Genomic DNA, 162,385 nt, shown 5'->3' on the forward strand with positions numbered 1-162,385 from the left:
GCTTAAGACGCGGTGCGCGACATCTGTAGCGGACCGGCCACCGCGCTCTCAACAGGCAAAACGACAGTAGGGTGGCACTGAGCACCGACAGAATACTTCGTCAGTTCTTTGCCCTGCCGTGACCACAGGGTCGCCCGGTGATTGTCCCGGATGACCAGGGCCCTATAGCCGTCCCATTTGGGTTCGTACAGCAGGTTCCCGGGCCGTGCGCGGGGCATCTTGGTGACCGCCCGGGCGAGGGCGACTTTCACCGGCGGGGCAAGCCCCGCCGGAAGCCCGGCACCGGGGGAGTGTTCAGCAGTCCCCATCGAGGCCCTCGAGAGTGTCGACCTCGACGGCGTCCAGCAGTTCGGCGGTGCTGTTGCCGGTCGTCCTGGCGAGTTCGTCAAGGGCGATGAACCCGGTCCGGGCCAGGGCGATGGCCAGCTCGGCCAGGTACGAGGCCCCGTTGCGCTGGACGAGGTCGTCCAGGACGGCGTGCATGTGGCCGGTCATTTCATTGGGGCCTTCGGATTCCTCAGCGGCGATGCGCAGCAGGGTCAGTGCGGCCAGGCGCGGATCGTCGTACATCAGTCCCATGGCCCCACACTACGCACCGGCATCCTCACTGTCAGTGATGGCCTCGAGTAGGCACTCCCCGGTCAGCGGTCCGAACCGCAGTTCAAAGGCTCACAGGTTCACGTTCGGGCCCCCGTGGGCGTGCCAGAGCCAGGCGTCAACTAGGTCCCGGAGCCGATGGCGGCCACGGTGCCAGTGTCGGCACCAGAAGCCGGGAGAAAGTGAACCCTTACCGCCGCCCCACAGATGCGAGCCCAGCGGCAGCCCGCAGGATCCTGAGGAGCCGGCCGGTGTCGTTCAGCCGGTCCACCGGCCGGGCCCCGGCGAGCTCCCGGGCAGGGGTCATCATCCACAAGGCGAAGTAGTTGTGCGGCACTTTCGCCTCCATTGCCGTTTTGAACAGGGCCGTCACACGGGGATCCAGTTGCCCGTCGGCCAGGAACTGGAAGCCAGGGCAGAACGTCCCGTCCCCGATGAACACCCGAACCAGGGCCCGCAGCACCGGTTCCGGATCCGGCAAATCATTCAGCCGGGCACGCACCTCGTCCAGGGAGGGCAGACCGAACTCCTGGCGCAGTGCCGTCCACATCCCGTCCGGGACCGGGCCGGAAAATCCTTGCACGCCTGGCCTAGTCGTCGGTGATGGTGGCCAAGAGCCACTGTTCGGACAGGGGATCGCGGCGCAGCTCGAAGGTCCGCAGCGGGGCCGTGGAGTCGAGGCGGACCTGGATGCGCCAGTGTTCGACGTCGACGACGTTTCCGATGCCGCGGGGGGCAGTGCGGCGGGTGTCCCACCAGGAGTCGCGGCTGAACCAGTGCACGGGTTCGGCGGCGACTGCCCAGATCCGTCCGTCGTAGCGGACGGCGAGGGGAGTGCCGGCCGGGGTGAAGCGGACGTCCACGGGGAGGTCCAGGGCGTGCGTGTCCAGGGTGGGCGCGTCGGGGGTGATTGTCATGTGGTGGTTCTTTCGTGTGGTGCTGGGTGGCGACGTTGGTGGTTTTAGGCGGCTTTGACGAGGGGGAGTTCGTCCCAGTGGGTGGTGTACCGGGGGGAGAGCATGCCGCGTTTCATGGTCCAGTCGAGGCCGGTTTTGATCCCGGCGTGGCCCAGTCCGATGGAGCCGCGGCCGTACCGTCGGGTGACGTCTTCGAGGAGGGTTCCGATGTGGCGTTCCTCGTGCGGGTTTTCGAACAGGGACAGTGGTGCCTGGTTGCCGGTGGGGCGCAGGTCGGTGACCATGATCCCGGCCCGAGCGTACCGGATCCCTTCGACGATCCGGGGCAGGAGCGCGTACGCGGCCCTGGTCAGGATCACCGGGTCCGCGGTGGGCATCGGCAACGGCACGCACACGGAGGGGTAGGAGGTGTCGTTCTGGTTGTAGTGGGACGTGCCGGCGAACGCGGTCAGGACCTTGGCCTGCAGCCCGTGCCTGCCCAGCCGTGCCGACGCCTGCTGGCCGTAAACGCTCAGGACCTGCCGCATCGCGGCGCCTGTGGTGATGGGTTTGGCGAATGAGCGGGAGAAGATCAGCTGGTCCCGTCCGATCCGTTCTTCCTCCATGGGGATGCAGGGCGTGCCCTGCAGTTCCAGGACGGTGCGCATCATGACGACCGAGAACCTGTCCCGGATGAGTACCGGGTCCGCCCGGCACAGGTCCAGGACCGAGAAGATGCCCATCACGTTCAGCCGCTTGGTCAGCCGGGCCGCGACGCCCCAGATCTCCATGACGGACAGGCGCCCCAGCAGGCCCTCCCGCACGGGTGCGGGGATGGAGTCCCAGTGGCACACCCCGCCGAACGCTGGGTTGTTTTTCGCCCATTTGTTGGCCAGTTTCGCCAGCGTCTTCGTCGGGGCGATCCCGACGCACACGGGCACGCCGACGTTCCGCCGGACCGCGGCCTTCATGGCCCGGCCCAGTGCGAGCAGCTCAGCCGGGGTGCCTTTGACGCCGAGGAACGCTTCATCGATGCTGTAGACCTCCAGCCAGGCCGAGTACCGGCCCAGCAGTTCCATCACCCGGGCGCTGATGTCCCCGTAGAGTTCGTAGTTGCTCGAGAGCGCCACGAGGCCCCATTCCTTCGCCCGCGGGGCGAGCTTGAACCAGGGCTCGCCCATGGCGATGCCGAGGGCTTTGGCTTCGGGGGAGCGGGTGACGGCGCATCCGTCGTTGTTGGACAGTACGATGACAGGCCTGCCCTCCAGAGACGGGTTGAACGCCCGCTCGGCGGAGGCATAGAAGCAGTTCACGTCCACGTGCGCGATCTGCGGCATCCGCCGCATCACCGCCGGCCTAGACATGGCCGCTTTCCCGTCTGATGAAATGGCTGGCGTTAGACATGGTGCAGGCACCTGGTCGCCACACCCCAGATCACCAGGTCCGACAGGGCCGGAACCCGGATGTCCGGGAACTTGGGGTTTTCTGCCTGCAGCACCACACCGTCCGGTGTGATGCGCAGCCGCTTGATCGTCAGTTCCCCGTCCAGGACTGCGACGACCACGCACCCGTCGCGCGGCTCCAGCGCCCGGTTCACGATCAGCTCGTCGCCGTCGCTGATCCCGGCACCCTCCATTGATTCTCCGGTCACCCGCACCACGTAGGTGCTGGTGATGTCCTTGATCAGGTGTTCGTTCAGGTCGATCCGGCCATCAAAGTAGTCCTGGGCCGGCGACGGGTACCCCGCCGCGACCGGTATCGGGGCCACCAGCACCGACAACAACGACACGCCCGCGTCTACCACGCGGGGACCAATGATAACGCCCACGACACACCTTTATTCGAACATATATTCGATTCTTTAGTGTAGACCCCGGCACTGACACTTTGCGCCCCCTCCCGGGCTGAGGGCGCTTCCGGGTGCGTCCTGCCCACAACCGGGGACAATTCGAATCGGGTTATCCACCACTGCGGCGGCCGGCGGGAGCTCTCTCCATGGCTCCCGGGAATCCAGCCGTGGATAACCCGAATTGCCCCCAACCGTGGACAGGAGAGACGTCGCCTGGGCGCAGCGCATCCCGTGTGCGGCTGGTCACCGAGGCAACCCAGTGGCTCAACGGCGGTGTGGGCGGAGTCCGGGGGAGTAGCTCATGGCAGCGCGGGCATGGACAGTCCTCATAGACAGGAAGTGCCGGACGTCCGGCTGTTCAGGCCAGACGCGAGTCATCGCGGACTGGACGTTAACCCGGAGCGTTACGCGATGTCCGGCCAGATGGGTCAGCCACCGGCGCCGTTGCCGTTCCCGGGTTTGCGGCCGCGCTGCCGGCCGGCGCGCCAGCCCGGCAGCGCCTCGTCGAGCGCCTGTGCCTTGGCCGGGGCGAGGTCACCGCGACGTGCCTTTTGGCGCTGGGCGTGCAGCCACACCCCGAGCTCGTGCTCTTCCCCCACCGCAACCGCCTTGTGGCGGGGCCAGTCGTTCCCGGCCGCCCGGTATCGGACCAGGGCGCCGAGCCGGTCCCGCCATCTGGCCTCGTCGGCCACAGGCCTTGGTGGCCGTTGCCAGCCCGGGAGGATGGCCAGCCCGTCGCGGTACGCCGGTGCGAGGGTCCCGGCCGCGGCGTCGTGGCGGCGCCGCTCAAGCCACGTGGCCAAGGTCCGCTCCTCGGCCGCGCTGGCGGTGCGGGAAGGATAGTGGCCGGTTTCCTGGACCAGGGCCACGAGCTGGCGCACCCGCGCGAGCCCCTGCATGCTCACCTGCGCGGGCGATTGACTTGCGGCCTGCTCGTGGGCTGCCTGGAGCCCGGGGTCGGCGGCCAGAGCGATGGCCAGGTGGTAGCCGATGGTCTTGGCGGGGGCTCTGGTGAGCGCGGCGATCCGGGGACGGGTCAGCCCACCCCGGTACATCAGCACCCACTCCGCGTTCGGAGCCGCAGTATGCCGCCTGGTCGTCACGGCACCATCCTGCCACCCGGCCGGGCCCGTGGTTGCGGAAGGGCCGCGGTCTCAATCAACTCGTGGCGGCGTCCTGGAAGGCCCTTCCAGCCGGGGCCGGCTGCATGGGGAAACAGTCCGGCCCCGGTTTCCGGGCTGCAGGCTTTGTCCAATGCTGCGTCCCAGCGGGGGATGAGACCACTCTGTCTCGCCAACCTTGGAGAAAGGCCAGAACACCTTGGGAGTCGGTTAGCCGTTTGCTGGGAATACGGCATGCTCGCGGGGCTCGCACCCCTAAGGGCGTCCACTCCGCAAGCTCCGTGGCCGGCTGTGGGGTCCAGTGCCGGCTCCGCAGGGCTCCGCCGTCCCCGGCCCTGTCTTGTCTACGACGTTTTTTGGCTGCTGTCCCAAGGGATTGTACGTGTCCGCTCCGGCCTGTCGAGCCCCGGTTCCGCAGGCTCCACCGGGGCCTGCGGCCCGTGGAATCGGCTCCGGCGCTCCTGCGTCGCTTATTTCCTCCGCAGATTCCACGGTCCTTGCCCAAGGGTCGACAGGCCTCCGTCGGCCACAGCTCCGCAAGCTCCGCCAGCAGCCAAAAAACAACGGGGAGAAGGGAAGCTGGCCGGTCACCAGTACCGCCCCACACCCCCACGTCTCTGCAAGGACAAAAACCATGAACGCAGTAAGCAAGAAGACCGTGACCCTCGCCGACACCGGGGAAACCATCGACGGCGTGACCGTGCTGGGCGATTACCACATAAACGGCGGCTACGACTGGATGGAACTGATTGAAGAGCACGGCTGGGCAGTGATTCCCAGCTGGGGCTGTGACGGCTGGGACCTGGGCCAATGGCCCTACATCATGGTCGCCGCGACCCGCACCGCTGACAGCATCGGCAACCTGTTCGGCATCGCCACCTACTGCGAAGGCGACGTGACCTGCACCTACTACCGGACAAAAGCCCGCCTTTACGACGCCATCACCGAACAGGCGTTCTTCCACTGGAGGAACGGGCAGGCCCAAGGCCCGGCCGACCTGCCGGAGGCCGCCGCCGAGCTACCCAGCCGGTACCGGATTCCCTACGTCGTGCGGGATGCCGCCTAACCAGCACCACCAACCGCTGTACTGCCCGGCCACGGGCCGGGCAGTACAGCACCCACACGACTTCAAAGGAGCCAGCACATGAGCAACGACACCACCGCACCCAAAGGCATCACCGCCCTGATCTACCGCGATACCCTGGGCACGGACTTCTCAAACCGGGGCATCTCCGACCGTGTCATGGAAGTCACCGTCATCGGTGAGAGCATCGACCCGATATTCGAGGCCACCGAGGAACGGCCCGCCGTCCGGCTCGTCAAAAACGAGCACTTCCACCGGGAGACCGTGGTCCACGCCGAGCCGGTCGCCCCGGCTGGTGAACCAGCCCCGTGGTACATGTTCGGCGGCACGTTCATCTTCAGCAGTGACGCCCGCTTCCGCCGCGCGGCCGGACACTACGGAGCCGTCCCGCTCCACGACCGCCGCGAATAGGGCCGCCGGTGGCCGGGCTTTCGGGGCCGGTCACCGCGGGCGGTCCGCCGCCGTGGCCGGCTTGCGCTGGTGGTCGCCGGCGGCGGACCGCCATCCGCAACAACCAGGGCGGTGGGCAGCTGGCGCCGGCGGCAGGCCTCTGCAGCTGGCTTGCCCTGGGCGGCGGTGGCGGCCGGGAGGAAAAGCATGCTCGCAGGGCTCACACCCGAATGGGCGTCCACTCCGCTTCGCTCCGTGGCCGGCTGTGGGGTCCAGTGCCGGCTCCGCAGAGCTCCGCCGTCCCCGGCCCTGTCTTGTCTACGACGTTTTTTGGCTGCTGTCCTTCGGATTGTAAGTACCCGTGCAGGCCGATCCAGCCCCTGTCGTTCCTCCGGGGCCCGCGGGCGGAAGACTTTGCTCCGGCGCTCCTGCGTCGCTTATTTCCTTTCGCAAACTCTCCCGCCCTTGCCCAAGGGTAGATCGGCCTCCACGGGCACAGCTCCGCAAGCTCCGCCAGCGGCCAAAAAACAACGGGGGAAGAAGGGGAGCTGGCCGGTCACCTTAGGCCGCCCCACACCCCCACGTCTCTGCAAGGACAAGAACCATGACTGAAAAACTGACCATCACCGGATCCGCTGACCTTCTCGCCACCGTCCCGCACCTGCTGGGCAACCAGCCCAAGGAGTCCTTTGTCGTGCTGACGGCACGTTTGGGCTCCCTGGGGGCAACCCTGCGCATGGACGCACCGGCGGAGGCCGCACCACTGCATTACGCCCAAATGATGGCGACCTACGCGGCCAACGACGAGAAGGCAACGGGCAGCTACGTGATCGTTTACACCGACGAGAAACCCACCTACGGCTTCCCCTACGCCGCTCACGTCCTCGCACTCAGCAACGAGCTGGCCACCGCGCGGATGCCCGTCCGCAAGGTCCTGCTGGTGACGGGCACGTACTGGGCGACCTACGGGACCACGGAGAAGAACTCACTCGATGTAATCCGCGACAGCAACGCCAACGTCACCTTGACCTATTTCGGATCCGGCCCCGATATCGACCTCTACAACCCGGAACTGCTGGGCACGTGGGCGCTTCCGGTGCAGGCGCCGGAAGGCACAGACGAGGACCTGGACGCCGCATGCCGGACATGGGCGGCCGCACTGGACGGCGAAGATACACCGGAGAAGGAAACCGCCCGCCAGCTGGCTGCAGCATTCCAGCACCGCCACATCCGCGACTACCTGTTCCGCGAGACCATCACCACGCACAACGGCAGCTTTGGTGACACCCTCACCGGAAAGTTCACCGGCCGCCCCGACTGGGACCGCATCGACCGCGCCGAAGCTGTCGCCTTTGACCTGATGAAGGTCGTACCCACTGGGCAGCGCGCCCCCATGCTGGCCCTGATGGGCTGGCTGGAATGGCTCAAAGGCCGCGGAACCCAGGCGGACCGCTACTTGAAACTGGCCACCGAGGACGTCTCTGGCTTCCGGCTCGCCGTGCTGCTGCGGGAACTCATCAACCGCGGAGCCGTCGCAGACGTCGCCCGCGATCGGGGCACGTCCTACCAGCGCCGCCTGATCTAGGACAGTCGAGGCCGGGACGGATCACCTTCGAAGGGATCCGTCCCGGCCTTGCTGGTGGCGGGGCGGCCTCCCCCGCTGGCGCTCCTCCGGCCGCCGATGACGCTGGCGCGGGCGCAGCCACACACCCAGTCAACGCGCAGAGTCCCGGACTACAGTGGGCACAGACGCCACAAACGGGAGGGACGCCGTGGGAACCGAATACATCTTGACCGACGACGACAGACCGGGCGCTGACGCCAGCCTGGCCGAGGACATCATTGAGTTGCAGCTGCTCACGGCCGGCGAAAAGACCGGCCCCGTGGACACGGCACACGCCCAGGAACACCACAACTTCTAAGGCCGACGCAGCGAAGGCGCTGCGCCCATAGATTCCCTTGCAGAGGAAACACGAAGAGCCGGCACAATGCGCCGGCTCTTCGTGTGTCCCCGCCAGGGTTCACCAAACCACTGCTTCGGTGTACTGTGCCGGTGAGAAGGGGCCGCCGTGGACGCACGGTCGATGGAGAGGATTCAGTTCCGACCGCATCGTATGGGCCCCTTCGCCCATGTAAAGACGGCCCCTGACCTTCGCTGCGCTTCGGCCAGCTGACGGGCGTCCGCTGGCGCGGCCGGCTGTGGGGTCCAGTGCCGGCTCCGCAGAGCTCCGCCGTCCCCGGCCCTGTCTTGTCTTGTCTACGACGTTTTTTGGCTGCTGTCCTTCGGATTGTACGTACCCGTGCAGGCCGATCCAGCCCCTCCGTTCCTCCGGGGCCCGCGGGCGGGAAACTTTGCTCCGGCGCTCCTGCGTCGCTTATTTCCTTCGCAAACTTCCCCGCCCTTGCCCAAGGGTAGATAGGCCTCCCCGGGCACAGCTCCGCAAGCTCCGCCAGCAGCCAAAAAACAACGGGGGAGACGGGGAGCTGGCCGGTCACCTTAGGCCGCCCCACACCCCCACGTCTCTGCAAGGACAAAACCATGAACGATCGCATTGCACGCGCAGCCCTGACCCGCCTGTTCGAACCCCACGACACCGTCGGGCGGACTCTTGTGGGCAGGCTCGGCGCGTACGCCGCTCTGCGGCTGGCCACCGGCGCCCAACCCGCCCACACCCTTCCGGACGTGACGGGCGAGGAACTGGCCGAGGCGTTGAAGCGCTGGGCGCCACGGGTACCTGATCTGGACCCGGAAAAGGATCTGGCCACCATCGAACGCCTGGGCGGCGGGTTCCTGATCCCCGGCGATGAGCACTGGCCAACCGGCCTGGACGACCTCCCGGACGCGCCCCTGGGCCTCTGGTACCGGGGCAACATCGGGAATGGGATCCCGGACCCGTCCAGCTGCGTCGCACTGGCCGGCTCCCGGGACTGCACGAGCTACGGCGCGGCCGTGACCGCCGACATCGCCCACACCCTGGCCCAGCGCGGCATCTGCATCATCGCAGGACTCGCCTACGGCATCGACGCCCACGCCCACCGCGCCGCACTGGCCGGAGCCACCGGCGACGGCCCGGCCACCATCGCCGTCCTCGCCGGAGGCCTGGACCGCGACTACCCGTCAGGCAACGCCGACCTCGCCGCCGCCATTCGCGCCACCGGTCTGACGCTTTCCGAGCTGCCCCCGGGATCCGCCCCCACCCGGCACCGTTTCCTGCAGAGGAACCGCATCATCGCAGCCCTCGCCGGGGTCACCTGCATAGTCGAAGCACGCTGGCGCTCCGGTGCGCTGAACACCGCCCACCACGCTGAAACCATCGCCCGGCATGTCGCGGCCGTACCCGGCAGTGTCCACAGCGCCAACTCCGCAGGATGCCACAGGCTCCTCAGGGACGGCGGGGCGGTGCTGGTGTCCGACGCGGCCGAACTGACAGAACTGCTCGCCAGCTAGACCCACCGGGGGTGGCCGGTCCTTCGGGGCCGGTCACCGCGGGCGGTCCGCCGCCGCCTGGCCTGGCCGGGTGCGTGGTTGCCGGCGGCGGACCGCCAATAACGCCTGACTGCCGCTGTTGGAAGGCTGCCGCCGGCGGCCGCACCCGTCAGCGTGTCGGTGGGGCCGGATACGATGCACAAGACGACAAAGGAAGAGAACCGGCAAATGAAACCGATGAACACACCAGCTGCGGAAAGAGCTGATCGTTTGACCGAAGCAAAGAAGTGGCGGAACGCGCGGAACCTCGCCTGGACCGGAGTCCTGCTCGTGGTCGCGGGCGGCTTGTTCGTACCGGACCACTGGGGCCCGGCCATGATGATCGGTGGTGTCGGCATTTTCGCCCTCGGAAAAGCCCTGCATGACACCCAACAAAGAGGCGGCCGAACCCTCGAGGTTGTAGGCGCAGCCATCGTGATCGCCGGGATAGTCTCCACCATCCTCGAACTCATCAGCTTCCTCCAACACTAGAAGCAAAAAAGTGGCCCTCGGGGGCCGTCATGAAGATTGACTGCAGGAGGACCGGCAACCCTGGGGCGCCGGTCCTCCTGCGCGTCCAAAACGCATGCCTGCGGCGGCTCGTCCTGGTGTGCGCTGCGCTTCAACCAGGGATCGGGCGTCCACTCCGCAAGCTCCGTGGCCGGCTGTGGGTCCAGTGCCGGCTCCGCAGAGCTCCGCCGTCCCTGGCCCTTTCTTGTCTACGACGTTTTTTGGCTGCTGTCCTACGGAGTGTACGTGTCCGCTCCGGCCTGTCGAGCCCCGGTTCCGCAGGCTCCACCGGGGCCTGCGGACCGTGGAACCGGCTCCGGCGCTCCTGCGTCGCTTATTTCCTCCGCAGATTCCACGGTCCTTGCCCAAGGGTGGACAGGCCTCCGTCGGCCACAGCTCCGCGAAGCTCCGCCAGCAGCCAAAAAACAACGGGGGGAAAAGGGGAGCTGGCCGGTCACCCGGGCCGCCCCACACCCCACGTCTCTGCAAGGACAAAACCATGAACGCAACACCCACGCTCGAAATGCTCGACCCGGCAACCCTAACCATCGACATCAACGTCCGGAAGGACGCAGCCCTGACCCCCGATTTCATCGCCAGCATCAAAGAGCACGGCGTGATGGAACCGGTCATCGCCCACCGCAAGGACGAGGGGGCCGTGCACGTCCTGATGGGCCAGCGCCGCACCCGCGCCGCCGTCGAAGCCGCACGGCCCCTGATCCCGGTGATGATCATCGAGTCCCCCGAGGAAGCCGAACGCATCGTCACCCAGGTGGTGGAGAACATCCAGCGCGCCGAACTGACCGAAGCGGACGAGGCCGACGCCTACCACCAGCTGTCCCTGATCGGCGTCCCGGCCGCCGCGATCGCCAAGAAGACCGGACGGACCAAGACCACCGTCGAGTCCGCTCTCAAAGCCAAGTCCACCGACACCGGAGCCGCCGCCCTGGGCAAGGGATACACCATCGAAGAAGCCCTGATCCTCGCTGAATTCGAGTCAGACGAGGAAGCCACGGCTGAGCTCGAGTCGGTCATCATGGACGAACCCGACATGCTCCTGCACGTTACCCAGCAGCTGCGCGACAAGCGCGACCGCGCCGCCGCTCTGGCCGCCCTCACCGCCGAGCTGGAAGCCGCCGGAACGATTGTCGTGCCCGAATGCGGCTACGGGGAGGACAGCGAAACCCTCCGCGTCACCTCCCTGAAAAGGGCAGACGGGGAACCAGCCACAGACGAGGACGGAAACGCCGTCTACATCGAGACGGACTACCGGGGCGGGCACTCCGCCGTCCCCGTGGTCACCGGCTGGAAAGACCTGGGCTTCACGCTGCGCTACTACAGCGGCTACGGCACCTCATCGGCTCCGAAAGGGCCGATGACGGAGGAGCAGAAGGCCGAACGGAAGACCCTGATCGAGAACAACAAGCTGATGCAGTCCGCAACCGTGGTCCGGCGTGAATGGGTCAAGAACCTGCTGGCCAAGAAGCAGGCCCCCAAGGGCTGGCAGTACTTCACCGTCCACGCGATCACCCACCACCCCGAAACCGCCAGTGGCTACGAGGGCGAGGTTGCGGCTGAAATGGTGGGGGCGAAGTTCGAAGAATCCAACCGGTGGGCGTGGAACCCACTCAGGGACCATGTCGCCAAGACCACCACACGGCCCGAGTTCGCACTGATCGCGCTGATCTGCGCAGGGTACGAAAAGACCATCCACAAAGACTCGTGGCGCTCACCCAGCCAAACCCACCGGGACTACCTGAACCAACTGATCGCATGGGGATACACAGCATCTGAGACCGAACGCATCATCATAGACAGCGGCGAAAAGACAGAGACGGCCGGATAGACCATGACCTGTGCCGGGTGGCGGACCTCGAACCCCGCCCGGCACAGGCCCCAGCCACGCCAGAAAGGGCGGTCCTGGTACCTTTCAGAATTCGGGCGGTCCGCCGCCCAGGGCGAACCACAGCAACCACTCACCAGCGGCGGACCGCCGTCCTGCGCGGCACCCAGAAACCAGACCAGGAGCCGCGCCGCACCAACATGCCGGAGAAACAACGCGCCATCCCTTCCGCTAGACTGAACCCTAGATTTCTTGCAGAGAAACCCGAAGGGAGCCGGCACATGCCGGCTCCCTTCCGGGTTAAAACCGGGGCCAGGTTTCCCATGGTCCAAGACCACCGCTCCCGGCCCACCACCTACCCGGCTTGGGATTCTTCCAGCAGGGACGACACCTAGTCATTTGCGGGCGCGCATTTCCGCAGCGCATCTCACCGAGACCCCGGAGCGGGTTTTCAGGCGCAGGGGGACTGCAGCCCCGGCGAACCTGCGGGGATGACCACGGTCGCCGGCGGCGTCACCAGCCTTCTTCCCATCTTTGGCAGGGCATGGATGGCCCGCCTATTTGTGAGGATAAGGGACACTAAAAACCCGGAAATAAGCCGCAAAAAAGCTATTCATTCAGTTGAATGATTGCTAGAATGGAGGTAGAAAGTCAGCCAGACGAACCTAACTAAGAGTGATACGAAAGCAAGGACTGAAAATGACTCTCACCATCTACACCAAGCCCTCCGGATGCTTCGGCTGCACCAAGACCAAGCAGAAATTCGTTGAGGCCGGACTGGCCTTCCGTGAAGTGGACGTCACCACCAACCAAGCCGCCTTCGGCTACATCACCGAAGAACTCGGCTACTCCCAGGTCCCCGTCGTCGTCTACGACCGGGACGGCACCGAAAACCACTGGTCCGGCCTGAACCCGGGAAAAATCCAGCACACCATCGACATCCAAACCCGCCAGGAAGGGGCAGCATCATGACCATCACCAAAGACACCATCGACCGCATCCTCACCGAACAGGACGTCCCGGCCGACCTGCAGGCCGACGAGGAACTCCACGCCATCGCCTGGAGCATCGCCCGCCTCGACGCCCCCTTCACAGGGCCCGAGGAGCGCTTCTACGCCGCCAGATCCGAAATGGCGGCCGACCTCCCGGAGGAGGGGTACTACATGCTCCCCAACCGGGCGGCCCTTGAGGAGATCTGCGGCTACCAGCTCCCCGCCCGGGCGACGGACCTCCTGTCCGGGGATGAGGAAGAGGCCGACCCCGACGACGACGCCGCCTAGAGCCCGGGGCGTCGGCCACCCGGCCGGCACCCCCACCACCGCCGATACGCAACCAGTCAAGAGAAGGAACGAAACAATGAACGGCGAAACCAGCACCACCATCATCGGCAACCTCACCGCAGACCCCCAGCTGCGCACCGTCAGCGGCGCAGCAGTCGCGAACTTCACCATCGCCTCCACGCCCCGGATCTTCGATGCCCAGGCAGGTGAATGGAAGGACGGGGAGACACTGTTCCTGCGGGCCTCGGTATGGCGGGGCACGGCCGAGAACGCCGCCGCCTCCCTGGCCAAGGGCTCCCGCGTCGTCGTCACCGGCCGCCTGAAGCCGCGCACGTACGAGACGAAAGCGGGGGAGAAGCGCAGCGTGATCGAGCTCGAGGTCGACGAGATCGGACTGTCCCTGCGCCACACCGCCAGCCCCCGTGAGCCCGCGCCCAACGAAGACAAGCCGGCAGCGCCGTCCCAGGAGAATACCGCGCCCGAAGGCGAGGACCGCCGGACCCGCCAGTTCACCATCAGCCCCCGCCTCTACGCCAACGACGACGTCTGGTTCGGCAAACAGGCCAACCCCAGCGGCCGCGTCGACCTCCCCGCCGCACCCGAAGAACCGGCCTACTAAACAGGAACCAGGGCGGAGACAATCCCGCATAGTAGGAGTAGTATCAATACTACTCCTACTACTATTCCTATTTCGGAGGACCCAGCGATGACCCAAAGCGTGAAAGACCGCGTGTATGCTGCCGCCGAGCGGATCAGCGCCGAACGGCGCCCGACCGTCTCCACCGTCCGTGCGGCCGCCGGGGTCAGCAACGCCGACGCGACCCGGTACCTGAAGGAATGGTCGGAGGAGCGGCAGGCCGCCGGCAGCCGGCTCGCCGCCACGCCGGCCGTCCTGCTCGAGGCTTCGGCGCGGCTGGCCGGCACGGCCTGGGCCGAAGCCTCGGCGCTGGCCGACGAACGCCACACCGCCGTCGAAGCAGCCTGGGCCCAGGAACGCAAAGACAAGGACGCCGAGATCGCCGAGCTCGTCGCCGACCTGGACCGCCTCACCGAACAACACGACACCACCGTGTCCGGGCTCAGGACGCAGGTAGATGAACTGCAGGCGCAGTTATCGGCCCTGTCCGGGGAACTGGACCAGGCCCGCGCCGCCGAACAGGAGGCCACAGCCGCGGCAACGGACGCCGCGACGCAACTCGCCGCCGCAACCGCCCGGGACAGCGCCCTGCAGGCAGCCTACGAATCGCTGCTGGCCCGCATCACCCCACCCGGAACCGGCGCCAACCAGCACACCGACAACGACGCAGCGGACCAAGGGGACGGGGACGACCCAGGTGCCGGGAACCCGGGCACCCTGGGCGACGGTGGCCAATGAGTGTGAAGAAGATCGCTGCGTTCACCCCGTACTTCACCGAGGAGCAGGCCGGTCAGGTCCGCGCAGCGTTCAAGGCCGCCGGCCAACTCGAGGGCGACGCGAGTGTGTCAGACTTCATCGTCCGCGCCACGATGCGTGAAGTGAAGCGCCTGCAGCGAAAACACAACCAGGGCCGGGCCTGGGAGCCGGTCCCGGCCGGGTCTCTGCGGCGGGGACAACGCACCATGGATGAGATCCGACACCGCGACACCAAGGACAACTGAACCAATGCCCAAGAAAACCAACGAACCAACCCCGGGACCGGCGACGACACCGGCGGCGCCGAACACTGGAGGGCTGCCGCGGATGCTGTCCCTGGAGCAGGTCCAGCAGGTTCTGAACATGAAGTCCCCGCAGGTGTACGCGCTGGTAAAGAGCGGCGAGTTGAGGGCCGCCCAGTTCGGAGGCCGGCACGTATGGCGGGTCCGGGAGGACGACCTCATGGCGTACATCGACGCCGCCTACGCCAAGACGGCAGAGCGGATCGCAGCCGGCCAGATGCCGGCCGGGGACGCGGAAGACCAGGGACAGTAAAACGATCCGGTCCCGGTTGCGTCTGGCACTGTGGAGATCGGAACACCGAACACCGGGCAAGCCCACGCAAGGCCGAAAAGAAAGGAGCTCCATCGTGAGCGAGCATGCCAACGCGAGCGGACTCTCAGAGACTGACATCGAGGAAGCCGTCGGCTTTGCCGATGCCGCGCAGTACCTCGCCGGAGGACATGCCGATGAGCGGTCCCGTGAACTGGGCCGGGAAGTCCTGCGGGGAAACCTGACCCACCGCCAGGCCGTGGACGACTACCTGGCGCAGTACAAGGACAACGGTCAGCGGTAGGCGATGCCTGACCGGTACACGTACCCGGGCACGGAAGTCCTGGTCAACAAGCTGGGCATCCGGGATCCGGAGGAGCTGTCCCGCGTGGAGCAAGGTGTCGCGGAAATCGGCCTCATCGAACTCCGGCACCGCCCCCTTCAGGGGAACTTTGACCTTGCCCACCTGGGGAGGATCCACCGTTACCTGATGGGGGACCTGTATGACTGGGCGGGGCAGCTGCGTACCGTCGATACCCAGGCGCTGGGGACCGGTGTTCCGCACTGCGGGCCGGACTTCATTCCGCAGTTCGCCCGCGACATCTTCGGTGCCATCGCGGCCGATAACCGGCTGCGCGGAATGGACCAAGAGACGTTCATCCGACGGCTCGCCCACCACTGGGGAGAACTCACAGCGCTGCACTCATTCCGCGACGGCAACACCCGCAGCCAGTCCGCGTTCATCGACCAGCTGGCCAGGCAGGCCGGCTACGGCATCACCTGGCAGGCGCTCGATCTGGACCGGCTCAAGACGGCACGGGTACGGGCAGTGGCCAGCAGCTCCGAGGACCTCCGGGTGGTCCTGGCCCCGGCCATTGAACCGCTGGCCGCAACCGATACGGAGACAGCCGAACTCCGGAACCTTCACGCCGCAGATTTCCCCCACTCTCCCCGCTCCGGTCCGCTGCTGCCGGATAGGCAGCCGCGGCCCGCCGGGCAGCAGGAACGCACCCGCACACCGGCCTCCGCCGGTCAGCCGGGAGCAACCCCGGCACGGAACGATGATGCTCCGCAGAAGGATCCCTTACCCCTGAACCCACGGGGTGCCTGCGCGAACGCTCAGGAACGCAGCCAAGGACAAAACCCCTTCCCGGCCACGGGCCGATGGGGGTCCTGAAGTGCGGTCTTTGGACCTTGCAACGCGCCCAGGTATCGCCCCCGGTGACTGACGCGATCACGGTTGCCGGGGGAGGCGGATAACCGGCAGTTGCTTTTGCCGGCTGCGCTGCCCCACGGCACCGTTGCCATGTCCACCCTGACCCCGGCCGCCGGCATCGGACCGGCCCAAACACCAGTCCTTGGGTTCGCTTCACGTTCCCGCCTGTCGCGCCAGGTGCCAAGTCCTGATGCCGCCTGCTTTCGTTCTGTGCGGCCGCCGGATCCCGGGGCGAACTCACCGCCCCGCAAAGAGCGGCCGGCCGTCACCGCAATGGTGACGGCCGGCCGCTGTTGCTATTCCATGGCTGTTCGCCACGGGATCGTGCAGGGTTCAATCCTTCAGGGCTTAACTGTGCAGGGTCAGTTGGCGGTGGCGTGTCCGGCGATGGCGTCTGCGTGCGGTGGTGTGGTGGTGTTTGCGGCGTCCATTGAAGCGCTGCGGACGGCTGCTTTCCGGCGGCGGCCGGCAGCTGCCGGTTCCAGACCGAGCTTTTTCAGCTCCTCGCTGCTCCAGCCGTCCCTGGTGGCGCGGACGTAGGCGCGTTTGTCGTCGCGTTCTGCTTCTGCGAGTTGTTCTTTGAGGTCGGTGATGCGCTGCCGGGTCTTGACCAGGGAGGTGACTGATTCAATGCGCGAGTCCAGCAGTGCGCGGGCCTGGTTACGTGTCTGTTCAATATCGAGGTTCGCCATTCCCCAACATTAACGTTCCCGGCGCACGGTGTGCGTGGTGACGCGCCCGGGACCGCGTCACTTCAGCAGGCTACTGGCACGGCGGTTATCGGGAGTATCTCCAGGTACAGGAGGACGTCCGGCGGGTGGCATCACTGGACGGGCGTCCGTCACCGTGACGGCGTGGAGGTGTGCGTTGCCTGGGTCGTTGAGCCAGTCCCTGAGATAGTCCTCGGCGTAGCAGACGGTCCGGGGCGTGAACTGGAAATATTCGGGCCCGATACCGCGCTCCCGCCAGCGCCGCAGCTGGGCCACCGGGATCCCGTAGTGCTGTTCCACGACGGACGGTGAGATGAGAGTCATGACTGTACCTTTCGCTTGCCCCATGCCGCGTTCCTTTCGGCACGCTTGCCGAAACTTGGCCGGTGAGGGAATTGGCCAGTCGGAGGCGCCGGACCGTGGAATACCGGAGCGCAGCGAGGATATGCCGCGAAAGCCGGCGGCGCAGACTTGCCAAGGAAGGACCGGGCAGTAGCCTCAACAGCCGAAACGGAACGACGTAGTCGTTTTCAAAGGAGAAGACGCGGAGCGTCCTGCAGGGCAGTACCGTCACCCGGTGCTCCGGCCGCGAATCGGAGTATCACCTTCCCGGCCGGAGCAAGCTAGGCGGTTATGTACCATAACCCGCGTGTTGATCCACGGCCGGCGGTCGTGGATGCGGCACACTCGTGGGTGTGGCCCGGAGATTCCGGGGCGCTGCGCTGGGCATCGGGGGAGGGGTGGGGATGACTGAAGAAGAGCGGACGTCGCCGCGCCGACTCTCCCGCCGCCGCCGGGCGAACATTGACGGTGACACCCAGTACGTGCGGGTTTCGATGTCCGAATTCGAACGTGCACAGCTGAAGGTTCTGGAGGAGCGGACCGGGCGCAGCCCGTCAGAGATTCTGGTCAGTGCTGCCCTGTACGCGGAGAACTCCGAGTCGCTGGCGGAGCGGCGCGCGGTGGCAGTGGAATTCATCGCAGCCCGCCGCTACCTTGCCGCCCTGTCGAACAACGTCAACCAGCTCGCCCGTCAGGCGAACGCCACGGATGAATTCCCGGAAGCAGCCCGCACCGCGTTGACGCGGGTGCGGGCGGTAGCGGACCGGATCAATACGATGCTGGATTCGATGGTGCGCTGATGATTCCCAACATCACCAAGGGCACCCGCATGCACGGGCTCATCGCCTACCTTGCCGGCCCCGGACGGACGAACGAACACACCGACCCGCACCTGGTCGCAGGCTCACCGTCGATCATGGCCTGGCACAACGACGACGAATTGAACGCTGACGCAGCACAGGCGATTGCCAAGGAACTGGACCGGGCCCGAAGCGTCCTGGGCACCGAGATTCCGGGTGGCCACGTCTGGCACTGCTCGCTGTCACTGCGCGCCGAGGAAGGCGACCTGACCGACGCGAAGTGGGCTGACATCGCCCAGGACTTCATGGACGAGATGGGGTTCACCGAAGCCAGTGGACGCGCGCCGGCGCAGTGGGTGGCGATCCGACACGGCCACAGCAAAGCCGGGAACGACCACATCCACATCGCCGCGTCCATGGTCCGCGAAGACGGCACGAAGTGGAGCAGCTGGCGGGACTTTCCCCGCGCACAACAAGCCGCCCGGGAGCTTGAGAAAAAGTACGGCCTGGAAGAACTTTCGCCTACGCATTCCACCCGTGGCCTGCGGCCCGGTGAACGCGAAGCTTCCGAACGGCGGGGAGCGCCGGAACCGGAACGCCGGTCCCTGGAACGCAAGGTCCGCGCCTGCGCCACCTCGGCACAGGATGAGGCCGAATTCATTCGACGCCTGCGCCGGACCGGTGCCCTGGTCAGGCCGCGGTACGCGTCCGGACGCGACGATGTTGTGGTTGGCTACAGCGTGGCCGAACGTCCCCGGAAAGGCGGCCGGCCGGTCTGGTTCGGCGGCGGTCATCTCGCCAAAGACCTCGTCCTGCCCAAGCTTCGTGCGGAATGGCACGACACCCCGCAGGGTGCCGCCAATGCGGTCGCCGAATGGCAGGCAGCTGCACGCGGACGGCGCCCTGTCACGATCGGCCGCGAAGCCCACGAACCGGACCCGCAACTGTGGCAGCAGTACAGCGACGAAGTTGCCCGGCTCCGCGAAACGCTGCGCTCGGTACCGCTGGACGACCACGCCACCTGGGCGCACGTTGCACGCGAGACATCCGGCGCCTTCGCAGCCTGGTCCACGGCTACCGAGGCAACACCCGGACCGCTCGCTGCAGCAGCAGACGAGCTGTCCAAGACAGCACAACTGCGGCGCTACCCGGTCCGCCCCATCCGCAGCGCAGGACCGTCCGCACGGGGAGCCTCCCTCGTGCTCATGGCAGCCGCGATGGGCGGTACCGGAACCGCCGCCCAGGCAATCATGCTGCGCCAGCTCCTCAACGTCGCCAAGGCCGTCCACGACATGCACAAGGCATCCAATGACCTGCGCAGAGCACGACAGATCAGCCACATCGTGAAACATCAACTGAGTCAGGTCGCTGCTGCACTGCCCAGCGTCCCGGACTCAACGTCTACAGCGGATAGCGAAGCGGCCGCAGCCGTCCGCGCGAGTACAGCCGGCCAGGTCGCCGGTCGGTCCGCCGGCTCCGTACTGCCACCGAAATACGTGCAGGCACGCACCCACGCGAGTACCCAAAACGGGACGACCCGACCGGACATTGAGAGATAACACCAACGAGGGGGAACCATGAACGAATCTGACGGCATTGAAGAAGCAATCGAGGGAATCTCGCGCGTCGGGCTGACCGTCGCAGGCAGGCTCGGCGAGCAGCTGGCCAGGGCACACGAGCAGGAGCTGCGCCGCGCCCAAGCAGCCGAGGAACAACAGGCCCGTGAACTGCAGGCCCGGTTCGACGCCGAGCGGGCAGCCGCCCGCGCCCAGATCGCACCGGTCATGGACAACCGGTGGTGGGACACCGCCAGCGGCCGCGACATCGAAAGAGTCCATGAGGCGGCCACCGCATGGAAAGACCATGACCCTGCAGCGCGCGACGCCGCCGAGGTCATCCGCGACCAGGTGCAGCGCCGCTACGGCTTGGACGTGGACAACCTCGGCGCAGACGAAGCGTCCGTGGCCGCCGCCTTGGCGAAGGCCGTACGGGACCGTGAACAGGCGGAACAGGAACGCGGCGCCGGGCGGGACGAGAACGCTCAGGCTGTGCAGCTACTGGCCGAGGCAGACCGGGAAGACCGGGACCGCCAGCAGGACGCCCACGAGGAGAACCAGCGCCCCGAGGCACTGGCAGAAGAGGTCGGCCTCAAGCACGACTCAGCCGAGCGCCGGCAGGCACTTGCTGCCAGACTGGAAAGCGTTGCCGACAGCGAGGCCGTACAGGCACGACTCAGCGCCGACCAGGACCAGGCGACCCCGCCCTCCGCCGCGGTCACCAAGGCGCCAGGACGGAACCCGAAGGCACGCAGTACGCGCGGAGCCAACGGCCAGACCAAGCTTCTACAAAAAGGCATCAGCCGGTAAACGTGGCGCTGAACTCTGAGGTTAGCCTCATCCAGGTCTCATCACAGCGGGGGAGCTTCGCACGGCTCAGGTGGGCGGTTGGCGCCCGGGGGCTGTGGCGCTTCGGTATCCAAGAGCCCGCGATGCTTCGATGGACTCTCTAAGGCTGCGCGGGCCTCACGTTGTCCACGCACTTGCCCAGACACAGTCTCCGAGCGTTAGAGGGGTCAGCTGCCATGCCGCTGTCTTTGCCAGGGTAGGTGGATGGGATGGTTGCTCCGGAGTGGTGTGCTGGACAGTGCACTGCTGGCCCCCGCCTTTTTGTCTCTTTCCTCGAGAGTCGAAACTCGCGCTCTCGTTCCCGCGGCGGCGGTCAGGCCATGCCGTCCGTCCCCTCCGCGCGGGCGTATGGTTTGAGAGGGATGTTTCCAGCTCCCGGGAAGCCTGTCAGCCAAATTCTGGCAGGCTTCCCACGGTCACCTCATGGTTCAAGGCCCAGGTCACCGGCACACTCCCGCTCGAGACGGAACAAGCGTGGGACAAATACTGGTAGGTAGGATCAAACGCATGCCCGTGACCTCGCCCTCCCGGCCAGCTACGCCGAACTCCTCAGTGAACTCAAGAACCAGGTTAGAGCAGCCCGCACCAAGGCGCTGCGGACCGTCAACACCCAACTCATTGCATTGAACTGGTCCATTGGGAAGACCATCCTGGAACGCCAAGCATCTGAAGGGTGTGGGAGTGGGGTCATCGGGAGACTGGCTGATGACCTCCGTGCAGAGTTCCAGGACATGAAGGGCCTCTCACGGTCGAACCTGCAGTACATGCGCAGCTTCGCCGAGGCTTGGCCGGCTTTCGAGCCGGCGAAGGGTCCACCACAGCGCCTCGTCGGTCGGCGCCATGGGCGTTTCGTTCAGGTACAGCCGCAGCCAGGTTAACGAGTCCGGCGACGTCGGCACCCATTGATAGGCGCGGGTCCCTTTTGATACCACTCCGATTGACTGGTTGCCCCAGTCAACGTCCAGTCCCCTCATCCCGAGCAGCTCGCTGGCCCGGGCCCCGGTTGCGAGGTACATGGCGACGAGCGCCCGGTCCCGGGTCGAGGTCAGTGCCATGAAGACCCGGTTCACCAGGTCCTCTGACAGGGCCTTGGGTGGTCCCTCGACCAGGCGCTGTCGGTAGGGCGCCCGGTGCTGCGGCCTGTGGGAGTCCAGCGGATTGTGATGCGCATGTCTCCGTACACCCGAAGCGGAGGCCGGCACCGGATTGGCTACGGGCCCCTGGCCCTGCCGGGCCTGATGCTCATAGAACACGGACAGCACCGACAGCATGTGGTTAATGGAAGCCGGCCTGTATGCCCGGCGCCCGCCCGGGTCCTGTGGTTGCCTCATCCACAGGACCAGATCCCGCACGTCCTCCCTTCTCGCGGTGTCCCAGCGGTTCCCGATGGCGGCCAGGAACCGCCACCAGCGCATCAGATCGTATGCGTAGGATCGGAGGGTTTGGGGGCTGCAGTCATTGGTCGACAGTGTGACAAGGAAGTCGTCGATGACTATGCCGTCGTGGGCAGCGGGCAATCCGGCAACGCGCCAGGGCAGAGCATGATCCGTCGTCCGCGTGACGCGGCCGAACTTCGGCAAGTCCACATCCGGCAGACCGCGGGGCGAGTCGGAAGCGTGACGGGAATCGATCCAGTCCATAGCTGAGCCTTTCAGAACGGCAGGTCCTGGCCCGGGCGACACTCCGTCAGCAGCCCAGCGAAGACGTGGTCGGTGGTCCCGTGGTACGTCGTTATTCGCAGGGTCTCTTGGCTTGGAGCCAATTGTCCAAAGTTCTTTGGACTGTTTGATCGGGAGGGTTCGGGACCCGGCCCGAGCCGGATCTTTGAAATAGTCCAAAGTTCTTTGGACTATTCTGGCGCCGGTCTTTAGGCGCGGGGTCTGTCGGGTGCAGCGGCTAAGGTGGGTGCGTGCCCGAGATCGAACCTGAACTTCCCAGCGGCTATGCCGGCATGCTCGTTTCCCTCAAGGAGCTTGTCGCCTCGTCGCAGTTGCGCGCACAGCAGGCCGCGAGCAATGCCATGGTCGAGATGTACTGGGAGATCGGCTCAACGATCCTGGAACGGCAGGCAGCCCGGGCTTGGGGAACTAAGACTCTGCAGCGGCTGGCAGCTGACTTGAAGTCAGCCTTCCCGCACATGCGTGGTTTCTCCCGTTCGAATCTGTTCTACATGCGGTCCTTCGCAGCTGCCTGGGACTTGTCCGATCCAGCGGACCGGAAACGGGTGGGTGGGTTGCCTTGGGGCCACATCATCGAGCTGCTCAAGCTGAAAGATCCGGAAATTCGTAATTGGTACGCGGAAAAGGCAGCGGAGCACAACTGGAGGCTTGAGGTCCTCGAGCATCAGATCACCACCGGACTGCACCGTAGACTCGGGGCAGCGCCGAACAATCTCGTGGAACGGCTCTCCGAAGACGGCGCCGCACTGGCACGGAGTGTGGCCAAGGATCCTCTCGTCTTTGATTTCCTCGGCCTGACCAGGGAAGTCGAAGAACTGGCCATGGAGGAGGCCATGACCCAGCGGATGTCCCAGACGCTAGCCGAGTTCGGCCGGGGCTTCGCCTTCTATGGCCGCCAATTCCACCTCGATATCCAGGGCGAAGACTTCTACATCGACCTTCTCCTCGTACATGTGCCTACCAACCGCTTTGTGGTCGTGGAGCTGAAGTCCGGCAAGTTCAGGCCCGAACATCTTGGGCAGCTGAATTTCTACGTGGCTGCGGTCAACGACTTGGTGAAGTTTCCGGGGATGGCTCCCACAGTCGGAATTCTGGTTTGCGGCTCCAAGCATGATCCGACAGTGAGGTACGCACTGGACGGGTCATCCCAGCCAGTCGCCGTGAGTTCATATACGTACGATTCCCTTCCGCCGGAAGAGAGGGCAGCTCTGCCATCTCCAGAAGCAATTACTGCCGCGCTTGAGCAGGGAACGGTGACCGACTCTGGTGACCACGACTAAGGAGGGTATGGCACCGAACGCCTGGTAGAACGGTAACAACCCTCTAGCAGAACGCTTCCTTGAAGGACTCCCACGCAGTCGTCCGGATGTTGTCGGCCGCATGCTCTAGGCTCGCATCGGAAGTGTTGACTCGAAATACGCGGTGCTCGGGGGAGATCATGAAGTTTAAGAGGCTGGATGTCCGGTTCTTTCGCTCGTTCAACTACGACTACGAGCTGAAGTCACGGATCAAAAATCTGCCAGCACCTTGGGAGGACGTTGATCCGGCGTGGTATCCCTTTGTCCGCATACCTTTGGATCCAGAAATCACTGCGATTGTTGGGGCCAACGAGTCTGGCAAGAGTCAGTTACTGACTGCAATCAAAGCTGCTCTGACGGGTGACCCCATCGATCGCTCAGACTTTTGTCGATACAGCGAGTTGTATTCAGTGAAGACCAACGAGCTCAGGTTGCCTGAGTTTGGCTGCACCTTCGATCTCGATCCGGCAGAAGATCGAGCAGGCATCAGCGCCCTCGAGGGAGCTACAGAGTTCAGCTTCTACCGTCCGGGGGCAGCGGAGCCATTCCTGCTAGTCAATGGTGAGAAGACTCCGCTAAGTGCGGACGAACTTGCTCGCTTGGAAGCGGCCCTCCCGTCGTATCACGAGCTGAGGACTGACCTGGCCATTCCGAACAGTGTCTCCATTGCCGAGCTCGCCGGACAGCCTCACAGTCAGCTACACCTCAGGAAAACCCGTTCCGACATACTGGAACGGCTAGGGAGCCTCGTTCCTCTGACGGCGGAGGCAGCCGGAGAAGTGGTTCTTCCCGCGCTTGCTGAAGGTACCGATCCCGCCAGTGTTGAAGCCGAAGTGAAACGCAAAGCGGAATTCGAGCTGGCACGCCAGCTACTCATCGACGCCGCCGGTATAGATCGACAAGCCTTCACGGAGTTGCAGGAGGCGATTAAGTCAGGACGCGAGGGCCAGGTTGAGGCAATCATTGGGGCAATGAACTCTGCTATCAAGGAGAACCTAAACGTCCAGCGCTGGTGGTCACAGGACCGCGACTTCGAGCTCCTGGTTGAGGCACGCGAACACGAGCTGGCGTTCACGATTTTGGATAGGACCGGGTCGAAGTACTCCTTCGGAGAGAGAAGCCAAGGACTTCGTTTCTTCTTGAGCTATTTTGTACAACTAACTGCCCACCGACTAAGGAACGGCAAACCGGACATACTCCTGTTAGACGAGCCGGATGCTTTCCTATCAAGCGTCGGCCAGCAAGACCTCCTACGAGTGCTGCACGACTACGCTCTGCCCGAGGACGATGGACAGCAAAGTCAGGTTGTATACGTGACGCATTCACCGTTCTTGATCGACAAGAATGCGCCCCACAGGATCAGAGTGTTAGACAAGGGCTCCGAAGACGAGGGAACCCGTGTGGTTCGCGACGCAGCCAACAACCGATACGAACCTTTGCGTTCTTCAATCGGCACCAATCTTGCGGAGACCACCTTCATAGGCGGCAAGAATCTCTTCGTTGAAGGACCTGGGGATCAAATCCTATTGGCCGGCATTTCAGCTCACATCGCGAAGAGAGCACAGAGTACATCCGGCGTTCTAGACCTGAATGAGGTCACGGTCGTAGCCTGTGGGGGCGCAGACAGTATCCCTTACATGGCCTATTTGGCGAGGGGACGGGATGTCATCAAGCCCCCTTGTGTTGCGCTCCTGGACGGTGACAAATCGGGCCTGCTAGCCGAAAACGTACTTCGACGCGGCGAAGCACGACGAAAGCGCGTGCTTCGCGATGAATACATAATTCGCCTTGATACGTGGGCAGCGCAGTCGGGCTTGGAGGTCGACGACCGGGTTGGCGTTCTGGAGATCGAAGACCTTCTTCCGATTGACATCGCACACCGGGCTGCACTGAATTACCTGGCTCGTTTCGAGGATCTTCAAGAGCAGGACACGGAGTCCTTCACGCCTGAAGACATCCGGAAGAATCTCTTGGAGACCGGCGGCCGCCTCTGGGACGCCTTGGAAAAGGCCTACGCAGGTGCCTTCCCAGAAGAACACATAGAGAAGGCTGGGCTCGCGCGAGAAGTGATCTTGCTCCTGGCCGTCTCCCCAAATGTTCAAGGCGCAGAGGAACTCCGAGGGCGATTTGCGGCCCTTCTGAGCTTCCTTGCTGAGCGCTTAGATGATGCGTCGGCGGAAGAAGACAGAAACCGCAGCGATGATCGTATGAAGCGTGCAGTGAACAACTTCCTACGCAACCATCCGCAAGGCATGAGAAAGCACGAAGCCAAGAAGTTGATGAGAGAACTCGACTCCGCTCTCGACGCCTCACCAGTCGGGGATGCGATCCGCCCGCAGCTATCAAGTATCGCCCGCGAATTCGAACTCGGGGACCTCAGCACTAACAACGTCCCTCGCTTTGATAGCTTCCGGGAAGCGATTAAGGCGCTAAGTTCCAGCGAGCGAATTTTGTACCAAGATGACGCAACCACGGATCCGGCATCCTCGGTCATACAGGCGGCTCCTATTGAGGCTCCGGCGCCCGGCGGCAAGAAAAAGTAGATGAAGGAAGGATAGGAGCATATTGCCCAGGCCGGTTTTGTCCACAGTTAGTTCGGTCAACGGGCTACGTCGTGATCGAGCTAACGCAATACTTAGGCATTCATAACTAATGTGTATATGCAGAATGGTTAGCTTATGAGAACATTTATGTATGAAGCTTGTCACTACTAGGGAGGCTGCTGAGCGGCTGGGAGTCAGTGACGTGGCCGTCCGTAAGATGCTGACGACTGGCCGTCTGACCGGGGCCGGCAGGGCGGGGCGGACGCTGCTTATTGATCCCGCGTCGCTGCAGCGGGCAGTCGACGCGGGCAGGCACGCCGGCCGGCTCTGGAGCCCTAAGACAGCATGGGCCGCCCTGTACCTGTTGTCTGGGGAGGCGGCGCCCTGGATTGGTTCAGCCGAACGGTACCGTTTGCGGAGGCGGTTGCGCGAGCTTGGCCCCGGTGACGTACACCAGTTGGCCAGGAACCGTGCCGCGGTCAAGAGGTACCGGGCAACGCCGACTGCCGTGGACAGGCTCCATCAGGGGCTGATCCTGACCGGTGGTTCAGCGATGCGCGATGAGGCAATGGCTGCCCGTTTCGGGCTGAGCGGCGGCGGGGGCTTCATCGAGGGCTACGCAACAGCAGGGGACGGGGCGAGATTCGCCGCAGCCCTGGGCATGATGGAAGACCCCGCAGGCAACACCATCATCCGCGAAGCCGCCCTGACCGAACCCTTTGCATCGCGGCGGACGCCCGTAGCCGCGGTCGCCGTGGACCTGATGGACTCGCTGGCCACGCGCGAGCGATCCGCCGGCACCCGCGTGATCGAGGAGCTGCTCAATGACTGAACCCATGAACCCGGAGCACGGTCACAGCAGGCCGGTCTGGGAAGCGGCCATGCCTCCGGGCGGCTGGGGTTCACCGTGGCCGCAGTGCATCGAAATGGCCAGGTCTCTGCCGGCAAACAAATGGACCCTGGTGGGTGGTCTGATGGTGCAGCTGCACGCTGCCGTCGCCGGGATGGCCTGATACGACCAACCGCCGACGTAGACATCGTCCTGCACATCGAGACCGGAGTGGTCACTGCCTCCGAGGTCCTCGAAACTCTCGCCGGGCTTGGCTACGGGCTGCAGACCTCCATCGGTCCGGACGCTCCGGCACACCGTTTCTCCCGTGGCAGCGAGCAGATCGACGTCATGATCGCGGACCACGCCGTCGCCAAACCGCCCCAGCGCCTTGGACAGCGAGACATGTTCCGAATCGCCGCAGGTACGCAGGCCCTGCAGCGTACCGTCTCCTGCCGCATCGACACCGGCTCGGGAATCGTGACGGTCAGCATCCCCAACACCCTGGGTGCCCTGGTGCTGAAAGGGGCAGCCTACCGGGAAGACTCCCGAGAAGGACGCCGCCACCTCGACGACGCTGCCGTTCTGGCCGCGACGCTCAAGGACCCCCTTGCCGCTGTGCCGGGCATGAAGGGTACTGACCGCAGCCGGATCATTACCCTCCACACAGCACTGGCCGACCCGCTGCACCCGTCCTGGCTGGTGCTGGAGGAAGCCGACCGCGCCACAGGCCGCGACACCCTGCGCATCCTCGCCTCAAACCCTCAGGACTTCACACTTCCACTTGGCCTGACTGGCCCAACGTAACCGTGTCCTACTCCCCATCCGAGGCGTGTCTGGAAACCACAAGGATTCGAGACGGGAAGGTTTCGAGACACCGAATGGGAGTAGGAGAGGGGTTGGTGCGGCTCACCGCCTTCGGTTCGACGGAACCTAAAGCACGGCTCCGTTTCCGTGCAGCATTCGTTTCCGCAGATACTGGTTGGATTGCGGGAGCCACATCGTTATCGCACCGATCATGACTAATACATACGCCCACGCCGATTCCAGCGCTGGATTCGTGACGACGGCCGCTGTGAAGCAGATGGCCGCCGCAGTGAGGGCGCCCCTGGCTATCCGGAGCCCGTAAAGCATCAGGATTGGGACGCCCATTACGAGCGCCGTGTAGATGGCAACGACGGCCAGCGTGCCGGACCCGAACCAGCCTGAGTCTCGAATCTGCGCCGGAACGAACAGGGACGGGACGAGCGTGCCAAGCCCGGACCAGGCGCCGGGAATAAGCCAGCACACCGCACTGATGGCTAGCGAGACAGGCACGCAGCGAGTGCCCACCCGTATCTGCTTTATTGCACCGGCGTTCCAGCGCTTCCCCATGCCTTCATTCAACCACTCAGTCTCCCGAGGAGTCCGATCTGGTTTGAGAATCTCTTCGCGCGAACCCTTCACGGCGGTGACCGCCGGCAAGGGTGGGCGGCCGTCTCGGGCCTTATCGGCCGTGTCCGGGCGTAAGGTTGGTGTTAGCCGTCGGCAGGGTCCGGCTGGTCTCCTCGAAGTTAGCTGGTTTCCGGGCCCCGTCGCCGGTTCTCATGGTTTCGGTTTGGTGGGACTACCCGTGCACCGCCAGGCCGCGGGCATTTCCTCCTGGCCTGGCCAAACGGCGACGTGAAGCGGTTCTCACGCGCGGGTGCAGTTGGCGGGGAGGCATTTTTTGTGGTTGAGGGTTCTCGCGTTAGGTCTCGGAGACGCGGGGTCTCGATGGGAGGTGCCCGCGCCGGGAGGCTTCCCGGATGAGGGCGCGGATCAGGGTGGGAAGCTCTGCTCTTACCGTAGCCAGGTCGGACTCTTGACCGGTCTTGAGCCGTGTTTCGAGGACGCGGCAGTAGGATGCGAGCCGGATGGCGCCTGCAATCTCGGAACTCGTGCGCAGGCTGAGGAGGGCGTCCAGGCTCTCCTCGGTATCGTTGGCGGCAAGGGCGTGAAGGATCCTCGATGTCCTGGCGAACAGCAGCAGCAGGTAGTCTTCCATGAACGCCTGGGCGGCAGCCTCGCCGGCATCGTCTGCGAGATCCTGCAGGGCAGCAACGTTCAGCACGGAGATATCCTGGTCCCTGAGGGGGTCCATTGGCCGTGTACCTCCTTCCTGCTCATTGACGAAAGCTGCGCCTGGCAGCCATCCCGGAACCGGGCAGAGACCCTTACACGTGTCCTGCCCTGTGCCCCACTTCACCGGCCCGGCATGAGCCGCTGCCCGTGGAGTAAACCCGCGACCCCGTCCAAGGCCAGCCGCTTTTGCGGTGCCCGGGCACGGCCACGTTCTAGGGGAATGCTGCCTTGCCCCGGCCCGGTCCCTGGCTGGGCAGTGCAGGTTCCCGTTCCTGGGACACACCAACAGTGAGAGTCGACCCTTGGAAAAAGGTTGGGCTTCCGGGAGCCAAAAGTTGCTGTGGGGCGCTGATTTGGGGTGGTGCGTGGCAAGCAGGACCCCCTGTTCCGGACCGAAGCCGGCACCGGTACCGCGGTACGGGGTGCGGAAGCGATACTGAGGCCGTCGTGTAGCACAGGGCGGTGATCAAAGGCGATGCCTGAGGGTCCCGCCGCTGCAGCCGCACGCGGCGGCCGGGTTTCATCTCTCCCGGTTCCTAGTACCTGACCTCGACGTCGAAGTCCTGCCCGGGCCGTCCGGTCAGCCTCGCGGCGGCGTCCCTCACAGCGTCAGGGATGTCATCGAATTTCCGGGCGTGCGCAACAAGTTCGGGCAACTCGACGACGCGAAGGTCCAGCCGGCCGTCCGCTGCATTCTTAATCTGTGCAGTGAGTTTCATCTTTTCCCCTCCGGACGATAGGTTACGGGCCCCGGCCCTGAAAGGCATCTGAGCCGAAGGGACGCCAACGCCGTCAGGCGGTGTCAAGGAAGTGTTGTGCTTCAGTCGGGGCGTACGGCGGTGAGGCAGAAGGGGTGACCGGCAGGGTCGAGCAGCACGCGCCACTGTTCCGGTGCCGGCTGGTGCTTGGCGGCCGTGGCACCCAGAGCCACGGCAGCATTGGTTGCCGAGTCGAGCTCGTCCACCGCGATGTCGAGATGAAGCTGCTGGTGCTGGGGCCCTTCCGGCCACGAGGGGGCGACGTACTCCTCGACCCACATCAGGGTGAGCATCGGGCCGGCCCCCGCCAGGGCGACCACGCCCCGGTCGGGGGTCGCGAACGCCTCTTCGAGGCCCAACAGCCGGGTATAGAACCCGGCCAGCAGATCCGTATCAGGGCAATCGAGGGAGATGGACGCAAGCTGTCCCACAGGTTCAGTCATCGTCCTAATCTACAACTCCGCCCGGACCAGCCGAGAAAACCGGGAGGTACCACTTGAGCTCCTGACGTGCACCGATGCACGAATCACTTGCCCGCAGCTTGTACCTGAGGTGGCCCTGCCAACACCTAAATTAGTAAGCACGCTTGCTTTCCGGTGCCAAGGACGGATCAGACGTTCAGCTACTGAGCCGCACTGAAGTCGAACTGGCCAGAAAGCGCCTCAAAACCAGCCGCAGGCTGGACCGCGACGTACAACAATGACGCAGGCTACGGGAAGGGCGTAGCGGGCTGGCGGCGGCTGGGGTTAGGCAGTCAGGCCCCGGAGGGAAGGGCCAAAGCCACCGCCACCGGCCCAATCCCAGTGTGCTCTTTATCCTTGGAATAACCATGGAGTATGCAGTGTGCAGTATGGAAGAGCCTTCCTCATGTACCTCGCGCGAGCCCAAGGTAGCCCAGCACTTTCCCGAGGTGGCCACCCAATAGTGAAGGTGTTCTGACGGTGACGGACTTAAGCGCCCCTGCCCCTGCAGATTTGCCGGGTCCGGACGCATTCCCTCCTTGCTGACCGGACCCGGCCTCACTTTCTCTCACCAGAAGCGATGAGGGACCCCCAAAGCACTGACCCGATTCCTCTGCACAGGAAGCGGGAGGGACTTCACCCCGCCCGTTATGACGCTTCTTCTGCCGGCCACCTGGGTGCTTTGCAGGATCTCATAGCTCATCTTCACCGGCGCCGTATGGCACACGAAGGCCCATTGGCGATCCGTGAGTTCGAGGCCGGGGGAGAGGCTATGACAGAGGACGGATATTCTCGGCCTGGGGGCCCTTGTTGCCGTGGACTACTTCAAACTCGACCTTTTGGCGGTCTTCCAGCGACCTGTACCCGTTGCCGACAATGCCGGTGTAGTGGGCAAAAACGTCCCCGGACCCGTCATCGGGCGCGATGAAGCCAAAGCCCTTTTCCGCGTTAAACCATTTCACAATGCCTGTTGCCATGTCTGGTCCCCAAAATAACTCAGTTAACCGCCGGCACTGAGAGCACCCGCGGCCGGACGCCCTCGTCCGCTGGTCCCTAACCGTAGAGCCCCTACTCCTGCAACACAAGGAACATCAGGGGAACGCGTGCGTTCGGGACCGACGACGAAGCTGGGTGCCAGCCGGATCTGGGGGGAGACGCCCCGGCCAGCTTTCCGCCGCCGGCCGCATACAATTTGGCGCTCCGCTTGAGGCGCTCCTCAGGAACTGGATGGCTGCATCCTGTCGACACCGGGCCCCCGGCTTGGACGCGAGTGCCAGGAACCAGCACCGTCAGTAAGAGTCTGTGGCGTTGCGGATGTTGCCTTCGGCATTCGCGACGAAGCCCCTCCTGGACATGAGGCGGGGCCAGGACCAGGTATCGACGTCAGTTCCTTGGCGTTGGACCGTTTTTGTATGGAGGCAGCTCCGCAGGGTCCTGGACGTCGCGGATGTGGGCAAGCAGCGCCAAGTCCGGGCGTCCCGGGTTCACGGCCAAATGATCCAGCAGGGAGTCACGGGCATCAGGGTCGAGGTCGGGCAGGGCCAGCAGTTCATCGATGACGCACTCGAGCTGGAACTGCAGGAGACTGCGGGGTGGCAGGGGCACAGTTGGGGCGGACTGCGGAACTGCCAGAACGGGAGATGGCTGGGATGGGTTCGTCCACTGCCCGCAATTGGGGGACGAATGGAGGTGCATGAGCGTCATCGGTTCTGCCCTTTCGCCGCACCGGCATTGCGCGGCTTGTTTGGCCGTTCGCGCCGACGTGTCGCCGGTGATCCCCGCTCTGCTAAAGGATCTACCCTGATCTGTCCGGGCTATTCTTGCGGTGGTCGATGGTGATTTCCTGATGGACCTTGGAGATCGGAGGGGGCCTACCGCTTGGCATTGACTGAGTGCCGGCGGCATTCCACCGCTATTCCCGTCGACCGGGTTCCTGCCCCGTCCGGGGCGTCATAACTTGTGAAGCCAAGCATGCTGTCCATATGTTTGGGTCAGCATGTCCACCTGATTATGGCGGAGATGCCGAACCACCAGAGGAGAGCCCCGCTTTGTGACCAAATTGGCGGGGCTCTTCCCCTGCCCACGATCCGCCCCATTGGAAGGGCTTCCGCCTCCCGAAGCGGCGCGGCCGGAACCGGCGGATCACGGCGCGAAACCGTCGACCCCTGACCTGACGCCCGCCTCCTCGTTGCGTCTTGCAAACCCCTGGGATACGAGACGTCTCGACTGGCGAGCAATTCCCTTGAGCCGCTGGTCATATACTGACGCCTGTCAGTGCTCACCAGGCACATCAGCACCACCAGGGGGTTCATCGTATGAAAAAACTTGCCGCAACGCTTTTGATGACCGGCATACTCGCCGTGGCAGGGTTCGCTGCCCCTGCTAACGCGGCGCCGAAGGGCCAGGACAACACGACGTCCTCCACCTCGAAGACGTCAACCAACCACGCAACCGTCGGCTGGTGGCCGAACTAAAAGTTCGACACCCGCCGACATCAACCAAGGAGCCGTCTCCACCCTCGCCTGGTCGGGGACGGCTTTTGGGTTGATCTCGGTCAGTGTCGTCGCCGGGCCCGTCTGCTAGGGGGAGTGCGTTAGGGCCCGGCGGCCTGAAGCTGTGGTTCGCGGCTACCAGCGCTTCAGCGACGACTTCATTGTGCGGTGCACACACTGGGAAAAGCGGGGCCCACCAGCGGACGGCGGCCTGCTTTTACCCGCTGTTGGCAGGGGAGCCTGTGACGGCGTCAAGGATTCTCCAAGCTTCACGCCGGCAGCATCGTTTTCGCCCGCCTGGGGAGCACCCGGATGCCGAGTGGGCGGCTTGCCCCCTAGCGGCGCCTGCCATCTGGGCGTGCTGACTGCCGTCATGACGCTGGTGTGCAGCTCTTTGGCCCGGGAGCGAAGTGGAACCAGTCCGGGAGTTCGGCGGTGTAGGCCTTGGTGATGGCGGGGGTTCCGGCGGAGCGCCAGTCGACGACGGCCTTGACCTCGACCTCATTCTTGTTCCATTCGAACCAGTTGATCATTTTCAGCTGCGGGTAGTCTCTGGGGATCCGCAGGTCGAACAGTTGCCTCCACCAGGCCTGCTTGATGGCCAACTCTTTCGCCCCGCTGCGGCTGGGGACGCTCAGCGCGGCGGTCTCCGGGATCGCCACCGGCTTGCCGTGGCGTTCGCCGTATTCGCGGTAGAAGTCGGGGACGGCGAGGTCGTTGCCGCCGGCGCCATTGTAGGCGCCGGTAAGTTGCTGCAGGAATTTGCCGGATTCGGGGATCACGTTGGCGCCCCATGGGTAGGTGTTGCCCCAGTGGTAGAGCGACATCCCCACCCAGTCCACCGCGTCATCACCCGGATAATACGGGGCGTAAGGGTCATCGGTGCCGGTCACGGTTCCGTCCTTGTTGGTGTCCAGCGCAGTGAACGCGGCAGTGCCCGTCTTCGCTTGGTATTTGCCGCCGGTGAAGGGGTAGCCGCCGCCGTAGTTCGGCGCCCACATGGTGGCGCTCCCGGGGGCGAGGCGGTGGACGGCGTCGGCGACCCGCCTGAAGGCGGCCCTGTACTCGGCGGGCTGCTGGCCCCATTCGTACCAGGAGCCGTTCATCTCGTGGGCGAACCTGACGATCACCGGAACCCCGGCCCTGTTAAACCGGTCCAGGGTCCCGGCCAGCTTGTCTGCCACTGGCTGGGTCACGGCGGCCAGGCCCATCCTTGGTTCCAGCGTCAGCAGCAGGATCCCGCCGTCGGCGCGCACCTGGTCGAACGCCGCTTCGACGTTCGACCCGTCGGAGGCCGCGAATGGGAACTGCGTGAAGCTGACCACCACCGCGGGCCGCCGGCCCAGGCCTGCGCTGTACTGGGCCAGGGTCTCGTGCTCCCAGTCCAGGTTCACCCCGGACAGGATGCCCGCCGCCGGGGCCAGATGCTTCCCTGCGGCAACCTCGCATGTGGCCACTGTGGGCGTTTGCGGTGCGTTCGTTTCCTGGGCTCCTGGTGGCGGGGGTGTACACCCCGCTACCAGGGCCGATACCGCCGCAACCACAATCGTCATCCATCCCCAGCTGGTATTCACGGACACCAATCTATGCGACCGTTGCCACCGGGGTGCCGCCGGCCGGTCCGGGTGCGGGGCCGACAGCAGGTCGGGCAGCGACCGCAAAGGTTCGGGACCCGGCACCGCCTTGTCGGGTCCCCGCCGGGGACGATGCGGCCGATGCAGGTGCGCGGCCGCACGGGGAAGGGGTCCCTGGATCCGGATTCTTGAGTGAATGTTGATCATTTCCGGCATGGAGTCCTGAGCCGGGCCCGGAATTGTGGTGTGCAGAAGGAACCACCATCGCACCAAGTCTGAGGGGACTCGTCATGAAGAACAGCGCACTGATCAAGGGAACCGCCGCTATCGCCGTTGGCGCTGCACTGCTGCTGGGCGGCGGCGGCACCCTGGCCTCGTGGAACGCCTCCGCCAGCGCCACCCCTGGCACCATCAGCGCCGGTGACCTGAACATCGCCAAGAGCGCAGCCGGTGTGTGGACGGACCGGGCCGGGGCGACGATCAACATCAACACCTACAAGGTGGTCCCGGGCGACAAGCTGACCTACACCCAGGTGCTGGACGTGACCCTGACCGGTGACAAAATGGCGGCCACCATCGCCGCCACCGGCACCGGTGCGGCCAGCGGCTTCACCGCCACCAACGTCATCGTCACCGACCCAGTCCTGACCGTCGGCGGTACCGTCGTCGCCAACCCGCTGAAGACCTCCCAGACCGTGACCGCCACGATCACGTTCGAATTCAAATCGACCACAACCGGCCGGGCAGACGTGAACCAGACCTACAACTTCGGCAACGTCGGCTTCACCCTGAACCAGATCACCCAGTCCGGACTGGCCTAGTCTGATACCGTGGCTGCCGCCCGAGAGGGCGCGCAGCCAGGTCCGGACCCACAGCAGTCCGGGACCACGGCAGCCCGGGGGCCAGAAGGCGCCGGGCCAGAGGGCATCGGACCGGGCAGGGAAAATAGGGAATGGGGGGACTATGGGCATCCCGCGCGGTGTGCGGGCAGCGGCGCTGATCGCGGCCGCGGTGCTCCTGGGCCTGTTGGCGGTGCAGGGCAGTTACGCCTTGTGGAACGCCGCGGTCTCATCTTCCCCGGGATCGGTCTCAGCCGCCTCATTCACGGTCAACCTCACCGGAACATCCACCGGCCAGTCCACGTCGATGACCCTGGCCGGAGGACAGTCCGCAGTCCTGGCACTGACCGGCGGGGCCACTGTTCTTACCCCGGGGACTTCTGCGTATGCCGGGGTGCTGGTGGGCAACGCCTCGGACGCGGGCGGGCCGTTCAGTATCAGCCTCACGGCCGCAGGAGCGAGCATTGCCAACGTGGGGACCGGCTCCCTCGCCGCCTACCTGAGCGTGAACGCCAAGACGGCCGCGACCACGACTGACTGCGCGGTCCCCACCGGTTACAGCACCTCGGTGCTCACCTCGTCCCTGACCACGGCAGCAGTTCCCAAGGGCGGCAGCACCGTGATCTGCTTCCAGGTCAGCCTCTCCCCGTCCGCCCCGGCCGCCGTGAAGGGACAGTCCGTGAACATCACCGTCCCTGTGACCGCCCAACAGCTCTGAGGCAGATCCATGAAGGTCCTTGATACCCTTCCGCACATGGGGGAAACAGACCACACCCGCGCGCCCGCCAACACCGCACCCAACAACAGCATCCCGCCCGACCAGAGCGCTGCGGCCGGCGGCAAGAACCAGCCGGCCGGGGCCGCGCCTGTTCCGGCGAAAGCAGTCTCCCGTGCCCGGCGATTTGCTGCTGGCGCCGGGCGCCTCGTTACCCTGGTGCTGCTGACGGTGCTGGTGTTCGCGGCCCTGGTCCTGATCATCGTGCCCAAGGCCGCCGGGTCCCAGACCTACACGGTGCTCACCAAATCCATGGTCCCGAAGTACCCGCCGGGCACGTTCCTGGTGGTCAGGCCGACACCGTTCAGCCAGCTGCAATACGGGGACGTGATCACGTTCCAGCTCGAATCCGGCAAACCCGCCGTCGAGTCGCACCGGATCGTCGGTTTCGGCTCCTCCCAAACCGGGGAGAAGACGCTGATCACCAAGGGCGATAACAACAGTGTTAACGACGCCAACCCGGTCAGGAAACTCCAGGTCAGGGGCAAACTCTTCTACGCCGTCCCGTATGTGGGGTTCGTGGCGAACGCGCTGGGCAACCAGGACCGGGGCCTGTGGGTGAGCATCGGCGCGGCAATCCTGATCGGTTACGGGGTCCTGCTCATCATCCGCAACCTCCGGAGCATGCCCCGCCGCCCCACGGAAGGCGAGGCTGCCGGCACACCAGCGCCTGGAGAAGAAACCGCGGGAGAGGAAACGGCATGAAACCGCTGAGGAGCGTTCCGGGCGCGAAGGCTGCCCTGATCGCTTTTGTCCTGACGGTCCTGCTGGGTGTTGGCGTGACCTCTGCCGCCGGGCTCTGGCAGCAATCCGCGACCGCGACCATGGCGGTCTCGGCCGCCACGGCCTGGCCGGGTGACACTACCGTCCTGGCCTGCACCGTCACCGCCGCGAACGGTAAAGCGGCGACCTTGACCGCCTCCCCGGCCACCACCATGACGGTCACCGCGGCCCTGGTGACCGGAAGCACCGTCGGCGCCGAGCGGGCGGTCGGCACCTTCACGTCCGGGACCGTGACGATCGACCCGGACACCACCACAGGGGTCAAGGAACTGTTGAACGGAGGCGCCGGCAACGTCCGCTTCACCGCCACCTTCGACGGGCCGCCGCCCTTCACCCGCCAACTCGTGGTCAACTTTTCAGGCAACGGAAAAACCACCTGCCCCACGGCCTAGGAAATGGTGCAGGAAGACGGCCATGGCAAGGACGGGCACGTTCGGGTCGGGAGGGGACACATGGGGTCACAGCACTGGAGGCATGGCAATCACGCCCTCACTGAGGAGCGGGGCGCTGTCGCGGTCGTCGTGGCGCTGATGATGGTGGTGCTGCTGGGCTTCGCCGCGATCGCGATCGACATAGCCCGGCTCACGACCGAGAAAGCCGAACTGCAAAACGGCGCCGACGCCGCCGCACTCGCGATCGCACAGAACTGCGCCAAGGGGGCCTGCGGGAACACCGCCGCGACCGCGACGACCTACGCCAAGGCCAACGCAAGCGACGGGTACGCCACCGCCACGGCAACCGTGGCCGGCGGCACGGTGACCGTGCAGACGGGGACGCTGAACAAGGACGGCTCCACGACGATCGATTACTTTTTCGCCCCGGCCCTGGGTATCGAGAACGGCACCGCCACGGCCGCGGCGTCTGCGGTGTGGGGCAGCCCGGCCAGCGGTCCGGCAGTGTTTCCGCTGACGTTCTCGATGTGCCAGTTCGACGCCGCACTCTCGGGCACCACTCAGCTCATCCAGTACAACACCGGCCCGTCCTGCGTCGGACCGACCGGTCATGCCATCCCCGGCGGGTTCGGCTGGCTGAAAACACCCTCCGGGCAGTGCTCCCTCGACGTCAGCATCGCCACCGCCAGGATCACCAGCGACAACGGCAACTCGTTCCCCCTCACCAGCCAGTGCACCACGGCAATGCAGAGCCTGAAAAACCAGACCATCCTCATCCCGGTCTTCGCAGAGGCCGACAGCAGCGGAGCGAACGGGTGGTACAAAATCTACGGTTTCGCGGCGTTCAAGATCACCGGCTGGAAATTTGGCGGCAACGGATCCTCCGACCTGAACTGGAACAACACCGGCACACCCTCCTGCACCGGCAACTGCCGCGGCATCATCGGATCCTTCCAACGCTTCATCGACATCAGCTCCACCTACACCATGGGAGGTCCCGACCTCGGCGCCAAAAACATCAGACTCACCCAATAACCGCCACCATCCACCTCTGCCAGACGATGCGGTGTTAACGAGCCGGTGGACTAACTGGACTGGCTGCCAGGGGCCGGTGTGACGGTTTTCAGAAGTCCCGGTCCACCGGGCAAACAAGATCCTGCCTGACCCCGCCGGCAGGGGTCCAGGTACGATTTCTCGAAAATGGGAATCCTGCAGCCGATGGGGTCAGTCTTCAAAGTGGGTGGCTGAGGTTGTTTCGCGGGCGCCTTCCCGGTTGTTGACAATGCCTTCTGCGATGTCGTGGAGTTTTTCGTTGCGGTTTTGGGAGGCATTGCGCAGCACCGCGAATGCCTCGTCCTGGCTGCAGCGGTTTTGTTCCATGATGATGCCGGTGGCCAGATCGATCGCGGTCCTGCTTTCCAAAGCGGTTTTTAGGTCTTCGGCGAGGAGGTCGGCGGTCGCGATGCGAACTGCCAGCCGCAGTGCCTGGCCGGCCATGTCGGCAAAGACCGTTGCCTCGTTGATGGCTTCGGCGGTAAACAGCCCCGACTGCATGGCAAAGAAGTTCAACGCGGCGGAGGCGTCCTTTCCAAGGTTGAGGGGGACGCCGAGCACGCTGCGGGCACCGGCTGCGGCGAGGTTTGCGGTGAGTTCCGGCCAACGCGTGTCTGTGCTTGTGTCGGGCAGCAGTACCGGTGCGTGGGTTTCGAGTGCTGCCAGGCAGGGGCCATCGCCCAGGGTTTGTTCGACGCCATCGAGCAGGATGGCGGTGTCGCTGCTGCCGGCGATGGTGACACTGCGCTTTCGGCGGTGCAGCGTCACCGCGCACTCGATCCGTGCGCCAGCCACCCGGCTCAGCGATGTCGCCGCGTAGCGGGTCATGCCCTCGAGGAAGCCCTTCACGTCATCCGTCCCGGCGATGAGCTGATGCAACCGCTGGAAGTCCTCGTTCTGCTCGTCCGTCTCCACAGCATCATCCTATGAAGCAGGCATCATCAGCGTCATCATGCGCCCGGGGCCGGTGCCGTGGAGAACCGCAAGCAACCAGGCAGGCGAGCTGTGCTTGAGTGATGTCTTGTTTGGGTGACAGCAGCTGCCAAACACTACCGTTGCCGCCAGGCAATCGAAGTGGAATGTCTATCTCAGCTCTCGCTGACTATGGTGTCGCCCCTCTTGCATGGCGGTCAATGGACGCTCTGTCCTCCCTGCTTCATTTGCCGGCCTGCTGGCCCTGAAGACCCATGCGAGCAGTTGGCCTTCCCTGCCAGAGCGAGCAACACGCAAAACGCAGTGATGTAGAGCAAGAACATCAGTGCCGCTGCCCTAAACGTCCCGAGAAGACTTATCGACGGGGATCATCCATCGCACTTCGAACTCAACTGCCAGGGCCCTACCCGCCGGGCGGAGGCTGCTGCCTGGCCGACAGGACGGCAAGGTCATGGATGAGTCGTTGCACTTCGCGTTCACGGCCCTGGGAAGAAAAGAGAACCGCCGCCGGTGGCCCGGCGGCAGGACCAGATATGCGGCCCGGCTTTGGGACAGGCGCCACCGAAGCCGGTCCCTCAACCTCAAACGGGTCAATAAATTTAACGGGATCCATCAAAACGTCCCCCAGTGTTCGTGGTCATCTCTGTCTACCACGAACTGATCCACCTACCGCCGGACCACACCGCAAAACATCACGAGACGCCCCTAGGGCGCGGCGGAGCCGTTGTTTGCACGATTACCTACGAAGCGTAGGCACCGGCGGGGTCTTGACCAAAGTCGGCGTCAATAGCTGCTGCCGTCCATGCCGTCACACTTCCGGAGCAGGGGAAATCGGGCGGTACTGTCGCGAATGCGGGGGCCACGCTGCGGGGTGGGCAGCCTGGAGCCTGCCAGCCTCCACGGCTTTTTCCTAGGCATTGGCTGTAAGAATCCTGAATATCAGGTTCTGCCGCTGGGGCTGAACCCCGTCACCCATCGCCGAGCCCGGCGGACGCTGATACCTCAAGCCGGCCACGGCACCCGCATTCTTTCTTGGGTTCCAGGGCACCGGCTGAGGCTCGATGCCGATCTTAGGGAGCAGATGATCAGGACGGCTCGAATGACCATCACCGGCAACGTTGCCTGAACCCGAGGAAACCGATGACAACGATGGCTTCAGACAACAAGCCAAGCCGGCAGGATCCTTGTCATCAGCGGTGACAATCTGAACATCGCGGAGACAGGCATGGACCCTCCAACTCGCAGCCCGGCACGCTACGCTCGCCACCGCCATCGTCCCCGTTGGCGCCGGTGACTCATAACTCTAGTGATTCGAGACGGTTAGGTTTCGAAACGCCTAATAGGCGGGGAACGTCTATGGTGACGGCGAAGGGTTGGCTGGCACTCTGCCGCCGAAGCCTGATGCCTGGAAGGTGCCGACTTTGGTTTGTCCGTCGCTGAGGTAGACGGGGATCTCCCGCGGCGGGCGTGGGCTACTGAAGTTCTTGGCCGCGTCTACTAGGTTGGTCGGCGCGGGGCCGGCGAGCTCTTTGGCGTAGACGTAGCCGGAGACGCCGTTCGAGGCGATGACGGCGATCAGGTCCGGTGTCCCTTTTTCGGAGCTCTCGACACCGTATGTCTCACCTTTGGCGTTGATGCCCCACTCTGTTCGTTCTTGCTTGACGTATCTCGCGAATGGCCATCGCACAGGGGGAACGCAATGCTTGGTGCCGGTCCGAAACGACTGAGAAATATGCCTCCGGTGCAGATAAGCATCGACAACCATGCTCAACCGCTGAAGATGCTGCTGTTTATCCGGTACGCCTGGTCATTATCGGAGGAGCTGAATCTACCCGAGCTCCGGCCAGTGCCTGAGATAGGGACATCAGCCTTACCTGATACCGAAAATAAGCAGGTATGGAATCAACGCTGGACGCTGGATTGGCACCGGACGTGGGAATGGTACGACTCCAGGGAAAGCCAGCAGGCGCCGGTCTCCCAAGAGGAGATGCTCCGGGTTTCCCGTCCCCGGCAGCCGCCTCACCCCGTCGTTTCCACCGTTCTGGATGACGGAGTATGGCGTCTGGATGACGGAGTATGGCGCTGCCGGGATTGATCGCGCCGCCTTTTTTGAATGGGACCGCCTTACGATGGCCCTGAAGCCAAATCCCTATCCGAAACTACCACTTGTCGATGCCTGGCAGAGGGGGATCAGGAACATCACTGTCCTCCCATACTCCGGCTACTTCGCAGAGCGTCGAAATGCCGCCCATCTAGTCGTGTCCGAAAATACGATGAACGATCATGCACAGTTCTTGGAGGCCTTGGGCTAGAGGCTTCTAGGGAAGTCGCCTTCAGAGGTTCGGGTCAATCTGCTGGCCACAGTCACAACCGTTGGTCGCTCGGTCTTGGTGCCTCCGAGGAACTTCTATTGAACCTTTCCACGGTGGGCCTGCCCGCGCTTTCCACGTCCACCGTTCACGTGCAGTACGCGGGCCATCAACGCAATCACAAGCGCCACAACGCCAGACAGGATCAATGGCCATGCGAGCCAATCGTGGTAGACGAATGAATCCTCGACGGCCACTACATGGGCAACAGCGTTGCTGACAACCGCCGAGGGGTAGAGCGACAGGACTGCGGGCACCCCGTATGCGACGAGGGCCCGGATCCATGTCGCCCCGGACCAACGCCGGGTAAGCCATAGAGCTAAGAGAGCTGTGCAGGACCAGAGGACCAAAGCCACCACATTGCCGAAGTTGGACCCAATTTGGAAAGACGCATAAGCGTCCCCAACACCCATCCCCGTGTTTGTCGGAGCAATCAGGAAGTTGGAAACGAACCCGATAAGCCAGGCCACTGCAGCCGCTGACCATACCATCCGCGAACCTGCGCGGCCGGAGGAAGTAGGCTCTCCCAGAACGCTATCGGTGGTCACATTCCTCAATATAGTCAGGCGCGAGCGTCTATCGCAGGAACCCTCCACGGCACAGGCAGCTGATATTGAGCGGCTCAACAACGGACACCTGCCGCGGGTACCGTTGGACGTGCTTCGGTCCACAATTAACCAGGCCGTTTTCCGCGGCGCTGTCCCGAAAGGTCCACATACCGCGACCGACGCTAGCTTGGCACGGTTCCTGGAAGATCGCCTCGCCACAGACGACGTCCACTTGGATCTGGGCGTCACCATCGAGCGGTAGCAGTTGACCGGGCCCCGGACCGATCGGTCCGGGGCTTTCTTGCTTCCACATCCCTGATAGTCAGGTCGAAATGTCGGGAGTCAAGAACCAGTCAGCCGGAGGCGGCACAGGATGCTGTACGCTCATCCGAGATCCATGTGAACAGGGGGAGTTGGGCTTGGGGTCATCGCAAGACGACGTTATTCGTGCGAAGAGGTTGAAATACCATGCGGTGTCCGCCATCTCCGCAGTCGGTGTCTTGGCTGTGATCTACGGTTTGTACATCATCTCGACAGTGGAACCGACTATAAGCTTCACGTGCATTGGCGAGGAACCATCTGATTGCCAAATAACCGAGATATCTGCGTTCGGCGTGGCGTGTTTCATATTTGCCTTGCTCCTCGCGGCTGCGACGTTGGTGTTTCTTTGGACTCGTTGGAAAAGAGCGCCCAGGTAGTCGGCGAGAAGACCAAACAGCCCTCCAGAACCATGAAATGGCCCACCGTGAAGGTCCCGGCATGGGCGGCTGGCTGATGAACTCCTTCAGCAGCAGTGGTCCAGCCTAGATGCGGGCGGACCTGAACCAAACCGTCTTGGCTTACCCCTAACTACGTAGACCCATTCAGTCAGTCGTCTCCAAGAGTTCCTCCCCGCATCCCGAAGCGTCAGATTGGAATCTAAGACCCTGCGTACGGGGCGTCTCGAAATGTCATTTTGGACCCTATTCTGACAGTCTTTCGTCGCCTTTCCTGACGTCAGATTGGGGTGTACTTCAATCACTCGCATCCTTGTCTGAATTGTCCGACCTGTTGCGGCCACAATCATCCGCATGTTGGCACCGCTGCGGGGCGTAGTCGCCGTCAATGGAGGAGATGTACACCTCGACCCCAAGGTCCTTTATTGCGGCGCGCGCCGGCTTGGCAAATTCGGAGTCCGTGACGACGGCATCCAGCTTCGCAAGGGGCGCGACGTTGAAGCGCCCAAAGGTGCCGAAGGTCGTGCTTTCGGCCAGTAAGACGCGGGTCGAAGCCGCGGAGAACGCCGCGCGCTTCAGGACGGCCTTTTCGGTCGAAAGCGTGGTCACACCATGCTGAACGTCCCATGTTCCGGTGCTGATGAAACACAGGTCGACGTTGACCGAGGAAAGGGCTGCCGCGGCGAGAGGGCCGCCGCTCGAGCGGCTTTCGACGTCGACGATCCCGCCTGTGTGGATCGTCTCGATCCCAGGGTAATCGAAGAGGGCGCTCATGACGTCGTAGTTGTTCGTCACAACGGTGATTCCCTCGCTGCGAGCGAGGAACGGAACGACAGCTTCGCATATGGCTCCCGCGTCGAGAAAGACGACCGTACCGTTATCGACGAGTGTCGCCGCGAGTTCACCAATGGCGCGTTGAGCCGTCAACTCGAGCTTTGGACGTGGCCAGCTCTCGGCTCGGGACTGGCCACCCGCATCGTCGTGGAGGCGGACTCCGCCTTGGACCGCAACCACCTGACCGCTGTCCTCGAGGTTAGAGATGTCGCGTCGTACGGTCATGTGAGAAACCTTCATGAGCTCGGTGATTTCCCGGATGCTCAGTACACGAGCCGTTTGAAGCAGGCGCAGAAGCTCCTTCTGCCGCTGCTCCGGAATCATCTAGTCCCCACAGTCTCTCCTGGTGCTGTATTCCCTGGGCCCACAAGATCATGGTGCCGATGTAGACCTGACTCCGGAGGGTGCGAGGACCCGGTCGAGCAGCCGCTGGGTATGAGCGGCCGCTCGACCTGAGGTGAGGGGCTGCGCCCTGTCGGCGACGCGGTCCAGGAATTGGTGGACGGCGGCGGAGAATCCGAGTGTGCGGGTGTCAGTCCTCAATTGCTTCGGTCATCCTTTCATTGCCCCGGTAGCAATTCCGCGCACGAACCAGCGCTGCATCCACAGGAAGAAGATCACGATCGGCAACATCGACAGCGTGACGTAGGCCGTCACCGTGGCCCATGAGATGCCAGTGGCGTTGAACAATTCGTTGACCAGGCGCACCTGTACGGACTGCATCTCGGGACTGCGCGTCAGCGTCGCAACCACGATGTAGTCATTCCAGACGAACATGACACCGAGGACGAAGAGGGCCGCCAAACCCGGTGTGATGAGTCGAAAGGTGACCAGACGAAATGCCTGGAAGCGATTGCAACCGTCGATCAGCGCCGCCTGCTCGAGCTCGTCGGGGATAGCTTCTATGTAAGTTCGCGTGAACCAAATCGCCTGAGGCAGGAACTGCGCAGCGTAAACGATGATGACCACCAGATAGGTGTCGACCAGGCCCGTGCGGTCTGCCATGAACAGCAGCGGCAGGAGCAGGGCGACGCCGGGGATCATGTTGGCAACCGCCAGACCCACGACAAGACTGGTCTTGCCTCGGAAGGGTAGCCGAGCCACTGCGTAGGCGGTCGGTAGTGCAATGCCGATGCTCACAAGTGCGGCGCCCACCGAGAAGATAGCCGAGTTGGCGAAGCTTTGTACGAACGCCGAGTTTCCCAATGCATCCTTGTACGCGTCGAGAGTGATCGTCGTGGGCACAAACTGCGGGGGGAAGGTAGCCGTCTGCTCACCGGGCTTGAGGGACGTCATGACCAGCCAAAGCACTGGTACCAACGCGACCAATACGATGAACGACAAAGCAATCGTCGGTAGTGGCCGGGCCCGGGTGGGGTCCGAATGCGGGCCGATCATGTCTTGTCCCTTCCATAGCGCAGCATCATTGCGCCGAAAATCATGTTGGCCAGCATGACCACGATCGCCACTGCAGCACCCCGGCCAACACTCTGACCGCCGATGATGGATTCGGTGAACAGGTTCAAGCTGAGCGTCTCTGTCTTGTTCAACGGGCCACCCCCGGTAAGGACAAGCGGCAGCGTGACGATCGCGAACAGCAAGAGGGCGAGGAACGTCGAAGCTGCTGCGATGGTCGACTTCATGAGTGGCAAGGTGAGGTGAACAAAGGCGTGGCGGGCTCGGGCACCATCCACAGCGGCGGACTCGTACAGTTCGACTGGCAGTGATTGCAGCGCCGCGTCGAAGAGGACCATCCCGTATGGCGTTGCCCACCACGCCGATACGGCAATGAGGAGCGGCAGGGCAAGCGTGGGGCTCCCAAGAAGCAGCGATTCCGGCAACCCTAACTTCTGCGCCAGGAATGACACCGGGCCGTATGCGGGATTGAGCATCCAGACCCAAGCGATCGCCACGGTGGCTTGGGACAACGCCCACGGCAGAAGCAGGGCCGCCCTGAAGAAGGTCCGGAAACGGCCTGCCCCCTGCAGAAGTATGGCGATCGTGAAGCCGGCAACCACTGACACTGCCAAGGTACCGAAGACGTAGATCAGGGTGACGCTCAGCTGCTGCCAGAACGCCGGACTCTGGAGCAGGTCAGCATACTGACCGAGGCCTACGAATTCGCCGACTTCGAAATAGTCCATCCGGTGGAGACTGACCCAGACCACGATCAGGACCGGGATCAGGAACACAACAGCTATGAGGAGAACACTTGGCGAGAGCAGTGGCGCCACGGGAGTCCGCCTCAGTCTCTTTCCAATAGTTGGTGGCATGGTTCGTGCACCGCCTTCTGGGCGGGCGGGCAGCTTAACCTCGGATTTTGTCAGCATAGTTCTTCATGATCTCGTCGGCCGCGGCTTGTGGAGAGCCGTTCTGCAGGACCATCGCTGTCATCGCGTTACTCACAACCTCTCCAAAGGCCGGATAGTTGATGGAGTAGGAGACTGCTTCACCGCGCTTCTGCACGAGGTCCCTCCAGGCGACCACGTTCTTGGCTTCCGGCTGCTTGAAATAGGAGTTGGTGTATGCGGATTTTCGAGACACCACCTCGCCACCGCGCGCAAGAGTGGCCTGCGTATCGGCGTTCGTCATGAACTTTATGAATTCCCAGGCGGCGTCCTTCTTCCTCGAGTTGTTGTTAATCGAGATGGTCTGCCCGTAGACTGCCTGCTTGCTTGCGGCATCGAACGTCGGCGCGGGGGCCCAAGCAAGGTCTGCCGCGCCCGAGGTCTTCAGCGTTGTGAAGCGGTAGAGACCGAACGTCGCACTGTTCGCGCTGCCGGTCTGTAGCGCTTGATGAGTCTCCGTGTAACCCCAGTTGAGGGCGGTCTTGGTCGACGCACTGTGGGCGTAGAGATCGTTGACCAAAGTCGCGAGGTCCTGAACCGCTGCCTTGTCGAACGCCGGTTCCCTGCCGTCGGGCGCGAAGAGCTTGCCTCCGGACCTTTCGGCAAGGATGGGCGCCCCGAGGAACTCGAGAAACGCCTGTCCGGGGAAGAATCCACCACCAGCACCCAGGCCCACGGGGAAGCCCATTTTCCCATTGCCCGAAATGTCACCGGCAACGCGAATGACATCCTCGAAGGTCGCAGGAGGCGTGCTGATGCCTGCCGCCTTGTAGGCGTCCGCACGGTAGAGGAACACTGGAATGCGGTAGTCCTGCTGCAGAGAGAAAGTCTCGCCATCAAACTGGTTGAGCGATAAGGGCAACAGCCAGTCCTCGCGGTCCAGGCCATCGCGTTCGATGTACTTGTCGAGCGATGCGATGCCGCGCTGCTTTACGAACTGTGGGAGGGCGAAGTTCGTGGCCCGCCACACGTCAGGCTGATCAGCTCGAGCAGCGATCGCCTTCCCGACGTTCGCGCCAGCGGGGTCGACATTCACCCGAACCTTGATCTTGGGGTTCGCCTTCTCGAAGGCCGCGATGGCTGCCGTCTGCGCGACCGCTCGAGGGTCTTTGGTGTTGGACGGGTCCAGGGACGTGTTGTACATGATTTCGCCGCTGGCACCACCGCCGCCACTACTGCCGCTGCCGCCGCAGGCGCTGAGCAAGGCGCTCCCACCCAGGGCAGCCGTAGCCCCGAGAAAGCCGCGACGAGAAACTCCTTCAAACATAGCTGTTCCGTTCGGTTAACGAACACCCGGTCCGCATACGGAATGCAGACGTGGTGCCGGGTTGGACAAAGTTCATTTCAGGTTTGTTCACGGGCCCGTTCGGGCCGACTCCTCAAGCGCGCAGGTAACGCTCGAAGCGGCCGATAGTCATTTCGCAGGTTCCAGCGAATTAGTTAGTTGAGGAACGGGGCGGCGCCGGGCCTCGGGTGCCAGCCATGGCGGCTGCCACGCGCGATCAAGGGGATTTAGCGTCTCCCCAGGCCGTACGCACAGATCTATGGCGTCCAGCGTTTCCGCATCCAAACGGAGGTCAATGCTCTCCAGCAAGCTGGTCATCTGTTCCTCGGTCCTCGGCCCAATCAGGACAGAGGAAACAGCCGGATGCTCGGCGGCGAAGGCGATGGCCATGTTGGCCAGTGACAGGCCCGCCTCACCGGCGACGAGATTGAGTTTGTCGATGACGTCGAATTTGCGCCGGTTCTCGGCAACGGACGGATCGAAACGCGCTGCCGTTGCTGGGAAAGTGTTTGCCCTCGTATCGGCAGGCGCAGCAACACCGCGTTTGTATTTCCCGGTCAGCCAGCCGCCTGCAAGAGGGCTGTAGGTGATGGCCCCCATGCCTTTTTGGGCAAGAACCTTGAAAACATCTCGCTCGTTGTGCCGGACCAGAATGGAGTACGGCAGCTGCTCCGACACGAAGCGCTCGAGCCCGCGTTGCTCAGACAACCACGCGCATTCGTTTACGTGGAACCCTGGAAAAGTTGAGCTGGCGATGTAGCGCACCTTACCCTGCCGAACGATGTCGGTGAGAGCGCGCAACGTTTCGGAAATGTCAGTCTGAAAGTCCGGGCGGTGAATGTGCAGGAGGTCGATGTGGTCAACGTTCAAGCGTCGCAGGCTTGCCTCTACTGCCTTGAATATCCAGTAGCGGGAGTTGCCCGACCTATTGATCGGGTTATTGATCGCAACTTCACCGACGGGGAAGTGGACTTTTGACGAGAGAATGACGTCGTTGCGACGTGAACCCAGAGAGCGGCCGATAATCTCCTCGGACCGACCGTCAGCATAGTGGTCTGCGGTGTCAATGAGATTGATCCCGGCATCGAGGGCTTGGTCCAGGATCCTCTTGCATGACTTCTCATCAGTGTTGCCGCCGCCGAACATCATTGTCCCAAGCGAACGCGCACTCACCTTGACGCCGGTGTTGCCCAGCTGTCTGTATTCCAATGGGGATTCTCCTTTTAGATTGATCCGCGGCACATCTTTCGATGCTGATCTCGACGGCTTACCAACTTGATCGCCCCCCAAGTGCCCGCAGCCTTAACCAGGAGCGGATACGGTGCGGATCGATCATGCCGGCGCCCATCATTCCTAGATCGGTCAGCAGGTTTCGCGGGGGCGCAAGCCACTGAGCTGGAACCGCAGGTTGGTCGTTGTGGGTTGCTTACAGCTTGTGGAGCATCGGTGCCGCCTACCGCCCGTACCACGGACGTTGTGGCAGGTGGGATATTAGCAACCGATCTCAGCAATCGATCTCATCGACCGCTGCAACCGATCTTAGCAATCGGTCTCATTGATAGCAACGGATTTTTGTAACCCATCTCACTTTTGCGGCCAAGAGAAGATGCATCCGGGGTGAGGGCGAACGTCCCGTTTCGGCGTGAGGCCTGTAGAGCGCGGCGGGTCGGGTTGTGGGTGGCTGGCGGCAACGGACAGAGCCGGCCATTCCGGAAGGCCACCGAGTCGCTGGCAGGGGCTGGCAATCAGGCAGAGCGCGCGGGAGGACTCGTGAAGCAGCCGTAGTTGGCTGGCCTCGTGCAGCAGTGTGCCCGCATGTTCACCAGGTTGAGGATGCCGCAGTCGTTGCGCTGAATCGTCGGAGCTGTTGGTAGTCCGGTGTTGCCTGCCGCAACACATCCAACTGAGAAGCGACTGTTTAAAGAAAAACGCCGCCGGAACGGCGGCGTTTCCTTAACGGGATCGTTTCCGACGAACGTGAAGAGTCAGGCTGATCGCGAGTGCTCTGCAGGGACATTTCGCGCGATGACAAGGAGTCGGCCAGGTTGCAGATGCAGGGGCAGCGTCAGGGGCAGCCCCGTAGGCTCAGTCAAGGCTGGTGCTGGCTGGAAAGAGATGCTTAGGCACCCATCTGCCCAGGGCCGCGGGCCGTGCGGCCATCTACAAAAGGGACGGGTTCCCCATGAACCACGAAGAGCCGGCATCGGTGGTCTCCCCGCCGCGAGGGGCCAGGTACATGCCCGGCCCCCCGTGAGCGCTGTGGTGGCGGGGTTGCCGCTGTTCCCCGGGAGGGTTACATTCCGTGGTACCGATACAGATCGGGCTTCAAGATTTGGAGCTGGGTCGGCCAGGGATATGGCTAAGAATAGACTTCGAGAAGCCACCGTCGACACAAACGTCTTGCCCTGTGACATAACCCGATAGCGGACTCACGAGAAATTCGATGACGTTGGCTATGTCCTTGGGCTCTCCAATCCGTGCCAGCGGGATGATATCTTCCCTGGCCTTCTTGATTTGGGGATCGGCATACATTTTTTCGGTCATCCGCGTGTGAGTCATGCCGGGGGAGACCACGTTTACACGGATCCCGTCAGCTGCCCACTCCAACGCGAGTGTTTGGGCCAGCATCGTCAAGGCTGCCTTGCTGGGGCTGTAGGCGCCGGACCCGGCATGAGGTAGCTGACCAGACATGGAAGAGGTGAAACAGGCTGCGCCGTGGGCCTGCTTCAAGTGCGGGTAGCTTGCTTTGGCTAGAAGCCACGGGCCGCGGAGGTTGACGGAGAACATGTTGTCCCAGTCCTCAAGGGACACGTCACAGATGGTACCGGGGTTAGCGATTCCGGCGTTTGCTACCAAGGCGTCCAGACCACCGAATTCAGCTACCGCCGTCTCTACCAGTTGACCTGGCACGTCGGGGTCACCGAGATCGCCCGCCAGTGCGATAGCGGTACCGCCCATTGACTCGATTGATCGAACGACTTCCTTTTGACTGCTGTTCGCTTCGTGTCCTGCCACGGCAATCATCGGGTGCACGCCCCGGGCCAGGGCCGCCTCTGCGATTCTCAGGCAGGTAGACGCGCCTATGCCGCTGCTTCCGCCACTGACCAGTGCCCTCATTGCACACACTCCTTTTAACAGGGATTCTCTTGCGAATTATTGTCGACTACCAAGTCTTGACAAGGAAGCAATGAATTGCAAGACCTGGGTCGCTTGGCAGTTCAATTCACAATGAAACCGATTCTATTATTCTTAACAAACCACGGGCAGATGCGCCGCGATCTTCCACGCTGGGAGTTAACCTTCTAGTTCCCAGCCATGATTTTTGAGATCCTGCATCGCCTTCTTGAATTCCTGCACCGGGTTGTCTTCGCGGATGATCTCGAGAACTACGTTATTGACGCCGCACGTTTCTCTGACGGATTTGCCCAATCCAGTCCAGTCGATCACTCCCGTGCCGATCGGATCATGGCCCCAGGTCTCCGTGCCCGTATCAGAAATATGCACAAGCCCGATGGATTCGTGGTAGGACAGCAAACTGTTTACGGGATCTTCTCCGATGTAGGCGGCGTTGGCGACGTCGTACACGATTTTGACTGCTTCGTCGTTGATAGTGCTTACGACGCCTGCCAGGTCCTCGATGGTCGGAGTAAAGCAGTAGGGAGTGTTTTCGAAGAGTAGGCGCGTGCCGGCCTCTTTGGCCAGTGGGATGAGATTCTCCAGGCTCTCGTACATCCACCCGTAGGTCTTTTCGAGTGAAGGCGAGATCATTGGACGCCTCGTGCCGGGCGAGATCACAACCTCGGCGACATCCCAGGCTGCAGCCAAGTCGATCACCGACTTAATGTGCTCGATGCTTTTGCGACGCATATTCGCGCCGGGGCTGGCCAGGTTGATGTCATATCCACCGGCGTTCAGCGACCTGATCTTAGCGCCGTATTCATTCAGTCTTGCATGAGTTGCTGAGCGCTCCTGGCTGGATATTTCATCCGGCCAGCAATGGGGTGAGCTGACCGGAACTTCAAAAATTTTATAGCCGTTGTCGACCAATTCAGCTATCGCATCAATGGCCGTAGATGACCAGAGATAGGAAAATGTGTTAATGATCATTTGGTTCACTTGAAGGCATCCTTCTGTTCTTCGCCTGTGTTTTTAGCGCAATGAGAATTCGCAGGGAATTGCAAGCGCGAGCCGGGCGGCTCGAAGGAACCCGGGAAGTCATGCTGCCTTCTTGTCCCGTCGAGCCGCCACCGCATACTTGGTACCGGCGTGCCTACCGCGAATGCTTAGCCCCGTCAGTGGCGGGCGAAGTACTCGAGACCAGGTGTTCGCCTTCGAGTACCTCGGGGTCGGCAAGCGCCACCGTGGCACGGTCTCCGCGGTTGCCGGTCTCGGGGAGGGTGAAGTAGACGACGAGGCAGAGGGCGACAATGGCGATCATGTAGACAGCTACGAGCATCGGCTGTCCGGCGCCGACGAATGCGGCGGCGATCAGCGGCGCGGTGCCGCCGAAGACGGCAATCACGATCTGGTGCGCGAACCCGATGCCCGATACCCGTACCGCAGCGGGGAACAGTTCGGCCTGGATGGTCGGGTAGATGGACTGCCAGATACCGAGGACCACCCAACCAGAGGCCGATACCAGAACGTATACGCCGAAGCCTGGCTGGTTTAGCAGCAGGAGCAAGGGGTAGAAGAGGACGATCATGCCGATGGCGCCGATGATGGGGAAGATTTTGCGTCGGCCGAGGCGGTCAGAGAGCGCGCCGCAGACCGGAACGATGACCACGAGCAGGGCCAGTCCGATGACGCTGCCGGCCAGGGTGGAGGCGAGGTCCCGGCCGGTGGTCAGCTTGGCGTAGGTGGGAAGGAAGGTGGCCCAGGTGTAGTAGGCCACGGCCGGGGCGGAGAGCGCCGCTGCCTGGAGCAGGGCCTTCGGGTGTTCGCGAAGCAGGTCCATCAGGCGTGCCGGCGCGGACTTTTGGTCGACGAGGGCAGTTGCCTCAAACTCAGGGGTCTCTTCTGCCCGGGCCCTCAGGATAAGGCCGACGACGCCGAGGATGCCCCCCGCGACGAACGGGATACGCCAACCCCAGGCGGCGAGGTCCGCTGGAGCAAAGGATGATGTCACCAGTGCCGCGGCGCCGGTGGCGGCGAGGGTCGCGAAGCCGCTTGCCATGTTGGAGAACGAACCGAACAGGCCCCTGCGGTTCGCGGGAGCGTGTTCAACCATGAATGCGATGGCGCTCTGTGCCTCACTGCCTGCCGAGATCCCCTGGAGGATGCGTGCAACCAGGAAGAGAACCGGTGCCGCGTAGCCGATCGTCGCAAATGATGGTGTGAGGCCGATGATCAGCGCACCGAGGGCCATGCCCGAGATGGAAAGGGTCAGGATGAGGCGCCGGCCGAAGCGGTCGGCCAGTGGAGAGATGATGATTCCGCTGAGCGGGCGAACAACAAAGCCGACGGCGTAGGTGAGCAGTGCTGCGATAAGGGAGGCGAACGGGGAATCACTGGGAAATATCTGCGATGAGAACACCGCGGCCAGCAGCCCGTAAATGTACCAGTCGTACCACTCCACGAAGTGGCCGATCGTGCCCGCGACCATATTGATGTTGCGGCGGTGCTCAGACTTTGCGGGAACCGCCGAAGGGTCCGCGCTGCCGAGCGCTTGCTTTGAGGTCTTCATTGAACTCTCCATAGTTTCACGTTTTCTGACGAGGGGTAATGGGATAAGCCAGGGCACTTGATGCTCGCCTGATACTTGCTTTCCCGCCTGGTCCTAGTTCACCAGCCCCGACGAGATCGGTTGCTGAGATCGATTGCTGAGATCGGTTGCAAACAACTTTACGGGTGATAAAAGACACTTGTCAACGTCTTGTTGAGACGGTGTGGTGGATGCCCGGCAGCATTGCGCGCCGGTGGAGATTGCGATGCTGTTTTGCAGGCAAGCGTCTTGCCGCAGTCGGTCGAAATCCCCGAGAAGGGTCGCTCGTGGGGCCGGAGGGGGAGCGGAGGGCCTGGTCAGGCCTGTGGGTCATGCATCGGCCGGGAGAGGTGTTTCGTTGTTGAAGTCAAGGTACCGCACTCCGGACCACGCGCATTCCAGGTTTCCGTATACGGACCAGTACTCGTCCCAGTGTGAAAGTTTCCATTGGTCTCGTTCCAGGCCGCGGCGGGTAAGCCGTTCCCGCAGCAGGTCCTGTGGAACCCTTACCCGCACGACCGTGGCTTCGGAAAGTGGCCAGTGAAACTTCTCTGCCGCGGCGGTCAGGAAATCGGGCACCTGGAAGTAGGCGCCGAAAGGGGCATCGATCACCACGGATCGGCCGAGGCGCAGGTTGGCCCCGGCAACGTCCATGAGGGTGTCGTATTCGAGTGGCAGCAGGTTCTCGCGATAGTAGTCGTTGGATTCCCGGTCGGTGGGGTCGTGTCCGGTCACCTTCAGGGCGTACTCGACAAACCGTCCGCACACCCGGTCCTTATCCAGGTAAGCGGCATCGTTTTCTCTTGCTGTTTTTTGTGCAACTGTCGTTTTCCCTGAGCCGGCCGGGCCGATAACAATGAATACATGGGGGAGCGTCATCGGCGGGCCTCTGCCACTGCGGACAGGAACTCCTTGGCGGCTTTGGTGACGCGGTTGAAGTCGCCGTCCGGCTGCCACGCTTTGGTCACGTAGCTGCCGACGCCGACGCCTGCGACGCCAGCGGCAAACCATTCGCCTACGTTCTCAAGGGTCACGCCGCCTGCCGGCATGATCGGCAAATGTGCGAGCGGGGCGAGCACGGATTTGGCGTAGGGAATGCCGCCGGCCTCGGCGGGAAAAAGCTTGAGGATGTCGGCACCGGCCTCGGCGGAGTTGACGAGCTCAGTGGGCGTGTAAGCGCCGCTGACCGTAGGTACCTGGTAGCGGTTGGCTGTGCGAATCATTGCCGGGTTCAGTTGGGGGCTGACCAGGAAGTCAGCGCCGGCGCGGATGCACTCGTAGGCCGAGTGCTCGTCCAGTACGGTTCCGGCGCCGACCGCTATTCCGTCAGGCCCGTGCTTCTCTGCGAGCTTTCGGATGACGTCGACGGCCCCCGGGATCGAGAGGGTGATTTCAAGGGCGCGGAAGCCTCCCGCGATAGCGGCTTCGGCAACGCGTTCCGCCAGGTCCGCGTTGTCGAGACGGACGATCAGGACGGCACCTGATTCCTCGATGGTCTGCAGGGTGCGAAGTTTCTTGTACATGCTTGCCTTTCTTGGGCCCCGGCGCGTGCTCACTATGGCCGGGCCCTGTCGAAGTGTTCGTTGACAAACTTTCCCACTATCCATACTGTTATTGCAACCGATCTCAGCAACCGATCTCATACAAGGGGGTATTAAGGTTGACTCACGTACGCACAATCGTTCTGGGTGCTTCGCACTGGCATGTTCCGCTATGCGCGCCGGCCATTGCCGAAGAGCACGAGGTGATAGGGGTCGGTGACGACGACGTATCCCGCGTGCAGGTGCAGGACTTGGCGAAAGGCTGGGGGGCGCCGGTTGAAGCCGACTGGCGGAAGCTGGTTGATCTCCCTGACGTCGGACTCGCATATGTCTTTGGTCCCCATGACGGTATGGCTGAGAAGTGTCTTGCCCTGATCGAGCGCGGTATTCCGTTCGTCGTGGAAAAGCCCTTGGGCACTTCCCTTGACGAGCTTTCCGCCGTGCGTCAAGCCGCTGAGGCAGCGGGCGTGCCTGCCACTGTCCCGCTGGTCCAGCGCGGAGGACCCACAGAGCAATGGCTTGCCAAGGCAGGCAGGCCCGCTTACCAGCGAATGTCATTTATTGCCGGTCCGCCATCCCGGTATCTCGACAACGCCAATCCCTGGATGCTCGATCCGGTCAAGGCTGGCGGGGGTTGCCTCGCCAATCTGGGTCCGCATTTTGTCGACCTGTTCCTCAGGGGCAGTGGCGAAACCGCGGCACATGTGGACTCCCGGCTCTCATCGGCTCTTCACCACCAGGCTGTTGAGGATCATGGCAGCCTCATCATCACGACACCGGAAGGACGCGAAGCCATTGTCGAGGTTGGCTACGCATTCCCCGGCTCGCCGCTTAAGCGCTACTGCAGCTTCACCTCGGTCGGTGAGGCAGGATTCGCCTCCGTTGATTCGGACGGCACAGCTACGTTCACCGCGCTGGACGGCACCACGGAGGTCGACAAGATCAATGTGGACAGCGACCCTCTTTACGATCCGTTCGTGCGGAGCGTCGCACGGACACTGGAAGATGGATTCCGTGGCCTGACTACGCTGGCCCAGCTCGAAAACGTCATGCGCCCCATTTGGCGGGCCTACGACGACCAGCACGGAGGAAGAGAACATGCCTGACTTAAGTATCGACGTCGTCGCAAAAGCTGCCGGTGTCCACCGGTCAACGGTCTCCCGGGCATTCTCACGCCCGGAAGCGGTGAAGAGTGAAACACGCGAGCACATCCTCCGGGTCGCCGAGGGACTCGGCTACACAATGAGTCCACTCGCCCAAGCGCTTCGCCGAAAGACCAGCACCTTCGTCCCGCTGATCGTCCCTGACATCACCAACCCGTTCTTCGCGGAGCTTGCCAAGACGATGACGCAGGCGGCGGACGAGCGCGGCTACCAGCTGCTGCTCTGCGTCACCAACGGGGACTCTGCCAAAACCGACGGCTACTTCACAGCCATGCAGGCCATGTATGCCCCCTTCGGAATCGTCGCACCCTCCACAAAGGTCGATACCGAGGCCATGAAGCGCTTCGATTTCGGCCACAAGGTAGTCGTGATCGACAGAGTGGAAGGGGACGACTCCGTTCCGACCGTCACCGTCGACAGCCGCCGCGGAATCATGCTCGCACTGGACCATCTCCATTCCCTGGGACATACGTCGATCGGGTACGTCTCCGGCATCGCCGGAACTCACACCGCCCAGGACCGGATGGACGCGTATCTGGAGCTGTCCGCTGAAAGCGGCAGCACACCCGTTGTGCTGGACAGCGGGTCGGATCTGGATGCGGGCACGCGTGGGGCGGAGCATTTCCTCGAAATGGAGAATCCGCCAACAGCCATCATTGCCGCCAACGACATGGTGGCCTTTGCGGTCATCTCGGCCCTCGGGAGAAGCGGCGTGCGCGTTCCGGAGGACGTGTCGGTCATCGGCTTCGACGGTCTTGCCCTGGGGGCCCGGTTCAACCCGGCCCTAACGACCATCCGGCAGCCGATCGCCGATATGGGACACATCGCCATCGAACTGGCCGAGAAGCAGAACGCGAACGGCTCCGTGGACCACATCGTCCTCGAACCCGAGCTCCTGGTCCGTGCCTCCACCTCAGGACCTCGCAAATGACCGCGCAAAACACCGCCCGGACAGGAACACTGCGGCGGTTGCCGGGACTCCAGCACACAGACCACGTCGGACTGACGGTTCCAAACCTCGAGGACGGCGTCAGGTTCTTCGTCGAGGTGCTCGGGGCAGAAGAACTTTACCGGTCCGAACGCGGACCTGACACACAGTTCATGCCCACAAACTTCGACGTTCCGGCAGATGCCAAGCTCACGCTCGCCATGCTGCGCCTGCCCCCAAACCTCAACATCGAGCTTTTCGAGTGGAACAGCAGTGAGCGGCGCGAGACGCCACCGCGGCACTGCGACGCCGGTGGGCACCACCTGTGCTTCGTCGTTGACGACGTCGACGAAGCCATCGCCGTGCTACAGGAAACACCTGGGGTAAGGGTGCTCGGCGAACGCAAGGAAGTCGCCGGCGACAGCCCCCGCGTAGCCGGCAACCGCTGGACCTACTTCATCACCCCCTGGGGACTGCTGATGGAAATCGTTGATCGATCCCGCGTCGCAGCCCCGCCCCGGCTGGTCGGTCCTGCGGACTGGACAGCAGCTCCAAACACTTCAGAAAGGACAACGAACAATGCGGCTAGCCGGTCACACACTAGGCACCCCGAACCACACGGTTCCCCAGGCACTTAATCTCTTCCGGAGCTCCGAACTCGATGCGGCCGAAGTTATCTATCAGGATGACTACAAGTGCGGCCTGCCCCTGGGAGACCGTCGTGCCGCAATGGAGGCACTACGAGCGTCCGAAAGCGAAGGCATACCCATCGTGGGCCTGACGCCTTACACCACCGCTATCAACTCACTGAACAACACAGAATGGCACAAAGCAGTCGACGAATTCCGTGGAGCCATAGAGACCGCACATCTGCTCGGCGCCGACCGGGTCCGTGTCTACGCCGGTTCCTGGCACCCCGGAGACTCCGACCACGCGGCACGATGGGTACAACTGCGTAAAGCATTGGAGACCCTCGCACCTGAAGCTGACCAGGCAGGGGTTCGCCTTTGCGTGGAAAACCACTTCGGAACCATGACCCAGACCGCAGCGGACACCGCCGCCCTGGTCCGGGAAATTGCCCAGCCGTCCGTCCGCGTGCTTTATGACCAGGCGAACCTGACATTCACGCACGACGAAAACTACGAAGAGGCCTTCGCTGTTCAAGGAGACCTGATCGGCCACGTCCACGTCAAGGACCTTGTCTTCACGGATCCCAACGCTGCCTTCCGCGCCACTGATACCGCCCGGGTCAACGCTTCCGAGCGCGCCGTCCGTTCCCGTGTCGTGGGAAGCGGCGTCGTTCCATGGTCCCAAATCCTCGCCTCGTTGCTCCGGCACGATTACGACGACGTCTTGAGCATCGAGCTTGAATACCGGTGGCATCCACAAGACCTCCCCGCACCCGAGTACGGATTCCGTGAATCTGCCGCCGTCCTGCGCACGATGCTCACTGAACTGGCCGAAGTAAGGAACGCTCGATGAACACCAACCGTCTCCGCGTCGGAGTTATCGGCGCCGGTAACATCGCCACCATTGCCCAGTTGCCCACCCTCGTACAACGTGACGACGTTGAGTTGGCCGCTCTGGTTTCGCGGCGCGAGGATCCCGGCAGCCTGGTCCGCCGCTGGGGCTTCAACGCCGCCTACAAAACGGTGGAGGACATGCTTGCCTCGCAGGAACTGGATGCAGTCTTCGTGCTGACACCACGCTCGGAGCACGCCCATGCCGTTCAGCTTTGCCTGAGCCGTGACGTCGACGTGTTCTGTGAGAAGCCGTTGGCTCCGGCAACTGATGAGGCAGAACGTCTGGCAGATCTCGCCGACGAGCGGGGACGAATACTGATGGTCGATTTCAACCGCCGGTACGCGCCCGTCTACACGGCCGGTCGGGAAGCTTTTGGCGACAAAGGTGCCACCTTCTGCGTCGCGCAGAAAAACCGTCCTGGATCGGAATACCGTGCGACGTTCGAGAACGCCATCCATATGGTCGATCTCCTTCGTTGGTACTGCGGAGGCGAACCGGAACACGTCACCGCCCACGCCGCCGGTAGCGACCCGTGGGAAGAGGACGGCGTTGCAGCAACCATCCGCTTCAGCACCGGGAACACGGGCGTCCTGATGGCAGCGCGCACAGCAGGAGCCTGGAACGAAAAGCTCGACGCCTACGGTGACGGAAAGAGCGTCGAAGTCAGGGCACCTGAAACGGTCTCCACCACAATCAAGGGCGTCACCACGTCACGTGAACTCAGTGCCGAGGCGTACGGCTGGGCTACTGCAACAGACACTCTCGGATTCTCGGCCGCCGTTCACCATTTCCTGGACCGGGTCGCCGACAGGACGCAGCCGCTTACCTCAGGCCGCGAGGCTGTTTACACCCAACGCCTGCTTGACCAGATCCTCGCTGCTGCCGGCTTGCCCACCGAGGAACAAGCCGGGCGGGAGTGGGCCAGCCACGCAGTAAACGCAAGCTGAACAACCACGCCCCGCCCGCCCGATCTGCACTTCAAGTGCTGTGGAAACGGCGGCCCGGGACGAAACCCACTGAAAACAGGGAGGTGTACAGATAGCTCCACTTCGCCTCCGCCAAACTGGACCGCGAAACGGGGGAGCGGGGCGCATTCCGTTACGCGGCCGGCTCACCGCGCTACTCGGCATCGTTTCGGTTGCTTTCAGCGCCAGGGAAGCCGTTTCGGCGGTATCGCCACTCCTTGATCCAATTAGGGAGGACCTTCCCCTCGACGCGGTGACTACAGGGATCCTTGGGATGCTGCCGACCGCCGGCTTCGCAGCGATGGGCTTCATGGCTCTCCCGCTCGTCCGGCGCATCCAGCTCGAACACCTGCTCCTGGTTGCTATCGTGCTGACAACACTTGGCCAGGTAGGCCGCGCACTGGGATGGACCGTCCTGGCCTTTTTGGCTTTCACCTTGATCGCCATGTTGGGGATCGGGTTGGTCAATGTGGTGATGCCACCCCTGCTGATGAAGTACTTTCCCGACAAAACCGGGGGTCTCTCAGCCCTCCACGTCACTCTTCTCGGCGCCAGCACGGCCGTGGCGGCGCAAGCTGCCATACCTCTGGCCAATCTTTATGGCTGGCGGTTCTCGATCGGCATTTGGGCGGCCTTCAGTGCGATTGCAGCCTTACCGTGGCTGATTGGCCCTGCGGGCAAGGGAACAGGAACTGCCTCCCCAAACACAGCGCCACCGAATGCGCCGTGTTCCCGCAGGAATGCCATCAAGCCCTGGAGATCATCAATCGGCTGGGGCGCGGCACTGATCTTCGCAGGTTGCTCAAGCAATACTTTTGCGGCGCTTACGTGGCTTCCCTCGGTTCTTGTCGACAAAGGAATGAGCCAGGACACCGCTGGATCCATGTTGGCGCTGTACTCCATCCTGGCCCTCCCAGTTGCCCTTATTGTGCCTCTGCTAGTCATACAAATACCTCGGCCGCTACCCATCGCACTCCTTTTCGTTGTCATGTTCGCCGTGGGCTACGTAGGCATCATCTTTGCTCCACCCACCTCTGCCATGGTCTGGGTTGTCGTTGCCGGGCTTGGCCAAGGCGCCTACTCCTTCGTGTTCACGATGATCAACAAACGAGCACGAACCCAAGCCGGCTCGGGGGTCCTGTCTGGATTCGCCCAAGGAGCCGGCTACGCCCTCGCAAGCGTTGGCCCCTTCCTCTTCGGCCTCCTACGTCATTCAGGCGACGGTTGGCTACCCTCCTTCGGCATGCTCGGAGTCTGGCTCCTGGTGCTTACGGTGGGAGCCATAATGCTCAACAGGCCACGAGTGATCGAGGATGAGTTCCCGGCCGACGCTGCACCGGACGGAGCAAGAATGCCTCGAGCGCTGCCCGACTCCCGCAGGTCATAAAGCCAGACCTTCCTTTCGCTGGGGTACGGGAGCGCCCCACACGGAAGCCAAGCACTGCGTGGCACGCCGCCGCTCCAAACCCACTCTTACTGCAACCGATCTTAGGAATCGATCTCGCCCAACACGACCGGCCAACCACCCAACTACCTCGACTAAGGAACTCGAAGATGAAGCTAGTAACTCATGCTCACACTGCAGCAAACCCCCGCTGCACCCACGTCCATCACGGCGAGAACAAATGAGCCTCAAAGATCAGGTTGTTCTGGTAACCGGGTCCAGCGGGGGAATCGGCGATGCGGCTGTCAGCGCGCTCATAGCTGAAGGCGCCATCGTCGTAGGAGCTGACCGTTCTCCTAAAGAGGACCAGAACTTGGAGGCGTTTTACCCCCTCGACATCACCTCGGAACAGCAATGCGCAGCTACCATCCAGGACATCGCATCCAAACACGGCCGCATCGATGTTCTCATCCACGCAGCCGGAGTACTCGGTCCCACCCCCGGCATCATGGAGACAACCACTGAGGAGTTCGACTCCATTCTGAGGATCAACACCTCCGCGACCTTCACGATGGTGCGCGAGACAGCAAAGTCAATGCTTGAAACCGGGACGGCCGGCGCCATCGTTGTCCTATCCTCCGTTGCAGCGAAGGAATCTCGGCTCAACTACCTGCCCTACAACGCGAGCAAGCTCGCAGTCCTGCACATCATGTGGTCATTCGCCGAACTGCTCGGACCCAATGGCATCTCCGTAAACGCCATCGCCCCAGGCCCAGTGAACACTCCCATGTGGGCACAATTCGCCAAAGATTCCGGACCGGACGCAGCCGCCAACCGTGCAAAGCGTGCCGCGCAACTGCCGATGCGCCGATTCGCCGAACCCGACGAAGTCGCCCGCGCCATCCTTTTCCTCGCCGATCCCGACAACCGCTACATCACAGGGGTTTCTCTGGATGTGGCAGGCGGAGCACATCTGGGAATCGGAACATAAACCGCCGGCACGGGGCTTCACACATGCTGCCGCCCCGCGCCGCTACCCCATGGCCCACCCATCCAACATCAACGCTTCAGGGCTGCTCTCATTTCCTGAAAGGCAATTCAGCAATCGGAGACGAGTAGGAAGACCTTGATCCATCAAGGAGACACTTAATGCGACATCACCACACTGCCCTGCACGTAACGGACATGGAACGCAGCGCGCGGTTCTACGTCGATGGACTTGGACTCACCCGTCTGGATGCGTGGACGTCGGGACCATACATCGGCGAACTTTACCGCCGTCCCAACGTCAAGGTCAGAGCCATGCTTCTTACTACTAGCGATGGGGCCTTCCGGCTGGAACTTGCCCATGCCGAGCCTCTGCTGCCCGCCGTCAACCCCTCAGAAGCGCAGCCAGGCACGGCACACCTTGCCTTCACCGATATTGACGTAAAGCAGGTTTACGCCAAGATGACGGCGCTTGGCTACGAAGCGGTGTCCGAACCGGTGGCCCCGACCTCCGGCCCAATTGCAGGCGGATGGCTGGTCTACCTACTCGACCCGGACGGAAACCGGGTAGAGCTCATTCAGGCGCCCGACTGGCAACATGATGAAACGAGCGAAGACGGAATGCCGGTAACAGGTACTCCAACAAGTTAGTGTCAGGTTGGGGTTGTACTCAACCCGGTTTCGAACAACCGGTGATGCGAGCCCCTCCCCAGCAAGTTCTACTGCTGGCTGGCTGGGGAACCAGGGGTCTGTTCAAGCCCGTGCCCGCTTGACCTTTGGGGGCAGATACCGCGGCAGAACCCTGAAAGGCAGGTCTTGACGTGGCGTTGCCCTTGGCCTTTGCCCTTGCGGGCCGGCGCAGGTCAGCGTCCAGCGGCGCAGGGCGGACAACTATTCCGGGGTTTAGCCGGAGATTTGGCGTCCGAAACGGCCAAAATCAGTGCGGAGTACAGCCATGTTCTCGGAGACGAAGTTCCGGAGTCCGGGCACAGCGTCAAGCGCCTCTGGCCCTGCTCCGGCCGTGATGATCTCACCTGTGCCGGTGAGCCAGGTCATGGATCTGACGTTGTCGGCTGTGCGGCCGTAGGAGAGCCCGTGGGGGCCGCAGGCGTTGTTGCCGATCATGCCTCCGATGGTGCAGCGCGTTGCCGTCGAAGGGTCCGGGCCGAACCGCATCCCGTAGGGAGCAGCTGCTTTTTGCAGGTCCGAGAGAATGACACCGGGTTCGACGACGGCACTCCGGCTGGCAGGGTCGATGGAGATGATCCGGCTCATGAAGCGGGAAAAGTCGATGATCATGCCGGGGCCAATGGCGTTTCGGGCGCACGAGGTGCCTCCGCCGCGTGCGGTGATGGGAATTCCGTGGTTCTGCGCAACGGTGACCGCGGTGATGGCGTCGTCCCGGTGCCGGGGCATGATGACGATTTCCGGTGTTACCCGGTAGTTTGAAGCGTCGCTGGAGTGCAGGGCACGGGCCAGGCTGGAGCTGTCAACGATGCCTTCCAGAGAGCAACGCAGCTCCTTCAGGGCGGCGTCCAGCCCCGGGAAGGGTTCTGCGTGCGCGGCCGGCCTCATGTGGTACTCCTTGATGATCCTGCCTGGTCCAGGTGGCATTTGTGGGTGCCGCTGGTCTGGACGCAGCAGGTTCTGCCTGTACGGATCTGCTCAGTCTGTCCGGCGCCGGGAGTCTGCCATGGTTTTGCTTCCAGCAGACCCCCGAGTGGGCAGGTGCAGAGGTTCTAGCTGGCGTAGGGATCGGCGATGCCGATGTACTGGGTGGTGGTGTACTCTGCGATGCCTTCGGACCCGCCTTCGCGGCCGAGGCCGGACTGCTTGATGCCGCCGAAGGGTGCGGCGGCGTTGGAGATGACGCCAGCGTTGAAGCCGACCATGCCGAATTCAATCTGTTCGGCCACCCGCAGCAGCCGGTTGAAGTCCCGGCTGTAAAGGTAGGAGGCGAGGCCGTATTCGCTGGCGTTCGCCAGCCGGATCGCGTCTTCCTCCGTGGCGAACGTGGTCACCGGGGCGACGGGGCCGAAGATTTCCTGGCCCAGGATCGCTGCGTCGTTGGGAACGCCCCCGAGAACGGTGGGCTGGTAGAAGTACCCGGGCCCGTCCACGGGGGCACCGCCGGTGATGGCGGTGGCTCCTGCGTCGAGGGCGGCACTGACCAGCGCGTGCACGTCGTCGCGGGCGCCGGCGTCGATGAGCGGACCGACTTGGGTGGCGGGGTCGGTACCGCGTCCGGTGGCCAGGGCGCCCATCGCGGCGGCAAACTTCCGGGTAAATTCCTGTGCGACGGATTCCTGGACCAGGAACCGGTTCGCGGCGGTGCAGGCCTCGCCCATGTTCCGCATCTTGGCGGCCATGGCCCCTTCGACGGCCGCATCGAGGTCGGCGTCTTCGAACACGACGAACGGTGCGTTCCCGCCAAGTTCCATGGAGGTGCGCAGCACGTTCTGCGCGGCGTCGGCCATCAGCCGCTTGCCCACCGGGGTGGAACCGGTGAAGGAGACCTTGCGGAGTCGGGAGTCCTTCAGCAGCGGGCCGGAGATCTCCGAGGCCGAGGATGAGGACACCACGTTCAGGACACCGGCGGGAAGGCCGGCGTCGAGCATGGTCTGCGCGAACAGCTGCGCCGTGAGCGGGGTGAGCTTGGCCGGTTTGAGAACCATGGTGCAGCCGGCGGCAACGGCCGGTGCGACCTTGCGGGTGGCCATGGCCAGCGGGAAGTTCCACGGCGTGATCAGCAGACAGGGCCCGACGGGCTTGTGCTGGACCAGAATTTTGTTCTTGCCCTCCGGGCTGGTGAGGTAACGGCCATAGTCGCGCACCGTTTCTTCGGAGAACCAGCGCAGGAACTCGGCGCCGTAGGTGACTTCGCCGCGGGCTTCGGCCAGCGGCTTGCCCATTTCCAGGGTCATCAGCAGGGCGAAGTCCTCGGCCCGTTCGGTGACCAGGTCAAAAGCTCGGCGCAGGATTTCGGCCCGTTCCCGCGGCGCGGTCCGCGCCCAGGACGCCTGGACTGCATCGGCGGCGTCCAAAGCGGCGACGGCGTCGTCGCTCGTGGCCGAGGCGAGGGTGGCGAGCACCTGCCCGGTGGCGGGATCATGCACGTCGAACGTGCCGCCGTCGGACGCATCCCGCCACTGACCGCCAATCAACAGGCCTGTGGGAACCAAGTCCAGCAATTCCATTTCCTTCAATGCGGGGACAGTCATCTTCTACTACTTCCGTTCATAAGACTGGGGCTGGCGGTGCTCATGTCTGTGCCTAGTACGCCCTGACACGTTGTTCGACTACGAGGTGGATGAGCGCGAAGATCTGGTCTTCATTGATGGCTTTGAGCGCTGCTTCGACGGCGGCGGGGACATCGGCGTCCTGCTCTACTTTGATGCCGAAGCCGCCGAAGGCCTGGACCATGAGCGCGAATTCCGGGTTTTTTAGCTGGGTGCCGGAGACCCGTTCGGGGTAGTGGCGTTCCTGGTGGGTGCGGATGGTGCCGTATTCCTGGTTGTCCATGACGATGACCAGGGGAGTGGCGCCGTACTGGGCGGCGGTGGCGAGTTCCTGGCCGTTCATGAGGAATTCGCCGTCCCCTGCGATGGTGACGATGCGCCGGCCGGGGTATTCCAGAGACGCGGCGATGGCGGAGGGAACAGAGTAGCCCATGGAGCCGTTGCGGGCGCTGATCATGGATGCGTAGCGCTGGGTGGGGAAGTAGCGGTGCGCCCAGTTGGTGTGTTCGCCGGCCCCGAGGGTGATCATGGCGTCGGCAGGCAGGGTGGGCACGAGGTTGGCCATCAGGGTGTCCATGCGTGCCGGACCGGAGGTTGGTGCGGCTGGGGGGAGGGCTGCGAAGGTTTCCTGTTCGCCGCGCATCCGTGCCGTCCAAGCTTTCCATTCGTCCTTGACCGGGAGTTCAATCTTGGCAAGGTCGCGGATGAACACGTCGGGTTTGGCGACGATCTGGTAGGAAACCGGTCCCGAGCGGCCGCGGAGGGAGGGGTCGATGGTGACGAGGAAGTTTTTCTTGGACCAGTCCTGGCGGCAGAGAAATCCGTCGGTGATCACGTCGCCCGGGACAGTGCCGACAAAGATCAGCAGGTCCGTTTCTTCGAGCAGGTCATAGGTCGGACGGGGGCGGCCGTAGCCGATGGGCCCGACGTAGGACGGGGAGTCGAAGGGGACGGTGCCCTGGGTCCGCCATTCGGCCGCGGCGGGGATGTGGTGCTTTTCCAGCCACGCGGTGAATTGGTCGGCGCCTTCCTGTGTCCAGTCGTTGCCGCCGGTGACGAAGAGCGGTTTGCTGGAGCTGGCGAGGGCGGTGGCGAGGGCATCGGAGTCCACCGTGGTCATCCCTCCGGCGGCTACCGGGATGGGCGGGTGGAGTTCGGCGGGGATCTGCTGGCGTATGACGTCTTCGGGCAACCCGATGACAACGGGGCCGGGCCGTCCGTTCATAGCCGCGAAGAGGGCTTCTGCGACGATTTCGGAGGCCCGTTCGGCGTGGTCGAGGACCATGACGCGCTTGGCGCCGGTGTCGAACCAGGCCTTGATGTCGAATTCCTGGAAGGCTTCGCGGTCCCGGTGCGCGAAGGGGATCAGGCCTACGAACAGCACCAAGGGGGTCGAATCCTGCCATGCGGTGTGCAGGCCGACGTGGGCGTTTGCTGCACCCGGGCCGCGGGTGACCATCGCGATGCCCGGCATCTGGTTCATTTTGCCGTCGGCTTCAGCCATGTACGTGGCGCCGCCCTCATGGCGGCACACAATGGTCTCGATATTCGAGCCATGAAGCCCGTCCAAAACGTCGAGGAAACTCTCACCCGGAACCACGTGGGCGCGTTTGATCCCGTGGGCGACGAGCGTGTCGACGATGACATGCCCGGCGGACTTTGTCGCGGCCGCCCGGACGTCCGCTGAGCTTCCGGACTGGTCGGCAATGGTCTGTGTCATTTGCTGTGAACCTTTGATTCTCGGTCGTGATGATAGGTCGGTGTGGTGTCCGCGGCTTCCATGCCGGTGAGACCGTAGGCTTCCCGGGCCTGCTTGCCTGTGATGAATTCGATGAAGGCCTGCGGCTCACGGCGGGCTGCTGCCGCTTCGCCAAGGACGGCGGAGAACTCGGTAATTTGCTGGACCTCATCCGGAAGGGGGCCGATGATTTTTGCTCCGGGGACGCAGCGGTGCTCACTCATCAGCTGAACGGCGATGTCGGCCCTTCCATCGATGACCGCGGCGGCGGCGAATCCGGACTCGATGACGGTGGCCCGGGTATTCACCTGCCCGGCTATGCCCAGCCGTTCGAGCAGCCCGGCGAAGTAAAGGCCGCTTGCGCCGGCCCGAGAGTAGGCAACTGACCGGGCTGCGGTCAGTGTCGTGATGAGGCTTTCGACCGTGGTGATGTCCACATGGACGTCCCCGGCCGTAGCGATTCCGACCCGGACCCTGGCGACGGGGGTGCAGGTGGACAGGTCAACGATCCCGGCCTGCCCCAGAGCCGGCAGCTGGTGCGTTACGCCGATGACGACGTCGGGTCGGGCGCCTGCGGCGATACGTTCCAGGAGCGCATTTGTGGGTTCGTACACTGCTTCAACGGCGATGCCGGTTCTCTGGGTGAAAGCGTCGCAGAGGCCTTCGGCTAGAGCCTTCTTAACCGCAATGGTGCTGAAAAGAGAGACGGGCTGAGTGGCTGGTGTCACCATGTGAAGTCCATTCCGTTTTTTGAGGCCCTGAAAAATGAGAGCGTCGGCGCGCCCACATCAGCTGCTGCGGTGATGTGAGCTCCAGACTCCCTGGTCGTCGCTGCGGAAATAAATTCTTCCCAGTCGGCCATCCGCGGATCCACCTGAGGCGGCCGGTTTATAGCAGTCATGAGTGTTGCTCCAAGCTTCGTCGATTGGGGGGTAGCGATTACCCTGCGTCCTGAACCGGTGGGACGCGCCGTCCGTCACCATATAATCCGATTGGTTCGTACATCTAAAATACTATCTGAGTCAAAAGCGGTCAAAGATCAGCCCATTTCTCGGCCGCCCTTGCCAAGATTGTATTTTGATTGTACTTTTGGTAGCGGAAGGGAGCGAGTAATGAAGCTTGCAATCATTGGATGCGGGGAAGTGGGACGGCTTTATGCCGCAGCCGCTGCCCCGCACTTCGAACTGGTCCTGTGTGACGCCTACCCATCGGCGGCCGCGCAGGAGCTGGCAGAACACCTGGGGGTGGAACTGAAAAGCTCCATCGGACCCTGGCTCGCTGACATGGATCGTGTATGGGCCTGTGTCACCGGGGATGTTGCAGTCTCCGTTGCTGAACAGGCTTCTGCCCACGCCGGTCCAGGGGCGCTCTACGCTGATCTGAGCACCGCCAACTCCGCCGACAAGCGAAAAGCAGCCGAGCTGTTGGAGGCAAAGTCAGCCGGATATGTGGACGTTGCCATCATGGGCGCCGTCGGACTGACCGGGGTGAGAACGAATCTGCTCGCCGCAGGCCCGGACGCCGCTTCCGCAGTCAAGGACTTCGGGAAACTGGGGGCGCCGACAAGGGCCCTGGATAACGCCGCTGCCGGCGACGCCATCGCGCTCAAGCTGCTGAGGACAGTCCTGACCAAGGGGCTCGAGGCACTGGGCGTCGAGGCGCTGATCGCGGCCGAGAGCCAAGGGGTGCGTGCAGAGCTCTACCGGGTGCTGGAGGACATCGACACCGAGGGGTTCACGAACTTCCTGAATGCCGTTGTACGCACCCATGTCCTCCACGCCGAGCGCCGGTTCCATGAAGTTGACCGGGCCATCGCGCAGCTGGACGAAGCGGGACTGCCCTCATCCGTGCTCGCCGGAACGCGTGAGCGCTATGAACAGACAGTCGAGGCGCTGCAGGACTCAACTCCTGCGCCGGGCACAGCAGAAAACATCGACTCGGCAGTCTCCTGGCTGCTCGAATCCTCACAAGCTACCAAGGCCACCGCCTAAGGCAGCACCAAGTTCGCGCCCTGCCGGGTGCGAGAGAAGTAAGGAAGAACAATGGATCTAGGTATCAAAGACAAGGTCGCCCTCGTACTGGGTGCCGGCGGGGGCCTGGGCGGCGCTATTGCCCGTTCCCTGGCCGCTGAAGGTGTCAAGGTAGCTGTCGCTGACATCGAATCAAAATATGCGGACGTCACTACGGCGGCTATTAACGCCGCCGGCGGCACCGCCAAGTCCTTCGCGTGGGATCTTGCTGACGTCAGCGCGATCGATAAGAAGGTCGCGGAGATCGAGGCGGAGCTGGGCCCGATCGACATTCTGGTCAACAACACCGGCGGCCCGCCCCCCACGCTGGTCCACGGTCAGCCCACCGAGACCTGGAACTCCTATTTCCAGTCCATGGTCCTTCCGGTCATCGCCCTGACCGACCGTGTGCTCCCGGGCATGAAGGAACGCGGCTGGGGCCGCGTCATCACCAGCACCAGCTCCGGAGTCATCGCCCCGATCGCGAACCTGGGACTGTCCAACTCCCTCCGTTCAACCCTCGTTGGCTGGTCCAAGACCCTGGCCCGGGAAGTTGGCCCGTTCGGTATCACCTCCAACATCGTCCTCCCGGGCCGTATCGCAACCGGACGCATCACCTCCCTTGACGAGGCAAAGGCCAAGCGCGAAAACCGCCCAGTCGCCGATGTCACGGCCGAAAGCACCGCCTCCATCCCCGTCCAGCGCTACGGCAACCCGGACGAATACGGCCAGACCGTCACGTTCCTCTCCGGAACCGGCGCCTCCTACATCACCGGTTCGGTCGTCCGGATCGATGGCGGCCTGATCCCCAGCGTCTAACCGGGACCGTCCCGGTCCTTTCACCTGGTGGCCGGCACCCGCCGGCCACCACCCGAGAAGGAAAGCCACACCATGAAACTCAACCGCACGGAAAAGGGCGTCTACGCGATCGCCCCGACGCCTTTCCTGGACAACGGAGAGATCGATTTCCCCTCCATTGACCGGCTCGTCGATTTTTACAAAGACGCCGGCGTTAACGGAATCACCGTCCTCGGAGCCCTGGGTGAAGCACCCAAACTCACCACCGAGGAAGCAGAAGCCGTCGCCGAACGCTTCATCAGCCGCTCGGACCTTCCTGTCATCGTTGGTGTTTCCGCACCCGGTTACGCCGCCATGGGAACACTGTCCGCGAAGGTGATGTCCCTCGGCGCCGCCGGCGTCATGATCGCCCCGCCGCCTTCGCTGCGCACCGACGATCAGATTGTGAACTATTACCGCGGGGCCGCTGAAGCCATCGGCAAGGACACCCCGTTTGTCATCCAGGACTTCCCCCTGACCTTCTCGGTCATCATGGCAACGGACGTCATCCGCAGGATCGCCGTGGAGAACGAAAACGCCGTCATGCTCAAGCACGAGGACTGGCCCGGACTGGAAAAGATCAGCCAGCTCCGTGCGCTGGAAGGGGGCGGCAATATTCCACACTTGTCCATCCTTTGCGGTTTCGGCGGGGCCTTCCTGGACTTCGAAGTCGAACGCGGTGCAAACGGTGCCATGACCGGATACTGCTTCCCCGAAATGCTTGTTGACGTGGTCCGCATGTCAGCAGAAGGCGACCGCGACCAGGCCCACGACCTCTTCGACGCCCATCTCCCGCTGATCCGCTACGAACAGCAGCCCGGCGCCGCCGGCCTGGCAGTGCGCAAATACATCCTGATGAGGCGCGGCGTTCTGACCTCCGACGCCCAGCGCAGCCCCGGCGCGAAACTGACCGAAACGGCCAAATCCGAAGTCGAATACCTCCTTACCCGGGTAGCAAGGCACGACCCCCGCGCCAAACTCGACGCCTGAACCCGAATAATGAAGCCCTGAAGCGCCGGTGTGAAACACGACCACCGGCGCTTCAGGCTGTCCAGGCTTATCCCTCGGCATAGCCTTGACGGATATTAGAGTGGAAGTAGCTTTCCGTGGATGCTATTTCTATCCAGGCACGGCGCGCTGGGCGCTGATGACACTTCCTAATAAAAGGGGCGAAGTATGGCTCAGCCGAGCACGAAGGTCTATGACGTGATCCGGAGCCGGATCATGTCCGGCACCTATGCGCCGGGACAGCATCTGGTCGAGACCGAGATCAGCCAGGAACTCAATGTCAGCCGGTCTCCGGTGCGGATGGCGCTCAAGCGCCTGACCCAGGAGAGCCTGGTAACCACCGAGTCCAACCGGGGCTCATTCGTAGCACAATGGACCCGCAGTGACATCAACGAAGTTTTTGATCTCCGGCAAATGCTGGAATCCCGGGCAGCGTCTCTTGCTGCCCAATCAGCCACACCAGAGGAAATCGCCCGGCTGCAGACCCTCGTGGATGAAATGAGGGAACTGGCGCAACGCCGGGCCGAGGGCTACCGTGACGACCTCCATCACAACAACCAAGCCTTTCACCTGCTCATTGTCTCCGCCGCCAGGTCACCGCGGCTGTTTCAGTTCGTCAGAACCCTCACCGATACATCCCTAACCCTGGGCACCTACTTCTACTACTCGGACGCAGACATCGACCGCAGCGTCCACTTCCATCAGGACCTTGCAAACGCCATCGCCAGCCGAAATTCGGCTGCCGCCGAAGCCCTGATGGCCGCCCACCTCTGCCTGGCCCATACAGCCTTCGAAACACGCCGCTTCGGCACTGATCAACAGAGTGCCTAACCCTGCCTGAACCGGCAGTAGATCGCCTCCGGTGATCCTCGCTGCACCTCCCACCAGCGGTGTCCTGGCCGACCGAACCCACGCAAGCCTTCAAGCTAACGCAGCACCCCGGCGGGCCCGGCGGGACCCATGAGGACAGCCCTGCTTCGTCCAGTTGCGATCAACGCCTCGATGGGGCCAGTGCGTCGAGCCAGAGCCCCTTGGCCAGGGCTGTCCTCAGCATTTTGAGCCCGACCGCATCACCGCACCAGCCGGAAAGAGGCGGGGGACAACGGGGCCCCTGACATCCATTCCACGGGCCGCCGCAGCGGTCCGTGAGCGACTCTGAAGTAGCAGAATTCATCGGTGGAAAAGCGCTGCGTACCGTCATCACTTCGTGCCCGTGGGACGGGCTCAGTGCCGAGGCCGACACGTTGGTTGCGACCAGTCCCAACCGAAGCTCGGTCCTGAAACCACGCGCCCCCACTCCGCCACGTAGCTCCTGCGCTGTTGCCCGGACCTGGGGGCCCTACAGGCTTCAAACCATTGCCGCCGGCCGTAGCGGTCGGCGGTCCTCCAGAGGGCGGAGGAGTTGGGCATCGCGTCTTCAACCACCCGGTTTTGAGCACCCGCCCGTGGAGGCGGACCTCCACCCAGGTGTTGATTAGCAGGCTCCACTCGGTGTGTTTGCGGGTGCTGCTCCATCCGGTGTCATGGCCGGGTTTTCCTGGTCCTGGGCAGGAAAGTGTCGGCGGCACACTCGCGCCGCTGTCGTTCCTGACGGTCGTTTTAGACTCGCATCGTCCAGCCTGTTGCGCTTAGCGTCCGCGGGTGAGGGCGGCGTATGAGGTGCGGATGTGGCCTTCCATCAGGGCACGGGCGCGGTGTTCGTCGCGCTGGGTGACGCCGTCCACGATGAGGCGGTGGTCCTGAAGGCTTCGGCGGAGTTCATCGGGTGTGTAGTACTGGAAGGAACCCGACATCAGGGGGCGAGGGCGAGGTCCTTGGCGATATTGAACAGCCGGGGTGATGCTGCTGATTCGAGGATAAGCAGGTGGACTTCGTGGTTAAGTTCCGCGATTTCGGGCCGGTATCCGTCCACCTGCTTCTCGGCGAGTGTGTCCATGCGGTCACACAGCCGGTTCAGTTCCTCAAGCTGGGAATCTGACCGGCTGTGTGCCGCACGGCCGGCGGCGTGGGATTCAAGGAGAGCCCGGAGGGAAATCACCTCCGCCGCGTCGACAGTGGTCCACTCCGCGACGAAGACGCCCCAGCGGGGGGAGACCACGACGACTCCTTCATCTGCGAGTTCCCACAGGACAGTCCGGATCGGGGTGCGGCTCAGAGCGTACTCGGCCCACAGCCCGCGCCCGGTGAGGTGGCTGCCGGGAGGGATCTCCTGTGGTGATTTTGGCACGCAGATCCTCCAAGACGTCCTGACGCTGCGTGTCCATCACCCTCCCCGGATTTGTCATGATCTCAGCGGACCACAATGCTTCCTGTCCGACAGCCTAGTCTCACGGCCGGGTCAGTCCGAGCAGGTCCAGGGTGGTGGCGCCTTCCCGGATGCGTGCCCGCATGTCTTCCTCCTTGAGCTCGCGGTGCTCGGCCGAGGCGAGGGCGGTGTCGATATCTGTAGCGGCTACCCGGACGAGCCCGTCGGCATCGCCGACGAGGATGTCACCGGGCTGGATCAGTACGCCGCCGACGGAGACGGGGACGTTGATCCGGCCTTTCTGGACTTTAGTGGTCTTGCGGATGCATACCCCGCGGGTGAAGACGGGGAAGCCGGAGGCGATGATTTCCTGGCTGTCGCGCACGGCGCCGTCGATGACCAGCCCTGCCAGTCCGCGTTCCTGGGCGGCGAGGGTCAGGACGTCTCCCCAGGGGCCGGCCTGGGTGTAGCCCTTGGCGTCGACGACGAGGATGTCGCCTTCACCGGCTTCCAGAAGCGCGAGGTGGATGAACCAGTTATCGGCCGGTTCCAGGTCCACGGTCACGACACGGCCGGCAATGCGCGACGTCGGGTCCAGGGGCTTGATGGCGGGGTCGAGCGCGTCGCGCTGGCCGTTGGCCTCGTAGACGGTGGCTGCTCCGAGCACGGCCAGACGGCTGAAGCGCTGGTCGGTTGTTTCTGCGATGGTCATTTTGAGTTATCTCCTGCGGTGATGAGCTCTGCCTCGGCGTCAGCCTTTTCTTCAGCGAAGCGGGCGGTGGCTTCTGCCTGGCGGACAAATTTCAGTCCGACGACCATTGCGGCCGCGATGAGGCAGGTGCCGCTTACGAGGGCCAGTCCCCAGTTGTTGTTGCCGGTGGAGTCCTTCAAGGCACCGAAGGCGAACGGGCCGACGAAGCCGCCGAGGTTGGCCACTGAGTTGATGGCCGCCAGCCCGACGGCTGCCGACTGTCCGGTGAGGAACAGCGAAGGCAGGGACCAGAACGGCCCGTAGGTGGCGTAAACGGCGACGGTGATGACCGTCAGCAGGACGATGGAGAGCATGAGGTTGTTCACGGCGAAGGGCATCAGCGCAAGCCCGACGCCGGCTGCGATCAGTGGGATGCCCACATGCCAGCGCCGTTCGCGCTTCTTGTCCGAGTGGCGGGCCCAGTAGACCATGACAATCGCGGCGATCCCGTAGGGGACGGCATTGATGTATCCCACGGCGGTGTTGCTGAGCTGGCTCGATGCCGCAGCGATGATCTGCGGCGTGAAAAACGCCAGGACGTAGACAGCCACGGACTTGCTGTAGTAAATCAGCGACAGGGCCAGGACACGGCCGCCGGCGAGGCTGCGCCAGAAGGAGACCTTGCCGTGGCGTTCGATCTTAGCCGCCTGTTCGGCCTGCAAAGTGGTTTCCAACCAGGTCTTTTCCTCGGCGGTCAGCCACTTGGCCTTGGCAGGGGAATCAACGAGGACGAAGAGAGTCACCACGGCCAGGATCAGGGCCGGCCCGCCTTCAAGAATGAAGACCCAGCGCCAGCTGTCCATTCCCAGCCATTGGACGTTGTCCAGGATGAGGCCGGACAAGGGTGCGGCGATGACGGTCGCCAGCGGCAGGGCGACCATGAAGAGCGCAACGACGCGGGCACGTTCACGTTCCGGGAACCAGAACGACAGGTACAGGATCACGCAGGGGAAGAAGCCCGCTTCGGCGATGCCGAGAAGAGTCCGTGCAATGGCCAGCTGGGTGAAGTCCTGGACGAAGCCGCTGGCGATTGCGACGATGCCCCACGAAACCAGGATGCGGGCGATCCAGCGGCGGGCGCCGACTTTGCGCATGAGGATGTTGCTGGGTACTTCAAACAGGAAGTATCCGATGGAGAAGAGCCCTGCTGCGAGTCCGAACTGGGCGGTGGTGATGCCGAGGTCAGCGTTCATTTCCTTGGCGACAAAACCGACGTTGGCCCGGTCGATGAAAGCGATGATGTACAGGATGACGAGCAGGGGCAAGATGCGGAATTTGATCTTGCGGACGGTTGCGTCTCCGACGCGTGGGCGGGTTGCGGCGGCGCTCATGCCGACACCTCCTGGGGGGTAGTGGCAGAAGTGGCTTGGAGTGCCAGCGTGTCCAGCCAGTCGAGGGAAGCCTCAAAGGTAGGGCCGTCCGGTCCGCCGGTGCTGGCACGGTTCTGGGCGGTTGCGGCGTACTTTCCCGCGACATGTCCGGTCAGTTCCGAGGGGTAGCCGGCACGGTCCAGCTGCGCTGCGGCCTCGAGGACTTCGGCGTGGCGGCGGACCGCGTGCACCGGATGGGTTGCGACCATGCTCTTGAGCAGATCCGTAAACGGGGCCTGGTCCACATCGCCGAGCACGGCGTAGAGCTGGTCCAGAACACCGTATGCCCGTGCGGCCGGGAGCGCCTCAATGGCTAGGGCCTCAAGGCCCTTCATGATCACCGAGCGGAGCAGCTTCACCGTCACAGCATCCCCAGGCGCGCTGTCCGGAAGGAAACGGACTGGAGCACCGGCAGCACGGAGCAGTCCTTCGACGACGTTGTTGGGTGTGCCCGCGTAAAGAAGGGGCGTGCGAGCCCCGCTGAGGGCGACAGCTCCGGTGATCGCGATGTCGATGTAGCCGATGCCTGCAGCATCGGCCCGGGCAGCGGATTCCCGCTTGGCCTGGGCTGCGGCCGTCGTCATATCCACGATTGTCGCACCCGGGTTCAGGTGCCGCACCAGTGAATCGGTCACGAGGGGCAGGACAGAGCCCGGAACGCAGACCAGGACAAGATCCTGATCAGCAATCCATTCCGAGATCTCAGGCCGGATAGCCGTCCCGGAGCTTTGGGACCAGCTCACAGCCGCAGCAGGGGGCTGCGGGTCCGAGAGCGAAACAGTGTGGGCGCTGTTGGCGGTGAGCGCCTCAGCCCAGCACAGGCCAACCTGGCCAGAACCAATAATTGTGGTTTTCAAAGACAGACTCCTTTGTCGCAGTGTCTGTGATCCAGAATACAACTTAAGTACAATTTGGCAAGAGCCGGGCATAAATTGGCGTATATGGCAGTGAACTGTACGCTGGTTGTACCCGGCGGATGCTGCAGGCCACCTCTGAAGTGACGCGAACTAAGTCCTCAGCGATGCCGCAAGAAGGAGATTTCAGCCATGACGTACAAGCAACATTGCCTAGCCATATTCCCGGAGGCGGCCATCCTGGGCACCGCGAAAGTAAGGGGCAACTGAGTATGGGAGGCCGCTTCCTCGTAACGACAGCCATCCCAGAACCCGGCCTTCAACTCCTCAGCAACGCAGGCCAAGTAACCGTCTTGCCCGAACGCCCGGATCACAGGAAACTTTCCTCACTATGCGCCTCAGGTAAGTTCGACGTCGTTCTCACACAGTTGAGCGACGTACTCGATGCACCACTTTTGGCTGGAGCCAGGGTCCAAGGTGTATCCAATTTTGCTGTTGGGTACAACAACGTTGACATCGAGGCCGCCACGCGCCATGGAATCATCGTTGCCAATACACCCGGTGTGCTAACGGACGCAACGGCAGACGTCGCGATGCTGCTGATTCTCGGCACCGCCCGCCGTGTCACGGAGGCAGACCGATTCGTCCGCGAGGGCCGCTTCCACGGCTGGGAGCCCGAGCTCTTACTGGGTCGCGACGTCTCCGGAAGCGTCCTGGGACTGGCCGGTTTCGGCAGGATTGCCCGCGCTACCGCCAAGCGGGCCCTCGGTTTCGGTATGCAGGTGACGTTCTCTCCCCGACCTCCGGGCGAACGTCTCGTCAGCGATGAGGAACTCGGCGAATTCGCGGGCAAAGTGCGCCAGGTGCCATGGAGTGAGCTCGTGCAGCGCAGCGACTTCCTGTCTCTGCATGTACCGCTGTCAGAACAGACAATGCATCTGGTCGATGCCGGTGTACTGCGCCAGATGAAACAGGACGCAATCCTGATCAACACCGCCCGAGGGCCGGTCGTAGATGAGGCCGCGCTCGTGCATGCGCTGCGGGAGGGCGTCATCGCGGGGGCAGGCTTGGATGTATTCGAGAACGAACCGCGGCTGGCCTCAGGCCTAGCGGAATTGACCAACACTGTCTTGCTGCCTCACCTCGGCAGCGCTACCGTACCGGTCCGTGCAGAGATGGCACGGCTGAGCGCTCTTAACGCGATCGCCATTGCCGAAGGCCGCATGCCACCGCACCCCGTCAATCCCGAGGCTTTGTCATGACCACCCTTGTGGCCCCCGACAGCTTCAAAAAAACCTACTCTGCGCTGCAGATCGCAGAGGCTATCAGCTGAGGCTTTAGGGCGGCGTCTCCAGTCGCGGTCGAGCTATTTCGAGGCAGATTTGGTGTCGGGCGCGACGCCGTTCTGCATGCTGTCGGCTTCGAAGGAAACTGGAGAGCGCAGATGCCGTCACAGTAGTGAAGGGAGACCGACCCGCAGGCAGCGGAACAACCCGCTCTACCAGGTGGGGGCACGGGACTACAGCGCTGCTGACGGAAGATTCCTCTCGCCCGACCCAGCCGGCATCCCAGGCCTCGGATACACCTACACTGCAGGCAACCCCATGGCTGGCATCGATCCCACGGGTCTGAGCGAACAGGACTGGCGCGAAATCGTCAACCAAATATCGAACGGCGTAGCAATGGTCGCCGGTGGAGTTGCCCTGGTCTGCACCGTCGCCGTGGTCTGCGCCCCCCCTTGCCCCCGCCGCGGGCGTTGTCTCCCTTGCAGCATCAGGAGTAGCTATCCTCACGCGACGTGGACATCGGATGGTGCCCCCGGGGGAAGCATTTCCTCGAAAGCGACGCCGATGCTGCGGACTTCTGTGATGGTCATTGATGCAGCGGCGGCGATGGTACGCGGGGGAACGCCGTCCCAGATCGCTTCGGCTATTTGTTCATTTCTTCGGACGGTGGTGGCCCTGATGGCGGCAAGGGCCTGGGAGAGTACCTGGCGGTTCGATTGCAGGGCCTTTTCGATGTTGTCTTTGGTTCCTTCTTCGGGCGCTGCAGTTCTGGCTGATTTTCCCCGGTATTGGTAGCCGCCGCGGGGACTTGTGGGAGGAACGGGGAGGCTTGGTGTCCCTTCCCGGGCAGCTGGCGGGTGCAGTCTCATGCTGGCCGCGCAGGAATGGGTGCTTGTCGTTCGGGCTGGAGCGCGGAGGTTGTCATGCGGTAGCTGAGGTGACCCTCGAGTTCCCGGGGTTCGACCCATACCTCGTATCCTTCTGCCGCTTCAAACAAGGTCCGGTTGTGGAATTCGTCTGCGGCAAGCCATAGGCAGGATGAGTCGGGCATGGCATCATCGACGAACCCTGATCGGTGGACCTCGTGGTTTTTCCGGATCTCTACGAATGCCCCTATGAGTTGGCTCCAGTTGTCATGGCGGTAGGCAGTCATACTTCTCTCTTTGTTGTCGGCTGGCGTGCCCAAGGGGCGTTGTCACCGCGTGCACGCCAGCGGAGTATTTCAGGCGTCCCGGAGCGGTTCGTGGGCCCGGTCGGTGACGGTGCTGACGGCCAGGAGGGTACCGAGTGCGGTAGCGACCGCGTAGAACGCCGGCATGTAGACGTTCCCGGTGGTGTTGATCAGCCAGGTCAGCAGCAGGGGAGCGGTGCCGCCGAAGATGGCGGTGGAGATGTTGTAGCCGAGCCCGTAGGCGGAGTAGCGGACCCTGGTGGGGAAGAGTTCGATGATCATCACGTGCATGACCCCGGTGTGTCCGGCGAAGATGATAGCCATGATCGTCGCGCCCAGGATGGCGAGGGGAAGGGAACCTGTGGCGATGAGGGCATAGCAGGGGATACCCGCAATGGCCATGCCGACGGAGGCTCCGATGAGGACCTTCTTACGTCCGATCCGGTCCGAGAGGCGTCCTGCGAACGGGATTGCGATGCAGATGGCGACCAGGCTTGTTCCCGTGACGAGGAGGCCCTGGGCTACGGGGAACTTCAGCGAGCTGGCCATGAAAGCGGGCATGTAGCTGAAGAGTACATAGTAGCCTGCGCCGTTCATCAGGGGGATGAAGAGGGCTAGCAGCATGGCGCGGCGGTGCTCGGCGGAGGAGAAGGCTTCCTTGAGGGGGTTGTTGGAGAGCCCGCCTTCTTCCTTCAGCTTGACGAAGTTGGGGGTGTCTTTGATGGCCTTGCGGATGTACCAGCCGATGACGCCCATGGGGATGGCGAGCAGGAATGGGATACGCCAGCCCCAGTCGTTCACTGCTGCGACCGGGAGGACCTGGTACATGATGTAGGCGACGGCAGTGCCGGTGAAGAGGGCGAGGAAGGATGCGAGCTGGGCGTAGCTGGTGATTTGGCCGCGTTTGCCTTCGGGGGCGTATTCGGCAAGGAAGGTCAGAGCACCGGATGTTTCGCCGCCAACCGAGAAGCCCTGGGCGAGGCGCAGTGCGATGAGCAGCACTGGGGCTGCGACTCCGATGGCTGCGTAGGTGGGAAGCAGACCGATGCCGGCAGTGGCGACACTGATCAGCATGATGCTGAAGACGAGCATTTTCTGGCGCCCGATTTTGTCTCCGAGGTACCCGCAGACGATGGCGCCGAGGGGCCGTACGAGGAACGAGACGGCGTAGCCGGCGAAGACGAGCAGGAGGGCGTCGGACGGTTTCTGGGCCTGCATGAAGACCAGCGCGAGGGTGGTGGCCATAAAGCCGAAGATGCCGTTGTCGTAGAGTTCGACGAACACACCGACGCAGCCTGCGGTGACGACCTTGCGTACTTGTCGGGGATCCAGATGGGTATGGTCCGTGGTGGGCGTTATTTGGGTCATGTCTGTTTTCCGTTCTGGGGATCTGATGAGTCAGGCGGCGTCTCGGCCATACCTGTCCAGGCTGTGGAAGATGGCTGTGATGGTTTCTTCGAGGGCGTCAAGGCGTCGCCGTTCAGCGCGATACGTGGCTACAGCCGTTTCCACGGGGACTTCGCGGAAGCGGACTTTGTTGCCGGGTCGGACCTGGGCGAGGGCGGAGAGCCCGGTCAGAGTCGTGACGGCCAAGACCGGGTAGCCGGCTGTCACGCCCCGCCCGCGATGAAGAATGAGCAGTTCGCTGCCGGTGGGGACTTCGATCGCCCCGACAGGGACTCCGCGAGAAAGCATTTCTCCTGACGTTTGTTTCTGCGGAAGGTTGCCGGTGAGGCGGAGCCCGATGGTGTTGCTCCTTTCGGTCATCGTGAACTCGCTGGTGTAGAGGTTGGAGGCTGTGTGCCCGAAGTCGGCAACGTCGGGTCCTTCAGTGACGTCGATGAGCGTGGTTTCCGTGTAGACAGGGGTCTCGAAGCCGGGACGGAACAGCGGGTGGACATAGATCGGGTGTTCGACGGGCGGATGGTGGGCTGGGAGGGTGATTTCGTCACCCGCCGAAAGGATCGTCCCGAACCCGAGGACGGGGTCGGGGGCGGCGCTTCCCATATAGGTATCCACGTCGAAGGAGCCGTGGATGGCGAGGTAGACCCGGAGCCCATTGCGGATGTTGCGGATCTCGATACGCTCTCCGGCGCGGACGGACACCGGAAGCCACTGCGGGCAGGCGAGTCCGTTGACGGTAAGGTCGGCTGGTGAGCCGGTGACGGTGATGAGCGTATCGACACCGGGGGTGGCAGCGAAGTCCATCGCCGTGATTTCGATCAGCGCGGCGCTCTGCTCGTTCCTTGCCAGGATGTTCGCCGCACGGAAAGAGAGATGATCCATGGCCCCGTTGGCGGGCAGCCCGTACCGGGCGCCCTGGGGTCGCCCCAGGTCCTGGACGCAGGCCAGGGCAGCCTTATGGATCTTCAAGGTCTTAGGCATGGTCAGCCTTCAGCCTGGTGCCGGCGAACTCGTTCCATCTGCTTCCGTCAATAGGTTCAAAGATGAACCGGTCACCGGGTTTGTAGGGGGTCAGCGTGGCTCCGGTGGGGTCCACAATTTCCACCGGGGTTTGGCCTATCAGGGGCCAGCCGGAGGGCGCCTGCAGGGCGATGATGATCGCCTGCTTGCCGGCGATGGCCACAGACCGGGAAGGAACCTTGGTGCGTGGTTCCCCAAGGCGCGCCACCGGGGCCGGCAGGTCAGGGCCGTCCATCATGGGCGATCCGGCGGGGGAACCGAAGCACCGCACGACGTAGGGGGACTCCGAGTGCCGCCGGATCAGCTCGGACGATGTGATGCCAAGCTGTGCGGCGACGAGATCCAGGTCGGGGCCGTAGCTTCCGCCGTAGACGACGGGTACCCGGAAGGTGCTGGGCCGGGATCCGAAGTCGCTTCCGGACAACGAGGACTCAATCATCCGCACAGTGTGTTTAAGTGAGGAATGCGTGGTGGTGACCGGATCGAATTCAACCAGGACGGAGTCGTAGGTCGGGGCGAGACCTGTCAGGCCCGGAATGTGGCAGGAATCCAGCGCTTCGGTGAGGGCGTGGACCCGCTTCCAGACGGCGATCTTGTCGGCGCCGCTGACAATTGCCCTCAGGGCGGAGTCGCCGGCATCGACCACGGTGAATGTTGGAGAGAAGAGCATGTCAGGCCACCTTGGTGTGGAGGATTTCAGCGACCGGTGCGAGTCGGACACCCGCCTGCAGAAGGGCCTCACGGGTCTTGCGGGCTACCTCGATGGAGTCGGGGTTGTCGCCGTGCAGGAGGATGCTGTCACACTGAATCGGGATGGGCCTGCCGTGAATGGAGTCGATGATCCCCTCGGTCACCATTCTTACGGTCCGTGCCGCGATGAGGTCGGGATCGTGCAGAACCGCATTCTCCTTAGAGCGGGAGACCAAGGTGCCATCATCCTCATAGTTGCGGTCCGCAATGCCAAAGATGGCCAATGGCAGGCCCCGCTGTCTCGCCAAATCGGCGAGTTCGCCTTCCTGGGCCAGGAAGATGATGTCAGGGTGAACTGTGGTGGCTGCGTCGATAACCGCCCTGGCGTAGTCTGCCCGCGTCACAACAAGGTTTCCCAGAGCGCCGTGCGGGGTGACGTGCTGGATCCTCATTCCGTGCGCGGCAGTGAAAGCCGAGAGGGCGCCGATCTGGTACATGACGTCCAGTCGGACCTCCTCTTCGGTGAGTGCCATCGCCCGCCGTCCGAAACCGTGCCGGTCCGGAAAGCTGGGATGGGCTCCGACCGCCACGCCGCGGCGCCTACATGCTGCGACGGTCCTGTCCATTACCTGGGGATCGCCGGCGTGGAACCCGCAGGCAACGTTGGCTGACGTGAGGACGCCAAGGAGCGCCTCATCGTCGCCGAGCGTATAGGCGCCGAAACTTTCTCCGACGTCTGCGACAAGATCCAAAGTCTGTGTCACTGTGCTTCTCCTCATCAGTTGTAAGGTTGCCTGCTCGGTTCCTGTCAGCTTAAAGCTGGGGGACGGCTACTTCATCGCGCTTCACGATGGCAGTCTTGCGGCCCTTTCGGAGCCGGTTTTCGACAGTGACTGCGAGCTGGGACAGAGCGAAATTGATGGCAATCATCACCGCCGCGACGACGAGGAGGGCCGGGATGTAGTTGGAGTACGCGGACCCTGCCTGGACGCCCTGGCGGACGGCTTCGACGTACGTGATCTGGTAGCCAAGTGCGGTGTCCTTCAGTGCAACGACGAGTTGGGACACAATCGGGGGGAGCATAGCGGTGATGGCCTGGGGGAGCAGGATTATCCGCATCATTTGTCCGCCGCTGAGACCCAGCGCCATTGAGGCTTCGCTTTGACCCCGGGGGAGGGAGTGGACGCCGGCACGGACGATTTCGGCGATCACTGCGCCGTTGCAGAGGGTGAGGCCGGTGACGACGGCTGCCATCGCCATCTGCGTTGAGGGGAACAGTGCATAGTTGGCGAACACTTGGAAGCAGAAGATCATGAGGATCAGCAGGGGCATGGCCCGGAAGAACTCCACGACGGCGGCGCAGCTGTAGCTGACGGCTTTGACCTGGGACATGCGTCCGACACCGAGCAGGATTCCCAAGACCGTGGCGAGGACGACGGCGAGACCGGCGGCCTGCAAAGTACCGACCACACCGGGCAGCAGGTAGGTGCGCCACATATCAGCGGTCAGGAAGGGCTGCCATTTTTCCGGGGCGAGCTGCCCCTTTGCCTGCAATGCGGACACGATCCAGAGGATTCCGGCGATGACTCCCGCGAGGCAGATGCCGCTGATGATGACATTCAGCGCCTTGCCCCGGGGGCCCGGCTCGTCGTACAGGGTTTTGAGTGCGGGCTGGGTGCTCATGATCGTACCGCCAGTTTCTTGCTGAGGAATCCGAAGACGGCTCCGGCGGGAATCGTCAGGCACATGAACCCGAGGGCGAAGATGAGGCCGACGACGATCAGGGCCGAGGTGTTTTCGATGACTTCCTTCATCAGCAGCGATGCTTCCGCGACGCCGATGACCGAGGCCACGGTGGTGTTTTTGATCAGTGCGATCATGATGCTGCCAAGTGGTGCGATGACGGCGCGGAAGGCCTGGGGGAGCACGATGTAGCAGAGCCCCTGGGTGAAGCCAAGGCCCAGTGACCGGGCGGCTTCGGACTGCCCGACCGCGACGGTGTTCACACCGGCCCGGATGGCTTCGCACACAAACGTTGCTGTGTAGGTGCTGAAAGCCAGGACCGCGAGGCGGAAGGAACTATCCGTGATGGAAGTAGGGGAGTTGGGGTCCACGAGGGTGATGCCCAGCTGCTGCGCGAGTCCGAAGGAAGCGAACAGTACGACCAGAGTCAACGGGGTGTTCCTGACAATGTTGACGTAGCCGGTGGCAACGGTGCGCAGTGCCCATACGGGGGACACGCGCATCGCTGCGAGGATGGTGCCAAGCACGAGTGCCCCCACGGCCGAGAGACCGGCGAGCTGGATCGTGCGTATGAACGCGGTGATCAGCTGGTCACCATATTCTGTGAGTATTTCCATGGGTTATCTTCCGGAATCCGTAGGGGCGGCTCGGCTGCTGCTTAGTACCTGTTGACGGTCGGAGGTGTCGGCATCGCGTAGCCGGAGGGGCCGAGGTTCTTTTCGAATGCCTTGGCCCAGGAGCCGTCCTTGATCATTTCCTCGACGGCGTCGTTGATCTTGTTCCGCCCTTCGGTGTCGTCCTTCTTCACGCCGATGCCGTAGGAGTCCTTGGTGAAAGGCTGGCCGACGATCTTGAGGTTGCCCTTGTTGACGGCGGCATAGCCGGCCAGGACACTGTCATCGGTCGTCATGGCATCAATGGCTCCTGCCTTGAGTGCCTCGACGCATGCGGAGTTGGTGTCGTATTCCTGGAGCTGGACGTCCTTGGCGTAGTTCTTCTTGATGTTCTGGGCCGGTGTGGAACCTGCCACGGAGCAGAGCTTCTTGCCACCGCTGAGGGATTCAGGGCCTGTGATCGCGGTTTCGTCTGCACGGACCAGCAAGGACTGGCCGACTGTCATGTACGGTCCGGCGAAACCGACTTTTTCCTTGCGGGCGTCGTTGATGGTGTAGGCGGCGACCACGTAGTCGACCTGGCCGTTCTGGATCAGGTTCTCGCGCTGCGGCGTCGGCGCTTCAAGCCAGGTGATGTTGGATTCCTGGACGCCGAGCTCGCCGGCAACGTACTTCGCGACATCGACGTCGAAGCCGCTGAAGGAGCCGTCCGGGTTCTTCTGGCTGATGCCGGGACGGTCAAAGGCGATGCCGACGGTGAGTTTGCCGGCTTTGGCATCCGCTATCAGGCCCTTGGTCTCGCTGCCTGCGGCTGAACCGCAGCCGGTAGCGGCGGCGGCGAGGATGAGGGCGAGGGCCGGGGCTGCAATAAGTGCTTTGAGCTTCATTTGGGAAATCACTTTTCTCTTGCGGGGAAGTTCCCGGGTTAGTGGCTGAGGATCTTGCTCAGGAAGTCCTGGGCGCGGGAGGTCGCGGGGTTGGAGAAGAACTCGTCGGGTGTGGTGTCTTCGAGGATCTGGCCGTCGGCCATGAAAACGACACGATCGGCAGCCCGGCGGGCGAAGCCCATTTCGTGCGTAACGACGAGCATGGTCATGCCGCCTTTTGCCAGTGAGGTCATGACTTCCAGGACTTCAGTCACCATCTCGGGGTCCAGCGCCGAGGTGGGTTCGTCGAAGAGCATCACCTTGGGTTCCATGGCCAAGGCGCGGGCTATGGCGACGCGTTGCTGCTGTCCGCCGGAGAGCTGGGCCGGCAACTTGTCCGCTTGGTTGGCGATGCCCACCCGTTCAAGCAGGACCATGGCGCGGTCACGGGCTTTTGTCTTGGAGAGCCTGCGCACCTTTTGTGGTGCGAGCATCACGTTCTCGAGGATTGTTTTGTGCGCGAAGAGGTTGAAGGATTGGAAGACCATGCCGACGTCGGCCCGATACCTGGTTAGGGCCTTGCCTTCGGCAGGCAGGGGCTGTCCATCGACGGCGATGGTCCCTTTGTCGGTGGTTTCAAGCCGGTTGATGGTCCGGCAGAGGGTGGACTTTCCCGACCCGGAGGGGCCGAGGACAACGACGACCTGGCCGCGCGTGACTTCGAGGTTGATGTCCCGCAAAACATGCAGGGGACCGAAGTGTTTGTTCACTCCCTGCATGGAGATCATGGTCGGCACGGTAGAAGTCTCATCTTCCGGAATCAGGGCCGTTGCCGGGTTCTGGGAGGAAGCCATGGTTACCATCCGTAGCGCTGAAGAATCGGGAGCAGACCAAGAAGTTCCGCGGTGGAGGCCCCCTCGTCCAGAATCCGCCGCCGGAACTCCTCCTCCTTGGCCTCGCGCTCTTCCGCTTTGCGTAGCGAGTCAAGAACGTCAGCGGCCTTGACGACGACAAGTCCGTCGCGGTCTCCAATGATGATGTCGCCTCGGTCTACCAGAGTCCCTGCGAGATTGATGGTCCCGCCGATCTGGCCGGGGTCCACCTTGGTGGTTCCGCGGATGGAGATGCCACGGGAGAAGACCGGGAAGCCGGCGTCGATGATGGCCTCGGAGTCACGGACGGAACCGTCAATAACGAGTCCGGCAATTCCGGCCTGCTGCGCGGCGAGGGTCAGTACATCACCCCAGGGGCCGGCGTCAGTGAACCCTTTGGCGTCCACGATCAGGACGTCGCCCGGGCAGGCCATCAACACGGCCTGGTGGAACATGAGGTTGTCCCCGGGTGTCGTGCTCACGGTGAGGGCGGTCCCCACCAGCTTCATCGCCGGGTCCAGAGGCCGGATTTCCGAGGCAACGGATCCACGCTGTCCCTGCGCTTCGTAGACGGTCGCGGTGCCGAGCTTCAGCAGCCGCTGCAGATCTGCGTCAGTAAAGTCCGAGGGCGTGGTCGCTGCCTGGCTTGTGTGTTCTTGAGTCTGGGTCATTGGGATCGGCGGGACGCCTGGTCTCCTTCGGGATGGTGGTGTTGGCCGGGGGCTTGTGAGAGACGGGATGCGGTTACGGGTGTCCCGGCCCGGGAGGGGAGGCTGGCCGGCGCCGGATGCTGGACCGCCTCGTGGCGAATTGTTCTCCTGAGCTCGACGAGCGATCTGCGCTTCATCCTGGGGCCTGTCTCCTAATAGTTGAGGTTCCCGCGAACCCCGCACTTCCTTGTGCCTTGCATCACACTAAAACACATTGAGAGCGGAGTCGCAAGTACGAGTCTGCTCGCAAAATTCGGCCGGGTCAACGCCGGATCTCAGGATTTACGCGGTCGTAACAGGATGGTCGCAGTCGTGTAATGCGCGGGATACAGCGGTTTTGATCGGCGCTCTTGTGAACTTGCGACCGATGTCTTACTTTGGATTGGACACCTACTATTTTCGGAGCCATCGTGAACCTATACAGGCCGTCAGCAGCCATCTCTCGCGTCACAGCCGCTTCCCTGCGCCCTACCGGGGCCGCTGCTCCGGAGGGCGCGGTCTCCCTTTCAATGGGCGAACCGGACTTTGCAACGCCCCGGGAGATCATCGACGCCGCCGTCGAAGCCCTCCATGACGGCTGGACGCACTACGGAAACCTCAACGGAGACCCTGAACTTCGCCAATGCATCGCAGACCTGGTCTCTGCCGAATCTGGGCGACATGTCGGACCGGAGGCAGTTCTGGTCTCCCATGGCGGAGCCGCCGCCATCACTGCAACAATTTTGGCCACAGTGAACCCCGGGGAAAAGGTAGTCATCCCCGAACCCACGTACTCCCTCTACCCGGACGCGGTGAGGCTTGCCGGCGGGGAACCGGTGTTTGTGCCTACCCGCGCGGACAACCAGTTGGATGTGCCGGCTCTGTTGGCCGAGGCCCAAGGCGCGCGCCTGATTACGCTCTGCAACCCGGTGAACCCCACCGGCGCAGTCTTCAGCCAGGCATCGTTGGAGGAGCTTGCCGAGGGGCTTCGGGGGACCGATACCTTGGTCCTGGTTGATGAGGCGTACGCCCACATGGTCTACGACGAAGGCTTCGTTTCCGCACTGGCGATCCCCGCCCTGCAGGAACGTCTGGTGTACTGCCAGACCCTGTCTAAGACCTATGCCATGACCGGCTGGCGGATGGGCTATGTCGTAGCCCCGGACGGGATCGTTGAATCGATCAGAGCGGTGCACCGCACCATGAACAGCTCCGTTAACGCCGCCGCCCAGCGGGCTTCCCTCAAGGCCCTCCAGCTTGGACCCGGCATCTCCTCGGAAATGCTCGCGGCCTACCGGGAACGCAGGAACTATGTGGTGGAACGCCTCAAGAACATCTCCGGAGTGGAATTCACCGAACCCACCGGAGCGTTCTACGCGTTCTTCCGCTACCCTCAGGCGCTCCCCGCCACCGTGATGCTCAACAGGCTCAAGGACCACGGCGTCGTCCTGCGCGCCGGAAGTGAGTACGGCCCATCCGGTGAAGGGCACCTGAGGCTGTCGTTCGCCGCGGACCTCGATACCCTAAAGATTGCCCTTGATCGCATCGAACAAGGCATTTTGAAGATACAGGGGTGACTATCCTGGCTACCGGACAGCTCAACGGGACGGCAGTGCGCGGCCGCCGGGACACGGTACGCAACAAACGCCGGCTGCTCAACGCTGCCGGAGAACTGCTGCGGGAAGACGCCAAGAATGCTTCCATGCCCGCAATCGCGGAAAAAGCCCAGCTTTCGGTTGCCACCGCCTACCGGTACTTTCCCACCCTGGAAGAACTGCACAGCGCCTACCTGCACAGCGTTCTGGTCAACCTGCGGGATTACACCCTGGCCTCGCCCCTGCACGGAACCGCACTGTTCGAAGATGTCGTTGCCCGCTGGGTAAAACTCCTCGAAACCTACGGCCCTGCCATGATCCAGGTCCGCTCCAAGGAAGGCTTCCTCACACGCCTCCACGCTGAGGATGAAGTCATCCGCACCGTCCATGACGCCTGGGAGCGGCCCATCCGCGAGGTCCTCCGGGAACTTGGCGTACCCGAGGAACGCTTCGACTTCGCACTCATGTTCTACAACGCCCTGTTCGACCCCCGGGAGATCAACGATCTGCTGCACAACCGTGGCGGGCTTTCCAACGACGAGGCAATCCACACCCTTGTCCAGGCATACTACGGATCTCTTAGGGGCATGGCTGCGGGCTGATCCTGCTGCTCCGTAGCTCTGCCCAGACCACGGAAGTCAGGCCTGGAGACTGCGATATGTCCACCCATTGGGCTGCCGACCTGTGGCCAGCCATCACCGTAACGCCGGGAAGCAAGTTGCGGTGCTCGCCTTTGCGGGACCGGCGTACATGCCGTGGACGGAGCGACTTCCATGACAACCGACCTCAGGCGTTCAGACGCCTACATTCCATCAGCAATGAGGAGAAAAAATGACAGGAATCATTGTCGTCGGCGTAGACGACAGCGAAACCGCACAAGCCGCTGCCGAGTCGGCACGCGACATAGCTTTGGCCCTCGGAAGTGCCCTGCATGTGCTCACTGCCTTCGACAATGACCGAACCGAGGTTTTTGGCAACGGAAGTGATCGGAGGATTGTCATCGGAGCAGACGACGCCGAGGAAGTTGCCCGCAACGTAGCGGATCGCCTGCGCAAAGGAAGCCTCCGGATTGAGCACTTCGCCGTGAAGGGAACCCCCGCCCACGCACTGATCAAGCAAGCCGAAACCTACCGTGCCCGGATGATCGTGGTGGGCAACAAGCGCATGCAAGGCCTGGGCCGTGTCCTTGGGAGCGTCGCCAGCCACGTCGCCCACCATGCGCCGTGTGACGTACTCATCGCCAAAACCGACGACGTTCACTCGCCTCAAAGCTGACGTCATGGACAACACGGTCATCTTTTACGACCCGCTTTCCGGGCAGGAGGGTACGCGGCCTGCCGCGCTGCGGAACCCCGCGGCACTCCCAGGTCAACCAGGCGGCACAGCGGGACCGCCCAGCTGTCAGGACGAGCAAAGGCTCTGAGCCAGGTCAGCAAAGACTTGGCAGACCCTTCCTACCAAACGGGCTACCAAACGAGACCCTTCTGGAACAGCATGAAATTGAGAGTGCCGGGTTGGGTAGCACGTGGAGTGAATTCCGTGCCGCTGCGGGCGAAATCAAGAAAGCTGGCTACGCCGTTACCAAGGGAGAGTTTCGATCCAGGCGTATACAGCGTCGCCGCACCTATCCTCACCGGCCAGAGGACATCTCTCGGAAGCGTGGGCGTCGCATGGGCCCTCACAGCCATCGCAGCCTTCGTCGTCCTCGGACCGGTTCCTGCAAACGAAAATCGGGGGCGCAGCCCGCTGCCAGCAGATTCCTAGGACTCTTCCACTAAGAAACGTCCAGCAGCCTTTGGTGCGAGCTCCGGAGGTTTGCTGAATACCAATGATCGCTCGCTGCAACCGTTCAGCGCCGAGAAATACCCGTTTGAGACATCTCCCCGCTGACTATGACTGGCAGCGGGACCTGTTGATGTGGGACAGCTGCGCTTGACACAACTTCCGGCGTGCCGACCACGCGTTGCTTCTTACGCGGGAATCCCGGCCATCAGCACGCCGGGTAGGGCATCGGGAGCCAGCTCTGCGAGGACGCCTCGGATGTACTGTTCGGCCGGTTCATCGGTGGCGCCGTAGACGTCAATGAATGTTGAGCGAGCCCGGGCAAGTGGCCATGAGGGGGACAGGAGTTCGTAGGGCATTCCAGGGTCATCCCAGGGAAAGGCCCGCCATTCATCCATGGTCTCGATGCGAATCCGGAATGCCTCGCGGACATCATTGGCCGGCTGGCGGAGTCTTTCCAGACGGCTCTCGTTTCTCTTCGTGAAGTCGACGTACCGAGCCGGCAGCTCCTCGGTACTTAGGAGTGTTGGTCGCCGTCCTTCCAGCGCGGCGTCCTCCACACGGAAAGCCATGAAGTCATCCACCCCATATCCCTGGGCAGTTTCCGTCACCTGGGCGACCCGATCCCTCGGAGAGAACCACAGCGCTCCGTATGCGGGCGCGAAACCGAGCCATTTCAACCTCGCACGGAAGGCCTCCCTGATTTCCCGGTCGGTCTCGGGCACGGAGAAGGCCACTGCAGTCCAGTGGTGATCCCACGAAAGGCCCGGATCGCCAAAGCCTGTGACCTGCTGGTGGCCCACGACCAGGCGTTCCCGTGCTGCCGCCGTAAACCGGTAGCGGGAGGCGCGGCCGCCGCCGTCGTTCTCAAGGACACCGCGAGCGGCGAGCCTGCTGAGTGCTGTGGTCACCGCCGACCGGCTCAGGCCCACATCCTCGGCGAGTTTCACCACCACTCGGGCGGGAAGCCACAGGTCTGTCTTTCGCCAAAATTCAGCGAGCATCGTCACCAGGACGTGCTGGCTGGCATTTCCGCGCTGCGGTCGCGGGAAGTCCACTGCCGCAGGTCCGGGGCCTTGTTCTCCTCTGTTCCGCACAGTCCTAGTTTCACCCATCTCAAACAACTTTGCACTTTTATTGACGTGCGCACGTTTTAACGCAACCATAGTTTCCGGAGTGACCCCCGCCACTACGCTGGTTCTGACATCGACGTTCGGACCGGTCAGGCACCCTCCGCCCATTCCTCAGTAACTATCAGGAGATCCGCAATGACCGCAGGTCCCACGAGCACCGTCCCCGCTGTAGCGGCGCCCACCGGCCAACATGCCCGGAAGGCCGCCGTTGCCAGCTTTGTCGGCAGCACGCTTGAGTACTACGACTTCTTCATCTATGGCGCCGCCTCCGCGCTTGTCTTCAACAAGATCTTTTTTCCCGGGATCGACCCAGCACTCGGTCAGATCCTGTCCATGGCCACCATCGGCATCGGCTACGTGGTGCGCCCCCTCGCCGCGGGCTTCATCGGCCACTTCGGCGACCGCATCGGCCGCAAGCAGATGCTCGTCTTCACGCTGGTCGCCATGGGTCTGGCCACGTTCCTAATCGGATGCCTTCCACCCACTGCTGCCATTGGTGCAGCGGCCCCGGTGCTGCTGGTGCTGTTGCGCGTGGTGCAGGGAATCTCCGCCGCTGGTGAATCAGTGGGCGCGGTGACGATCTCCCTTGAACACGCACCTGCCAACCGGCGCGCGTTCTTCGCGAGCTGGGTCAATACAGGAGCAGCAGCGGGCATCACGCTGGCCTCGATCGCTTTCCTGCTCGTGTCACTGATGCCCCAGGACCAGCTGCTTTCCTGGGGATGGCGCATCCCGTTCCTGGCGAGCATCCTCGTGGCCGTTACCGGCTTCATCATCCGCCGCCGGCTTCCCGAGGCAGAGGTCTTCGAGCACGAGATCGAGACCAAGGAAGCGCTTGAACTTCCCGTCAAAGTCGTGGTCCGTGACCACTGGCGCACAGTCCTCAAGGTAATTGCCTTCGGCGTCTGGGCGGTGGTGTCGTCGATCTTCTCCGCGTTCAGCCTCTCCTACGCCGCAAAAGAGCAACTGGTTCCAGCCAGCGTCATGCTTGCCGTCACCATCCTCACCGCTGCGCTGAGTGTTGGAATCCAGCCGCTCTTTGGAATCCTTGCTGACCGCATTGGCCGCAAGCCTGTCTTCATTACCGGGAACCTGACATGCGCCGCAGCTATTTTTGCCTATTTTTGGGCCGTTTCAAGCTCAAACATCCCGCTCGTGTTTGTCAGCGGCATTCTGCTCATGTCTGTCGGCTATGCCATGGTCAATCCGCTCGGACCAGCTATGGTCGCCGAGATGTTCGAGACCCGGATCCGCTACTCGGGCGCGGCCATTTCCTCCCAGCTGGGCCTCATCCTGACCGGTTTTGCACCCACAATTGCGGCAGCAATCGTCCGTCCCGGCCCCGGTGGTTGGATGCCGGTTGCCATCTTCACGGCATCCTGCTGCCTCGTGTCGGCCTTCATCGCCCTCGTGTTCGTCCGGGAGACGTACCGCACGGCCACCGAAGACCTGGGCAAGAAAGCCGGTGCCGTGTGAAGCACCAGGTTCTCATTGAGTCCGATGTCGAAACGCGGCTAAGTGACGGCACAGTCCTCCGCTCAACCGTGTACCGCCCGGCCAGCAAAGGGCAGTTCCCCGTCCTTCTCACCCGTACTCCCTACGGGCGTGACCTCGCCGTCAACTCCGCATACTTCAACCCACCCACAGTCGCCGCCAGCGGTTTCGTCGTCATACTTCAGGATGTTCGTGGCCGCCACGGCTCGGACGGCACCTTCAGGCCTGCCGAGCATGAAGCCAACGATGGCGCGGAAACCGTTGAATGGGCGGCGAGTCTGCCGTACTCCTCCGGTCGGGTCGGGATGTGGGGCCGCTCCTACTTCGCCGAGACGCAATGGCGGGCCGCCCGCCGGCGACCCCAGGGCCTCGCGGCCTTGGCCTCAGGCATCTGCGCCGCGGGAAACGCTGACAACGGCGCACTCTTCCGAGGAGGAGCCTTCGAACTGGGAACACGCCTCTCCTGGGGGCACAGCTCCATCGCCATCGAAGAGATTCACCGGGAATGCGCGGGCGATCCGGGCCGGCTTGCCCGTGAACTTGACGTCTGGAACGAACTGGACGCTGGGTTCGCCGACGGCGCAGCCTATGCCACCCTTCCGGTCAACGAACTCAAGTCCAGGGCCAACGGATTCCTGCAGTCCGTGATCCTCCCATCAGCCAGTGAAGATCCCGGCGGGGAACTCTCCCAGGCATGGGACTGGCCCACCTCCGAACCAGTCCCGTATCCCACGCTTCACATCGGCGGATGGTTCGATATCTTCCTCCCCAACACCCTGGCCCAGTACCGCAGCCAACTCCAGGCATCCCGCACGAATTCGGCGCCCCGTCCACACCTCATCCTGGGCCCGTGGAGCCACACAAACTTCAGCGCAATCTTCCCGGACACAGCTTTCGGTGCCCTGGCCTCATCAGCGGCCGTCAACGGGCACGGGGATCTATCCTCCATCCATGCCAGCTGGTTCCACCACGTACTCAATGAAGGCCCAGAACCAGAGGTTCCGCCCGCACTGGTTTACTTCATGGGTGAGAACCAATGGCGGGCCTTCGACGAGCTACCTGCTCCGGACACCCGCATGGACCTTTTCCTTGGCGAACAGGGCTCCCTGCAGAAGGCGCCAGGGACACAGAGGGTGGAGGAGTACTCCTATGACCCCCTCAATCCTGTTCCCACAACAGGCGGGGCCACCATGCACATGGGGGCAGACCCCGCCGGCCCAGCAGAACAAAGCGCAGTGGAAAACCGCGACGACGTTCTCATCTTCACCACGTCCCCTCTGGAAGAACCGCTCACGGTCGTCGGTGATATCACCGCCACATTGTTCGCGGCCTCAAGCGCAGTGGACACGGACTTCGTTGTCCGGCTGTGCCGGGTCACCCCGGACGGACAATCCATAGGGCTTGCCGACGGCGTCGTCCGGGCTTCGTGGCGGGATGCCTGTGCAGATGACGGCGTCTTCCATGCAGGACCGCCGAAACGTCCACTCACCCCAGGCCAGGCAGAGGAGTTCCACATCAACCTTTGGTCCACCGCCTGCACATTCCAGCCCGGCGACAGCATCAGGATCCAGATAACCTCCAGTTGCCATCCCCGCTGGGACAGAAACCTCAACACCGGCGCCCGCGCCGCGGACTCCTCCGAGACAGTTGTTGCCCACCAGCACATCTTCCTCGGCGGCGGCACACCCAGCCGTATCAACCTTGGAATCCTCACGGACAACGCTAGCCAGGCCTAAACCGCCAGCACCAAGGGCCAGCGCCACCCACAACAGACAATGCAGACCGACAGTGGCCCAACAAAACCAACCGGGGATGGGGCTAAGACCCCGTCCCCGGTTCGTTCCGTTCACACACCCCTGGACCCTTTGAACCATCAGACCCCATTGGTCCTCGCCCGCGCTCACGGGCCAAGCGGCCGCGCCGTGTGGCTGCTGGAAAGAAAAACGCCACGAATAGTGGGCAAGATCAGCCCCTTTGCAGGCGCTCCCCCGCCTATTTCTAAAACGCCGATAATAATGATTCTGTAAAGCTGTCGGGTAGGGGATGTTTTGCACACCTGCTTACGAAGACGTCGCGCTCTGAAACCGCGCGTTTCAGTTGCGTGCCTGCACGATAGGGTGGATGGCGAAACGCGGCTAGATAGCGCTTGGCCCCAGTTTCGTCCCAAATCCTGCAGTTCAACCTTGAAGTTGACCGGGAACACCGCGACTTGGCCGCTTGCCGGTCGGCAGGACCTAGCCTCGCGGGGTGGTCCCGAACCTGTGGCGGGATTCCGGAAGGAGCGTCAAGAATCGATGTAAGACAGCGCCATGAGCGATCTGTGGCGCGCTCGGCAGTCTCCAAGCCGGGGATCGACTATGGCAGTGGCCGACGTCAGCTAGTCCTCAACGACTTCCCACTCGCCAACAGTAAACACGCCCATCCTAACTCCGGCCATGGAAGAAGGCTTCGGAAACACGACCTCGTTTTCAGCACGAGCAATCTGCCGCTGGAACCCAATGCGGCCTTCTCCGCTGGTCTTGGCGTCCCGCATGTAGACCGCAGCCTTTTCGCATTCTTCTCCCTTGCCGTAGACGACCAACTCGCCGGCCACACTGACATTGTAAAAATCGAAAGACTTCTTTCGACTTCCTGGCGGCACTGTGGCAGCCAGCCTGCCTCCGTGGTCAACGGTCGCTGAACCAAAGGAGAACGACGGGCCTCCGCCGGACTCCTGACCAACGTGCAAGGTGCCCCCGTCATGTACATGCACGCCCCAAGCGCTTACTCTTCCACCGCTACTCTCAAGGCTCAGATTTAGGGAACCGTGAATTTGAGCATTGGTTAGATCGATTCTGCCCCCCAGCTGAGCCATGAAGCTGTTATCGCCGAAGAAGCGAGCCTCAGAAAGTATTAAAATCTCGAATCTGTTCTCCCATGTACGTATGCCCTCCAACCGAGCTCCTGAAAGATCAATGCTGAGGTCACTCCAGGAACGAGTTTGGTCGCCGTCAACCCGCGTATGCTTCAAAATCTCCGCGATGATGGCACGTTTTACGACTTCTTCATCTGGCCTAACAATTTCCTGACCTGTTTCCGAAACGGCAGACTGCGAAAGTCTCAGGTAAGCGCAGAGGACGTCAACACATTGCTGTCGTTGATCGATCCAGTCATCCGCCAGCCGGGACATTGCGTAGACTCCCGCCAGCACCACCGCCTGCTTCTCATGACCGAGTTGTTCGGCTGCGTCTTGATACCGCTGTGCCAGATGTTGACTGTCCTCTCGGCGACCGGAGGCTTCTTGGACCTTTTGCTTCCTATATGCGTAGACAATTGCAAAAACCCCGGCCAGAACTCCTGCTGCAGTAGCTCCCGCTCGAGTAATGTCGAACAGCCGCTCAGGCTCTACCGAACCCAATTGGGGCGCCCAGGGTGTTACCTCGTATCCCGATAACCTAGCGAGTCCTACGAACAGCAACCAGAAGGCGCCCATCGCCGCAACGAGAGAGGTTAAAAGCATCGGCAAGAACTTGGGCATTCTTGGGGCGTGTCGCCCGTTGGGTGCCACGTCCACTTCTTCAGAAAGGCGATGGATCTGACGCCTCACCCAGCCCTGTTTATTGGGAGAAATCATCAGCTGAATCTATCACCGTGATGGGTCGTGGTATCAGTATCGGCCGGCCGTCAAGTGACAGTGCTAGCCTGACGAGAAAATGTTCGAGCTTCAGATAATCTGTCTACGACATAGGGGGACCATGAAACTCATCAACGCTTCCGTACGGCGTTACCGCAGCATCGAGGACGGCAGCTCTTTCAGTGTGGAGCGGGACGTCACCGCTCTCGTGGGAAAGAACGAGTCTGGAAAATCTGCCGTCCTTCAAGCCCTCTACAAGAGCAACCCGATCGAGAAGAAAGCGGCCTTTGATATGGGGTTGGATTATCCAACCACGAAGGCACGCGAACGAAAGAACGCCGGCAAGATTGAGGTTACTGTCCTTACATATGAGCTAGAGGCCCCAGACGTGGCGGCGGTGGAATCCAGCCTCGGCCATGACGCCCTGGCGAGCAACGAAGTGTCAGTCACAACTGGCTATAACTACGATGGTGGAACAACTTGGGATGTGAGCATCAACGAGTCAGCTGTCATCGCTTTTCTGACTCGTGACATCGAGCTGCCTCCGTCTGAGCAGACGCGCCTTGACGGTGTTACGGACTTGGAATCGCTGCTCTCAGTTCTCACGTCCGTGGAGATCCCAACTCCTTCAGTGCTCGAGGCCAGGAGTAAGATTGAAGGCTGGCGAAAATCAAAAGCCTCTTTGGCCGCGATAGACATTTTGTCTAAGCGAAGGCCGAAGTTCGTTTACTTTGACGATTATGACTCTATGCCTGGCATGGTCTCGATTCCGGACTTGGTAAACAAGCGAGATGCTGAGACTCTAACTCGGAGTGAACAGGCTGTCGTTTCTCTACTGGACGCTGCCGATGTCGAGCTGGAAGATTTTCTGTCTCCCGAAAGCCACGAACACCTGATTCGTGATTCCGAAAACGCTTCCAACAGTATTTCGGAGGAAGTTTTCCAGTACTGGTCCCAGAACAAAAACCTGGCCGTAAAGATCAATCTCATTGAAAAGGCCGAGACGGGCGCGGTCCCGCCCCTCAATTCTGTACCACTCTTACAGATACGAGTTGAGAATCAACGGCACAGAGTAACCGTCCCATTTGATGAGCGATCTCGAGGCTTCGTCTGGTTCTTTTCTTTCCTCGCCTACTTCTCTCACCTAGAGTCAGAGTCGGAGCAGCCCCTTATCCTGCTGTTGGACGAACCAGGAATCAACCTTCACGCTTCTGCTCAAGCGGATCTCCTGCGATTCATCGATGAGCGGCTCGCTCCTAAACATCAAGTGCTGTTTACCACTCACTCACCATTCATGATCAATCCTCACGCGTTCGGAAGAGTCCGTACAGTGATCGACAAGGACGGCTCGGGAACAAAGATTTCTTCGGAAGTTATGTACGCCGATTCGGAAACATCTTTCCCTCTACACGCTGCAATGGGGATTGATCTAGCCCAGACACTTTTTGTGGCGCCTGACACGCTTATTGTTGAAGGCCCGTCAGACATCATTTATCTAGAGGTTTTATCGAGTGCGCTGGAAGCAGCGGGACGCGAGGGCCTGGACCCGCGGTGGGCCCTTGCTCCCATCGGCGGGATTGCCAAATTGCCAGCATTCGTCACTCTCCTAGGGGCGAACAAGCTGAATATCGCTGTCCTCGCGGATGCTTCCCTAAATGACCAAGAGTCCGTCCAAAAACTTCGAGCAGCAGGAAAATTGGCGCAAGCCGGAGTGATCCTGATCAGCGACGTCGTGGGCAGAGATGAGGCGGACGTTGAGGACCTCCTGGATGCGGCTTTCTACCTACGGCTCGTAAACGGTGCATACTCGGGCCAGTTGGGCGGTCAGTCGCTCAAGGTTTCCGACCTTCCCAAGGGTGACCGGATTACGCATAGGGTTGCCGCAGTGCTGAAGGAGCGGAAAATTAACAACGGTCGACTGAACCACTACACGCCGGCCAAGTATCTACTTCAAAAACAGGGCAGCTTTAAGGTTTCGACCACCAGCCTTGATCGTGCTGAGCTTCTGTTCAAGCGAATCAATTCCTTTCTCTAGCTCCGGGAAGACGACTAACTTCACGTAACGTCCACTATCAGTTCCGACTCGCCCGGTCTTTTAGGAATTCCCAACCGCAGGTCTACATAATGGATCGAAGCTCCGGCCGACCGCTATTGATTGGGAGCCTCACCAAATTGCCGGTGCCAGGATAGACGCTGCGCCACGAGATTATGAGTGGCTGTGATCATCCCAGTCCCGGAAGGCACCACCGGATGCTCGCCACAAGGCTTTTGGGGAGCCCTCTCCGCTCTAGCTTTACATAACTTGGACTATCAGCAACCAGGGGTGGGCGGGGGAGATGCTCCGTCGCAGACCCGAGTGGCCTGGAAGTCCGGTGGTGCAAGAGCGAGCTCCCGATTCTGCCTTTTACTTGGCCTTGTCGGGATCCCAGTCGCCGTTGTCCCGGCTTCTCCATTTTTCGATTAGTCGAGCGGACCGCAGTTCGGGATGCTCGGCAGTAGCGGCCTCGTATTGGTCCGCGACGTTCCGCCACACGCCAGCCATCCAAGCCGTCGGATCCGTGCCGTTTTCCTGGAGGAATGCATCGAGCGCCGATCGGCGGTATGTCAGGGTTTGGCCTTGTTGCTCTGCGACAGGGCCGCGGCCAAGCGCCCTCAGGCTGTCCAGGACCTCAGCGCTGACGCTGTAGCCAACCAAACCGCTCAGGTAGCCAGCGGCTTCCGTCGGCGACATCTCCATGTCGGCTGTGGGGTCGTCCATGTCGTTCGTGTCCATCAAGCTCAATCCGATATGTGGAATCCTCTTGGCCAAGCGTAGCAGCGGCAATGCCGCGTGAGAGGGGCTGGCTGATTCATCTGATGGGATACGCAGAGTACTGCTTTACATAAGGCTCGTTATCGGCGTTCCCGGACCTGTGATTCAGGGTGTGATTTAGCCATTGAAACAACGTGTTCTTCATGGCAGCATGGGGGCATGACAGCTGTTGCAGGAGCCCGCGGAGGGCTGAAGGCGCATCAGGACTCCATCCGGCTTCCCGAGCCGGAGTTGGTCCGTGACCTGCGGGACATCCTCGGCGCGAAGCTCGTTGCTTACATCGGTTCGGTGAAGGAAACCCGGGCCGTGCGCCAGTGGGCCGACGGTGAACGGAAACCCTCGGCTGAGGTGATGACCCGGCTCCGCCATGCCTACCACGTGGCCGCGCTGCTGGCGGAGCGCGATTCCCGGGCCGTGGTCCAGGCGTGGTTCCAGGGCATGAACCCCCAGCTGGGCGACGTGCCGCCGGCGCGTCTCCTGCGCGAAGGCCAGGTCGAGGACGCGGCGCAGGCGGTCCTGGCCGCCGCCAGAGCCTTCGCGGCGGCAGGTTAGATGCGGAATCGCGCATCTGTTTCGCCCCGGACAGCTCCGCGGCCGCTGCTCTTTTCCAATCGGGCTGACTCGCACCGGTCACTGCGCGAGACGTATTCCCGCCCGACCGTTCAACACATCCGGCGCATCGCACGCCGGCGGCCGGGGTTCATTGGCTTGCCGGTGCGCCGGGGTCGTGAGACGGCGAGCTTGAGACGTAAGCATGCTGTCTATTAGGTTGGTGTCAGCTTCTCTGGCCCGTATGGCGGAGCAGCTGTCAGGAGGGCTTCGCCGCACGACTCGTGCCGGGGAGCCTTTCGCGGTGTGCAATTGCGCAGCAGTTGTCAGTAGTCCGGAACGGCGGAGGGAGTGTGCAATGGCTCTGGGTGACATCGAGACGTATTACGAAGACGGCGAGTGGAAGAACAGGCGCGAAGGCGCCGGGCGGGCATTCGGGGCCGGCTACAGCACCAAGGATGAAGCAGTAGCCGCCGGCCGGGACGCCGCAAAAGCTGACAAGGTCGAGCACGTTATTAAGAACCAGGACGGCCGGATTGCCGAGAAGAACAGTCACGGCGGCGACCCCAGGAACGTCCCGGGCTGATCACGGGCACGAGAGCCGTCCATGCGGATAAACCCGGCGGCATGCCGGCCGGCCTATGTTGGCGCGGGTATCGGCACGCCGGGGCATGCGATTCGGTGTCTGATTCAGGGCCCGCGCGGAGGAAGCTTCGCTGCCGGAATGCCCGGCAGTGGCATAGGTGCTCCTGCGCAACTGCTCGCCTGAAGGGTGCGGGCGCGGACAACACTACTCCCGCTCTGGGCGCGAAAAAACCCCGCACCAATCTGGGGAGGAGCTCCGGGGTCTTCCGTGGGCGGCGACCACAACTTGGGGGGATTGGGGCCTGCCCACGGCTAAGTTACCCGAGCGTAAATTATATTTCAAATGCGAGCTTTTCTTCGAGCGGCGGCGGGACGTTTGGTGCCGTAACGGCCCGTACGCCGCCGCCGGCAGTCTCCTGCAGCAATGTCCGCCGGGCGTCAGACCGTCCGCCGCTGACCGTGTTCTGATCTGATGACCGGACTTACCCTCTGGGGAAACCTGTTCACTGCACCGTCGCGCGCCGCCAGCTCGCCGAGAAGCAAATCGGGACCCCTGAGGTCCACCGGGAGCCGCCGATCAGTCGCGCCGGGCGCCGTTCACTTCCCGGACAAAAGCGGACACCAGTTCCCGAAGGTCCGCCGCCACCTCCTCTGTGTACGTATTTCCCAGCTCCACCTGGTCCTGCAAATGCCTGCAGTAGCTGCTTAGCCGGGCTGCCCCAGCCATGGTGGAAGTGATTCTCAGGCTGATGATGGCATCCGTTGCTGCCTCCGCATCCCCGTTAGCCAGCTCCTGGAGGATCCGGGCCTGACGGTGCGGCAGCAGTTGCGAGTATTCATTGAGGAACCTCTTCGCGGCCGCTTCGCCGGCTTCGTCAGCGAGCTCCATCAGCTGCAGTGCGTCGTAAACAGGCACGGAACGGTCAAACGCAAGCCCCGTCACCCCTGGTCCGTGCCCGGATGGACCTGCTGTGGGCAAGGTTGCATGTGTCATTGAAGTTGTATTCCTTATTCCTGAGGCCGGGAAGCTGCCGCGCGGCCTCCGTCCAGCCTTCCCCACTCCGCTCAAGACCCCGCCCGCCTTTGCTCAAGAGTTGATCAAGAACTGCAGTGAACAGGTACGCACCATGGGATTGGGCGACACGTTTGAGCAACATGCCCCGCTTCACGGAGCGCCGGAGGCCAGGCAGCGCCTTGGCCGCCGGCGCATCGACCGCTTCGGCGATGCCCCGCTGCGGCTGCGGCAGGCTGGCGCCATATGCTAAGGCCGGTTTGTCGCCGACCGCCGCTTTCGGGGGGCTGGCCCTGCCGGTCATAGCTTCCGGCAACCCGGTGGCGGCGTCGACATGTGCCGCTGTGCGCGCGTTCCTGGCTTCTCGCCTTCGCTGCTAGCGGGAGCCGAAGCTCCGGCTCCCCCATCGGGGGCTGTGGGCGACGGGAGGCCCAGCGTGGCCGCCGCCAGTGAGCAGTTCACCGCGGCGACGTCCAGAAAGGCCGCGTCAAAGGCCTCCTCGGTTCCTGTCATGTCGGCCACCCACTCCACGCATTCGGTGTGCTGCGGATGCGTCGGGTCAGCCAGGGCGTCCAGAAGTTCTTCGTATCCGGGAAAACCACCACAGTCTTCCAACGGGCCACGCCTGGCGCCGTCAACCAGCAGGGCCGGCGGGGTAACGCCCCGTGCGGGCCGGCGGGATACCAGATCAAGCCGGTGCAGCCAGCTGTCTCCGAAGTCGTACTCGTAGAACGCGGTCCCCGAGCCGCTGGTGAACAGCTCCTGCAGGGTGCAGCCCTCTTCCGCCAGGTCCGTTGGTTCTTCACACCAGTGCCGGGGCATCCATTGCGGCGGGTCGGGATATTCGCCGTTGACGGGCCGCAGCGGCATGAAGGGGTGGCCGTCGGTGAACCGGTGCAGATGCAAGTCCTCCCAGCCGAAGGCCGTCTGCAGGGCCTCGTGGACGCGGTCCAGGGACAACGACCCCAGCAGCTCAAGCCGGCGCCAGATCAGCGGGTCGGTCTCAACCAGCTCCACCCGCACGTCCAGAACCCAAGCGTTTCCGTCCGGGTCCGACATCCCGTGCTCCTGTTCCACGGAACCATCCTTCCAGACGCCGCCGGCCAATTCCCGAACCGCCGTCGCCCGCACCCAAAAACCCCGATGCGCACGGTCAACGAAAAAGCCATCCCCACAATCCGGGCCCTACCGGAATAACGGCCCAAAAGAAAGTCAAATAAGCCACTGCGACACATTTGCACATCATCACATACGCGCTGAATGGTGCAGAATCGGGGAATACCAATTAGACCAATCATCTGTCGCAATTGATTTATTCTTCATGGTCTAGAGGGTGATAATCTTGGTGCATGGCACGCAAAACAGTCGTTATTTTGGAAGATGATCTCGACGGATCCGAAGCAGACGAAACCATTAGTTTTGCTGTCGACGGCGCCGAATATGAGATCGACCTGAACACCGGACACGCCAACGAACTCCGCGAGGCCCTGGGCCGGTATATCCACGCCGCCCGGAAGATCACAGGAGGACGGGGCCGCCAGCCCCGCAAGCCGGCGATTGGCGTGGACGCCAAGGCCATCCGCCTGTGGGCCATTGATAACGGGCTGCAGGTCAATACCCGCGGCCGGATCCAGGCCGACATCGTCGAAAAGTACCAGGCCGCCCACTGACCAAATACCGCGGCAAACCGCGCCGGCCGGCGCGGCAGTAGTCGGCTCTTAAACCAGTTGACGTTAAAGTAGCAATCGTATTAGGCCCCGGATTAAAGTCGGCCCGTTCGAGCTGTTTCCTTTGGTGCTTGAAGGCGTCATGCCGTGAAACCCTGCACGCGCCGCTCCCCCGGGACCGGTCAGCAGTTGTTGCCATTCTGAATTCCGCCCCTGGTGGTGCACGCCCTGAATTAGGTGTTGCGCCCGAAGTGTCTCCGGCCGGCGCGCTTAGGCTTTCTTCATGAGAGTCGCCAAGTCGGACATCATCGCCGGATTGCCCGCGACGGTGGCACGCAGCCTCGTCCGCCTGTACCAGGGTGGCGCCTCCGTCCAGGAAACGGCCGACAATCTCCTGCGCAAGAGCGGCATCGACGACGGCGGGGCTGTCTTCGCCCGCCTGGAGGCGGCCGGCTACCTCGCCAAGTCCGATGTCGACGATGACGGCTACGTCTGGTGGGAGGCGACCATCCTGGGCAATGCGCTGGCCATGGCCAGCTTTGGGAAACCGACCAGCCGGAAAACTGCCGACCGCCTGGTCGCCGGGCTGCTGGAGCGCGCACACCACTACAACGCCGAGCCCGGCAGGCCGCTGTTCATCGCACGGCTTCGGCTTTTCGGCAGCTACCTGAAGCCAGAGATCGACCCACTGGGCGACGTCGACGTCGAACTCAGCTATGGCAGCCGCATTACCGACCCTGCAGCGGTCCGGGAGTACACGAAAGCCCGTGGACAGACATCTCTTTCCTACATCGATCAGCTCTTCTGGCCCCAGAAAGAGTTGGTCCAGTACCTGCGCAACCGCTCCACGGCACTGAACATCACCCTCCAGGACATCGACCAGTTCACCGACACCAGCGAGGTGCTGTACAGGATTGATAGTGACTCCGATGCCGAGCCGCCGCCAAGTGAGGGGAACGTGGCAGGCAAAGTCTGAAGAGGAAGCAGGCCGGAGCACCCGTCGGCGCCCAGTCCCCCAAGTCCGGGCAGGACCGGTCGCGGTTTTGGACGGGCGTCAAGGCCACCCGCCGCCCAAGATGTAGCCTGCCGCGTCTGCTGCCCTGTGCTGCGCACCCATGAAACTGGACCGGACGGTGCCAGGCTGGCGGGCGGGCCGGCGGCGTGGGCGTCGAAAACAACTGTTCGAGTAGCCGATGAATGGAAGACCCGGTCACGTAGTTCCAAGGTTCCGCAATGTTTCCGCAGGCTCCCTTGCCCAGACTTGGCGCGCCGGATGAACGCCATCCTGCCGGCGAAGTCAGGAGCACCGGACCCTGGGCGTCTCCCCCCAGCACGTCCAGCGTCCGGTGCGGGGTCGCTCACCGGCCACAGGCTCTTCAGCAGCTGCCTCCGACCTATGACCGTCCGGGCGGACGCCCCGCACGTGAGTCCTTGTGAGTTTAGTGAGTTTTGTGAGTTTGACCGGCATGTCCCACTTTCTTGGTAGTGGGACACTCAAGTCTGGGGCACCACCAGCACATCTCGCCTCCTGAGTCCTGTGTGAGGGCTCAGAGGCCGAGGTGTCCTGTGGCTGCGAGGACTGTGTCGAGCCAGGGAACGCGGTTGGCGAATCGGGCGGTCTTTTCCGGGGCTGTCCATCTGAAGGACTCGTGTTCCCAGTCCAGTGAGAGCCTGCGCTTGGAGGTCATGGCGGTGAAGGTGTGAACGATCCAGGTTGCGCCCGTGTTGTCGATCAGGGTGAGCGTTGGCCCTGGTGCTAGGTCAAGGATTTCGGTTCGGGTCAGGCCGGTTTCCTCTGCCAGCTCCAGGACTGCCTGTTCCCGTGGCGACGCACCTGGTTCAAGGTATCCGGTGATGCAGTGCCATCGTCCGCGGTCGTGACCTACGGTGTTGCTTCTCTTGAGCATGGCGATTTTTCCGCGCCATTGGAGGACGACTGCCACGACACTGTGACTTGCTGGGGTCTCCGGGGTGTGAGTTTTTGCATCGGCTACGACGGTCATGGTTGCCTCCCCTCGGATCCTTGGCGTTTAGTGCGCTGTCGTCTGGTGGGCGTAGGCCTGCTCAAGGTAGAGGCCATGGTGAGCAAGCAACCGGGTCCCCGAGGCGGGTTTCGGGGCCGGACGATTTGCGCTGCGATCCGAAGGGTCCGGACTCGTCGTTGGGGAAGATTGGTGCGTTCAGCACTCCGGCTACCCTCTTTCTTGACGTGGTCCCAGTCGGGATGAGTAATGGTCGGGGTGGTGCATCAGCGCCTGAGTCCTCGTGTTGAGGTCCGGCGTCCGTGTGATGCGCAGCAGGCTCGTGTCAGGAAGCGATTGATTCCATGGCGGCGAGTTCACGGAATTTGGCTCCGTGCCAAATCAGCGGGTCGTTTTCGCCCGACCCGAGCTTCACGACCTCCAGCAGGATCATCCAGTGGTCACCGGACTCGGATACGTCATATACGGAGGTCTCCAGCCACAGAGCTGCGTCGTCGATGAATACGGCTCCGTTGTTGCCGACTTCGGCGGAGACTCCGTCGAAGCGTGAGGCCCGGTCTTTGCTGGCAAGCTTTCGCGTCAGCCATCCCTGGTTTTTGGCGAAGATTGAGACTCCGATCGAGGCTGCGTCTTTCATGAGGTCCCAGGTTTCGGAGGACTTCTGGACTGCGACGGCGACCAAGCAGGGTTCGAGGGAAACTCCCACCATGAAGGAGGAGGCCACGAGTGCGTGTTTTTCGCCCTGCTTCTCCACAGCGAGGACGGACACGCCGGAGGGGAACTGCGCGAAGGTTTGGCGTACCAGCAGCGTGTCGTCTTCGAATGCGGCTACTTTGAGCTGACTCATGATGATCATGTTCCTTTCGCGGTGGTCTTATCCACCACATCGTTTTGTTTGCTTCCCCCCGGCGGCCGGATGGTGCCGGTGGTGCTCGGCGCCCTCGCGTGAGGGCGCCGAGCGGCGGTTACTTGGCGACGAGCGCCGTGTTGCTGTTTTGCGGAATGGGCAGCCCGAGGTTCTCCCGCAGTGTCCGGCCAGTGAATTCGGTGCGGAAGACGCCGCGGCGCTGCAGTTCAGGCACGACCTGGTCGATGAACTTGGGCAGGGACCTCCAGGGATTTGCGAAGGAGAGGTTGAACCCGTCGCTTCCTTCCGTGGTGACCCACTCTTCGATGAAGTCGGCGATCGTTGCCGGGGATCCGGCGAAAGCTCCTGAGTCGCCTGAGCTCCATCGCATGGCAAGTTCTCGGATGGTCAGGTTTTCGCGGCGGGCGAGGTCCACGGCGGCTTGCTGCCGGCTCTGGTGCCTGTCCTTGTTCACCGGAATTTCCGGGAGCGGCCCGTCGAGCGGGTAGCCCGAGAGATCGAAGTAGAGCGTCTGTTCCAGCAGGTCCAGGGCAACGGCAGGGTCGACAAGTCCGTTCAGTTCGGCGAGCTTGGCCTGGGCTTCCTCGTCGGTGTCTTCGACGACCAGTTCCAGCCAGGGAAGGATCTTCAGGTGCTCGGGGTCGCGGCCAGCTTCAACGGCCTTCTGCTTCATTTCGCGGTAGAGGACGCGGGACGACTCTAGATCTTTGAGTGCGATGAACATGATTTCTGCGTGCCGTGCAGCGAACGACTTGCCATCTGCCGAGACTCCGGCTTGGGCGAAAACGGGATAGCCCTGGGGTGTGCGGGGAGAGTTGAGGGGACCTGCTACCGAGAAGAACTGTCCTTCATGGTTGAGGCGGTGCATCTTCGTGACGTCGAGGAACTGACCGCTTTGCTGATCCCGCAGGAACGAGTCCGACTCGAAGCTGTCCCAGAGCCCGGTGAGCACGTTGAAGTATTCTTCTGCTTTTTCGTACCGGAGTTCGTGCTGCAGCATTCCGGACTGGCCGAAGTTGGCAGGTTCGGTGCCCAGGTGGCCGGTCACGATGTTCCAGCCGGCCCGGCCGTTGCTCAGGTGGTCGAGCATCGCCAGCTGACGGGCCATGAGATACGGCGGCACGAACGTCGTGTTGCCTGAAACGATCAGACCGACGCGCTCTGTGACCTGCGACAGGGCTGCGGCGAGGGTGAACGGCTCCGGACGGAATAGCCATGCGCTCTTTTCGAGGACCTCATCCTTGCCTTCGGCGTAGGTCAGGCTCCAGGTGTCGGCCACGAATAGTGCGTGCAGCTTTCCGCGCTCCGCCTCGGTTGCGTAGAACTTGTACAGGTCCGGATTGATCCACTGTTCCGGGTCAACGCCCTGCTCGCGCCATGATCCCCGGTGGAACACCGAGGTGAACAGGTTCAGCACCGCCTGCTTGCGATCGGCTACTGCCTCGCTCATAACGTTCTCCTTCAATCTCGCTTGGTTCCTTCTCAGAACCATCAGTCAATTTGTTTTTTGTATTTTATAAAATCTGAACTGGGAGGACAACCCTGTGCCGTGAATTTTCGATGCGGGCTTTGGCTAAGCGTCATTGGGGGCAAAGGGTGTTGCCGGCCATGACGGTCGCGGGGTTGATTCTGGCCGGGATGAGAGTGTGCCGTTTCATCGGACAGGCGTGCTCTGCGCGGCGCAGGACGTGACGTGGGGGTGGAATATATGCCAAGCTGTGCTACATGGCAAAATATAAAATCGAAAAGCCGCAGCGGCGTTTGCTGCTCGGGGATTCCGTGACGGCTGAGATTCGAGGATTGATCCTCCAGCGCGAGGTCAGCCCTGGTGATCACTTGGGACTGGTCGAACTGGCCACCGCTATGCGGACCAGTATCACTCCGGTTCGTCAGGCGTTGCTCCAGCTTGCCCAGGACGGCTGGGTTACGCATGAGCCGCATCGTGGCTTCCGCGTTGCCCCGCTTAACCGCAGTGATGTCATTGATACGTACCGTGTGTGGGCCATGGTGGAGGGTGAAATCGCCGCGCACGCGGCGGGGCGCGCCACATCTTCCGATATTGAATCGCTGCGGGCGGCCGACCGTCGGCTGGTCGACCTTGAAGACCACTCGGGCGAATCCGCTCTGGAGCTGAACGATGAGCTTCACTACGCGGTCCACCGTGCGAGTGCTGCACCGAAGCTGGTGTGGTTCGCCCAGACCGCCCGCCGATCGGTGCCTCTTCAGTTCAATCAGGCCTTCACGGTCGTGCCAGGTTGGGCTGAGTTCAACCGCTATGGTCACACGATCATCATTGATGCCATCGCCGGGCATGATGCCGAGGCCTCCCGCAAGCTCATGTCGGAGCACTTCGTGGAGAGCGGCATGCTGCTGGTTACGCATCTTGATTCCCTTGATCTGTGGTCCGAAACGGCTGACCCTGTTGCGGAGGATTGACGGCCAGCCGTCCCGGACCCACGGTCTTAGCGGCTAGTCGACCAAGGCGCTCTTGGCCGTTTCCCGGGCAACCAGGGCCGCGACCAGCGCGATGCCGTTTGCCAGGGCCGAGAACAAGACGATGCTCAGGGTGTTTGGCGGCCCGCCTGCTCCGACGAGAAGCGCCGAGCAGATCAGCGGCGTCAGGCCGCCGAGCGAACCTGCCAGCTGGTATCCGAGCGATGCTCCTGTGTAGCGAAGATGCGTCGGGAAGAGCTCGCCGATCCAGGCCGCGGTTGGGCTGTAGCACATCGAGTGGCCGAAGTTCACGATTACGGTGGCGATGAAGACCCCGCCACTGGCGTGCGCGTTCATCCCTTCGAAGAGATACCAGACCCCGCCTGCCTGAACGAGCAGACCGGCAATGAAGATGCCCTTGCGCCCGATGTAATCGGAGAGCGCTCCGAACACTGGCTGGAAGAGGAACCCGACGACGCTTCCCACCAGGACCATGGTCGACATTTCCGTCCGGCCGAAGCCGATCTGGGCGCCGTACGCCGCGGCGAAGGTGCTGTAGATGGAGCTGATCACGAACGGGCCGATGGTCAGTGAGGTCGCGAGAATCAGGTTGCGCGGCTGGCGCAGTACCTCGATCAACGGAGCTTTCTGCTGGTCGCGCTTTTCTGCCTCGCGCAGGGCTTTGAGGAAGACCGGGCTCTCATCGACTCCCTTGCGGATCAGCAGACCAACGAAGACGAGCAGGGCCGAGGCGATGAAAGGGACGCGCCAGCCCCAGGACATCAGCACGTCTTCGGGCATCATCGTCACGAGGGTGAAAACACCGGTCGAGAGCAGGATGCCGCCGTACAGGCCCATCTGCGGGAAGCTGCTGGCCAGCCCGCGCCGCTTGTTCTGGTGCTCCATCGCGATCAGGACGGCGCCACCCCATTCGCCGCCGGCTGCGATTCCCTGAGCGGTTCGCAGCACGACCAGGATGACCGGTGCCAAGATGCCGATCGTGGCGTAGGTCGGCAAAAACCCGATCAGCGTTGTGCAGACGCCCATGATGAGCATCGAGAGGACGAGCATCTTCTTGCGTCCGATTTTGTCACCGTAGTGGCCCCAGATGATGCCGCCGATGGGTCGTGCCAGGAAGCCTGCGGCGAGCGTGGCGAATGATGCGAGCACGCCGACGGTGGGCTCAAGGGCGGGGAAGAAGATCTTGTTGAAGATAAGGGCGGAGGCGACTCCGAAGATGTAGAAGTCGTACCACTCGATGAGTGAGCCGGCGAAGCTCGAAAGGAGCACGCGGCGAATTTGTTTGGCTGACGAGGGCTGGATGATGTCCGAATCGACATCGCTTACTTTGGACTCTTCGCGTTGCTGCACGAGATCCTCCTTTGCATCACGGCGTTGCGGTTGGGGTGTCCCTGGGATACTTGCGAACGGCGAGTAAACCGTTACGGAGCCGGGATGGCTCCTGGGGTCTTAGTGGTTTGGTCGGGGCGGACGCATCGAGGTGTGATGCGAACGGTTTTAGGGATCCCGACGCGTGGACGGAGCGGGCACCGCTGGGAAGCGTAAGCCAACCTGGGTGCGTGCTCTTGGTAAGGTCCTTTAGCGCGCCCCGGCCAGAAGCCTGGCGGGGTTCAGGACGGTGATCTGGTGAATGTCCGCGTCGGACACACCCCGCTCACTCAGGGCCGGCAGGATGTCCTGGGAGATCCGCTTGTGGTGCCAGTTCGGCATCACGCTGCTGCGGTACGACGGGGGCAGGTTGACGCTGAAGATTCCTGCGTCGTGGGAGAGGGTGAGCTTGTCGGCGTAGCCCAGCTCGATCAGCTGCACCGTGGTCTCGATGCGCTTTTCGTCCTCAAGCATGATCTCCATCCCGAACCGGTCCAGGCCAAGGGGCGAGCCGTTGTCCATCAGTTCGCGCAGGTAGGCGATGTCGGTTGAGTCGCCGCAGTGGCCGATCAGCACGTGTTCCAGGGGGATGCCCTGTTTGCGGAAGTATTCCTGCTGGTCGCGGCCGCGGAACTCATCGGCGTGGGTGTGGGTCGTGATGGGAGCGCCGGTCTGTCGGTGCGCTTCGGCTGCTGCGGCGAGGACCCGTTCGACGTCCGGGGTGATCCCTGGGGTGTCGGTGGCGACCTTGATGATCGAGGCTTTGACGCCTGTCTCGGCGATGCCTTCGGTGATGTCCCGGATGAACAGGTCCGCCAGGGGATCTTTGACTCCGAGGTGGCCTTCGGGGCTGTGCGTCTTGAAGAAGGTGGGCAGCGCATCGAAGATGTAGTAGCCCGTGCCAACGATGATGTTGACGTCGGTCTTCGCAGCGACGCGCTGGATCAGTGGGATGTTGCGGCCAAGGCCAGGGACGGTGAGGTCGACGATGGAGTCGATACCCAACTCCTTGAGCTCGTTCAGGATGGTGGCGGCACGGTCGATCATGACTTCATCGCCGTCCCATTCGGGCGAGGGCCAGTTCTGCTCGATCTCGGGATTCTTGGTGAAAATATGTTCGTGCGGTAGTACGGTCCCGAGCTGTTCGATGCTGATAGGGCCTCGTACGGTGTCAATCGTTGGCATGTCTTTGCGTGCTTTCTCTGCGCTGGTTCTGGGTGGGTTAGTCAGCCTGCAGGCTTTGCAGGCCGGAACGGATCAGGGTGTAGTCGGAGGCTGCGGTGACCATCGCGTAGCCTTCCTTATGCAGTTCCGAGGGCCGGCCGCTGACTGCGGCGATCTTTCCCCGGATAACGCAGGCATCGCGGATGGTCTTGATCGCCGCGAGGGTACGTTCGTCGGGGTTCTGGGACAGGCTTTTCGGTTCTCCCCCAAGGCTCACTGAAAGGTCGGCGGGGCCGATGTACACCCCGTCAATGCCGGGAACGTCGAGGATCTCGTCGATTGCCTCGACGGCGGCTTTGGACTCGATCATGACCAGGCACACTGTTCGGGAATTGACGACGGCCGGATCAACGCCCACTCCGTGCACTGCCCTCATAGGTCCCCAGCTGCGCGAGCCCAGGGGGGCGTACTTGCAGGCCCGCACAGCCCGGGCCGCGGCCCCGGCGTCCTCGACATCGGGCACGATGACGCCCTCAGCTCCAGCGTCGAGGGCAGCACCGATGAGGGCGGGCTGGTTTTCTGCCACCCGGACAAGCGCTGCGGTGTCGGTTGGAGTGATGGCCCTCATCATCTGAAGCAGGCGTTCCTGGGTCACGTGACCGTGCTGTTGGTCGACATAGACGTAATCGAAGCCCGCCATCGCGAACTCCTCGGCGATCTGCGGTTCCCCGAACGCGCAGGAGAGGCCGCGTAGCTGCTCTTTGGCGTCGATACGGTCCCGCAGGAAGCGGGTCGCGCCAATCACGGGGCACCAACCGCAACGTTTTCCTGGGCCGCGGACGCTGCCGGGGTGAGCCAGGTTTCGTCGAGCTCTTCGACCGATCCTGCTCCCAGCAGTTGCATCGTGCGGGTGAGCTGATTGTTCAGCTGCGCGAGCACGTGTTCCACGCCTGGCTGTCCGCCGGCGGCCAGTCCGTAGGCGGCGGCCCTGCCGACGAGGACTGCCCGTGCGCCGGTGGCCAGGGCTTTGACGACATCGCTTCCGCGCCGGACGCCACTGTCCAGAAGCACCTCCGCGCCGTCACCGACGGCTTCGACAATCGCTGCCAGGGCACGGATCGTCGCCGGTGCCCCATCAAGCTGGCGGCCGCCGTGGTTCGAGACCACAATCGCGTCCGCGCCTAGAGCCTTGGCCCGGTGCGCATCGGCGACCGTCAGGACACCTTTGATGATCAATGGGCCATCCCAGTAGCGGCGCATCCAAACAATGTCATCCCAGCTTGGGGAGTGCGACTCCTTGCCGGTGCGGCTCAGGCTGGAAAGTTCCATGGGCTTGCCGTCCGGAGTGATGTCGGCCGTATTCGGCAGAGCGAACGGCATCCCATCGCGCATGAAACGCAGAACCCAACCAGGTCGGTTGATGACCTTGGGCGCCATCCGAACTATGTTGCGCAGGTTGATACGCATGTCGTAACTGAAACCGTTGCGGAAATCGCGTTCACGGATGCCGGCAACAGGTGTATCGATCGTTGCCATGAGCCCGAAATAGCCCGCGGTCCGGGCACGTTCAACCAGCGACTTCATGGCTTTCTCATTCGAGAACCTGTAAGCCTGGAAAACCTTGAGGCCAGGGACGTCAGCGATCTCTTCGAGGCTGAATCCTGAGGCCGATGTTGCAACATGAATGGTGCCAGCCGCCGCAGCAGCCCGGGCCACAGCAAGGTCACCGTCCGGGTGCAGCAAACGCATCCCGCCGCACGGGGCAGTAAGCACCGGCATGGAAATGTTCTGTCCGAGCACCGTTGTCTTGAGCTGCGGATCCCCCACCCACACGCCATTGCGTGGTGCAAAAGACAGTTCGGCGAAAGCTTCGCGGTTCGCTTTCAGCGTGACCTCGTCCTCGGCTCCCCCATCCACATATTCGAAAATCGACCGCGGAACACGCCGCGCCGCCGCACTTCGTACGTCCTCATAATTAAGCAGCCCCGTCAGCCGGGAGCTGCCAACGCCGCTCACGCGATACCTCCCGCGAGGCCCGCGGCATAGGAGCCAACAAACAGGCGTGAACCGGCCGATACCCGCCTGCACCGCCGCGCCGGCAACTGGTGCATTGCATTCGACCTCCTCGAATCGAGCCAAGCCAATCTCATTCGTGGTCCTTCCTTGAATATCCGCTCTGAGCACTGCAGGGCGCAACCACCGAGTGATCCGCTCCTGAGCCAGGCCTCCAGAGTGTGACCTGGATCCCATAGATCAGAACGATAACAGCGATTTTGTAAAATGCAAATGATTTTTTACTCACCACCCGAGGCGCTGAGACTCCACTGGCGTAGGGCGACCCCGCAACAGGCTCCACCGCTGCCCGCGGGCGAATCTTGCCGCGGCGGCGCCGCTTACTTCAACGTCTTGCCGAACAACAGCCCAGCGGATACGCCCCACTCCCCTGCGAGCAGAAATGTCCCGTCGGATCTTTTTTTGCAAAAAATAAAATGTTACGGTTGGCGCCATCCAGGATGTTCCTGGAGTTCAAACCGGGAGGCACCAGTGAACAGCTCAACGTCGAGCCCCGCAGGGCCATACATCGACATTCACATCGATCCAGACCTTTGGATTCCACCCTTTGTCCGTGTCCCCGCTAAAGGAGCTGGATCCCAGAAGGAAGCCGGCGCGTCAAGGCGGTTCGACCTGAGGCGTCCGCTGAGCCGCTTCAAAAGGGCACGCGTGGGCGTCGTGGCCCCCTTCGGTCGGGCCATAAGCCAATCAATTCGAGTCTCTAAAGAAGCCAACATGCATTCCTGGGAGCTCAGCGGCGCGGCCAAGAATCCAACTCATCGCACGCCCTCTACGTCGGTTGCTTGGGCCGGATGGTGGCCAGATGACCCGGCCGCCAACTTCTAATACCACCTCAAAGGCTCAGCCGTCTCATGAGCGCCATCGGGAACTCACCGCGGTCCCGGCACAGAGCGCGGAGCTGGGATGACGCGCAAAAGAACCCCGGCCTGTGCCGACTGGTCTTTGGCAAAATACGAGAGGACCGAAGGTCCATGATGCGGCAGCCGCAATCGGCATACTTCGTACTGGATGCAGAACAGAGCTCTGCAGAAGCGTGGAACACCTTCTACAGCATGCTCCCCCGCCACGACTGGGAGCGCCTGGTCGGCGCACTTGTCGACGTATACCGTCGAGGCCAATACCTCCGCACGGGAAAAGTGGACGCCGTTAGTGGTGACGGGGACCTTGCGTGGATCGGGCGAAACGGCGTCGACGCAAGAATGATGATCGACAAATCGCTCGGATACGAACTCCGTACGCGATACCGGCCCTCCCAAAGGACCCCTGGGCCCTGAAGTCAGACAAGGCCTGGCTCAGCGCGCGATATCTCTGCGATTATGCCGGAGCCATACGTATCTGGGACAGAATCACGCATTCAAGGTGGGCTACCTTCATACCGCTCAGGATGTCCCACTTCCTTGGAACTGGGACAGCACGATGGTGTCACTCCGCCAGCAGTTCGATCCGCGTCGTTCCTCGTAATCTGAACGTCCCGCATGTTATTCCAAAACGTGCCGCCGCTGACGTTCGACGCGATGACCTCTGGGTTCACTTAGCCCTCACGTCTAAGTTCGGCACACGCCAACCTGACGCCCGAAAACCTGCACCTCTTGACGTTTGTCCGGGAAGGCCCTAGAACTCAATCCCACGTGTAAGAGGGTTGGAGGCATCGTGGCTGGTCAACGGATTGGGTACGTACGCGTGAGCACGCTGGATCAGAACGGGAAGCGCCAGCTCGATGGGCTGGTTCTGGACCGGGACTTCACGGGCCAGGCCTCCGGCAGGGACACCGCCAGACCGCAGCTGACCGAGTTACTGAGGTTTGCCCGTGACGGGGACACTGTCGGGGTGCACAGCATGGACCGGCTCGCCAGGAACCTCGATGACCTTCGCGCCCTGGTCCAAGGCCTCACCCGTAAAGGCGTGCGGGTGGAGTTTGTCAAAGAGGGCCTGGTCTTTACCGGTGAGGACTCCCCCATGGCCAACCTCATGCTCTCGGTCATGGGCGCCTTCGCTGAATTCGAGCGCTCCCTCATCAGGGAACGCCAGCGCGAAGGCATCGCCTTGGCCAAGCAGCGCGGCGCCTACAAGGGGCGGAAGAAGACCCTGACGCCAGAACGAGCGGCCGAACTGGTTCAGCGGGCAGCCGGTGGTGTTCCGAAATCCGTCCTCGCCCGTGATTTCGGCATCAGTCGGGAGACCGTGTACCAGTACCTACGGCTCGCGACCCTTCCGTAGCAGTTCCAGGGCTAGGATTCCGAGGTCTCGTTGTCCGAACAACGTTAGCTTGACGAAATCACGGTTATCGGCGCTCAAACCACGGGAGTGGAAGTAGCTGCGAGAACTCCCGTTACCGGTCATCAGATTCGCCCGGTTGTCGTCCTTTGGCAGGATTCAGCTGGGAGACTGTCCTCGTGAATATAGACATCAAAGCCATGCTCTGTCGGGTCGTGGACCAGGTGTTCGACGAGGACTTCACCGTGGCGGATGTCAGCTCCAAAGACGAACCCTGGCTGCACTGTGTTCACGTTAGCCGCGCCGACAAGGACCGCACCGCAATCATCCGAGCCAGCTACGAATGGATAGACGCCTTCGTCCCGGAGCTCAACGTCCAGGCAACACTTTTCGACTACGACGACGTGGAGTTGGAGAAGGAGGCCGACCTCCTAAGGCTCTGCAGGGTTATGCGCGCATACCTTGAAGGCAACGGACACGTGGAGGAGCGGCGGCGGTTGTTCCGGCGCGGCACGAACTCCGTCTTGAGGATCGAAGCCGACGGCTTGGTATGGCGACTAGGCAGGAACCATTACGTGGTGCCTTACCCGTAGAGCCATCCATTCGAGACATCCGCAGGCCTCCCGAGCGCGACTGTACGCCAGCCAGGGCTGGCTTGACGGAATACCCGTTATCGGCGTGCCAGCCCGCCGTGATTCGACCAGGTATTCGCGCGGCTTCAGCTCCTCGACCCTGGGTTAACCTCGGTGCACCGCCCACACGTTAGGCCCGGCAACACCGAACCTGCCGGCCGGTCTGTAGCGGAGGCTTGTCGGACGCTTCCGGGATGCAGCCGCCTGGCATCAGGATGTCCAGCACCTCGTCGGGCGCTTGAATGATCAGTGCCCGGCCTGGCTTGTAGGAGCACAGGGCGGCCGCGATCCCGAGCGGAGTGTCATCGCCATGATGCCCCTCTGTAGTCGTGGTTCTCACCGGATTGTGTCACGTGCCCACCGTTACCTGTCAGCGCGCTTGCCGGGTTACGGGCAGGCCAAAGTCTTTCAGCCAAGCAAAACTTGCTTCGCTTTCTTAACCCGGTTCACAAGGGAAAAAGAAAACGCCCGGCGAGAAGGTGCTGCCGTCTGAGCCACACCGTGAGACTTAGGCTGTTGATCATGACTCTTCAGCGGGGGCAGGTCCCTCCACGGCCATCCCGGCCTCCAGTATCGAGCCTCCGCCAACCCCGTAAGAACTGGTGGCGTGAAGTGCTGGTAGGACTGATCTCAGGCGCAGTTGTCGCCGTTGGATCCCTCATTAGCCAGAGCGTCGTAGACGACCAGAGATCAGACCGAGAGCAGCTCGCCTCCGAGCAGATGGCTGATGAGGCTGACCGAAGAGAGAACCTGAGGTTCGTTCGCGACCGGTCCTCCGACGAGGCGTCCGCCAAGCCCTTTAGCGACATCGATCTGCAGGGGCAGAGCCTTGGGGGACTGAAGCTAAACAAGGCCGACTTCAACGGCGCCACCCTTCGCGAGGCCTCCTTGGACGGTTCCTCCTTGGCTGAAAGTACCTTCGTGAATTCGGGGCTAAACAAGGCGAGTTTCGCCGACGCTGACCTCACCCGCACGAATATCTACTTCTCGGACGCCACGGATGCTCGATTCGCACGTGCAAAGCTTTCGGGCGCATCCCTGAGCTTCGTTACCCTCGACAACGCCGACCTTCGCGGAGCTGATTTGTCGAAGGCTGATGTCTATCAAGGGCATCTCGTGAACGCGGACCTCCGTGAAGCAAAGCTCAACGGAGCCAAGCTTCATGAGTCCAATCTCACCGGTGCGAACTTCAGCGGGGCCGATCTTCGTGGAGCAGACCTCAGCGGCTCCGTGCTGGAGTCGAACACGTGGAAAAGCACCGTGACGGGCCAGGCCTTCTACAGAGGAGTCGAAAGCTCGCCCGTCGTCACCCTTCTCGCATGCGCAGACGCCACCACCATCTGGCCTGAGGGATTCACGCCACCCGAGACGAAGCCGGACGGCTGCAACACCGACTCCACTCGTTCCCTTCTGGACGAGGCACGGCGCCTGGCCACGCAGTGAAAGCAAATCCGACCCGTAAAGTAGGTCAGTGTGCTGACGCGTCTACAGGAATTAGTTCTGGACCCTGATCGCCATGTGAGATCCGATCAGGAGTTCGCCGCCTTTTTGACCCGCCCCGAAGTTGCAACCCTTGGCTGGCCAGCAGAGGTGGTCCGGCAGTGGTTGTGGGACTTTGGCGACCGCAACGAGCTGGTCAACGACTATGGTGACGTACCACTGGACCGTTTGGCCTGGGTCCTGGAAGAAGTCCCTGCCGCTAATTTCGACGCCATGCCCACCGGAGCCAGCGAAGCCGGCCTAATCGAGGAGTTCGCCGCACAACACCGGCACTGGCTGATTGCAAAGTCGCGGTACAAGCCGCTCGTCAAAGCCGACTGGGAGGAGCACGGAACGTGGTCCGTGCCGCCGGTGCTGATTGACCGGTCTCTGCTCGATCCGCCCGGTGATGGTCTGCAGGTGGTGGAAGGCAGGACGAGGGTCGCGATCCTGCGTGGACGCCGCCGAGATGGGTTGACCACTGCGGACAAGCACCGAGCATGGGTGGGCAGACTGAAGGACTAACCGCCAGACGGTAAAGGGAGGTCAACCAACTTCTCTGGACAACGCCCTACGCAGACCGTCGAAATGCCATGTCGGAGAGTGACCAATCGGTTACGAATCAAGGTCTCTCAACCTGTATTACGGGCTGTCTCAGGCAGGACGGGCGATATCAGCGGTCCTTACACCCCCCCGATAAAACCGGCGTCGCCTGAGGTGCGGGGGCATGGGCTTAAACTCTTGCAGCTAGACAGCCTCAAAGCAGACGCTCTATTTAGCTGCGAGATTAGAGGAAACGGTGGAACTGACTCATCATTCGGAAGGCTCGCATGGTTGCTCAATTCAGATCCGCTAAAGACGCCTGTGGCTGCAACGTGGAACATGATTCTCGAGTCTCTCTAGATTTCCCACAGCCTAATTACCCCCTTCCACTCTTTGATAACCGTGTCCATGACGGTTCGCTTCCGGGGCAGTACAGCCAGCGTCACTTCACCATCCCTCTGAGCGAACAAGACGCAGAGGAGAACGGTGCTGCAATAAAGCGGCGATACCCTGACCTTGAACCGACCCTACTCCTTACGACTACAGGCAACGGACAGAACATCGATAATGCGGGTGCACGCCTTGATCTAGCAAAGTTCGAGCTTGAGAACTTCGAATCACACCTCCGCAGCTACAGGAGGTCCACCGTACTCATGCCGGCGGCCGTTCCGGGGCAGAAATCACTGGATCCAATTCTTGCCTGTTTTGGCAGGAAGCAGCTGAGAGACTGTCCTCGTGACTATCGACATCAAAGCCATGCTCCATCGGGTCGCGGACCAGGTGTTCGATGAAAACTTCACTGTGTCGAGCGTGAGCTCCGGAGACGATTCCTGGCTGCACGGTATTCACGTGAGCCGCGTCGAGAAGGCCCGCACGGCAATCATTCGAGCCAGCTACGAATGGATAGACGCCTTCGTCCCAGAGCTGAACGTCCAGACAACACTGTTCGACTACGACGACGTGGAGGCGGAGAAGGAGGCCGACCTCCGGAGGCTGTGCCTCGTTATCCGCGCATACCTTCAAGGCGACGGGCATGTGGAGGAGCGGCGGCGGTTGTTCCGGCGAGGCACGACTTCCACCCTGAGGATCGAGGTCGACGGCCTTGAGTGGCGTCTAGGCAGGAATCAGTCCGTCGTGCCTTACCCATAGAGGCGACCCTTGGTGAAATCCGAGCAGGCTGCCGCCTCGTGCACAACGGAACGTCTCGAGGGACAGCTTTACGAAATCGCAATTATCGGCGTTCCCAAACTGCCGGGCAGTCGTGGTGCCGGACGCTGGTGGTGCCGGACGCTGGGCCGTCGACTGATTTCCGCGGCTGCCTCTGCACAATCCTGCTCTTGGCAGTGCGGCCCCGGCCGCACTGGAACCGCGAGCACATTGCGGGATACAAGCCCCGCTTGATAAATAGCGGAAGCGTGCCCGACAATGCACTTCGCATCGTTGCAGAGAGGTAGCTAAAAATCGGTGACCTGGCACCACCGATCGCATTCGGTGAGGTCGCTGAAGGACTTATTTCGTGCGGCGCAGCCTGTCCAGTTCCTCTACATCGGCCAGCGACGGGCGGGTTCCCCGGTGGACCTTGATGCCTTCGGGTAGGCCGTCCACTGTTACCCGGGACCCGGAGACGTCGAACGTGAAGCGGGCTTCTCCCATGGCGACGTTTTCGGCGTGAAAGTCCCCCCACGTTTCGGGCAGTACGGGGTCGATCCAGAGCCCGCCAAGGGAGTAATGAGCATCGTGGCGCAAGAGGCTTCGGATGAGCATTATTGGGGTCGTTGCGGCCCAGGCCTGGGGTGAGCAGGCGGTTGGGTAGGGAAGGGGTTCGGGGCAGGCTGACCGGCTGAACCCGCAGAACAGTTCGGGCAGCCTGTGGTTCGTGTATTCAGCGGCTTCCATCAGTGCCGTCGCGATCCGCTGGGCCTCGGGGACGAACCCGTAACGCATGAGGCCGGCGACGATCAGCGCGTTGTCGTGCGGCCAGACGGAGCCGTTGTGGTAGCTGACCGGGTTGTAGGCGCCCATGTCCGCGGCCAGGGTGCGCACGCCCCAGCCGCTGAACATTTCCGGGGACATTAGCCGGTCGGCAACCTGCCGGGCCTTGTCCTCATCCACGATGCCGGACCACAGGCAGTGGCCCATGTTCGATGCGCAGGCATCGACGGGCTGTTTGTTCCGGTCCAGCGCAATCGCGTAGTATCCCCGGTCCGGCAACCAGAACTGGTCGTTGAACCGCTTCTTCAGCTGCTCGGCCCTGTCCCGCAGTTCGGCGGCCAGTGCCCGGTCGCCGGCGTCGTGGGCCATCCAGGCCCGGGCAACGTAGGCGCTGTAGACGTAGCCCTGCACTTCGCATAAGGCGATGGGCGGTTCCGCTATCCGGCCATCGGCAAAATTGATTCCGTCCCAGGAGTCTTTCCAGCCTTGGTTGATCAGTCCGTGCTCGTTGAGCCGCTCGTACTCGACGAACCCGTCGCCATCGCTGTCGCCGTAATCCCGGATCCAGTCCAGGGCGCGGTCCGCGTTGGGCATCAGGGCGGCGATGTCCTCGGGCGCGACTCCCCAGCGGCTCACTTCACCGAGCAGGGTCACGAACAGTGGCGTGGCGTCCGCGGTGCCGTAATAGGCTGACTTCCCGCCCAGAGTCACGCCCGTGGCGACGCCGAAGCGGACCTCGTGCAGGATCCTCCCGGGCTGTTCCTCGGTCAGCGGGTCCACTGCTGTGCCTTGGAGGTCGGCCAGGGTCTGCAGTGTGCCCAGGGCCAGCGGTGCGTTGATGGGCATCACCATGAACGAGGCGAGTAACGAGTCACGGCCAAACAGGGCCATGAACCATGGCGCTCCGGCAGCAACGACCATTCTGTCGGGGTTTTGCGGGTCGGTGATGCGCAGGGCTCCGATGTCAGCGTAGCTGCGGTCGGAGATGCGCTGGAGGGACGGGTTTCCGATCCGGACGGGTGGGATGCTGGCAACCCAGGACTGCAGCCGCCGGTCCTGGGGTGAGGTAGCATCCGGGGCCTCCTCTACGGATGGCAAGGACGGATTGACGCCCTCCACGACCGGGACCACCTCGACCCGGACGTTCCACTCCCCCTGTGCAGGTATGACTGTCTGGAAGTGAAAACCGTCGGCGCTGGCCGTGCCGGCGGGAGCCGTGACGATAACGCCCTTCCGGACATCCTGCCAAACTGCCTCCAGCCTCACCGCACCGTCCTCGACCTGCCTGGTCTGATTCCATTGCCGGTGGAAGCGCCCGTCCTTGACTTCGAAAAGGTCGGCGAAATCGGCGTCGATGGAGAGTGCGATTTCGCAGGCGGCGGGCCCTAATGCGTAATTGTGGATGATGATGTCCTCGACAAGGCCGCCCCCCAGTTTGCGCCTGCGCTCGACGGACAGCGGACTGTCGGCCCTGCCGTCGGACCGGATGGCCCTGCCAATGTAGCTTCCCTGGTAGGGAGCAGGCGTCCACGCGCCAAGGGCCTCCATTGGCTGGCCGTTGATCGTCAGGCACCAGCGGGACAGGATCCTGGTGTCCAGATGGAAGACGCCGTGAGGATGGTGAGGGAAGATGTCCCCATTCTGGAGGGATATGCAGAACGAGGATCCCTCCACCAGCGTCACGGCACCCTGCCCGATTGGCCCCGCTGCGTTGTCTGCATTCCATCCGGCCATCACAAGCTCCTCTTTGAGGTGACCAAGCCTTCATGCCTCCTCGAATCTACGCCCGGCTTGGAGGGAGCACCAGTGCAGTTCAATGCGTGGGGTCCACATCGGGGCCATCTCACCGCAGGGTTCCGCGATGGACGTTGAAGGGGTCCGAAACTTGGGATGGGAGCGGCAAGGACTAAGGGGCGTCGCCTTCCAGTCCGCCTAAATACTCGCCACGAGGTTCATGCGCCAGGCGTAGGCCGTGGCATCAGCCCTTCCACGGGCGCCGATCTTCCGGTACAGGTTGCTGATGTGGCGTCCAACGGTATCGATGCTGATGACCAGGTTCGCGGCGATGTCCCGGTTGGTGAAGCCGCTGGCGACCAGGCCCAGGATTTCGATTTCGCGCCGGGTCAGCCCGTCGGGGCTTTTTTCCGGTGCGCGGGAACCGGGGGCTGGAGTTGTGGGCTCCATCAGCTCCAGGAGGCGTTGGGGTGCCTGGGCAAGTATTTGTTGAGGCGGCCAGACGCTGCCGCCAAGGGCAGCCAGCCGGGTGGCTCGTGTGGTGGGTTTAGGCGTAGGGGTGCTCGGGCGCCGTGGGCAGCAGAATTCCATCCAGTATTCCAACCCCAGATCGCCGCGGATAACCGCTGCCGAGGCGGCGGCGGTGGAGGCGAGGGTGTGTTCGTTGAGACTGGCAAAGGATTCGGCGAGGCCTTCCAGGCACCACACTGCCCTGGCCTTTAGGCCGAGTCTTACCGCGATCTGGAGGCTCTCAAAGTAACCTGCTGCTGCGAAGGCCGGCCGGTTGGTCAGTGTGTCGACGAGTGCGAGCAGGTTAAGGAGCGCGGACGTCTGCACCTGGTCTCCCACGCTTCGGCTTTCGGTAAGGCCGTGGTTGAGAACCATGCGTGCCTGATCGTAGTCTCCGTCATCGATGAGGAGCCGGCCTATCTGTTCCATGGGGAGGCTGGCTGCTACCTGGTCTCCGAAGGAGAGGAGGTCCGCTGACGCGGCCTCCAGACAGGTTCTGGCGAACCCGGCCCGCAGTGGATCGGTGGCTGCGGCGGCGCCGAGGAGGGCGAGTGCCCTGGCGTGGGCCCAGCCGTCCCCGAGTCTGGTGTAAATTTCCATGGCCTCTTGGAGGGCTGCTTCCGCGGACGGGAAGCCGTCCACTTCGAGTGCTGCGGCGGAGAAGGCCACGAGGGAGCCCGCCAGGTCGGGGAGGGAGCCGACCGACCGCCACAGGGTGACGGCCTTCTGAAGTTCGGCGTGCGCGCTGGTGTAGGACGTGAGGTGTGCACGTAATCCTCCGGCGGTTCCCAGGACCTGCGCCTTGCCGCGCGCATCCAACCCGCCTTCGGCACGGACCTGTTCCACGGTTGCGAGGCCCTCTTCGATCAGGCCCCTGTGCAGCCAGTACAGGTAAAGGGACTGGACAAGCTCCGCTGCCTGGCACATGTGCTTTGCCTCGATGAGCCAGTTCAGGACCTGCGTCAGGTTGGCGTATTCCTCGTCAAACCATATGCGGGCATGGTCGGCTTCCGGCCCCCGGACAGCGGCCATGGCGCGTGACTGCTCGACGAGTACACGGGCCAGGCCTTGCCGCTCCGCTGCCCCTAGCGGTATTTCCTTGGTGGTCATCAGGTAATCGCGTATCAGCGGCATCACCTGGAACCTGCTGCTGCCCGACCGCGCAGGAACGGACTGCAGCAACTGTTGTTCAACGAGCATGGCCGCCGCTGAAAGGAGCTGAACGGGCTCACCGGAGGGATGGCTGCCCAGCTCCAGGGTGCGAAGGGTTTCAAGAGAGCATCCGCCTTCAAACTCGGCGACTGCCGCCAAAACCGCCTGCTCTGGCGGGGAGAGGTGCTGGATGCTGGGTGCAAGGCAGGCGATCATGGACCGGTGTCTGGCAGGGATGCCAGGCTCGAGGTCCTCAAGGATGCCCAGTGTGAGGTCCAGTTCGGCAAGAAGAGCATCCGGAGTAAGGACGCTGCTTTTCAGGGCTGCCATCTGCAGCGCCAACGGAACCCCTCCGAGCCGGCGGCAGATCGCGAGCATGCCTGTTACGGTGTTCCGGTCGAGCGTGGTTTCGGGCGTCAGGGCGAGCACCCGCTCAACGAAGAGGGCGACAGCTGAGTTGTTGTGGACAAATTCTTCCAACTCACGCTGGTCGGCTGGAGGAGCGGTCTCGGGCAAGGCGAGGGGTTTCACTGTCACCTGCCGTTCCACGGAGAGGCGCAACCGGCCCCGTCGGGTGGCCAGGATCTGGAGCCCAGGGTGGTCTTCCAGGAGTGAACGAATAAGCACAGTGGGGTCGGGTCCGGTCGGGGACGTATCGACGGCGATCAGCAGCGGATCGGCCGGCCGGTCGTCAGGAGTCTCTGCGATGAGCTGCCGGACCCCCGCGCTGAAATTCTTCAGCGCTTCCTCTCCGGAGCGTCCGGCTTCGAAGTCGAACCAGACCTTCTGGGCTGCGGCGGCGCCTACGGCCTGATGCAAAATCTGGCGGGCGAGCACGGTCTTGCCTACTCCCCCCATCCCGACGAGTGTGATGAGCCTGGTTCCCTGTTCCAGGAGTTCCAGCACCTCCTGAATGTCCTGATTTCGTCCGCGCAGATCGCCGCCGACCAAGTGCATTCGTCCTCCACGCAGTTTGCTCATCTGACCCCGCCGCCGCCGTTGCGGGAGTAGGCTGCTACCGCCTCCTGCGGGAACCCTTCGGATGATTTGTTCCAAAGATACAGGTTTTGTGTGATGTGCCTCTCAGGGGCCAGCGCCGAGGATGGGAGTAACCCCAGCGGCAAACGCCAACCGACAGAGAGAGTGCACAATGTCTGCCATCACCACTACCGTCAATGCCACGGATTGGCCCAAAGACCTGCTTGAACGGCGCAGGCACGCTCTGAATCAGGTCGAGCTCATCCGTGAGGTGCTTGAAGACGGCGTACAGGAATCCCAGCGGCAGGGAAAGGTCGTATCCGGGTCAATCCAGGCCCTGCGGGATGCGGGGATCATGGGCATCATGACCCCGGATGACCTGGGAGGAAACGAGGTGGATCCCGTCACGGCATTCGAGGTCATTGAGACCATAGGCCGGATAGATCCCAGCCTCGCGTGGACCTCTGCCATTCTCTTGGAAGGTGCCGGGCAGCTGGCGACTCACCTGGCCCCCGAGCAGGCCGCGCTCGTCTTCAGCTCGAGGCTGCCACTGCATGCCGCGTCACTGCGTCCGGGCGAGGCGGACAAGGTGGACGGCGGGTATGTCCTGAACGGCAGGTGGGATTTCACCAGCGGCATCCACCACGCGGATTACGTTTCCGCGACCTTCTGGACCGCTTCGGAGCGCGGCCAGACTGAACGCCGCATGGCTTTGATTCCTGCCGGGCAGTTCACGATCCTCGACGCCTGGGACGTCCTGGGGATGAAGGCCACCGGCTCAACGGCCTTCGTCGTTGATTCCGTGTTCGTTCCGGACGAAATGATCTACGACCCCATGGGCACTCCGCGCCGGACGGACACTCCCCTGGCCCGGATGGGGATGGTCCCCTACATTCTCCAGATGCACCCGGGAATGGTCCTTGGCGCCGCACGGCGGGCACTTGAGGAGATCATTGCCATCGCCCCGACCAAGCGCCGCGGCAGCCGGATCAACATCGGCTCCTCGGCCAGCCTGGCCGAGTCGTCCTGGTTCCAGCGGGAGCTGGGAGAACTTGATGCCCAGTTACGCGCGGCACGTGCGCTGGCTGTCCAAGCCAATCAGCGTCTCCACGACGCACTGGCCCGCGGCGCCGACGTCGACCTGGAACTGCTGGACTTCATGCAGACGGCATCGTCCTTTGCAGGCAAGACAGCCCACCAGGTCATCACCCGGGCCTTCCGCCACACGGGCGCGCAGGCCATCGCAGAGGACGGGCTCCTCGCACGGCTGTTGCGCGACATCAACACCATCCTCGCCCACGGTGTCCTGGGCGAAGTGGGCTTCGAACTGCACGGGGAGTTCACGCTCGGACTGCAGACCCCCGAAAACCGGCGGATGATCTAGCGGCCCTTCGATGCCACAAGCAGTAAGGAAAAACTCGCCATGGATACACTCACCGTAAACACCCCGCTGGATCCCCAGTACTTCCGCCGCGTTCTGGGCCACTACCCCACCGGTGTCTGCATCGTCACCGCGATCGACCCCGAACTCGGGCCGATCGGCATGACCGTCGGATCCTTTACCTCGGTATCCCTCGAGCCTGCACTGATCGCCTTCCTTCCCATGCGGGAATCCGGAACCTATCAGCGGATCAGGAACGCCGGACGGTTCTGTATCAACGTGCTGGCCTCCGACCAGGACGATTTGTGCCGTCTGTTTGCCAGACGGGGATCAGAGAAGTTCAGCCAGGTCCGGTGGCGTCCGGCCCCCTCCGGAGCACCGGTCCTGGACGGAGCGATCGCCTGGATAGACTGCCGGCTCGATACAGTCCACGAGGCCGGCGACCACGACATCGTCATCGGCGCCGTCGACACACTTGGAACAGCCGACCAGTCCAAGTCTCCCCTGCTGTTCTTCCAAGGCGGCTACGGACGATTCTCCACGCTGTCCCTCATGGTCGGCTTCGAAGAAGTGCTTCCGGCCCACCTGCGCCTTGCCGACAGGGCACGTCCGCAGATCGAGTCGCTGGCAGCACGCTACGGCGTGGACTGCCACGCGTCTGCCGTCATCGGTGAGGACGTGATCCAACTGGCCTACGCCGGAGCCGGAAGCTCAGATCCGGACTTCAGCAAGGTTGGCCTGCGGCTGCCTCTCGTGGCGCCGATGGGCGCCCTGTTCGTCGCCTGGGCGGGGCCGGAGGCCGTCGACGCCTGGATCTCCCGGTCCGTCGCCCACCCGGAACCCGAACTTCGGCAGCACGTCGAGGAACACCTTGAGCAAATCCGGCAGCAGGGGTGGGCAGCCACCCCGGATGACGAACGCCTGCACGCCATGGAATCGGTCGTCAGCAGGATGGCCGCAACAGGCCCCCTACCCTCCACCGACCGCGAATTGCACGAGCTGCTCGGGGCGGTGGCCGGCGACTACGCGCTGGCCGGGGACGGTTCGACTGAATCGCCCGTTCACAGCATTTCAGCACCCGTCTTCGACCGCGACGGACAGGTCGTCTTGATCCTGACCCTTAACGACCGCGTCCGGGGAAACGGTGCCCAGCGCGCCGAATATCACGAAGCCCTCCTGCAGGCTGCATCCCGCGTCACTGCGGAGATGCACGGTAACCCGCCCGCATAAACCTGCACCCCCCGAAAAAGCACTCGAAAAATAAGGTACCCACGAGAGACACAAATCATCATAATGATAATGATCACTTAGCCATTGTGCCCTCTCCCTTAGGAACCGACAGCGTTTCTTCCCCTCTGAATAAGCCAAGAACAGGACAGAACATGACCCCCATCTACCGCATCGCTGCAGCCGGCGCCGTCGCGTTGGCACTTGCAGCGACAGGCACAGCATGCTCCCCTGCGGGGGCCAAGCCGGCCACAACTTCTGCCGATGGCACTACGAGCCTCACGGTGACGCTCGCGCCAATCGTCGATGCCGCGCCGTTGTACATGGCACAGGAAAAGGGCCTCTTCAAGAAGCACGGCCTTGACGTCAAGATCACCCCGGCCCCGACTATGGGGGCAAGCATCCCGGCGCTGGTTTCAGGAGCCGCCCAAATCGGCGTGCTCGCCAACGTCGATGCCATGCAGGCATCCGCGGCCGGAATTCCGCTGCGGCTCTTCGGCGCCACCACTGTCACCACTGATAAGCCGGCCCAGGATACGGGCAAGGTCTACGTGGCCAAGAACAGCCCCATCCGGGAACTCTCGGACCTGAATGGCAAGACCATCGGAGTGAGCGGCCTTGGAGGCGCCGGCGAGCTTTCGCTGCGGGTCGCACTCGATAAGTCAGGCCTGGACAGCAGCCGCATCAAGTTCCTGGAAGTTCCCCTGGACAGCATGCTCAACTCGCTGGAAAGGGGCCAGGTTGATGCCATCAACACCATTTCCCCCTTTACCAATGGTGCCGAAGCAGCCGGGGCACGCTACATCCTCTCCCCCGGCGCCGTTGCCGTGCCCCACGCCCTGCAATTCGTCCTGGCCACCACTGAACAATTCCTCAGCGGCAACCGCACCACGGTGGAGAAGTTCAAGGCCGCAGTCGACGAAGCAACAGCCTATGCCGCCAAAAACCCGGACGCCGTCAGGGCTCTCCTCCCGTCCTTCAGCGGAACACCCAAGGACCTGGCGGCAGTCATGCAGCTTCCCGAGTTCAATTCCGACTTCACGGCGGACCGCGCCCGGATCTGGTCCGAACTCATCACGAAGTACGGATTCGTGAAGGGCAAGATCGACGTCGACACACTCGTTGTTCCCAAGGCCTGACCATGAACCGCCAACTGATCCGCTACGGCAGACAAGGCTCCGGCGCCCTCACAATCGCCGCAGCGCTGGCCGCATGGGAACTCGGCAGCCGCACCGGAGTGCTGCCCGCATCGGTCTTCCCGAGCATGACAAGCACCTTCCAGGCTCTTGTAACGCTGCTCGGTGAGGCAGGGTTCTGGCAAGCACTCGGCAACACCATGATGAGCTGGGTAATCGGAGTCCTGATCGCCGCCGCGGCAGGTATCCCGCTCGGAATGCTCCTGGGCAGGATCGGTTTCCTCTACCGGGCCACCAGGCTCCTCATCGATTTCCTCAGCACCATCCCCTCAGTCTCCGTGATCCCGGTCATCCTTTTGCTGTTCGGCGCAACCATGGAGATGAAAGTCGTCCTGATTGTCTACGGAGCCTTCTGGCCCATCCTCGTCCAGACCGCCTACGGCGTACGGGACACCGATCGCGTCCTCCTCGACACAGCCAGGTCCTACTCCTTCACACCGGCCCGCTCCGTCGTCAGCATCCTCATGCCATCCGCGCTGCCCTTCATCGTCACCGGACTCAGGATTTCTGCCATCATCGGGCTGCTCCTGGCCGTCTCCAGTGAAGTTCTTGGCTCCGCGCCGGGTATCGGCATGGAAATGGTCATGGCCCAGACCGGTGGCGCTCTGGCCCCAACCTACGCCTACGTGCTCCTGATCGGCCTCGTTGGAATCGCTGCCTACCTCGGCCTGAACCGGATGTCCCGACGCGTCCTTTTCTGGCACCCCTCCGTGAGAGGAATAAGCGCATGAGAGCAGTCCTGGGCAAAACGACAAGTCTCGTCACGGAGGTGTGGCTGCCCGTCGCCGCCTTCCTGGCCTGGTGGATCCTCAGCAGCACCAGCACCTCGCTGTACTTCCCACCGCTGAGCCGGATCACCACCGAAATCGGCACCGTGCTCACCGCGCGGTTCGAAACTGACATCCTTCCCAGCCTGCAAAATCTCGGAGCCGGCCTCGCCGTCTCCGTCATATTGGGCATCACCATCGGGTTGCTCCTGGGACTGGTGCCAGCGCTTTATACGGCGCTGCAGCCGCTCCTGGAGTTCATGCGGGCCATCCCGGGCGTCGCGCTGCTGCCCATTGCCCTGTTCATGTTCGGCATCGGGGCCCAAATGAAAGTAGCCATCATCGTCTTCGGCGCCTTCTGGCCCGTTCTGATGAACACCATCGACGGAATCAGGGGCATCGACGTACTCATCAAAGACGTCGCCCGCAGCTACACAATCAGGCGGCGGGACTACCTGTGGCGGATCATCCTGCCCGCGGCGTCACCGCAGATCATCGCAGGCATCCGGATCAGTGTTTCCCTAGGTGTGATCCTTATCGTCGCCAGCGAATACGTTGCCTCCACCGAGGGCATCGGATACATCGAACTCCAGTCCGCCCGGCAGTACGACATGGACGTCATGTGGGCGGCGCTCCTGATTCTCGGGGTCCTGGGGTACCTGTCCAACGTGCTTTTCAGAATTATCGAACACCGTCTGCTCCGCTGGCACCGTGGCCTGCGTGGAACAGACCAGGGAGGACCACAATGACTGACACAACCATCAAACGCAGCCTCACCGGCGTGCCCGCGCTCTCCGCTCAGGGTCTTGCTAAGACCTATGGCACCGGAGCCACCGCACGGACCGTGCTGGGGAACATCAGCTTTGACGTGTATGACCGGGAAACCGTCTGCATCGTCGGACCCTCCGGCGCCGGAAAAACCACGCTTCTGCGCTGCCTGGCAGGGCTGATGCCCTCCACCGCGGGAACAGTCTTCATCGGCGACGACAAGGTCGTCGGACCGCCGTCACGAATGGCCGTCGTCTTCCAGGACTACAGCCGCTCCCTGATGCCCTGGCTGACGGTTCAGGCCAATGTGGAACTCCCCTTGCGCGGCCGGCCCGGAATATCAGCGGCGCAACGGCGGGAACGGGCCCGGGCCGCCCTCGCCAGCGTTGGGCTTGAAAACAGCGGGTCCCAGCACCCCTGGCAACTTTCAGGCGGCATGCAGCAGCGCGTGGCCATCGCCCGGGCCGTCGCCTACGAACCCGCAGTCCTGCTGATGGATGAACCCTTCGCGTCCGTTGACGCCCAAACCCGCTCCGACCTGGAAGACCTCACGCACAGCATCAAGGAAAAGTACGGCATGACGATACTTCTCGTCACCCACGACATCGAAGAATCCGTCTACCTGGCAGACCGTGTCATCGTGCTCTCCGGCACTCCCACCAGCGTCAGCGAGATCGTCGCCGTGGACCTGGCCCACCCACGGGACCAGGTAGCAACCAAATCCACCCGGGAGTTCGCCGACCTCCGCGCCCACATCCTCGGCCTCGTCCGCCGCCAGCAGCCATGAGCCAGCCACGGAATCCCGATCCGACGGAAGGAGAACATGGTGGATGAAGGGATCTTGCTGCTCCGAGCGGCACTGGCTGTCCTCGTAGCCTGCCATGGCGCCCAGAAGCTCTTCGGCTGGTTCGGCGGCGGAGGAATCCAAGGCACGGCACCGCTGTTCGCGGCCTGGGGACTGCGGCCGGCACCTCTCATGGTGGCGGTCGCCGGAACCCTGGAAATGGCAGGAGCGGCATCTATCGCCTCCGGGACCGTCTCCATCCTGGGAGCCGCCCTCGTCTTCGGCACCATGCTCGTAGCAGCCTCCGTGAGCCGCCACAACGGCATCTGGGCGGCCAAAGGCGGATACGAACTGCCGCTGCTCTACGGACTGGTCGCGCTCGGCCTCGGAGTCACCGGCCCCGGCCGCTACTCAATCGATCAGGCCCTCGACCTACCCGGATACACCGGAATCGGATACACAGCAGCGGCGGCCGCCCTCAGCGTCATCGTCGCTTCCCCGCTGATCATCCGGATCACCCGAACCGCCAGGAACCCGGCATAACCACCCACCCGCAGGCCCGGACATTCCGGTCCACCGGCTGATAACTGTCCCCGCGTGAAGAGGAGTTTTTGTGCGTGGCCATGACGGCGCCTTTGCGATGGGCGGCATGGCCTGCTGTCATCCCCAACCGCCGCAATATCGGAGGTCACCGCGCAGGCCTTTGAGAAGGTCCGTGCCGACAAGATTCGCCAGGCAGGACGGCTTCGACGGCTCGTGGATTGCCTACGCGGACCTCGTGCCCGTCTGCCAGGAGGTGTTCGACTCCGTCCTCAACTCGGTCCTCGGGGACAAGCCCAACCAGCTGGACAAGCAGCGTCCGGAGGTCTCGGTGACGGCCGGCCGGCTGCTGGACATCGCCTCCGCCGAGGGCCAGGTAACGGAAGCCGGCCTGCGCCTGAACCTCTACGTGGCCGTGGCCTACACCGCCGTCTGGATCTCCGGCAACGGCGCGGTGGCCATCCACAACCTGATGGAAGATGCCGCGACGGCGGAAATCTCCCGTTCGCAGGTCTGGCAGCAGATCCGCAACGAGGTGGTCCTCGCGGACACCGGCCAGATGGTTACCCGTGAACTCGTCACCCGGATCCTCGCCGAGGAAACCGAAAAGCTGCGCAGCGAGGTGGGTGAGGAAGCGTTCGCCCGCTACTACCAGCCTGCCAACCACACGGACTTCCTCACCACGCCCGCCTACAAACTGGTCGGCAGAGGATTCGAAGGCATCAGCGGAAGCAGTCCTCCCGCCGCAACCGGACGCCCACGAAAGCGACTGCCTACAGGATGGCATATGCCCTCCGTTCAAATGATCATGATCATTATTCCGAATCGCTTGACATGCGATCTCGGTCACATCTAAACTCATCGTAATGATCATGATGAATAAGAGCTGAACCTCCTCTCATCACCCCTTAGTTCCCATCCATTAGGAGTTTTTGTGCGTATTGCCAATGTTGATAACCGCGCTGTTCTGTTGACGTCTGACGAAGCCGGTACCGATGTGCATAAGGCCAGTGGGGGCAGCTTTGGTCCTGGGCTGGCGGATGTTTATGAGCGGTGGGAGGAGTTCCGGGCCTGGGCCGGGACTCTGTCTGACACCCCTGCCGATGTTCCGTTCGACCGGTCGTGGCTGGGGTCGCCGTCGCCGGCGCCGCGGCAGGTGTTCGCGATTGGTTTGAACTACTCGGAGCACGCGAAGGAGTCGGGGTTCGCGCAGCCGGACACGCTCCCGCCGGTGTTCACGAAGTTCCCGACCTGCATCACGGGCCCGGACACGACGGTGGTACTGCCCGAGGGTGGGAACACCGACTGGGAAGTCGAACTCGTGGCCGTGATCGGCAAGGAAGCCCGGAACGTTCCCGCGGCCGAAGCCTGGGACCATGTAGCAGGCCTGACGATCGGGCAGGATATCTCCGAGCGGGTCTCCCAGCTCCGCGGCCCGGCACCGCAGTTCGGGCTGGGCAAGTCCTTCCCCGGCTTCGGCCCGGTCGGGCCCTGGCTGGTCACCCCGGACGAGTTCGGGAACCCGGATGACCTGGAACTGTCCTGCAGCCTGGACGGCGAAGAACTCCAGAAAGGCCGGACCAGCGAGCTGATCTTCTCCGTCCCTGCCCTGATCGAGGGCCTGTCCGCAACGGTGACGCTGCTGCCGGGGGACATTATTTTCACCGGCACCCCGGCCGGGGTCGGCGTGGGCCGGAGCCCGAAGCGGTTCATCCAGCCCGGGGAAACCCTGGTCTCCCGGATCGAGGGCATCGGCGAAATGACACAGACCTTCATCTCTGCCGGCGACTGAACCATCCCCGGCTGCCCGGGCCCGCACGGGACCGGCCAGCCCAGGGCGCTCCCCCTTGAGCTGCCCGTTTACCTCATCTTTTTGGATACAAAGGAGTAATCCCATGTCGCTGCATCGCCTGACCCGCGTCGTGATGGGCGTACCGAATGTCCCCGAAACGGCCGCCTACTACGAGGAGTTCGGCCTTGACGCGCTCGGTAACAACTCGTTCGGGACCCGTGACGGCGGCGAACAACTGAAAATCGTCCACGCCCCCACCCGGCGCCTGGTCGAACTCGGCGTCGGCGCCGACAACGACGACGACGTCGCCAAGGTCACCTCCCAGATGACCCGCCTGGGTGTGCCGATCAACCACAACGGCAGCGAACTGCTGGCCACCGAGCCGGTCTCCGGGTTCACCGCCCGGATCCACGTCGCCCCCCGCATCTCCCAGGACCCCACCCCGGCGACCCCTTATAACGGCCCCGGCCGGATCGACCGCTGGGGACGCGCACCGGGGGTCGTGCGGGATTACGCGATCAAGCCCCGCAAACTCGGCCACACCGTGATCGGCACCGTGAACCTGGAAGCGACCATGCGGTTCTTTACCGAAGGCATCGGCTTCAAGGTCAGCGACTACATCTCGGACAAGGGCGCGTTCATGCGCTGCTCGGTGGACCACCACAACGTCCTGGCCCTCGCCGCCCCGGTGAACTTCCTGCACCACACCTCCTGGCAGGTCGACGACATTGATGATGTCGGACGCGGCGCCAAAGCCATGCTGGAGAACAACCCCGAACGCCACATCTGGGGCCTGGGCCGTCACCACGCCGGATCCAACTTCTTCTGGTACCTCAAAGACCCCGCCGGGAACTTTTCCGAGTACTACTCCGACATGGACTGCATCCCCGAAGACGAAATCTGGACCCCAGAAACCTTCGAAGGAGCCCAGGGACTCTTCAACTGGGGACCCCCACCACCCCCCTCCTTCCTCGAACCCGACGACCTCGCCGCCCTCATGACGGGCACCCACGCCCCCAGCGCCCTGGGGCTTCGCTCACAACCCGTCTAAACCCGCACTAAGACAAAGGCGCCTGAAAGGCTTCCCCCAATGTTTGTTATCAACATCAGCTACACGGTGCCCGCCGATGCCGTCGCTGTACACCGCGGAGCGCACATTGAATGGCTCCAGACCGCCGTCAACGCTGGAGTGATCGCGGCTGCGGGCAGCAAGACGACCCGAGACGGCGGCGTGCTGATCTCCCTCATCCAGGACAGGGAGTACCTCGAGGCGGAACTGGCCAAAGATCCCTACGCCACCGCCAAGGTCGCCGCCTACCAGCTGACAGAAGTCAACGTCCCGATGGTTGCCGGCGGACTGGAACAGCTTAAGAGCCCGGCAGAGGAGGACTTTGATGTCGTCATCGCCGGTTACGGGCCGGTCGGACGGGTCCTCGCCCTGCAGCTGGGACGCCGCGGCCACCGCGTGGCGGTGGTCGAGCGGCAACTGGTCAGTTACCCGCTGCCGCGGGCTGTCCACTTCGACGATGAAATCGCCCGGCTCCTGCAGTCACTGGACGCTTCGCCTGAGCAGATGCCGCACGCCGTCGAGGCATATGACGATCAGTACGAATGGCGCAACGCCGCAGGTGAACCTCTCCTGCAACTGGAATGGCGCGGCGGTGGACGGTCGGGCTGGAACACCAGCTACTTCTTCCACCAGCCCAGCGTCGAGGCATTCCTGCATGACAAGGTTTCCGCCCTGGGGTCCGTTACCGTGCTGCGCGGCTGGGAAGCTGAATCCCGGTACGAAACCGAGGGACAGATCACCCTTCATGTGCGCAACGCTGACGGGGAGCGGCGGTCACTGACCGGCAAGTACCTGATCGGGGCTGACGGTGCCAACAGCAAAGTCCGCCAGTGGATGGGGACCACCATGACCGACCTTGGCTACTTTCACGACTGGCTGGTCGTGGACCTCCTGCCCAAGGAACCTATGCAGGTTGAACCGCCGGCTCTGCAAATCTGTGACCCCCTCCGGCCCACCACCCTGGTACCGGGAGGCCCGGGGCGGCGCCGCTTCGAATTCCTGCGGCTGGAAGGCGAAACCAAGGAAGAGTTCAGCAGTGAGGCAAACGTCTGGGAGCTCCTCAAGCCCTGGGGTGTAAGCCCCGGCACAGCAGATATTGAACGCCGCGCCCTCTACACTTTCCAGGCGCGCTGGTGCGATTCCTGGCGCAAGGGCCGGATGCTTCTTGCCGGCGATTCGGCCCACCTGATGCCACCCTTCGCCGGCCAGGGAATGAGTTCAGGGCTGCGCGATGCAGCAAACCTGGAATGGAAACTCGATCTGGTCCTGACGGGCCGCGCCGACGAGTCCATTCTGGATTCCTACGGAACGGAACGGGCGGAGCACGTCCGGCACTTCATCGAACGCTCCATGCAACTCGGCGAGATCATCTGCCTGACCGACCCTGCAGATGCGGCGAAACGCGACGAGAAAATGACCGGAGACATCGCAGCCGGCGTCAGCATGCCGGCCCACCCCGCACCCCGTCTCGGTGACGGACTGCACCGGTACGACCACTCCGGCGGGACCCTCTCCATCCAGGCCGCCGTCCGGGGAGCTGATAAAGAGGGACTCTTCGACGACGTCTACGGCCCGGGCGGAACCCTCCTGCTGCGGAAGGAAGGGCTCAGGAACGAACTGCCCGAAGACCTCCACGCCGCGCTGCAAGCGACAGGGGTCCGGGTCATAGCCTTGGGAACAGTGCCGGCAGCGGACACGGCCGTCGATGTCAGCGGCGCCTACTCAGCCTGGCTCGACGAAATCGTGGCCGACGCCGTCCTCATCCGCCCCGATTTCTATGTCTACGGCACTGCTGTAGCAGGGGAAGTCCCGGAGCTGGTCCAGGAGTTCCTGGGCGATCTGCAACCAACGAAAGCCGCCGACGCCCGGCCCGCTCTTACCGGCTCAAGCCGGTGACACAGGTCCCCTGCTCTGCTGCGGGCACCCTGCCCGCAGCAGAGCACCGGCACCTCATCGAAAACGCGCTGGCACTCTACTGCCTGGCCATGGATGAACACGATGCCGCCGCAGCCGGGCGGCTGCTCGCCGACGCGCAGCTGCACTTCAAAGACCAGCCCCCGCAAACCGGTGCAGACGCCATAGCCGGTTTCTATGCCGGAGCGTTCACAAACCCAGCCCCAACCCGGCACCTCATCACCAATCTGCTCACTCAGACCGACGGCCCAGACATTACGTATCGGGCCACATATCAACGATGGTCACTGGCGGGAACCCACCCAGTCTGCCAAGCCATCGGTGAATACCGGGGACGGTTCACCCCAACACCCGAACGCTTGAAATGGACTGAACACCGCATACGGCAGGCCTAGCCTTCGCTCCCCCCACTCCCGCGGTAAAACTTCAGGCCACACCGACCCCCTGTTGCACGCCTCGAGCACAACGTAGTGCCCAAACAAAGGACGCACCAATGAAACAAGAAGTCCAAACCACCCAGGCCGGACAACCACGCAGTGCCCGGCCGTTTCTCTCAGACAAGGCCGTCATCGCCATCTGCATGCTCGTCACGGTGATGGAAGGCTACAACCTGATCGTCTTCGGCTCCGTGGTTCCCCTGCTGCTGACCGACCCATCCCTGCACATTGACGAACAGGCCACCGGACTCGTCGGCGGCATCGTCTACGCCGGTGCACTGATTGGCGTCCTGAGCGGAACCGCCCTTGCCGACCGCTACGGCCGGCACCGGATCATGGCGCTGGCCGCAGCAGTCTTCGCGCTCGGATCAGCCCTCGCAGCACTGGCCCCCACCCCGGAATTCCTCGGGGTTGCACGGCTCATCACCGGCATCGGCGTCGGCGGAGCCGTCACCACGGCTATGACGCTGGCACGGAACCACGCGCCCAAGCAGCGCGGAAGCCTGGTCATCACGATCACGATGGCAGGCGTTCCACTCGGGGGGACGCTGGCCGCCCTCTTCGGGATCTTCCTCATGCCCCTGCTGGGCTGGAGGTCAATGTTCTGGCTCGGCGCCGGCCTGACACTGATCATTCTTGCCGTGCTCATGTCCTGCCGCATCAGCGAACCGGCCGAAGTCCGCGACACTGTCCTGTCTCCGGGACAAAAGTTCGCCGCCCTTTTCCGGGGCCGCGGCTGGGTTCTTGTTCTGTTCGTCGCACTGGCCGCCGTCACGAACATGGTGACCTGGCTTGGTCTGAACGTATGGCTTGCCGAGTCCATGAAAACGCTCGGGTTCAGCCTCACGGAGGCGCTCATCTTCGCATTCACCCTCACAGGGGCCGCGGTCATCGGTTCCTGGTTCACGGCCACAGCAGCTGACAAGGTAGGACCTGCCATCATCGGCGTCATCTGCGCCGTCCTGACCCTCGCCGGGCTTCTCGGCATCCTTCTTGGACCGGTATCCATGGGCTTCGCCCTGGTCTGTGTGGCCCTGATGGGCATCGGCGGCCACTCGACCCAAAACCTGATTAACGCCACAGCCTCAAGTGCCGTAGCCCCGCACTCCCGCGGCACCATTCTGGGCCTGACAAACTCGATGGCTTTCATCGGGTCCTTCCTCGGACCCGTTCTGGGCGGTACCGCCTTCGCCTCCGGGGGTCCGGCGGGGATCTTCACGCTCTACGCGGCCACTGCCGTCCTGTGCCTGCTCCTTTGCGCAGGCCTGTACGCCTCGCGCAGGTCAGCCCACCGTGCACCAGAGGCTGAGACCACGCCAGCTCCTGCTCTGCAGTAAGAGCGGCATAGCACCGTCAGACCAGGCCCGGCCGCCCGCTGTCAAAGAGATGGCGCTGTGCGGCCTGGGCCTGGCCCCGGCGCTGCGTGCCCATGCCGCACCTAGGGGCGCTGGACAGGACTTAGGGATTCTCAGCATCGGTGGCCACCGCATCCTTTGGGGAGGCGGCCGGCTGGACACCGGTGTTGTTATGGATGTGCATGATCTGCATCGCGCTTTCCCGGTCGCGGTTTTCCATCGCGTCGGCCATCCGCTCGTAGAGCTCAAACCTCTCCTCCAAAAGCCCCGGCAAGGAGTGGTCCGCCGGCGCCCGCAGCGTCACGGCGTGCCGCTCAAGTATCTCCAGCAGCCCCAAAAACACCGTCCGCAGCATGGAGTTCGGGGAAATGCCCGCTACCAGGGCCTGGAAACGCCAGTTCCCGTGCAGGAACGCGGGAATGTCTCCGTCTGCCATCGCCTGTTTCATCGCCTTGACTTCCTCCCGCATGGCCAGGACGTCAGCCGCGGAGGAGTACATTAGGGCATCTTCGATGACCAAAGGATCCAGCACGTTGCGCATCCTGAGCGCGTCGGCCACGATGTGCTCACTGTCATCCATGGCCAGCATCTGGTTGCCCAGCCTGACCAGAGGGGTCTGCTGGGCGGCAAATATTCCTCCGCCCGGACCGCGCCGCAGCGCAACAATGCCCCGGGCCTGGGCGATCTTCAACGCCTCATTAAAAGTCCCCACTGAAACCGAGCAACGCTGCCGGACCTCGTCCTTACTTCCAAGACGCCCGTCCGGGCCGGCCGCCGCGGCCAACTCGGCGATAAGGTTTGCCGCCATTTCGGCCCGGTTCGTTGGAGCGGCCCGCAGTGAATCATCGGGAGAAGGCACCGGGCCCCACAGTTCGTGTGCGGGAGACGCCGCAGGGGGTGCCGCTGTGGTCCGCATGAGTTCCTCCTAAAGTAACCAATTCATCATGATCATCTTATCCGTCCTTGACACTGAGAACCATGTCCCGTAATCATAATAATGATCATGTTTTATTTTGACAGTGCCGTCCGAAATGTGATGAGAAATGGAGCTCTTAATGTGTGCCAGCAACGAGGCCGCGTGCGTAGGTTCAAGTGTGGGCAACCGGCCCGGGGTTGCGAAGCGCAACAGGACGTGGCTGCCCATTCCAGTTCCACCGGGGAAGCCGCAAACCGACGATGTGCAGGCCGGCGCGAGGTCCGCTGCACCAGGAAAGGGAGCCCCTAATTGCGCCGGTCTGAGCGACCTGCCAAACGATCCCTCTTCCGCAAACGCCTTGAATCCGTGCCGCGGGTGTTCACGTGCTGATACCTGAGGTCCTGATCAGCGCCGACGCACTGAGCAGGCTTCGTGGAAATCCGTTTCTGGAATGGGAAAGGTTGCCCGGCGCCGAAGTGGATGTGTATCTGGGCTCTGAGTTTGTTCGAAGGGCAACAGTTGACGCAGTCACCGATGACGGAAACCTCCTGTGGCTGAGCGCTGAAGGCCCATTCAGCCGAACGCTGATCGACAAGGCCCAGGGATATGAAGTCTGGCTTGCTCCGAGTCGGCCCTGACAGGGTGGGCGTGAGAATCCTCCACACCGCACTAGCTCAGCTACGTCCAGATCCCCCGAGAATGGCTGCAGCTGAGAATCTGCCCAACGCAACAACAAAGGAACCGCTATGTCCAAACTTAAATCCGATGCGGCCGCCGCCCTGACCGAGGTGCTCAGGGACGGGATCACCCTTGCGGTGGGCGGGTTCGGGCTGAGCGGCATTCCGGCGGACCTGATCGAGGCCGTGCGCGACTCCGGCGTAAAGGAACTGACCGTCGTCTCCAACAACATGGGGGTTGACGGCAAAGGCCTGGGCATCCTGATCGAAGCCGGCCAGGTCCGCAAGGTGATCGCCTCCTACGTCGGTGAGAACAGGCTCTTCGCTGAGCAGTACCTCGCCGGGGTCCTGGAAGTGGAGTTCACCCCGCAGGGAACCCTGGCCGAACGGTTGCGCGCCGGCGGCGCCGGCATCCCCGCGTTCTACACCAGGACCGGCGTCGGCACCCTGGTAGCCGAAGGCAAACCGCACGAGGTGTTCGACGGGGAAACATACGTCCGTGAACGCGCCATCGTCGCCGACGTCGCACTGGTCCACGCCCACACCGCCGACACAGACGGCAACCTGATCTACCGGCATACCGCACGGAACTTCAATCCCGTGGTGGCCACTGCTGGCCGGCTCACCGTCGCGGAGGCTGAGGTGGTTGTGGAACCAGGCGAACTGAATCCCAACCACATCGTTACCCCAGGCGTCTTTGTGCAGCGGCTGGTGCAGGCCACCGCGCGTGTTAAGGACATTGAGCAGCGCACCGTCCGGCCGCGCAGCGAATTGATCAACACCGAGGCCCTGGCCGTCTAAGGCTTCATACACATTTACAAAGGAGAATCCCCATGGCGTGGACCAGGGATGAAATGGCTGCGATCGCGGCCGAAGAACTGAACGACGGCGACTACGTCAACCTCGGCATCGGCATCCCCACGCTGGTGGCCAACAACCTGCCCGACGGCGTCCGGGTCGTTCTGCAAAGCGAAAACGGTCTCCTGGGTATGGGCCCGTTCCCGTACGAGGGCGAGGAGGACGCCGACCTGATCAATGCCGGCAAGCAGACCGTCACCGTCCTGCCCGGGGGGAGTATCTTCGATTCCGCCAGCTCCTTCGGCATGATCCGCGGCGGGCACGTGAAGGTCGCGATCCTGGGCGCCATGCAGGTCTCCGGCAACGGCGACCTCGCCAACTGGACCATTCCCGGCAAGATGGTCAAAGGCATGGGCGGGGCCATGGACCTGGTGGCCGGCACACCCCGTGTAGTGGTCCTGACCGAGCACAACGCCAAGGACGGTACCGCGAAGATCGTGCGCGAATGCACGCTTCCGCTGACCGGGCTGAGCTGCGTGGACCGGATCATCAGCGATCTCGCCGTCTTCGACCTGGTGAAGAAAGACGGCGGCCGTCGGCGGCTCACGCTGACCCGGCTGGCCCCGGGCGTGAGTCTCACCGACATTCACGAGAAAACCGAAGCGGAATTCGACATATCCCTGAACGTACCGGGAGGCAGCCATCCGAACATCCGCGGACTTACCGGTTTTCCCCCGACTACGGACCCTGGGCTGGACGGGGAGTCATCACGAGCTTCTGAGGCGGTCCAGGCATGAGCGTGTTGATAGCCGGCTATGCCCGGACCCCTTTCTCGCGGTTCAACGGACGGTTCGCTTCCGTGCCGGCAACGGCACTGGGCGCCCATGCAATCAGTGCGGCACTAAGTCGCGCGGGTGTGCAAGGGACAGACGTGCAGTATGTTTTTGCCGGACAAGTTCTCCAGGGCGGAGCTGGGCAGAACCCGGCCCGGCAGTCATCGGTGACCGCGGGCATCCCGATGTCCGTACCGGCAATAACGCTCAATGCAGTGTGCCTGTCCGGAATGGAGGCAGTGGTCTCGGGTGCCCGCATGATTTCCGCCGGCGAGGCAGATGTAGTCGTGGCCTTGGGACAGGAATCCATGTCCCTGGCACCCCATGCCTTCCAAGCCCGTGCCGGGAACAGGTACGGCTCCATGCAGGCTCTGGACACACTCGAATACGACGGCCTAACGGATGCATTCGAACAGCGCTCGATGGGAGTCTCCACGGAAGAGGGAAACAGCGAATACGCCCTTGACCGGCCCAGTCAGGACGCCTGGGCTGCAGCCTCCCACCAAAAAGCCGAAACGTACGCGGACTTCCTCGCCGAGGAAATCGAACCGTTCAAGCTGGTCTCGCGTAAGGGCACCACACTCGTCACCGACGATGACGGGGTACGTCCGGGAACCACAGTAGATTCCTTGGCTCCCCTTCGCCCCGCCTTTGGTGGCGCAGGCACCATCACCGCCGGAAACTCGTCACAAATAACCGATGGGGCTGCTGCGCTGGTGCTGGTCAGTGACTCCGCAGCATACCGCCTGAACCTTTCGCCCCTCGCCGTCATCGAGTCGCATGCTTTCGTAGCCGGGCCCGATGTTCGACTGCACGACCAACCGGCCAATGCCATCACCGCAGCACTCGCCCGAATAGGTGCAGACACTCAGGACCTCGCTGCCGTCGAGATCAACGAAGCGTTCGCCGCCGTGGCCGTCAGGTCAGTCCAGAAACTCGGCATCAGTCCCGACATCGTCAATACCCGTGGCGGCGCCGTCGCACTCGGCCATCCCATCGGCGCTTCAGGTGCCCGAATCGTCGGCACGCTGGCGCGACAGTTGGCCGGGCTGGGACCAGGACAACTCGGAGCTGCCGGCATATGCGGGGGCGGCGGACAAGGATCCGCCATCATCCTCAGAGCACTCTAGGAGACAAGTGCTGGTCCCCACGATGCTTCAACAAAACAGCGAACGTTCAATCACACCGCCACGCCCACCGCAACCGGGAAGGATCCCCGGATCGGGAACCGGGCCCTATCGGGTAGCCCAGTGGAAACACCTGTGGCGTGACGAATTCATCGAGCTCCGCCGCGGCCACCGGACCGAGGGTACCGGGCGGGTTGACGACATCACCGAAGACGGCACGACCATGTGGATCCATCTGAGTGCCGGAAACGGACGCATCATGATTCATCAAGATGACGGAATCGACGTCTGGCGAGTCGACCCCCGCATACGACAGGACCGTCCCCTCCGCTGACAATCTGAGAACCAAACGACCGCGGCGGGACGGCCAGGCGATCACCCGGATCGCCACCTATCGCAACGACTGCCGTCCCGCCGCTCCTGCTAATCCCTGGGGAAACCGCAGTTATCGGTTCCCTGGCGCTTCGCGATGTCTCCGCTATCGTCAAGTAGAGGCACACCCCAACCTGACACCAGCCCGAACGTGCTGCCATTGCTGGGCGCCAGGAGTGACGACGCGACTGTTTTGACTCTGGTCGAAAAGGGAGGGCGCACTTAGTGGCTCATGATTTGGATGATGTGTTCTTTCATCCACACTCTTCTCCGCGCAAACGCACGAGCTCAGGGAACTTCTAACCCGCTACAAGCAACCCCGACCGCTGGGACTCCACAAAATTCACCACACATTTCCCGGAGAGTTGCTGGCGACCTCCAACCGTGATGGTGACGTCACCCACGGGAAGCCGACCCTCAGCTGGCACGATGGCCGGACCCCAGGCGCAAAATCTGCCAGCGGCGCGTGTCTGAAGCGTCTTCGACAAGGGCGGTGATGGCATTACGGGCACCCGCAGGATTGGCGGACGATGAGCTCTGGGGCGACTTTCTCGACCAAATCAGCAGTTGGAGCGTTGAGGGCTCCCAGTGCTGCGAGCAGTTTCCGGGCGGAAAGTTTGCCTAGACGTTCGGCATGGGTGGCTACGCTGGTCAGGGGCGGCTCCCAAAGGGCGGCTCCCCGGATGTCGTCGTACCCGATGACCCGGACCGACTCCACGGGTACGCCGTGCACGCGGAGTGCTCGGTAGAAGCCGAACGCCACGCTATCGCTGTGGCAGATCACCCCATCTGGCAGGGGGCCTGCGGCCAGCAACTGTTCTCCTGCCGCGAGGCCAGCTTCGCCTGTGGCGTCGCCTTGGATGTCGGTCAGCGCAGCCTCATCAAGCCCTGCGTCTGCGATCGCGTTTCGGACACCGTCCAAACGATCCCGGCGTGACAACACGATGTCGCGGCCGCCGAGGTAGGCAATGGTCCGGCACCCATGCTCCAGGAGATGTTGGGCGGCCAGCCGTCCGCCCTGAACATCATCGGGACCTATATATGGTGCAGGTTCCCCCTCGAGGTATCGGGTCATGAATACGTGTGGTGTTCCCGATGCTCTGATGGCGTCCAGCAAGTCGGGTGAACTCCCGGAGGCGGGGACTGCTGCCAGGCCTGCAATCTGGTGCTCCCGCAGCTCAGCGATCAGCTGTTCCTGTCGGGTCGGGTCATCCCCGGTCGCAACCACGAGCGAGAGGAATCCATGGGCGCGGAGCTCACCTTCCAGCCCCACCAGAAGCTCTCCGAAAAACGGGCTGGAGATATTGGTAACCACTACCCCGATGGTGCTGGAACGCTGGGTCCGCAGTGATGCGGCACCCCTGTTGTAGACGTAGCCGAGCTCCTTGATGGAGGCATGGACCCTGTCACGGGTTTTCTGCGACATGCGCCCAGTCCCGGTGACCACGTACGACGCGGTCGTCCGCGACACTCCGGCGTGGGCGGCCACGTCCTTGAGTGTCACGTGTTCTGTCATAGGACCTAAAGTAGCAGGACGAACGCGCCTTCCCGGGACGGGCGTCCCGGCGAGGGCGGTCATCGTCCGGCCAGCATCAGTTCGGCCCTGCTGGCAGTTTCCCGGGCCAGCTGCGCACTCAGCCCGGTATGGTGAACCGGATCCAGGAGCCTGCCTAGTTCCTCTTCGTCGAGCACTCCGGTGACCCGGGTGTCCTTCCGCAGAACGTCAAGGAAGTCGGTGCCGGTTGTGACGGCTTCCGTGGCGGCGTGGTGCACGATGTCGTGTGCCTCCTGCCGTCCCATGAATCCAGCCAGCCCCATCATCACGGCTTCGGCCGAGATGAGGCCATGCGTGAGGCCGAGGTTATCCTTCATTCTTTCCGGGAAGACATGCAGACCGCCCAAGAGGTCGGCCAGGAGACGGAGCGTCTCGGTGCCGTGCACAGCTGCGGTCATGACAGCATGGTCCATCAACGCCGAGCGGGCCCCATCCACTTCATGGGATTGGATCATTGCTTCCAGTGCCATGGGAGCAGCCGCCTGCACGATGGCCGCGTTCGTCACGACCCCGCCGCTGAGCTTGGGGTTCCGCTTCTGTGGCATCGTCGAGCTTCCAACATCGCCTTCGGGAATCTCCTCGCTTAGCTCGCCGTATTCGGCCGCCATCAGACGGGACACTTCCCCGGCGATCTGGCTCGATGACGCGGCCATCAAGGCCAGCACTGACACGAACTCGGCGAAGTGGTCCACGATTCCCCTGCCGGGGACTGGCATGGGCAGCAGGCCCAATTCTTCAGCCACGAGCTGCTGGACCTGTGGGCCTTTCCCGCCGAACGTAGCGAATGTCCCTGCCGCTCCGCCCGTCATGGACACGGCCAAGCGGGGACGCAGCTGATCGAGACGTGTCAGGTGCCGGAGCATGGGATCGAGCCAGCAGGCCACCTTGTATCCGAAGGTGATCGGCACGGCCTGCTGCCAGTGAGTCCGTCCGGCCATGAGGGTGTCCGCATGATTCAGCGCCAACTCCACCAGTGCCCGAATGACGTGGATGGATTGTTCCTCCACGGCGTCTAGGGCCTTGAGGATCCCGACGGTATCGCCGCTTTGCTGGATGTTCTGTGTCGTGGCACCCCAATGGACCCACCCGCCGGCTTCCGGTCCGGTGACACGGGACAGTTCACGGATGATCGGGACCATGACGTGGCCAGTGAGGCGTTCCTGGTTGTCCAGTTCGGCTTCGTCCAAGAGTTCCAAACGGGCGTTTTCTGCGATCGTCCGGGCGGCTGCTTCCGGGACGATGCCGAGCCGGGCTTCGGCCTTGGCCAGCGCTGCTTCAACGTCCAGCCAGCGCTGGCGTTTGCTGGTCTTGGTAAACAGGTCCCGGACCTGATCGGTGGCGCACGTGGTGAGCATGTCGTGGGTGCCTCTTTCCTTAAACAACGGGTCCTGCCATGGCCTTGGTCGCTGCGTCGTCCCTGGACGCCTCTTTCTTGTCCCGTTCCAGGAGTTTGGAGACGGTCAGCACGATCAGGATCAGGACGATCTGCAGGCTTCCATAGGCGGCAGCAGAACCGAACTCTGCCGAGTAGATCCGGTTGTAGATCTCCACGGACATCGGGACGTATCCGGCGGGGTAGATCACCACGGAGGCCACGTACTCACCGACGCCGTCGACGAAGGCCAAGAGGGCTCCCGCGATGATGCCCTTGGAGACCAGCCGCAAGGTGATGGTCCTCAGAACCCGCGTGGGTGAGGCGCCGAGGTTCCGCGCGGCTTCTTCCACCGATGGGTCCAGCTGGTCCAATGTGGCGGTCGTGGACCGGAACACGAGCGGCACGTACCGGACGAAGTAGGCCACCGGGAGAATCCAGAGGGTACCCACGAGGCGCAGGCCCAGGTTTCCCGGGTTGGGATCGTTGAATGCCGTTACGAGGTTCACGCCGATGACGGTGCCGGGCAGTGCCCACGGAAGCATGATGGCCAGATCCAACAGGGTCTTCCCGCCGAGCTTCCAGCGGGAAATGATCCAGGCCGCGAGAGCGCCGATAACTACGGCAGCGATGGTTGCCAGGAGACTCATCTGGACGGACACGTTGATGGGCAGCAGACTCCTGGGGTTGGAGAAGATGCCGATGTAGTTCCCGAGCGTGTATTTGGCGGGCAGAACCTGGGTGGTCCAGGAACTGTCGACGGAGAAGGACACCAGAATGATGACCAGAACCGGGGCAACCAGGACGACGCTGAGCAGCAGCGAACTTCCCAGCGCCACGTAGCGCATGACTCCCGTGCTCACAGCACGGTCCCGCTGGGTCCCTTTGGACAGGGAGCGGTGGATGCGACGGCCCTGGTACCACCGCATGGCAACCAGGAACAGGATCGAGACGACCGAGAGGACCGTGGACTGGGCTGCGGCGAGCTCGTGGGCGCCGGCCGTCCTTGTGGAAACGATCTGCATGGTCAGCGTCTGGACGTTGTAGAGCTGCGGCGCCGTGAAGGAAGCCATGGAAATCATGAATGTCAGAAGAGCACAGGACACCAGGGCAGGGGTCAGCATGGGCAGGATGACCGTGCACCACGTCCGAACCTTTCCTGCGCCAAGATTGGCAGCTGCGGATTCAAGAGAGGAATCCAGCCCGGCCAAACCTGCAGTCACGGACAGATAGAAGAACGGGTACATGGTGAAGGTGTGCACCACCAGGACCCCTGCGATGCCGGAGACAGCTGTGGCTGCGGGGCTGATGCCGATCAGTTCGTGCAAGGCGCGGGGAACGATGCCTGTTTCACTGTAGAGGAGCACGAAGGACACCGTGCCGATCAGGGGCGGCAGGGCCATGGGCAAAATGGCGAAAACTTCCAGGAGCTTGCGGCCGGGGAAGTCGAACCTGGTCAGCAGCACGGCCAGGAGGGTGCCCACCACGCCGCACAACACCACGGAGGCGAGGGAGATCCCCACGGACAGTCCCAGGGCCGAGAGTTAGGCGCCGCTGAAGAAGTTAGCGTAGTTGGCGCCCAGTCCTTCACCCTTCGCAGAGAACAACGCGGTTTGGGCCATGGGGACCACCACGAAGAAGAGCAGGATCAGGAAGACGGGGATAGCCAAAATGTAGACAAACCTGTCATGCCCGATTCGCTCACCCAGGCTGCCGCGGGACACCCGCGCCGCAGTCTTAACGCTGATGCTTTCCCGGGTGAGAGTGTCGGTACTCATGGCTGCACCATCCAGGCCTTGTTGCGCCCGCACACCAGATGGACGGAGTCGCCTTCACGCGGTGCGTCCAGGCCGTCCGGGACGCTCACGGTCAGGATCTCCGCACCGCATGCCACCTCGTAGTTAAGGGAGGCGCCGGTGAATTCGAGGGATCGCACGACACCGGTCAAAACACTGTCCTCCTCGGCGCCGAAGCTAAGCTGCTCGGGACGGATGGACACCTTGACGACCGTTCCAGGTGTCGCTTCGACGTACGGGGAAACGGGCACCTGAAGTTCACCGCCGCCCTCGAGTCTCAGACGCACGCCTTCCACGCTTGTGGACAGGACCGTTGCGTCGAGGACGTTGCTGCTGCCGATGAATCGGGCCACGAATGCCGTTGCGGGACGGTGGTAGATCTCGCGGGGCGCGGCGACCTGATGCACTTTGCCGGCTTCCAGCACCGCGATGCGGTCGCTCATGGCCATGGCCTCGGACTGGTCGTGCGTGACGTAGATACCGGTGATGCCGGCCTCACGCTGGACCTTGCGGATCTGCAGGCGGGTTTCCTCGCGAAGCTTGGCGTCGAGGTTGGACAGCGGCTCGTCAAGCAGCAGTACGGACGGTTCGATGACAACCGCGCGGGCCAGGGCTACGCGTTGCTGCTGCCCGCCGGAGAGCTGGTCGATCCTACGCGAACCGTAGCCAGCAAGACCAACCTGGGCGAGGGCCTTCTCGATCCGCCTGGCCCGGTCTGCTTTGGCCACCTTTCGAATGCTCAGGCCATACGCGACGTTCTGCGCCACGGTCATGTGCGGGAAGAGGGCGTAGTTCTGGAAGACCATGCCCGTGTCGCGGCGGTGCGGAGGGGTGTTGGTGACTTCCTTGCCGCCGAAGCGGATCATGCCGCTGGTTGGCTGCAGGAATCCTGCGATCATGCGGAGCATGGTGGACTTGCCGCAGCCGGACGGTCCGAGCAGGGTAAAGAATTCGCCGGCACCGATGATGAGATCCATGGCGACGGTAGGGGGAAGGTCGCCGTAGCTCTTGGTGACGTTGTCGAGTTGAACTGTGATCATGACGTGTACCTCTGTTGTTCGGCTCGGGTTAGCCGTGGTTCTTGATGTTCTGGACCCAGTAATTGATCCATTCGGCTTCCTTGGAGGACTCGGCCTTCCAGTCGACGTTCATTTCCTTCAGGCCAACGTTGGCCAACCATTCCGGCTCCTTGGCGAGTTTCACCGTGGGGATCTGGAAGTTGTTCTCGGCAAGGTACTGCTGGGTGGAGTCGCTGAGCAGGAACGCGGCGAAGGTGTCTGCGGCGTCCTTGTCGGGGCCGTTTTTGACCTTTCCAATCCCGTCAAGGAGGACCGGTGCACCGGAGGCAGGGACGACGGGGGTGAAGGGCACTCCAGCCTTTTGCTGGTTCATGATGTCCTGCAGGTTCCAAACCGTGAGCGGCGCTTCCTGCCGTTGGATACGGAGGTACAGGTCGGTGGGGTTGGCAGTGTAGTCCTTGGTGTTGGCATCGAGCTTCTTAAGCCATGCGTAGCCGGGTGCGGGGTCCGAGACAGTGCCGTACTTCAGGATCATCGAGCCGAAGATGCTGCGCATCGTGCCGGAGGCTGCCACGTCGCGGATCAGGATCTTGTCCTTGTACTCGTCCTTGACCAAGTCATCCCAGTCCTTGGGAGCCGATTCCGGGGTCAGCATGGTGTTGTTGTAGGCGATAACTTCGGCGAGGCGCTGCTCGGCCAGCCACAGGTTGTTCTTACCGCGGTACTTCTCAGGGACTCGGTCCACCACGTCCTGCTTAAAAGGTTCCAGCAGGCCCGCCGTTACGCCCTGATCGAACTGCTGGGACGTACCGCCCCACCAGATGTCCGCTTGCGGTTTGCCAGCCTCGGCACGGACGCGGTCCGCAACTTCCTGGGCACCTAGGGTCAGGAGGTTGAGTTTGACTTCCGGGTGTTCGGCTTCGAACTTTTTGACGATTCCCTCGGTGATGGCTTTCGGCCGGGAGGTATAGACGGTGACGGTCCCGGAAGTGGATCCGCCGGCTGAGCCGGAGTCCAGCCCGCAGGCGGAGGAACCGAGGATGACAGCCGTTGCGATGGCGGCTGAGACGAATGTGCGACGACGCATGTTGCTCTCCTTTGAGTCAGCCGCGAAAACATCGGGGAGGCGGCTGAGGTCATGTGACTTTGGCGGATCGATTCACCAAGGCTGATGAAATATGCCAGTGGTCTATGTGATCGTTTGGCGGATCGATTCACCAACTGGCTTAAACATCATGCACTCGTGACTCCAGTCACGTCAAGCCGCGGCTAGGAGGGGTTAGTTCAGCCGGGGTAAGTGACATGGAAACTGCCCTTAAGCCCGGCCGCTCGTTCGTAGGCACCACCCTAGAGTCATAGTGCAGGCAGAAGTCTTTTGGCCTACACCCCAATCTGACGTCAGGCGCGTGTGACATGGGAGGATTTGGACTGTGGGGGAAGCTCCGGCTGTTCTCAGACGCATGCCGTATCTCAGCATGGGACATAGCCGCCCCTCCTCTTCAGGCCAAGTCCACCAGACCCAGATTCTTGGGGCTATTGTGCTTGTTCTCGAGCTGCCTACGTCCCGGTTTCCTTCCCCAAGCTGTCAGGGTGGGATCTGAGAACATGATGAGGCACTGTCTAGAAAACAGAAATGTGGCTCTATTCTGACGCGACGCAGCAGACCGGTAGGACAACGGCAAGAGCCCGCTGTTCAGCTAAAACCTAGGCTAAATAATGGCCAAAACTTCGGCTATGATTATCGCGTGAAGACGGTACCGCTTAGTGAGGCGAAGGACAAGCTTTCCGCGCTCGTGGAGGAAGCGGACAAGACGCACGAGATCATCCAGATCACCCGACACGGGCACCCGTCAGCGATCCTGATGTCTGCTGCGGACCTGGAATCCCTGCAGGAAACCATCCATTGGCTGTCGCAGCCGGGCATCCGTGAAGACCTCGCTCAGGCCAGGCGCGATATCGCGGAGGGAAATACAACCAGCGGAGAAGATCTCCGCCGCGAATTCGGGCTCCCGCCACGGTGACCGAGTCCGCCGCCCAAGATCCATGGAAGGTTGAAGTCACCAGCCCGGCACTGAAGGGCTTCCGGCGGCTCCCGGAAAAAGCGGCCGCCGCCATTGTCGAGTTCGTCACCGGAGTCCTGCCCCAGAACCCGTACCGGTTGAGCAAGCCCCTTACGAACGAACTCCTCGGGCTCCGCACCGCCCGACGGGGTGACTACAGGGTGCTGTTCACCCTCGACGTTGAAGCTCACATCCTCTACGTTCACCGCATCGAACACCGCTCGGACGTCTACAAACCCCGATAACCCGCCACTCCCAAGCCTGGAGAAGAGCAGCCGGCGCAGCTTGATGGAATCTCCATTATCGTTTTATCTGAACGCGCTGGATGCGAGAATCTCTCATCTATTGCGGGATCCAGACATCGGAATCGGCCAGGCCTTGTCTGCATGTGGGCGCCCATCGTCCAGAGCGGTCATGGTGAGTCGCCGCCGCTGTTGATCCACGAGGGGCGTCAAGCCAACTCGGCCGCATGGGAGATGACGCCGACGCCATCGTCAAAGGGTTGGACCGCCGCGGTGCGGAGACATTCAGCGTAGCGCTCACGAGTCTGGAGGCCGGAAGTGACCGGGTCCAACGCCTTGCGCTGCACTGCGCCGACCTGAAATGGTCCGCAGGCAGGATCAGTTGCATCGACCCCGTACCCGTGAAGCGTGCGCTGTTCGACCATATTCGGCTGGTGGTCCGTGAAGCCGCCAGGCAAGGACTCCTCCACGCGCAGGGCTCCCGCAGCTCGACGAGGCAAAACGCGATCACCTGTCTGACCTGGCAAGAGGCGCAGAGGAGTGCTGCCAAAGAACCGTGGCTACCGGTCTGCTGAAGTGGCAGAGCGGGCCTTCCCGAGAATGAAGTCGCGGTCGGACTCTGAGAGCGGCGAGCCTCCGTGCAGGTCACAATCGTCGGCCCGTACGCCGATCTCCTCGCAGATCAGGGTAGCCATGGTGCGCGGCATGATCGCAGACCCTGGGTTATCGATGAGCCATTGCTGCGTGGAGGGGCTGAGTTTGTCCCAGTTTCCCCTAATGTCCATCTCCATTGACACTGCCTTCCTGAATAGGTGTGTTACCTGGTGCCTGCTACAAGCGGTTGGACCGCCCAGCCTGATGCCGGAAAGCGGTTCGGGAATGGATCTTTCAGCCGTGCACTAGTCTGCGAGATCACGCGATACATGGTTGCTCCTGGCTGCTGATTTCCGTCTCCCCGCCGGGGCGGCGGCACTGCGGATCACCGTCACTGGCCAGTGTGGTCTGCCTGTGTTACGGCGGCTTATCGTCGACATGACGATCTGGTGTCCAGATTCGCGATACGACTGAAATCACTCCGCGGCTTACCGTCCGCGGTCGGCTCCCACAGCCTTGGCTGCTCTCTATTCGTAGGTGCCAGCCAGCCTGCCGTGGCCCGCACCTCCGGGCTGTTGCACCCGGCAGAGGCTGTTGCGCTGCCGGGTGGGGTGCCGAGGCCCGTTCTCGTCTTGCCCCGCATGCTCGATTGGCTGGTCTTCGTCATCATCGTGATACTCCCTGCTGCCTGAAAAGTCCCTGAGACCGACAGGAAGAATGCCCGTTGCATCCGGACCTGCGAGCCAGGGGTCGAGTCGGACGGGCCTGGCGGGCAGCGCCACGTTGCCGCGAAACAACGTGGATCAGCACACATCGGTTGCGAGTCCGGTGCTGAAGTTCAGGAGCAGGCATGCCGTTCTTTGGTTCGGGTGGCAAGTGGAACCGGTAGGGCAGCTCGGCGGTACAGGCCTTGGTGATCGCGGGGGTTCCGGCGGAGCCCTCGCCCCGAAACCCGCCACCTCGCCCAGCCCAACAAAGAGATTAAGAGGGCTTTCAGGTGTGGCGGTGTGCCGGGGCGAACTGCGCCGCGCGGTTCCTTTCTTCGGCGCGGATAAGGTGCACGAGCGCGTTAATGAGGGCCAGGTGGGTGAACGCCTGGGGGAAGTTGCCGAGGTGGCGGCCGTTCACAGGATCCAGCTCCTCGGCGTAAAGTCCCAAGGGGCTGGCCAGGGACAGCAGATGCTCGCACAGCGCCTTGGCGCGTACCACTTCTCCGATCTCCACCAGGGCCGAGACGAGCCAGAACGAGCACGTCGTGAACGTCCCCTCGTCACCCGTGAGCCCGTCATCGGTCTGCTCGGGGCGGTAGCGCAGGACCAGCCCGTCCCGGGTGAGCTCGTCGGCGATGGCAAGGACTGTGGCGCGCACGCGCGGATCGTTCGCCGGCAGGAACCGAACCAGGGGAATAAGGAGCAGGGAGGCATCAAGGTTCATCGTGCCGTAGGACTGGACGAAGACGCCGCGGTCATCGACACCGTTGCGGCAAATGTCCTCGTGGATCTCCTCCGCGAGGGTGTCCCACTTCCGCGCGTAGTCAGCCTGGCCGTGCAGCCGGGCAAGCCGGGCGCCACGGTCGAGGGCGACCCAGCACATGAGCTTTGAGGAGGTGAAGTGCTTTGGTTCGCCTCGGACCTCCCAGATGCCGTGGTCCGGGTCCCGCCAGTGGACGGCGGCTTGCTCCACTTGGCGGAGCAGGACTGGCCAGAGCGGCTCGGGAAGCTGGTCCCTGGACTTGGCGTGAATGTAGACGGAGTCGAGCATGGCACCCCAGACATCGAGTTGCCTTTGGTGGACGGCGGCGTTGCCGGTCCGCACGGGCCGGGCGCCGTCGTAGCCGTTGAGCTCCTCGAGTATGGCCTCGGGAAGGTCCCGCTCGCCGTCGATTCCGTACATGATCTGCAGGTCGTCCTCTGCGGCGACGTCGCGGATAAATGCGAAGAAGTCGTCGGCCTCGCGGTCCAGGCCGAGGGTGTAGAGGGCCCACAGGGCGAACGTGGAATCGCGAACCCAGGTGTACCGGTAGTCCCAGTTCCGCTCTCCCCCGGGCGTCTCGGGGAGTGATGTGGTCGGCGCTGCAACCAGGGCGCCGGTCGGCGCGTAGGTGAGGCCCTTCAACGTCAAGGCACTGCGTTGCAGCTCCTCCCGCCACGGGTGGTCCGGGAACTCGCCGCCGGTGATCCATTGCCTCCAGAACTCGGTGGTCTGCCACTGCCGGTAGGTAGCCTCCTCCCATGTCATCGGTGGGGGCAGCGACCCCCAGGAGAGCGCGATAAACGCCTGCTCGCCCTCGGTCATCCGGCTGCGGATCACCGCGGTGGAGTCCTCGATACCCAGCCGGCGGTCGGTGGTCAGCCGGAGCACAGGGTCTGCGTCGTCGCGGCTGACGGTCAGGACCTCCCCGTAACCGGGACCGGCAAACTCCCACCGGGCCCTGCGCCGGCCGTAGCCGAAAACCGGCTCGCACATCGCAGTCAGTTCCACGGCGCCGTTGACGCACCGGACGGTGCGCAGCAGGCAATGCTCAGCCTCGAAGTTCGTCGGCGGGCGCCGGTATCGGCCGGCCCTCTCTTCGGTGTGGTGCCACGGGCCCATCACGAGGGCATCCCTCACGATGAGCCAACCCGTCCTTGTCTGCCACGTGGTCTCAAGGATCAGGCTGCCGGGGAGATATCGGCGCGCAGTGGGCACCCGCACGCCGTAGGGTGCTACCTTGAAGGCCCCCGCGGCGCGGTCAAGCATGGCGGAGAACAAGCTCGGTGAGTCGTGACGCGGCACGCACATCCACTCCACCTGACCGCTCGGTGCGATCAAGCAGTTTGCTTCACAGTCGGACAGGAAGGCATAGTCGGCGATCGGCGGGTATTGACTCACTCCTGCCCCTAACCGCCGCCTCTGGGCCCCGGACCCGGCGTCGCTCCTCACCACACCAGTATGCTGCTCCCCCGGTGGCAGCGAGTCCTGACTCCGTGCCTTGACGCTGCTGTCGCCCTGGATCTAGGTCGAAAGCTTCCACTCCGGCAAGCAGGCCCCCGAGAGATCACGTGGGTGATCCGGTCACGACGGTCGCCGAGGTGGTTTCTTCGATCAGCACGTACTTCCGGGTCTGCCGCGGTGGACGGGAACGACGACGGGAAAAGCTCCGCGAGTGCTCCGGTGCGGATGACCGCCTCACCGCCCGCGCTTTCACGCGCACGAGGCCCTGACCGTCCGAGGGCACCGGCGCTCCACCTCTTCGACCCGCAACACTCGATACTGCCGAACCCGTCGTACCGGACCCTCGTCGTACCGAACCGCCTTTGGCATGGTCACTCTCCTCCAGTTCCCCTGGCCCCGATACCGGCCGAAAGGCCCGGGGATGGCGCCAGCCGGGACCTCCCGTCGGCACGGAAGCGGTTGGGCCCATCAGCCCGGCGTTTTTTGTGGACCGGGGGCCAGCCGTGCGGCAGCAGCTTGTTCGGTCGCCCGGCCCGTGGGTCGAGAGGAAATGCAGTGGCCCGGAATGCGGGAGGTGGTGCCTGAACTCCGTCGGGTAGCGACGCGAATCACGACCAAAGAGCGGTGTGCCTCAGGCAGCTTTTAGGGTCTCCCGCAGCGGTGCCAGTGCCGAGCTCCAGGCGATGACCTGGTCGAGCATCGTGGTCAGAGCTCGAAGGTTGTAGTCGCCGGGCCGGAAAACACGGAAGTTTTCAAACTCCGTGATCATCGAGAGCACCACCTGCTGGCGGACGTCGGCCATCTGGAGTTCGGCCGCGACCTGGCGCAGGTGCTCGACCGCGCGGGCTCCCCCTACCGCGCCGTAGGACACGAAACCGATGGCCTTGTTATTCCATTCGGCGTACAGGTAGTCAAGGGCGTTTTTGAGCACGCCGGGTATGCCGTGGTTGTACTCCGGGGTGACGATGATGAACCCGTCGAAAGCGGCAATTGTTTCCGCCCACTGCCTGGTGTGCTCATGCTGGTACTGGCCGAATGATGGCGGCATCGGTTCGTCCAGATGCGGGAGCGGGTGGTCCCGCAGGTCGATCAGTTCGAATCCGGCGTCCGTGCGGCGCGAGGCCGTTTCCAGTACCCAGCGGGCCACCTGTTCGCCGTTACGGTTGGGACGGGTGCTCCCGAGAATAATACCGATCCTGGTCATGTCAATCCTCCTGTCTGCAGCCAGGGCATTTATTTGCTACGTCAAGCAAACTCTTGTCCGGTTGCTTTGTCAAGCAAGTATTATGGGCAGTGTGAGAGACCAGCCGCCTGAATCTCCAGTTCCGCTGAGTGCGGCGGAAGAAGCATTTATGCGCGCTCTGGGGCGGGCCATCATCACTGTTCCGAGGGCCTTCGATGCCGACCTGCTGCGCGAGCAGAATATGTCCATGAGCGAGTATGCCGCGCTGATGCACCTGTCCGAGGCCTCCGACCGGCGGCTGCGGATGAGTGATCTGGCCACCACCTCTTCACTGTCCCTCAGCGGCATGACCCGGATCGTCAGCCGGCTGGAGGGCCAAGGTTTGGTGCGGCGGGAGCGGTGCGCGACAGACGCCCGGGGCTTCAATGCTGTGCTCACCGACGCCGGTCTCCAGCGCCTGCGCGAGGCCTGGCCGGCACATCTGGCGAGCGTCCGCCGCCACGTATTCAACCACCTGGACTCCATTGACCTCCCAGCCATCACCGCCGCCTTCGAGCAATTCGCCGCTGATCATCAAACTGCCGACACGCGGGACTGAACTGAGACGCCCTTGCCCGTGCCCGCCGTAAAACTCTGAGAACGCCTCAACGCCGGCCCCGCGATCCAGGAATGGGCGAACAGCCGAACGCTGGATAATAAAGGACGAAATGCGGCGCTGGACCATGACCGCGGTAGTGGCCGTTCCAAGGAGATAACGGATCGCTGACGCAGAGTTGGTGCTACGGCCGGAACTCACGCCGTCGGAAAGGCAAGAGACGGTCCTGAATCGCGTGGACATACTCCTCCACCTGCCTGCAATGGGCACAACCCGCTTCGGTACCTGACGTGCCGGCTCGGGGCTTTAGCTCTACTCGTGCCGCTGGCTGGTTGCCGGTGGCTCCATTTCTTCCGGTTCCTGGGGAACCGCGTCATAGATCACCTCGTGGTACGCCAATGCCCGTGCCCGCAGCCCTGGGCCGCCGCGCCCGGCTCGGCGTGGACGCCGTCCTCGGCACCTACGGCCACGGATACGGCGGGCTGGACAGAACTAGGCGTCGTAACCGAGTGGATCGACGCCATCGACGATTTGAGGCCGCCGCCAAGCACGGAGTCGAGACGGACGGAGGCAGCACGGCCGGACCCGGCGCCTGGTACTCGCCGAGCTGGCCGGCCCGATCGCCGGCGGACAACTCCACGTGCCTAACGCAAACCTCCACCCCCTGGCGGAGGTACGCGCGACCTGCACCGTGCTCGAACTCCGCCTCACCCACGGCAAGATCGTCCTTAGACGCAGAGGAACCGCCGTTATTGCCAAGCCAATCGACCCTAGCGGCATGAAACGGGCCGGACTAGCATTTGGCTATCTCTCCGCCTCAATACAGGAGAACCCATGCCGGAAGAGCCACCACCATGCCCAGCACGCGATGTCACCCGGGCCGGTGCAAAAGTCACCGAGATCGCCGCGAGCCACACCGTGTACGTCTCCCAGCCGCAAGCCGTAGCAGCTCTGATCAAGGAAGTGGCTGCGCGGCGGCTAGCGGGGCCACCCATTCGAGCCACCCCTCTGTCGGCACGAAGGAAGCCGGCCGCGGTGGCCGGTTTTTGCAAAAAGGTTCCACACGAACCAACAGGCAAGGAATCGAAATGTGGACCTCACCAGTCGTCGGCAGTAGCTCCCGCCCTGTGAAACGACGGAAGCGCCCGCCCACCCCGGCAAAGTTAGTTCTTCCCTCAAGGCATGCACCAGCCGCCGACGGATCAGGAGAAGGAGATGTCCAAGATCGTCCGCAGACCGCCTGCCGGGTCCGCCTGCGCCCACCTGACTGAAACCTAGACACCGCGTCCGTACGGGTCGATGACGCGGAGCGAGAGGAACTCTCGCACCGCTTCCCCGGCCCAAACCGGCCGCCGCATCCCGCCTTGGCACAACCCGAAGGACCCCCATGAACCGCACCGTCGGCGACCTGATGCGGTGCAACCTCCTCGACGTCTTCAACGAACCAGACCCCGCCCGCCGCGCCGCAGCCATCGCCGAGACCTACTCCGATGACGTCGTCTGGCACGAGCCCGACCGCATCATCCGCGGCCGAACGGCTCTAGCCCGGCGCGCCGCCGAACTACGCGAGCAAACCCCGGACTGGGTCTTCCACCAGGACGGCCCCGTCTCTGTCAACGACGACCTCGGTCACCTCGGATTCCGGTTCGGCCCCGCCGGACAGCCGCCCGTCGTGACCGGAATGGACATCGCTCACTGCAAGGAGGGAGTGATCACCGAACTTTACACCTTGGTCACCTCGACCGCCGAGGACCAGGCGTCAGCTGGGACTGACGCGCAGTGAATGAATGGCCACTCGGGCATGGCAATGCTGTGCGGTGAGCCCGCGGCGCACGCTTCTGGCGGCGGGCCCCGCGTACAAAGCGCGGCTGGCACGGAAAACAGTCATCGGACCACTCCCTTAGGTTGACGGAATCAGTACTGTCGGCGTCAAACTACGGGCCACGGCTTTGGCTCGCAGGTCGAAGGCGCCGATATCGGAACGGGGCCTTCACAAATCGCGCGGTGTTAGCGGGCCAGGCTCCGGTACCCGCCGTTGACCCAGTCGGCGACGAGCCGGCCGTAGTCGCCCGCTGCTTCTTCCCAGGCGAAGTGACCGGCGTCCAGCGGATGCATCTCGCTGTTGGGCAGGAGACTGTGCAGGTACTCGCTGTTTGACCACGGCACGAGGTCATCGTGGCGGCCCGCCACGATCTGGGTGGGCGTGGTGATGGTCGGCAGCAGTTCGCGCAGCACCGGGTTCTGCTCGGGGTAGGTTCGCACAAACCGCGCCGATTCGGCGAAGCGCCCGAGGTCGTAGGCGCTGACGTAGTCCTCGTGGACCTCCGGCTCGGTGCTGCTCGGGGCGGCCGGCTCGACAGCGTAGCCAATATTCCTTCTGGCGTCGAGGGTGCGCACGTCATCCAAAGTCGGCGCTTCGATGATGTCTTTGAGCGCGCCGCCGGCGTCGATCGGAAAGCGGACCGCGCCGCCGCCGACGGTCAGGCTCCTGACACGTTCCGGAGCACGTGCAGCAAGGAAAAGGGCCGCTGCCGTGCCAACGTCCGGTCCGACGACGTGCGGCACTCCCAGTCCCCACTCATGGATCAGCCGGGCCAGGAACGCCGCGGAGCCCTCCGGAGCGATCAGCTCCGGGCGGCCATCCGAATGGCCGAACCCCGGCATGTCGATGGCGACCACCCGCCCGATTTCCGCAAGCCGGTTCCAGATCCGGCGGAACGCCCACAGACTTTCCGGCCACGGCGCCAGCAGCAGCACCGTGGTGTCCGAGTCTGCCTTGCTGTCCGCGAACCTCACCCGCACCCCGTCACAAACCCGGAAGTATGTGCTGATCGTCGAAACCGCCTCGGTACCCATCTGACGACCTTCTTCGTTGAACCGCTGACCGCCAGGACCGCCCGCCCGGCCCGTCCAAGCCACGCTGCCCGGAGCGTCCGCTGCAGCAGTTCTAGACCCCGCCGCTGAGCAGTGTCAAGACCGGAATCAGTCCGGCACAGCAAGCAGCCCACGACCGGTCAGCGGCCGGCCTGGAGACCGGGTTGTTGGTGAAGCATTTTGGCTCTGGCAGCGGAAGGGCTCCGGGTCTAGCATCCGGGTGTTACCCCATTTTTTAGAGCAGGAGGAATCCCGGTGTCTGCAGAAAAAGTGAACAACGTCGTTCTGGTGCATGGCGGTTTCGTCGACGGGTCGGGCTGGCAGGGTGTGTACGACCAGCTGACCGCAGAGGGCTATAACGTCAGTATCGTCCAGAACCCGACGGTGACCCTCGAGGACGATGTCGCCGTGACGAGGCGTGCGATCGCCAACTGTGACGGCCCTGTTGTGCTTGTTGGCCACTCCTACGGAGGGGCCGTCATCACAGAAGCTGGCAGCCACGAGAACGTCAGCGCCCTGGTCTACATCGCCGCGTTCGCACCCGACACCGGTGAATCAGTCAACACCCTCATCGCCGACCCTCCACCGGGTGCGCCTGTCCCGCCGATCCTGCCGCCGAAGGACGGGTTCCTGTTCCTGGACCGGGAAAAGTTCGCCGATTCCTTCGCTGCCGACGTGCCACCCCAACAGTCGGCATTCATGGCCGATGCGCAGGTCCCCTGGGGCGTCGGCGCCCTGCAGGGGCAGATCACCAAGGCCGCCTGGCGGGACCTGCCAAGCTGGTACCTGATCGCAACGGATGACCGGATGATCCCTCCGCCCGCGCAGAGGGCGATGTCCCAACGGGCCGGCGCAAAGGTCACTGAAGCCGCCGCGAGCCACGCCGTGTACGTCTCACAGCCCGAGGCCGTGGCCGCGCTGATCAAGGAGGCGGCCACGGCGCGCGGCTAACGTCACCGGGAGGAGGCCTGCTGCCGCATTCGCCATCTCCCGGGCTGGTCCATCGCGGAGTAGCCTTCGTGCATGAGCCTTCCCCATCGGCTCGCACGCATGTCGGGCCGCGATCCGGCCGAGCAACACCGCGCCTCAACCCCGCTCGAGCTGCTCTTCGACCTGACGTTTGTCGTAGGCTTCAGCGCGGTCTCATCGCAGGCGGCGCTGCTCCTTGAGCACGGGCACTGGCCGGCGGCGGTCACCGGGTTCGGCCTTGGAGTTTTCGCGATCAGCTGGCCGTGGGTGAACTACGCGTGGCTGGCCTCCGCATACGACAATGACGACGTCTTCTTCCGCATCGCGACACTCGTCGAGATGATCGGTGTGCTCGTGATAGCCCTGGGCCTGCCGCCCTTCTTCCGTTCCATCGACGAAGGCCGTCATGTCGATAACGGCATCATGGTGAGCGGATACGTGATCATGCGCGTCGCCGCGGTCGCCCTCTGGCTCCGCGCGGCACGGCATGATCCTGGGCACCGCCGGGCCTGCCTGGCCTACGCAGTGACCATCTCGGTGGCGCAGATCGGATGGGTGCTACTCATCCTCGCTTCGCTCCCGATCGGGGCAACGGCATGGATCATCGCCGCCCTCACCGGGGTTGAACTGGCGGGTCCCATCCTCGCCGAACGCAAGGAGGGAGGCACCCCCTGGCATCCGCACCACATCGCCGAACGGTACTCGCTGCTCGTGATCATCACCCTCGGCGAGGTTATTCTCGGCACAGTCCTGGCCATCTCGGCTGTCGTCGACCGCTCGGGCTGGTCGGCCGAAGTCGTGCTAGTCGCCTCCGGCGGCACTGCCCTGGCCTTCGCGATGTGGTGGCTGTACTTCACCGTCCCGGCAGGGAGGGTGCTGGCACGCCACCGCCGCCGCACGTTCGGTTGGAGCTACGGACACATCATCGTCTTCGCCGCCGTCGTCGGTACCGGCGCCGGCCTCCACGCCGCAGCCGAGTACATCTCCGGCGAGAGCCACATCGCTGCGACCGCGACGGTGCTCACAGTCGCCATCCCGGTGTTTCTCTTCGAGCTGACGCTCATGATGATCTACTCGTTCCTGCTCCGCACCGCCGACCGCCACCACATCTGGGTTTTCACCGCCGCCGGGCTCGTCCTTGCCTGCGCCGTGGTCGCGGTCGGCCTGGGCGCGAGCCTGGGTGCTGCCCTGCTGATCGTCGCCGCCTCCCCGGCGCTCATCATCGTCGAATACGAAGCGGTCGGCTACCGGCACGCGGAACAGGCCCTGAAACAGGCCGGAGCCTGAGACCGACCCGGCGGATGCAAGGGGGCCGGGGCGGGCGTCAATGCAGCCGTTGTTCCCAGTCCTTTGGCACCCGTGAGGCCGGCCCGGGAACGGATTGGTCCTCCGGGTGATGTGCAGGAGGCGCCAGTTCCGGGCCGTGAAAATAGGTGGAGCTGCGGTAGTCCCAGAACCAGTCCTCGCCCGGTTCGAAGCTGCGGATGAAGGGGTGCCCGGTGGAGTGGGCGTGGGCTGTGGCGTGCCGGGCGGGGGAATTGTCACAGCAGCCGACGTGGCCGCACTGGGCACAGCGGCGCAGGTGCAGCCACCAGCCGCCGGCGGCGTCGCATTCAACACAGCCCGGACCGCTGGGCGGCACCGAAACATCGATCCCTGGGGTCTCGGCCATGACCGCCTCCTCGCTTGGATCCGCGCGGAACAAGGCTAACTTTACGCCCGGCCGGACTGGCCCGGGGAGCTACAGCGGTGGCTCAGGACCCCGGTTCGCTCGATGCCACAGCCTGGCTGGATCGGTCTCAAGCGCGGTACGGTCCCACCGCCCCGCCACCGCCGCGGCGGTGTAAGTGGACTGCAGGAACCGCAGCACCTGCCGGTCGGGATCGGGTGCGCGTCGGACCGCCTCAAAGGGCAGCAGATAGAGCCCCAAATCATGGTCGTAGGCTGCCTCGAACGGTTCGACCGCGGACCCGGCAAACCCTTCGGGCTCGGGGTAGGCGTAGGAATAGAATGCGCCTTCGTCTCCGCCGCCAGGCCAAAAACCGCAGCTGCTGACCTCGTGGGAGTACCCCTCGGCCATGACCCAGTCAGCACAGTTCGGGATCGCTCCCGGGTGTCGGGGCGCCGGCCGGCCGGAGAATCTCGCGCAGGCCAGATCCATTCCTCCCCAGAAGAACTGCACGGGACTCACCTTGCCCCGGAAGAAGGACCTGAACACATTGATCAGACGGTCCGCCTGGATCAGTTGGGCCCAGTACAGCCGCACCGCTTCTTTCTCGTAGGAGGCATGCAGGTAATCCTCGGCGAACGGTATGGCCGGATCGACCTCGTTAGGCACCGCCCGGATGACCGTCCCGATCCCGAGCCGGTCCAGGGCAGCGAACGTCTCGGCATGGAATTCAGCCACCGGCTTCGGGCCCAGTCTGACGCTGGCGTCCGCACCGTTGCTGGTGCGCAGCCGCAGGACGTGCTCATGGAAGTCGAACTCCATCTCGAAAGCACCATTACTGTAAGGGATAGTGGACGTCGTCAGCCCGCGCGGGCTGACGTACAGCGTCACATGCCACCAATGGTTGAGCATCGGCGCATGAGCCATGCGGATCTTGCCAACGATCTGGGTCCACAGGTGCAGGGTGTCCCGGGTCCCGGACCAGTCCTGAACCCTGAGTTCAGGCCACCCGCCTCGCGGGCCGGTCCCTGCAGGGACTTCCATCAGGACCCTCGCTTCCGGATCATGCCCACAGCACAACACCTGCCGAACTGACAAGCCTGCACAGCATCGGCGGTCTGTCCGCTTTCAGGCTACCGCGCGTCCGATGCCCGGTCGAGGAGTGACCCAACAGGGTCAGGGTCCCCATATCGGTGGTCCAGGCCACCATAAGGAACCCATCTCAGCCCACGTACAACCGGAGTTTGCCGAGGCCGACGACCACCAAAACAGCCTCGGCAAACTCCTCAAGCTTGAGGCTTCCAGCCCGAAGCAGCCAGCCAGCCGGGGAAATCAAGAACGTCGGGCACCAGCGCGGGTTGCGGCGAAATCTGCCTGATAGCCCGGAGTTACGGCGAACCAGCGGAACATCGCAGCCTGATCCTCCGCCGAAGCGACCGCTTCCAACGGCAACGCCTCGTACCTCGCGGGAAGACCGGCGTGCTCCCCCATGGGAAACAGCTCTGCGTTCACCCTATTCGCTCGAAGCGCCGGCGGAGAACAAGCAGCCCGTCCACACCCCAGGCCCGTCCTGACGCGAGATCAGTATGGAAGCCGCCATAATCGCAGCCGATCATGCACCGATGAAGGACGATCCGGTCTATGCGGGCAAGATCCCGGTTGTGCAGAACTGGATCGGGGGCAGTGACTACTCGCCACGCGGGCCCATCCATGTCCGAGTTGGTGTCGGAGCTGATGGCTGATCTGATGACCTTTTGCAACTGGACTGCCGTTCCGATCATGACCCAGGCAGCGATCGCCCACGCCCAATTCGAATCCATCCATGCTGGAACGGCCCGTCTTCGAAGCGCACAGCGCCGCGTACGTCGCCGACGCCGAGGAGAGGTCCGTCTACGGTGCCTTGGAGCGTTTGACCAAGGCCGGGGTCATCTACCCAATCACTACCTCGCAGAGGAACCGTGCTTGGGCGGCGACAGAGGTACTCGACGAGGTGGACAGGATTAACGCCCGACTGGCACAAGGGGAGGCCGGCACCCGATCAAGGCGGTGAGCACTGGCGCGCTGCCCCGCCGAAGACTCGCCTTGTCCCAGTGGAAAGGGTGGAGTTACGTATACCCCTGGGAGCCGCCCACCTTCAGGGACATGCAAACACTGACCCACTCGAGTGGCCATTGGAGCAAAAACATGCGGGCAGGGATCTATCGATCCCTACCCGTGCTTTTGTATGTGTCAGTGGCCGTGTCCGCCTGTTTCGGTGGCGGTGATCGCGTAGTTGGCGTCGAGTTTGACGGTGGCGTGGGTTCCGTCGGACTTGGTGATGTGTGCTTCGTAGGCGGCGCTGCCGTCGTCTTCGGTGGTCATCTCGTCCACAGTGGCGCCGGAGTTGGCGGCCAGCACGGCGGCTTTGACCTTGTCGGCCGTGTCACCGGTCAGTGCGGTTTCGTTGCTGTTGCCGTGGTGTCCCCGGCCACCGGGGCCGCCCGTTTCGGTGGCGGTGATCGCGTAGTTGGCGTCGAGTTTGACGGTGGCGTGGGTTCCGTCGGACTTGGTGATGTGTGCTTCGTAGGCGGCGCTGCC

The 162,385-nt window shown here is 63.0% G+C and carries 157 protein-coding genes and 3 pseudogenes; 85 read left to right on the forward strand and 75 right to left on the reverse strand.

What is annotated here, in order from left to right:
* Window positions 1-294 precede the first annotated feature (294 nt).
* The 6 genes from ACFRAH_RS06345 to ACFRAH_RS06370 all read right to left on the reverse strand — a co-directional run bounded on the left by ACFRAH_RS06345 (window position 295) and on the right by ACFRAH_RS06370 (window position 4,445).
* Window positions 295-579, reverse strand: coding sequence for a hypothetical protein (locus ACFRAH_RS06345; protein ID WP_377990060.1), 285 nt, complete (start codon window positions 577-579; stop codon window positions 295-297).
* 208 nt (window positions 580-787) lie between these two features.
* On the reverse strand, window positions 788-1,180 hold the full coding sequence (locus ACFRAH_RS06350) for a hypothetical protein (protein WP_377990061.1): 393 nt from the start codon (window positions 1,178-1,180) through the stop codon (window positions 788-790).
* Window positions 1,181-1,187: 7 nt separating this feature from the next.
* On the reverse strand, window positions 1,188-1,514 hold the full coding sequence (locus ACFRAH_RS06355) for a hypothetical protein (RefSeq protein WP_377990062.1): 327 nt from the start codon (window positions 1,512-1,514) through the stop codon (window positions 1,188-1,190).
* 44 nt (window positions 1,515-1,558) lie between these two features.
* On the reverse strand, window positions 1,559-2,857 hold the full coding sequence (locus ACFRAH_RS06360; RefSeq protein WP_377990063.1) for a Y-family DNA polymerase: 1,299 nt from the start codon (window positions 2,855-2,857) through the stop codon (window positions 1,559-1,561).
* Window positions 2,858-2,889: 32 nt separating this feature from the next.
* Window positions 2,890-3,321, reverse strand: coding sequence for a LexA family protein (locus ACFRAH_RS06365; RefSeq protein WP_377990064.1), 432 nt, complete (start codon window positions 3,319-3,321; stop codon window positions 2,890-2,892).
* Between the two features lie 449 nt (window positions 3,322-3,770).
* Complete coding sequence (locus tag ACFRAH_RS06370) at window positions 3,771-4,445, reverse strand: helicase associated domain-containing protein (protein ID WP_377990065.1); 675 nt, start codon at window positions 4,443-4,445, stop codon at window positions 3,771-3,773.
* 652 nt (window positions 4,446-5,097) lie between these two features.
* On the opposite strand from ACFRAH_RS06370, the gene ACFRAH_RS06375 reads away from it, so the two are divergent.
* The 15 genes from ACFRAH_RS06375 (at window position 5,098) to ACFRAH_RS06445 (ending at window position 16,158) form a co-directional block, all read left to right on the forward strand.
* The gene (locus tag ACFRAH_RS06375) at window positions 5,098-5,529 is read left to right on the forward strand and encodes a hypothetical protein (protein ID WP_377990066.1); all 432 of its coding nucleotides are present in this window, start codon (window positions 5,098-5,100) and stop codon (window positions 5,527-5,529) included.
* Between the two features lie 78 nt (window positions 5,530-5,607).
* Entirely contained in the window at window positions 5,608-5,958 is a 351-nt protein-coding gene (locus ACFRAH_RS06380; protein WP_377990067.1) for a hypothetical protein, read from the forward strand.
* Between the two features lie 583 nt (window positions 5,959-6,541).
* On the forward strand, window positions 6,542-7,522 hold the full coding sequence (locus ACFRAH_RS06385) for a DUF4192 family protein (protein WP_377990068.1): 981 nt from the start codon (window positions 6,542-6,544) through the stop codon (window positions 7,520-7,522).
* A gap of 187 nt (window positions 7,523-7,709) precedes the next feature.
* Entirely contained in the window at window positions 7,710-7,859 is a 150-nt protein-coding gene (locus ACFRAH_RS06390; RefSeq protein ID WP_377990069.1) for a hypothetical protein, read from the forward strand.
* 617 nt (window positions 7,860-8,476) lie between these two features.
* Window positions 8,477-9,385 carry a DNA-processing protein DprA gene (gene dprA / locus ACFRAH_RS06395; protein ID WP_377990070.1) on the forward strand — a complete coding sequence of 303 codons (909 nt, stop codon included), beginning with the start codon at window positions 8,477-8,479 and terminating at the stop codon, window positions 9,383-9,385.
* 249 nt (window positions 9,386-9,634) lie between these two features.
* The gene (locus ACFRAH_RS06400) at window positions 9,635-9,895 is read left to right on the forward strand and encodes a hypothetical protein (RefSeq protein ID WP_377990071.1); all 261 of its coding nucleotides are present in this window, start codon (window positions 9,635-9,637) and stop codon (window positions 9,893-9,895) included.
* Window positions 9,896-10,412: 517 nt separating this feature from the next.
* Window positions 10,413-11,759 (forward strand): ParB/RepB/Spo0J family partition protein, encoded by a 1,347-nt coding sequence (locus tag ACFRAH_RS06405; RefSeq protein WP_377990072.1) that lies wholly within the window; start codon window positions 10,413-10,415, stop codon window positions 11,757-11,759.
* Between the two features lie 696 nt (window positions 11,760-12,455).
* A complete protein-coding gene (locus ACFRAH_RS06410; protein ID WP_377990073.1) occupies window positions 12,456-12,728 on the forward strand; it encodes a glutaredoxin family protein in 273 nt (90 codons plus the stop codon).
* Entirely contained in the window at window positions 12,725-13,036 is a 312-nt protein-coding gene (locus tag ACFRAH_RS06415) for a hypothetical protein (RefSeq protein ID WP_377990074.1), read from the forward strand. The genes ACFRAH_RS06410 and ACFRAH_RS06415 overlap by 4 nt, the downstream gene beginning before the upstream one ends.
* Before the next feature lie 76 nt (window positions 13,037-13,112).
* Entirely contained in the window at window positions 13,113-13,655 is a 543-nt protein-coding gene (gene ssb, locus ACFRAH_RS06420) for a single-stranded DNA-binding protein (protein WP_377990075.1), read from the forward strand.
* A gap of 87 nt (window positions 13,656-13,742) precedes the next feature.
* Entirely contained in the window at window positions 13,743-14,411 is a 669-nt protein-coding gene (locus ACFRAH_RS06425; protein ID WP_377990076.1) for a DNA-binding protein, read from the forward strand.
* On the forward strand, window positions 14,408-14,674 hold the full coding sequence (locus ACFRAH_RS06430; protein WP_377990077.1) for a hypothetical protein: 267 nt from the start codon (window positions 14,408-14,410) through the stop codon (window positions 14,672-14,674). Before ACFRAH_RS06425 ends, ACFRAH_RS06430 begins: the two co-directional genes overlap by 4 nt.
* Window positions 14,675-14,678: 4 nt before the next feature.
* Window positions 14,679-14,984: a helix-turn-helix domain-containing protein gene (locus ACFRAH_RS06435; RefSeq protein ID WP_377990078.1), complete on the forward strand. Its 306-nt coding sequence runs from the start codon at window positions 14,679-14,681 to the stop codon at window positions 14,982-14,984.
* Window positions 14,985-15,078: 94 nt separating this feature from the next.
* On the forward strand, window positions 15,079-15,285 hold the full coding sequence (locus tag ACFRAH_RS06440; protein ID WP_377990079.1) for a hypothetical protein: 207 nt from the start codon (window positions 15,079-15,081) through the stop codon (window positions 15,283-15,285).
* Window positions 15,286-15,288: 3 nt separating this feature from the next.
* A complete protein-coding gene (locus tag ACFRAH_RS06445; protein WP_377990080.1) occupies window positions 15,289-16,158 on the forward strand; it encodes a Fic/DOC family protein in 870 nt (289 codons plus the stop codon).
* A gap of 401 nt (window positions 16,159-16,559) precedes the next feature.
* Here ACFRAH_RS06445 and ACFRAH_RS06450 read toward each other — a convergent pair whose 3' ends face one another.
* On the reverse strand, window positions 16,560-16,889 hold the full coding sequence (locus tag ACFRAH_RS06450; protein WP_377990081.1) for a hypothetical protein: 330 nt from the start codon (window positions 16,887-16,889) through the stop codon (window positions 16,560-16,562).
* A gap of 57 nt (window positions 16,890-16,946) precedes the next feature.
* Window positions 16,947-17,231, reverse strand: a complete 285-nt coding sequence (locus ACFRAH_RS06455; RefSeq protein ID WP_377990082.1) for a helix-turn-helix transcriptional regulator — start codon at window positions 17,229-17,231, stop codon at window positions 16,947-16,949.
* A 422-nt stretch (window positions 17,232-17,653) separates the two neighbouring features.
* Between ACFRAH_RS06455 and mobC the strand changes: the two genes are divergently transcribed.
* From mobC to ACFRAH_RS06475, 4 genes and pseudogenes are all read left to right on the forward strand, one after another.
* Window positions 17,654-18,049, forward strand: a complete 396-nt coding sequence (mobC, locus tag ACFRAH_RS06460; protein WP_377990083.1) for a plasmid mobilization relaxosome protein MobC — start codon at window positions 17,654-17,656, stop codon at window positions 18,047-18,049.
* Window positions 18,049-19,608 (forward strand): relaxase/mobilization nuclease domain-containing protein, encoded by a 1,560-nt coding sequence (locus ACFRAH_RS06465; protein ID WP_377990084.1) that lies wholly within the window; start codon window positions 18,049-18,051, stop codon window positions 19,606-19,608. Before mobC ends, ACFRAH_RS06465 begins: the two co-directional genes overlap by 1 nt.
* Window positions 19,609-19,626: 18 nt before the next feature.
* Window positions 19,627-20,415, forward strand: a complete 789-nt coding sequence (locus ACFRAH_RS06470) for a hypothetical protein (RefSeq protein WP_377990085.1) — start codon at window positions 19,627-19,629, stop codon at window positions 20,413-20,415.
* Between the two features lie 632 nt (window positions 20,416-21,047).
* Window positions 21,048-21,194 (forward strand): annotated as a pseudogene (locus ACFRAH_RS06475) (DUF1016 N-terminal domain-containing protein); the annotation flags it as partial.
* Window positions 21,195-21,197: 3 nt separating this feature from the next.
* Here the strand turns inward: ACFRAH_RS06475 and ACFRAH_RS06480 are convergent.
* Window positions 21,198-22,094 (reverse strand): tyrosine-type recombinase/integrase, encoded by an 897-nt coding sequence (locus ACFRAH_RS06480; RefSeq protein WP_377990086.1) that lies wholly within the window; start codon window positions 22,092-22,094, stop codon window positions 21,198-21,200.
* A gap of 269 nt (window positions 22,095-22,363) precedes the next feature.
* On the opposite strand from ACFRAH_RS06480, the gene ACFRAH_RS06485 reads away from it, so the two are divergent.
* The 5 genes from ACFRAH_RS06485 to ACFRAH_RS06505 all read left to right on the forward strand — a co-directional run bounded on the left by ACFRAH_RS06485 (window position 22,364) and on the right by ACFRAH_RS06505 (window position 27,610).
* Window positions 22,364-23,413, forward strand: a complete 1,050-nt coding sequence (locus ACFRAH_RS06485) for a YhcG family protein (RefSeq protein WP_377990087.1) — start codon at window positions 22,364-22,366, stop codon at window positions 23,411-23,413.
* 158 nt (window positions 23,414-23,571) lie between these two features.
* Window positions 23,572-25,974, forward strand: a complete 2,403-nt coding sequence (locus tag ACFRAH_RS06490) for an AAA family ATPase (protein ID WP_377990088.1) — start codon at window positions 23,572-23,574, stop codon at window positions 25,972-25,974.
* A 151-nt stretch (window positions 25,975-26,125) separates the two neighbouring features.
* Window positions 26,126-26,806: a helix-turn-helix domain-containing protein gene (locus ACFRAH_RS06495; RefSeq protein WP_377990089.1), complete on the forward strand. Its 681-nt coding sequence runs from the start codon at window positions 26,126-26,128 to the stop codon at window positions 26,804-26,806.
* Window positions 26,799-26,987: a hypothetical protein gene (locus ACFRAH_RS06500; RefSeq protein ID WP_377990090.1), complete on the forward strand. Its 189-nt coding sequence runs from the start codon at window positions 26,799-26,801 to the stop codon at window positions 26,985-26,987. The genes ACFRAH_RS06495 and ACFRAH_RS06500 overlap by 8 nt, the downstream gene beginning before the upstream one ends.
* A gap of 47 nt (window positions 26,988-27,034) precedes the next feature.
* Window positions 27,035-27,610: a hypothetical protein gene (locus ACFRAH_RS06505; protein ID WP_377990091.1), complete on the forward strand. Its 576-nt coding sequence runs from the start codon at window positions 27,035-27,037 to the stop codon at window positions 27,608-27,610.
* A 126-nt stretch (window positions 27,611-27,736) separates the two neighbouring features.
* Here the strand turns inward: ACFRAH_RS06505 and ACFRAH_RS06510 are convergent, their stop codons facing one another.
* From ACFRAH_RS06510 to ACFRAH_RS06535, 6 genes are all read right to left on the reverse strand, one after another.
* Window positions 27,737-28,120 carry a hypothetical protein gene (locus tag ACFRAH_RS06510; RefSeq protein ID WP_377990092.1) on the reverse strand — a complete coding sequence of 128 codons (384 nt, stop codon included), beginning with the start codon at window positions 28,118-28,120 and terminating at the stop codon, window positions 27,737-27,739.
* Window positions 28,121-28,532: 412 nt separating this feature from the next.
* Entirely contained in the window at window positions 28,533-28,925 is a 393-nt protein-coding gene (locus ACFRAH_RS06515; protein WP_377990093.1) for a hypothetical protein, read from the reverse strand.
* A 517-nt stretch (window positions 28,926-29,442) separates the two neighbouring features.
* Window positions 29,443-29,625: a hypothetical protein gene (locus tag ACFRAH_RS06520; protein ID WP_377990094.1), complete on the reverse strand. Its 183-nt coding sequence runs from the start codon at window positions 29,623-29,625 to the stop codon at window positions 29,443-29,445.
* A gap of 101 nt (window positions 29,626-29,726) precedes the next feature.
* The gene (locus tag ACFRAH_RS06525; RefSeq protein ID WP_377990095.1) at window positions 29,727-30,107 is read right to left on the reverse strand and encodes a VOC family protein; all 381 of its coding nucleotides are present in this window, start codon (window positions 30,105-30,107) and stop codon (window positions 29,727-29,729) included.
* Between the two features lie 788 nt (window positions 30,108-30,895).
* Complete coding sequence (locus ACFRAH_RS06530; RefSeq protein ID WP_377990096.1) at window positions 30,896-31,102, reverse strand: cold-shock protein; 207 nt, start codon at window positions 31,100-31,102, stop codon at window positions 30,896-30,898.
* Window positions 31,103-31,508: 406 nt separating this feature from the next.
* Complete coding sequence (locus ACFRAH_RS06535; protein WP_377990097.1) at window positions 31,509-31,730, reverse strand: hypothetical protein; 222 nt, start codon at window positions 31,728-31,730, stop codon at window positions 31,509-31,511.
* Between the two features lie 710 nt (window positions 31,731-32,440).
* On the opposite strand from ACFRAH_RS06535, the gene ACFRAH_RS06540 reads away from it, so the two are divergent.
* On the forward strand, window positions 32,441-32,599 hold the full coding sequence (locus tag ACFRAH_RS06540) for a hypothetical protein (protein WP_377990098.1): 159 nt from the start codon (window positions 32,441-32,443) through the stop codon (window positions 32,597-32,599).
* Between the two features lie 389 nt (window positions 32,600-32,988).
* Here the strand turns inward: ACFRAH_RS06540 and ACFRAH_RS06545 are convergent, their stop codons facing one another.
* Window positions 32,989-34,074: a glycosyl hydrolase gene (locus ACFRAH_RS06545; protein WP_377990099.1), complete on the reverse strand. Its 1,086-nt coding sequence runs from the start codon at window positions 34,072-34,074 to the stop codon at window positions 32,989-32,991.
* Window positions 34,075-34,481: 407 nt separating this feature from the next.
* Here ACFRAH_RS06545 and ACFRAH_RS06550 point away from each other — a divergent pair, with 407 nt between their 5' ends.
* The 5 genes from ACFRAH_RS06550 (at window position 34,482) to ACFRAH_RS06570 (ending at window position 38,015) form a co-directional block, all read left to right on the forward strand.
* Window positions 34,482-35,012, forward strand: coding sequence for an alternate-type signal peptide domain-containing protein (locus tag ACFRAH_RS06550; RefSeq protein WP_377990100.1), 531 nt, complete (start codon window positions 34,482-34,484; stop codon window positions 35,010-35,012).
* 142 nt (window positions 35,013-35,154) lie between these two features.
* A complete protein-coding gene (locus tag ACFRAH_RS06555; RefSeq protein ID WP_377990101.1) occupies window positions 35,155-35,748 on the forward strand; it encodes a hypothetical protein in 594 nt (197 codons plus the stop codon).
* Between the two features lie 36 nt (window positions 35,749-35,784).
* Window positions 35,785-36,510, forward strand: coding sequence for a signal peptidase I (locus tag ACFRAH_RS06560; RefSeq protein WP_377990102.1), 726 nt, complete (start codon window positions 35,785-35,787; stop codon window positions 36,508-36,510).
* The gene (locus ACFRAH_RS06565) at window positions 36,507-36,980 is read left to right on the forward strand and encodes a hypothetical protein (RefSeq protein ID WP_377990103.1); all 474 of its coding nucleotides are present in this window, start codon (window positions 36,507-36,509) and stop codon (window positions 36,978-36,980) included. Before ACFRAH_RS06560 ends, ACFRAH_RS06565 begins: the two co-directional genes overlap by 4 nt.
* Window positions 36,981-37,040: 60 nt before the next feature.
* Window positions 37,041-38,015, forward strand: coding sequence for a pilus assembly protein TadG-related protein (locus ACFRAH_RS06570; protein WP_377990104.1), 975 nt, complete (start codon window positions 37,041-37,043; stop codon window positions 38,013-38,015).
* 189 nt (window positions 38,016-38,204) lie between these two features.
* Here the strand turns inward: ACFRAH_RS06570 and ACFRAH_RS06575 are convergent, their stop codons facing one another.
* The 12 genes from ACFRAH_RS06575 to ACFRAH_RS06630 all read right to left on the reverse strand — a co-directional run bounded on the left by ACFRAH_RS06575 (window position 38,205) and on the right by ACFRAH_RS06630 (window position 54,293).
* Entirely contained in the window at window positions 38,205-38,948 is a 744-nt protein-coding gene (locus ACFRAH_RS06575) for an ANTAR domain-containing protein (protein ID WP_377990105.1), read from the reverse strand.
* 1,372 nt (window positions 38,949-40,320) lie between these two features.
* A complete protein-coding gene (locus tag ACFRAH_RS06580; RefSeq protein ID WP_377990106.1) occupies window positions 40,321-40,653 on the reverse strand; it encodes a hypothetical protein in 333 nt (110 codons plus the stop codon).
* A gap of 2,243 nt (window positions 40,654-42,896) precedes the next feature.
* Window positions 42,897-43,757: a DeoR/GlpR family DNA-binding transcription regulator gene (locus ACFRAH_RS06585; RefSeq protein ID WP_377990107.1), complete on the reverse strand. Its 861-nt coding sequence runs from the start codon at window positions 43,755-43,757 to the stop codon at window positions 42,897-42,899.
* A gap of 228 nt (window positions 43,758-43,985) precedes the next feature.
* Entirely contained in the window at window positions 43,986-44,831 is an 846-nt protein-coding gene (locus tag ACFRAH_RS06590; protein WP_377990108.1) for a carbohydrate ABC transporter permease, read from the reverse strand.
* Window positions 44,828-45,667 carry a carbohydrate ABC transporter permease gene (locus ACFRAH_RS06595; protein WP_377990109.1) on the reverse strand — a complete coding sequence of 280 codons (840 nt, stop codon included), beginning with the start codon at window positions 45,665-45,667 and terminating at the stop codon, window positions 44,828-44,830. Before ACFRAH_RS06595 ends, ACFRAH_RS06590 begins: the two co-directional genes overlap by 4 nt.
* A gap of 73 nt (window positions 45,668-45,740) precedes the next feature.
* The gene (locus tag ACFRAH_RS06600) at window positions 45,741-47,048 is read right to left on the reverse strand and encodes an extracellular solute-binding protein (protein WP_377990110.1); all 1,308 of its coding nucleotides are present in this window, start codon (window positions 47,046-47,048) and stop codon (window positions 45,741-45,743) included.
* Window positions 47,049-47,195: 147 nt separating this feature from the next.
* Entirely contained in the window at window positions 47,196-48,275 is a 1,080-nt protein-coding gene (locus ACFRAH_RS06605; RefSeq protein WP_377990111.1) for an aldo/keto reductase, read from the reverse strand.
* A 1,116-nt stretch (window positions 48,276-49,391) separates the two neighbouring features.
* The gene (locus ACFRAH_RS06610; RefSeq protein ID WP_377990112.1) at window positions 49,392-50,183 is read right to left on the reverse strand and encodes an SDR family NAD(P)-dependent oxidoreductase; all 792 of its coding nucleotides are present in this window, start codon (window positions 50,181-50,183) and stop codon (window positions 49,392-49,394) included.
* A 177-nt stretch (window positions 50,184-50,360) separates the two neighbouring features.
* Window positions 50,361-51,173: a sugar phosphate isomerase/epimerase family protein gene (locus tag ACFRAH_RS06615; protein WP_377990292.1), complete on the reverse strand. Its 813-nt coding sequence runs from the start codon at window positions 51,171-51,173 to the stop codon at window positions 50,361-50,363.
* A 163-nt stretch (window positions 51,174-51,336) separates the two neighbouring features.
* Window positions 51,337-52,752, reverse strand: a complete 1,416-nt coding sequence (locus tag ACFRAH_RS06620) for an MFS transporter (RefSeq protein WP_377990113.1) — start codon at window positions 52,750-52,752, stop codon at window positions 51,337-51,339.
* A 348-nt stretch (window positions 52,753-53,100) separates the two neighbouring features.
* On the reverse strand, window positions 53,101-53,649 hold the full coding sequence (locus ACFRAH_RS06625; RefSeq protein WP_377990114.1) for an AAA family ATPase: 549 nt from the start codon (window positions 53,647-53,649) through the stop codon (window positions 53,101-53,103).
* Entirely contained in the window at window positions 53,646-54,293 is a 648-nt protein-coding gene (locus tag ACFRAH_RS06630; protein ID WP_377990115.1) for a bifunctional 4-hydroxy-2-oxoglutarate aldolase/2-dehydro-3-deoxy-phosphogluconate aldolase, read from the reverse strand. Before ACFRAH_RS06630 ends, ACFRAH_RS06625 begins: the two co-directional genes overlap by 4 nt.
* Before the next feature lie 137 nt (window positions 54,294-54,430).
* Between ACFRAH_RS06630 and ACFRAH_RS06635 the strand changes: the two genes are divergently transcribed.
* From ACFRAH_RS06635 to ACFRAH_RS06670, 8 genes are all read left to right on the forward strand, one after another.
* The gene (locus tag ACFRAH_RS06635; RefSeq protein ID WP_377990116.1) at window positions 54,431-55,417 is read left to right on the forward strand and encodes a Gfo/Idh/MocA family protein; all 987 of its coding nucleotides are present in this window, start codon (window positions 54,431-54,433) and stop codon (window positions 55,415-55,417) included.
* On the forward strand, window positions 55,410-56,405 hold the full coding sequence (locus ACFRAH_RS06640) for a LacI family DNA-binding transcriptional regulator (RefSeq protein ID WP_377990117.1): 996 nt from the start codon (window positions 55,410-55,412) through the stop codon (window positions 56,403-56,405). Before ACFRAH_RS06635 ends, ACFRAH_RS06640 begins: the two co-directional genes overlap by 8 nt.
* Window positions 56,402-57,040, forward strand: a complete 639-nt coding sequence (locus tag ACFRAH_RS06645; RefSeq protein WP_377990118.1) for a VOC family protein — start codon at window positions 56,402-56,404, stop codon at window positions 57,038-57,040. The genes ACFRAH_RS06640 and ACFRAH_RS06645 overlap by 4 nt, the downstream gene beginning before the upstream one ends.
* Complete coding sequence (locus tag ACFRAH_RS06650) at window positions 56,982-57,884, forward strand: sugar phosphate isomerase/epimerase family protein (RefSeq protein ID WP_377990119.1); 903 nt, start codon at window positions 56,982-56,984, stop codon at window positions 57,882-57,884. Before ACFRAH_RS06645 ends, ACFRAH_RS06650 begins: the two co-directional genes overlap by 59 nt.
* Window positions 57,881-58,873, forward strand: coding sequence for a Gfo/Idh/MocA family protein (locus ACFRAH_RS06655; protein WP_377990120.1), 993 nt, complete (start codon window positions 57,881-57,883; stop codon window positions 58,871-58,873). Before ACFRAH_RS06650 ends, ACFRAH_RS06655 begins: the two co-directional genes overlap by 4 nt.
* A 181-nt stretch (window positions 58,874-59,054) precedes the next feature.
* A complete protein-coding gene (locus tag ACFRAH_RS06660) occupies window positions 59,055-60,278 on the forward strand; it encodes a CynX/NimT family MFS transporter (protein ID WP_377990293.1) in 1,224 nt (407 codons plus the stop codon).
* A 238-nt stretch (window positions 60,279-60,516) separates the two neighbouring features.
* Entirely contained in the window at window positions 60,517-61,266 is a 750-nt protein-coding gene (locus ACFRAH_RS06665) for an SDR family NAD(P)-dependent oxidoreductase (RefSeq protein WP_377990121.1), read from the forward strand.
* 158 nt (window positions 61,267-61,424) lie between these two features.
* Window positions 61,425-61,913: a VOC family protein gene (locus ACFRAH_RS06670; RefSeq protein ID WP_377990122.1), complete on the forward strand. Its 489-nt coding sequence runs from the start codon at window positions 61,425-61,427 to the stop codon at window positions 61,911-61,913.
* A gap of 252 nt (window positions 61,914-62,165) precedes the next feature.
* Here ACFRAH_RS06670 and ACFRAH_RS06675 read toward each other — a convergent pair whose 3' ends face one another.
* The 4 genes from ACFRAH_RS06675 to ACFRAH_RS06690 all read right to left on the reverse strand — a co-directional run bounded on the left by ACFRAH_RS06675 (window position 62,166) and on the right by ACFRAH_RS06690 (window position 66,970).
* On the reverse strand, window positions 62,166-62,837 hold the full coding sequence (locus ACFRAH_RS06675) for an FAD-binding oxidoreductase (RefSeq protein ID WP_377990123.1): 672 nt from the start codon (window positions 62,835-62,837) through the stop codon (window positions 62,166-62,168).
* Window positions 62,838-63,001: 164 nt separating this feature from the next.
* Complete coding sequence (locus tag ACFRAH_RS06680) at window positions 63,002-64,483, reverse strand: NAD-dependent succinate-semialdehyde dehydrogenase (RefSeq protein WP_377990124.1); 1,482 nt, start codon at window positions 64,481-64,483, stop codon at window positions 63,002-63,004.
* 52 nt (window positions 64,484-64,535) lie between these two features.
* The gene (locus ACFRAH_RS06685; RefSeq protein WP_377990125.1) at window positions 64,536-66,221 is read right to left on the reverse strand and encodes a thiamine pyrophosphate-dependent enzyme; all 1,686 of its coding nucleotides are present in this window, start codon (window positions 66,219-66,221) and stop codon (window positions 64,536-64,538) included.
* Entirely contained in the window at window positions 66,218-66,970 is a 753-nt protein-coding gene (locus ACFRAH_RS06690) for a substrate-binding domain-containing protein (protein WP_377990126.1), read from the reverse strand. The genes ACFRAH_RS06685 and ACFRAH_RS06690 overlap by 4 nt, the downstream gene beginning before the upstream one ends.
* Before the next feature lie 381 nt (window positions 66,971-67,351).
* Here ACFRAH_RS06690 and ACFRAH_RS06695 point away from each other — a divergent pair, with 381 nt between their 5' ends.
* From ACFRAH_RS06695 to ACFRAH_RS06710, 4 genes are all read left to right on the forward strand, one after another.
* A complete protein-coding gene (locus tag ACFRAH_RS06695) occupies window positions 67,352-68,230 on the forward strand; it encodes an NAD(P)-binding domain-containing protein (RefSeq protein WP_377990127.1) in 879 nt (292 codons plus the stop codon).
* 51 nt (window positions 68,231-68,281) lie between these two features.
* Window positions 68,282-69,067 carry an SDR family oxidoreductase gene (locus tag ACFRAH_RS06700; RefSeq protein ID WP_377990128.1) on the forward strand — a complete coding sequence of 262 codons (786 nt, stop codon included), beginning with the start codon at window positions 68,282-68,284 and terminating at the stop codon, window positions 69,065-69,067.
* Between the two features lie 72 nt (window positions 69,068-69,139).
* Window positions 69,140-70,075, forward strand: coding sequence for a dihydrodipicolinate synthase family protein (locus tag ACFRAH_RS06705; RefSeq protein WP_377990129.1), 936 nt, complete (start codon window positions 69,140-69,142; stop codon window positions 70,073-70,075).
* Window positions 70,076-70,261: 186 nt separating this feature from the next.
* Window positions 70,262-70,924 carry a GntR family transcriptional regulator gene (locus ACFRAH_RS06710; protein WP_377990130.1) on the forward strand — a complete coding sequence of 221 codons (663 nt, stop codon included), beginning with the start codon at window positions 70,262-70,264 and terminating at the stop codon, window positions 70,922-70,924.
* A 797-nt stretch (window positions 70,925-71,721) separates the two neighbouring features.
* On the opposite strand, the gene ACFRAH_RS06715 is transcribed toward ACFRAH_RS06710, so the two are convergent.
* From ACFRAH_RS06715 to ACFRAH_RS06735, 5 genes are all read right to left on the reverse strand, one after another.
* Window positions 71,722-71,886, reverse strand: a complete 165-nt coding sequence (locus tag ACFRAH_RS06715; protein WP_377990131.1) for an FCD domain-containing protein — start codon at window positions 71,884-71,886, stop codon at window positions 71,722-71,724.
* Complete coding sequence (locus ACFRAH_RS06720) at window positions 71,886-72,320, reverse strand: GntR family transcriptional regulator (protein ID WP_377990132.1); 435 nt, start codon at window positions 72,318-72,320, stop codon at window positions 71,886-71,888. The genes ACFRAH_RS06715 and ACFRAH_RS06720 overlap by 1 nt, the downstream gene beginning before the upstream one ends.
* A 100-nt stretch (window positions 72,321-72,420) precedes the next feature.
* Window positions 72,421-73,050: an RraA family protein gene (locus ACFRAH_RS06725; protein WP_377990133.1), complete on the reverse strand. Its 630-nt coding sequence runs from the start codon at window positions 73,048-73,050 to the stop codon at window positions 72,421-72,423.
* Window positions 73,047-74,420 carry an MFS transporter gene (locus tag ACFRAH_RS06730; RefSeq protein WP_377990134.1) on the reverse strand — a complete coding sequence of 458 codons (1,374 nt, stop codon included), beginning with the start codon at window positions 74,418-74,420 and terminating at the stop codon, window positions 73,047-73,049. The genes ACFRAH_RS06725 and ACFRAH_RS06730 overlap by 4 nt, the downstream gene beginning before the upstream one ends.
* Entirely contained in the window at window positions 74,417-75,316 is a 900-nt protein-coding gene (locus ACFRAH_RS06735; protein WP_377990135.1) for an NAD(P)-binding domain-containing protein, read from the reverse strand. The genes ACFRAH_RS06730 and ACFRAH_RS06735 overlap by 4 nt, the downstream gene beginning before the upstream one ends.
* A gap of 269 nt (window positions 75,317-75,585) precedes the next feature.
* Between ACFRAH_RS06735 and ACFRAH_RS06740 the strand changes: the two genes are divergently transcribed.
* A complete protein-coding gene (locus ACFRAH_RS06740; protein ID WP_377990294.1) occupies window positions 75,586-76,575 on the forward strand; it encodes a 2-hydroxyacid dehydrogenase in 990 nt (329 codons plus the stop codon).
* Between the two features lie 147 nt (window positions 76,576-76,722).
* Window positions 76,723-76,932 (forward strand): annotated as a pseudogene (locus tag ACFRAH_RS06745) (RHS repeat-associated core domain-containing protein); the annotation flags it as partial.
* A gap of 170 nt (window positions 76,933-77,102) precedes the next feature.
* On the opposite strand, the gene ACFRAH_RS06750 reads toward ACFRAH_RS06745, so the two are convergent.
* The 10 genes from ACFRAH_RS06750 to ACFRAH_RS06795 all read right to left on the reverse strand — a co-directional run bounded on the left by ACFRAH_RS06750 (window position 77,103) and on the right by ACFRAH_RS06795 (window position 85,650).
* Window positions 77,103-77,468: a hypothetical protein gene (locus ACFRAH_RS06750; protein ID WP_377990301.1), complete on the reverse strand. Its 366-nt coding sequence runs from the start codon at window positions 77,466-77,468 to the stop codon at window positions 77,103-77,105.
* Window positions 77,469-77,821: 353 nt separating this feature from the next.
* The gene (locus ACFRAH_RS06755; protein ID WP_377990136.1) at window positions 77,822-79,138 is read right to left on the reverse strand and encodes an MFS transporter; all 1,317 of its coding nucleotides are present in this window, start codon (window positions 79,136-79,138) and stop codon (window positions 77,822-77,824) included.
* A gap of 30 nt (window positions 79,139-79,168) precedes the next feature.
* A complete protein-coding gene (locus tag ACFRAH_RS06760; RefSeq protein WP_377990137.1) occupies window positions 79,169-80,155 on the reverse strand; it encodes a biotin-dependent carboxyltransferase family protein in 987 nt (328 codons plus the stop codon).
* Entirely contained in the window at window positions 80,148-80,864 is a 717-nt protein-coding gene (locus tag ACFRAH_RS06765) for an allophanate hydrolase subunit 1 (RefSeq protein ID WP_377990138.1), read from the reverse strand. The genes ACFRAH_RS06760 and ACFRAH_RS06765 overlap by 8 nt, the downstream gene beginning before the upstream one ends.
* A gap of 1 nt (window position 80,865) precedes the next feature.
* Complete coding sequence (locus tag ACFRAH_RS06770; RefSeq protein ID WP_377990139.1) at window positions 80,866-81,648, reverse strand: LamB/YcsF family protein; 783 nt, start codon at window positions 81,646-81,648, stop codon at window positions 80,866-80,868.
* A 49-nt stretch (window positions 81,649-81,697) separates the two neighbouring features.
* Window positions 81,698-82,567 (reverse strand): amino acid ABC transporter permease, encoded by an 870-nt coding sequence (locus tag ACFRAH_RS06775; protein WP_377990140.1) that lies wholly within the window; start codon window positions 82,565-82,567, stop codon window positions 81,698-81,700.
* A complete protein-coding gene (locus ACFRAH_RS06780; RefSeq protein ID WP_377990141.1) occupies window positions 82,564-83,244 on the reverse strand; it encodes an amino acid ABC transporter permease in 681 nt (226 codons plus the stop codon). Before ACFRAH_RS06780 ends, ACFRAH_RS06775 begins: the two co-directional genes overlap by 4 nt.
* A 41-nt stretch (window positions 83,245-83,285) precedes the next feature.
* Window positions 83,286-84,128 (reverse strand): glutamate ABC transporter substrate-binding protein, encoded by an 843-nt coding sequence (locus ACFRAH_RS06785; RefSeq protein ID WP_377990142.1) that lies wholly within the window; start codon window positions 84,126-84,128, stop codon window positions 83,286-83,288.
* A gap of 38 nt (window positions 84,129-84,166) precedes the next feature.
* Entirely contained in the window at window positions 84,167-84,895 is a 729-nt protein-coding gene (locus tag ACFRAH_RS06790; RefSeq protein WP_377990295.1) for an amino acid ABC transporter ATP-binding protein, read from the reverse strand.
* A 68-nt stretch (window positions 84,896-84,963) separates the two neighbouring features.
* Window positions 84,964-85,650, reverse strand: a complete 687-nt coding sequence (locus ACFRAH_RS06795) for an RraA family protein (protein ID WP_377990143.1) — start codon at window positions 85,648-85,650, stop codon at window positions 84,964-84,966.
* 548 nt (window positions 85,651-86,198) lie between these two features.
* Here ACFRAH_RS06795 and ACFRAH_RS06800 point away from each other — a divergent pair.
* The 3 genes from ACFRAH_RS06800 (at window position 86,199) to ACFRAH_RS06810 (ending at window position 88,538) form a co-directional block, all read left to right on the forward strand.
* Window positions 86,199-87,245 (forward strand): pyridoxal phosphate-dependent aminotransferase, encoded by a 1,047-nt coding sequence (locus ACFRAH_RS06800; RefSeq protein ID WP_377990144.1) that lies wholly within the window; start codon window positions 86,199-86,201, stop codon window positions 87,243-87,245.
* Window positions 87,242-87,865, forward strand: coding sequence for a TetR/AcrR family transcriptional regulator (locus ACFRAH_RS06805; RefSeq protein WP_377990145.1), 624 nt, complete (start codon window positions 87,242-87,244; stop codon window positions 87,863-87,865). Before ACFRAH_RS06800 ends, ACFRAH_RS06805 begins: the two co-directional genes overlap by 4 nt.
* A gap of 229 nt (window positions 87,866-88,094) precedes the next feature.
* Window positions 88,095-88,538 carry a universal stress protein gene (locus tag ACFRAH_RS06810; protein ID WP_377990146.1) on the forward strand — a complete coding sequence of 148 codons (444 nt, stop codon included), beginning with the start codon at window positions 88,095-88,097 and terminating at the stop codon, window positions 88,536-88,538.
* 695 nt (window positions 88,539-89,233) lie between these two features.
* On the opposite strand, the gene ACFRAH_RS06815 is transcribed toward ACFRAH_RS06810, so the two are convergent.
* Window positions 89,234-90,103: a PaaX family transcriptional regulator C-terminal domain-containing protein gene (locus ACFRAH_RS06815; RefSeq protein WP_377990147.1), complete on the reverse strand. Its 870-nt coding sequence runs from the start codon at window positions 90,101-90,103 to the stop codon at window positions 89,234-89,236.
* A 210-nt stretch (window positions 90,104-90,313) separates the two neighbouring features.
* Here ACFRAH_RS06815 and ACFRAH_RS06820 point away from each other — a divergent pair, with 210 nt between their 5' ends.
* On the forward strand, window positions 90,314-91,654 hold the full coding sequence (locus ACFRAH_RS06820) for an MFS transporter (RefSeq protein ID WP_377990148.1): 1,341 nt from the start codon (window positions 90,314-90,316) through the stop codon (window positions 91,652-91,654).
* Window positions 91,651-93,408, forward strand: coding sequence for a CocE/NonD family hydrolase (locus ACFRAH_RS06825; RefSeq protein WP_377990149.1), 1,758 nt, complete (start codon window positions 91,651-91,653; stop codon window positions 93,406-93,408). Before ACFRAH_RS06820 ends, ACFRAH_RS06825 begins: the two co-directional genes overlap by 4 nt.
* Before the next feature lie 641 nt (window positions 93,409-94,049).
* Here ACFRAH_RS06825 and ACFRAH_RS06830 read toward each other — a convergent pair.
* Window positions 94,050-95,285 (reverse strand): hypothetical protein, encoded by a 1,236-nt coding sequence (locus ACFRAH_RS06830; RefSeq protein ID WP_377990150.1) that lies wholly within the window; start codon window positions 95,283-95,285, stop codon window positions 94,050-94,052.
* A 121-nt stretch (window positions 95,286-95,406) separates the two neighbouring features.
* On the opposite strand from ACFRAH_RS06830, the gene ACFRAH_RS06835 reads away from it, so the two are divergent.
* Window positions 95,407-97,320 carry an ATP-dependent endonuclease gene (locus tag ACFRAH_RS06835; RefSeq protein ID WP_377990151.1) on the forward strand — a complete coding sequence of 638 codons (1,914 nt, stop codon included), beginning with the start codon at window positions 95,407-95,409 and terminating at the stop codon, window positions 97,318-97,320.
* A 369-nt stretch (window positions 97,321-97,689) separates the two neighbouring features.
* Here ACFRAH_RS06835 and ACFRAH_RS06840 read toward each other — a convergent pair whose 3' ends face one another.
* Window positions 97,690-98,058 (reverse strand): hypothetical protein, encoded by a 369-nt coding sequence (locus ACFRAH_RS06840; RefSeq protein ID WP_377990152.1) that lies wholly within the window; start codon window positions 98,056-98,058, stop codon window positions 97,690-97,692.
* A gap of 198 nt (window positions 98,059-98,256) precedes the next feature.
* Here ACFRAH_RS06840 and ACFRAH_RS06845 point away from each other — a divergent pair, with 198 nt between their 5' ends.
* Window positions 98,257-98,649 carry a hypothetical protein gene (locus tag ACFRAH_RS06845; RefSeq protein ID WP_377990153.1) on the forward strand — a complete coding sequence of 131 codons (393 nt, stop codon included), beginning with the start codon at window positions 98,257-98,259 and terminating at the stop codon, window positions 98,647-98,649.
* Between the two features lie 355 nt (window positions 98,650-99,004).
* Window positions 99,005-99,232, forward strand: coding sequence for a DUF2188 domain-containing protein (locus tag ACFRAH_RS06850; RefSeq protein WP_377990154.1), 228 nt, complete (start codon window positions 99,005-99,007; stop codon window positions 99,230-99,232).
* Window positions 99,233-99,808: 576 nt separating this feature from the next.
* Here ACFRAH_RS06850 and ACFRAH_RS06855 read toward each other — a convergent pair.
* Window positions 99,809-100,174, reverse strand: a complete 366-nt coding sequence (locus ACFRAH_RS06855; protein ID WP_377990155.1) for a hypothetical protein — start codon at window positions 100,172-100,174, stop codon at window positions 99,809-99,811.
* A 28-nt stretch (window positions 100,175-100,202) separates the two neighbouring features.
* Between ACFRAH_RS06855 and ACFRAH_RS06860 the strand changes: the two genes are divergently transcribed.
* Window positions 100,203-100,496: a hypothetical protein gene (locus ACFRAH_RS06860; protein ID WP_377990156.1), complete on the forward strand. Its 294-nt coding sequence runs from the start codon at window positions 100,203-100,205 to the stop codon at window positions 100,494-100,496.
* Between the two features lie 47 nt (window positions 100,497-100,543).
* Here ACFRAH_RS06860 and ACFRAH_RS06865 read toward each other — a convergent pair whose 3' ends face one another.
* On the reverse strand, window positions 100,544-101,320 hold the full coding sequence (locus tag ACFRAH_RS06865; RefSeq protein WP_377990157.1) for a plasmid pRiA4b ORF-3 family protein: 777 nt from the start codon (window positions 101,318-101,320) through the stop codon (window positions 100,544-100,546).
* A gap of 272 nt (window positions 101,321-101,592) precedes the next feature.
* Between ACFRAH_RS06865 and ACFRAH_RS06870 the strand changes: the two genes are divergently transcribed.
* Together ACFRAH_RS06870 and ACFRAH_RS06875 are read left to right on the forward strand one after the other, a co-directional pair.
* On the forward strand, window positions 101,593-101,913 hold the full coding sequence (locus tag ACFRAH_RS06870; RefSeq protein WP_377990158.1) for an Lsr2 family protein: 321 nt from the start codon (window positions 101,593-101,595) through the stop codon (window positions 101,911-101,913).
* 280 nt (window positions 101,914-102,193) lie between these two features.
* On the forward strand, window positions 102,194-102,886 hold the full coding sequence (locus ACFRAH_RS06875; protein ID WP_377990159.1) for a hypothetical protein: 693 nt from the start codon (window positions 102,194-102,196) through the stop codon (window positions 102,884-102,886).
* Between the two features lie 571 nt (window positions 102,887-103,457).
* On the opposite strand, the gene ACFRAH_RS06880 is transcribed toward ACFRAH_RS06875, so the two are convergent.
* The 3 genes from ACFRAH_RS06880 to ACFRAH_RS06890 form a co-directional block, all read right to left on the reverse strand.
* A complete protein-coding gene (locus ACFRAH_RS06880) occupies window positions 103,458-103,853 on the reverse strand; it encodes an NUDIX domain-containing protein (RefSeq protein WP_377990160.1) in 396 nt (131 codons plus the stop codon).
* 364 nt (window positions 103,854-104,217) lie between these two features.
* Window positions 104,218-104,739 carry a flavin reductase family protein gene (locus ACFRAH_RS06885; protein WP_377990161.1) on the reverse strand — a complete coding sequence of 174 codons (522 nt, stop codon included), beginning with the start codon at window positions 104,737-104,739 and terminating at the stop codon, window positions 104,218-104,220.
* Window positions 104,740-104,857: 118 nt separating this feature from the next.
* The gene (locus ACFRAH_RS06890) at window positions 104,858-106,210 is read right to left on the reverse strand and encodes an LLM class flavin-dependent oxidoreductase (RefSeq protein WP_377990162.1); all 1,353 of its coding nucleotides are present in this window, start codon (window positions 106,208-106,210) and stop codon (window positions 104,858-104,860) included.
* Window positions 106,211-106,485: 275 nt separating this feature from the next.
* Here ACFRAH_RS06890 and ACFRAH_RS06895 point away from each other — a divergent pair, with 275 nt between their 5' ends.
* The gene (locus ACFRAH_RS06895) at window positions 106,486-107,196 is read left to right on the forward strand and encodes a GntR family transcriptional regulator (RefSeq protein WP_377990163.1); all 711 of its coding nucleotides are present in this window, start codon (window positions 106,486-106,488) and stop codon (window positions 107,194-107,196) included.
* A gap of 33 nt (window positions 107,197-107,229) precedes the next feature.
* On the opposite strand, the gene ACFRAH_RS06900 is transcribed toward ACFRAH_RS06895, so the two are convergent.
* From ACFRAH_RS06900 to ACFRAH_RS06915, 4 genes are all read right to left on the reverse strand, one after another.
* Window positions 107,230-108,564, reverse strand: coding sequence for an MFS transporter (locus tag ACFRAH_RS06900; RefSeq protein ID WP_377990164.1), 1,335 nt, complete (start codon window positions 108,562-108,564; stop codon window positions 107,230-107,232).
* A 228-nt stretch (window positions 108,565-108,792) separates the two neighbouring features.
* Window positions 108,793-109,767, reverse strand: coding sequence for a phosphotriesterase (locus ACFRAH_RS06905; RefSeq protein WP_377990165.1), 975 nt, complete (start codon window positions 109,765-109,767; stop codon window positions 108,793-108,795).
* A gap of 37 nt (window positions 109,768-109,804) precedes the next feature.
* Window positions 109,805-110,551, reverse strand: coding sequence for an HpcH/HpaI aldolase/citrate lyase family protein (locus ACFRAH_RS06910; protein ID WP_377990166.1), 747 nt, complete (start codon window positions 110,549-110,551; stop codon window positions 109,805-109,807).
* On the reverse strand, window positions 110,548-111,762 hold the full coding sequence (locus tag ACFRAH_RS06915; RefSeq protein ID WP_377990167.1) for an alpha-hydroxy acid oxidase: 1,215 nt from the start codon (window positions 111,760-111,762) through the stop codon (window positions 110,548-110,550). The genes ACFRAH_RS06910 and ACFRAH_RS06915 overlap by 4 nt, the downstream gene beginning before the upstream one ends.
* A 1,707-nt stretch (window positions 111,763-113,469) precedes the next feature.
* Here ACFRAH_RS06915 and ACFRAH_RS06920 point away from each other — a divergent pair.
* The 5 genes from ACFRAH_RS06920 (at window position 113,470) to ACFRAH_RS06940 (ending at window position 117,836) form a co-directional block, all read left to right on the forward strand.
* Window positions 113,470-114,036, forward strand: coding sequence for a recombinase family protein (locus tag ACFRAH_RS06920; RefSeq protein ID WP_377990168.1), 567 nt, complete (start codon window positions 113,470-113,472; stop codon window positions 114,034-114,036).
* A gap of 176 nt (window positions 114,037-114,212) precedes the next feature.
* The gene (locus ACFRAH_RS06925; protein ID WP_377990169.1) at window positions 114,213-114,626 is read left to right on the forward strand and encodes a hypothetical protein; all 414 of its coding nucleotides are present in this window, start codon (window positions 114,213-114,215) and stop codon (window positions 114,624-114,626) included.
* 759 nt (window positions 114,627-115,385) lie between these two features.
* On the forward strand, window positions 115,386-116,108 hold the full coding sequence (locus ACFRAH_RS06930; RefSeq protein WP_377990170.1) for a pentapeptide repeat-containing protein: 723 nt from the start codon (window positions 115,386-115,388) through the stop codon (window positions 116,106-116,108).
* A 30-nt stretch (window positions 116,109-116,138) separates the two neighbouring features.
* Complete coding sequence (locus ACFRAH_RS06935) at window positions 116,139-116,669, forward strand: hypothetical protein (protein ID WP_377990171.1); 531 nt, start codon at window positions 116,139-116,141, stop codon at window positions 116,667-116,669.
* Window positions 116,670-117,422: 753 nt separating this feature from the next.
* Window positions 117,423-117,836: a hypothetical protein gene (locus tag ACFRAH_RS06940; protein WP_377990172.1), complete on the forward strand. Its 414-nt coding sequence runs from the start codon at window positions 117,423-117,425 to the stop codon at window positions 117,834-117,836.
* 360 nt (window positions 117,837-118,196) lie between these two features.
* Here ACFRAH_RS06940 and ACFRAH_RS06945 read toward each other — a convergent pair whose 3' ends face one another.
* Both ACFRAH_RS06945 and ACFRAH_RS06950 read right to left on the reverse strand, forming a co-directional pair.
* Complete coding sequence (locus ACFRAH_RS06945; RefSeq protein WP_377990173.1) at window positions 118,197-120,353, reverse strand: glycogen debranching N-terminal domain-containing protein; 2,157 nt, start codon at window positions 120,351-120,353, stop codon at window positions 118,197-118,199.
* A 198-nt stretch (window positions 120,354-120,551) separates the two neighbouring features.
* The gene (locus ACFRAH_RS06950; protein WP_377990174.1) at window positions 120,552-122,972 is read right to left on the reverse strand and encodes a LuxR C-terminal-related transcriptional regulator; all 2,421 of its coding nucleotides are present in this window, start codon (window positions 122,970-122,972) and stop codon (window positions 120,552-120,554) included.
* 193 nt (window positions 122,973-123,165) lie between these two features.
* Between ACFRAH_RS06950 and ACFRAH_RS06955 the strand changes: the two genes are divergently transcribed.
* The 14 genes and pseudogenes from ACFRAH_RS06955 to ACFRAH_RS07020 all read left to right on the forward strand — a co-directional run bounded on the left by ACFRAH_RS06955 (window position 123,166) and on the right by ACFRAH_RS07020 (window position 136,205).
* Complete coding sequence (locus ACFRAH_RS06955; protein WP_377990175.1) at window positions 123,166-124,377, forward strand: acyl-CoA dehydrogenase family protein; 1,212 nt, start codon at window positions 123,166-123,168, stop codon at window positions 124,375-124,377.
* A 39-nt stretch (window positions 124,378-124,416) separates the two neighbouring features.
* Complete coding sequence (locus tag ACFRAH_RS06960) at window positions 124,417-125,604, forward strand: flavin reductase (protein WP_377990176.1); 1,188 nt, start codon at window positions 124,417-124,419, stop codon at window positions 125,602-125,604.
* 152 nt (window positions 125,605-125,756) lie between these two features.
* Window positions 125,757-126,740 (forward strand): ABC transporter substrate-binding protein, encoded by a 984-nt coding sequence (locus tag ACFRAH_RS06965; protein WP_377990177.1) that lies wholly within the window; start codon window positions 125,757-125,759, stop codon window positions 126,738-126,740.
* A 2-nt stretch (window positions 126,741-126,742) separates the two neighbouring features.
* A complete protein-coding gene (locus tag ACFRAH_RS06970) occupies window positions 126,743-127,528 on the forward strand; it encodes an ABC transporter permease (RefSeq protein ID WP_377990178.1) in 786 nt (261 codons plus the stop codon).
* Window positions 127,525-128,313, forward strand: a complete 789-nt coding sequence (locus tag ACFRAH_RS06975) for an ABC transporter permease (protein ID WP_377990179.1) — start codon at window positions 127,525-127,527, stop codon at window positions 128,311-128,313. Before ACFRAH_RS06970 ends, ACFRAH_RS06975 begins: the two co-directional genes overlap by 4 nt.
* Window positions 128,310-129,119 (forward strand): ABC transporter ATP-binding protein, encoded by an 810-nt coding sequence (locus tag ACFRAH_RS06980; protein ID WP_377990180.1) that lies wholly within the window; start codon window positions 128,310-128,312, stop codon window positions 129,117-129,119. Before ACFRAH_RS06975 ends, ACFRAH_RS06980 begins: the two co-directional genes overlap by 4 nt.
* Window positions 129,120-129,158: 39 nt before the next feature.
* The gene (locus tag ACFRAH_RS06985) at window positions 129,159-129,659 is read left to right on the forward strand and encodes a DoxX family protein (RefSeq protein WP_377990181.1); all 501 of its coding nucleotides are present in this window, start codon (window positions 129,159-129,161) and stop codon (window positions 129,657-129,659) included.
* A 70-nt stretch (window positions 129,660-129,729) separates the two neighbouring features.
* Window positions 129,730-130,512: a hypothetical protein gene (locus tag ACFRAH_RS06990; protein ID WP_377990182.1), complete on the forward strand. Its 783-nt coding sequence runs from the start codon at window positions 129,730-129,732 to the stop codon at window positions 130,510-130,512.
* Window positions 130,513-130,626: 114 nt separating this feature from the next.
* On the forward strand, window positions 130,627-131,448 hold the full coding sequence (locus tag ACFRAH_RS06995) for a fumarylacetoacetate hydrolase family protein (protein ID WP_377990183.1): 822 nt from the start codon (window positions 130,627-130,629) through the stop codon (window positions 131,446-131,448).
* Between the two features lie 103 nt (window positions 131,449-131,551).
* Entirely contained in the window at window positions 131,552-132,499 is a 948-nt protein-coding gene (locus ACFRAH_RS07000; RefSeq protein WP_377990184.1) for a VOC family protein, read from the forward strand.
* Between the two features lie 39 nt (window positions 132,500-132,538).
* A pseudogene (locus tag ACFRAH_RS07005) lies at window positions 132,539-132,766 on the forward strand (YciI family protein); the annotation flags it as partial.
* A gap of 24 nt (window positions 132,767-132,790) precedes the next feature.
* Window positions 132,791-134,413 carry a bifunctional 3-(3-hydroxy-phenyl)propionate/3-hydroxycinnamic acid hydroxylase gene (locus tag ACFRAH_RS07010; protein WP_377990296.1) on the forward strand — a complete coding sequence of 541 codons (1,623 nt, stop codon included), beginning with the start codon at window positions 132,791-132,793 and terminating at the stop codon, window positions 134,411-134,413.
* The gene (locus ACFRAH_RS07015) at window positions 134,410-134,826 is read left to right on the forward strand and encodes a nuclear transport factor 2 family protein (RefSeq protein ID WP_377990185.1); all 417 of its coding nucleotides are present in this window, start codon (window positions 134,410-134,412) and stop codon (window positions 134,824-134,826) included. The genes ACFRAH_RS07010 and ACFRAH_RS07015 overlap by 4 nt, the downstream gene beginning before the upstream one ends.
* Window positions 134,827-134,924: 98 nt before the next feature.
* Complete coding sequence (locus ACFRAH_RS07020) at window positions 134,925-136,205, forward strand: MFS transporter (protein WP_377990186.1); 1,281 nt, start codon at window positions 134,925-134,927, stop codon at window positions 136,203-136,205.
* A gap of 121 nt (window positions 136,206-136,326) precedes the next feature.
* Here ACFRAH_RS07020 and ACFRAH_RS07025 read toward each other — a convergent pair whose 3' ends face one another.
* The gene (locus ACFRAH_RS07025) at window positions 136,327-137,139 is read right to left on the reverse strand and encodes a FadR/GntR family transcriptional regulator (RefSeq protein ID WP_377990187.1); all 813 of its coding nucleotides are present in this window, start codon (window positions 137,137-137,139) and stop codon (window positions 136,327-136,329) included.
* A 746-nt stretch (window positions 137,140-137,885) separates the two neighbouring features.
* On the opposite strand from ACFRAH_RS07025, the gene ACFRAH_RS07030 reads away from it, so the two are divergent.
* Genes ACFRAH_RS07030 through ACFRAH_RS07040 form a run of 3 tightly spaced genes read left to right on the forward strand, consistent with a single transcriptional unit; the run spans window position 137,886 to window position 140,577 of the window.
* On the forward strand, window positions 137,886-138,617 hold the full coding sequence (locus ACFRAH_RS07030) for a CoA transferase subunit A (protein WP_377990188.1): 732 nt from the start codon (window positions 137,886-137,888) through the stop codon (window positions 138,615-138,617).
* Between the two features lie 32 nt (window positions 138,618-138,649).
* Window positions 138,650-139,411: a CoA transferase subunit B gene (locus ACFRAH_RS07035; protein ID WP_377990189.1), complete on the forward strand. Its 762-nt coding sequence runs from the start codon at window positions 138,650-138,652 to the stop codon at window positions 139,409-139,411.
* On the forward strand, window positions 139,408-140,577 hold the full coding sequence (locus ACFRAH_RS07040) for an acetyl-CoA C-acyltransferase (protein ID WP_377990190.1): 1,170 nt from the start codon (window positions 139,408-139,410) through the stop codon (window positions 140,575-140,577). The genes ACFRAH_RS07035 and ACFRAH_RS07040 overlap by 4 nt, the downstream gene beginning before the upstream one ends.
* Window positions 140,578-141,448: 871 nt before the next feature.
* Here the strand turns inward: ACFRAH_RS07040 and ACFRAH_RS07045 are convergent.
* Genes ACFRAH_RS07045 through ACFRAH_RS07070 form a run of 6 tightly spaced genes read right to left on the reverse strand, consistent with a single transcriptional unit; the run spans window position 141,449 to window position 147,775 of the window.
* A complete protein-coding gene (locus ACFRAH_RS07045) occupies window positions 141,449-142,462 on the reverse strand; it encodes a LacI family DNA-binding transcriptional regulator (protein WP_377990191.1) in 1,014 nt (337 codons plus the stop codon).
* Between the two features lie 59 nt (window positions 142,463-142,521).
* On the reverse strand, window positions 142,522-143,856 hold the full coding sequence (locus ACFRAH_RS07050) for an adenylosuccinate lyase family protein (protein ID WP_377990192.1): 1,335 nt from the start codon (window positions 143,854-143,856) through the stop codon (window positions 142,522-142,524).
* A 19-nt stretch (window positions 143,857-143,875) separates the two neighbouring features.
* Window positions 143,876-145,396, reverse strand: coding sequence for an ABC transporter permease (locus ACFRAH_RS07055; RefSeq protein ID WP_377990193.1), 1,521 nt, complete (start codon window positions 145,394-145,396; stop codon window positions 143,876-143,878).
* 21 nt (window positions 145,397-145,417) lie between these two features.
* Window positions 145,418-145,651, reverse strand: coding sequence for a hypothetical protein (locus ACFRAH_RS07060; protein ID WP_377990194.1), 234 nt, complete (start codon window positions 145,649-145,651; stop codon window positions 145,418-145,420).
* The gene (locus tag ACFRAH_RS07065; protein ID WP_377990195.1) at window positions 145,648-146,709 is read right to left on the reverse strand and encodes an ABC transporter ATP-binding protein; all 1,062 of its coding nucleotides are present in this window, start codon (window positions 146,707-146,709) and stop codon (window positions 145,648-145,650) included. Before ACFRAH_RS07065 ends, ACFRAH_RS07060 begins: the two co-directional genes overlap by 4 nt.
* 28 nt (window positions 146,710-146,737) lie before the next feature.
* Entirely contained in the window at window positions 146,738-147,775 is a 1,038-nt protein-coding gene (locus tag ACFRAH_RS07070; protein ID WP_377990196.1) for an extracellular solute-binding protein, read from the reverse strand.
* 658 nt (window positions 147,776-148,433) lie between these two features.
* On the opposite strand from ACFRAH_RS07070, the gene ACFRAH_RS07075 reads away from it, so the two are divergent.
* Both ACFRAH_RS07075 and ACFRAH_RS07080 read left to right on the forward strand, forming a co-directional pair.
* On the forward strand, window positions 148,434-148,709 hold the full coding sequence (locus ACFRAH_RS07075; RefSeq protein WP_377990197.1) for a type II toxin-antitoxin system Phd/YefM family antitoxin: 276 nt from the start codon (window positions 148,434-148,436) through the stop codon (window positions 148,707-148,709).
* A complete protein-coding gene (locus ACFRAH_RS07080; protein ID WP_377990198.1) occupies window positions 148,706-148,993 on the forward strand; it encodes a type II toxin-antitoxin system RelE/ParE family toxin in 288 nt (95 codons plus the stop codon). The genes ACFRAH_RS07075 and ACFRAH_RS07080 overlap by 4 nt, the downstream gene beginning before the upstream one ends.
* Window positions 148,994-149,550: 557 nt before the next feature.
* Here the strand turns inward: ACFRAH_RS07080 and ACFRAH_RS07085 are convergent.
* The 3 genes from ACFRAH_RS07085 to ACFRAH_RS07095 all read right to left on the reverse strand — a co-directional run bounded on the left by ACFRAH_RS07085 (window position 149,551) and on the right by ACFRAH_RS07095 (window position 153,722).
* The gene (locus ACFRAH_RS07085) at window positions 149,551-149,781 is read right to left on the reverse strand and encodes a hypothetical protein (RefSeq protein WP_377990199.1); all 231 of its coding nucleotides are present in this window, start codon (window positions 149,779-149,781) and stop codon (window positions 149,551-149,553) included.
* Window positions 149,782-150,577: 796 nt separating this feature from the next.
* Complete coding sequence (locus ACFRAH_RS07090; RefSeq protein WP_377990200.1) at window positions 150,578-152,455, reverse strand: glycoside hydrolase family 15 protein; 1,878 nt, start codon at window positions 152,453-152,455, stop codon at window positions 150,578-150,580.
* A 694-nt stretch (window positions 152,456-153,149) separates the two neighbouring features.
* Window positions 153,150-153,722, reverse strand: coding sequence for an NADPH-dependent FMN reductase (locus tag ACFRAH_RS07095; RefSeq protein WP_377990201.1), 573 nt, complete (start codon window positions 153,720-153,722; stop codon window positions 153,150-153,152).
* Window positions 153,723-153,870: 148 nt separating this feature from the next.
* Here ACFRAH_RS07095 and ACFRAH_RS07100 point away from each other — a divergent pair, with 148 nt between their 5' ends.
* Window positions 153,871-154,299: a MarR family winged helix-turn-helix transcriptional regulator gene (locus tag ACFRAH_RS07100; protein WP_377990202.1), complete on the forward strand. Its 429-nt coding sequence runs from the start codon at window positions 153,871-153,873 to the stop codon at window positions 154,297-154,299.
* A gap of 1,384 nt (window positions 154,300-155,683) precedes the next feature.
* Complete coding sequence (locus tag ACFRAH_RS07105; protein WP_377990203.1) at window positions 155,684-156,079, forward strand: nuclear transport factor 2 family protein; 396 nt, start codon at window positions 155,684-155,686, stop codon at window positions 156,077-156,079.
* A 224-nt stretch (window positions 156,080-156,303) separates the two neighbouring features.
* Here the strand turns inward: ACFRAH_RS07105 and ACFRAH_RS07110 are convergent, their stop codons facing one another.
* Window positions 156,304-157,152, reverse strand: a complete 849-nt coding sequence (locus ACFRAH_RS07110) for an alpha/beta fold hydrolase (RefSeq protein WP_377990204.1) — start codon at window positions 157,150-157,152, stop codon at window positions 156,304-156,306.
* A gap of 273 nt (window positions 157,153-157,425) precedes the next feature.
* Between ACFRAH_RS07110 and ACFRAH_RS07115 the strand changes: the two genes are divergently transcribed.
* Both ACFRAH_RS07115 and ACFRAH_RS07120 read left to right on the forward strand, forming a co-directional pair.
* Window positions 157,426-158,121 (forward strand): alpha/beta hydrolase, encoded by a 696-nt coding sequence (locus ACFRAH_RS07115; protein ID WP_377990205.1) that lies wholly within the window; start codon window positions 157,426-157,428, stop codon window positions 158,119-158,121.
* Between the two features lie 72 nt (window positions 158,122-158,193).
* Window positions 158,194-159,426, forward strand: a complete 1,233-nt coding sequence (locus tag ACFRAH_RS07120) for a low temperature requirement protein A (RefSeq protein WP_377990206.1) — start codon at window positions 158,194-158,196, stop codon at window positions 159,424-159,426.
* A 37-nt stretch (window positions 159,427-159,463) separates the two neighbouring features.
* Here ACFRAH_RS07120 and ACFRAH_RS07125 read toward each other — a convergent pair whose 3' ends face one another.
* Both ACFRAH_RS07125 and ACFRAH_RS07130 read right to left on the reverse strand, forming a co-directional pair.
* Complete coding sequence (locus ACFRAH_RS07125) at window positions 159,464-159,811, reverse strand: UBP-type zinc finger domain-containing protein (protein ID WP_377990207.1); 348 nt, start codon at window positions 159,809-159,811, stop codon at window positions 159,464-159,466.
* Window positions 159,812-159,880: 69 nt separating this feature from the next.
* Entirely contained in the window at window positions 159,881-160,852 is a 972-nt protein-coding gene (locus ACFRAH_RS07130) for a DUF5996 family protein (protein WP_377990208.1), read from the reverse strand.
* Window positions 160,853-161,630: 778 nt separating this feature from the next.
* On the opposite strand from ACFRAH_RS07130, the gene ACFRAH_RS07135 reads away from it, so the two are divergent.
* Complete coding sequence (locus ACFRAH_RS07135; RefSeq protein ID WP_377990209.1) at window positions 161,631-161,858, forward strand: hypothetical protein; 228 nt, start codon at window positions 161,631-161,633, stop codon at window positions 161,856-161,858.
* A gap of 179 nt (window positions 161,859-162,037) precedes the next feature.
* On the opposite strand, the gene ACFRAH_RS07140 is transcribed toward ACFRAH_RS07135, so the two are convergent.
* Window positions 162,038-162,385, reverse strand: a 348-nt coding sequence (locus ACFRAH_RS07140) for a PepSY domain-containing protein (RefSeq protein WP_377990210.1), incomplete at its 5' end; no start/stop codon positions are given.

It is taken from the genome of Arthrobacter sp. NPDC056727 (genome assembly GCF_042790555.1).
In the GTDB taxonomy this organism is placed as follows: Bacteria; Actinomycetota; Actinomycetes; order Actinomycetales; family Micrococcaceae; genus Arthrobacter.

Coding starts and splice junctions, on each gene's coding strand:
- ACFRAH_RS07050 (WP_377990192.1), bottom strand. CDS start 143,856: ATGCTCACCACGTGCGCCACCGATCAGGTCCGGGACCTGTTTACCAAG.
- ACFRAH_RS06810 (WP_377990146.1), top strand. CDS start 88,095: ATGACAGGAATCATTGTCGTCGGCGTAGACGACAGCGAAACCGCACAA.
- ACFRAH_RS06655 (WP_377990120.1), top strand. CDS start 57,881: ATGAACACCAACCGTCTCCGCGTCGGAGTTATCGGCGCCGGTAACATC.
- ACFRAH_RS06875 (WP_377990159.1), top strand. CDS start 102,194: ATGAGAGTCGCCAAGTCGGACATCATCGCCGGATTGCCCGCGACGGTG.
- ACFRAH_RS07060 (WP_377990194.1), bottom strand. CDS start 145,651: ATGAGTACCGACACTCTCACCCGGGAAAGCATCAGCGTTAAGACTGCG.
- ACFRAH_RS06625 (WP_377990114.1), bottom strand. CDS start 53,649: ATGACGCTCCCCCATGTATTCATTGTTATCGGCCCGGCCGGCTCAGGG.
- ACFRAH_RS06345 (WP_377990060.1), bottom strand. CDS start 579: ATGGGACTGATGTACGACGATCCGCGCCTGGCCGCACTGACCCTGCTG.
- ACFRAH_RS06890 (WP_377990162.1), bottom strand. CDS start 106,210: ATGAGCGAGGCAGTAGCCGATCGCAAGCAGGCGGTGCTGAACCTGTTC.
- ACFRAH_RS06630 (WP_377990115.1), bottom strand. CDS start 54,293: ATGTACAAGAAACTTCGCACCCTGCAGACCATCGAGGAATCAGGTGCC.
- ACFRAH_RS06675 (WP_377990123.1), bottom strand. CDS start 62,837: ATGAGGCCGGCCGCGCACGCAGAACCCTTCCCGGGGCTGGACGCCGCC.
- ACFRAH_RS07040 (WP_377990190.1), top strand. CDS start 139,408: ATGAGCGTGTTGATAGCCGGCTATGCCCGGACCCCTTTCTCGCGGTTC.
- ACFRAH_RS06960 (WP_377990176.1), top strand. CDS start 124,417: ATGGATACACTCACCGTAAACACCCCGCTGGATCCCCAGTACTTCCGC.
- ACFRAH_RS06430 (WP_377990077.1), top strand. CDS start 14,408: ATGAGTGTGAAGAAGATCGCTGCGTTCACCCCGTACTTCACCGAGGAG.
- ACFRAH_RS06665 (WP_377990121.1), top strand. CDS start 60,517: ATGAGCCTCAAAGATCAGGTTGTTCTGGTAACCGGGTCCAGCGGGGGA.
- ACFRAH_RS07120 (WP_377990206.1), top strand. CDS start 158,194: ATGAGCCTTCCCCATCGGCTCGCACGCATGTCGGGCCGCGATCCGGCC.
- ACFRAH_RS07065 (WP_377990195.1), bottom strand. CDS start 146,709: ATGATCACAGTTCAACTCGACAACGTCACCAAGAGCTACGGCGACCTT.
- ACFRAH_RS06775 (WP_377990140.1), bottom strand. CDS start 82,567: ATGAGCACCCAGCCCGCACTCAAAACCCTGTACGACGAGCCGGGCCCC.
- ACFRAH_RS07020 (WP_377990186.1), top strand. CDS start 134,925: ATGAAACAAGAAGTCCAAACCACCCAGGCCGGACAACCACGCAGTGCC.
- ACFRAH_RS06540 (WP_377990098.1), top strand. CDS start 32,441: ATGAAAAAACTTGCCGCAACGCTTTTGATGACCGGCATACTCGCCGTG.
- ACFRAH_RS06590 (WP_377990108.1), bottom strand. CDS start 44,831: ATGATCGGCCCGCATTCGGACCCCACCCGGGCCCGGCCACTACCGACG.
- ACFRAH_RS06530 (WP_377990096.1), bottom strand. CDS start 31,102: ATGGCAACAGGCATTGTGAAATGGTTTAACGCGGAAAAGGGCTTTGGC.
- ACFRAH_RS06465 (WP_377990084.1), top strand. CDS start 18,049: ATGATTCCCAACATCACCAAGGGCACCCGCATGCACGGGCTCATCGCC.
- ACFRAH_RS06725 (WP_377990133.1), bottom strand. CDS start 73,050: ATGACCATCGCAGAAACAACCGACCAGCGCTTCAGCCGTCTGGCCGTG.
- ACFRAH_RS06780 (WP_377990141.1), bottom strand. CDS start 83,244: ATGGAAATACTCACAGAATATGGTGACCAGCTGATCACCGCGTTCATA.
- ACFRAH_RS07110 (WP_377990204.1), bottom strand. CDS start 157,152: ATGGGTACCGAGGCGGTTTCGACGATCAGCACATACTTCCGGGTTTGT.
- ACFRAH_RS06820 (WP_377990148.1), top strand. CDS start 90,314: ATGACCGCAGGTCCCACGAGCACCGTCCCCGCTGTAGCGGCGCCCACC.
- ACFRAH_RS06610 (WP_377990112.1), bottom strand. CDS start 50,183: ATGAGGGCACTGGTCAGTGGCGGAAGCAGCGGCATAGGCGCGTCTACC.
- ACFRAH_RS07000 (WP_377990184.1), top strand. CDS start 131,552: ATGTCGCTGCATCGCCTGACCCGCGTCGTGATGGGCGTACCGAATGTC.
- ACFRAH_RS06760 (WP_377990137.1), bottom strand. CDS start 80,155: ATGCCTAAGACCTTGAAGATCCATAAGGCTGCCCTGGCCTGCGTCCAG.
- ACFRAH_RS07100 (WP_377990202.1), top strand. CDS start 153,871: ATGCGCGCTCTGGGGCGGGCCATCATCACTGTTCCGAGGGCCTTCGAT.
- ACFRAH_RS07085 (WP_377990199.1), bottom strand. CDS start 149,781: ATGGAGATGGACATTAGGGGAAACTGGGACAAACTCAGCCCCTCCACG.
- ACFRAH_RS07030 (WP_377990188.1), top strand. CDS start 137,886: ATGTCCAAACTTAAATCCGATGCGGCCGCCGCCCTGACCGAGGTGCTC.
- ACFRAH_RS06790 (WP_377990295.1), bottom strand. CDS start 84,895: ATGATCTCCATGCAGGGAGTGAACAAACACTTCGGTCCCCTGCATGTT.
- ACFRAH_RS06455 (WP_377990082.1), bottom strand. CDS start 17,231: ATGACTCTCATCTCACCGTCCGTCGTGGAACAGCACTACGGGATCCCG.
- ACFRAH_RS06385 (WP_377990068.1), top strand. CDS start 6,542: ATGACTGAAAAACTGACCATCACCGGATCCGCTGACCTTCTCGCCACC.
- ACFRAH_RS06680 (WP_377990124.1), bottom strand. CDS start 64,483: ATGACTGTCCCCGCATTGAAGGAAATGGAATTGCTGGACTTGGTTCCC.
- ACFRAH_RS06490 (WP_377990088.1), top strand. CDS start 23,572: ATGAAGTTTAAGAGGCTGGATGTCCGGTTCTTTCGCTCGTTCAACTAC.
- ACFRAH_RS06895 (WP_377990163.1), top strand. CDS start 106,486: ATGGCAAAATATAAAATCGAAAAGCCGCAGCGGCGTTTGCTGCTCGGG.
- ACFRAH_RS07130 (WP_377990208.1), bottom strand. CDS start 160,852: ATGGAAGTCCCTGCAGGGACCGGCCCGCGAGGCGGGTGGCCTGAACTC.
- ACFRAH_RS06495 (WP_377990089.1), top strand. CDS start 26,126: ATGAAGCTTGTCACTACTAGGGAGGCTGCTGAGCGGCTGGGAGTCAGT.
- ACFRAH_RS06700 (WP_377990128.1), top strand. CDS start 68,282: ATGGATCTAGGTATCAAAGACAAGGTCGCCCTCGTACTGGGTGCCGGC.
- ACFRAH_RS06980 (WP_377990180.1), top strand. CDS start 128,310: ATGACTGACACAACCATCAAACGCAGCCTCACCGGCGTGCCCGCGCTC.
- ACFRAH_RS06445 (WP_377990080.1), top strand. CDS start 15,289: ATGCCTGACCGGTACACGTACCCGGGCACGGAAGTCCTGGTCAACAAG.
- ACFRAH_RS06565 (WP_377990103.1), top strand. CDS start 36,507: ATGAAACCGCTGAGGAGCGTTCCGGGCGCGAAGGCTGCCCTGATCGCT.
- ACFRAH_RS06765 (WP_377990138.1), bottom strand. CDS start 80,864: ATGCTCTTCTCTCCAACATTCACCGTGGTCGATGCCGGCGACTCCGCC.
- ACFRAH_RS06685 (WP_377990125.1), bottom strand. CDS start 66,221: ATGACACAGACCATTGCCGACCAGTCCGGAAGCTCAGCGGACGTCCGG.
- ACFRAH_RS06470 (WP_377990085.1), top strand. CDS start 19,627: ATGAACGAATCTGACGGCATTGAAGAAGCAATCGAGGGAATCTCGCGC.
- ACFRAH_RS06640 (WP_377990117.1), top strand. CDS start 55,410: ATGCCTGACTTAAGTATCGACGTCGTCGCAAAAGCTGCCGGTGTCCAC.
- ACFRAH_RS06405 (WP_377990072.1), top strand. CDS start 10,413: ATGAACGCAACACCCACGCTCGAAATGCTCGACCCGGCAACCCTAACC.
- ACFRAH_RS07035 (WP_377990189.1), top strand. CDS start 138,650: ATGGCGTGGACCAGGGATGAAATGGCTGCGATCGCGGCCGAAGAACTG.
- ACFRAH_RS06550 (WP_377990100.1), top strand. CDS start 34,482: ATGAAGAACAGCGCACTGATCAAGGGAACCGCCGCTATCGCCGTTGGC.
- dprA (WP_377990070.1), top strand. CDS start 8,477: ATGAACGATCGCATTGCACGCGCAGCCCTGACCCGCCTGTTCGAACCC.
- ACFRAH_RS06515 (WP_377990093.1), bottom strand. CDS start 28,925: ATGGACCCCCTCAGGGACCAGGATATCTCCGTGCTGAACGTTGCTGCC.
- ACFRAH_RS06715 (WP_377990131.1), bottom strand. CDS start 71,886: ATGTCGGGTTCCTTCCAGTACTACACACCCGATGAACTCCGCCGAAGC.
- ACFRAH_RS06600 (WP_377990110.1), bottom strand. CDS start 47,048: ATGTTTGAAGGAGTTTCTCGTCGCGGCTTTCTCGGGGCTACGGCTGCC.
- ACFRAH_RS07135 (WP_377990209.1), top strand. CDS start 161,631: ATGCTGGAACGGCCCGTCTTCGAAGCGCACAGCGCCGCGTACGTCGCC.
- ACFRAH_RS06375 (WP_377990066.1), top strand. CDS start 5,098: ATGAACGCAGTAAGCAAGAAGACCGTGACCCTCGCCGACACCGGGGAA.
- ACFRAH_RS06955 (WP_377990175.1), top strand. CDS start 123,166: ATGTCTGCCATCACCACTACCGTCAATGCCACGGATTGGCCCAAAGAC.
- ACFRAH_RS06845 (WP_377990153.1), top strand. CDS start 98,257: ATGACAGCTGTTGCAGGAGCCCGCGGAGGGCTGAAGGCGCATCAGGAC.
- ACFRAH_RS06705 (WP_377990129.1), top strand. CDS start 69,140: ATGAAACTCAACCGCACGGAAAAGGGCGTCTACGCGATCGCCCCGACG.
- ACFRAH_RS07070 (WP_377990196.1), bottom strand. CDS start 147,775: ATGCGTCGTCGCACATTCGTCTCAGCCGCCATCGCAACGGCTGTCATC.
- ACFRAH_RS07025 (WP_377990187.1), bottom strand. CDS start 137,139: ATGCGGACCACAGCGGCACCCCCTGCGGCGTCTCCCGCACACGAACTG.
- ACFRAH_RS06800 (WP_377990144.1), top strand. CDS start 86,199: ATGGGCGAACCGGACTTTGCAACGCCCCGGGAGATCATCGACGCCGCC.
- ACFRAH_RS06500 (WP_377990090.1), top strand. CDS start 26,799: ATGACTGAACCCATGAACCCGGAGCACGGTCACAGCAGGCCGGTCTGG.
- ACFRAH_RS06795 (WP_377990143.1), bottom strand. CDS start 85,650: ATGACCCAGACTCAAGAACACACAAGCCAGGCAGCGACCACGCCCTCG.
- ACFRAH_RS06650 (WP_377990119.1), top strand. CDS start 56,982: ATGCGGCTAGCCGGTCACACACTAGGCACCCCGAACCACACGGTTCCC.
- ACFRAH_RS06355 (WP_377990062.1), bottom strand. CDS start 1,514: ATGACAATCACCCCCGACGCGCCCACCCTGGACACGCACGCCCTGGAC.
- ACFRAH_RS06620 (WP_377990113.1), bottom strand. CDS start 52,752: ATGAAGACCTCAAAGCAAGCGCTCGGCAGCGCGGACCCTTCGGCGGTT.
- ACFRAH_RS06380 (WP_377990067.1), top strand. CDS start 5,608: ATGAGCAACGACACCACCGCACCCAAAGGCATCACCGCCCTGATCTAC.
- ACFRAH_RS06970 (WP_377990178.1), top strand. CDS start 126,743: ATGAACCGCCAACTGATCCGCTACGGCAGACAAGGCTCCGGCGCCCTC.
- ACFRAH_RS06850 (WP_377990154.1), top strand. CDS start 99,005: ATGGCTCTGGGTGACATCGAGACGTATTACGAAGACGGCGAGTGGAAG.
- ACFRAH_RS06525 (WP_377990095.1), bottom strand. CDS start 30,107: ATGACTGAACCTGTGGGACAGCTTGCGTCCATCTCCCTCGATTGCCCT.
- ACFRAH_RS06835 (WP_377990151.1), top strand. CDS start 95,407: ATGAAACTCATCAACGCTTCCGTACGGCGTTACCGCAGCATCGAGGAC.
- ACFRAH_RS06750 (WP_377990301.1), bottom strand. CDS start 77,468: ATGAGACTGCACCCGCCAGCTGCCCGGGAAGGGACACCAAGCCTCCCC.
- ACFRAH_RS06425 (WP_377990076.1), top strand. CDS start 13,743: ATGACCCAAAGCGTGAAAGACCGCGTGTATGCTGCCGCCGAGCGGATC.
- ACFRAH_RS06560 (WP_377990102.1), top strand. CDS start 35,785: ATGGGGGAAACAGACCACACCCGCGCGCCCGCCAACACCGCACCCAAC.
- ACFRAH_RS06730 (WP_377990134.1), bottom strand. CDS start 74,420: ATGAGCGCCGCCGCAACCCGCCCACGCGTCGGAGACGCAACCGTCCGC.
- ACFRAH_RS07105 (WP_377990203.1), top strand. CDS start 155,684: ATGAACCGCACCGTCGGCGACCTGATGCGGTGCAACCTCCTCGACGTC.
- ACFRAH_RS06710 (WP_377990130.1), top strand. CDS start 70,262: ATGGCTCAGCCGAGCACGAAGGTCTATGACGTGATCCGGAGCCGGATC.
- ACFRAH_RS06755 (WP_377990136.1), bottom strand. CDS start 79,138: ATGACCCAAATAACGCCCACCACGGACCATACCCATCTGGATCCCCGA.
- ACFRAH_RS06360 (WP_377990063.1), bottom strand. CDS start 2,857: ATGTCTAGGCCGGCGGTGATGCGGCGGATGCCGCAGATCGCGCACGTG.
- ACFRAH_RS06555 (WP_377990101.1), top strand. CDS start 35,155: ATGGGCATCCCGCGCGGTGTGCGGGCAGCGGCGCTGATCGCGGCCGCG.
- ACFRAH_RS07125 (WP_377990207.1), bottom strand. CDS start 159,811: ATGGCCGAGACCCCAGGGATCGATGTTTCGGTGCCGCCCAGCGGTCCG.
- ACFRAH_RS07010 (WP_377990296.1), top strand. CDS start 132,791: ATGGTTGCCGGCGGACTGGAACAGCTTAAGAGCCCGGCAGAGGAGGAC.
- ACFRAH_RS06740 (WP_377990294.1), top strand. CDS start 75,586: ATGGGAGGCCGCTTCCTCGTAACGACAGCCATCCCAGAACCCGGCCTT.
- ACFRAH_RS06645 (WP_377990118.1), top strand. CDS start 56,402: ATGACCGCGCAAAACACCGCCCGGACAGGAACACTGCGGCGGTTGCCG.
- ACFRAH_RS06830 (WP_377990150.1), bottom strand. CDS start 95,285: ATGATTTCTCCCAATAAACAGGGCTGGGTGAGGCGTCAGATCCATCGC.
- ACFRAH_RS06450 (WP_377990081.1), bottom strand. CDS start 16,889: ATGGCGAACCTCGATATTGAACAGACACGTAACCAGGCCCGCGCACTG.
- ACFRAH_RS06975 (WP_377990179.1), top strand. CDS start 127,525: ATGAGAGCAGTCCTGGGCAAAACGACAAGTCTCGTCACGGAGGTGTGG.
- ACFRAH_RS06785 (WP_377990142.1), bottom strand. CDS start 84,128: ATGAAGCTCAAAGCACTTATTGCAGCCCCGGCCCTCGCCCTCATCCTC.
- ACFRAH_RS06870 (WP_377990158.1), top strand. CDS start 101,593: ATGGCACGCAAAACAGTCGTTATTTTGGAAGATGATCTCGACGGATCC.
- ACFRAH_RS06695 (WP_377990127.1), top strand. CDS start 67,352: ATGAAGCTTGCAATCATTGGATGCGGGGAAGTGGGACGGCTTTATGCC.
- ACFRAH_RS06585 (WP_377990107.1), bottom strand. CDS start 43,757: ATGATTCCGGAGCAGCGGCAGAAGGAGCTTCTGCGCCTGCTTCAAACG.
- ACFRAH_RS06930 (WP_377990170.1), top strand. CDS start 115,386: ATGGCTGATGAGGCTGACCGAAGAGAGAACCTGAGGTTCGTTCGCGAC.
- ACFRAH_RS06435 (WP_377990078.1), top strand. CDS start 14,679: ATGCCCAAGAAAACCAACGAACCAACCCCGGGACCGGCGACGACACCG.
- ACFRAH_RS06615 (WP_377990292.1), bottom strand. CDS start 51,173: ATGATCATTAACACATTTTCCTATCTCTGGTCATCTACGGCCATTGAT.
- ACFRAH_RS06945 (WP_377990173.1), bottom strand. CDS start 120,353: ATGGCCGGATGGAATGCAGACAACGCAGCGGGGCCAATCGGGCAGGGT.
- ACFRAH_RS06410 (WP_377990073.1), top strand. CDS start 12,456: ATGACTCTCACCATCTACACCAAGCCCTCCGGATGCTTCGGCTGCACC.
- ACFRAH_RS06670 (WP_377990122.1), top strand. CDS start 61,425: ATGCGACATCACCACACTGCCCTGCACGTAACGGACATGGAACGCAGC.
- ACFRAH_RS07045 (WP_377990191.1), bottom strand. CDS start 142,462: ATGACAGAACACGTGACACTCAAGGACGTGGCCGCCCACGCCGGAGTG.
- ACFRAH_RS06415 (WP_377990074.1), top strand. CDS start 12,725: ATGACCATCACCAAAGACACCATCGACCGCATCCTCACCGAACAGGAC.
- ACFRAH_RS06885 (WP_377990161.1), bottom strand. CDS start 104,739: ATGAGTCAGCTCAAAGTAGCCGCATTCGAAGACGACACGCTGCTGGTA.
- ACFRAH_RS06840 (WP_377990152.1), bottom strand. CDS start 98,058: ATGGACACGAACGACATGGACGACCCCACAGCCGACATGGAGATGTCG.
- ACFRAH_RS06570 (WP_377990104.1), top strand. CDS start 37,041: ATGGGGTCACAGCACTGGAGGCATGGCAATCACGCCCTCACTGAGGAG.
- ACFRAH_RS06480 (WP_377990086.1), bottom strand. CDS start 22,094: ATGGACTGGATCGATTCCCGTCACGCTTCCGACTCGCCCCGCGGTCTG.
- ACFRAH_RS06965 (WP_377990177.1), top strand. CDS start 125,757: ATGACCCCCATCTACCGCATCGCTGCAGCCGGCGCCGTCGCGTTGGCA.
- ACFRAH_RS06690 (WP_377990126.1), bottom strand. CDS start 66,970: ATGGTGACACCAGCCACTCAGCCCGTCTCTCTTTTCAGCACCATTGCG.
- ACFRAH_RS06905 (WP_377990165.1), bottom strand. CDS start 109,767: ATGCCAACGATTGACACCGTACGAGGCCCTATCAGCATCGAACAGCTC.
- ssb (WP_377990075.1), top strand. CDS start 13,113: ATGAACGGCGAAACCAGCACCACCATCATCGGCAACCTCACCGCAGAC.
- ACFRAH_RS06950 (WP_377990174.1), bottom strand. CDS start 122,972: ATGCACTTGGTCGGCGGCGATCTGCGCGGACGAAATCAGGACATTCAG.
- ACFRAH_RS06520 (WP_377990094.1), bottom strand. CDS start 29,625: ATGAAACTCACTGCACAGATTAAGAATGCAGCGGACGGCCGGCTGGAC.
- ACFRAH_RS07095 (WP_377990201.1), bottom strand. CDS start 153,722: ATGACCAGGATCGGTATTATTCTCGGGAGCACCCGTCCCAACCGTAAC.
- mobC (WP_377990083.1), top strand. CDS start 17,654: ATGACTGAAGAAGAGCGGACGTCGCCGCGCCGACTCTCCCGCCGCCGC.